The organism is Pedobacter sp. GR22-6 (assembly GCF_037402555.1).
Lineage (GTDB): Bacteria > Bacteroidota > Bacteroidia > Sphingobacteriales > Sphingobacteriaceae > Pedobacter.
Window position 1 is genome coordinate 346,029 of record NZ_JBBEUC010000004.1, and the last position, 230,686, is coordinate 576,714.

Genomic DNA, 230,686 nt, shown 5'->3' on the forward strand with positions numbered 1-230,686 from the left:
CTGCGGGAACACGGCTGATCATGCGGTCTGAAAAAAAGGTGTCATTGAAGATGGAATCAAAAACGTTGTTGAAGCCTGGAACGTTTGCGGTTTTGTTTTTGTCGGAATTAAATTTAACCAGTGTCATAGGTCTGTCCTCCTTAAATTTGATTTAATGATTGAAACTTACAATTAATTAAACTCTTGAACTTCATGTTCGCTCCTGATATTACAACTGGTGTGCCAATAGGATTTTGCTGGAATCTGACTGAAGAAACTTCAGCAGAAATGAATTTTTTTCAGTTTAACTGTCAAAATTTCATTTGATCGAGTATGTAATGTGCAGATTAGAGGACTTAATCCAAACGAGATCCGAAATTGTTAAAAAATGTTAAAGCCATTTGAAAAAAATATTTTGTTTTTTTCATTTGTTCCGCCATTTCAACGGAAATGGACATACATTTTTTAGGGCTATTATTTTAAATTCTAGTTATTGGATCATGTTTACCACATTCTCATTCAAACCATCAAAAGTCAGGCGCAATGCCGCAGTAATTTTTCTAATTTTATGCTCAGCAGGACCGATACTCCGGGCCCAGACGCCTGCTCCTGCAGGGGGCAAATCCAGCTATAGCGCGAGGCTGATGAACATTGAGGCCGCCAGCAATGAAATTTTTCGTTTCAACACCACACTACACAATGCCGAAACCAAATCTAAAGTGATGGAACTGAAGGCGACCCTGCCGATCGGCTGGATGATCAGTTACAAAGTGGAGGGCAACCAGGTGACTTCACTGGCAATGGATCCTGGAAAAACACAAGACATCTCCATTGAAATCAATGCTTCGGCAAATGCCTCGCCTGGAAAATACAAAATACCGGTTAAGGCAATATCCGGAACCGATACCCTGAGCCTGAATCTGGAAGCCGTAGTGAAGGGTTCCTATGGCATCACATTGAGCAGCCCCAGTGGCCGGTTGAGCGCAGAACTGAACTCCGGCAGTCATGAAGAAATTCAACTGGCACTGAAAAACTCAGGAACGCTTCCTTTGAAAGACATCGACCTGACGTCTCAGTTGCCGACCAACTGGGAAGCGACGTTCGAACCGGCTAAGGTAAGCAACCTGGAGCCAGGCAAAAGTCAGGACATCAAACTAAGCCTGAAAGTACCCGACAAAACCATTGCAGGAGATTATGCCGCAACATTTACCGCAAGCAATCCAAATGGCAATGCTCCGGCAGTATTTAGGATTATTGTAAAAACATCTTTATTGTCCGGCTGGATAGGCATCCTCGTAATCCTCCTTTCTATTGGTCTGGTGTATTACCTGATTCGCAAGTACGGAAGAAGATGAGTACCCCTATCATTAAGATCAGGGACCTGAGTAAATCTTATGGTTCCTTTAAGGCTGTGGACGCCCTGAATCTTGAGGTTCATAAAGGCGAGATCTTCGGCCTGCTGGGTCCAAATGGCGCCGGCAAAACGACCACCATTCTAATGATGCTCGGCCTCACGGAACCCAGCGCAGGAACGGTGCAGGTCTGCGGTTACCACTCAACGACCAACCCGATCGCTGTCAAGAGAAAAGTGGGGTATATGCCAGACAGCCTGGGCTTCTATGACGAAATGTCGGCGCTGGACAATCTGATGTATATTGCCAGGCTCAATGGACTGACAGAACCTGAGGCCAACCGTACTGCGCTAGAGCTTATGGAAACCGTCGGCCTCTACGCAGAACGGGACAAAAAAACCGGAGCCTACTCCAGGGGGATGAAACAGCGGCTCGGACTGGCAGAAGTACTGATCAAAAAGCCTGATGTGATCATCCTCGACGAACCAACGCTGGGGATAGACCCCAGTGGCGTGAGGGATTTTCTAACGCTCATAAAATCCCTGAGCAGGGAACAGGGGATCACCGTACTGCTGTCCTCCCACCATTTGCACCATGTACAGCAGGTCTGTGACCGGGTAGGGATTTTTGTGAAGGGGAGACTACTGGCAGAAGGCAATATTGAGTCGCTATCGAAGATCCTGTTTGGACATGAAGGCTACGTGACTTCCGTCAGGCTGGCGCAGGACATCAATGAGCCCTCATTTTTTGAACGGGAGCTGCAGCACTGGCCGGAACTGAGCAAAATAGCCATTCGCGACCAGGAAATTGAATTTACCGGCACAGTAGACTTGAGTGCCAGATTGGTCCGCTTTATGGTGGAAAAGGGTTTTGATGTGCTCACCGTAAACCGCAAGGACTATGGGCTGGATGAGATCTATCAAAAATATTTTGAAGCAAAATAACGACATAACGAATTCATGAAAGATATTCTGTTTTTATCCGGATCATTGGGCAGAAGCCCATTCCGCGTGATGATGAGAAAGGAAATGGCAGACCACATCCGCAGCTGGCGGTTCATTGTACTGCTCAGCCTGATATTGCTGACTTTCACAGCTTCCATGTACGTATCACTGTCCAACATTAAATCGGCCACGGCCAATACCGAAGACCCGGATCATGTATTCCTGTACCTGAAACTGCTGACTGCCACAGACAATTCTGTTCCACCCTTCCACGTTTTCCTCAGTTTCCTGGCACCGCTACTGGGTATCAGCCTGGGTTTCGATGCGATCAATGCAGAACAGAACAGCGGCAGTCTGACTAGACTACTGGCCCAACCCATATACCGCGATAATGTGCTGCTCGCTAAATTTGCCAGTTCATTGCTCCTGGTGGGTGTGCTGTTTATGGTGCTGGTTTTGTGGATGATCGGCGGAGGGTTACTGCTTACAGGTGTAAGAATGGAGCCACAGGAACTGATGAGGATCCTGGGCTTTGTAGCGATTAGCATCTTATATGTAGCCTTTTGGCTCAGCCTGTCCATCGTACTCTCCATTTGTTTCAAAGGAGCAGCTACTTCCGCACTGAGTGCCATAGGCCTCTGGCTCTTCTTTACCGTTTTTTACCAGATCGTCCTGAACCTGCTGATCCGGTCTTTGCTGCCCGACCCATCCAGTCTGAACCAGGACCAGCTGATCCGCTATAATGAGCTGATACTTAGCTGGACCCGGATCGCGCCGAACCAGCTTTACATGGATGCCACCACTACAATGCTGATGCCTTCGGTAAGAAGTCTGGGTCCCATGACGATGGAACAGATGGCTGGAGCTATTCCATCCCCACTACCATTTGGGCAGAGCTTAATGGTAGTCTGGCCCCAGGTAAGCGGCCTGACCGGAGCAACCATCGCCTGCTTTGCACTTTCGTATTTTCTCTTTATGCGGCGCGAAATCAGGGGCAATTAGTAGAAGAGACTTCAATGCTTCATTCACATTGTCTATTGCGGTTCATTTTTTGCAATACAGGGATAGAAATTTTTTTAATATTCTACTATGCCATTCAGTGAACTGGAACGATTGGGGACGCTCAGGCGATTTTTACAACTTAAAACAACTAAAGAAGCAGAGCTGCAACGCATCGTACAGCTCGCAGCACAGCTCTGCAATTGCCCAATTGGGCTCATTACCCTCCTTGACGACGAAAAGCAAGTCTTTCTGGTAAGGACAGGAACCAGCCTAGAGCAAACGGAACGGAGTGATGCCTTTTGTAACCAAACTATCCTGGGGGACGAGGTACTGGTGGTACAAGATGCGGAAAAAGATGCCCGCTTCCAGAACAACCCTCTGGTAATGGAGGCGCCACACATCCGATTCTATGCGGGAGCTCCGATGATAAGCTCCGATGGAAGCCGGCTGGGCAGCCTATGTGTCATCAATACCAGTCCGGCAGACCTTACAGAAGAACAGCAACAAATGTTGTCAGTGCTTAGAGATTATGCCATGATGATCCTGGATTTCGAAATGAGTATCGAAATCCTAAAGGAACAATTTGCCAAAGCCAAAAATTCAGAAATGAAGATCAGGGCGTTTTTTGAAAGCACTGACACCTCGCACCTCTTCCTGGATGCAACCTATCAGATCCTGCACTACAATAAGGCTGTATCTGATTTCATCTGGAAAAATACTGGCAAAAGGATCAGTACGGGTGAAAATATTTTGGATTATATGCATCAGGAACATATGGTCAGCTTTAAATCCAATTTTCAGCAGGCACTGGAGGGAAAGAGTATTAAGTTTGACATCCTGCTCTCGTATCCAAGTGGAGAAATCTGGTGGAGCATGGACTATCACCCGGTATATACTTCCAGCGGGCAGATCATTGGCGTGTCTCTGAATGCCGCCGACATCAGTAGCCGAAAGAAACACGAGATGCAGGTCACGGCCCAAAATGAGGCACTAAAAGAGATAGCCAGAGTGCAGTCGCATGAGGTACGTCGTCCGGTGGCCAGTATCCTGGGGCTCATGAACCTGATGGAGGTATTGCCTGACGATGAACTACGGGAATACCTGAACCTGATGTCTGGACAGGTCGAAGAACTAGACCGAATGATTCACCAGGTAATGGCTACTGTAAACCTAAGCCAACAGCTCGATAAGGGTACCACAAGTAGCCCAGATGCTGCATAACAGTCCAAATAATAGACAGTACAAGAGAACATCTATCTCCTTTCTCAATTTAATCAAGAAAACGACGATAAACATCAGCGGGCAAGTCGCCATAAAAATGAAAATAATGGTAGCGATGGTCTCAAAAATATCCGAGTTGAAATCCATGAGCAAAATCCGGATGCCGACATAGGACAACCAAACAAAAATCGGCGAGATGAAGCAAAAGAGCCATTTCCAGATGGGTTTAAGCTGGAGCTGCGCCGGAACTGCGCTGCGGTAATTTCTGACTAACCATACGATTATAGCCGCCACCAACAAGATCAGGATGCCAATCTTGATATAGGTATTTCTGACGGTATCTGCACGCGTATTGACCTTGTGTTCAGCAATGAGTTTATCCCGATTGAACTCCTTCATACCGGTTCGCTCCCCATTGACAAATGTTTGCAGCACCACCTTGGTACTACTACTGTCCCTGAGTGTCCAACTGGAGTCTTCCAAGCCCATTTTGTAGAATCCCTCGATGATCAGTTTGCCATTTTTTGTTCTGCTGAACCTACCGTCCAGACGCCCGCCATTGAATCTTAAGGAGTCAGTACCATCTGGAGTTTGGATACTCAACCCGGTGATCTGCCCGGAGGGAATCAGGCTTACGCTGTCTGCAACGCGCTCCATGACGTCTTTGTCCAGTTCTTTAATTGAACGGTTCTTATTATAGTCATCGCTCCTGATCGGCCGGCTGATATATACCTGATTAACTTTAACGACGAGCAGGGAATCCTTTTTATAAAACTCAAAGTCACCATATAAATTGGCATCAGGAGTGGTGTCGGCGCGCAAAAGCACATACTGCGGCTGGTCAAAAGACTGCACATACCTTTGCTGGCTGGTGGCACAGAATGAAAAAACGGCCATGGTGCCGATGAACAAAGCGCTTAATCTAGCCATTAAGGAGTCGGTGAAGACTACGATCTGTGGAGCGCCTTTTATATGGAACCAGCTTAGCAACAATACGGGTAAGGCAATCAAATCTGTAGGATCAATAGTCCGCTGAATGCTGAATACAGGATTCAACAGTTCGATAAATCCGGAAGCATATTCGCTTTTCCAATAGACAAAGAATATTCCGCTTAGGATAAAAACCGATAATTTCCGTTTTGGAAAAATGGCCGACCAAAAAATGGGAAAAATAAATAGTCCACAGAAATCGGAAAGTTTCCCGGTGAATGCATTATGGAAAGCTGCTTTCAGAAAGAAGTCGTTGAGGATCAACAGCAGCAGACAAAAAACGAAAAGCGGCGACAAAAGATTTTTCAGGCGGTCATACATGCTGGAGAAGTTTTTTCTATTAATACCCATAAAGTAGTTTAGTAACCTGGCTGCGCCATTAAAGTTCAAAAAATCCAGAAAATTAACTTATATTCATAGACCCTAAATAGACCAATGATCCGGATGATGCCGAACATCTACCATGATGCCTTTAAAGATAGTCCGCTTCCGATGTGGATCTATGACCTGGAAACATTGGCTTTTCTGGACGTAAACCAGGCAGCGATCGAACTCTATGGTTATTCGAAAAAGGAATTTCTTGAAATGACTTTGCGAGACATTCGTCCTCTGGAAGAAGTTCCGGTCCTTGAACAGATCATGCGTACCAAAATCAGGGAAAAAGCTTTTAACCAGTCACTGGTGGTTCACTGTAAAAAAAATGGTGAGCTGATGTTCGTATCGGTCAAAGGCAATGCTACTGAATTTGAGGGTAGGGCTGCCCGCTTCGTATCTGTTATAGACTTAACTGAACATCAGACCACGGCAGAGGCACTGGCTCAAAGCGAAAGACGCTTCCAGTTACTGGTACAGGATGGATCTGATCTGGTTACAATTTTTGACCAGCAAGGGGTATATAAATTTGCAAGCCCCACTGCGATGAATGTATTAGGTGTGGAGCCTGAGGCGCTGATCGGCCGGAACGTATTTGATTTTGTGCATCCTGAGGATCGGGAAACCGCCAAACTACAGTTTGAACTGATCGCAGACCAGCACCGCATCATTATGCCCCCCTTTAGGTACAGGCATTTCAATGGCGAAACAAGATGGATGGAAACCATCATCACCAACAGGCTGAATGATCCGGTGATCAATGGAATAATTACCAATTCAAGAGATGTGACCGAAAGGCTGAACCAGGAAATTGAGCGAAAAAAAATTCTCCAGCGTTACAACACCGTATCTAAAGCCACAAGTGATGCCATTTGGGACCTGGACCTCAGGACCAAAACAATTACCTGGAATAAAGGCCTGAAGGGTTTATTTGGTTATGACCTGGAACAATCAGATATGGACTGGTGGAAGAGTAAAGTCAAGTCCGAGGACCTGGCTACCATTCTCGGTATATTTGATGAGCACATCAAGCAAGGCATTAGCAAATCCAAGCTGGAGTATAGGTTTCAGTGTGCAGATGGCACTTATAAAACCGTGATGGATCGCTCCTTTATTCATTTTGATGAAGCCGGACAAGCGGTAAGGATTATCGGATCTATGCAGGATGTAAGCGAGCAAAGAAAGTATATTGCAGAAATTGAAATCCAGAATGAGAAAATGCGCGAGATTGCCAGGATGCAGTCGCACGATCTGCGCGCTCCCCTCGCCTCCTTCATGGGATTGGTATCGCTAATAGACCCCGATGCCAATGATCCGGATGCGATTTTGAAAATCCTTCCTTTGCTGAAAAAGTCAGCAGAGGAAGTCGATGCAGTCATCAGGGCGATCACAAAGAAGGCTGAAAATAAAGGTTAGGTCTGAAGACTTAACCCAAATGCTTTTGTTAAACTTACCATATCTGTAGCAATAAAGTTGCAGCGAATCACCGGGCTTCTAACATGTTTTCTCCCATAAACAACGCATCTTTGTTGCATTCAACAACACCGCATTAGATATGAAAAAAATTCTACTGACCGCAAGCCTGCTGCTGGCCGCAATAGGGCTGTATGCGCAAAATGCTCCTTTATGGTTAAGGTATCCTGCCATTTCACCTGATGGCAAACAAATCGCCTTTGGTTACAAAGGTGACATTTATCTGGTAAGCAGTGCCGGTGGCCAGGCCATTCCCCTCACCTTAAATGAAGCCCAGGATATGATGCCGGTATGGAGCAAGGACAGCAAGTCGATCGCTTTTGCCAGCAACCGCTACGGTAATTTTGATGTGTTCACGGTCTCCGTGCAAGGTGGCAGCCCGCTGCGCCTTACGTTTAACAGCGCCAATGACTATCCTTATGACTTCAGTGCCGACAACAAAAATGTGCTGTTTGGCAGTTCCAGGAATTCAAATGCTGAGAACGTCAGGTTTCCAAGTCCGCGCGTATTTCAAAACCTCTACCAAGTGAAGAGCAGTGGCGGTAAACCGGTGCTGATAAGTGCTGCAGGAATAGAGAACGCCCGCTATAATAAAGATGGCAGCCAGCTGGTATTTGAAGACAAAAAAGGTTTTGAAGATGCCTGGAGGAAACACCATACCTCTTCCGTAACCAGAGACATCTGGCTGATGGATGTGAAGGCCAATACTTACACTCAAATTTCCAGTTTTGAGGGCGAAGACCGCAATCCCGTTTTCAGTGCCGACGGACAGGCGATTTATTTCCTGAGCGAAAAGAATGGCAATCAAAACATCTTTCAAACACCTGTTAAGGGACAGCCGGGCTATCAACAGATCAGCAATTTCAAGGACAACCCAGTGCGGCATTTGACTGCGGCAAATGACAATACGCTCTGTTTTTCGCAAAATGGAGAGATCTACACCCTAAAGAATGGGCAGAGCAAGAAGGTTAGCATCACGATCCTCAACGACGGAAGGGATAACCTGACCAGAACAGAGCCTGTTGTGGGCAATGTCAGTGAATTTGCGCTGAGCCCAAATGGAAAAGAAATTGCCTTCATCAACCGTGGTGAGGTTTTCGTGACGAGTGTGGACAATGGACAGACCAAACAGGTAACCAAAACCCCGCAGCAGGAAAGAATGCTGAGCTGGTCGCCGGACAGCAAATCGCTTTATTATGCAGCGGAACGCGGCGATAGCTGGGATATTTACAAAAGCACAGTAATACAAAAAGATGAACATTACTTCTTCGCGTCGACAGTGATACAGGATGAGGCTGTGATCCATGGTGTAGCAGAAGCTTACCAGCCACAGCTCTCCCCTGACGGTAAAGAAATTGCCTATATCGAAGACCGGAATATCCTGAAGATCTATAACATCAAGTCCAAAAGCAGCCGTACGGTGCTGCCTAAAGGACACAACCATTCTTACAGCGATGGGGACTGGAGCTTCCAATGGAGCCCTGATGGTAAATATATGCTGACTGCAGATCAGCGGGGTTATATGTCCAGGAGCAACCTTGCCATCTACAAAGCGGATGGTTCCGGACAGGCGATCTACCCTGTAAACAGCGGATTTGGCGAATATGCCGGCCAATGGGCGCTGAACGGCAAAATGATCACCTGGATGAGCTCTAAAGAAGGCCGCAAATCGCTGGCTATCCAGGGAAACCGGGAAATGGACATCTATGGACTGTTCCTGGATCAGGAAGCGTATGACCGGGCGAATATGAGTAAAGCTGATTTCGATCTCCTGAAAGAAAGAGAGCAGCGCGAGCGCCTGACTGCAAAAGATACCGTAAAAACGCCTGCAAAACTGGCGAAACAAGATACCAGCAAAAAATCTTTTACACCTGACTTCAGTAACCTGGAGAACAGAAAAGTAAAGCTCAGTCTGACCAGCAGCTCCTTGGGCGGATATGTACTCAATGCAGATGCGAGCAAACTGTTCTACCTCTCCTCTTTTGAAAACGGCTATGACCTTTGGGTTACAGACACCCGCAGCAAGGAGACCAAGGTTTTGGCTAAACTTGCCGGTAGCCCGAGTGGAATAGAGCTTAGCAAAGATGGCAAATCCCTATTCCTCAGCAACCGTGGAAGGTTGGTCAAAGTGGAATCGGAAAGTGGAAAGGTCTCCCCTATCGCCATCAGCGGCGATATGGAGCTGGATGCTGCCGCAGAAAGAGCTTATATCTTTAACCATGCCTGGCGACAAACCAAGGCTAAGTTCTACGATCCCAAATTACATGGGGTGGACTGGCAGGGATACAAAGCGACTTATGAGCGCTTCCTCCCACATATCAATAACAACTTTGATTTCCAGGAACTGCTGAGTGAATTGTTGGGCGAGCTTAATGCTTCCCATACCGGGGGACGCTATACGCCAATGATTGCGAATGCAGATGAGACTGCCAAACTGGGGCTTTTGTACGATGAAAGCAGCACCCTGGAAGGACTCAAAGTTTCGGAAGTCATTGCAGGCGGCCCACTGGCCAATAGCAAGAGTAAAGTGAAGGCGGGACACATCCTGACTGCGATAGACAATGAAACGATTACGGCAGATGTGGACTGGGCGAAATACCTCAACAACAAAAAAGGCAAAAATACACTGCTGAGCTTTTATGATCCGGCTTCAAAAACGAAATGGACAGAAACCATCAGACCAATCGGCCTTGCTGAAGAAAATATGCTCATGTACAAAAGGTGGATTGCCAAAATGGAGCAGATGGTAGACAAACTCAGCGGCGGAAAAGTCGGGTATGTACACGTTGAAGGAATGAACGATGCCAGTTTCAGGGAAACATTTGATGTGGTACTGGGCAAAAACCTGGAAAAAGAAGCGCTGATCGTAGATACACGTTTCAACGGTGGCGGTTGGCTGCACGATGACCTGAACACCTTCCTTTCGGGAAAAAAATACCTGGAGTTTGCACCACAAGGCGAGCGCCTAAAGGGTGGAGAACCCAATACCAGGTGGTACAAGCCAAGCTGCGTGGTAATGAATGAAGCCAATTACAGTGATGCTTTTATCTTCCCCTACATTTATAAACAAAACGGATTGGGCAAGCTGATTGGAATGCCGGTTGCGGGAACAGGAACCGCGGTATGGTGGGAACGCCAGATAGATCCGACCATGGTTTTCGGCATCCCAATGATCGGAACCATCGGTAAGGAAAACCGCACGACGGAAAATATGCAGGTAGAACCAGACATCAAGGTACAGGTAACGTATGAGTCTTACCTGAACGGATCTGATACACAAATTGAGACTGCGGTTAAGGAGATGCTGAAAGCCATTAAGCCTTAGTTTAGCGGCGGGCTTATTGATTCAATAGTTCAATAAAAAAGGGGAATGAATAACCATTCCCCTTTTTTTTATTGGTAGTTAAGTCTGAAGATTTACCCAATTGTATCTTTAATGCGCTTTAGGAAGGCCGACGGCTAACTTGTACAAAATCAAACCATTTCCGGACAAAAACGAACCCTCCGACCATGTATTTGTGTGTAGTTTTATTGCAACCAAATGTATGAACTATGAAAAAATCAAATTTGAAGGAGCTCGGAAGAGTTGCCTTGACGGCATTGTTCTGCCTGCATTCAATTTCCTGTGCCAAGGTACTGGGTGAGGAAATCCCAGCTGAGGCTGAGGCCGCTGCCGGGCGGAACCAAAAAGCGGTTGCCAGTGTGGCCAATATTGCTGGCAATGTGATCGTAAGTCCAACTTACAACAGTACTGCTATTTTACGAAACCCTCTGAACGGCTGGGTGATGTACGGGAAAAGAGATGCTACCGAGGCCTATTGGGATACCCAGTTTAACGTACCAGAACTGGGCACGAATGTTAAAGCCATCGACTATGCCTCTGCCTGCTACATCCGTACCAGCTGGAGATCGCTCAACCCCAGTCCAGGCGTTTATACCTGGAGAGACCTCAATTCGCAGATGGGCAAATTGATCAATGGTGCGAGGACCCGGGGATTGCCAATCGCTTTCCGTATTGTGGTAGACGGACGTGATCAGGGGGAAAACACGCCTGCATTTGTGTTCAATGCAGGAGCGGCGTACTGGCTGTCGAATCCAGCCGTTCCTGCACAAAAAACGCCTTTCCCTCAGGACCCGATCTTCAGGCAGCATTATACCACCTTCATTCAGGAATTGGCGAGTGATTTCAATGATCCGGAGCGTACTTCTTTTATCGATGCCTACGGTTTAGGAAAATGGGGAGAAGCACACAATGTGGTGTATGCGGAGCCAGGGGCCTTGACAGCTGCACAAACAGAAACAGTAAAGGAAGAAGTCCTGGATTGGTTTATGGCATTGTACAACAGCACTTTTACGAAAATCCCATTGGTAATGAATTACCATCGGTTGATTGGTCATCCCACAAGTTGGGGGGCTGCAAATGCAAATAGCAACACGCTGCTCGTTAAAGCCATTAACCAGGGGTATAGCCTTAGACATGATGCTTTCGCCATGACCGATTATTATCAGAGCTGGGAAAAAAACTTTGCGGCGGCATGGAAACATAAGCGGCCGATCATTATGGAAGGTGGATGGATTGTGAGCGGTACGCACCGCTATTGGATTGACTCCAGTGGTCAATACAGAGAAGGGCATCCGGAAGACGTGAGGCAGGCAGAATTTGACCGTTCGGCTGAAGCAGCAGTCAACATGATGGATTTCCGGGTCGGAGAAACGGCATCCTGGTTTCAAACCAGCTTTCCGCTGGTGCAGCGCTTCAATGCGGAAGGCGGATACCGCTTGTATCCCGACGAAGTGTCTTTGCCTAATGTCATTACCAGCGGCTCAACGGCAAACCTGAGCCATCGCTGGAAAAATATGGGATGGGGATATTGTCCAAACAATATCCCGCAATGGAACTACAAATATAAAGTTGCTTTTGCTATCCTGGATGCCACTGGCGTTGTCAAGAAGCTGTTCATAGACAACAATAGTGAGCCTTCGGAATGGATTAAGAATGCACCAACGACCTATAATTTTACCACAACGGCAGTGGACCTGGCCGCCGGAACCTATACATGGGCCGTAGCCATCATCGACAAAACCAAGGAGAACAAACCAGGCATAGCATTGGCCGTTACCGGTGATTTTATCAATGGATGGCTGAAACTTGGTAGTTTGCAGGTTCAACCATTTGGTACCACGCCTCCTATCGGACAAACGGTTAAATTGAAAGGCCCCAATAACCAATTTGTGTCGGGAGAAAATGGTGAAGTCCCCATGAGGTGTAATCGTGCAACTGCATCAACCTGGGAGACGTTTACAGTTGTAGATGCAGGCGGGGGAAAAATTGCATTGAGAAGCATGAACAAATATGTATCATCCGAGAATGGTGCAGTTTCAGGCATCACTTGCAACAAAACGAGCATTAGTGATTGGGAAAAATTCGACTGGGTGGTCAATGCAAATGGAAAAATTTCATTCAAGGGGAATAACGGCAAGTATATCTCTTCGGAAAATGGAGAATCGGTGATGAAGTGTAATAGGACGACCATTGCCGGATGGGAGACCTTCACGTTGAATTAACGACGAGTAGACCTGAAGACCATTGGGAGGGTTAAGTCTGAAGACTTAACCTAATTATAGAAGACTAAACCCAATCATAAAAAGGCTCAGTCTGAAGACTGAGCCTATATAAACTTAAATCTAATGATTAGTAAGAGCCTGAGTAATGTTTTAAAGCTGCTTACCAAGCACTTCATCAAGCTTGGCTAAGAGGTCATTTCCACGCAGGTTTTTGGCAATGATAATTCCCTGGGGATCGATCAGGAAACTTTGTGGAATAGCCGCTACCCCATAGGCAAGTGCTACTTCATTCTTTCTGCCTTTTAAGTCGCACAGCAATGTCCAATCGAATTTATTTTCCTTGATCGCATTCAACCAAAGGCTTTTATTGTCGTCCAGGGATACACCTACAATCTCGAAGTTTTTTGCTTTGAAGCGGTCGTAGGCTTTATGCAGAAAGGGATATTCCATTCGGCAGGGTCCGCACCAACTGGCCCAAAAATCAATCAGGACATATTTCCCTTTAAAGTCGGATAAAGAGACCAGCTTACCTTTGTCGTCGACCTGGCTAAAGTTGATTGCAGGAGCACCAATGGCAAACTTTTGGGCAAGAAACAGCCGTTCGGCCAATACCTTTCCGGCGGGAGACTCCTTAAGGCGCGGGCTGATCGCTTCAAACAGTTCTGAAAATTCTTTAGGCTGATCGATCACTATTCCGTTTTGGGCAACCAGATCGAATGAAAAATAGGAATCCGAATGGGCCTTGACGAAATCTTTGAGCACCTGCCTTCCTACTACTCCACGGGCATAAAGCAAACGCTTGAACGAAGCCGCGGAATCTTCCGGCAAAGTTCCCAACTGGGAACGCCAGATTTTCACCACCGAATCCATAACCTTGTCCTGCATACTGGTAAAAGCCAGGAAATCACTTTGTGATGGCCCACCGGCTATTGTGGCCTTCGTTAAACCCGGGCCACTGATCTCCGTCAGTCCCGGATCGATCATCAGGTTTGCCCAACCCAGGGATTCCATCACCTGTCCAAGCTTCGGGGCATCCGCCTTTGCGGCATCTAGCGGGGCTAAATACAGATTGCCTTTAACGGGGGCCGATATTGTTCCTGCAAACTTGAACTTACCCTTGTCAGTCACCGTTGAATCCCTAAAATGCTTGCCCTGGTCGCTATAAGCAAGAAAAACTTTCATCGGCGATTTAAGTGCAGTGAGGTTGCCTTTAATCGTAAACTTTTGCTGTGCGCTCAGCGTATTGCAGAAGGACAGCATTACTGCCATATATAGAATTGTCTTTTTCATCATCAAATTAATTATAGCCTAAGTTTTGGGTTAAATTGCGGTTAAGGGTCCTTTGGCCCTCTGGTATCGGATACAATGCTGCATCAGCTTTCCATCCGGGCTTCTGTGCGCCCAGCACTGTGTTGATCCTGGAGGTTCTTTTCAAATCCAGCCAGCGGTGTCCCCATTCATTATTGAGCTCAATCCTGCGCTCTTTTTCCACTGCCAGCAACAGTTGGTTTTTATCGTTGCTGGTCAGGGCACCCAGAGTGGCACGGTCACGGATGGCAAAAAGATCTTCCCTGGCACCGGCAAAATTATTTTGCTGAACCCTTGCCTCTGCCCTGATCAAAAATTGCTCTGCCAGCCGCAGCAGCGTATAGTATTCTGAATTGGCCCCTGCCACCAAACTCTTGTATTTGTAAGGGTAAAAATAGGTCTGCCCATTATATACTGTACTGGCGGTCCAGGCCTCTTTCCGGGCATCACCGGCCTCAAAACTGTTGTTCAAAGCCGTAGTGGTCACGTATTGAGGAACTTTGGAAACCGGATTGGGAAGTACAGTATTCGCGTACCAGGTATAGCCGGTCAGATCATTATACAACTGAAAAATGGCTTCTTTACTGGTTGGGGCAAAAACGTTGTTCAGGTTTTTATTGAGCTCGAAAAGACTGGCATTTGAAATCAGGCTGGTCGATTGTGCCTCTGCTGCAGGCCAATCGCCCAGGTAGAGGTAAACCCTGGCCAGCATGGCTGTTGCCGCCCATTTATTGACCCTTGTTCTGGCTCCGCCGGAAATGGAATAGTCGGCAGGGAGATTGGCCTGGGCGAACTTAAAGTCTTCCAGCATCTGGGTGTAGACCGCAGCGGCCGGGCTCCTTGGTAAGCTGGCATTCTTCACTGCATCTGTAGAAACTACCAGGGGCACATCGCCAAATAAATTAACCAGGTAAAAATAGCAATAGGATCTGATGAAACGTGCTTCTGCCGTGGCCTGGTTTTTAAATCTGTCTGAAAATCCCGTTCCGGTGGCAACACCTTCCAGCAATGAGTTGGCCACATAAATGGTAGCATAGGAGTTGGACCAGATACTGCTGATGTTCCCGTCATTGGAAAGGATGGCATTGTTCGTGAAATTGTCGAAATTATTACCTACGTACTGCAGCTCATCGGCGCTAAAGCCAGGCAGCGTAGCCAGGCTCAATCTATATGGACCAGACTGAATTGCAAAAGTGCTGTATACACCGCTGATGGTACCCTGTACTGTGGCCGAGTCTGTAAACACACTGCTGGTAAGCAACTGTGTGGTAGAGGGGTTGATTTCAATCAGCTTTTTGCAAGCTGAGAAGCAGAGCAGCAGCAGAATGCCTGCTGTGCTGAATGATATTTTTAGTAAATCTTGTTTTCTCATGATAAGCTGTTATAAAGTGAACTTGATGCCGCTTACTACCATTTTTAGTGTAGGAATAGTAGTCCCCAATGTCTCAGGATCCAGGCCTTTGTATTTCGTGAAAGTCAGCAGGTTTTGTCCGTGTACGTAGACCTGCATTCCAGAAAGTTTGAGTGCCCTGGTAATGGAAGCCGGAAAAACATAGGACAGTGCCACGTTTTTAAGGCGCAGGAAGGAGGCGCTTTCAATGGCAGCATCAGAACCCGCATAATAAAAATAAGAATTCAGGGCCTGGGAACCAGAAGTGGCAGAATATTTCAATGGGATATCTAGCATGCTCACAGGTATGTTGCTGGCCCGGCCGGGATAAGTGAAAAATGACAGGTCGCCCCTTTGCGCAGTCCGGCTGGTGAACTGAAACAGGATGTCCAATTGCAGACCTTTATAGCTCAGGGTATTGCTAAACCCGCCATAGAACTTTGGATCTGAACTGCCTGATACGATCTGGTCGCCATTGAGCCCTCCAGTGATCTGTCCGTCACCATTGATGTCCTGTGCTGTAGGAATACCATTCACAATACCTGTCGAATGGTAGACTGTGCGCAAATTCAATGATTTCCCTTCTACATAGGTATTGGCATAGCTTGAGTTTTTGAGGTCAGGGAAGGAAAGGAGTTTGTTTCGGGGAATCGTAAAATTGAAAGACGAACGCCAAACGACTGCATCGGTCTGGATGTTGGTGGTAGAAAGCTCAAATTCGACTCCTTTATTTTGAACGACAGCGGGAATATTGCCACTGACCTGATTAAAGCCTGTTTGCGCGGGCAGGGGTTTGCTGGCGAGCAGGTCGCTGGAACGGTTGCTGTAATAGTTTCCTGAGATAAATATCCTGTCTTTAAAAAATCCCAGCTCCAGGGCCACATCCAACTTTTTGGTCACTTCCCATTTTAGATAAGGGTTTAAAATCCGGGAGGGCGTCAAGCTGGAAACGGGGCCATAGGCCTGACCGGCGAAATACGTACTTAAATAAGCATAATCGACCAGTGACTTGTCACTTCCTATAGCGCCATAACTGGCCCTCAATTTACCGAAACTTAAAAACGAAAACTGCTCAGTGATCAATTGCTCCTTCGAAAAGATCCATCCCAGGGCGGCACTCCCGAAAGTTCCGAAAGGCTCCTGGTCGCCAAATCTGGAGGACCCATCTCTTCTGACATTGCCACTGAATAGATATTTTCCGTCCCAGTCGTATTCTACACGGGCGAATCCGGAGTCATATTTATAATCGGTGTAACCCGAAGATTTGGCCAGTAAGGTAAGTGCACTTAAGCTGGTGGCCAGCTGTTTATTGGCAAAGGTACCGATTAGAAAGTAGGGCTGTACAGACTGGGTTTGCTGCCAGCTTCCACCCATCAGGGCATTGAGTTTTCCCCTGCCCCAGCTTTTCATGTAGGTGATTTGCGGCTCGGCAATGAGCGTTTTCACATAATTATTACTCAGGTTTGAAGTCTGCTGGAAATTGGTTAGCGGATTGAAAGCTTCGGCAGGTGAAATGGTAGAAGCAAACACATTGTTGTGGTTGTAACCGAGGTCCGCCTTCAGTGTAAGGCCAGGCAGAATATGGTATCTGAAAGCTGCACTGCTGATGAAATTGGTAGATTTTAAACTGCTGGTGGAGTTGAAGGCTGCCAGCGGGCTGGTAAATCCGGGGCCAAAATAAAGTGTACCATTCGGATTGTATAGCGGGTAATTGGGTGGCAGGGCGTAATTTTGATTGGACAAGCTGTAGTTTGGTATTGCATTGTTGTCCATATTATAACTCACTGAAACCGAAGCGGTGAATTTATTGTCTAAACTCTTATGCTGCATATTGCTATGGAACTGGAAGGCCTCATCGGCGGTTGAAGCCCTGAGTACCGTAGATTCCCTGCGGTAATTTCCCCCAAATAAAAACTGATTGGCGACATCTCCGCCGGATACATGGAAGGCCGCTTTGGTCTGATGCGCAGTGCGGCCGGTCAGGAGCTCCGGATAATTGGTATATGCCGACTGGTCCCAGGTCTGTAGATCCGGTGCATTGGCCGCTGTGGGCACTACATTATCATTGGCAAAAGCCTGGCGCCTAATGTCCAGGTATTGTTCGGTGCCCAGCATTTCCAGTTTATTGGTCACGGTACTAAATCCAGTATTCACATCTACATTGACACTTGTTTTTCCTGGCCGGCCTTTTTTGGTGGTGATTAGGATTACCCCATTCGCTCCCCTGGATCCGTAGATGGCTGTAGCATCTGCATCTTTAAGCACGCTAATGCTTTCAATTTCGTCAGGACTGATGTTGTTCAGGGGGCTGAAACCAAGGATTCCGAATCCTCCTGCTGTTTGTTCAACAGGCTTATCTCCAAAAGGGATTCCATCTACGATATAAAGCGGCGTACTGGCATTGAAGCCAAGACTCGTCTGGCCCCTGATGGAAGCAGAATAAGTGGCCCCGGCATATCCTGCACTCTGGGAAATGAACAACCCCGGCGTTCTGCCTGCGAGGGTGAGGATCGGATTGGATATGGGTTGCTTTACAATATCCTCGGCACTTACCGAACTGATTGAGCCCGTAGCCAGGCGCTTACTGGAGGTTCCGTAAGCAACTACCATGACCTCATCTAACTTTGAATTACTGATTTCCAGGATGACATTGCCCATATCAGCCTGAGCGTTTAGCTCCCGGGTCAGAAAGCCAACCGATCTAAAAACAACTACCGACTGTTCATCTACATTTCTCAATGAAAAATAGCCTGTAGCATTGCTGTACACAGATTGATTGGAGCCTTTGACAAAAATGGTAACCCCCTGCAGGGGCAGTCCATCCTTGTTCAAAACCCTTCCTGACACCTGTATATTGTTGAACAAATTGCTCAATCTATCCAGTAAACTCGTTTGCTTTGGCGTAACAATAACCGTTTTTTCGGCCAGTTCAAAGCTCAGCGGCTGGTTTGCAAAGATCTGCTCCAAGGCTTGTTTGAGACTGGCATTCTTCAGGTCAATGGTGATTTTATTGCTTGCAGAAATCATCTGGTCGCTGTAAAAGAAATCATATCCTGTCTGTTTCCGGATTTCTGTAAATATACGGGCTAAGGAGGCATTTTTATGCTTTAGTGTTACACTCTGTCCGTAAGAGCTCGCGCTCACCTGTAAAATGGCAGTGCTGAGTAAAACTATGATTAAACGCATAATCAATAGAATTTTAGATGGGATGCCAAACCGCGGCATACCTAGGTTAAAAGCATTTATTTTCATACTTTTGATGGTCTGGGTTAATACGTGAATAGTCGTAAAATTATTTTTTTCCGGTTTCCGGAAAGGGTTAACTCAAACATGTGCCGTGCTTCGATTCGCACTCGGAGCGCGGTTTTTTCTTTGAGTTACCTGCGGGATGTTTGCCCTTACTCTAGTAAAATTTTCTTCATGTGCTGGGTTTGTTTTTGGGTCAGTTGATATTTAGGTGAACGATATTCTTTATTTCATTACAGTAACTTGTCTGCCTTCAATCTTAAACCTGAGCTGGCCGGTAGTTTGCATGATATCCAGTACTTCGGATATTCGTTTTTGCCTGGTTACGGTTCCGCTGAAGGTCTGGTTTTGATCGACACCCTCCTGGTACAGCACCTTAACATCGTACCAGCGGGCAATTTTCCTCATAATTGAAGACAAGGCTTCCGTTTCAAACTCGAAGTCTCCCCTTTGCCAATCTATTGCCTTTTGGGCATCTACCTGTCTTACTGTAACGTTATTTTTTGTGCTGCTGGCCTGCTGTCCAGGAACCAGCGTAACCTGATCTCTTCTTGAGCCAGCCTCATGACTGATCCGCACACTGCCTTCCAGTAAGGTGGTTTCAACTGTCGCTTCATTTTCATAACTGTTGATGTTAAAATGTGTCCCCAGTACCTCCACCTTTTGATTCCCGGCACTGACGATAAATGGCTGTCCCTCTTTTTTACTGACCTGGAAATAGCCTTCTCCGGAAAGCGAAACCATTCTGGATCCTTTTGGATCAAAGGAACCTGGAAATGAAATGGAAGATGCAGCGTTCAGCCAGACAATGGTTCCATCGGGCAAAGTAAATTTGTAGCTCTGCCCCATCGAGGTGCTGGCAGTGAAGGTTTGTCCCTTTTCAGTTGAGCCCAACAATTGATCGGCTGTAGCATCTACCGCAGAACCGTCGAGGTATTCCAGACCGTGGCTTAAAATTGCCACTCCCTGTTGTGCGCCGCTTAAAGTGACCCGCTTCCCGCCGGGAAGTGTAAGCTGCGCTCCATTCTTACCAGCTGGAAGATCTATGGAGCCCTGGGCAATCTCAACCGTGGCAGTGGGATTGCTTCGAAAAACAAAAAACACAGCAGCGGTGAGCAGGATGAACAATACGGCTGCAGCAGCCAAAATCCGCTGTTGCAGGGCAGGGTTATTTTTTGGCTGGGCGGCCTGCTTCGCATGTATCGGTAACCTGGAGAATACCTCTGCTTTGGCATCGGTAAAAAGCTGTTCATCTACCGGCAAGCCTTCCGCGTTCCAGTCCAGGTACCATTGCTCAAGCAGTTGGCGCTCCTGTTCAGAACAGGTACCGGAAAGGTATTTTAACAATAAAGGTTGGAAATCCTGGTTACGCATACGTTAGGCATTTTAGGCCACTTTCCTTCATAGACAATCCAAACAGATGCAGGGGGTAGATAAAAATTAAATTAGATACAAAGAAAGTCCAAGTTTCCCTCTAAGTATGCGCAGTGCATTTTTCACCTGGGTTTTCACTGTCAGCTCAGCTAAGCCCAGTCGCTCGGCAATTTCTTTGTGTGTCAAGCCTTCATTTCTGCTGAGCAGAAAAATTTCGCGCATCTTGTGAGGAAGTTCGCTGACCTCTTTTTCGATGAGGGCCGCCAACTGATTCTGCCGGATGAGGTGATCGGTCTGATTGATGCTGCTCAGGTTTAAATCCGGGATTCCCTTCATATATCCTGACTGCATCTTTTGTCTTGAAATGTAATTCAGCACACCATGTCGTGTGGCCGTGTAAAGGTAATGACTTGGATTTGTGATTCCTGCCAGGTTATCCCGTTTGTTCCATAAGGCCGTGAAAAGATCCTGCACCAGATCCTTGGCCGCTTCCGGATCTTTCAAACGCTTCAGGGCATGTAAGAACAGCAAATCAAAATACCTGTTATAAATCTCAGTATAGGCATTTACATCGCCCAGACTGATCTGGCTAAATAAATGAATATCAACAGAAGTGCTAGAAGTTGCCATTGATGCTGCTGCTGGTTATTTCCCCCTGGCAAACATAAGAAATAAATTGTCTAGTTACCGGATCTTTGATCTCCTAGAACCTTTTACCGCCACTGATGCCAAAAAGTGGCAAAAACCCATGCCTGTTGATGACCGGGCTGAAATTGATCCTCCATGAAAAATCCTTTGTGGTGTAATACCTGTAACCGAAATTTGGAATGATGTTAACTGGCGCGCTGGCTCTGGGTTTGTAACCTTCTTCATACTTTTTGAGTATCCCCATGGTCACATCGGCCCTGGTGTAAGTTCCTCCGAAGCCAACATTCAGAAATGCATGCTTGCTGCCGATATTGATGATGTAGTTTAGTCCGACAGGAACAGTCAGATAAGTTTTAGGATCTGATCCGTAAGCCCCTAAACCTGCACGGAATTCAAGCGCAGGGTTATTGAACAGTGTTCTTGAATAGTTTATGGATCCCAGAAGACCATTGCCACCCAGTTCGAGGAAGATTTCACTTTTTTTGTCCTGGTCTTGTGCGGACACCGTTTGCTGAAATGAGAAGAGACAGATAATGAAGAGACAGAAGCGCATTGAGTTTGGTTTGGTTATGTCAAATATGCTCATTTTAAACAAAGTAATAGAAAAATTATTTAGGTAATGATGCAGGTCTGAAGGCATATAGTGGTTAACTGTGGTCTAAGTCTGAAGACTCAGACCAGGATAGGAATCTAATTTTTCTGGAAATAATCCTACATTTGGTGCATACCAAATAATTTGTGTGATGACGGAATACCATTTTCTAAAAAGATTTTCGGCGCTATTTTGCCTGCTGATGACATCCTTTTTCGCTGTTAATGCGCAAGTAGTTACCCTGGACAATTATTTCAACCGGGAGACGCGAAAAAGCAAGATTACAGGTACAAATGAACCTTTTCACTACCTCTGGGAGGATAAGAGCGATTCCGGATTTTCCAAATTTGGGGCTGCATTTACGGAACAGGGTGCTGTATTAAATACGTTAACGAAAGCACCATCTGCGGAAAATCTAAAAGGCAGTTCGGTGTATATCATTGTAGACCCTGATACCAAAAAAGAGAACCCGAATCCAAATTACATCGGCAAAGCGGACATTGTTGCGATCGACAATTGGGTTAAGAAAGGTGGTGTGCTGCTGCTCATGGCCAATGATAGTGCCAATGCAGAACTGCTGCACTTTAATGAACTAGCGGCCCGGTTTGGGATGCATTTCAACGATGATCTTCAAAACCATGTGATCAATGATAAGTACCTGGAGGAGGGTGCAGTGATCATCAAGGAAAATCCTTTGTTGCCTACTGCGGGCAAGATCTTCATGAAAGACATTGCTTCCATTACTGTAAAAAGTCCGGCAAAGGCCGCATTAATAAAAAATGGCAACATCCTCATCGCCACTGCAAAATATGGCAAAGGTACAGTGCTGGCCGTTGGGGATCCCTGGCTATATAACGAATACGTGAATGGGAGGCTTCCGGCTGGTTTTGAAAATGACAAAGCGGCGAAAGACCTCGCTGCATGGCTATTGAAACAAATCGACAAAAGATTGAACAAAATATAAGTTCGCCATGCTGTTACTTTGAGCTACGATTAGCCAAATATTAACAGAAACATATGTATAAAAAATTACTTGCATTTTTATTGCTATTGCCCTGTGAACGTTTAGTGGAGATACACCCACCAAAGACCACAAATTAGCACCTTTTCATCAAAAAACAACCTTATAAATAACATTAAGACCAGAATAGCTCAATTTCAGCTCATCTTCTATCGGATTTTTGTCATTTACTTACCCATATTCTTAAAAGGTGTAAGATTTTCACAAAAAATCCGCAACAATAACCTGCATTTATATAAATTAGAGGCCTATGCACCGTTCGATCTATCTAATTTACATATTGCTTGTTGCCGGTTTAGTCTATATTACTGTGATGCCCGTAGTTCAGGTTGGGGATAAACACCACCAGTCCGGAATTGGTTCTTACCTGGTTGATGGTGAAGCGCTGCCAGAAGAGCACATAGTAGGTAAGGCCAGGATGAACCCCAATATTACGGAGAAAGACGAATACAATACCAGTGTTGGGACATTGATCTTTGATCCTAAAGCAAGAACAAACTGGCACAGTCACCGCACGGGGGAGATTCTTGTGGTTGTAGAAGGAAAAGGTTATTACCAGGAAAAGGGGAAGTCTCCTATCCTCGTTCAAAAAGGAGATATTGTGAGAATTCCAAAAAATGTGGAGCATTGGTATGGGGCATCCAAAGATCAAAAAATACGCTACATCGACATTGTCCCGAACTTAAACAACGACAAGCTGGGCTGGCAGAAGCCGGTAAGTGCAAAGGAATATGAGCTTGCCAGTAAGAACCTGGACGAATGATGTGAAGAAAGCTCAATGGCCAATTAAATTCTTTTTAGAATGAAATGACCTTCCAGTACGCTTTCTTAGGTTCCAGATTAATATCGAATAACAAAGGATAGTTCTTCCGTCCGCGAACCGGAAAATTATCCAGCCAACTATGACGATCAGATAAGTTCCAAAACGTGATCCCGGTAAGCGAAGACTTTTGTTCACGGAAAACCTGGAATAGTTTAGCGTATTGCTCCAGTTGTCGCTCTTCCTGCATGGGAGTAAATCCACTAGCTGTGCCATCAGGTTGTGGTGCAGGCATTTTATTGTCCGTATAGATCGATACATCCAGCTCAGTTACCTGAACTTTCAGTCCTAACGATGCATATTGCTCAATCGAAGTTTTAAGTAATTCCTGAGAGGGATCTTTGACAGACCAGTGCCCTTGTAAACCAATGGCCTGAACGGGCACACCTGAATCGACCAACTTCTTCAGCAACTGGAATATCCTGGTTCTCTTTCCGGGATGTTCGGTATTGTAATCATTGTAAAACAGGATGGCCTTTGGATCGGCCTCATGAGCATATTCAAAAGCTTTGGCGATGAAATCTTCGCCGCAGATCTGGTACCAGAGGGAATTGCGGAGCAACTGTTCGGGATCATCTGAAACAGCTTCATTGACCACATCCCATGCATAAATTTTCCCTTTGTAACGACCGACAACTGCATGTATATGTGCCTTCAGGCGCGCAAGCAGCAACGTTTTACTTACCAATTTCCCTGCCTGGTCATAAAACATCCATTTGGGTGCCTGATTGTGCCAGCATAAAGTATGTCCCCTCACCCTCATTCCGTTTTCGACGGCAAAATTCACGATTGCATCAGCTCCGGACCAGTCATAACGGTGCTCTTCAGGATGGATAGGCTCCATCTTCATCGCGTTCTCTGCAGTAAGGCTGTTGAAGTGTTTCAGAATGAGCAACCTTTGCGCTGAATCCTGCAATTGACGAGGTGTAACTGCCACTCCTACCGGGAAATAGCTTTTGTAATAATCTTTGAGTCCCTTGCTGTCGTCCTGATGTTGACCAAGGAGTTTTAGCGGAAGTAATGCTGCAAAAAGTGCTGTTATAAAAATTCCAATATTTTTCAATGATATCATATTGAGGAGCTTGAGATCATTCAAATATGCAATTTAATTTGGATAATGGCTACAGGCGGCTTCCTGTAGCCATTTTTATTCCCATTTAGAATAGCTTGCTTAGTTTGTCTTCCAAAGCGTAACCCCTCAGGTTGGTCGCTACGATCTTGCCGTTGGAATCGACCAGCACATTTTGCGGAATCATTTTGATCCTGTACAATACTGCTGCAGGTTCGTCAAAGCCCTTCAGCTGCGAAACATGCAACCAGGGCATGCCATCTTTTTTGATGGCTTCTTTCCAAAGCTCGGCTTTGGTATCCAGGGACACACTGAGAATGGTCAGGCCCTTTTGGCCATATTTCTCGTAAGCTTTCACAACGTTGGGGTTTTCGGCGCGACAAGGTGCGCACCAGCTGGCCCAGAAATCTATAAAAGTATATTTCGACTTGGGATAGACTTCGGAAAGCTTCAGTTTTTTTCCCTCCGGGGTTATGGACTCGAAGTCGTTCGCTTCCAAACCTGACCTTAGGTTCTTCACCAAAAGGATTTTTTCGCCCAGCGCTTTTCCTTCCGGGGATGCCTTCAAATCCTTACTCAGCTTCTGGTAATGTGGCATCATTTCATCATAAGAGATGGCCGCAGCAGCCAGGCTATTTAACAGTTTCAATGCAATATAGGAGTTGGGATTATCGTCGATGGCTTTAAACGTAGTGGCCCGCTCTTTTTTGGAAAGTGCATCGATCTGCTCCTTCAGTGCTTTACCTCTCGGGCCGTTTTTATCTTCTGGCGACAAGCCGCTGAGTTGAGTAGATAAACTGAACCTTCGGCTCATCAGACGGTCGACCGGATGCTGCATGCGCTGAAAATCCTCGGTATGCGGATGACCTTTCACCAGGGCATTCCTTAAGGAATCTTTGGTCCTGAAGGTCAGGTCTGCATCTGCCACATAGATACTGAGATTGTCCATAGGGACTTTATGGCCCGTACTCAGGTGAATGGTCTGACCTTCGGCATCTGCCAGCTTGAACTCCAAACGCCCGTTTTTCACCCTGGTGCTATCCAGTTTAAACTTTTTGAAATCGCCATACATGACGGTAACCCGCTGCCCCTCCATGGACTTGGGCAGCTCGCCTTTTAGGCTGATTGTTTTATTTTGCGCAAAGGCAAGCACCAGCAGAACAGCCAGTAATATTGCAAATTTGATGATTGTCATATTTGGTGGATTAACGATCGGTATAACCCGGATTCTGGTGTAATGATAGGTTAGTTTTCAACTCTGAAACGGGAATGGGCAACAGCTTGGCCTCAGGCCTCCAGTTGGGTTTGTCTTTCAATACCAGATCGGCCTGACCGCGGCGCTTGAGGTCGAACCAGCGATGTCCCATTTCTGCGAACAATTCTACAGCGCGTTCCCTTGCGATGAGCCCCAGCAGTTGTGTTTGTGGCGTTGCAGCAGGAGTAGCCAGGGTTAGTCCCGCCCTTCTCCTAATGGCATCCAGATCGGCAATGGCCAGGCCTGTCTTATTAAGTTCGGCCCTGGCCTCTGCCCTGGTCAGGAGCACCTCCGAAAGGCGCATAAAGGCCAGCGCCTCAGTTTTGGCCGTTCCTGTCCCGGCGCGCAGCTTGTACTTGTAGGGTGAATAATAAGTTTTGGTTTGTCCGGCCGCAGTGATTGTACTGGTGTAAATCCAGCTTGTCCTCCGCTGATCTAAGGGGGCAACTTTTGGAAATTGATATATGAAAGCCTCCGTAAACTGATAGGTAGGGACCGTAGTTGCTGAGGCAGGAACAAAAGCATAAGCCTCCCAGGTATACAATAGTGTACCACCTTGTAAGAGGTGTAAGATCACCTCTTTGCTCGACAATAGAAAGGCATTGTTGAGGTTATTTTCCAGCGTATAGAAGGTGGCTCCTGCTGCATCCTTAGCCTCTACCACCTCTGTAGCCTGTGCTTCGGCATTGGCCCAGTCGCCAAGGTACAAGTATACCCTGGACAACAATGCTTTGGCAGCGAATCGATTGGCACGAATCCGTGGTAAGGCAGTAGTGGCACCCGGATAGGCGACACCCAGGTTTTCTGCGGCAAATTTAAGGTCATCTACGACGACCTGATAAACGGCTGCAGATGCCGCCCGCGGTAGCCTGGCATTGACGCGGTAATCATCCGTCAAGGCCAATGGCACATCTCCAAAAAGATTGACCAGGTAGAAATAACTGATGGCCCGAACGAAACGGGCTTCGGCCACATATTGTGTTTTTGCTTTGTCGCCAATGGCATCTGATTTGGGCACGTTGATGATGGCCAGATTGCTCAAATAGATGGTATTGTACAATGCATTCCAATAATAGCTTAGTGCCGTATTTTGCGGACTCACCGCATTTATGGAGAACTCGTTATAAGTCGCTGTAGGGTTGTTGCTGAACATTTCGTCTGAACTGACACCCAGGCCAACAGACATGGCCCCACCGAGGCCAAAATTGGTAGTCCTGACCAGGTTTAGGTACAAGGCACGTACCGCAGAGGCAATTTTAATTTCCGAATCGAATGCCACTTCAGTAGGTACTGAATCGATAGGCAAATCGACTTCCACGAATTTTTTACATCCCGCTGCGGAAATACAGGCAAGGACGATCATCAATTGGGCTACTTTTTTATATAAGATATTCATGAGCTCTGGTGATTAAAGTGATAATTGCAGACCGCCGGTGATTGTACGCAGCGGCGCCATTCTGGTATAGTTCTGAGTTTCCGGATCGCCGACTTTGTACCCGGTGATCAGCAAAAGGTTCTGTCCCTGCAGGTAGATGCGGCATGAGCGGATGTGCGCCGCGCTGAGCCATTTGACCGGTAGTTCATACGAAAAGTTGACGTTCTTGAGCCTCAGAAAAGAGGCATCTGTAAACTGACCACTTGAAAACATAAAGGCATACATCCCGGACGTACCTAAAATAGACCCAGCGGAAGTGGTGTAACGCTGTACGTCTGTAACCTGATCTGCTGCCTGCCAGCGCGACAAGGCTTCCGTAGGTACGTTGAAGATCATACCCGGTGGATTGTAAAGGTTATTGGTCTTCCAGCTCTTGCCCAGCTGCTTGGTGAACTGAACAAAGAAACTCAGGCTGAAGCGCTGGTAGCTGAAATTATTGGTCAAGCCGCCATAATATTTAGGGTCGGTATTGAAAGTGCCGCTAAAATCTGCGCCTCCCAATAGGTTATCTCCATTCTTATCCTGAGCTTCATACAATCCTGAAGTAGGATTTACCCCTAAAAAAGTAGCTGCAAAAGCCTGGTTGAGGGGCTGACCTATGGTATAAGAGGTGGCATAACTGGAATTGGCCAGGTCAGGGAAAGCTTTCAACTTGTTTTTTGGAATGGTGATATTGAAATCTGTACTCCAGCTCAGGGCAGCAGGGCTATTGCCTTTGATGTTTTTGCTACTCAGGGTCAATTCTAAACCCTTGTTTTCTACCTCCACACCGTTCAGGTTATTGACAATACTGCTGAAGCCTGTGGTACCCGGCAATAGGTAGCTCACCAAAGGATCTGAAGAAATATTGCGGTATGCGGAAGCAGTAAATAAAAAGCGGTCCTTCAGGAAACCCAGTTCGAGTCCTATCTCTAACTTATTGTTGCGTTCCCAGCGGAGCAGCGGGCTATAAAGTTTGTTGGGCGCCAATGTGGCCGAATCACCATAAGTACTGCCAGCGATCCAGGTGTCCAGGTAGGCGTAATCGGCAATCTGGTCGTTACCAGTCACTCCGAAGCTAGCCCTTAACTTACCGTAACTTAGAATGCGCTGCGCTTTCATGAAATCCTCATTACTGAATAACCAGGCCGCGCCTGCGGCACCGAAGTTAGAGAAACGGGCCTCCGGACCAAAACGGCTGGAGCCATCGCGTCTGCCGGTTAGGTTGAGCACGTATTTGTCTTCCCAGTTGTAATTGATCCTTCCAAAGAAAGCCTGATAGCTGTATTGCTTCAGGGTATTGCCCGCTGAGAGGGTAATGGCACCACTCAATGAGCCCAGAAGATCATCGCTCGCATAACCATTACCAGTGGTGAGCAGCGTGGTGTTTTCACGCTTGTTGTAAGTAGCCCCCATCAACACATTGAGTTTCCCTTTGCTGATGTTCTTGTTGTATTCTAACTGAGGTTCGACAATCCAGTTTTGGTAACTGGTATTGCCAAAACTGGACAGACCTGCAAGGTTGGCCTTGAAGGGATTTTGCGCAGATATAGGGGTAACCCGTCTGTCGGTATTCAGTGTAGCATTATAACCCAGGCTACTACGGATACTGAGTTCCGGCGTGAGCTTATAATTCAGGTTGGCGTTGGCATTCAGATTGGTCATTTTGGAGAAGTACTGCTGATTCATCGTAGCCAGGGGGTTGTCCTTTGCATTGGAAGTACTATATCCACCTTCGCTCCAGGCCAGGCTGCCGTTTTCATTGTACAATTTGTAGTTTGGGGGCAATAGGATCGCGGCGGCCAGATCGCCAGCTACAAGGTTGCTGTTGCTGATCGAGTAGAGTCCAGAGAACTCCAGAGTAAAACGCTCATCCTGAGAAATACTCCTGGAACTAAAATTGGCAGAAAAGCGGTCACTGAACAGGTCGCCCGGCCACACTGTTCCTTCTTTATGGTAGCCGCCGCTGAGGCGATAGGTGGTCTGCTTGCTTCCTCCGGAGAAACTGACCTGGGCATCCGTGGTATGTGCGGTGTTGCCTACGAGTAAGTCTGCGAAATCGGTATACCGGTTTTGGTCCCAGAGCAACAGGTCGTAGGCGTTGGTAGCAGTTTTGGTGACCTTATCATTGGCGAAAGCTTCGTTGCGCATTTCCAGATATTGCTCCGTATTCATCATCTTCGGCAGCCTGGAAGCTTTGCTGGCTCCTGTGTAAACATTGGCATTCATGGTCATTTTCCCAGCCTTACCTTTTCTGGTGCTGATCAGTATGACGCCATTGGCACCCCTACTGCCATAGATCGCTGTCGCATCTGCATCTTTCAGTACATCGATACTTTCAATATCTGCAGTATTGAGTCCGGCAAAAGCACTCAGACCATCGCCGGTGACCACACCGAATGGTCCTGCTGCGCCATTCACTTTGTCATTGTTGGCCGCCATAGGCACGCCATCAATGACGAACAATGGCTGGTCAGAGCTGTTGTTCCTGTCGAAATTTGCACGTCCCCTGACCTGTACGTTGACCCTTGCTCCGGGTACACCTGTGCTCTGACTCACGATCATGCCGGCAATACGGCCCTGCAGGGCCAATAAAGGATTGTCTACCGGCTGCTTTACCAATTCCTCTCCGGTAACCCTGGAGATGTTGCTGGTAGCCAGACGCTGCGAACCTTTGCGGTACCCTTCCACAGAAATTTCATCCAGTTTGGATACATCGGTTTCCATATTGATCAAAATATCCTCGCGGGTTTTGCCGATGGCAACTTCCTGCAATTTGTAGCCCAGGTAAGTAACCACCAGGACAGGTTTCTCTCCTGCATTGCTGATGAAGAAATCTCCGTTGGCATCGGTCAACACGCTCCTCCCGGTTCCTTTTAGGCTGATGGTGGCGCCGGACAATGGAGTTCCATTTTCCCCGACGACATGTCCGCGTATATCACCATCCTGAAAAAGACTACTGATGCCGTTGAGGGCTTTGTCCAGAAATGAAGTTTTTTTATGAGAGACTACTACGAATTTATTTTCAACGGTGTACTCCAATGGCTGGCCTTCGAATATCTTTTCCAGTACCTGTGGAAGTTCCATATTCTTTACGCTCAGTGTAACAGGCTTAGCATTGCTGAGCATGCCGGTAGTAACGACGAAGTCGACATTACTCTGTTTTCGGATCTGATCGAATACCTTGACCAGAGCTGCGTTTTTTTCCGACAGACTAATTTTCTGTCCGAAAGAAGCAGCGCTGACTTGCAGCATGGTGGTGATGAGTACTAAGGTGGTTAGCCGCATAATCAGCAATAGTTTAGATAGGGCACATGGCATGCCCCACAGTTTTTTGGTGTAAAAAATGTACATTTGTTTAGTTGGTTTAATTGTATTCCCTGAAAAATTTTATGATTGATGCCGACGATTTTGAGCCAGTAGTGTTTGCAGCACTTCTGGCTTTTTTTTCGGTACATCGCTGAGTAGCTATTTCTGAACGACGACCCTCCTTCCTGCTATGGTAAAATGAACTTTTCCTGTTTTTGTGAGCATTTTCAATACTTCACTGATATTTCTGGACCTTGAAAATTTGCCGGTAAAGCCTTCTTTGGTGAGTTCCTTTCCAAGTTCATATTCGATGTTGTACCACCTGGACAGGCTTTCCATCACTTCCTGGATCGGGGTATCCTGGAAGGAGAAATACCCATTTCTCCAAGCCATGACAGCGGCGGTATCGGCCTCGGCAACTTGTATTTTTCCCTGCCTGTTTAGGGCTTGTTCGCCCGGACGTAGCCTGGTATTTTGCACAAGTACGCTGCCTTCGAGCAAGGTAGTAGTTGCCAGTGGTTCTTCAGGATGTGCGTGGACATTGAAATGTGTACCCAGGACTTCAATATCCTGATTGCTGCTTTTAACAATAAAAGGATGGTTAGGGTCTTTGGCCACTTCGAAGTAAATTTCGCCCAGGATGCTTACCGTCCGGCTTTTTGTTTTTCCAAAAGCAGAAGGAAATTGAATAGAAGATGCAGAATTGAGCCAGGCCTTAGTTCCGTCTGGCAGGACAACCTGATATTGTCCGCCACGCGGAGTGTTTACAGAAAGCATCTGCACTTCCCTGCCCAATTTGGACAAAGAAGAACCAATATGAGTTTGATCGTTGTATTGTACATTTGAGTCATAGATGACCACGCCTGTCTTGGCATCACTAAGCGGGATGTCTTTGCCATTGGCCAGATGGAGCGTTGCGGTATTTTTACCAGGCGGGATGTCGTTTTTTAGGATGAGGGCATAAGGATCGGTATTCTCCGACTGGAACATTGATAAAAAGGAGGAATCGTAATAGAACCAGAGCCCCAGGGTAAATGCCAGAATTGCTGCCCAGAAGGCAATTTTCCTAAGCGCAAACAACTGGAGCTGGGGTCTGTCGGGCGCGGTTTTTCCTGCAACATTTTCCCACATCAGCGCTTTCAATTCCCTTACAGGTATATTCTCCGGCAAATCTCCGGTCTGCATTTGTTTGAGGTAGAAGCGCTCCACAAGTGTTTGCTCCTCTGGTGTACAGTGACCAAGAAGGTATCTGTCGATAATTTCTTTTGCGGATTGTTGGTCCATTTCTTTCTGGCTTAGTATCTGTAAGACACGTCCCGAACGCCAAGGTAGTAGATGAAAATAAAAAAAACAGAAAAGATCTTTTATCTAGCGGAAATTCCATAGGATCACAGCCAAAATCAGGTTTTCTTTTTTGTTGAGTTTGTCCTTCATTATCCCTAAAGCATTGCTGATCTGTTTCTTGACGGTCTTCTCGGAGATGCCCAACTGTTCGGCAATTTGCTTGTGTGACAAATGGTCTTTCCTGCTGAGCTCGAATACTTCCCGCATTTTTGAGGGTAGGTTTTGGATGATCTCTTCGATGGCCTGCAGCAATTCCTTTTCTTCCAGCAGCTCAATGGTGGTATTGCGGTGATCGTCGAGGTAAAGGGCAAATAAGCCGATGTAATCACTGCGAACCTGATTGTCGCGGATGCTGTTGAGCACTTTATTTCGCACTGAAGCATAGAGATAGGCAGCGAGGCTGGAGCTAATGTTTAATACGGAGAGGCTGGACCAAAGCCCTATGAAAACTTCCTGAACAATATCCCGGGCCAGCTCTTCATCCTGCAACATTTTCCTGGCCTGGATGTAAAGTACAGCCCAATACCGCTGATAAATTTCAGCCAAAGCATCATGATTACCCTGTTTCAGCAGGGCAATCAGCTCCTGATCCGAAAGTTGCTCCTGTTTCTTCATTTGCGATCTCCGTTTCAATAATAAACAAATTATATCAAATGTGAATCAGGGTATGACGCTATCGGTTAAAATGAAGCCTTGGTTTGATATGTCATTTCCAGCTCAACTTGCTTTTCGAAGCACGTATTATTTGGTTAAAAAAAAGTACTAATACCTGTTTTGTAAACAAATTTGAACCTTTATTAAAAAGTACAGATTTTAGTTGATTAACCAAACTCCCCTGTCACTATGTATCACAAAAACCTGGTTCCTTACTACCAACTCTTTGACCATGCGCCAATGGCGGCGGCTATTTTAGATGTCGATGAGTTGAAATTACAGATGGGGAACAGGCAGGTATTTGAACTATGGGAAAAAGACCAGACGATTTTGAGCGTCCCGCTTCTGGACTTCCTCCCTGAACTGATCGGGCAGCGATTTCCGGGCTATCTGGCAGAGGTGGCTAAAACCGGTAAAACCATCCAGGAAAAAGGGGCGCGGGTAATGCTGGAACGCAATGGAAGACGGGAATGGGTTTTTATGGACTACAGTTACTCTCCTATTTACAATGGCCGCCATACGCCGAGCGGGATCCTGGTGCTGGCCACAGATGTTTGTGAGCGCGAGTTGAACAGGTTAGTAGTACAGCAGTCCAGCCGCGACTTACGTAACTTAGTGATGTCAGCTCCTGTACCTATGTGCATTTATATGGGTGAAGAGTTTAAAGTGGAAGTGGTCAATGACCACATGCGCAATCTTTGGCAGGATAAACCTCAGGTACCGAATGCGATCCTGAACCATGTGCTCGTGCACCGTATCCCCTACACTTCCACAGAAAATGGAATTACTTACTCCTATACACCTTTAGGCTCCATTGAAAATGGCACCGCAGGAATTTGTGTGATAGCGACGAAAGGCAGCTAATCTATCATTGATGAGTAATTTTTTGTATCTTAGAAATACAAATCTATAACCAAATGAAATTATTCGTTGCTCTTGCGCTCTGCCTCCTGGTTTTTGGCCAGTCTAATCTTTCTGCTGAAGAAAAAATACCTCGTAAATTACATGGCTATTGGCTGTTTGACGGTGGCAATAAAGGAAACTGGGATGAAATTCTGGTAGGAGAAAACTTTGTGGAGCTCCTCTGGGACCTGTACCGGGTAGACAGTCTGCGTGAAAATTCCGGAAAATATGAGCTGTGGCTCTCGAATAAGGATAAAGGTATAATTTCATTGCACATAGAAATGAAGGCCGACAGTCTGGCGAATTTTAAATTCGACAAACTGGACAACCCGATCACGGCAAAGCTGAACAGCCGCCATCCGGATATTGTTTATTACGATGCGCCGGAAATGCAAAAGAAAATAGCAGGTAACTGGATTGCAGCGGATAACCTCAGCAAAGAATTTAGTCTGCGCGACAAGCAGATGTTGCTGGACGGGAAGCAATGGGAAGTGCTGTGGTTTGGTGAATACCTAAAGAAAGAATACAGAGCCCTGCTTCGGGAAAACGGCAACCACAGGTTGGTGTATTTTAAAAAACGAGGCCCCTTACTCAATATAGGTGGCGACGGAAAAGACCTGAACTACAGTAAAAAACCTAAATTCCCTGCTATCTTGCAAGTCCTGGGCAATTGGTACGAACCTACTGCCAATCAGTGGACATTTGGCTTCTTTGAAGATTTCGCCATTTATAAGGGCCAGTTTTGGGATTATGAAAAGTTCAGCTTTAATGGCAGCACAGGTCAGGTAGTTCTGACTGACCACAAGAAAAAACTCACATTATCTCTTTCTAAAAGTGCGGCGAATACATTGGCAATCAAAGTAGGCAAAGCGCCTACAGTAAAGTATGAACTTGCCGGAAACCGGCTCCCTGGCTTCAACAAGAAGGATGAAGCGGCCTTCAAGAACACCCACTTTCAACGTGTGGACACTGCGTATATTACTGGTTACCTCCGCAACGCACCCAATCAGGAACCTTTCGGTATATCTTATCACAATCCACTTTCGGATAATGAAGAAACGGTCTATGGTGAACTGGATTCCCTGGGCAGATTTGTGGTGAAAGTCCCGCTGTTCAATACTACCCAGGTATTCCTTGACTGGCGCAGGACCAACAAAATGGATGTACTGGAGCCCGGTGAGCGGTATTTTCTTTACTATGATGCCAAACAATTCCTGATGATGGGCGATAATGCACGCCTTCACACAGAATTGAGTCAATATGAAGCCTATAAGGCCTTCCCATGGAACCAGGAGGAATATGATCAATTGGAAAAACTAAACGGACTTCCATTTCTAACTGCCCAGAAAGCAAAGCTTCAAAAAGCGGATGCATTTTCAAAAGCCTATTTTGATCAGAACCCCAACCTCTCTGCAAAATTCAAATACTTTGTAAACAATTTTAACCGCTACAACATGGGCCGCGACCTGATGCAAAAACGCTTCAGACTGGACCGCCAAAACGGGGAACGTTTTCCAAAGGAGTATATGGCTTATGTGACGGACACAGTCTTTAAGGACCCCGTTGCTCCTTTTACCCTCATCCGGGATTTTTCTACTTTCATCCGTGATTATATAGATTACGAAAAGGAAGGGACCCCGGGCGGCGGAACCTCGGTAAACCATAGCGAGGTATTGCTCAAATTAATCTCGTCGAATCAGATCCAGGCCTCTGCAGCAGAAAAGGAAGCGGCAATTTTGGAATGGAAAGCGGACAGCCTTGCGCTGGTAGATTCCCTGGGAGCCGCAGCATTTGCGAAAACCATCAGTGCTGATCAAAGGAGCCTGACCAGTAAGCTGAAATCAAAGCATCAAAATGAGATGAACAGCGCAGCAACAGATTTGCTTTGGGAAAGGGTTTTGGGCAAGGAACTCGAATTTTACGAAAAAACGGTTTCGGATCCTGACCTCCTGAAACCCCAGATCAGCAAATTGCTTTACCAATATTTGGAGCGGACCAGAAAACCGATGGACGCCCAGGAATTTCAAAAGTATACGACCAAAATCAACTCACCTGCACTGGAAGCCAGTGTAGTCGCTTATCAAAAACACCTGATTAAGTTACCTAAAATGGATTTTGCCTATGCGGCAAGTTTGAAAAATACTTCGCACTTAAAGGAATCGAAAGATGCGGATTCTATTTTCAAATCCCTGATCGCGCCTTATAAAGGCAAAGTGATCTACCTTGATGTCTGGGGCACCTGGTGCCAGCCCTGCCGTGAAGAAATGAAATTTGCCAACGCAGCGAAGGATGCATTGAAGGGCAAAGATGTAGTTTTCATGTACCTGGCAAACAACTCTCCGGAAGAATCCTGGAAGAATATTATCAAGGAAATGAACCTGACGAGCGAAAATACGGTTCATTACCGCCTGCCAGACCTGCAACAGTCATTGATCGAGCGTCGTTTGTCTGTGAAAGGCTTTCCGACATTCATGCTGATCGATAAGGAAGGAAATATTGTGAATACGGCCGCACCACGTCCAAGCGAGAAAGACAAACTGGTCAGTTCCGTGAGTGACCTCTTAAAATAAGCTTTGAGCATCATTTGATGCTCAGGCTATACTTGAGCTTCCTCCCTGGTTCAGGAAGGAAGCTCTTCCCAAAATCATTGCTATATAGGGCTGATTCCGTGGAGTCCGCCAGTCCATCCTGGTAGGCAAATCCGAAGCAGCCCTTTTCTGTAGCTGATTTCAACAAAAAAACATATTGTTTTCCGGAACTCAGTTGAATGCCGGGATTGAGGCTGAACTTTTTAGCTGACCAACCGATCTCCGTCCTCGGGATGACCAGGGAGACCAATGCTTTCCCGGGTTTGATCTTTCCCTGCTCTGCTTCATAGAATTCCAATGTCAGGTCTTCTGTCGGATAACCACTTTTCAGGGTAGTGATGTAGAACCGGTTCAATAATCCGCTGGAACCAGCTGTAAAAGTCTGCGCTCTCTGGATTTTTCCACCAATGTCGCAGAAGGCTTTGTAATCCCCTTCTTTGGATGCCTTCACCGCTTCACCCGGTTTTTGCCTCATCCGAAAAGACTGGATGCACTCCATTGGCTTAATGGAACCATCTTCATTAAAACTAAGCGGTGCCCAATAGAAATTGGCCAGAGCTTCATTTTTCGCGGCATTGTTCCATAGGTCGCTGCCATATAAATAAATTGTCTCTGAATTGAGTTTAATGGTCGATACAAAAGAAGGTTGTCCGCCACAGGAATTATCACTGATCCTAATACCCTCAGACCAAGGTCCAAGTGGCGATTTTGCAGTCTTATAAGAAGTGCCTGTTCCGGCGCAGTAGCCACAGTTCGGATCTGAGTAAGTCAGGTAATAGGTTCCTTTACGTTTGAAAAGCCCTGGTGCTTCGGTATTTCCGGTGGTTACCGCAGTGGAAAGCATTCCTGTACCGTTGAGGTAATCGTCGCTGAGTTGTTCAATGACGATGGCTCCTTTTGCCCTCCAGTCGGTAATGGCAATATAGGCGGTACCGTCATCGTCGACAAACAGGTCGTGATCCCCGTTGTTCAGCCCGGCAGCCGGCATGTTTTTGTTGACCTCAATGCGGGGCTGGTTTACCTCCACAAAAGGACCTGTAGGTTTTTTGGAGGTAAAAACACGGTAACCGGATACATTGTCGTACACATTGATCCAGAGGACATAATTCCGGTTCTTTTTGTTGTAAACCACATGCGGCCGAAAGCAACCATACGTTTTGCCATCACAGCGCGACTGCCAGAGTGGATTTGCAGCATTGAACAAAAATCCCTCATCCTTCCATTGTTCCATATCTTTAGAGCTGTACACTTTAAAGCCGCAAAAGGGTGCAGTTTTATTGTTCCATTCAAAACCGCAGTCATAACTGGTACCATAGAGGTAATAAGTACCTCCGAAATAAGCAATTTCACCATCGTGGGCATCTACTGCATTTCCCAGCTGATCAAATTTGGTAATTTGCTGGCCGGAACTGGTAAAGTTTTTAACCTCCTGGCTGTAGCCGACCAGGACTAAGAAACAAAAAGCAAGTGTTGAATACAATCTCTCCATAAACCAAAAATAGCGGATGTAGATTTCCAGGGTTATTAGAATTTGACATAAAGGTTGTACTTTATGACTTGCTATTCCAGCTCCGCTTTACCAATATCCCGCAATCGGTATGCGGTTGGCGTCAATCCCGTTTTTGCTTTAAAGAGTTTTGAAAAATAGAAATGGGACTCGAACCGGAGTTCATAGGCAATTTCTTTGACCGGAATGCTGTGGTCGGAAAGCAGCTCCTTGGCTTTCTCAATTTTTAGCTGAATATAAAATTGACCGGGTGAAATGCCGGTGTAAGATTTGAACAATTTCCTAAAATAGGAATAACTGATGTGGAGCTTTTCCGCAGCCTGCTCTGCAGAGAATTCAGTAGTCAGATTAGACCGGAAGAGCACCCTGGCCTTATTGATAATATTTTCTTTGTCCTCATTCATTATTGACCGGCCGGTAACTGCCGCATGAATGCTTCCCAGCAAATGCAAGGTGGCACCTGAAATTAATGACTGATAACCAGCCTTTTCCCTTTTTGTATGTTCAATGACCGAATTAAATAAACCGAATACCTGCTCATTGATGCCAATTTGGATACAGGGGTTCCCTGGGTCGAAAAATTGTGCACTGACCAGGTCATCGATCACTTTCCCCTTGAAACCGATCCAATATTCGTCCCAGCCATGCTGTACGGATGGCCTGTAGCGGTGCCTGACTCCGGGAAACAATAAGATAACAGTACCCGCTTCTACCTGACGGATGACCTGCTCAGACTCAAAGATTCCACTACCCTCGGTGACATAGATCAGCTGGTATTCATTGAGCACACGGCCATTCTGCCACCTGAAATGATGGTGCGTAGGATGCGGACTGGTGGGATAATTGCTGGCGGGTGCAATGTGTGTGCATCCGGCATTCAATACACAAAGGCCCCAATCCTCATCCCTTTTACTGACCGGCAAATATTTGTAATAGTTGACCATTATGAAAAAATTTCGCCATAAGGTACAAACCAATTGTCAAATTCTACAACAGCCGGTGGCGAATACCTGCTATTTTTGTTTAAGAAGGTTGGTATGATTTAGAACTCTTGCAGGTCAGGACAGCGCAGGTTGCCACCGCCCCGCATTAGTAATATAATTGCTCAACTAAACAATACACCAACACCAAGCCCCTAACCTTCTAAACCAAGTGAATAACCAAATACTACAACAGGAACCGACTAACAGACATTACTGCTAAAACAATTTTCTTGCATCAGAACACAGTATAGCATTTTAAAATTTAAGAGAAAGGATTGATATGATTTAACGATTATTCAAAGAAGTCTTTAAGCCCCCTTATTCCAGTAAAGGAGCAAAAAGACCTTATTCAAATGTACATGATTTTAAACGCAGACCGGCCTAACAGGTGACATCCATTGCCGGAGCTGCAAGCAATTCACATTTAAACAGGTGTAAAAGTATGAAAAAAATACTTATTCTCCTTGTGTGCTCGGTCATTGGCCATACTTTCCGGGTATCTGCCGCGAATGCCAAGCATACAGGAGTATTCAACAACAAAAAAGTAGCCAGTACACTATATATTGGCGCATCAATGTATCAGCGGATCCTCACCGGAACCGTATATGACGAGACAGGGGTCGCGATCCCCGGCGTAACGATTAAGGTACAGGGTTCCGTACCAGAGCGTGGAGTAATGACCAATACCGAAGGAAAATTCAACATTCAGATCAATAGCGAAAGCGATGTGCTGGTCTTTTCCTACGTGGGCTATACCATCCAAAAAATTACAGTCGGCGACAAAAAGACACTGGATGTCAAATTGCTCCCTGACGAGAAGAATGCACTGGAAGAAGTTGCCGTTGTGGCTTTCGGTACCCAAAAGAAAGAAAGTGTGATCGGCTCCATCACCACGGTGCGACCGGGAGACCTGAAAATCCCTTCGAGCAACCTGACTGCCTCACTGGCAGGACGGGTAGCCGGCGTAATTGCTTACCAGCGGAGCGGCGAGCCTGGCAGAGACAATGCCGATTTCTTTGTCAGGGGCATCACTACCTTCGGTGCAAACACCAGTCCGCTCATCTTAATTGATGGAGTAGAACTGAGCACTGTGGATCTGGCCAGGCTACAGACGGACGATATTGAAACATTCTCTATCATGAAAGATGCAACGGCCACTGCCTTATACGGAGCACGCGGTGCAAATGGCGTGATCCTGGTGACCACTAAAAAAGGGGTGGTTGGTAAAGCCAATATTTCCTTCCGTGCTGAAACTTCAGCTTCAATGCCTACGGACAACATTGAGCTTGCAGACCCTGTCACTTACATGAAACTGGCTAACGAAGCTGTTGCCACACGAAATCCACTCATGGACCTTCCCTATCTGGAGGAAAAAATAGTGAACACTGCTGCCGGACTCAATCCCTTAGTCTATCCCGCCAATGACTGGAGAAAAATGCTGTTTAAGGACAATGCCATCAACCAGCGCTATAACCTGAATGTGAGGGGCGGTGGGAGCATTGCCACTTATTATGTTGCAGGAGCTTATACCAGGGACAATGGGGTGCTCAATGTAGATGAACGTAACAACTTCAACAGCAACATCAACCTGAAAAGCTATTCCCTGCTCACCAATGTGGGCATCAATTTGACAAAATCTACAGAACTCAACATCAAATTGAGTGGAAATTTCGACGACTATACAGGGCCACTGGACGGTGGAGCCGAAATGTACAATAAAGTCGTCCATTCCAATCCTGTCATGTTTCCCGCATACTATCCCACTGATGCTGACCACCAGTTTGTAAAACACATCATGTTTGGCAATTATGGAAACAATTCGGCAGGCTATATCAACCCCTATGCTGATATGGTAAAAGGGTATAAAGATGAGTCGAGGTCGCAGATGCTCGCACAATTTGAAGTGAAGCAAAATTTAGAATCGCTGACCAAAGGCCTCTCCATTAGGGCAATGCTCAACCTGACCAGGATCTCCAGCTTTGGTTTCAGCAGAAATTACAATCCATTTTACTACCGTCTGGCAAGCTATGACCAACTCAGCGATCAATACCGCATTTCCAAAATCAATGAAAATGGCACGGAGTACCTCGGATTCACTGAAAACCCAAAAAATCTGAACTCTACATTCTACCTGGAATCGATGGTCAACTACAACCGGGTTTTTTCGGAAAAACACTCAGTAAGTGGCTTGCTGGTAATGATCCAGCGGGAATCTCTTACGGCAAATGCCGGCAGTCTGCAAGCCTCCCTTCCGGGCAGGAACCTGGGTGTATCGGGACGTGCTACGTATTCTTATGACCGGCGTTACTTTGCCGAGTTCAACTTCGGCTACAATGGTACAGAAAGATTTGCGGACAAGAACAGGTTCGGCTTTTTTCCATCGGCGGGTGTAGCATGGAGCTTATCCAATGAAAAATTCTTTGAACCCCTGAAAGGTGTGATCAGTAATGCCAAATTGCGCTATACCTACGGTCTTGTGGGTAATGACAGGATTGGTGATGCAAATGACCGCTTTTTCTACCTCTCCAATGTGAACATGAGTGAGGGTTCCAGGGGCGCGACGTTTGGGCGCGATCAGAATGTATACCTGAACGGAATTATTGTGAACCGGTACGCCAATCCGGAAATCAGCTGGGAGCGGTCTATCAAACAAAATATGGCAATAGAATTCAGTCTTTTTGGTAAATCCAACATCATTGCTGAATACTACACCGAAAAAAGAAGTGACATCCTGATGAACAGGGAGTCCATTCCCAGCACGATGGGTCTACCTGCAGGCAATATTCCTAAAGCCAATATCGGTAAAGCATCGGGCAATGGCGTGGACATTTCTGCCGATTTTCAACAGGCATGGAGTAAAGATTTATGGGCCTCATTCAGGGGTAATCTAACTTACGCCAAGAGTAAATACCAGGTCTTTGAAGAACCCGAATATCCCGAAGCCTACCGCTCAAGAGTAGGTAGTTCACTTGCCCAGAACTTCGGCTATATCGCAGAACGCCTGTTTGTAGATGATGAAGAGGCAGCCAATTCACCAAGGCAATTTGGACAATATGGTGGTGGAGACATCAAATATACCGATGTGAACGGCGATGGACGGATCAATGAGGCAGACCGTGTGCCAATCGGCAATCCGGTAACCCCTGAGGTAATCTATGGTTTTGGTTTCTCCCTGAGCTATAAAAAATTCGACTTCTCTGCTTTCGCCCAGGGCTCAGCAAACCAATCGTTCTGGATAGACCCTTCTGCTACCTCTCCCTTCAATAACCAGACCCAACTGCTGAAAGCTTATGCTGATAGCCATTGGTCTGAAGAAAATCAAAATGTCTATGCCATCTGGCCAAGATTGAGTCCCACCATCAATGAAAATAACAGTCAGACCAGCACCTGGTTTATGCGTAATGCTTCATTCCTGAGGCTGAAGCAGGTAGAATTTGGCTACAGCCTTCCGCAAAGTATACTCAAACGCATCAGTGCAAGTGCTTTTCGTGTGTACCTGAACGGGAGCAACCTCTTCATGCTGAGCAAATTTAAAATGTGGGATGCTGAAATGGCTGGCAATGGATTGGGATACCCTGTACAGAAGGTTTTCAATGTTGGCTTAAACCTTACTTTCTAAAGATTATAGATGATAGTTATGCAAAATATTAAAAAAGGAAAATGGATACTAGGGGCTGCGGCACTGGTACTCCTGTCTATACTGGGCGCCTGCAAAAATTACCTTGATGTAGTGCCGGACAATATACCGACGATAGAGAATGCTTTTACTATGAGGTCGGAAGCAGAGAAATACTTATATACCTGCTATTCTTACATGCCGAAAGATGCTGACCCCTCTACCAATGCCGGTATCCTGGCGGGTGATGAAATGTGGGGTTATGAAAGCCCTGTACTGCCGGAATTTGACCACAGGATGTTCAACATCGCCCGTGGCCTGCAGGGTACTGACAATCCGGTAGGTGTATTTTTATGGGATAACCTCTTCAGGGGTTTACGTGATTGCAACATCTTCCTGGAAAATATCGAAAAAGTACCGGACCTGACAGCCCAGGAGAGAATTGAATGGGTGGCGGAAGTGAAGTTCCTGAAAGCCTATTATCACTTCTATCTATTGAGGATGTACGGTCCGATTCCACTGATCAAAAGTAACCTTTCTATCGATTCAGACATCGGCACCGTACGTGTTTCCAGAAATACGGTAGACGAGTGTTTTGACTACATCAACCAATTGTTGAATGAAGCCAAAGACAATTTGCCTTCCGTAATCGCAAACCCGGCCAGGAACCTGGGGCACATTACCAAACCCATAGCTTATTCCTTAAAAGCAAAGGTACTGGTCAGTGCAGCCAGTCCGCTCTTCAACGGAAACCTGGAGATGGCCTCTTTAAAAAACAGAGATGGTCAGCAGCTTTTCAATCAGACCAGATCCACTGTGAAATGGGACTCTGCCGCAGTTGCATGTAAAGCAGCCATAGAGGTCTGTAAAACTGCTGGCAATACACTTTATAAATTTAACCCTTCCGTTTCGGTGGTGACCCTCACACCATTCATGAAAACCCAAATGGACCTGAGGATGGCTTTTACCGACAAATGGAACAGTGAGATCATTTGGGGAAATACGCAAAGCACCACCAACCTGATGCAAAGGATTTCTGCTGCAAAAGTAGATTTTCAAAACATGGGCAACCCAAGGGTGATTGGAGAGCTGTCTCCGACATTGAAAATTGCGGAAATGTTCTATACCAAAAACGGAGTTCCACTGACTGAGGATAAAACACGGCTCAATACAGGTTCTGCAATCAGAACTGCCACAGCAGCAGAGCAGTTGCAGATCAGGAGAGATTATGTGAGTGCTGCAATAAATTTTGACCGGGAACCGAGGTTCTATGCCAGTCTGGGTTTTGACGGAGGAATCTGGTACGGCCAGGGCAAGTATGATGATTCCAAACCGCTGGAGCTGTTCTATGTATCGGGCAGGAAAGGACAACCGAATGCGAGCAACAGTACAGATGGAAGTTCGGTGACCGGATACTACGTTAAGAAATATGTACACTATCAAAATGTACAGGGAACCGGTGTGAATGACTACAGCATCAACGAGTATGCCTGGCCGGTAATGCGTCTGGCACACCTGTTTCTGCTGTATGCAGAGGCACTGAACGAATCTGCAGGTCCGACAGACGAAGTATATGATTACATCAACCAAGTGCGTGAACGTGCCGGACTCCCTACAGTACAGCTTTCCTGGACAAATTTCTCTACGAACCCTGCAAAATATACCAGCAAGGACGGGATGAGGGAAATCATTCAACAAGAGCAACTGATCGAACTGGCGTTTGAAGGACAACGTTTCTGGGACCTGAGGCGCTGGAAAACCGCTCCACAGGAATACAACAGGAAGCCGATCTCCGGATGGGACCTTTCTCAAAGTGATCCTGTGTTCTATTATCGTCCAAAAGTGATCAATGACCAGAGGTTCGGAATCAAAGATTACTTCTGGCCAATACGCGACAGAGATCTGTTGGTCAACAAAAATTTAGTTCAAAATTTAGGCTGGTAGTCAGCAATTCAAAAACAAAAATATAAACAGATGAAAAAATTTCGCTACATCATGCCTGTACTGCTACTGTTGCTGGGACAGGCTTGCAAAGAGGAAGAACGGCTGGATCACATGGATGCCAATGCTGCAGCCCCTCAGCAAGTGAGCAATATCCGGTCAACCGGAACCCCGGGGGGAGCCATGCTGACCTATAAGATACCTTCGGACGAAAATCTGGCTTATGTAAAAGCCGTATATGAAATCCAGCCCGGTGTTTTTAAGGAAGGCAAAGCCTCCTACTATACTGACACCATCCGGTTGGAAGGCTTCGGCGACACAAACGAATATGATGTGAAAGTATACAGCGTGGGCAAGAATGAAAAAGCTTCCGAGCCGGTAAGTATAAAAATCAGGCCACTTACTCCTCCCGTCATCAGTTCCTTTGAGGCGCTGAGCATAGAAGCAGGTTTCGGTGGGGTGAAAGTCAGGTTCAAAAATGAAACGGAAGCAAATCTGGCTATTGTCCTGGAATCAGATACCGCTGGCAAGGGACTCAATGCGCCCCTCCAGACTTTCTATACCAAAGCCAGGGAAGGCGCTTATTCTGTAAGGGGACTACCCTCTTTGGAGCGTTCATTTTCGGTCTACCTGCGGGACAGATGGGGCAATAAGTCTGCCGTGCTCACAAAAAAAATAACGCCTTTATTTGAACAGGAAGTACCTAAACCATTCGCTTCATTGCGCCTGCCTACGGATTCCTATTTGCCAGTGGAATCAGCCTATCCAATGGAAAGGATGTGGGATGGACTGGTAGACATCTGGATTTTCGCCTCACAAAGTACAGCGTTGGTTCAATGGTTCAGCATCGACTTGAAAAAAGAGGTAGTATTGAGCCGTATGAAAATGCACCAGCGGTCGCCCAACTACACTTATGGTGGAGCGAATGTTAAGGTATTTGAACTCTATGGTTCTAACGCACCGGCTACGGACGGCAGCTTTAACAACTGGACACTGCTGGGCAAGTTCCAGTCCTTTAAGCCTTCGAAACTACCGACCGGTCAGAATAGTGCGGAAGATTACGATTATGCCTATACCAAGGGGGAGGATTTTGAATTTCAGGAAACACCTCAGGCTTATCGCTATTATCGGTTCAAAACCCTGGAAACCTGGGGTGGTGGCGGTGGCTGCCACATTACTGAGCTCAGTTTCTTTGGTAAATTTTAAATAGCTGTTCAATTAAAATTACAACAGATGAAAACAAGACTATATTATATATTGATAGCGATAACCGGGTTTAGCCTATTTACCGCCTGCAAAAAAATGGACAGTACCTATAAGCAATTCATTGTAGAAGGAGGTATTACCTATCCGGGAAAAGCAAAATCTGCGGTCCTCCACGGTGGTAATAAACGAGCAAAGCTGGTCTGGCTGAGAGGCACTGATCCCAAGATTGTGAAAACAAAGATATTCTGGAACAGCAACCAGGATTCCGTAGAGGTAAATATTCCCGCTGGTCAGGATCTGGCAAGCTATACCTTCAATAACCTGCAGGAAAATTACTACATATTCAGCATCAAAAACTATGATGCAAAAGGACGTCAATCTGTAGCAGTAGAAGTTGGGGGAAATGTATACGGTGAAAAATACCAGAGCAGGATATTGGAAAGGCCGATAAATACTGCTTACCTCAAAAATTCGAACATCCTGTCGATCAACTGGAACGTAGCAGACACCGTAACCGGGGCCTATAAAACAGAAGTAGAATACACAAGTACTGCAGGTATGCTGAAAACCGTCCGCTTCAATGCCGCTCAGCTGGTGACGGACATTGCAGATTACCGTCAGGGTACCTCATTAAAATACCGGACACTTTACCTCCCGGATACAGCGGCTATCGATACATTCTATACCAGTTACCTGATCAAATCGGAAGTCTTGCTGGACAAAAAAGAATGGACTTTAACCGCATTCTCCGATCAGTATTCTTCAGGCAATGAAGCCGCAAAGAATATGATAGATGGTAATCAGTATACACGCTGGCACACCAATGGTTCTGCATATCCACATTGGATCACTGTGGATATGGGTGCAGTCAGGACCATTAAGCGATTCAGCACCTTAAATTCATTGTATGATGGTCCTGGAGGTGATAACCGTGCCCCTATCCGTATTAGATTCGAGGTCAGCATGGATAATGTAACCTGGACCAATGCAGGTGAATTCAGTAGCAACAATACCATACTCAGTGAGCAATTCTACCAATTGCCCGCTGCTGCTACGGGCAGGTATTTTAAACTAACTGGTCTGCAGGGTCCGGCTGGCAACAGCCAGTATATGGTCCTGGGAGAAGTAAGCGCCTACATGTACTAAGCAGATATAAAGTTCATTACTCAGACTAAAAATTCGATGAAAAAGCCAATGGGATTTAATCCCATTGGCTTTTTTTTGAATGAAGCTGCTAGAGAGAAGCCCGTTTGGTGTATACAAAAGGTATCTCTACATGCCCGCTGGCTCTGTTGATGACCATCTCTGCGGCAACCCGTCCCATAAATACGAAATCAGTAGAAATAGTGCTGATCCCTCCCAAGGTAACACGTTTTAGTGCGGTTTCATTATAGGAGATCACGCCTACATCTTTACCTATCTGGTAACCATGCTCAATAACACGGCCGAGGAGTGTCACTAAATCTTCCTCGACAAGGTCAATAAAAACATCACCCGGATTGATCTGTGCAGTCTGAATGTCTTGAACCTCCATATTCGGATACTGATGGTACTGACAGAATCTGCGGAAACCCGCCAGGATTTCTTTCGGGAAATAACGTCCATCTGGAGTTATGATCTTTAGCATCTGGTATTTCCTTAAGTCGGGCAGCGCTTCTTTAAGCGCCTCGTAGATGTTGTTTTCAAAATCCTGTCTGACCATGGATACGTTACCTCGTATTCCTTTCATTTGCCGGTCCATTAGAATGAGCTTGTCGCTGGGAAGGTCATTGATCATGGCAGCAGCCCGTTCCTCCCCAGCCTCAAAATGCGGGGCTATGACATAGTGGGAATAGTCACTATGGGCATTACTTAGAAATCTTTCAAAAAGCAGGATATCATTGCTGTATATAAACAAATCTATCGGAATGTCGTTGCCCAGTACGCTTACAAACTCGTCATAGACCGTCTTTTTATGTGCACTGAGCTTGTTCAGTAACAACAATACGCTGAGTTTACGTACATAACCCCGGTCCTTCACATAATAGCCCTTACCCGGAACAGACTCAATAAAACCGATGTCCTTTAAATGCTTGTAGCTTTTTTCAGCGGTATCCCTGGAAACTTCAAGTTTGGCACTTAGCTCATTGATGGATGGGAGGGTAACGCCCCGCTTCAATCTTCCTTTTTCCACTGCCGTAACAATGGCTTCAGAAAGCTGGATGTACTTGGGCCGCCAGCTGCTTTCTTTGATCAGGAAAAAATCACTATAGTCTTTTGCTACCATTGGTTGTACCGAAAAAGAACCTTACACATGATTATCTTTAAAAATGGGTTAGTTAAGTTCAAAATCCCTTTTGTCTAAGATTTAAAGATACCAACATCTTTTCAGTATTACAACCAAATACCAGTTTGAGTTCGAAACTCGCCGGAGTTCAATTGAATGACACAAATCGACAAAAAGTTGAACAAAATCTAAAGTTTCAATGCCGTTAATTTGCGGTGTTATTAGCCAAATATCAACTAACACCTATGTACAAAAAACTATTTACGCTCCTGTTGTTGTTACCATGCGAACTATTGTTTGCCCAAAACAAGTTACTGACTGATTTTCCAAATGGATCCAGACCGGAAGAGGTAGGAAAAAAACTGGCTTATCGCTTTCTGGAGGGTAAGCACATGCTGCATGCCGGTAAATGGATCAGCTATCCGGAAACGTTCAACTGGAACGGCGCACTTAAATTTGCGGAGATCACAAATGACCAGGTATTGGTGAAACGCCTGCAAGATCGATTTGAACCGCTGTTTACCACGGAAAAGGCACTGCTGCCGATCATGAACCATGTGGACCTGAATATGTTTGGTAGCTTGCCCCTGCAACTGTACCAGGTAACGAAGGAAAAGCGCTACCTGGAATTGGGTATGCCTTATGCGGATACCCAATGGATCCTCCCGGATAAAGCGAATGAAAAAGAAAAGGAATGGGCAGATAAGGGTTATTCCTGGCAAACACGCCTGTGGATAGACGACATGTACATGATCACTATTGTACAGACCCAGGCATATAAGGTAAGTAAAGACAGAAAATACATCGACAGGGCCGCCAGGGAGATGGTGCTCTACCTGGATGAATTGCAACGTCCCAATGGTCTATTTTACCATGCACCGGATGTTCCGTTTTATTGGGGAAGAGGAAATGGCTGGATGGCAGCAGGGATGAGCGAACTGCTCCGTTACCTTCCTAAGGACAATAAAGACCGTCCTCGTATCCTTAAGGGTTATCAGACCATGATGAAAAGCCTGAAAAACTACCAGACACCAGCCGGGATGTGGAACCAGCTGATCGACGATCCGGAATGTTGGGCAGAAACCTCCGGTTCTGCCATGTTTGCCTACGCCCTGATCACCGGCGTGAAACACGGTTGGCTGGATGCCAGGGAATATGCCCCCGTTGCCCGTAAAGCCTGGCTGGCCATGATCCCATACATCAATGAGAAAGGCGCAGTAACAGAAGTATGTGTAGGCACTAACAAGAAAAACGACAAGCAATACTATTATGACCGTCCGCGCCATGTGGGTGACTACCACGGCCAATCGCCTTACTTGTGGTGTGTATATGCCCTTTTGGAAAAGGTAAGCCGGTAGCTATAAACACATTAAGGGCTGCCGAAATTGGCTTTTTCGGCCAGCCCTTTTTTAATTACAAGTTGATGCCCGCGTAAGCCTTGAAATCAGCCTCTTCAGTATAAACCTTAAAGCGCTGAATATCTTCACGGATCATTTTTTCAAACAAACCATTGAACAGGCTCGCCACTCCCCTTCCAAGGCTTCCTGCTGGCGCAAAATATTCAATTTCAATATGGATCTCAGTTCCCAATCCATTGAGGGAGTCCCGGAATTCGACCTTTCCAGCATTATCGATCATAGAGCCAGACAAGGATTGCCAGCCCAGATATTCGCCTTCTTCCTCCCTCGTGATTTCCGCATTCCAGTCCAGATCAAAGAGTCCTCCAGGTGTATTGGCCGACCACAGAGAAACCCCGGCATCCAGCTCCTCTACACTTTTCAGGTGTGTCATGAACTTAGGCAGGTTGGATAAGTCCCTCCAGAAACTGTAGACCTTGTCTTTGGAAGCATTGACCACAATATCTTCCGTAATGCTGATCGCCCTGATGTCCGAGTGATCAATGGACAAACGATCATATAACGGACAAACTCCAGTGGCACCGCGATACAGGAGAAGTCCCGCAGCTGCAGCCCCCTGAAATCCCAGTAAGGGGTGCTTACCAAGGTTCTTCAAACTCTTATACAGCAACCAGCCCCCTGCAAGAGCAGAAAAGATCCGTTCTCCCTGGTCAATATTTTCTTTCCCTGTAGGACTAAAGCTTAACTGCTTTGCCCCTGCTATGATGCGATCTGTGATTTTAGTTTCCATATGTACTGCTTTCTCTTTCTTATTGAACAAGCAGATCAGCATTGAGTTTTCAATAAAAAGTTTTATATTCAAACTGATAATCAACCAAATATTCATCCCTAAAACGAGTTAGCATGAAAACATCAAGACTAAGACTCCCATTATTAATGGTCGCAGCATTAGCCATTGCATCCTGCAAGGAACAGGAAATCACCGACACACTACAAAACCAGGAACGCAGGACCGAAACTGCACTGGCAGGAGCTATTCCTCCCAATTATGCGCTGAACAACTGGATGGCTGCCCTTCCCGACAACGTCAGCATAGCACAACTTTCGATTCCCGGGACACACGATTCTGGAGCCAGAACGGAACCTGTATCGGGAACTGCAAAATGTCAAAACCTTTCCGTCGCCGATCAGCTTTCGGCCGGGGTCCGGTTTCTGGATATCCGCTGCAGACACATCGACAACTCCTTTGCGATTCACCATGGCGCCATTTACCAGAACCTCAACTTTAATGATGTACTTAATGCCTGCATCAGCTTTTTGAACAGCAATCCTTCAGAAAGCATCATTATGAGTGTGAAAGAGGAACACACTCCATCCAACAATACGCGTAGTTTCGAACAGACCTTTGACAGCTACGTTGCTCAAAACAGTTCCAAATGGGACCTGGGGACGGGGATTCCGAACCTAGGAACTGTCCGTGGAAAGATCAAGCTATTGCGTAGATTTGGTACAGGCAGTCCGAAGGGAATAGATGCAACCAACTGGGCAGACAACACCACATTCAGCATTAATAATGCTGCAGCAAATTTAAAAGTCCAGGATTTCTACAACGTGAATGATGTAAATACAAAATGGACAAGTGTAGAAAACCAGTTGAATGATGCGCATAATGATAGCTCCAACAGGTTATATCTGAATTTTTGCAGTGGATACAAAGCTGGCATCTTTGGAATTCCAAACATCAATACCGTAGCCAATTTCATTAATCCCAAAGTAACGACCTTTTTCAACAACCATACCAGCGGAAAATATGGCGTGATCATACTCGATTTTGTCGATGCTGCAAGAAGTCAGCTTGTAGCAAATACGAATTTTTAAATTTGGTTCAGGATCACTTCATTGAATTGATAAAATCAATCTTTAACAATAAGCCCCGGCCTTTTTGAGACCGGGGCTTATATTTGAAGTTAAAAATTCTTACTACCAGCCGTAATTCTGAACCAGATTAGGATCTTTGTCTATTTCATTTTGAGGAATAGGCATCAGGTAATGCTTATCTGCGAAAACACGGGTCTGGATGATTACAGGTTTGTACAACACGGCAACTCCAGCAGCTTCGCTGCTCACATTCAAGCCGGTTGCAGTCAATTCATCCACTGAAGGTCTTGCATTCAGCACGTGAACCGCGGCATTATCTACAGTCTTGGCAATTAGCCACCTCCTGACATCCCAGAAACGGCTGCCCTCGAAAGCAAACTCCACACGCCTTTCATTTTGCAATCTCTTGCGCATGCCTTCTTTCGTGTTGTCTGAGGCAAGGATTGGGAGTACAGGCATGGCAACTCTGCGTCTCACCAGGTTCAGGTACTCATAAACCCTGCTATCAGGTTGATCCAGGTATTCGTTCATTGCCTCGGCATAATTAAGGTAGATTTCTGCCAGCCTGAAAATTGGGAAATTGCGCCTGGCAGTACCTGTATTTGCATTTCTGTCATAGTCCGGGCTCAAAAACTTACGCACATTGTGTCCCCAGGGATTTGTGCCGGCTTTGCCAGTTGCCCAGCCATCCGTTTGCCCATTACCAGCACCCCACCAGGCCAATTTGATCGGTCGTTTGGTGGCATCAAAGCGCCATTGTGAGTATTGGAAGAAGATCGAAGCATAGAACCTCGGATCCCTGTTTTTATACATATTGGAAATATTAGTTACATTCTGAAACTTCAGCCCGTCCCAAAGTTGTCCACTCCATGTACCTGAAATTACGTAGCCGGAGCCATTTTCGCCAATTGGGTAGCCGTTATTCATTTCATAAGCATCTACCAATTCCACCAGTGGCGTTAATTTCCCGCTTCCTTTAAATGGAGGGCCATTGGGGAGGATGTCGCCATCGTAACCGGTTCCATTTCCTATGATTCTAGGTAAAATGGTTTCATTGTAATCCCTGGTGTAAAACTGAGCAGCATAGTTCTGGACAGGATTATTAGGAAATGGATTGTATAGCGAATAGATTCCCAGGTCTATCACTTCCTTCGCAGCATCTGCCGCTTTCTTCCATTTCTCTTTATCGTAAGTAGCGCTAAACAGTGCCTTTCCATCTGAGTTTTTGATGTTGGCGTACAAGGGATTTCCATTGAATAAGGGACTTGCCGCGTACAGAAGTGTCCTCGACTTCAATGCCAGTGCTGCGCCCTTTGTGATTCTACCGATTTGGGCGTTGTCATGACTCAAAGGCAGATCGGCTACGATCGCATTACATTCAGCAACAATAAAATTGACCACCTCATCTACTGAATTCCGAAACAATAATGTGTTTCCGAGATCAGATGGATCTATGTCCTGAGCACTGGTCATGAGCGGCACTGCGCCATATCTTTTAAAAAGTTCAAAATAAAACTCTGCTCTGATGAATCTGGCCTCTGCCTTATAGCGCGGCTTCCAGATGTTATAAAACTCCACCCTGTCCAAAGGAACCGGCACAGCATCTATTCTGTCAATGAAGATATTTGCCCTTCTGATGTCCTGGTATTTCCCCGACCAGTTTCCCGCAGGGTTATCATTTACACTCCAACTACCTAAATTGTATTTGTAAGCATCGATAGCACCACCATTATCGAACCAATGGTGATAGCTTTCATCTGTGTAGGCGGTGATGTTTGATCCCAGATCATTGGGAAGCGCATTGTACAGCCGTGCAAGCGCCTCTTCACTTAAATTGATATTGCCAAAGATATCTTTATCTGTCGCATATTCTGAAGGAACAACGTCCAGGTATTTCTTGCAGGAAGCAGTAAGCATCAGCAGCCCTGCCATCAGGAATATATGTATTGCTTTCATAGTCATTTCTTTTACATCGATACGTTTATACCAAAATTCATTACTCTCTGCTGCGGATAGTTTCCAAAACTGTCCGAAGTCTCCGGATCGAAGATTTTCAATTTATCCCAGGTATATAAGTTCAAACCATTGGCAAAAACCCTTACATTACTCAATCTGATCCTCTGTACCCAGTTTTTAGGAAGGGTATAGCCAAATTCAATATTTTTCAACCGCATATAGTTCGAAGAACGCAGCCAGAACGTGGACCTTCTATTGTTGTTGACATTATTCGATGAGCTCAATTTCGGATAGCTGGCATTTGGATCTGGATTCGCCTCTGTCCAGCGTTTATCCATGTAATCTGCCAGAATAGAACTGTTAGAAGAGAAAGCCCATGCGGAAGTACCTTCCAGCCATCTCGTACCACCATAGGCACCCTGAAATAATATGTTGAAATCGAATTGCCTAAAATTAAAGGCCGCAGTAAGGCCAACAATGGATTTCGGACGGGCAATTCTGCCAAGGTAACCTTCATCCTGTGTATTGATCACACCATCACCATTTCTGTCGAGGTACTTAATATCTCCCGGACGTACTGCACCAAATTGCTGCACAGGGCTGTTGTCTATATCTGCCTGATCGGCAAATAGGCCCAATGCTGTAAGACCCTGAACTTCATAGATCTGCGTACCCTTCATACCACGGTAAGCCAAAGCATAGTTCGGCTCTGCAGCGTAGACTATCCTGTTGGTCGCGTAGGAATACGAGCCGCGCAACATCACTGAACTTCTCCCCATCTTCTTTCTCCAGGTGAGTTCTGTTTCGAAACCTTTGTTATTAACTATACCGGCATTGATCGCAGGCATGTTTTGCACCCCTGTCAGTTCAGGAATGATCTTTGCCTCTGTCAGGATTTGGGTACGCTTCTCCTGAAATACATCGGCTGTGAAAACAATGATTTGCTTGAATAACTCCAGGTCTAACCCAATATTGGTTTTTCTGGCTCTTTCCCAAGTGAGGAATTCATTACCAGAAGCACTTTCTTGCGCACTATTGAAGTTGTCGCCATCTGCTTCTCTTCCAAAGCGGTAACCATTACCTCCACCACTTGTCCAGGTGCTCAGATAAGCGAATCTACCTACACTGTTATCGACCCCAACTGTACCAATTGAAGCCCTGAATTTCAAGAGATTGATCATATCTACTCCTTTCAGGAAAGATTCATTGGACACTATCCATGATGCAGAAACTGCAGGAAAGAAACCCATCCGACGGCCTGCCTGGAAATTTTCCGAACCGTTGTAACCCGCATCAAAGCCGATTACATATCTACGGTCATAGGAATAGTTTACCCGACCTACTAAGCCCAACTGCTTAAACGGTAATGCACCAATGGCATCACCGGCATCGGTAAAGCTCTGGGTTTGATTGTAACGGATCATACTGGTAACCGCGTGTTTGGACGCAAATGTGCGGTCATAATTCAAATAAGCCTCATAGGTAGATTTACGACTCGCATTAGAGCTTACCGCAAAACCCAGCAGTCCATTTCCGGTACTCATCTCTTCATATTTGCCTTTACTCAGGTCTGTTTCATTTTCGTCAATGGTGAAACGGTATGTCGAATAATTACGTTGACGAGTGATGTCGCGGAAACTTTGCGCATCGAAAGCAAAACGGGTCCTGAAGCTCAAGCCCTGCGTTACAAATGGCATTTGCAAGGTAAAACCTCCTATAGCGGCCAGGGTGTTCTCAAAATTGCGCTTGTAACCATACTGCGTAAGTCGGCCATAAGGATTTGGTGGCATATTACGCTGTTGTGGTACCGAACCATTGGGATTTGTTAGGGGATACAGGTATGGAGGTGTATTTCTCAACTCACCCCAGAACGCATTGGTATCTTCATTAGGATAATTGCGTTGACGTACCACATTCGCGAGATTGATCTCCATACTCAGGTGTTTCGTGATGTTCACATCCACATTGGTCCTGAAGTTGTACTTATTCATATACGCGTTGATGTTGTAATCGTTGAGGTCATCATACTTGTACAAACCGTCCTGCCCCAGATAAGACATGGATACAAAATACCTCGCTGTAGCAGAACCACCACTCACGTTCAAGTTGGTCTGATTCATCAACGAATTCGGCTTTAAGAGTTCGTTATGCCAGTCTACATTTGGATACAGGTATTGATAGGTGGGGTTGCTACGGTCTCTGAATTTAGCGATGTATTCATCCGTGTATAAGTTCGCGTTCAACTTATCGTTATTGAGTGCCTCCCTAAATAAGGTCAATGCATCATAAGAATCTAAATAATCAGGAATCCTTACTGGATCTTGTATGGCCATTTGTGAAGTCAACGACACTACAGGCTTCCCGGCCTGCCCCCGTTTGGTGGTCACCAACAATACCCCGTTTGCACCTTTCATACCAAATACCGCTGTGGCCGCAGCATCTTTCAGAATACTTACCGATTCTACTTCATTGGCATCGATCCGGTCTATTGCATTTTCTATTCCATCTACCAGAACCAGCGGATCTTTTCCCTGATAGGTTCCAAAACCGCGGATATTTAGCACAGAACCATCGGCTCCAGGATTTCCACTATTTTGTATTGTACTCAAACCCGGTAAACGACCTGCCAAACTGTTGGTCAAACTTGCTGTGGGTGTGCGCAACAGATCTGCCGTCCCCACTGAGGATACTGATCCGGTCACATTGGTTTTCTTTTGTGTTCCGTAAGCAACCACTACCACTTCGCTCAGGTCAGCTTTAACTTCCTTCAAGATCACGTTGATGGTGGTATTGCTGCCAACGGTCACTTCCTGAGCAACGAAACCCACAAAGCTAAACACCAGCGTTTTCGCATCATCAGGAATGCTGATCAGGTACTTTCCGTCTACATCAGTTGTGGTTCCCACATTTCGCATATTTTTAACATATAGCGAAACACCTGGAAGGGGAACTCCGGCAGAGTCTACGACCATACCTTTGATGACCTTATTCCTGAACTTGCTCTTAGCAGATCTTTTGAGGATCACCACATTGTCTACAACTGAAAAATTGATGTCATTCGGGAACAGCACTTTTTCCAATACTGTACCTAGTCTTACGCCATTGAAGTCCAGGTCAACTACCAGGCTGGGATCGATCACACCATCCTGATAAGCGATTTTAGCTCCTGCTTTCTGGGCAACCTGATCGATCGCCCGCTTCAAACTCACGTTCTTCAGGTTGATGTTTACCTGGTTCTCTAATATCTTCTGTCCATAGGTGTGAGTGGCTGATGCGACTGTGAAAAGACCGCAAAGCAATACTATGACAGCAACAGTATATTTCATAAATAATAAAACACATTGAATTACTCTATGCTCGTATAGAGATTTTTCCATAATTTAGTTGGGATTAATGGTAAGAAAACTGCCCTATTTGCGGTATGATTTCGACGTCGCAGGCAAATTTGGTATTGGGCTTACTTAATTACTCCCTGTCCTTCTTAGGGCAGGGTTTTTAGTTTGTGTAGGTGTTTAAGTCATACAAGATTGTTTATTTGGTTAAGAATTTAATTTATATTGGCTTGTGTGTTAGTGTAGCAGATAGCCTTTCTCAGTTTTGATCACCTTGCTGCTGGTCATTTCAGACAGAACAATCATCACTTTTTTTATACTCTCTTCGCGAAAATCGGCAGTAATCCTTCGTCTTTGTAATTCAGGAGAGGCTTCAATCTCAACGTCGTATTTACGTTGCAGGTCGGCAATTACCGATCTTAGCGGTACTTCGTCATAATGTAGCCGGCCTTCCCGCCAGGAGATCAGGTGCGCGGTATTTGCCACATCACCTACGCGGATGGTTTGCTTAGCCTTGTTGAAAGTGACGAGTTCATGGGCTGTAAGCGCCACTGAGTCCATGCCCTTGGGAGTAGGCATGCTGACCCTAACCTTTCCCGTCAGCACGGCGACACGAATACTTCTATCCTCTTTATAGGCTTTGATACTGAAACTCGTTCCCAAAACCCGTGTAACCACCCGCTCCGAACGAATCAGGAATGGCCTCGAAGCATCGTGTGCCACCTGGAAATAGGCTTCACCTTCCAGCGTGACTGCTCTTCGCTGACCAGTAAAAGTTTTCGGATAAGTCAGCTTACTTCCCGAGTTCAACCAAATCTCCGTACCATCTGCAAGGCTGAGTTGTAAAACACGTCCACGGGCAGCAACGGCAGTTTGCATGACTGCAGGGATTTCTTCCGCTGACTGTTTGAATCGTTGTCTATAAAAAATAAGGGATATACTCGCCATGAGCAAAATAACAGAAGCGACGCCTATAAACCGCTTCCAGGAGCCTTTACGCTGTTCGTATCTGGCGACACCCGACAGTACCCGATCATAAATTACCTCTTCCTGAAGGCTTTCAGACATTTCAGGACCAAGCGTTTTTTCGCCCTTTTCTAGATCATCGTAATACCTGGAGATCTGCTCCGTTGTCTTTTTGGATAAGTTCATATTTGGTTGTTATCTGTATGATGCAAAAAAAGACAACACCCCCTATGTGACAAGGATTTTTTTCAAAAAAAATAATGCCCAGTAACTTCTACAGGAAATACTTCATCAGGGCTGGGCAAATTGCGACGATCCATACGTAATGCTTGAGTGAGCCCCGAAGCTTTTGCAGTGCCTTGGTAATTTGATTTTCGACGGTCTTTACCGAGATGTTCATCAATTCGGCGATCTCCCGGTTAGAGAGCTGCTGCTTCCTGCTAAGAATAAAGACTTCCCTGCACTTTTCCGGCAATTCCTGGATTGCCTCATCTATCTCCTGATTCAATTGTTTCTCCATGATCAAGCCATCAGCAGAATAATGAGATTCTAAAAAATCCAGTGCAGCGTTGTCTAGCTCAATCTTTTTAGCACGTAAGCCCATCAAAACCCGATTTCTGGTGGCAGTGTATAAATAAGCATTTAAATTGTCCACTTCCAATTGATGTCTTTTTACCCAAAGCTGAATAAACAATTCCTGTACGATTTCTTCACAGGCTGTCTGATCCCTAAGCAGATTATAAGCAGATGCATAAAGTTTTGCTACATACTTATGGTAGATGCGCTGAAAAGCAGCTTCGTCGCCGAGCTTGATCTGATCAAGCAATTGCTCATCTGTCCATAATGAAACCTGCTTTGTCTGCATAAAAGCAATAAAGAATAAGTGTTACACAAATATATCATTTTTTAAACACCAGCAATATGCAGAAATAAATGAACTCCTGTCACGGAACAGGAGTTCATTTATTCTTATTCCCCTACAGGGATAGGAAAATCGATACCCGTTGCCGAGGCGACACCAAAATTCGGTGATCCGTCGGTATTCCAACTGAGCTTTTGCATTCTCGGAGACCTTGCGCCATTGGTTGTGGCTGCTACACTGCGCGCATGGTAGATAAACCAATTTTCTTTCTTCGTCACACCATTGGGATCTGTGTAACTGCTGGTGAAAAACCCGTTGTGTCCTGGACCGTAAACAGAATTGGCATCATTCCTCACGAATACCTGCTTCTTATTGATCCAATCGGCAACCACCGTCGGATCACCACCACTCCTCAACTGTATCTGTGCCAGGCAATAATTATCACTACTGTAGCGGCTGGCCGAGTAGATGATGAATACCGGACTACTGGCATCTTTCTGCAGCATAATTGGCCCTTCGTTGACACCGGCACCTATTGATGATGGTTCATGTTTCTCCCAGGTATTGGTAGGTGAGGATATTTTGATCCGCGGTCCGCTGATCGTCCATGGATTTGACATTGTAGCTAGGTATAGGTATTGTTTATACCTGCTGGCAGTACTCTCCCATCCCGACCAGATGAAATAATTCGTACTGCCTATGGTGAGGATTGAGCCGTCGATTGCCCATTGATCGCTGGAATCAAAAATCTTCCCTTTAAAGGTCCAGGTTCCTGTAGTTGGGTCTGCATTGGAATTTTCCAATACGTACATGCGGTGCGTATCTCCTGTTCCATCATTTGCCGCGAAATAAATGTACCATTTTCCAGAAAGGAAATGCAGTTCAGGGGCCCATATGTTAGAAGAATAAGCAGTTCCGGAAGGCGGGGTCCAGACGACAGTTTCAGTTGCAGTAGACAATAAGGACATGGAAGTTGTCTTTCTCAGTCCGATATTACTGCCCCTGGTATACATGAAATAATAGTAACCATCCTTTTCCGCCACATAAGGGTCCGGCCTGCTGGCGTTGATTACTGGATTTTGAAAATTGACGTTGTGGAAATTAAATAAATCCTGCGTTCCTGAAACTGTAGTTTTTTGGCGGATCTTGGTTCCATTGGTGCTGTTTTCCGGATCTACCACCATTTTCATACCCGTAGCTTTGTTTGTGAGCGAAAACACATTGTTGCTGCCAGAATAAGTGATTGACCAGGCCTGTGCATCACTGCCATCATCTGTAGCTTGCTGCAGAATCTCTCCTGATGTTGCAGAGGGAGATTCCAGACATTTATTGCTGGTTACATTAATCAACTTATAATACGTGGCATCAATTTTTATCAATTTCCATTTTTGCCCGCCATTCGGAAACCAGGGCCACTGTTGGATTTTTGCAGCTTCCGCAGTGGAATTACCCGTAACCTCCACTACAGGCCCACCAATGAAGTTGGAAGAGATACCTCTGATGCGGTAGGTCGCACCATCGATCAATGTGCCCAGCGGAGGTGCGGCACTGATCGTTACGTTTTCGCGGTTCGTTGATCCGCCCGTTTCGGCCGCTCCTTGTGGGCTTTCTTTCTGACAGGCCGTAACCAATAAGATCAAGGCTGCAGTCAGATTTTTAAATGAGTTAAAATGCATAAAATAAGGGAGTTTTTGTATGCTACAAAGGCATGTTCAATGCCGGGGGAAATTGTAGCAGGGTTTAAAATTTGGTTAGTTGTATTCCAAAGTAAAGCAATGGCGACTTCATGTTTTGTTCATTTTTTTGTCGAAACGTCTCAAAACACGAGCAATAAACCCCTATGTATCAAATGGATAAACGAGACATAGTCTTCAAATAGAAAGGCCTTTCCAGTAAGGAATCGTGAAAACAGGGTTTTTGTATATATTTGAGGAAACCAAATTATGAAATCCCTGTATTCATTTGCAATCCTCCAAATGATTGTGCTTTTTGCAATGGCAAACTGCATAGGGCAATCGTATTATTTCAAACATTACCAGACAGACAACGGCCTGCCACACAATTCCGTTACGGCCATCCTGCAAGACCACAAGGGACTGATGTGGATCGGCTCACGTGGCGGACTAAGCCGGTTCGATGGCTACACCTTTAAGCCCTTCAAAAACAAAAAAAGTAAGTTTGGGAACATCGGGAACAATGTGATCATTGACATGATAGAGTCCCCAAACAAAGTGCTCTGGATCGGAACTGGCAAGGGACTCTTCAGCTACAATCCCTACCTGGAGATCTTTACTCCCCTGAAGGGCCTACCTGAAACCTATATCAACCAAGTGTTAACGGATCAGGAAAATAACGTCTATGTCATCGCCGACAGGAAGCTCTATTTACACCTCTATAAACAAGATAAATTACTAGACCTAAATACCCAGGCAAGCTGCATGGCGCTGGATAGCGATGCCAATCTGTGGATTGGTGACGATGACGGTATGCTCCATTGCCACAGCCTGAAGCATAAAAAGACAAGAAAAATTCGCATCATAGATGAGGCGATACCGAAAAATCTACGTTCCATCAGCAAATTATATCCTACGGCCAGCGGTGAACTACTTATTGGCTGTTTCAAGCAAGGGCTCAAGAGTTGCCATCTAAAAAGCGGAAAGATTCGCTCCCTGCCGATGCTCAACAGTGGAAAGACAAATATCTATGTACGTGATATCGTTGCCGGTTATGATCAGGAATATTGGATAGGAACAGAATCCGGCATTTTTATTTACGATTTGACCAGCAACACCAGTCGGAATTTGCGCAAACGCTCCGGTGACCCTTATGCCCTTGCAGATAATGCGGTTTATTCATTGTGCAAAGACCGACGAGGCGGAATGTGGGTAGGAACTTTCTTTGGTGGGCTAAACTACTACTCGAAAGAAAACGCAAGATTTGAGAAATACTACCATATGCCGGGCAGCAATTCCATATCAGGAGATGCGGTGCGGGAAATCTGTGCAGACAATAAGGGCAACCTCTGGATTGGAACCGAAGATGCAGGAGTCAACCAATTCAATCCGAAAACAGGAAAATTCATCAATTATACAGCCACTGGAAAAAAAGGTGATGTATCCTACCCAAATATTCACGGCCTGCTTGCGCTGGATAACCAGTTGTTTTTGGGACCATTTCTAAATGGGCTGGAAATAATGGACATGCGCAACGGGCGGATAACTGAGCGCTTCAAATTCATTGGTGATGAAAATGATCGGGCCAGTGATTTTGTGCTTAGTATTTACCTAACGAGGGATAGCACCTTGCTCATTGGTACAGCGTATACTGGTTCAGGTCTTTTCACATACGATAGAAAACTCAAAACATTCAGCCGCATTAAGCAGATTCCTTACAATTCTTATGTATTTGCCATCTCAGAAGATCAAGATGGCAACATTTGGACGGGAAGTGTATCCAGTGGAGCATTTTATTACAACCCAAAGACCCGGAAACAGGGCAATATTCGATTTGGAGATACGATCAATGGAAAAGTCAGCAATGAGTTTGCGGTCTATGGGATTCAGGAAACCAGCGACCGCAGCCTGTGGTTCACTACAGAAGGCGGTGGACTGATCAGGATGAGTCCAGACAGAAAGCGCATCAAAAAGTTCACAACTGAAACAGGTTTTCCCACCAATGTGGTGTTTCGAGTTTTGGAAGACGATGCTAAGCGGCTTTGGATTAGCTCACTCAAAGGACTCATATGTTTCGATATGCAAACTGAGAGATTTAAAGTATATACGCAGTCCAACGGATTGATTACTGATCAGTTTAATTTCAATTCGGCCTATAAAGATCCGCAAGGAAAAATGTATTTCGGATCTGTGAAAGGTCTAATTGCCTTTCATCCAAAAGAATTTGAGCTGAAAGAGACCGGGCCTGCCACTTACATCACCGGATTTCAGATCAATAACAAAGAATTGGCACCAGGTAGCGGGAACAGTCCGCTTCGCCGCTCCATCGTATATACAGACAGCGTGCTACTCGCTCACGATCAAAACAATTTGAGCATTGAATTCGCTGCACTCAATTTTTCTTCTCCCGAGGTGACCCGGTACGAGTTTATGATGGAGGGTCTCAATGAAAGCAAGACCTATCTTAGCAGCAACCGCAAAGCATACTTTACCGGTTTACCGGCTGGTAACTACACCTTTATAGTCAGGGCCAAAAGCAATGTAGACAGCTGGACCGGCAATGAACGTCGACTTTTCATTAAGGTACTGCCGCCATTTTGGAAAAGTCAAATCGCCTATTTAATCTACTTTTTTCTAGGGGCTGCGGTCATCTACGCCTGTTTTCGATATTACCACCGATACCTGGAGCGAAAGAACCTGAATAAATTGCAACGCTTTGAAAACGAAAAAGAAAAGGAGATTTATCAGGCAAAAATTGAGTTCTTCACCAATATTGCGCATGAAATCCAGACTCCCCTCACACTGATCCTTGGGCCTGTGGAACGTATGATCAAGAAATCAGAACAGCCAGGTCTGCAAAAGAGCCTGTTCATGGTAGAAAAGAATGCAAAACGTCTGGCCGAGCTGACGAGTCAGTTGCTCGATTTTCGTAAGACAGAAATGCACCAGTTTGGCTTAAGCTTTGTAAATGTAGACATCCAGCACTTACTGAGAGAACAAATTAACCTTTTCCGGCCCGAAGCCGAGAGAAGAAACCTCACACTGGAACTGGAAGTTCCTGCAGAAACCATCATCCTTTATGCAGACAGGGAAGCGCTGATAAAAATCTGCAGCAACCTGATATCAAATGCCATCAAATATGCCGCAAGTAGCTCAAGAATAGTTTTGGAACCGTTGAATTCCGAGACTGAGCAGGTCAACATCAGGTTCATCAATGACGGCAAAGGCATACCTTATGAATTCAGGACGAAGATATTTGAGCCCTTCTTTCGCCTGCAAAACTCCGATCAACCTGGAACAGGCATCGGACTACCTCTTGCTAAGTCTCTGACTGAATTACACAATGGCTCCCTAAAATTGTTAAGTGACCCTAGTAACATGGTAATTTTCGAGTTAACTTTACCTGTACATCAGGCATATGAATTTAAACTAAGTAGCTGGAAAAAGATAAAATAAGTATGAGCGATAGTATTCTAATTATAGACGACAACGAGGACATCCTGGATTTTTTATCCGAAGTGCTTGGTGAAACTTATCAGTTGCACCTCGCAGGAAATGGTGAAATTGCCCAGGAAATCTTGGACCGTGAAATCATAGACCTGATCATCTCCGACATTATGATGCCTGGCATAGATGGATTTGAATTGTGTGCATTGGTAAAATCCAACGTGGAATACTGTCACATCCCGGTTGTACTGCTTACCTCCAAAAATACTTACAAAGCGCACATAGACAGCCTGGAGGTTGGTGCAGATGTATATATCCAAAAGCCTTTTTCTCCCGAACTACTCCAGTTGCAAATCGCTAACCTGTTGAAGAACCGCGTGAAGATAAAAACACATTTTGCCAGCTCGCCCTTTGAAGATGTACGCGTAATGGCACATTCTAAGACTGATGAGGCTTTTCTGAAGAAACTGGATGAGTACATCCGCAAGAACATCAAAGATCCCAATATTGATATAGACCAGCTTGCGGAACACATGCACATGAGCAGGCCAACCTTCTACCGAAAAATAAAATCTCTATCCTCCCTGTCGCCCAAGGAGCTGATAGACATCACCCGGCTTAAAAAAGCTACACGACTCATTGCTCAAAATGAATTCACACTGTTTGAAATTGCCAAAATGGTTGGATATAGCAGTCAAAGTCTTTTCAACAAAAATTTTCAAAGATATTTCAACCTCAGTCCAATGGAATATATCGATTCTTTGTGTAAAAACGACATCCAATAAAGAAGTTGCAGATTATAAAAATTTTGGTCATTATTGCTCGGGATAAATGAATGATCCTGCTCACCAAGTATGTCCTGACTATAATGAAGATACGCATTCTCCTTGGCACGATTGCCGCAACCTTATTCGGAAATCTATGTGCTGCGCAGCAATTTGACATCAGTGCAAAAATGCTTCAGGCTCTGGATAGATCGCATGATGTACAGGTAGGCGACTGGGGTCCTTATTCCAAGCAATATGCGGGCATCTCGCACATTCCGGATATGCCCTCGGGTTTGCGCTTCGACTTTTCTGTAATGCCGGGCTACTACCGCAACAAAGTGCTTATCCCAAATGTACTGTTCGAATCCGGGTATTTCCCCTGGACCATAGATCCGAAATCCCAGCAATACAGTTACCGGTATGAACTGGAATGGAAGGACCAGGTTTATGTAGATGTCAATTACAGGGTGTTAGACCGAAATAGTGTAATGGCTACCATCAAATGTGTGAACCGTACGAAATTGCCGCAAAATCTGGTACTCAACCTGATGAGCTGGATAGCCTATCCGGAGATCTGGCCGCAAAAGAAACTGCAAATACCAGCTGGCAGTACTTGGATCAATGCCGTAGACTATACATCTTTGGACTTTGCAACACCGAACCCCAAAGATAACCTCGTGACAGACGGGCTAATGAAAGCTGAAGTACGCAGCGCCGATTACCTTGATGGCTCAGCCCTTAGCAATAGATTTGGCCGTGCAAGTGGTGATGAAGTAAGTTATACACTTCCAAAGTCAGTAAAAAAGGGCTACCTGACACTGATATATCGGGCAGCGGAAAATACATCAACAAGTTTCCGCTTATCAGGTGCCGAAAATGAGGAAATTACTTTAAAAGGAAATGGAAAATTAGCTACCCTGGAAGTTCCATTCGATCCGAAAGGTACTTCCAGTATCAGTCTGCGCGCTAAGGCTGGCGATGGCATTGAGCTCAACGGCTTACTCTTCAGCGGATCCAAGGGTGAAAAATTTGCGCTGACAGACAACAATAAACAAGCGCAGCCAGAAATATTGGGCAGCCCCAAAAAGCGTCAGGTTTTGCTGCGCTACCGCGATGTGCCGGGTTATTATGGATTAGCATGGGATGATGCCTTATTTAAAATCCGGGAAGTACGGAATGACGAACTTGACGTCTACTTTAGAAAAATGGTGCATAATCACGTAGACAGCATCCTCAACGGAAATGGGAAAGGTCATTTTGAAAACGTCTTCATCAGGCCTATACAATTGGCCGCTGGAACAGAAAAAGTCTTCCATTGCCTCATCAGTCATGGGGACAATGCAGCCCAAGTCAATGCCACATTGCAGAACTTCGAACAACTAAAAAAAGTTCCTGAACCAGCAACCTCAGCCGATAAAATATTGCCCGCGGGCCTTCCTTACCAGTTCAGCCAGAAGATGCTAAAGGCCGCATTGATGGAGAATATCGTTTACCCCATTTATACGCAAAGAAATTACATACGGCATTTTACGCCGGGCAAATGGTGGAACAGTTTATACACCTGGGACTCGGGATTTATTGCACTGGGGCTTAATGAAACGGACATCAACCGTGCCATTGAATGCATCAATGCCTATACTACATCACCCGGGAGCCAATCTGCATTCATCCACCATGGCTCCCCTGTCCCGGTGCAGGTCTATGCCTTCATGGACCTTTGGAATAAAACACACTCAAAGCCCCTTCTGGATTATTTCTATCCCCGGCTTAAACAATATTACAGCTTCCTCTCTGGCAAACTCGGTAGTTCTTCAACTCGTGCACTTCCATCCAATCTGCTTAAGACCTGGGATTATTTCTACAATTCCGGAGGATGGGACGATTATCCTGCCCAGGTAGGCGTACACCGACAAAGACTGGAGTCCAGCGTGAGTCCAGTAATTACTACGGCTCAGTGTATCCGCTTTGCCAAGATCTTACGCCTGGTTGCTGAACAAACCGGAAAACGAAGTGATGTGAAAGCCTATGATAACGATATCAGCATCTTTACCGAGGCGCTGCAAAAATATTCATGGAATCCCAAAAGTGGTTATTTCAGCTACGTACGTCATGATGCAACCGGCAATCCTGCAGGTCCTTTCAACTATGCTGATGGCAGTGACTACAATATGGGACTTGACGGTGCATACCCGCTGTTTTCGGGCATTTGTACTGCTGAGCAGCAAGACCTGCTTATTGAAAAGATATTTTCAGAAAAGCACATGTGGACACCAAGTGGAATCGGCGTAGTAGACCAGTCTGCTCCTTACTATCAGAATGACGGCTATTGGAACGGTTCTGTCTGGATGCCGCACCAATGGTTTATGTGGAAAACCATGCTTGACCTGGGCAAACCGGAACTGGCCATGAAAATCGCACAAAAAGGTTTAGATGTCTTTGAAAAAGAAACCAGCAACTCTTACTATACATTTGAACATTTCCTTTCTGATAGTGGCCGCGGAGCGGGTTGGCATCAATTTTCCGGATTGTCCACTCCCGTCCTGAGTTGGTTTAATGCCTGTTATCAGCAGGGAACGGTTACTACTGGCTTTGAAATCTGGCAAGAAGGCGGCAGTTTCGATAAGGATCTTTCCACCTATGAAGCAGCGCTCAGCTTTGACAAAGCAACCATAGCCCACCCCCGAAGTCTAATAGTGTGTCTTAACCCAGATAACAGTTATGAAGCCTTTTTCGCAGGAAAGCCCATAAATGTACAGCAACCTTATCCTGGCCTGATTTGCCTAACCCTGCCCGCCACTAACCAAAGTGGGAAACTGCAGATAAAAGCAAAAGGTTCATTTTAATCAGTTGTGGAAGAAGCTGAATTTTCTCAATTACATACGGTCTAAAGAAGCACTACTGTTCTTTAACCCGCTGACTATCACAAAAGCAAATACAGCAACCGCGACACCATAGCAGGTATAGATAATGCTGGAAGGTCCCTGATGCTGGCTATTGGATATCGCAATGGCTACTAGTGCCCAAATACCAACCATACCATATTCGCGGAGGTTTCGGGTCATGATCATGATGATATTGATCATTCCCGCTATGCAAATCATCATGACTGTCCAGCCTGCCTCCGAAATCCCACATCCAGTCCAATTGATTTTGGTCAGGTAAGCGGCCATATTGGCAATCAAGGCTACAGATATCCATCCGGAGTAAAGTGCAAATGGCCAGTAAATGAACAAGTACCTTTTAAAGTGCTGACCATCCAGTTCCATCCTTGTATTCACGATGATTTTTAGTAGGGAAAGCAGGAGAATGAGCATAATGAACACAGATAACCCGGTATAATCATATAACCAGGCAAAGACCCAAAAAGAATTGGCACAGCAGGACAATACAAACCACCAGCCGACCGCAGATAATACGGGGTCCACTTGCTTTCTCCTAAAAATACTACGCCCTGTATAGATTACAAAGCCCAGCAGGCCCAGATAGATGAGTCCCCAGATAGAGAAGGCATAACCCGCAGGAGTAAAATAATTAAAGTATTTATCCGACATGGTCTTCATGGTATTGCCATTAAGCATCCCGGAATTAGAAAGGTAATTGATCACTATAGTAAACACTAAAGCGATGCCGTTGAGTGTGGGTAATATGGTTTTCATCTGATCGTATGTAAATTAATAACTAATCTTCCATTACCTCTTCACAGTGTTTTTCAAAATACCTTCTGATAGCCAGGCCGGCAATAAACCTCTCGAATGCGTTCTTTTTCCAGGAAATCAGCAAAGCCAGCAATGTGAAAAATAGTGCAGCGCAGCCAAAACCTCTGCTGTAACTTCCCAAAAGATGCGATAGATAAAATGCCAGGGTAACAGCAGAGCCTAGAAAAGCCATCAGCAGACAAAATAGTACCAGGGTGTTTGTGACCAGGTCTGCTGCTAGCTTCGATCCTTTTTTTAAAACCGTCAACTTCATTAATTCCAAACGGTTATCCAGGTAGGATTTAAAGTCTTCCCAAAGTACATTAAGGCTTTTAGGTCTATTTTTTTGCATATAGTGATGATATTGGTATACTTTTTAAACCACTGTATCTGTAAAATGTTTATAGTTTCATAAGTATATAAAAAATCTACAGCAGAGGCTGAGCAGTATGGCAAGAGTAAACAAATCTATATATAGCGCTTTAGCTGCCAATCTCCTGATTGCAGTTACCAAGTTTATTGCTGGTGCCTTCACCAATAGCTCTTCGATGATCGCCGAAGGAATCCATTCATCTGTAGATACGACCAATCAGTTGTTATTGCTGTATGGGCTAAAAAGAAGTGTTAAACCACCGGATCAATACAGACCATTCGGATATGGGAAAGAACTCTATTTTTGGTCCTTTATTGTGGCAATCATGATTTTTGGATTAGGTGGTGTAGTTTCCATTTCGCAGGGAATCGCACACATCCGTCATCCGCAAGTATTGATCGATCCAGGCTGGAATTATGCGGTTTTAGCACTGTCATTTGTTTTTGAAGGTGCCTCACTTCTGGTCGCGATCAAAGAATTTAATAAAACGAGAAATGGACTCTCTTGGTGGAAAGCGATCATCAAAAGTAAAGACCCCTCCGGTTTTCTTGTCTTGTTTGAAGATGGCGCAGCTGTGATGGGATTGATCATCGTGTTTATCTTTATGGTTTTCAGCCATCAATTCAACCTACCCTTTTTAGATGGCCTTGCTTCCGTACTTGTAGGCATCTTGCTCATTTTTGTTTCGTTTATACTGGCCAGGGAAAGCAGGAGCCTACTCATGGGCGAAGGTCTCAGCCCGGACACTCAGGTTAAGCTGAAGCAATTAATTGAAGCCGATGAGGATGTGATCGAAGTCAGCAATATCCTTTCTACTTATCAATCTCCAAAAGAAGTCCTGCTGATGCTAACAATAGCTTTTAATGCCGACCTGAATACCAAAGGGCTTACCGACGCTATAGAACGTTTGAGACAATCCATACAATCAAATTCTGCGATTATCAAATACGTCATTATCCAACCAAGATCCTGTGAACAGTCCTGAGCCGCCTTATTTTTTTAATTCATTGACCAATCGAAAAACCAGCCTTACTTTCATTACGTATAGGATGCCGTGGGGTTATTCTAAATATGCGTGGTTCAATAAAGAAATTTCTTGTGTTGGCTTGGCTATTGGCCATTGGCTGCGCTATATCTGCTATATTCTGGTATCAGGATTACGTATATAACCTCCCTACTCCTGTTCCCAAGAATTACCGGGCAATACCTACTGGAACACCGCTACAGCTTAGCAAAATTCTTGATACTGCAGACCACCGGCCCACCATGCTCCATTTCTTCAATCCTTATTGCCCCTGTTCCAAATTCAACAGAAAACACCTCCGTCAACTGTATACAAAATATGGATCGCTGGTTCGGTTTATCATCGTACTGCCAAGCAGCCAGGCAAGGGATCGCCTCAAAGCTGAAGATTTATTGGGAACAAGTATACCGATGATCAGTGATCCCGACATTGCCAAAATTTGCGGGGTTTATTCCACACCTCAGGCGGTCATTATCGATCCGCAACATCAGTTGTATTATAGGGGCAATTACAATACCAGCAGGTATTGTACAAAGAAGGAAACAGAGTTTGCCCGCCTTGCACTGGAAGACTTGCTTCAAAATAAACCATCATCAATGCGGAACCCCTTAGCATCCATTGCTTACGGATGCGGACTCCCACCTTACCAACCGCTACTTTAGCCTTATGCCAGCATACAATTTCAACTACAATGCGCAACGTGACCAACACTTGTCCGAAATGAAAAAGCGCTCTGACAGGCTTATGGATTATTTCCTGATGGGTTACGTATTTATCGGGATGATTTTCTCCTTCTTCTACGATACCTGGTTACTGGCCATCAGCATTAGCGGATTATGTTTACTGGCCTATTACAGTGTCAAATGGGCTTATCCCAATTCTACACTTTATCAATATGTACTGAGCGCCATATTTGGCTTATTTCTGGCGCAGTTCCTCTACCAGATGCATGGCATGTTTGAAATGCATTTTTTTGCTTTTATTGGCAGTGCCATCCTCATTACATACCAGAACTGGAAATTGCAAATCCCAATATTGATCGTGGTAGCCATCCACCATACGCTGTTTGGCTATTTACAAAACTCCGGGATACCGGATATCTATTTCACTCAACTGGATACCTTCGATCTTCAAACACTGATCATCCATATGCTGCTGACTGCAATCATATTTTTTGTCAGTGGATTATGGGCCTATCAGCTACGCCAGTCCAATGAAAAACAGATTCGACAGGCAGTAACCATGCAGATCAACAAGGAGTTGATCGCTTTCAATTCTCAGTTAGAACAATCCCGACAAGAAGCAGAGCAGGCCAATCAGGCCAAAAGCGTTTTCCTCGCTACAATGAGCCATGAAATCCGTACCCCAATGAATGGGGTCATTGGCATGTCGGCCCTGCTGGCAGAAACGGAACTCAGTGAGCAGCAGCGGATGTATATAGATACCATTGTAAGTTGCGGGGACAATCTGATGAGTGTCATCAACAACATACTTGATTTTTCTAAAATAGAGGCTGGCAGCATGGAGTTAGAAGAAAAGGACTTCAATTTACGCTCTTGCATAGAGGAAGTACTGGACATCTTTGGTACCAAGGTCGCTGAATCAGGCATAGAAGTGGCCTATGACATGGAACCTGGAATTCCAGAACAAATAATGGGTGACAAAATGCGCCTGCAGCAAGTGCTGACCAATCTCATCGGGAACTCAGTTAAATTTACGGAAAAAGGTGAAGTCATATTAAGGGTCTGCAAACACGCTGAGAACGAAGGCAGTTTGAAAATGGAATTCTCCGTGCATGATACAGGTATCGGCATTTCTCAGGAACAACACGACCGGCTGTTTAAGGCTTTCAGTCAGGTCGACTCATCTACCACCCGAAAATATGGTGGCACAGGTCTGGGTCTGGTAATTACGGAAAAGCTGGTGAGGTTGATGGGCGGAGAAATAAAGGTCCGGAGTAAATTAAATGTAGGATCTGTCTTCACCTTCTCTATACAAACCAAACCGGGAGTCGGGACATTGCCCCCCTACACCAAGTATGATCTTTCTGCATATCGTGCTAAAAAAGTGTTGGTCGTGGACGACAACCATACCAACAGGCAAATACTGGAAACCCAACTTACTAACTGGCAGTTACAGACAGTCCTCGCAGCATCTGCAATTGAAGGTCTGAAAGTCTTAAAGGAACAGCCGGATTTCGATTTGATCATCACAGATGCACAGATGCCTAACGTCGACGGTATTGAACTGACCAGGGAAATCAGAAAAACACATCCCGGCATTCCTGTCATTCTACTAAGTTCTATAGGAGATGAGCGGAAACTGGAGAAAACCGGTCTTTTTGACCATGTCCTCACCAAACCGATCAAGCAATATGCCTTGAGCAAATATATTTTACGCAGCTTAGCACAACACGCATATACCTTAGCTGCTCCAGCATCAGTTCAGCAAAAAATCCCTCAGGATTTCAGTCAGACTTACCCTTTGCATATCCTGGTGGCCGAAGACAACCTCGTGAACCAAAAAGTAATCCTGCACATGCTCGCCAAAATGGGTTACCATGCAGATCTGGCAAACCATGGGCTGGAGGCAGTGGCGATGGTATCTTCCAGAAACTACGACCTCGTTTTGATGGACATCCAAATGCCTGAAATGGATGGTCTGGAGGCTACGCTCAGGATCAGAAAATTACACATCAAACAACCGGTGATCCTGGCGCTCACGGCAAATACGCTTAAAGAAGACCGGGATGAATGCCTCCGTTCCGGCATGAATGATTTCATTAGCAAACCAATCAAGCCAGAGGAACTGATGAAAAAACTTACTGAACTTCAAATCAATTTTGAGACAGAAGGAAGCTAATTGGATTATTATAAACGAGATCAAATGCTTAATTTGATCCAATCATTTTTCAACCAATTGTAAACGGTAAGCACCTAAAGGATGAACTATAAAAAATTTGCGGCATACTGCCTGACACTCCTGTTGATCCTTCAGATTCAGGCCTCCGCTCAGCAAAAAAAGCCAAACATCATACTGATCATGGCAGACGACATGGGTTATTCAGATATCGGTTGTTATGGAGGAGAGGTAAAAACACCAAATCTGGATGGCCTAGCCGCAAAAGGAATCCGATTCAAACAGTTCTACAATGCAGCACGATGCTGTCCTACAAGAGCATCGCTGATGACTGGTCTATATCCCCATCAGGCCGGCATGGGATGGATGGCCGCAGCAGACATGGGCAGTCCTGCATATAGTGGGAACCTGAATACGAACAGCGTGACCATTGCCGAGGTATTACGAGCAAGCGGCTATGATACGTACATGACCGGTAAATGGCACCTGACGAACGAACGCAAGATCGATGGAAATGTGAAAGACAACTGGCCAAAACAACGTGGTTTCAACCGCTACTTCGGCATCATTCCGGGAGGCGCAAATTATTACACTCCAGAGCTGTACAGCGATAATCAACGCTATGAAGCGCCAAAAGATTTTTACCTTACGAATGCCATCAGCGATACGAGTGTAAAATTTATTGACGAACATTTCAAGAAACAACCAGAAAAACCAATGTTCATGTATGTGGCCTATACAGCTCCGCACTGGCCTTTGCATGCCTTGCAAAAGGATATAGACAAATATAAAGCGTTATACCAAAAAGGTTGGGATGCAATGCGTGCCGAACGTTTTGAAAGACAGCGTAAGATGGGGCTTTTTCCGGCAGACCTCAGCATGTCGCCACGCGATCCGGAAATCCCGTTCTGGGCAGATTTGCCACAAAACAGAAAAGACGAAATGGCAATGAGAATGGCCATATATGCTGCCCAGATTGACATTATGGATCAAGGCATAGGCAGAATCATTGCCAGGCTAAAAACTGAAGGTGAATTAGAAAATACCCTGATATTTTTCCTGAGTGATAATGGTGCCTGTGCAGAATTCGTCAGCAGCGGTACCTCAAAAGAAGTAAATGGCAAAGAAAACACATTTGAGAGCTATCGGATCAACTGGGCCAATGTGAGCAGTACTCCTTTTAAGGAATATAAGCATTACACCTACGAAGGAGGCATTGCCACACCACTGATCATCCATTGGCCAGCAGGGATTCAGCACAAGCTCAACAATTCCCTAGTTAATGGCTATGGTAATTTAACCGACATCATGGCTACTTGTGTAGAGGTGGCTAAGGCCAGTTATCCCACCGTATTCAATACCCATCACATCACACCACTGGAAGGGAAATCAATGACTCCTGCGTTTAAGGGAGAAACGCTAAACCGGGGGAAAATTTATTGGGAGCATGAGGCCAATATCGCTTTCAGGGACGGAAAGTGGAAATTGGTGGCAAGTACACCTGAAAACGCCTCTTTTGACCCCAAAACCCTGCACCTATATGACCTCGAAACAGACCCTGTCGAAATGAATGACCGCTCTAAAAAGGAGCCTGAACGTTTAAAACAAATGTACCAGGACTGGCAGCAATGGGCTAAACGTATCGGAGTATTCCCAATGAACACCCGGGGCTATGGTGCACGCATACAGCAATACAGAAGGACCGTTAATGGTAATTTCGACGATCTGCTTGGCGGCTGGAACATCAATAAAGCCGAGGGCGTACAGGCGAGTGCAGAAGTTGATACTACCGGAGTGATGACTGGAAAAAATTCCCTTAAGATCAGCATGGTCAGACCAGCTGAAAAACCTGCAGGATTATTTTTAGCCTGGCCTTTTCAAGCGAAGAAAGGAGAGCAATTTACACTTGCACTTCAGGCGAAAGGAAACCAAAACTGCACCATCTGGGTCAGATTAGAAAAAGCAGGAGGTGATTTCAACAAAGTCATCGATCAACCTTTCGAATTAGGTAAAGATGCGAAATCAATTAGCCTTTCCTCCAGCGCCATTCCTTCCGATGGTAATTATCGGATCGGTTTATATTTTGGGAAACTTCCCTCGACCGCAACGGTATGGGTAGATGACCTGAAACTCCATTTAGATGAATAGCACGTCTTACTTTGTAGGTTTTGGCAACACATGATGCTTAACGGCCCAGTCATCCCACATTTTGCTCAATGCAGCTACCTTTTCAGGATATTGTGCAGCGAGGTTCTTCGTTTCAGATTTATCGTTCTCCATATTAAACAACCTCCAGTTTCTGTCAGCGCCAGCCACCACCAGTTTCCAGTTTTGGTAGCGTACATACTTGCTGCCTTCATGCTCGTTAAATAAAGGGCGATCTGGCAGTTTATTGCCGCTAAATACGGGCATCAGACTTTTCCCTTCTAAGGGAGTTATCGTATTACCATCGTATTCAGCAGGATATTTTGCACCCGCAACATCAATAAAGGTTGCCATAAAGTCCATTACGTGACCTATTTCATCAGTTTTAGATCCTTTTGCTTTTATACCCTTTGGCCAGGAAATAATCATTGGGGTATGAACACCTCCTTCAAAGGACTGATATTTCCATAACCTGTAGGGGGTGTTTACAACATTCGCCCAATGCTGACCGATAGAGAAGAAAGTAGTTTGCGGGCCAGGCATTACGTCTTTATTTTTAGAGTATGATACTGTCCTACCATCTCTTGTTTGCCCTGGCCTGTCAAAACCCGGTCCATAAGCTTCACTGGATTCTGCACTGGCCCCGTTATCGCTTAAAAAGATAATGATGGTATTGTCCATCTTTCCTGTTTCTTCCAGCGTTTTTAAGATCCTTCCAATACCCTGATCCATCCGGTCGACCATGGCAGCATGGACGGCCATAGCCATGGCATCGTATTCTTTATGTGGATTGTTCGCCCAGGTAATGTCTGCGGGGTTCCTGTCGGAAAGCTTAGTAGTGTTAGAATCAATCAAGCCCAGGCGAATCATATTCTTGTACCGGGTTTTCCTGATGGCTTCCCAGCCGGATTTATAGGTATCTTTGTATTTCTCAATATCTTCAGGCAATGCCTGTATCGGCCAGTGCGGAGCATTATGAGCAACATATAAAAAGAAAGGCTTCTCTGTTTTGCTAAATTCCCTGATGTACCCGGACGCTTTGTCGTTGATGGCATCCGTATGGTAGTAGTTTTTTGGAATTGAAGTTACCGGTTTTGTTCCATCTACCAGACTAAAAGGGTCAAAGAAATCAACTACTCCCCATATGGTTCCATAAAACTTGTCGAAACCACGTTTCGTCGGGTATTGTTCAATGGGCGAAAATAAGGGATGCGCTACCTGATGATGTAACCATTTTAACTGTTCTTCCTGGCTGTTTTGAACAATGGTGTTGGATACGTGCCACTTTCCTGTCATTCCTGTTTGATAACCTTCTTGTTTTAAAACTTCAGCAATGGTTACTGTGTTTTTCCCAAGATAGCCCCGATATCCGCTATCATTCTGCGGGGTGGTCATATCGCCAATCCCAGCATCGTGATTGTAAAGTCCTGTAAGTAGTGAAGCACGTGTAGGGCAACATCTCGATACGTTATAAAACTGGGTAAATTGCAAGCCTTGCTTCGCGATGCGGTCAAGATTTGGCGTATTAATTTCACCTCCATAACAACCCAAATCCGAATAACCGAGATCGTCGGCAAGAATCAGGATGATGTTTGGCTTTTCTTTATTTTTTTTCTGCGCCATTCCTTCGGTTCCGCAAATGGAATTCAGGCCAAATAGAAAGCAAGTTAAAAGGAGGCAGTTTATAGAGCTCTTAGCGTTCATGTTTCATTATTTATTAAGTCTTGGCATCGACTTCCACCAAGCGGCCAACTCCTTCTGAAGTTGAGCAGTGATTTTGGCATTTTCAACAGCCAAGTTAGTACTTTCATTTTTATCTTTCAAGATATTATAGAGTTGTATGTCCGAACCATCCGCATTCATCAGTAGCTTCCAGTCACCTGAGCGTACGGCTAGGTTCGGACTTTTATCAATGACCTTAGGATATTTATAAGCAATGTTGTTTCTTCCATATTCCCAAAACATTGCCTTTTTACGAAGGGAAGGCTTTCCTGTAAGCACTGTACTCCGATCTGTTCCGTCGCCTTTGTAAGTGGATGGAAGTTTTATGCCAGCCATTTTAGCCAAGGAAGGAAGCAGGTCTATAGCATTAACTTCAGAACTGTTATCTATTTTTCCTGCGGGTATCTTTCCTGGCCAGGTGATGATAAATGGCATGCGTGTTCCACCCTCATAGAGCGAAAGTTTGGCCAGGAGATACATCCGCTATAAAGAGTAATGCAGGAATTACAAATTTTAAAATTTTCATATCAGTGTTCGGGTTGATTTTTAGGCTGACGGCTTAGGGCTTTCATTTCAGTCGCTATGCCCTGATCATTTTGTTGCTTCATGAAGCCGGAGAGCTTTTCCTTCAACTCTTTCTTCACCTCGGCATATTCGGGCACTTTCGCCAGGTTGTGTAAATTGAAAGGATCCTTGAGCACATCATAAAGTTCCTCTTCCGGCCTTTTCACATAAAAATGTGCCCGCTCGTAATTGATGGCCATCCATTCTTTGAACAAAGGAGAGTTTGTTACCGTATTTTTAAACTCGTTTTGATAATTCAAATTGTGAATATACAGGAATTTGTCGCTTCTGGCTGAGCGGATTCCATAAGCGTCGCTGCCCCTGATGATCCCTCTGGTAGTCATCTCTGCAAATACATAATCCCGCACATGACGATCTGATCCCGTAAGTATTTTTTTAAAACTCAGCCCATCGAAGCCCATATTTCCATGACCATCTTTCGAGCCGGTGTTAACCTTTGAAGGATCTGCACCCGCAATGTCAATTATTGTAGGTGTGACATCTGCGTATTGAAGCATGGCCGCACTCCTTGTTCCCGGTTTGATTTTTCCTGGCCAGCGCACAATAAAACCTGACCGCAGGCCCTGATCATATAGGGTCCATTTAGAGAATGGAAAGGAATTACCCTGCTCTGTGGCAAACATAATTACAGTATTGTCTTTTTCTCCTGATCGCTCCACCATATCCAGGCAAACCCCTACCAAACTATCCAGATACGTAATCTCTGCAAAATATTTGGCCATTTGCCTGCGTGTTAGCTTTGTATCTACCATATTGGGGGCCAGCTTAATCTTTGCAGGATCATACGCTTTTTGATTGCCCCTGTTCCAGGGTTCATGAGGCTGATTGCTCGTAAACATCAGGAAATACGGTTTGTCAGCAGATTTTCTGATGTAATCCTCAGCTTTGCTCAAATCCACATCTCTTCCATTTCCCTGATCCCCATCTCTTCCGCCAAGGTAATCGAAGGGAAACGCAGACTCCGGTGCGTAATGCTTTTTGCCGATCAGCGCTACGTTGTAATTCAACGCTTTCAGATAAAGCGGTAATGTCTTCACCCCATCGTAAATCATGGTGTGATTGGGATACGCCCCGTTCCTCACCGGACCAAGGCCCGTGAGCAAAGATTGCCTGGTTGGCGAACAGACCGGCACCATATTGAACATATTGTCCATGCAAATCCCCTCCTTTGCAAGACGTTTCAGATTGGGTGTGTGAACCTGCGTACTTCCGTACGGTTCAATGTCCGCCATGGTCAGGTCATCGGCCATGATCAATACAATGTTCGGTGGACGACTAGCTATTGGCTTTTTAAAGGCTAAGCCCGCGATGCACAACGAAGCAGCAAAAACAATATTAATTTTTTTATTGATCATACTTTCCTATCTAAACAATGGCATTTGACGCATTATTATATCCCTATTTTTTCGCAATCCTGATCATCCATATACTCGACCCCCTCTGGTAACTCCCCATGTTTAAGCGGGCCGGCTGTTCGTTTTATCGCTTCCAGCAGATTATTCCTCATGGTATCATTGAAAGTAAAAATAACTTTCCCGCTTTCATCGTAAACGGTTACATAATCCGATACCAGATTGTGATGAACGAATAATGTCCGTTCTATAGCACTCCAGTATTCTCCTTCTTCAACATATTTTGTTTTGATTTTGATATGGCTCATGACATCATCTTATACAGGATAAAAATAACTGTAATATATGATCTTTGCATAAACATCTTGTCAAACAAATGTTGCGAAACCGCATACCAGCAGAATTAACAGACCCTGATGGCCCCAATACCGAGTAGCTCAGCCAGTTTCAGGAGTTTCGAGGAAATATGGCCCCTTCCTATTGCGCAATGGTGTGCCGGCCCATGAGCATTCCAGCGCTCTACAAAGTCCCTTGGACTGATATCAAATTTATACCGGCTATTGGTGTTACCGATTTCAAGTATAGGTCCGGGCACCGATTCGGCTTCTGCAAGCAAAAAGACGACTTTGCCATCAACAGTTTCTACTACGGATAATAAAGTTACAGGTCCATGAGCGACAGACATCTCCACAGATAGTCCAGATCCAACTTTCCCATGAAACTCCTGTAAAGGCTTCACTTTGATTTTTCCCTCTGCTATACCAGAATGACAAGGGCCGTCATGCCCCATCAATACCACGTCCGCCGAAAAATCCATCGCATAGTATTCGGTGAATGATCCTCCTGCCCCAAAACTATCCATGATCTTCATGGCCTGCACATTTTTGACCTCATATTCCCCTGCCACAGGAACACTCCGGGCTGTTAATAAAGAGGCTCCCAAGATAATGGAACTCATGGTCTCTTCGTTTATCCGGTTACCCATCCCTTTGTGGTAATAAGCTATGGATCCCAGTTGGTGCCGCTCCAACAGTCTGTCCAGAGCTACAGCAGTCTTTGCAGCACGTTTCAGCTCAGGTAAGGGACAATCCTCCTGAATTTCGAAAAGCGAAGCGAATTCCATCATTTTTCCGGAAACCTCATTTTCCGTAACCAGTTCGCTCAAAGCGGAAAGCTCATCCACTTCTATAATTTCTATATGGCCTCCAAACGTGCACAGCTGCAAAGTCAGGTTGCTATAGACATCCAACATTCCCCCGTAATAATTGCCCATTAGTCCCATCCGGTTTTCCGACATTACACGTGCCACTTTTGCTGCAGACACCCAGTCTGCTACCTCGTTCCAGGCCTTAGGGTCGTTTCGAAGCATACCCGTAACCTGGTAGAACGGGATATTTGCCCTTTTGAAAACATTCGCGATTTCAGGGAGGGAACAAGAGGAACAATTGGCCAGCCATTCACCGGTCATCGCAGTGCGGTTGCCCATCTTATTGAACTGCTCATAGTCGATATTTGCCTGGGGTGATAAGTTCAGGACAATAACGGGCACTTTTACGTGCCGCACTACGGGCAGGACAGTCGCAGACAAGGCATAGGTCGTTACATACAGGAATAAGACATCTACATCTGATTTTCTAAAATCATGTCCGGCCTTAAAGGCCTTCTCAGGTGTATCCACAAGTCCCAGATTGATCACTTCAGCACCATAAGCGCTCAAGTTTGCACTGACTTCATTCACATAGCCTTCCAATCTGGCCTGCAAACCCTCAAACTGGCTCCAATAGGTTTCAAGCCCTATTCCAAATAAGCCAATTTTCAATTCGTTATTCATATCTCTTAATTAATGAAGGATTATATTATTTTAAATTTAAGATGGTAACAGGGCCAAGGAGACCGGACTTCAGCAATGGGGAATCTTTTGAATAATGCCGGTAAGTCGTATGCGTCAACCGATGCTCCGTTGGCAGGCCTTCATCCCCGATCAAACGGTTTGGCCATAAATTGACCACCTCTATTTCCAGGACATTGTGCTTCATTTTCAGCGCAGAAGTAATGTCTACCTCCCATGGCGCAGTCCAAAGAACGCCAAGGTCTTTACCATTGAGTTTCACCCGGGCCATATGGTAAACCTCTCCTAAAGACAAAAGAAATTTACTATTGCTCTCCGCTCCGGGAAAATCAAAACTTTGACGATACAATGCCGTCCCAGAATAGTACTTAATGCCTTCGTTGGGATGTAACGTCCAGTCAGAAAGCCCTTCAAAAATGACATGCTTTGGTCCGCCCCACCTCTCATCGAAATGTACTTCCCAACTCGCATCCAACACTTTTGCTACCGTTTTTTCTGCAAAATTTGATTTTCCTGCAGTCCCTGCCTTATTTCCATTGCTGAACACAATAAAGTAACTTTCATAGGGCTCAAATTTCAATGGAATGGTAGTTTCATTACCCGCTAAACTAAATTCAGGAAGATTGCGGGTTGCTCCGGTAACAGGATTCCAAAGCTGCGGACTACCTAATGTACTGCGAAAACGTGCTTCTGTTTTTAGAACATGACCTGTTCGATTAGAGACAAAATATACATCTAAACCCGCGGACCTGCGATGGGTATATCTTAGCGCTCCATTCGCTATAAAATCAGGTACTATACCTCTTGACTTCAAGAGCTCTGCTGTAACCTCATAGCCAGGATAAAGGTTGTCATTACTATTTCCAATAGCTGCGTTATCAATCACTTTTCCGGCGCCCCATAACATTTTTACGAGTGCAGCAATTTTTTCATCGGCCGTAAAACGGTCCGTTAAGCCAGGAGATCTCGTTGGAGGCGGCCCAACTACGGTTGCCCCTGCATTTACCAGCGCTGCAATTTTTTCCAATAATGCAGGAGTCATGGTATTGCTCGCGGGTAAAACCAACATTTCGTAAGATGCCCCTCCGGGAAAAACAATCTTTCCTTTCTTCACACTGGCCTTATACAATTGTCCTGGCGCACAGGCATCAAAATTATAGCCTTTTCTATCGGGAAGAAAAGCATCACCTTCAAGTGCAGAAGATGGCGGTCTGAATACATGTGGAGATCCTTCCGGACTCAGGTACAATAGATCAGCCACTGTATTGCCCTGTTGCAATACAAACTGGCATCTGGAAATGTAATCGTGATAAGTACCTACCATTGGCCACCAGGTCTGGTTCCTGTCCCAATGCACACCATATGGTCCCATGGTCATGCCCGGTCGCAGCGCATCCGGCAAACTCTGACTTTGGAAAGTATGGTACACAAATCGGTTGATTCCAGCAGCAAATGCCCAATCCCCCTGGTCCTTCATCATCCCGGGATACTGCTTCCAACCTTCATTGTTTTGCGCGGTAAATGCTTCAGCCGGAATCAAAGCATGGCCTTCCACATGCCCAACAGATGTAGCTTCTATCACGCTGTACGTTGCATTGAAACCCAGGCCTTTACTCCAGAACTCTGCCATTGGCACATCAGCGATGGCACCCAATTCCAAATCAGCTGTAGGGTTCATATCATACGGTTCTATTGAGAGTTCAAGTCCGTTGCGGGCTGCAAATTTTTTAACCTGCCGGGCGTGGTAATCGAGTACAAGTTCCTGAGCGGTCTGTCTTAAATCCCATAAAAACCTTTCCGAAACCTCTAGGCTTTCTACAATATTTCCAGCATATACCGGGTAAAAAGGCAAGGGATCATACCCCCGTCTCCTTAAGAACTCTTCGCGAAATTTAGGTGTCCAGTTTTGCGCTCCCATTTCCCAGCTATCCATATGAAGACGCTTCAGTCCCCCTTTTGCGCCAGGTTTAGGCCGACCAATTTTTCTGATCAAAGTACCCACGTAATGCTCCAGATGAGCATTAATGGCAAGCGTATCGAATTTATCTGCTTCAAAACCTAGTCCCGGCATTGGCGCCGGACGCGTGATCGAACTGTTGTTTCTTCTCCCAAAGCGGAGAATGGTCCAGTTCCCTTTAGGGATAATCCAGTCCAGCGTTCCATCGGCAGCGAGCTTATCCGTCAGGTTCAGGATACCGTCTTTGGGAATCAAAGCTCCTGCTGGCAATTTTTCATAATTGGACGGGACAGGCAAATAGGGCTTAACACCTTGTACTGAGGAATACGGAGCCCGATAGTACAAAGCCTTTTCGTCGATATCAGCGATGCTTTTCTGAATGGTCGGACTTGGATAAGCCAATACAGCTACATCTTCGTAAAAATCATTCCACTCTTTCTTCAATTCCGGAGTAAAAGCGCCCTCTCCAAAGTAAGGGGCTTTTTGTGCCGGTATAGGCAGATGGATCGAGCCTTGGCCCTCCCTGACTTCCAGGGACGAAGAGACCAGGATTTGCATAGACTGAGCGATGTCCACCCAAGGTCCTCCACTTCCTGTCCAGCCGGGGCCTATTCCCAATGTGACCTCAATACCTAAGCGTTCGGCTTCATGTACAGCATGAACAAACAGCTCCTGCCATTCCTCACTAAAAAAAGTTACCGGTCCGCGTGCAACCCCTACATTGACTTCCAGAAATATCAAATTGGCAATTCCGACCCGTTTCATAGATTCCAGGTCTTTGGTCATGGTTTCAGCCGACATATTCCCATCCATGAAATACCAGTACACCCCTGGTTTAGCAGAATCAGGCGGCAGCAAGAATCCTTTTTTTAGCGCATTTAATGAGATTTGGGGAGATTGTATCTTCGTGCTACAGCCAATAGCTAGTAAGAATGCTATAAGCAAATAACTGACCTGTTGTTTTTTCATTTTTCAATGGCTAATAAAACGGCGTTTCCTTCATGGAAATAACTGCCGGCCAAATCTAGCGCAATGGGCATTTATCTTTTTACCCTATTTGACTTTAAAGTTGTCATTTTTGATATTTTATCAACCCATACCGGCTTTGGGCCATCAGCTTTCCAACGCAAGTGAAAAAGAAAATACCGAGCCCTCTCCTGGCCTGCTCTGCAAACGAATCTCTGATCCATGAAGCTTCAGTATCTCTGAAACCAGATACAATCCAATACCAAAGCCTGAAACATGGCTCTGCTGCTGATCTTGTCTCACCCTGTAAAAGCGCTCGAATAAATGGCGCTGATCCTCTTCGGCGATACCCAGGCCCTGATCCGCAAAGCTAATTTCTACCTGATTGTCCCTAACCAGGCAGTCTATCGTGATCCTTGATCCCGAAGCTGAATATTTTACTGCGTTGCTAAGCAGATTGGTCAGCACCTGCCCCAATTTATCACGGTCGGCGAGCAATTCTACTTCTGGACAAGCATCCATTACCAATTGATGACTGGAAGCCAGAATCTCCGCTTCCAGAACCACTTCTTTCATTAAATCCGCGAGAGAAAATTTACTGAGCGACAGCGTCATTTTACCTTCCTCCAGGCGAGAGAGGTTTAAAAAGTCATGGATCATGGTAGACATTTTTCCAGTCTGCACCTCTGCCCTGGTCAAAAGCCGGGTACTGAATTCGTCTGTACGCTCACGCGCCTTGATCAAGGCCAACTGGATATAGGACCTCAATGAGGTTAAAGGCGTTTTCAGTTCATGGCTCACAATGGAAATGAAATCATTCTTACGTTGTTCCTCCAGCTTTTTATCTGTAATATCCCTGGCAATCTTGGAAAGACCAATGATGTTGCCAGCATTATCTTTAATCGGAGATATCGTTAGAGAAACATCAATCAATGTACCCCATTTGGTCATTCTCCGGGTCTCAAAATGCTCCACTCTTTCTCCAGATTTCAATTTTCCGAGAATTAACGGTTCCTCCTGATGACGGTCAAGGGGTATCAGCTTGAGGATAGATTCCCCGATCATCTCCTCCGCGGAATAACCAAAAATCCGCTGAGCCGATGCATTCCAGCTAGTAATGGTACTGTTCAAATCTTTACTAATGATGGCATCGTCGCTGGAAGTAATGATAGCCGAGAGGATTGCACTTTTTTCTTCAGCAATTTTTATTGCCGTGATGTCTCTGGCAATCTTGGATACCCCGATGATCAGTCCTTCCCTGTTACGAACTGGAGAGATCGTTAAAGACACGTCTACAAGTTGACCATCTTTTCGCCTCCTTTTGGTATGAAAATGATCTACCCTATCACCATTTCGAAGTCGGGAAAGAATGTGGGGTTCTTCATCCGCACGGTCTTCCGGGATGAGTCTAAGTATCGACGTTCCAATCATCTCTGAAGCGGTATAACCGAAAATACGCTCTGCAGAAAGATTCCAGCTGGTCACGATACCATCCAAATTCTTGCTGATGATCGCATCATCTGAAGAATCTATAATAGCAGAAAGCACTGCACTTCGTTCCTCTGCCATACGATAGGCAGAGTTGAGTTCATCCTGTACACTAATGATCTGATTCGCTTGTTCAATGTCATCCATACGCTTTCGGTATCAAAACAGAAATATGCTAAAGCTAAGCATATTTCTGCAAGAAAAACAGTCATTGTCTCCGCTTAGTTTTAATAGTTAAACCGAGTATAGGTTTAGCGCCTTTTTTTGAAATATCCTTGCAGCTTTAAGTTATTATATGCAACTTTGCTGCAATTGTGAAAAACACTTCGTTGCAAATCCGGAAAAAGCTACATCAGTTGACAGCATTACTGCTGATCGGCATGTTTGTATCTCTTTTTGCTGTGCAGGCTTTCCACTCACACTATGATGAAACTTCCAGTAATGCAGGTTTTGAGAAGGAAATCGTCCCCGTTTCCGAGCATTGCGAAATCTGTGTATTTCTGGCCCAACTTCAACATAAAGATTACTTGATGCCGAATCTGGAACCCATGTTGATTCCATCCCTACCCGCCCCGGAACATCTGAGCGGCGTTTTTACCGGCAATTACAAATTCACTTTACAGGGCTTCACCAATAAGGGTCCGCCAAGCTTTATTTCTTAAGAAAACCGGTATTCCGGCTCCGGCTCATTGATTTCATTTGAGCCAAACCTTCATCATTTCATTTTTTTTAACAACGTATGCGAAAACTCATCGGTATGTTGCTATGCCTGTGGATCGGAACATCTGCAATGGCACAGCAACGTGTACTGTCGGGCCATGTGACCAATGCCGACAATCAGCCTTTAGCTAAAGTACAGATCGAAATTGCCGGGACGGCAATTCTAACGGAAACCGATCTGGCTGGTAAATTTCAGTTTCAAAATCTCCCGGCGGGGCAACTTCAGCTTATTGCCACATTAATTGGCTTTCAAACTTATCGTCAACAACTGAGCACTGAACAGCATGCCAGAATCCACATTACCATGCACACCCCAAGTCACCAGTTGACCGAAGTAGTCGTAGCTGGTCAGGGAGTGGCAAGCAGAAAGCAGGCAGAGTCCCTGAACCTGGAAATTGTAGACAGTAAGTTTATTCAGCGCCATCTTGGAGGTAGTTTGATGAAAACATTAGAGCGATTGCCGGGCATCAAAACTATAGGCATTGGTTCCGGACAATCTAAACCACTGATTCGCGGATTAGGTTTCAACCGAGTGGTTGTCGCAGAAAAAGGCATCAAGCATGAGGGTCAGCAATGGGGAGCCGATCATGGCCTGGAACTCGATCAATTTGCGGCAGGAGAAGTAGAACTCTTAAAAGGGGCAGCTTCGTTCATTTACGGTTCAGATGCGATTGGGGGCGTAATCGTCGTAAAGCCGGCAGCAATACCAGAGGCAAATACCCTTGGCGGTTCTCTAGACCTCATCGGAAAAAGCAACAATAATCTTTACGGTACCTCTGTGAATCTCTTTGGCCGAAAGGAACATTGGTTTTTCGATTCCAGATTGACGTACCAGAGCTATGCCGATTACCGGGTACCAGCAGACAGCGTATCGGTTTATAACTTTCCTGTTCAATTACATGAAAAGCGATTAAGGAATACTGCGGGCAAAGAAAGCGGTTTACACTTCAGTACGGGATACCTGAGCGACCATTTCAGATCAGTTCTTTACCTGAGCAACGTATACAACAAAAGCGGTTTCTTTGCCAATGCACACGGACTAGAGCCGCGCCAGGTAGATACGCGATTGCATGATGCATCCGCCAGGGACATCCAGACGCCTGGTCAGCAGGTCAACCATTTTAAAGCCATCAGCAGAAATACCTGGAATACCGCCCATCAGCGCATCGAACTCGATTTAGGTTACCAGCGCAATTTCAGAGAAGAGTTTAGTCAATATGTGAATCATGGCTATATGCCTCCAATCTATCCGGACACGATGACTATTCCATCTCATTTGGAAAGGGAATTTGACAAACAAGTATACTCCTTCAACCTGCGGGATGAGCTCAGCTTCGGCAAGCATACCTTTACACTCGGCTTAAACGGAGAGCAGCAAAACAATACTATAAGTGGCTGGACCTTCCTTGTTCCTGCTTTTAAGCAGCAAACACTTGGGGTATTTGCACATGAGAAATTGAAGCTTACCGATGAGGTATTGCTCCATGGTGCGGTCCGTTATGATTACGGCAACATCCGTACATCAGGGTATACCGACTGGTTCCCATCAGAGATTTCTGAAGGAGGGATTACCCGCTCAGAATATGCAAAACGAGCTGAAGAACTGAACCGCAGTTTCCACAGTTTTGTTTGGTCGGCGGGAATAAACTATAACCGAGACGCTTTTAACCTTAAAGCCAATATTGGCAAGAGCTTTCGTATGCCTATAGCTAAGGAATTGGCTGCAAATGGAGTCAACTACCATTATTTCAGCTATGAACGAGGCGATGCCAATCTATCAGCAGAACAGTCCTATCAGGCGGATTTAAGTCTGGGTTGGAATACCGGAAAATGGTCGGTACAATTGAGTCCCTTCTACAATTATTTCCCGAATTATATCTACCTGAACCCTACCCCCAATCACGATTACAACTATGGTGCGGGCAATCAGATTTTCCAGTATACACAAAGCCGCGTGATGCGTTACGGAGGGGAACTGCAGGTAAAATATAATTTCTGGAAGAACCTGAGTACTGAAGTACTGGCAGAATACCTGTATGCTGAACAATTGTCGGGCGATAAAAAAGGCTACACCCTTCCCTTTTCGCCTCCGGTATCAGTATTGCTAAACTTGAGCTGGTCGCCGGAATTGCCTGGGCTTAGGGACAGTTACCTCTCCCTGGACTATAGGATCACAGGCCGACAAAATAATATTGTTCCTCCCGAAAAAGAATCTCCCGGCTATCGGATCGTAAACCTGCAGGCAGGCACAAAAATAAAGCTTTATAAACAGTCCCTTATACTCAGCGTACAGGCGCAAAACCTGCTAGATACCAGATACCTCAATCATACCAGCTTCTACCGGCTCATCGAGTTGCCGGAAGCGGGAAGAAATATCGTACTGTCGCTCAAAATCCCCTTTATGTTACATACACAGAAATCACAACAATAAACAACACCAATATGAAAACAAAGATCATTTGCGCATTGCTCCTCACCGGAGCAATACTTAGCAGTTGCAAGAAAGATGAAACTGTAGCTGAACCCGCTGCACCAACAGCGGAGAACATCGAAATTGGCACAGGCAATAACAAGCAGGCCCTCAGGGGACGGGATTTCCACCTGAATGCTGATGTATTGGCCGGCGATAAAATCCAGGATGTACAGGTAAAAATCCTCCAAAAAAGCGGGGAAACTTATACATCCACATGGAAACTGGAACTGAACTGGGCCGAATATAAAGGTGCAAAGAACACCAATGTACACAAGCATTTTACCATTCCCGCTGAAGCCCCTGAGGGAAAATATGTTTTCTATTTCATCGTATTGGATGAGAATGGCAGCAAACTGGAGATCAAAGAAGATTTCACCATCACTGATCCGGCGAATGTACCTGTCGACCCCAAAATAGGCCGCGACATTTTCTCCAGGAACGGAACGATGATTTATTACATGGATACCTACGTGGAAAAGGAACTGATCTTCAAAAAAGGTGATGAATTCACTGCACATGCACAAATCAGCGACATCAAAGGCGACGGCTTGCTTTATACCGTACTGATCAAGCGCAAAGCCAATTATTTCCCGGAAAGCATCGACAAGCTCGATTTTAGCAAAGCGATTGTCATCTCTAAAGGCGAACATAAGAACCTGCCTGCTGCGTCCAAGCTCTCTACATTGAAACAAATCAATGGCGTGTACGGTGGAGAAAGCATCATCATTGGTGCAAGCAACGATGGCAACGAGCCAAATGCAAATCCCATTTCAGGAGCTAAAGCATGGGAATCTGGCCAATACAACCTGGTAATCCTTTATAAGAATACAACCTATAACGTCAACGTCTATAAGTCAATTCCCATCACCATTGATTACCAATAAACAACACCTATGAAATTTATCCAAACGGCTTTCTTCATGATGGCCATGTCCTTAGTGCTCAGCAGCTGTTCGAAAGAGGAAAAAGAAAACATTGATACCACATATCCTGTAATCGACCTGTCGGTAGCCAATGCCTTCCCGCAGCAATGCAGCGTAGTCAAACGAGGTGAAAAGTTTATGTTCCGGGCCAACCTGACTGACAATGCACAACTGGGTTCAGTTAGTGTCGACATCCACCATAACTTCGACCACCATAGCCACAGCACCGAAGTGAACGACTGTCAGCCCGAAGCCGTAAAAACTCCGCTGAAGCCTTTCCTGCTGATCAAAAGCTTTACGATCCCTTCAGGACTGAACAATTACCAGATTGCGGAGGAAATTTCCGTGCCCGCAGATATCGATCCCGGCGATTACCACTTCCTGATCAGACTAACAGACCAGGCTGGCTGGCAAACCATCAAGGGCATCAGCATTAAAATTCAGTAAAACAAACACATCATTCATTAAACCCTTAAAAAAATGACAACAATGACCAATTCATTCAAATCAGCGGCAATCACTTTTATCGGAGCAGCAGTACTTTTCATGAGCTCATGCAAAAAAGACGATGAGACAACACCCCTTAAGGAAGGTATAGCGCGTTCCGAAATCACCCTGACCGAAGTAACAGGAGCAGCGATCGAAGCACACGGAGATCACTTCCATGGCTTGACAGATCTGGTTTCGGGAGAGAAAATCGTCATCAAATTCAACGAAAATGGAGCCGCTACAGAAAACGGGCACCTTCACCTGGAGGCCGACGCAGTCTATCGCTTAGAACTTAAAGCCTGGGATTACACCGGAAAAGAAGTACAAAACCAGTTCATTCAGAATAAAGCCACAGCAGATTTGTTCAAAGCTTTCCTAGTGGGTGGCAACCTCGTTCTCAACAAAGATTCGCAAGATGAAAGCGGCGCTATCTTCCAACCAAGAGAAACCAATTATGCCGATGGTACGGTGGTCACAGGCCAGTACGAAACTACAGGCGTATTGGCTTACCTGACTGTAGGGCACGACAATGAAGGCCCAACCAAAGCGATTAGCTATGTCATGAGGAAACTCAATAAGGACCTAAAAGCTACCATTACCAGGAGCGATTGGAACCATAATGACTATGCAACCAGGTTTGCAGGAGAAGATGTCCTGAAACTGAAGTTCGAAATCCATGTAGAAGAAGGACATGGTCACTAGTATACTTATGAGCTCCCCAAGCGGGGGCTCATGTATTTTCTAATGGGCTTATCTACAAATTTCCACACCAGATAAGCCAGGCCAATCAGCAATAAAGTTCCTGCTACAATGATCGGTACCATCTCATTTAAGGTTGGTTTCATTCGCGCCACATAGCTCAGGAAAATCCATAAAAATCCATAATGGATCATGTAAAGCGGATAAGAAAGTTCGCCCGAAAGTTTACAGATTTTGCGGAACGCAGGCCTAAGTGTAGCCCCCGCCCCTAAGGCCACCAGTAAAGGGAGGTAAAACACAACAATCAGGGGATCGGCAATGAAATTGATTTGATCGGAATAGGGAAAAAGAAAAGCGAGGGCCAATAAGCCACTTAACCCAACGAAGCCCAGACGCGACTTGATGATCCAGCCGGAGCGGTAGATCAGCATTCCGGCCAGAAAAGAAAAGGCCACCCGGATACCACCCCCTAAAAAGTTATCGCCACCCCAGCCGACACCCAAAAATCTGGATTGATAGGCCTCGTAGAAAAGTGCAGCCGCAGCCAGTAAAGTCAGTCCCCATAACACTTTGTTTTTTAACCGGACGAGCAGTACCGCATAAATAATATTGGCGATGTATTCCCAAAATAGCGACCAGGTAGGCGGATTCAGGTGAAAAAGATTGAAATAGCGTTCTGTAACAAGAGGATAAGGAACCAGGAAAGCGGAAGATAAAAACAGGAGAAAGCCCTGACCGGCACCATATTTTTCATATAGATTGCTGAACGGATCGAAGACAAAGGTCAGCAAACCGATCAGAGCTCCGATAAACACGAGGGGATGAAGGCGGATAAGCCGCAACTTCAAAAACCGGCCGAGGCCTATACTTGCTATTTTCCGGTCATAGGCGTAGGCGATCACAAAGCCAGATAGGCAGAAGAAGAAATCGACCGCCAGGTAGCTGTGCGCAATGAAATTATCATGATAATCGGGCACAGCAAATTCCATAAAATGGAAAATGACGACAGCCACTGCCGCAATACCCCTAAGACCATCCAGGATCTCGAAGTGCGGCTTTTTCTGTAAAACAGATACATCTGGTTCTTGGGTATTCATTGGTGTGTGTTAAGCACACCGAAGAACGGCAAATAGGCAGATAATTCCGTATCAAATATTCTGCATATTGTCTCAAAGCGATACCACCATCTAATTTATGTTGATGCTGAACATCCGCGCAAGATTTTATTACGTTAATGATGCCGGGACAACAATTGACATTTTTATATGAATAATGATTCTGGCGACAGGATAAAGAAGATCATTAGCAACATCAGGCAGATGAGGCTGGATAAAAACTATACGCAGGACTATATGGCCATGAAATTAAATATATCTCAGAACGCCTATAGTAAACTTGAACTCGGCCGCAGCAGCCTTTCCCTGGATAGGCTATTTCAGATTTCTGCGGTTTTAGAAATCGAGATATCTGAACTTTTCTGTAACTAGTTAATTGCAATTCGCATCGCGGTATAGGATTTGAGGTAGGGCTATAGATTCATCTTAAACCCTATACCTATGGAAATTTCTACATTAAACTATTTGATCTGCATGGAAAAACCGACACTGGAGGTTTTCGCACTACGATTCGTAAAGGATATAGAACAGGCAGAAGAACTGGTACAGGACACCATCATCCGCGCCTTGCAAGATTCCAGCACCTATACGCCCGGCAGCAATCTGAAAGCCTGGTTGTATTCCCTGATGAAAACCGTTCACCTGGAAAGCAATCCGGAACCAATAATCAGCATAGAACCCTTTAAAAAGAGAAAAATGCTGTCTTTGGACGACATTCAATTGGGTAGTTCCGAATTGCGGGTAGATAAAAAGGAATTGCTTGCCCAGGTAAACCGTAGCCTGAAACATGCGATCAATGCCTATTCAAAGGATTTGAGGGATTTCCAGAAAGCGAGTGCTGTTGCCTCCTAAAATGCTGTTTTGTTCATTCCTATCGTGTCGACTTAACTAGCGGTCAGACCTTAATTTTTCCCGGTGCATCGTCCCCCAGTCTGAAAGCGCGTGTAAGACATCGCTCAATGTGTCTGCATAGGGTGTAAGTTCGTATTCCACCACGACCGGTGTTTGGTTATGCACTACCCGCTTCACAAATCCGTTCATCTCCAGTTCTTTTAACTCACTGGATAAGACACGGGCAGAGATGCCCTCCACCGTCCGCTGAATCTCATTAAAGCGTTTGTTGTTTTCGCGCAGGGCAACGATGACCCGCAATTTCCATTTACCTCCAATTACGTAAAGCGCATCCCCTATGGAGCTTAACCTTCTGGTACATGCCTCTCTCGTGATCCCTACTACCTCATCCATAACTACTTGATTTAAAGAAAGCTAACTCAAAGGTTAGCACTAACCTTTTGTATACTACTAATATTTTATAAGCAAATGTATATAGATTTGACGGTATAAAATATTTAAATCATGAAAAAGATATTGCACATCATATCGAGTCCGCGGGGAGCCGCATCCTTCAGCATCAAATTGGGAAACGCGATTGTAGAGAAAATCCAGGATCACTACCCAGACAGTACGCTAAAGGAAACTAATCTGGTCAGTAAAAAATTCCCCCATCTGGAAGAAGCGCACCTGGCCTCTTTCTTCACACCCGCAGAAAGCCGGACACCGGAGAACCTTGCAGCCATTAAACATTCAGAAGAAGCCATCCAGGAAATTATGGATGCAGATGTAATTGTTCTGGGCGCACCGCTTTACAACTTTTCCATACACTCCAGTCTGAAAGCCTGGATAGACCATATCGCACGTGCGGGGATTACCTTTAAGTATGATGAAAACGGCCCGCAGGGATTGATAAAAAACAAGAAAGTTTACCTGGCACTTTCATCAGGAGGGATTTACTCGGATGGCCCGATGAAGTCCTTTGACTTCGCAGAGCCCTACCTGAAATCTGTTTTAGGCTTCTTAGGCATGACAGATGTTACTTCCGTCCGCGTAGAAGGCACCTCTATTCCGGGGTTACAGGATACTGCCCTGCAAAAAGGCATTGACAGCATACAGATCAACTAAAAAAAGCGCCCTGTTCAAGGGGCGCCTTTTTTATGTTACTTTTTCTTGGTTAAGGACTTGATGGCCTGGATTTCGTTGTTACTGAAAGGAGTTTTATCTTTCCTGTAAATGTCATGAAACCAAAGCTCAGGTTCTTTTCCATCTGGTCTCGGAGTATCCCAGGCAAAAATGGTATTGGTTTTCCCGGAAACAAAACCCCAGTGGATGGCACCTACTTTCTGCTCTTTCAGCATCGGCATTACCGTTTGGAATAAACTACCGTTTCTCCTGGCCATATATTCAGTACACAACATCGGGCGATTGTAAGCCCTCAGTTCTTCGATCTTTTTCAAATGAGCATCTACGTAGCCATAGTGGTGGTAGGTGATCACATCTGAATTCTCTAATTGAAATTTGTTCAGGTTTTCAAAGTTGGCTCCAAAATTCCAGATTCCGGAAGTAATGGGCTGACTAGGGTTTACTGCCTTGGCCCATTCAAAAACCAATTTCAGCAGGGGTAGACTTTTGTCCACGTACTGGTTGTTGCCCGGTTCATTGTAAAGGTCCCACATGACAATACGGTTGTCGTTTTTATACGTAGTCATGACATCTTTGACATAAGCTTCCAGCATTTTCAAGCTATCCGGGTTATTGCGGATATCAGTGCCCGGGTCCCTCAACCAACCACTATTGTGCACTCCTGGCTTCGGTTCAGGCTGTTTACCAGCCTGGTATTTATCATTCCAGCAATCGTCGAAAAAGACCAGCATCGTTCTGATCTTATGTTTGGTAGAGATGTCCAGGTATTGATTTAAGCGTTTTTTGAAACCCTCCTTATCGGATGTCCATGCCACATGGTGTAAAAACACCCTCATGGTATTGAACCCCAGTTCCTCGGCCCAGCCCAGTTCCTTATCTAACGTTTCAGGATCAAAAGTAGCAGCCTGAAACATCTCCAGCTGGTTGATGGCTGTAGAAGGCTGAAAATTAGCTCCGGTCATCCAGGGCTGCTTTTTATACCAGCTACCTGCCTGTTCCGCTGTCCAGCGAGGTTGTGCCATCCCCGTGCCGACAATGAAAAAAGAAAAGAAAAAGAAAGTGAATAAATTCCTCATATGTGTTTATATTTTGTTGGGCCAAAATAAGCAAATCACCTGGCTGAATCTGATCATTTATTTGCGGTTTTGTCTCATTTTATCCCCTCGACCGGGCAGTTCCCTCCAGGAAACTGGAAAGCAGGGCCGCAAAACCTACACCCAATGTATAGGCCAGCAAATCGCCCCAAAGGAAACCATGCCCCAAAACTAAACTACCCAACAGAGTATTGCGGATGTCATCGATCCATGCCGCATGGTAAAGCTGACTCAGTTCTACCGCATAGCAGGTGAACAAACTCAGGAGCGCAACTTTCTTCCAATGCTGATCGATCAGCAGAAACCGAATGATCAGAAACATCATCACTGCCCAGAGCAGGTCGCCCACCATTAGCGGGATCCCCGAAAGCCTTCTCGATAACAAACCCAATAGGACTACCAATACGATCAGCATCACATAAATTAACCTTCGCTTGGTAGCAGACATTTATTCCTAAGTTTTGCCCTAAAATATTAAAATTTAAGCATTACTTCATAAATTCATAATTGGCCGGGTTTGTGTTCATCGAAAAGTTCGTTTTATCCGTACATATTTATAATTTTATCGCTGAACCGAAAGAATGACTATTAAAAAGAACTTTGATTCCGATTTCTGTGGAAGCCTTCCCCTGCATCACATCAACTCCATACAAGACTATGGCTATGTATTGGTTGTAGAAACCAAGGGGCTGATGATCGTTCAGGCCAGTGAAAATCTGGCCGGATTATTCCATAAAGACATCCAGGAAATCATCCCGGGCCCATTGGCGCAATATTTGGAAGAGGCCAGCACACAAAAGATTAAAGAACTGATTAAAAGCCAGTTACTATTTAGGATTCCCTTATCCCTGAGTTTAAAGCAGGATGATGGTAGCGAATCTTACCATGCCCTGGTACATATTAAAACCGACTACCTCATTATTGAACTGGAAAAGTCGGATCAAAGTACTTCCAGGAGTTTTACGGAAGTGTACGAAAGCATCAGGCATATCGGCGCAGCCCTGGACAAAGCAGACACCGTTCAGGAAGTCTGCGATACCGCAATTACAGAACTCCGCAAGCTTTCCGGCTTCGACGGAATCCTGATGTATAGTTTTGACAAAGAGTGGAATGGGACTGTAATTTCAGAAGACAAAGATGAACGACTTGAGCAGTATTTAGGTCAGACTTTCCCTGCATCTGATGTACCCAGACAGGCACGGGAAATGTATTTGAAAAATCCTTACCGGCTCATCCCCAACAGAAACTATCAGCCGATCCGCCTGTATCCGGTCATCAATCCAGTGACCAATGCCTTTATAGACCTCTCCGATTGCAATTTGAGGGGAGTTGCGGCAGTGCACCTGGAATACATGAAAAACATGGGCATCAAAGCTTCGATGTCGATCAGGGTGATATACAATCAATCCCTATGGGGTTTAATTTCCTGTCACCACATTGACGAGAAATACCTCAATTATGAAATCTGTTCAGTCTTTGAATGGCTTTCGGAACTGATCTCCAATAGGCTCAGCATGGTCCTGAATCAGGAAAGTCATCAGGAGAGCCAGTCGCTGCATTTACAGCGACAGCTCCTGAGCGACCGTATTTATACTGAAGATCAGTTGATGGCCGTTCTTTTAGCTGAAGATGCTGCACAGCTGCTTTCGCTATTCAAGGCTTCAGGTGTCGTGGTGTCCCAAAATGGGCGCATAGAAAGCCGTGGTCTTGTTCCCCCGAAAGATGAGCTGGAGAACCTGCTCCTGTGGCTGGAAGGCAAAAGCTTCAACAAGGTTTTCTCTACTTCACAGCTCAGTGAAGATTATGAAGATGCGGCAGCATTCGCTGCAGAAGTCAGCGGCCTGTTGTTCATTCCCATCGATAGTGAAAGGGCAGAGTTTGTGGTCTGTTTCAGGCCCGAGGTTTTACAAGACATCAATTGGGGCGGCGATCCAAACCAAACCATTACTTTTGATCAGGATGGGAAAAATTATCATCCCAGAAATTCGTTTACTTCCTGGAAGGAGACCGTAAGGGAACATGCCCTGAGCTGGCGGAAAGAAGAACTGGAAGTGGCCGAGTCGCTCCGCACTTTTCTTTTTGAATTCAGAACGAGGCAATTAAAGCACTAAATCAATGGCAAAAAGTAATTTAAAAGCACTGCAAAAGGAACCACGGTATGACAAATATATCGTAGCGATAGGAGCATCTGCAGGTGGTCTGGAAGCCATCCATACTTTCTTTGACCACATGCCGGAGAGTTCCAGTTTCTCTTTTATCGTCATCCAACACCTTTCTTCCAATTTCAAAAGCCTGCTCGTAGAACTCGTTTCCAAACATACCCATATGAAGGTATTTGAAGCAGCGCACAATATGGCGATCCAGCAGGACTGCGTCTACATCATACCCAACAATAAGCTGATGACCGTGAGCAACGGTCGCCTGAAACTGGCGGACAAATCGCTGATCAAGGCCCCCAATACAGCGATAGATACCTTCCTGCACACGCTGGCGGAAGACAAAAAAGAAAAAGCCATAGCCATTATCCTGTCCGGGACAGGCACCGATGGTACCAAAGGCATCCAGAGCATCAAAGATTTTGGTGGAATGGTGATTGTTCAGGACCCTGCAACCGCCCAGTTTGATGGTATGCCCAACAGTGCCATTGCATCAGGCAATGCAGACTTTGTGCTGGCTCCCGACAAAATCCATGAAGCACTTTTCGAATACAATGAAGAAGAACCCGTAAAAGTACTCGAACCCGGCAATGTAGATGACGGACTCCTGGAAGAAATCTTCAAACTGGTATTATCGAAAAGCGGCAATGATTTTAACCTGTATAAAACGGCGACCATCGTCCGGAGGATCAGCAGGCGCATGACCGAAACCGGGCACAAGCACCTGAAGGATTACATTACATTTTTACACAGCAACCCAGATGAAGTAGAGGTCCTTGGGCAGGATTTCCTGATCGGAGTTACCCGGTTTTTCAGGGATAAGGCCTGTTTCGACCTTTTGAAGAGCGAGGTGATTCCTGCGCTGATCAACAGCAAGGCCGACCGCGACATCCTGAAAGTCTGGGTATGTGCCTGCAGCACTGGCCAGGAAGCCTATTCCATTGCCATTGTCATCAATGAATGCCTGGAAAAAATGGGCAGAAAACTGGATGTAAAAATCTTCGCCACTGACATTGATGAACAAAGCATTGAAATTGCGGCCAGCAACAGGTACCCACTGACCATCAATAAAGAGATTGATGCCAAAACGCTCAAAAAATATTTCATCCAGGAAGGGAAGACACTCAGTGTGATTCCCCAGATCCGGAAACAGATCGTTTTTGCCAAGCACGATGTGATCAAGTCGCCGCCCTTCATCAAAAACGACCTGATCAGTTGCAGGAACATGCTGATCTACATGAACAGCATGTTGCAGGACAAGGTATTGTCGACCTTCCATTTCTCCCTGAACCCCAATGGCTACATGCTGCTGGGATCCAGTGAAACAGCAAATGCAATAAAAACCGGCCTGACGGAACTTTCCGGCAAATGGAAGCTTTTCCAGAAAACCGGAAAGATCAATTATTCGACTTTCAATACCTACCATACCGGCGGACGCATGCTGAGCAAGACCAATCAGCAGGAACAAGCTACAAAAGATGTCCCCCTGAGCCTTGCAGAGAAGCGGTTCAATAAGTTCGTTACAGCAGATCTGGGCTATGCGGGTGTTTTTGTCGATAAGAGCTATATCATACAGGAGACTGTCGGCAATTACCGCCGTTTCCTTTCCCTTCCGGAAAAGATTGAACTGAATATCCTGAGGATGGTACCCAAGGAGATCTCCATCGTGCTGAATACCGCGTTGCGAAAGGTTTGGAGTGAAAACAAACCCGTACATATCAACAGGCTACGGATCCACAGGGGAGATGAGTCCATTTATCTGAATGCATCCATCCAGCCCCCTCAGGATGAAGATGGGTATACCATGGTGATTTTCTCAGAGAGCATTGCCGAGATCATTCCCGATAAGGAAGAGCTGGTGCTTTCTGCCCTCTCAGGTGAACAGCACAGCGAATACATCTACGAACTGGAAGCCGAACTCAATGAGACCAGGAACAATTTGCAGTTTGCCGTCGAAGAGATGGAGACAACGAACGAAGAGCTGCAATCGACCAATGAAGAGTTGCTTTCCGCCAATGAAGAGCTGCAGTCCAGCAATGAAGAGCTACAATCGCTAAATGAAGAACTTCATACCCTGAACACTGAGCACCAGATCAAGATTAAGGAGCTTGTAGACCTGAACGACGATTTGGACAACTACTTCAGAAGCACAGATATTGGTCAGATCTTTTTGGACTCAGGTTTGTACATCAGGAAGTTCAATCCTGCGGCGGTGAGCATGGTCAACCTCATTGATGCCGACATCGGTCGGTCGATAGAACACATCTCCAACAACATAAAAACGGAAAACCTCTCTGCCGATATCCGATCAGTCCTGCTCTCCGGGCATTTGGTAGAGAAAGAAGTGGCCTTGAAAAATGGCGATAAGAGCCTGATGCGCATTATGCCTTACATCAGGAAGGACAAGCAAAAGGACGGTGTGGTGATCACTTTTGTAGATGTATCGCACATTGCCGACCTCAACAACATGATCACTGGGGTTTTCAATGCCAGTTTGAATGGCATTTTGGCCTTTACTTCCGTAAGAAATCACGAGCACCTGATTACCGATTTCAAATGCATCTCTTACAACAATGCCGCACTGGAAATGCTGCATAAAGATAAGGAAGAGCTCAAAAATGCATTACTGGTCAAACAATTACCGGAACTGACAGAGGGCAGCCTTTTCCAAAAATACATCAATACGGTAGAAAAAGGCATCACCCTGGAACACGAATTTAAGACTGCGGATGAGCGCTGGTACCGCCTGGTGGCAGTAAAAATGTCCGATGGATTCGCCGCCACACTTACTGACTTTACCGATCAAAAAGCAGCGGCAGTGAAACTGAAGAAGAATTACAATGAGCTGATCGGTGTCCGTGAATCCCTTAAAAGATTAAATAGCGACCTGGAAATTAAGATCCAGGAAAGGACCCAGGCACTCAGTGAAAGCGAGGAACGTTTCAAACAGGTTTCTGCTGCAACCAACGATACCATCTGGGACTGGAACCTGGTGGACAACCAGATGTGGCGTAGCGACAACTTTACCTCAATGTTTGGTTACCAATTGAACGAGGAAAGCAGCAACATTGACTTCTGGTTTAAAAAAATCCATCCGGACGATAAAGAAAGGGTAAAGGAGAGTGTTTTTAAAGCCATCAATACCAGTCAGAAAAAATGGACTGAAGAATACCGTTTAAAGAAGTCAGACGGAAAATATGCGGTGATCCTGGACAGGGGAACCATCATGCACGACGATTTTCAGACCCCCTACCGTATGGTGGGTTCGATGGTAGACATTACACGCCTGATCGAAGCTGAGCAAAAACTCAGGAAACAACAGGAGGAGCTGATGCAGCGGAAAGACGAGTTCATGAGTATTGCCAGCCACGAACTGAAAACACCGATTACGAGCATTCAGGGCTTTTTACAACTGGCCTTGCGCATAGCCCAAAAGAATGAGGCCAGCAAGCCGATGCTTGGTTTTATTGAGAAAGCAAACCGACAGTTGGGCAACCTCACCTCGTTGGTGAGTGATTTGCTGGACGTCACGAAAATCCAGGCAGGCAAGATGCAGTTCAATTTCAGCCAGTTCAACCTGAAAGAAGTACTGGAACAATTTATCGGCGACATCGTCGCAGATGAAGACCATGAAATTGTACTGGACCATGTGGATGACGTGACGATTTATGCCGACAAACACCGGATCGAACAAGTGATGCACAACCTGGTTTCGAATGCCATCAAGTATTCGCCTAATAATAAAACAGCCATCATTCATACTCAATTGATAGATGATCAGTTGCGCATATCGGTAAAAGATTTTGGGATTGGCATACCAGAAAGCAAAATTGACCATGTTTTCGACCGCTTCTTCCGCGTGCAGGATTCCCATTCCATGATCTCAGGACTGGGATTGGGCTTGTACATATCCGCGGAAATTGTGAAGCGGCATGGTGGAAAAATAGGCGTAAACAGCAAGGAACATGAAGGCTCGGAATTCTGGTTCGAAATCCCATTAAATCATAAGAAGAAATAAATTCATTTTGAACCCAGGTATGCGCATCAAAGCATTTATGCTCCCTCTTTTCCTGCTCATCAACTTTTTTGCTTCCGCACAGGTGATCAGGCTGAACGAGGAAACGCCATACCAAAATATAGGCAAACAACTCAGTTATTACCGCGACAACACGGCAAAGCTTGAGCTGAAGCAGGTGATGAAACTGGATTCCTCCAAACAATTTGTCCGGGGAACTTCAGATGTCATCAACTTCAAAAACACCAAATCCGCAGTCTGGATAAAGATCAGCTACCTGCAGGACTTTTTTGAAGATGTGGCGCTGGTAGTCGATGTACCTACCATAGAGCGCATAGACTGTTACATCCTCACAAAGGACGGAGGCATCATCAGTCGCCATTCCGGCGCTTTCGCCAAGGAAGTGAAGGGTGTACGGATTGCCAATAACTACACCTTCAAAATGCCTGATCCCAAGGGTTTAGAAAAACCTGCTACCGTTTACCTCCGGCTGCAGACCAACAACTACCTTTTGGTGCCCGTTAAACTTGGCACTGTAGACACGATAGTGAAGGGTCAGTCCTCCCGTGACCGGCTGGAAAGCCTTTATATCGGAATGCTCATCACCTTACTCCTGTTCAATATCTTCCTGTTCATCAGCGTAAAGGACAATACCTACTTGTACTATTCCATATATGTGCTTACACTGACCATTTATGTCAGTTTGTACCTTCGGGGCTATGCCTACCTCTTGGGCGACAGCGTAAGGTTTTTGGTATTTAGCTACCCCCATGCCTTTCTGAGCATCTCCATTGTTGGCTCTATTTTGTTCTGCAGGAAATTCCTCAACCTGGAAAAGACCTTTCCAAAGGTGCTGAAGGTTTATTGGGCGATGATCGGGATTGCCACTCTGATGTTTTTAACCAGCATCTTGGGCTATAAAACTGCATCTGCAGAGATTTCCAAATACCTGACCATCCTGATTTCACTCGTGCTCTGGGGAACAGGCTTTGTCGTCTACCGCAGAGGGCTAAAGGCAGCGAAGTTTTACATCATTGCCTGGTTTTCACTCGGCATCACCCTGATCATCGTGACGCTGAGTACCGTTGGCGTACTGCCTGTAGGCGATTATACCTTTGAGCTCGTTCCGATCGGATCAGCACTCGAATTGCTATTGCTGTCTTTTGCTTTGGGCGATCGCTATAAATCCATGTTACGCAATGAAAAAAAGGTGGTGGCACTTAAAGCCTCCAATGAGGTGAAGAATAAGCTCTTCTCGATCATCTCCCACGACCTGAGAAGTCCATTAAATAGTTTGATGAGCATTTTGACCTTAAAGGATATGGACGCCCTCAGCCTGGACGAGATCAAGTACTTGCTGGATGAGAACAGGAAGAACATCGAAACCATAAACACCACGCTGAACAACCTGCTGCACTGGTCTAAGAGCCAGATGGATGGCATCAGAACCGAGCCTGTAGCATTTGACATCAGTATGCTGATTGATGACTTGATGTTGGTCTACATGCCATTGATTCAGGAAAAGGGAATTCAAACCCAAATGAACCTGCAGGCAGGGCTTAAGGTTTATGCAGATCAGGACCAGGTGAAGCTGATCCTCCGCAACCTGATTGACAATGCCATTAAATTCACCGCGAAGGGGAATGAGCTTGGCTGCAGCCTGAAGCAGGTGAAGAACAAGGTTGAGATTTGTTTGTATAACCAGACCAGAGACACTTCAGGAATTTTTAACAATGGAGGAACGGGCTTGGGGTTACAACTCTGCAGAGAGTATGTGAGCAACAACGGCTCTGAACTGGAAATTTCAAGCAAAGACGGAGCGGTGTATTTTTGCTTTGAATTGCCGGCTGTCTAAAATATCCCCTTTAAAGTATATCATATCCAAATCAGGAATAGCCTATTCCTGCAGATTCCCGTTGCTTAGCATTCTAATCTCAATAAAGCTATGTCAACAAAGATATCTACTCCTAATGATCCAAATCTGGCTCCGTTTATCACCAAATTGGCCGATAAATACCAAGCCCTACACATCTATAGTTTTGGCTTTGTAAGCGCTCGTCAGGAAATGCAGACCTTGTTTAGACAGCACATCGAATCATCAAACCAGCATTTCCTGCTGATGGTAACAGCGCACAATACCAGGATTGACCATGAAGTGCAGGATTATTCCAATGCAAACTACAAAGAAGGTAAAATCAATATCCTGGTATTTGGCATAGAGAATATCGGAACTGCATTAGAAAGGAACAGCAGGTTTATCATTAGCATCATTCAGGAAGGTCTGCTAATGTACAACAAGGAAGGCGCGATTGTGCCGATGCCACTCAAAGCCTATGATCACAGTGGAGCCAAACAAAACGCGATGAAGCTGATCGAAAAACGGATAAAACTCATCCAAGGATTTTTGAAGAGCGCCCGGCAAGCGGTAGCGGCTCATGATGAGCTGATTGGTGTCTTCATGCTGCATCAATGTGTAGAGCAAAGTGCCGTTCTATTGCTAAGGGTTTTCGCCGACTTCCGCAGCGAGATCCATAACCTTAGCCGACTGCTGGATTTTTGTGCCTTATTCTCGCTTCCGATCTCCAGATTCTTTAACAGGAACGATGCAGAAGACGAACGTCTGTTTCAGATCCTGAGGAAAAGTTATTCCAGCACCAGGTATCAGGATGATTGTGAGATTGCCCTTGTGGATGCCGCTAAGCTGCTCTACAGGGTTAGTGCATTTGTAAAAATGGTCGATCTCCTATGCACAGAAAAACTGGAAGCAATGTCCTAACTATTGAAAAAATGTATATTTTTGATTCAAACAATTCTACTATGAGTACTAGCAGCAAACATCCCAATAAAGTTCATGAAGGCAGAAATGTGAAACGATTCAGAGAGATGATGGGGATTAAGCAAGAATCCTTAGCCTACTCATTGGGTGACGAATGGAGCCAGAAAAAGGTTTCTTTACTGGAGTCTAAAGAGAAGATTGAAGATGAATTGCTGGCTGAAATTGCTAAGATTCTCAATGTGCCTGAAGAGGCGATCCGGAATTTTGACGAGGAAACAGCCATAAGTAACATACAGAATAACTATGATAGTTCGGTAGTTAATTCGGGGCCAATTGTGAATTATGGTTGCACATTCAGTCCCTTGGATAAACTCATAGAAACTATGGAAGAAATCAAAAAGCTTCATGCAGAAAAAGAAGCTTTATATGAGCGACTTCTAAAAGCTTTGGAACAAAAATAGGCTATCTTTTGCCAGGTACTTCTAACACTGTGTAGAAATTCATTCTACTAGTCCAGTTGAAGCCTTCTCTGCGTTGATTAAGCATTAAAAATCCTGATACAAGTTTCTAAATGTACTTCTTAATCCGAAAGTGATCAGGTTGGTATTTTTAGCGCCCGTCAATTCATTGTTCTCCCTTCTGTACACTCCACCTAGCTCTAGACGCAAGTTGTATTTAGGATTGAGTAGATAAGATGCCTTAGCTTCAGCGAAGTACAGATTTGTTTTAATCCCTTGCCCTATATTACTACCATATTCCAATGACCTTGTTTCGTAGCTTTTGAAGATGTTCTTGCCATAGTTCATTCCCTCTGGGTCGAGACCATAACACGCATACATTAACTGAGTTTGAAAGTCGAAGCGTTGGTAACTGTAATTTAAAATACCCAGCATCTCACGGAAGTTGGCCCCGAGTGGATGCGCCAAAGGTTGATTCATTGCTGCATAGTTGGAAACACGGTCAAAATGAGCGTAAGTATAAGGTCTTGCAGTATTAAATTCAGCGAGGTAATTCAACCCTTCTACCTTGAACAGGTCAGAACCTTTAAAGCCGACTTGCAAAGCCCATTTATTGGCCCAATAACCTTTATTGCTAAAGAATTCCTTGGCGGTAAACTCATCAAACATGAACTGTCCGTATAGAGCTGTTTTCTCGAGTAACTCGTATTTTACGTTTAAGCCGAGGCGCATTTTGTCTGGAGAATACGTATTTGCACTTTCTAATGGCCTCAAGAAGATAAAAGGATGAATATAATTAAAATCAAATCCACGCTTTCCTTCTTTCTCTGCATCAGCCCAAGTTACTGCCTGGAAGAAGCCCAAAGAAAGTCTGTTACTCACATTCCAATCGATATAATGCATAGCAGCCCATTTACCACGGTCACCTAGCCGCCTGTCAACGGTTAACCTTTCCGCACCTGGATCCAGCATATAAGCAAATATGGTTTGATACCTCACATTACCCAATGTGGCTCTTAATCTTAAAAAAGAATAGTTTGAGGCCACATCTGACAATAACATCGAACGATAACCATCTCCTATAAAGTTTTTGTCATAACCCAGAGCAATATTTAAGTGTTTGCTGGCAGTGTAGGATAGTAAAGCAGTTACGTATGACCAGTCTTTTGTTTTATTATCCAATTTGCCTACACTCCCTCCAATTTCACTTGGCACCACCTTATTGCTATCGATGAAATCAGTAATGTATTTCGCAAAGACCCCTTGATTCTCAAAAACATTGGTGTAAAAAGAAAACTTCTCTCCTATTGTTCCTCCAAGCTGAACACCCCTTGTATTTTTCCAGGTGGTTTTGCTCTCGTCGAATTCCCTTCCAATCTGAAAATCAGGCAGAAAATCTGCGTATACTGTATAATCTTCCCCTTTGAAATTGAGCAAATGCTCCTGAGTCAATTTCCTCCTTACCCATGAGCGTCGGTTTAAGGAGTCTACTCCTGCATTCATCAAGCTATCATACCTGGCTTTAAGTATTGGATCATCCGAATAAAAGCCCTTAATAGAAGAATGCATACGTCCGTTAACGTCGTATACAGATTTATTGAGCTTCTGATAGAATTGGTAAGAATAGGGAATATTGACATTTGGAGTCTGTGCTTTCGCGCAACTGAGCGCTATTGCAAGAATCCCCAAGGTTAGGAATGCTCTCATAAGGTGATTAAAGGTTTTCTTGTTCTTGTACCTGAGGGTCCAGTTCTTCAAATACAGAGTTTTTACTGAGGAATTCAGGCACGATGAACTTCATTTGCTCCACGACCTTTCTATTGTTGTGCAAAGATGCCAAACGCAACAACTCATAAATCTGCGTCTCAATATCATTAAATACATACTCACGCACCTGTCCGATCATAATCTTTTCATGGTGGGTAGGCATGGTATTTTCACTATCATTTAGTAATTCTTCAAACAGCTTCTCGCCCGGTCTTAACCCCGAGTAGGAGATTTTGATATCCTGGTTTGGAATTAAACCAGCCAATTTGATCATCTTCTTAGCCAATTCAACAATCTTCACGGATTTACCCATATCAAAAATGAAGATCTCTCCCCCTTTGCCCATACAGCCCGCCTCCAGTACCAAACGGCAGGCTTCAGGAATGGTCATAAAATATCTGGTGATTTCAGGATGGGTAACGGTAACTGGTCCGCCTTTTTCTATCTGTTGTTTAAAGCGAGGGATTACAGAACCATTGGAGCCCAAAACATTTCCAAAACGGGTAGTAATGAATTTGGTGATCGGTTTGACATTTCCTTCATTTAGATAACTTAGGCCATTGGTATAAATTGCATCAGATTTATTGAGAGAATTGTTCAATGACTGCACATAAATCTCCGCAATGCGCTTAGAGGCCCCCATTACATTTGTTGGATTAACAGCCTTATCAGTTGAGATCATTACAAATTTCTGTACACCATGTTTCACAGAGAGGTCAGCGATGGTTTTAGTTCCCCTCACGTTCGTTTTAATAGCTTCTGCGGCATTATCTTCCATCAAAGGCACATGTTTATACGCTGCGGCGTGATAGACGTAATGAGGCTTGTATGTCTCGAATAAATGCTGCATTCTCTTCTCATCTTTTACATCACCAATGAAAGCGTGGAAGTTGGTATTTTTATGAGTTTCGTCTAGCTCCAAATATATGTTATGCAGAGCCGTTTCACTTTGATCACATAAGATGATTAATCCAGTTTCGAATTTCATCAATTGTCTGACTATCTCACTTCCTATAGAGCCTGCAGCCCCTGTGATTAGGATTCTTTTTCCTTTAAGTTGTTTCTGAATCCCTTCAATATCGATCTGGATGGTCTTGCGATTTAAAAGATCTTCGATATTAATGTTCTGAATCTGAGCCGTTGTGACATCTCCTTTTGCCCAAACATCCGGAGAAGGAATATTTAAGATTTTAACATCATGATCTAAGCAGATATCAACGATGTCGTTTTTACGCTCCAAAGGAATGGTATAAGAAGCAAAAATAATTTCATCCACTTCATGCTCTACAATCAGGTATTCTAATCGACCAGCATCCAGAATTTTAACCCCATCAATAGTTTTTCCTACTTTTCGAATATCGTCGTCCACAAAAGCTATAATGGTCTTATTTACTTTAGCGTCGTGATCGAAAGTACGTTTGGTGGCTAGTCCAGCCTCGCCTGCCCCATAAATAATAACTCGAATTTTGTCCAAGCTCGCATTCTTCAAATACATGAAGAAATATTTGACCATTATTCGATAGGTGATTAAAAAAAGAAAAGAGAAAAGGGTAGAGATAATTATTGCGACATTACTGATTACGTGCTCATGTGAAATCACAACACCCACCGCATGCGCGAAAAACATCAATAGAGAACTCAGGATCACCGCAAACAAGATTCGGAAGGAATCTTGGGCCGATGTATATCGTACAATGCCGGCATAACTTTTAACACTGCTAAAAACTAGCGAATTGACTATTACGAGCAATACTACGGATTTGTAAAATGCAATAAAGTCTATCTCATTTAGGTGAAAATTATGCTGAAGTACTACAGCAAAAAGTAACGCTAAAACACTAAGACCAATGTCTATAGTGAAGATAACCCAGCGTGATACGATTTGTACTTTTGTAAACATAGAAGAGTTTTTAGCTCGCAGACCAAAAGTAACAATAATTGAACCAAAGACGAAACTAGGATTTGGCTTTCATCAATTTTGGTTTAAAAAAAATATAGATTAGTGCTAAGGGCGTTATAATGATAAGAAACAATGGAACAAATCTGAGAGAAAACTGAGTTACTATAGCAACTATCAAAACCTGTATAGCACCATAGACGGATGATATCAGTAAATGACTTTGTTTTTGCTCATTTGCCAGAATCTGATAAAAATGAAACCGGTGAGCTTGGAATATATTCTGTTTCAGTATTAATCTATGAACAATGGTTAGTACTGCATCTACACCATAAACTGCCAAGAACAAAATATAGCCGTAGTTTCCAGTTTGCATAATCAATTTGATCAATAAAAACAGAATCCAAAAAGCAATAGTGATACTTCCTACATCTCCTGCAAAGCATTTGGCTCTCTTTCTAAAGTTAAAATATAAAAAAACAGAAACTGCGATGATTGGTAACCAAATCATATCTGGCTCGACAAATTTAATGATATTTAGATTTACATATTGAAGTCCACCAAGAACTACAAAGCTGTAGACACCAGTTATTCCGTTAATACCATCCATGAAATTATAGGCATTAATCGTTCCTATGACAAATACGTACAAAAGTGTAATAACGTAAGGCGAAAAAAACTGAAAGGCACTTAATGAAATGAACAACAAAGTAACTGCAAATAAATGAACAAAAAGTCTGATTTTGTTGGAAAGCGTAATTCGATCATCAATAAAACTGATGATACCGATAGCTAACATACCAAGGCTTAAAATCCAATATTTCGGATAGAAAACGAAAGCAATTGATGCGGCAATAAGAAATATTATTCCTCCTCCCCTTATCGTGACTTCTGAATGGGAACTTCTCTCGTTCGGCTTATCAATGATATTAAAATGATCAGCAACTTTAAAATAAAGGAGCATCGCCAAAAACAGAAATATAATTAAAGATATATAAAGCATTATTTTTCCAGTCTAGATACTTCAGCCATAAAAGAGGAAGCAGTAATTTTTAACCCATCCTCGACATTTAATGGGAGATTCACCCCTAAAGCGTCCTTAACTTTAGCATTGGAAACAATATAATTTTCGGTAAGCTTGTTCAAACGTTCCGTATTTAATGGTAGTTTGAATATATCGCCAAGCTTAGCGAGCCCTAGAATTATTCTGCTACACACAGCCCATAATTTTGGTTTTTTATTTGATGAATTTGCCAATAACCTTATCACATCAGTCGTAGATAGAGGATCGTCATCCGCTACGTTATAAATCCCTGAGGCAACCTCTTGCTGCAGTAATTTGACTATCACAAAACATAAATTCCCCACACTTAAAAAAGATCTTTTATTGTCAAAAGAAGCTAAAGGATAAGGGATTCCTTTCTGGACAAATTTATACAATAAGTTTAAGTTACCTTTGTTTCCCGGTCCATGGATCATACATGGACGTAATATATAATAAAACTTTCCAATCGGTAGTATTTGACTTTGAATATACTGTTCCGCCATCAACTTTGATTTTCCATAGTCAGTAACCGGACTAGGAAAGACATCTTCTGTTAGTATACCATCAACAGTATCAGCAGCAGCTTTTACGGAACTAATAAAAATGAATTTTTTTGCATCTGATGATAAGAATTTATCAAATAGGCCCTTAGTTAGTTCATAATTTACCTTATAATATTCATTGGCATTTGACGAATTTTTTAGATCATGGGCCTTACCAGCTAAGTGTACAACAGCAAAAGTGTCTGAGAAATCTGCTGAAATTAACTCACTCCTAGAAACTCGCGTTATATCGAAATTAAATTTAGCGCTCAAATATTTAATCAGGTTTTGACCGACAAAGCCTGATGACCCAGTAATTAAGATTCTCAAATTTTTATTTGCCTAATTGTTTTTTTATTTATTCTACTTCTTTCTGCATCGAATAGCCACCCCCATTTATTAAAATAGTAAACTGCTGATTTTAAATATACTCTGAATGTATTGTATTGCATGAAAGATTTCTTCTCGTGATCATGAAAGACAGAAACTTCAGGATAAAATAACGACTTGTAGCCGCTATTCATTACACGTCTACATATATCTATGTCTTCTGTATACATGAATATTTTCTCATCAAATCCAGAAATACCTTTTAGGACATCCATTCTAAATAGCATAAAGCATCCTGACAAAAAAGGAACTTCAATAGTTTTGTTATATTTCGTACCTCTGAGTTCATACCTTTCGTCCACTTTATCTTTTATATATTTCAATGGAATCAGTCTTCTAATGATTAAGTCAATTGGGCTTGGCAACAACCTAGCTACATATTGTAAGGATCCATCAGGATAAAGTACTTTTGGCATGACTACACCCACGTCCGTGTTAAGGGCCATGAATGATAAGAGACGTTCGATTACTCCATTATCAAAAAATATGTCAGGATTCAAAACTAAGTGAAAAGGGGATACATCAAGCGCTTTTCGAATGGCAATATTGTGCCCTGCACCAAATCCAGGATTTGAAGGATTATGTATGTATTCCACCCTTGGGTCTGATATAATGTCTTTTAGGCTGTTGGTAGGAGAATTATCAATCAGATAAAGTTTTATTAAAAGTGTTGAGTTTAAAAAACTATTAATCGATTGAATTAACATATGCTGAGGATTGTTATACAACACTATGCTAGCTGTTACTTCAAATTTCAAGGTTTTATTTTTTTAATTTATAGAATTTATAATTATGTTCTATGCCATTTTTATTCTTTTGTTAAGATCAACGAAAATAATTCATCAAATCCATTAGTGAATGGCTTTTCAACTTCGACACTAGGATTCTTATCAAACGCCAATGCCTCCTTTTCAATCAAAGTTAGCATATATTTTTGCAACTCTTCCGGATCATCCGCTGCAAAAAATTTAACAAACTCATATCCACCGGAACTCTCCTTTGCGTAAGGTAAGTCGACCAGAAGCATTGGTCTTCCATACTGCCTGAATTCTGTGATAGGCAAGCCCCATGTCTCTAAAGTTGAACTAAAAATTAAGCAGTCCGACGTCGAATAAAGATAACTCATTTTATCACGATTGACCGCCCCAACCCAACTTATACATCTCAAGTGACCATATTTCTCAATTAGACGCATTGCGTACCTACTCTCTTTACCATTCACAGTTACGATAACCTTAAATTTGGCGAGACTGGCTGATTCAATTAATTGCACGGCCTCACAAATCACTTCAATATTTTTATAAGGCTGGGGTTTAGTAGGATAGATGAATGTATAAACGTCAGGTTTTTCACTCTTTAAATTCACATTCTCGCATGCAGTTGGTTGATTTACTATAACAGATGAACGCATTGCGCCGTAAGCATTCACGAAATAATCCCTAATCCACTGCTGTTGAACAATGATATATTTGTTTCTTGACAAATTAATGTAATAAAAAAGCGGATAATAAAAGCTTTGCAAAAAGCTCCTAGTAGGATTCAAATAGTCTTTTAATCTTCGTTTATAAAACGGCGTTGCATTATGGCAATACACTGATCGTACTCTTGATCTAACAGTTGGACTACAATCATTCAAAGAAAGCCAAAGATGGACGTTCATTTTTTTGGACAAGAAGTAGTACCAGATATATTCATAGAAAAATTTAAGCAGTATAAATTTCTTATAAAGTTTAATTTGTATAAAATGTACGTGATCGAATTCACCAAACAAGCTGACATCTGCTACAATCGCTACAATATAGAATTCTTTGTGATTGCGAGTTTGCGACAGAACGTCCCGGAAAACTTGTAGTGGTCCTCCTGAAGTGATATTTGCACCAGAGATTACGATTGTAGTTTTGCCTTTTTTATCCATTGCTAATGTTTAAATTTTTGATAAGGATATATCCGAGACTTTAATTTTTTTCTTAAACTTCATAAAATATGCCTCAAAAAAATGATAAGACAGGCTTGCTATCAATAACGTAAGTCCAATATAAATTGTAAATGAAATTAATCTGTTTGTAATGATGCCATTATCCTTTAACCAATTGATAAATATAAGTACCGCAACATGATACAAGTATATGCCATAGGATATCTTACCAACGTAGACAAGATATCGGTTTTCCAGCCATGGAAACACCTTAGATCTATTAACAATACAAAATATAACAATTGCGGAAAACAAATTCAGCAAGCTGTACCCCCAAACAAATCCCAGATTATCAAGCAGTAACCATGGATAACCGCCTGTACTTATCAATCCAAGACCAATACTGGATTCATTACTGATTAAAATGAAATTCAAAATTCCTGCAATAAAGACAATTGATAATGCGCAAAAGAAAATTTTACGTAAAAAATTACGACTTAATCTATTTGACAAATCCCTATAGAAAACAATTGTTGCACCAATTGCAAATGCATCCAAATGGGAAAATGTAATAAAATTAACAAACTCTCCTGCGCGAGCTATACTCTGTTCCTTCTCCATTAAAAATAAAAAAAGAAACAGCCTAAATAAAGGAACTATAATTAGCAAAAGGCCAAGGAGAGTTTTAAGCCGTTTAATAGGAAGATAAAAAATAAGAAATGGCCAAACCAAATAAAATTGTTCTTCAACTGCTAATGACCAAAAATGACCTACCCCATTAAGATCTACTGGATTAGGAAAAAGTGCATATATATTAATTGAGTAGGTTAATATAGGAACCACTGCTCCAAAAACTCTAGCCCATTGATCGCTTGCACCCCAAAAAAATAAAATTGCAAATGCATATAGAAAATAAATTGGAAATATCCGTAAACTTCGTCTCCAATAGAAAACCTTCAAATATTTCAATATTCTATCCGTATGGGACTTTTCCATAATCAAGCTAGTGGTAATTAGATATCCGGATAATACAAAAAACGTTTGTACTCCAACCCATCCAACACCCAATATTCCGAAATGAACCATCATTACTAATAAAACTGCTAATGCTCTCAGTCCATCAAGAGCTGGGACATAGTTGTGTTGTGTCTTCACGTTTATCTCGGTTTTGTACATAGTTAAGCCAATAGGCAAAAATAAAAAAATACATTTCTGGAGAAAAATAATGACCTTCTCTAAGCAACTTACAGAAAAAGTAAATTAAAACAGCTCGGCTAATCCATAAAGAGGATTCATTTGCCGCAGAATAATACTTTATTATGAAAGAGAAGATGATTAAGATTCCAACCAAACCTAGTTCTGAAACCACTCGTACCATCAAGGAGTTGGCATCCTGTGAGTTTAACTCCAAAAATTCAGTAAATTCCTCAGAACCAGCTATAGTTCCAATTTCCCGATCGTGTGTAATTACGTGCGATCCAAGTCCCCCACCTAAAACAGGGTTTCTTGAAAAACTTTTATAAGCAACCAAGTAATTAGATATTAAAGAATAAGAGCTTAAATTAGCTCCGCTAACATCTTTATTGACAAAAGAATTCACAGTGTCGTCTATCCTTAAAGTAAACTTAGGAAAAGTAAAATACAAAGCTACTGCAAAGACAGAAGCAAAAATCAAAGGCAATATGATCCTTACAGGATTAATTTTCTTAGGTATTAGAAACAAAATTAATAAGAGTCCTAGTAATCCTACACTCGAACCGCTTAGTAGTATTGCGGCAAGAAGAATTGCTACTCTATTCCAATAATATGCTACATTTTTGTCCTTGATCTGGAAATATAAGGCCGGAAGTACTGCGGTGACAAAATGGGCTGGTTCGAGCATGATACTTTTCACTGGCATAAACTCCATACGCATAAATGAATGAATACAAGAAATTATCAAGCCCAGAGCAGAAATAATTGTAGCAAACCGTGTGTAAATCCCAAAAAGATGGGATATTTTCTCACTAATAAGACCAAAAAAATTGTAGTAATATAACGATACTAAAGAAATACCAACGACCTGAGATAGAACTCGAGAGGAAGTGTTTGTACCTGTCAGGACTGAAAATAAACCTGTAAGGAATAGATAAGAGTAAAATATTAGAAGATTTTTTGAAACCAACATTTCCTTAATAAAAAACATTAGGAAGAAATTAATAAAGAGAATGAGGTAAAAAAGTTTATAATCGATAATATATGTAAAATAGATCGCTTCAGAGAAAACACTAGCAATGGTAGAATAAAGTATAAATCTTTTAATATTCATGGTCTGCGCAATATCCTTCGCAAAATGGCCCGAAGATTAGCATCAAAGTAGTCTAATTTAGCCTTAAACCTTGATCGGGATCTATTAACAATTTTTGCCCTCATAGCCTCCTTCAAAGCATTAGAATTTGTACTTGTTCCACCTGTTTGCATATTTACTGTTATTAAATCGAGGTAGCCTGCCTTCAATTTATCGCCAGCCCTCAAAAGCAACTCATAGTCACCGACAATTTTAAAAGTATCATCAAAAACTCCGTATTCGTTAAAGAATTCACGTGAATGGAAAGATCCCACATGTGTGGCATTCATGTACTTCCTGAATTTTCCCCAGACCCAAGGCTGTCCAATTATTCTAATTTGAGCTCCAGTTTTGTCTACAAGCCTCACTTGAGATGAAACAAAATGCGGTTGTATTAATTGTTGATCTATGTAGGAAACATAGTTTGATAGACAATCAAGTTCGTAGTAGTCATCAGCGCCTAAAAATGAAATCCAATCTCCGTTACATTTAGCGAGCCCCTTGTTCCATGCATCATAGATGCCTTTATCTTTTTCGCTAACCCAATAGTTAAGATAGCTAACATTTTGTTTAATAATATCAACTGTCCCATCCGTTGACTCGCCATCTATCACTATAAGTTCTACGTTGGAATAACTTTGATTTCTAACACTTTCCAATGCACGCGCTAGATAATCTTCACCATTAAAAACCGCTATTATTACAGAAACTAAGGGAGTATACTTCATTTGAACTTAGATGGATAAATAAATATTGGAATAAGCTTGCCCAACTGCTTCTTCAGTGCATTCAGTCAGATAAATTGAAGGGCTTACATACTTTATCGGATCACGAACTACGCTTTCCAACCCAATCTGGATTGCACTTAGCGAATTAGGATTGACTAACATCGCGTTCTGATAAAATTTTTGCTTTGCATAAGCACGATTACCGGTTAGCAATGGCTTGGCGCAAAACGCAGCTTCCAACATACTTATTGGCTGTGTTTCAGAAAAACTAGGGAGTGCGAATACACTGCAATTCTGAACTAATGAAACTAATTCCTCTGACCCTTCGCGTAACCCTTCAATCCAAATAATATTTTTATTTAGATTAACCTTTTCTTCAACCCTAGAAACGTAAGATCTCTCACCCGCTATAGGTTTGCCAACCAATACTAAATTTAACCCTAACTTTACCACTGCATCGATAAGAATTTCCTGATTTTTCCGCTGACAAACATTTCCGACACAAAGAACGTATTGTTGAAATGGCAATCCCAATGGTAGAACTCGTTTTGTCAATGTCATAAATTCATTAGATACAATATTAGGTATTACGATTATCCTATCTTCTGAAAATCCATAATATTTATTAGCAAGTATCTTTTGTTCATCACTAACTACAACTAATATGTCGACATATTTTAGCATTTCAAGTCTAAAACGACCTGCATGGAGATATCTTGAAGCAAAGTTCTTGGCTTTTAACAAGAAAGTTTCATAGTATCCAAAAAGTGCTGTCAACACAACTTTTTTTCCTGATTTTTTAGCCCAAATCAGGTTGCTGAAGTTATCGATTTCCAGACCCCAGAAGTGAGCAACGTCGAAATCTGCTATTCTCGACCAGACGTCCACCTTGCTTAGACTTAAACCATCATAACCAAAATTTTTGACTGCTTTAAAAGCAGATAGCATCTGAACTTCAAATCCACCAAATGCAAAACAGTGAGCCTGTAACGGAAAATACGTAACTTTTCTAGTTATCTGATCACCCATGACTTTAATAAGTATTTTACCGAATCAATTCCTAATGTTGTTAAGTCTCTTAAGTAATCTAAAACTGAAGCATTAGACCTTATATCAGAAGAGAATATTTTGTACCGTTTATTGTTATAAATTTTTTTAATAGGCAAAATTCCATGATTATATTGCATTTTAAACAATGACAAGTTTTTTTGTTGAACAGAGGAAATAGTTACGTGCTGTATCTTTTTCCTGGTGGTTCCCCATTCTATGTCTGATTTAAAAGGTATTGCGAATACACCATTATCAAAACCAGCACATGATACTGCATAACAATAAGCAATATCATCCCATGGTGCATATCTTTCATCAGGCATCCCAACTTTTCTCACTACTGCAGAAGGGATGCAAATTGGACTTTTTATGGCGATTTCCTTGTAGATAAATTCCCCGATAGAAAGCATTTTAAATAAATTCGGCCTGTGACCTACTTCACTTTCAATATATTGATATGTCGGTATAGTAGCCGCATTTTTCATTAACGCCCTAGAAATGTTTGCTCCATGACGAAGTGAAACAATTCCTAGGTTAGGCATTGTTGAATATAAGGCGGTTAGGCGCGATTCAATTAGATGATCTGTTAGAAGAACATCATCCTGAAGAATTATATTATAGCATTCTCCCTGATGAGTAGCCGCTAAAATTCCAGCATTGATGGACTTGAGTTCATGCACATCATTTTCGAAGATTTTATGGATTCGATGATTTGGATATTGGGCGGCTATATCATTTACTCGCTCTTCTGATCCATCAGTACATCCATCCAAGACAGCAAAAACTTCACTGCTCTCGCTCATACATTCGACAACATGATATAAAACTTCAGCAATAAGATCTTGCTTATTGTGTATAGTTATTATATAATTAAATCTGATATCTGACATCTCTTTTTTTAAACACTCATTAGGTAATACCTTAATCTCTGCTTGATATCACGAGGAATCCAATATAATAAGCCTGAAGGATACCTCTCATTTAGTGTTCCAGAAACACCGCAATAGCGTGGTAAATACTTAAGCAAACGATATTTATAGTTCTTTATCAAAGCAATACATACAGCTTTACTCAAAGCCTGTTCAAATGTATGATCCTTTGAATCATCAATTAAATTTTTATTTCCTATCAAAATCTCATAAAAAGCGGGAATCCCACCAAAAAAACGCGAGTCTGCATAAAACAACATGCCCTTCATATCTACCATAACTTCAATAGGTGACGGATAAATAAGTTGATCAGCAAACTTATTAATATTTAGTACTTTCAATCGTCCGGTTATTTTGAATATAAAAGTTGCAGACTTAAGGAATAGAGAATGCTCGAGTCCGTATTCTATAATCTGCATTTCACCATATCCCTTTCCTAAATTCCTATCGTAATCGTTGCCAAAAAAACAAAGTGTCTCAAGGCGGCCTTCACAGCTACTACCTTCGAATTCTTGTTCAATATCTACCCCCGAGTTATCTATGTAAACGATTTTCAACGTTGTATGCTCGAGATAAAACTTTATGGCTTCCACATATTGCGTCAGTCTAATGGATGGATCTTGGAGCTTGGTCAAACTCATGCCTGTGGGATTAATACATCCGGTCAAAAATATTACAGTCTCGCTATCTTTTATCATTTATTCCAAATTCCTTTAGCCATTCCATTGATAATTTTGTTATACTGGACTACTTCAAAGATACCACAAACTACACAAAGAATTGTCGTTGCTAATATTACTCCAGTTGAACCTAAATAGTGTCCAAAAATAAACCCGAGTGGCACATTTAAAACTCCTGCAATTAATGTAATAACAAGCTGAATTGATATTTTACCGGTGGCATTCATATAAAAAATAAAAATAGTCCTAAATGAATTAACACAGATGAAAATCGCCATCACACAACACAATGTGAATGGGATATGTACACTCTCTCCGAGCCAGATTCCAAAAATCGGTTTATTAAACAACAGCATTACTAAACATATACCCACTATCCCAATCCAAACTTTCTGCAACTTCTTTATTGTGGTTTTAATCCAATCATTTTCATTACGAACATTCGCTTCAGTAAAAGCGGGCCAAAATGGAGCCATAATGATTCCAGATATCATGGTTATGATGCTAAAATATTTAAACGCAAAGTTGTAAATAGTCACAGATTCAGGGCCTGAAATACGGGAGATAATCACATTGTCAACATTATAGAACATAATTAGACCAATTTGAACAACGAAAAATTTAACTCCCAAATGCATAATAGATTTCCCGTATTCCATTTTTACATCCTTAAGCGAAGGAGCATATGCTCGGTACTTTCCACGAAACAGGAATACAGTATAACCAAATAGGACTAGAATTGGACTAAACCCAATGGAAAAACATAAATAAATCAATGACCCTTTAGTATATTTTTTTAAAACAAAAATGACTACAAGGCTTAGTGCATTTCCCAAAAATCCGATTACCGATGCAGTTGTAACATTTTGATTAGCGGCGGTTACAGAATTAATGAGCTGCAATACAAATTGTGTACAAAATATCAACGTAATAATGAGAGCAACAGCAGAAAGTTCGCTTTTAAATATCAGAGGTGCGTTTAAAATTTCTTGCCAATTTAAAAAATTATGCAATGCATAATAAATTAATAAAATCGATAGGCTCAAAATTGTAATGAAGAAATAAGCGGTGCTGACATAACTTTTCCCTAACTTTACATCTCCCAATGCAATAGCTTCCGCCAATTTTATTTTCAATCCGTTTCCAAAACCAATATCGAAAAAAGCAACCCAACCAATAATTGAACTCAAAGCGATCCAAATACCATATTGAATTTTATCGACATAAGTCAGCGTTAGTGGAATTAAAATTAAGCCAATCGCCACACTAAGGCCTCTCATAACAAAAGAAATTATTATATGTTTTTTTACATGCAGAGTCCTGGCGTGTCCTTGTGTCAGGAATTTTTGAATATTATCTATTATTATTCTAACCATTGTCAATCGGGCTCATTATGTTTTTAAACATAAGTCGACATAAGAGGAATATTGAGCAGATGACAGATAAAATAAGAAATCCCAGTGTTGAAGCGGTGATCATCCCGACTTTCTGAGATTCCAAAGGCATCCTAGGCGCATCAATAACCTGAATAAGTGGCATCTCCTTCCTTAGGTTAATTTTGGAAATTTCCAGGTTCTTCACCAATTCCATTAGAATAGCTTTATTAGCCTCAGCATCTACCTGTCTCCTTTGAGACGGAACTCTCAAGATTTGCCTGGCAGCATTTGGATTAGGGTTCATGTCTGCAGATAAAGCAACTGATCCAATTGCATAATTTAATCTTTGTCTGATCGAATCTGTTTGATGCTGTAGGATGTTTAAATTATCTGATGATTTTTTTGTTTTAGTTTGAACATAGAATTCATTTACGTTTGCGACAATTTGATTGGTAAAATTCAATGCAAACAATTCATCCTTGGCATTAACCTCAACATTTATAATACTCAATTTCTTGTCTGGTTTTGTAACAGTCAGAATATTATTGTTAATGTCCTTAACAAAGCTATTCATTATGCTATCTTGAAGTCTATTTAGAGATTCACCTGTATTCGCCTTAAATTTCAATTTTTTTAATGACGGTTGATTCATCCATGTCTCCCTAAGATTGTTCATTGTTATGTATCTATCAATTATCAATTCATCGCTTCCTCCCACTTTAACTGTGCTTAAAAGTGTTTTTTCGATCATTGTCCTTGAACGGTAAAGTTCTAATAGATTGTCTCCTTGAAATATTCCTCCACCACTACCGTTTAGATCGATACCAACCATGGAAGCTAAACCGGAATATTGTCCCATTCCGGATCCAGAATTAGATTCCTCGACAACAAACGTGAGATTTGATTTATAGATTTTTTTTTGATAACTTGAATACAAATAACCTAATATCCCGCCCAGTAGCCCGAACCCAATTATAAACATCCAAAATGAAAGTAAATAAGCAAACCATGACCTTACAGTTAATATAATATCCCGCAATGATACCTCGCTTCTCTTCCTAGTATTCTGATCCATCATTTAGAAAAATTAGCGTAATAAACTCACTACAATCGCTGCCATTGACGCAACCGCAGTCCCTATTCCAATCCATCCTTGTGCTGTCAACCGCTCTCGCTCGGCCCGCTTAGGCACCAATATTTCAGCGCCTGGCTTCACCTTTGGAAAGTTATTAAAGAATAAAAACTTTTTAGCAGCCTCAACTGAACCGTTTGCATATTTAATATAAGCTCCATTTCTTAAAGCACTAGCCGTAAATCCACCAGCACCATTGATATACTGTTTAAAGCTTCTATTTGAAGAATAAACAATGCTATTAGGGTTCAAAACTTCGCCCGTAACTTTAACAGTTTGTAATTGCCTTGGCACTCGAATCACATCGCCATCTTCAACAATCAAATCCACCTTCGTTAAGGGCTTCTTCAAAATCCTTACCAAATCAATTCCAACTAAATCGGATTGAATTAACTTCTGCTCAACATCAGCAGAAATCGTATCCTTAACTCCTGCCTCTTGCGAACGCTTCAATCCCAAAAACTTCTTATCTTCTTCTTCTTTATTATTAATTGCATTCTTATCAGCTGGATTCACTTTCTCCGCTCCTGGTCTTTTCAATGAAGCACCTTCAGTATAAGCTCCTGGTGTCAAACCTCCTGCTCTTTTAATCAAATCAGAAATCCGCTCATTTTTATTCGTAATCGTATACAATCCGGGATATAAAACCTCTCCCTCTACTTTCACCTGCTTTTGAACCTGATAACCTTCAGAACTCCGAACTGAAATCACATCAAAAGGCTTTAGTACAAAATTCTCACCAACAATTCTCAAATTCTGATCAACGTTGACCGTAAATACATCTGCAGTACGTGCCGATACAGAAGTCGCATCACTGTTCCTGATCCTACGAGAAATTTCGATCCTATTAGGCGTTGCACCTTCTTTAAAACCTCCAGCCATTTGGATCACATCCTGTAATGAAATGCTATCTGCATAATCAAAAGTCCCCGGCGCTCTCACTTCTCCTTGAATCGTAATCTTATATTCGTCCCTCAAATCAAAAATCGAAGAAATGGTGATCTTATCTTCCCTGATCAAAGTGATATCTCCTTCGGTTCCCGCCATGATCTTTGCCACATCAAAGGAAATCAAGCTTTGCGTATTATCTGCATTCAAGCGATTGATGTAACCCCTGTTTAAAAAGGCATCTTCAGTTAATCCATCAGATTTAAGAATAAGTCCTTTCAGTGTCAGCCCTTTCTCCAGTTCATAAACACCTGGACGGAATACCGAACCCAGAATCTCTACCCTATTTTGAAAACGATCTAGGATCGCTTCAACCACATATTTATCACCATTCTTTGGTGCATAAGTTGAAAACTCCGAGGCAGCGATATCTACAATTCTACGTTCTCTATCCGTATTTTGGAAAGATTTGATTTTTGCCGTATAAGCTTCAGTGGTAAAACCACCTGCAAAACCAATTAAATCTTGCAAACTCTCACCCGAAACTACTTCGAATAAAGCAGCCGTTTTGATCTCGCCCGACATCTCCACGCGTTTATCAAATACCGGAATATTGATCACATCCTGATCTTGCAAACGAATGTTATTTTGCTGGATTCCTTTCAACAGGAAATTATATACGTCGATAGTTGCTACTACTTTATTGTTCCTGATCACCTGGATCTTCCTGAAAGATCCATTTTGTGAAGGACCACCCGCAGCATATAGTGCGTTATAAACAGTAGACAAAGATGAAAGTGTGTAAGTACCTGGTTTAAAAACCTGACCTGTCATGGTGATCTTCACACTCCTGATATTACCCAGATTAACTGAAACACTTGTTCTTCCTGAACGTAAAGATGGATACGTGGAATTCATTGCTGAACGAATCTTGGAAATCGCCTGCTCAATAGTTAAACCACCAACAGCGATCTGCCCAACATACTGTAAGTTGATCGTTCCATCAGGACTCACCTGTAGGTTATAACTTGCTTCATTGTCGCCATTTAAGTCGATCAATAACTTATCATCCGGACCAATTACATAACTTTTAGGTGTAGCAATACGAAGATTTGGTTCAAAAGTAATGTTGCCATTCCTAAACAACTCTGACCCAAACACTTTTGGTCCGATCTCATCATCTGTAGTCTTTTTCTCATTATTAACCGCGCCACCATCTGTAGTTTCACTAGACTCACGACCGGTACTAACAACCTTAGTGTCGACCTGAGTAGCAGAAGAACCTTGCTTACGCAATTTATCCACACGCAGTTTTAACTTCTGCACCTCATCCTGCTTCATACCCTGTGCGGCAGCCATTTGTTCCAGCTGCGCTTCTGTATACCCAACAGATTCCGCTCTTTTAATCATCTGCAAAATCTGTGCATCTGAAAGCTCATCCACCTTCACATTGGCGTAATTGGTCTGAGAAAAAGCGGCTTGACTGATTAGAACGGCAAGTAAGAAAACAAATGCTGTAATCGTTCTTTTAAAATTCATAATTGTTGCGAGAGGTTAGTTTAATTCGGATAGCTGATGATAATTTTTTTTTCGATCGCAAATATATATAAATATTACCTATTGCTACCTAAATGTATTTGAATACCTATCGTTACCGGGTTTAATAAAAATTCCGTTTTGTTGTATTTTTTTAAAGTCACAGTATTGGTCAAATCCCCACTTACGGTCTCCTGTCGCTCATAAGAGGCGAAATAATCCAGATTACCCTCTGCAAAAAGAGAAATCTCAGGTATCGGGTTAATTTTTATACCTATTATCGGCGACGCTACAAAACCTACCTTTGTTGCCTCCACCGAATTGGGTTCTATTGACGCATCGCTGGTACCCTTACCTGCTTGAGAAGCCAGATAAACTGGATTTGTACTCATGAGTTTGCCGTCAAACTTATTGGAACGGAAGCCAATATCTAAGCCGAAATAGGGCTGGAACCTGGAAAAATTGATATTTTTCTCGAAACCAAGCTTAAAGATATAATCCGTCATCTTTCCTTCGGCGGCTTCACAGGTCGCACAGTTATTGATCAGGCCAATGTTTTTACTCAGGTAACTTCCGCTTAGCCGATAGCTAAACTGGTTGTCGTTAAATTTAACCATACCTCCGTGAAACCAGACATTGGTAAAATCCTTCGTATTTTTTTGATTGAGCACTTTCGGCATTTGCATCATGCTGTAGCCTTTAATGGCCACGGTATAATTGAAATCACCGTTCATTTGAGAGAATGCGTAGTTGTAGAGCGTCGACATTAAGATAATAAGTAGACTTTTTTTCATGCACTCGTGGTTGTTTTGGTAATGTAAGTTAATCAAAAAATTGATTTTTGCAACTTTTCGATCAACTTACATTTATCATGCCACGAAGGTTATTTTTGTTTATTTCATTAAACTATTATTCAAAGTAGTTCAACGTTTGAAAACCACCTTGCTTGAGGTATTCATCTTTCTTCATCAAATTGAAATCGGACTGTACCATATCCTTCACTAGTGCAGCTAAATCGTATTTAGGCTCCCAACCTAATTTGGTCTTAGATTTCGTGGGGTCTCCTAATAATAGGTCAACTTCTGTAGGTCTGAAGTATTTTTCGTCCACTTGTACAACTACAGTTCCCGGTTTTAAATAGGTATCGTTCAAACCTAGTTTAGCTACTAGCTCTTGGTCCACATCGATAATTACACCCCGCTCGTTAGCATCCTTACCGCTGAACTCCACTGTGATACCCAATTCCGCAAAACTCATTCTCACAAATTCCCGAACTGTGGTAGTTACACCCGTTGCAATTACAAAATCCTCTGCTTGCTCTTGCTGCAGGATCAACCACATCGCTTCAATGTAATCTTTCGCATGTCCCCAGTCACGCTGCGCAGAGAGGTTTCCTAAGTATAAACAATTCTGCAGCCCCAACGCGATTTTTGCCGTGGCTCTAGTGATCTTGCGCGTCACAAAGGTTTCTCCTCTTAGCGGACTCTCATGATTAAACAGAATGCCATTGCAAGCATACATCTTATAGGCCTCCCTATAGTTCACAGTAATCCAATAAGCATACATCTTAGCGGCTGCATAAGGCGAGCGTGGATAAAAAGGCGTGGTTTCTGATTGTGGAACTGCCTGAACCAATCCATACAATTCAGAAGTTGAGGCCTGGTAAATCCTGGTTTTTTGTTCTAAGCCTAAAATCCTGATCGCCTCCAATAACCTCAAGGTACCGATACCATCTGCATTGGCAGTATATTCCGGCATTTCAAAACTCACATGTACATGACTCATTGCTGCCAGGTTATAGATCTCATCTGGCTGTGTTTCCTGTATGATACGGATCAGATTCGTCGAATCGGTCAGGTCTCCAAAATGAAGTTTGAAGTTGACCCCCTGTTCATGCTGGTCTTGATACAAATGGTCAATACGATCGGTATTGAACAATGAAGATCTTCTTTTCAGTCCATGTACAAAATAGCCCTTCTTCAACAGAAATTCTGCTAAATAAGCGCCGTCCTGACCTGTAACTCCTGTGATTAAGGCTACTTTCATAGATATATACTTGTTTTTTAACGCACAAACATAGGGAAATATCGCGAAATAGTCCAATTCTGAACGAATAGTAGACATAGATGCTTCATCATCACTAAGTAGACAATTGTCAAAGCGAAACAATCTATCCTTTCTCTATCCTTGATCTATCGTTTCTTTATCAGTTGATACAGGAAGGATAGAGCAAGGATACAGCAACCATAGACCAACCATACAGCAATCCTGTTTTAGGATAGATAGCATTTCGATTAACCTGCGAGAATACACAGTTGACGTCCGCTCCCTGATTTATTATCTTCGTTAAACATCAAATCACAATTAAATACATACATTAAAAATGGCAACGAGTTCAAATGGCCCACTGGGCAACCACAATGGAAAGGTTGGCAATATTGTCTACTACACCCTGAACAACAAACAGATTTCCCGCGTTATCGGCAAAAGCAAGAAACCCCGAACTGCCGGACAACTGAGGCAACAGGAAACCATGAAAATCTGCGGGGAGTTTTTTAAAACCCTTAAAGAGTTCACAAACATCGGTTTCAGCACAGAAATCATTGGCACCGACAAAAACCAGTTCAACCTGGTGATGGAAAACAACAGCAAATACATCATCGCAGGAGATTATCCGGATTTGTCCATCGCTTACGAAAAAGTTATCTTGAGCAGAGGAAAACTGAAAGCCGCGGCAAATCCTAAAGTCGACAAAGCTCCCGAAGGCCTGCGCTTCAGCTGGGACAGTGATTCGCAAATGCCCTGGCCGGAGTCTACTGACCAAACCATGATCCTGGTTTATTTTCCGGAAACTAAAGAAGTGATCTGTAAGCTGTTCGGCAACAGTAGGATTTCCGGATCGGAACTGCTGGAAATACCGGAGCCACTGCAAGCACAGCCCATGCAAACCTACCTCAGCTTTATCTCTGCAGATCGAAAAAGCGTATCAGACAGTGCCTACACAGGAAAAGTAAACCTTTAAAAAACTCAGATCATGGGAATCATACCATCGGGCATTCTTGGCCCCGTCTATAATAAAACCGGCGCAGTAGTCGGTCGCAAAAAAGGAAAGATCAATACCGTTTCGGGCTTACCCCGTAAAACGTCGAAAGTGGCAACAGCTCCTCAATCGCTTGCCAGGAATAAGCTAGGGATACTTAGCGAATTCTTCTGCAGGATCTCACCCTTGATCAATGCGGGTTTCAAAGCTTATAAAAAGAATGGCTCGGCGCGGAACGCTGCCCATTCTTATAATGCAGGTCATGCGTTCATCACGGGCGAAGATGGCGCACTGAAGCTCAACTATCCAAAACTCGTCTTGAGCAGGGGAAGTGTAGTCGCTCCTTTAGTGAGGTCTGTCAGGAAAATAAATGACCAGATCATCTTTGAATGGCTGGCACAGCCTCAATCTCAGTATTGCTTATCGGGCGATAAGGTAAGTTTTTTAATCGTTAATGAAGACCAGAATGGGGAAGTACGCTTATTTATGAACCAGGCTCACCGGGATTCCCTTAGCTTTGCGATCGATTTAGAGCTCAAGAAGGCTCATCATACTTACCATTGTTACTTCTGCTTTAGCTCGGCAGAGGGCAAAACTACTGGCAATAGCATTTACGTAGGTTGTATTGGAGAAGGAGCTTAATCCTTCTTCTTGCCACCGATCCAGACATACCTGTTGGCCGTACATTTCGGGCACCAGTATATCCTGATGGGTAAGAAACCCAAAAGGTGTTTTAGGATAAATCCGCGTGGGACCTGATAATGGAAATCCGTCCCGCATTTACGACATTTGTAGTCTTGATAGCTCATTTAATCTGTATACGATTTTTCTAACAATAGGGATTTACCCTTAAGCAAAAATCTTACCAGTAATTTTCAACGTTGGTTAGGCCGTTAAAGTCTGGCGTCTGCAAATCTACGCTCAATAAATGACTTTGTGTCAAATATGACCGCCCCGTTGTCTTTATACAGCTGATAATCAATGGATAAAAATTCGTTGTGTGCCACAGAGATGACCACAGCATCGTAATTATAATCATCCAGCTCGGCCTTCAGATCAATCTGGTATTCGGATTTAACCTCTTCCGCATCTGCCCATGGATCGTAAACATCCACATGCATCCCAAACTGTTGTAACTCCTGGTAAATATCAATAACCCTCGTATTCCTGATATCCGGACAGTTTTCTTTAAAAGCAAAGCCTAGGATGAGTGCCCGTCCACCCTTGACTACAGCACCCTTTGCGATGAGCATTTTGACGACCTTAGCAGCCACAAACACACCCATATTTTCATTGACGCGCCGCCCTGAAAGGATTACCTGTGGGTTATAGCCCAGGGCATTTGATTTGTGTACCAGGTAATAAGGGTCTACACCGATGCAGTGCCCGCCCACCAAACCTGGTTTGTATTTTAGAAAGTTCCATTTTGTACCCGCAGCAGCGATCACGTCTGAGGTATCAATATTCAGCTTATCGAAGATCAGGGCCAACTCATTCACAAATGAGATGTTGAGGTCACGCTGGGCGTTTTCTATGGCTTTGGAAGCTTCTGCGACTTTGATACTTGGTGCCTTATGGGTGCCTGCAGTGATGATGCTGCCATATAACTGATCAACCAGCTCTGCTATTTCCGGTGTGGAGCCTGAGGTGACTTTTATTATTTTGGTCAGGGTGTTGACCTTATCTCCCGGATTTATCCTTTCCGGCGAGTAGCCGCAATAAAAATCCATATTGTACTTCAATCCCGAATATTTTTCCAGGACAGGTACGCAGTCTTCCTCTGTACAGCCCGGATATACCGTAGATTCGTAAATGACGATGTTATCTTTAGAGAGGTAGGGTGCCAGCATCTTTGTGGCATGGAGCAAAGGTCTCAGGTCAGGTGCCTTAAACTCATCTACAGGTGTAGGTACTGTTACGATGTAAATGTCGACGGCTGCCAACAGGCGCTGATCGGAAGAAATTGTCAATCGGCCTTCTTCGCTTTCCAAAGCAGCCTTCAACTGCTCCAAGTCTGCCTCTTTTGTCCGGTCCTTGCCGGATAGGAGTTCTGCAACGCGTTCTTCATCAATGTCGAAGCCCAGCACATGATGGTGTTTGGAAAACTCCAGGCTGAGGGGTAGGCCTACGTATCCCAAGCCGATGACACCGATATGAAATTGCTGTGCTGACATGCCGCAAACATACGTAAAATTTAAAAGGACGGGAAGCATCCACTGTCCAGTCCTTTTACCTAAATTTTATTGATTACGTATTTTTTAGCTTGGCACCAGTAATCAGTGATGCCAATATTTTTAATGAATTTCTCTGGGATGAAGATTAGAGCCCCTAAAACAGGGATTGTTACAAAATTCTTTACTTTCTGATGAAAGCGGCAGCATTTCGGCTAAAATTTTCTACTTTTGGTTATCTAATTAATTATGCTCCAGGTTAATATTGATAAGGCCATTGCAGAAATTGCAGCGATCTCGGATCAGCTTCCGGGAGTAGTAACGATCCATGACATCAGGGACTGGTCCGTAGCATGGATGTCGGACCGCGGGCTAAAAGGATTAAACGTAAGCCCCGACGAAATCTTTGGCAAGACCGCCGATGAATATTATCCCCGTTTTTTCAATGCGGACGATGCCGAGGATTATGTGCCCAAGCTCATGAATCTCCTGCAAAGCAAGAATGACGATGAGATCCTCACCTTCTTCCAGCAGGTCAAACTGCATTCCGGCAAGGACTGGACCTGGCACATGAGCAGCGTAAAGGTATTATTGAGGGATGAGGACGGTCAACCTGTACTCGTGATTGCCATGTCCTTCCCGATTGATGCGATGCACCACATGACCAGCAAGGCGGCACGCCTGCTGGAAGAAAACAATTTCCTCCGCAAAAACTTTCATTTATTCGCGAAGCTGAGCAGCCGGGAAAAAGAGATTTTAAAGTGCATGGCCCTGGGCATGAGTTCTGCTGAAACAGCCCTTCAGCTGTTCATTTCCCAAAACACAGTAGAAACACACCGGAAAAATATCCGTCAGAAGCTGAAAACCGGCTCCTACTATGAAGTGTGTCAATACGCCAGGGCCTTTGACCTCATTTAGGAAGCCCTGTATGCTTCTTCAAGCCCCAGCTCCATTGCTCCCGGATCACAGGTTTTACGACAGCAACGGCACCCGGATTGTTCTCTATGCCGGAAAGCCATAAGCTTTCGCCCGGAACGGTTTGGATCAAGACATTCGTCTTGCCATCATGTTGCGACATGGTCAGCGCCGGGGAATCGGTTTTATCTGAACTCACACGGTTTACCTGCATATCGCTTTCTATGCGGCATGGCCCTCCCTTACTGCTGTAGACTTTGATGTAAGTCGTTTTACCCTCCGTCCGCTGTGCGGAAACCAGGAAAGCATCTGCTGTACTGAGTTTATCGAAACTCAGGTCCTGCCACTGCTCCGGGATGGCCGGAAAGATACGGATCTTGCCTCCCCAGCTCTGCAAAAGCATTTCTTGCATCGCGGAAGCGGCTGAAGCCTCCGGCTGCTGGCGCTGATCGAACAGTTCATTCAAGAGTGCATAACTCTTATTGCCCTCCCCCATTGTGGCGTATATTGCAGCAAGCACAGGATAGGCCTCGCGTTGTACTTTGCCTTTCTGCGACAACCATAGTTCGAGGGACTGGCGAATTGAATCCCTGCGTTCTTCGTCATCTGAAGTGCTCATTCCCTGCAATTCCAATTTCAAACCGGATAAATAATCCACTTCTGCCTCTGCAGGTTGTTCCTTTGAAACTGAAACAGCCAGGTCCCTGTTGAAGAGTGATTTCTCCTGATACACCTGCATCCAATAAAAACTTTCCATTCGCTGGTCAGGAAGGGAGAGGAAGCGCTGCTGAAAAAATTGATGCCAACAGTTGATGTGCGCTGTAAACTCCGCGGCCAGCTTATCGGCATTGAATCTCTTTAAAGCATTGATCCCTTGCAACAGCCCGTCTTGTCTGGCTTCCTGATCGTAGCCCAGGGAAATCAACAGGGTACTGCCCTTAGGTCCAAAGGTCGACTTCCAGACCGCGGCATAGGCTCCCTTGTTCGGCAAGGGCTGTTGAAAAATGGCATATAGACCTTGTTTTTTGCGGATCCCCGGAGTTTTGCCAGGAGCGGGAACAAATTGCCAACTGATGTTCTTCTCCTGTTGCAGCCCCGCAGCCGAGGTGTAGATCACCTGTTTTCCGGCATGCACAAAGGCACCAAAGGTAATGCTGCCTTTAGTGGTATAAATTGTACCCCGTGCCCTGGCATCGTAGATGTTCAACTGCAGCTTCACATCCTTTATTTTACCCGCTGTTTTGAGCATCATGTACCCGGCGGAGGGCTGCTGGGCATCCAGATCTGAGCGGCCGATATCGAAACGGATCGACTGCCCATCTGCCTGGTAAATATTGAGGCGCAACAAGCCGTTTCCAAGGAGCATTCCGGTGGCAGGATCGGTACTGATGGAATCCCACCTGAGGGTTTGCCGCTGCATAAAGACAGGCCAGTCGATGCCGGTTTTCTTCGGCTGGGCCTGGGCTGCTAAAACACTCAGCAACAACAAAAAAAGTGTGTAAAAATGTTTCATATGATCGAGCTCAACTAGTTAATTAAAGCTAAAATTTTTCCTTGGAATTGTCTAGTGTTTGCCAAAATCATTGTTACTTATGACGAAAAAGCTAAAGGATTACCTACTTTTGTCCGAAAAGTATATACTAACCGCAATAACATATGACTTATCCGGAAAAACTGAGCGAAATACGTAGACAAATGTCGGCCGACGGTGTATCGGCGTACATCATTCCTTCTGCAGATCCACACATCAGCGAGTATTTGCCAGATCATTATAAATGCATTCCATTTGTTTCAGGTTTTACAGGCTCCGCAGGTACATTGGTGATTACCCATGACTTCGCCGGACTCTGGTCTGATTTCCGCTATTTCGAACAGGCAACCGAGCAACTGGAAAACAGTGGCTTCGAACTGGTCAAACAAAAAATACAGCATGCACCGGAACACATCACCTGGTTGATCAGTCAGCTCAACAAAGGAGATACCGTTGCCAGTGATGAAAAATTGGTATCAGTACTGCTAGGTGACTTATTGACGCAACAGTTTTCCCTGAAAGGCATCAACCTGGTCAGTAAAGATTACCTGAGCCCGATCTGGGAAAACAGACCTGCACTGCCATCAGAGGAAGCCTATTTAATCGCTGATGAACACATCGGGGAATCGGTGAGCAGCAAACTGGCCTCAGTACGGGCCGCAATGGAAACTAAAGCTGCAGATTATCATTTGGTCTCTTCACTGGACGATATGGCCTGGTTGTTCAACATACGTGGCAAGGACGTGAGCTACAACCCTGTAGTGCTCAGCTTCGCGCTCATCAATCAGGATCATGCCAAGCTATTCATTGCCCCGGATAAACTGACAGAAGCAGATAAGGAATCCCTGCTGAAGAGCGGTGTGGAAGTCTACCCTTATGAAGAAGTTGAAAACGCACTGGCTCAAATCCCTGCTGGGAAACGCATACTCATAGACCCTAAGCGCAATTGCTTTGCTTATGCCAAATTATTGCCCGTATCGGTGATGATCATTAAAGACACGAACCCTTCGACACAATTGAAGTCCATTAAAAATAATGTGGAACTGGCCAATACCCGCACAGCGATGCGCAAGGATGGTGTAGCCATTACCAAATTTCTGAAATGGCTTGCTAATAATATCGGCAAGATCCAGATTACAGAACTCTCTGCAGCGGCTGCCTTAAGTGGCTTCCGTGCGGAACAGGAAGGTTTTGTGGGCGATAGCTTCAACACCATCAGTGCCTACCGGGCTCATGGCGCCCTGCCACATTATGGAGCTTCGGAGGAAAGCAATGCTGAAGTAAAAGCCGAAAGCCTGTTCCTGGTAGATTCAGGTGGCCAGTACCTGTATGGCACTACAGACATCACCCGTACGATCCCTATGGGCAACAATACGGAAGAGGAATGCACAGATTATACGTTGGTGCTGAAGGGAATGATCGATGGCTGCAAAGCCCGATTCCCTAAAGGTACCTGCGGCTACCAGATTGATGCCATCACCCGCAAGCCATTGTGGGACTATGCCATCAACTACGGTCATGGTACCGGCCATGGGGTGGGTTATTTTCTAAATGTACATGAAGGGCCTCAGACTTTCAATCCGACCGCAACTCCTGTGGCGATTGAACTGGGCATGATCACTTCTGTGGAACCAGGCGTATACCGTCCGGGCAAACATGGCATCAGGATCGAGAATCTTGTAAACACAATCACGGATGTGAGCAATGAGTTCAACGAATTCTATGCTTTTGAAGCGCTCACAATCGCGCCAATTAGCACCAAAATTGTAAAGAAAGAGCTATTGGAAGCCGCTCAGCTCAAATGGCTGAATGATTACAATGCTTCGGTTTACGAGCAATTGAGTCCTTTCCTTAATGAAGATGAAGCGGCATTTTTGAAAGAAGAAACAAAAGCGATATAAATCTATTGCCATGACGGCCCATAGCAGACCGTCATGGCATTTTTCCGTCAATGAGGAATCTAAGCGCCTTGAGGCGCTATAGACCTGTCCAAATGGGTATATCCCCCATCTACATAAAGCAATTGCCCCGTCGTATGACTGGACCTTTCAGAAAGCAGGAACAATACGGCATTGCCTATTTCTTCTGCGGTGGTCATGCGGTTTCCCAAAGGAATTTTTTCCGTGATCGAAGCCAGTTTCTCTTCAGGATTAGGTAGGGTCTTGATCCAGGTCTCATAAAGCGGAGTATAACATTCGGCCACGATCACCGAGTTGACCCTGATGCCATAAGGCAATAGCTCCACTGCCCATTCCCTGGTCAGGGCATTCCTTGCACCATTGGATGCGGCATAGGCAGATGTGCCCCCCTGTCCCGTATCTGCCACTTTCGACCCGATATTCACAATGGTTCCCTTTGAGGCAATTAATGCCGGCAGGGCATAATGGGCCATCAGGTAATAATGCACGAGGTTCTTGTGCAGACTGGCTATAAATTTCTGATAGTCGCCGCATGCCAGTCCAACACCATCATTTACCCCCGCATTGTTGACCAGACCATCTATTCGCCCGAATTTCTCCAGCACAGTTTTAATGGCCTGTTCGTTTTCTTGAGGAATGCTGAGCTCTGCTTTCAGGTGATGCACCTGAGCACCATCTGCGCTGATTTCATCGGACAATTTCGCATTGTCCGCTTCATTTCTGCCCACAATCACCGGGATCGCCCCTTCCTTCGCTAACAAGCGCACAATACCTTCTCCGATGCCTTTGGCACCTCCTGTCACAATGATGACCTTATCTTTTAATTGCAGATCCATAGATTGCTTTATTTTAAATCGTAAAATTTACTGGCATTGCCTCCCCAGAAGAGTTCCTGCTCATGCGTATTCAACCTCGGCCCAACATAGTCTTGCAGCAAAGCCAGCCATTGCCCGTAACTTGCTGCCAGGAGACTGACCGGCCAGTCGGAACCATACATCAGTCGCTCCGCCCCAAAGGCACCGAAGACCACATCCAGGTAGGGTGTAAGATCAGCGGGCTTCCAGTTTTTCCAATCGGCCTCCGTGACCATGCCCGACACTTTGCAGTACACATTTTTTAATGTGGAGAGGGCTTCCATATCTTCCTGCCAGGTCTGAATTTTCTGCAGCTTGATCTCTGGTTTTGCCATATGGTCCAGTACAAAGGCCTGCTCCGGAAATTCGGCAGCGAGTTCAGCTGCATACTTCAATTGATCAGGCAAGACCAGAAGGTCATAAGTAAAACCAAAATCATTTAACAAGCTTATCCCGTTCCGGAATGCCGGTCTGAGCATCAAGGCCCGGTCTGTTTCCCCCTGCAGAATGTGCCTGAACCCCTTGAGGATCTGGTTTTCCTTCAGTTTGGCCAACTGAGCCTCAAGGTCATCGGCCTGGAGGTCTACCCAACCGACTATGCCCCTGATAAAAGGGTTTGCTTCCGCATTGCGCAACTGGAAGTCGTTTTCCAGGGCAGATTGATCGGACTGTACCACCACACAACCCTCAAAATTGAATTGCTGCAGGATGGGCTCCAGGTCTGCGGGACGAAAATCGTTCCGCAGCAACTGCATCTCTTCAGTGATCCAGCTGTCCCTTAGCGGATCATAGTTCCAGAAATGCTGGTGTGCATCAATTCTTAACATAGTTCTTCACCAACTGCTTTTGCGTGCCCAGCCCATCGATGCCCAGTTCAATCACATCTCCTTCTTTCAGGTAGATCGGCGGCTTAAAGCCCAGGCCTACTCCTGCCGGGGTTCCTGTGGAAATCACATCGCCGGGAAGCAGGGTCATGAACTGACTCACATAAGCGATCACAAATGGCACATTGAAGATGAAATTCGATGTATTGCCATCCTGCATCTTCTGCCCGTTGACCGTCAGCCATAAACGCAGGTTGTCTACATCTGCAATCTCTTCCTGAGTAGCAAGGAATGGTCCAAGCGGGGCGAAAGTATCGCAGCCTTTACCCTTATCCCAGGTGCCATTACGCTCCAACTGAAATTCACGTTCAGAAACATCATTGTGCAGCAAATAACCCGCAACATAGTCGAGCGCTTCAGCTTCTTCCACATAGCTGGCTTTCTTACCGATCACCACGGCCAGTTCCACTTCCCAATCCGTCTTCACCGAATTTCGTGGGATGACCACATCATCGAAAGGGCCTACCATTGCTGTGCTCGATTTCATAAACACAACCGGCTCCGGCGGCAGCGGCGCATTGGTTTCTTTGGCATGATCGGCATAGTTCAAGCCGATGCAGACGATCTTCGAGGGACGTACAATAGGTGAGCCCAAACGGCTGTCCTGTGGCACTTCAATTAAGGTATTTCTATTGGCTTTTACAAATTCTTCCAGCCTGGCCAATCCGTTGTCGGCAAAGAATTGCTCATTGTAATCTCCGCCAAAAGCAGAGGTATCGTACCAAATATCATCTATAATGACACCGATCTTTTCCTGACCGGCTACTCCCCATCTGATTAATTTCATGATGTTTTCCTGTTATGGTTAATTGTTCAATTTTATAAATCCTCCGTCCAGCGGGTAATCGTTGCCCGTTACAAAGCCGGCCTCATCAGAGCAGAGGTAAAGCGCCAGTGAGGCCACTTCTTCCGGTTTGCCCATCCTTCCGATCGGTTGGCTTTTAGAAAGTTTCTCAAAAATTTCGGCTTCCTGTCCGGCATAGTTTTTCTGGATAAAACCATCAACAAAGGGGGTATGTACCCTTGCCGGGGAGATGCTGTTGCAGCGAATGCCGTCTGCCAGGTAATCCCGGGCCACAGATAAGGTCATCGCATAAATGGCCCCTTTGCTCATGGAATAGGCGAAGCGGTCTGTGATGCCTACTATTGCTGCTATAGATGCCATATTCAGGATCACTCCTTTGTTCTTTTTCTTCATCAGGGGCAGGGCCGCATACATACAGTTGTAAGCACCCTTCACATTGACTTCAAAAACCCGTGTAAAGTCTTCTTCCGAAGTGGTATCGGCCTTGCCGACATGTGCGATACCTGCATTGTTGACCAAAATATCTACTTCGCCGATTTTATTGAAAATATCTACGACCTGGACCTGATTGGTCACATCGCATGGATATCCTACTGCAAGGCCATTAAATTTATTGACTTCATTAATGGTTCCTGAACAAGCGTCCATATTGAGGTCCAGAATATTGACTTCCGCGCCCTGCTGCGCAAACAACACTGCAATGGCACGACCAATGCCGCTGCCAGCTCCTGTGATAATGGCTTTTTTTCCTTTTAAACTAAACATCATATCTTATAATGAGACTCCTCTTTTCCAAGGTATAAAATCGTCCTGATTTAACAAAACTGCTTTGGGGATGACTTCGCCACTGGCTGCCTTGATGCAGTACTCCAGGATCTCGATCCCCATTTCTTCAATGCTTTTTTCTCCCCTGATCACGGCTCCGGTATCGATATCGATGATATCTGCCATGCGCTTCGCCAGTTGGGAATTGGTAGAGATTTTAATGACGGGACAGACCGGATTTCCAGTTGGTGTGCCCAAACCGGTAGTAAACAGGATCAGGGTGGCTCCGCTCGCGGCTTTGCCAGTGGTTGCCTCTACGTCATTTCCCGGTGTACAAACCAGGCTGAGCCCGGCTTTGGTGGCGGGTTCTGTATAATCCAGTACATCTACTACCGGAGAAGTGCCTGCCTTCTTAGCGGCTCCGGTGCTCTTGATGGCATCGGTAATCAGGCCATCCTTGATGTTACCCGGTGATGGGTTCATGTGGAAACCTGAACCTACAGCATGTGCCTGTGCATCATAATCCCGCATCAGGCGGATAAACTTCTCGGCGATCGGCTGATCTATACAGCGGTCGACGATATTTTGTTCTGCACCACAAAGTTCCGGGAATTCGGCAAGCAATACCTTGGCACCCAGGGCAACCAGCAGGTCTGAGGTATAGCCCACGGCTGGGTTGGCAGAAATTCCGCTGAACCCATCGCTGCCACCGCATTTCACACCAACACACAGTGCACTGAGGGGCGCCGGCTTTCTTTCTATTTGATTGATCTCCGTCAGTCCAATAAAGGTCTGCCGTATCGCATCTTCGATCAGATGCTCTTCGCTCTGGCTCAGTTGCTGCTCAAACACCAATACTTTCTTATTGAAACCAGGATTTCTTTCTTGCAGGTCCTTTAGAAAATCGGCAGTCTGCAAATGCTGACAGCCCAGGCTCAAAAGGGTGATCCCGGCTACGTTTGGGTGATCTGCATAGGACACCAGCAGATTACTCAAAACCTGGGAATCCTGCCTGGTTCCCCCGCATCCGCCCTGATGGTTCAGGAATTTGATGCCGTCTACATTTTTGAAAACGCGGTTGGCTGCCGGATTGGCGGTATTTAAATGATTGGGATGGAAAGTCTCTATGGACGTCCCATTTTGATAGGCTTCTAGCAATTGCTTCGTGAAGTCTTTGTATTTATCCGTGACCGTATAACCCAGATTGTTGTGCAGGGCTTCTTTGATCACGTCGAGGTTGCGATTTTCACAAAATACGGTCGGAATAAAAAGCCAGTAATTGGCTGTCCCAACCTTGCCTCCTTCCCGGTGGTATCCATTGAAAGTCCTGTTTTGAAAGGCAGAGACATCCGGTGCGGTCCATTGATAATCAACGGCCCTGTATGCATATTCTTCAGCCGCATGGCTGACATTCCCGGTGGTCATGAGTCCGCCCTTAGGTATATATGCGGTTGCCTTACCTACCAGTACCCCATACATGAGCACTTCATCTCCGATCTGCATTTCCTGAAGAAAGAATTTATGCTTGGCATAGATGTCGTCCTGCAGGACAATGGTATCTTGCGCCCAGGAAACGACTTCCCCTTTTGGCAAGTCCTGTAAAGCGACCAGCACATTGTCATCCGGATGGATCTTTAACACTTTCTTATTCGTAATCTGTGACATTAGCTGTTCAATTCAAATATTTTATTCATCATTACCCATTTCTCCCCGGGCCTTGCACCAGGCACAGCCTGCTGGTATTTCCACATCAGCTTTTCCCATTCCTGCACTTTTTCGTTTTCGGCATCCATGGTGTTTTTGCGATCAAAACTAAAATCGTCGCCAACCTCCATGACCATGAAAAGCCGGTTGCCAAACCTGTAAATTTCCATGGCCAGTATCCCTGCACCGGTAATGCTGGCCTGTATTTCCGGCCAGACATCCTGGTGCATGGTTTCGTATTCTTCAATTAACACCGGATCATCTACCAGATCCAGGGCCAGGGCATATCTAATCATAACGCTATATTTTATGACGCGGTACTACTTTATGTCCGGTAAAACCAAACAAAAACACTACCGCAAAGCAAATCAAAGGTACAATGTATCCGATCTGAATGTCATGGGTAACATCACTGATATAGCCCATTACCGGGGGCAAAATAGCGCCGCCTACGATAGACATGATGATCAGGCTGCTGCCCAGTTTGGTATCTGCCCCGAGGTCTTTGATCCCAAGGGAAAAGATGGTCGGAAACATAATGGACATGAAAAAGGCGATACCGATTACGGAAAAAAGTGCGACATAGCCGGACGTAAACATTGCCGAGGCACTTAACAGGACACAAATCACTGCATAGATCACCAGGAGCAATTCAGCGCGGATAAATTTCATTAAAAACGTACCAATGACACGGCCGATCAAAAAGGCCAGCCCCATGCCATAACCGGCATACTTCCCTGCCGTTTGCTGATCAATCCCGGCAGCTTTGGTCGCATATAAAATGAAAAAACTGAATACGCAGACCTGTGCACCCACATAGAAGAACTGAGCAGTCACTGCCCAACTCAGGTGTTTATGCCTCAAAGCATGCCATACCCCTTTCTTTTCCCCAATTTCCTTTTCTTCTTCTTTGATCTCAGGCAGTTTCAGAAACATGAAAATGACAGCGATCACCAAAATAATGCAGCCCAGCACCAGGTAAGGACCTTTTACAGAAGAAGCTTCTGAAGCAAGGGCCACCGCTCTCGCAGGCGCAGTCATCGTACTCAGTTCCCCATCAGAAAGGCCCTGGATCAAAATCACTTTTACCCCGATCACAGGAGCTAGTGTAGCAGCAAGGCCATTAAAGGTTTGAGCGAAGTTCAATCGAAAAGTAGCTGTTTCTGCCGGACCAAGCAGAGATGCGTAGGGATTGGCGGCAGTTTCCAATATGGTCAGTCCACAGGCAATAATGAACAGCGCGGCCAGAAAAAAGGAATACAATTGTGTATCTGCAGCCGGAATAAATAAAAATGAACCCAGCGCAAAGAAGGCCAGTCCGATGATGATGCCTGTCTTGTACCCGAACTTCTTTAACAGAAAACCTGCCGGCAATGCCATCACAAAATAGGCGATGAATACCGCGGAATCAACCAGGGAGGCCTGCAAAGTGCTTAAACTGAATGAACGCTTTAAATGCGGAATCAAAACAGGATCAAGGTTATGAACAAATCCCCACATGAAAAACAGCGAGGTGATCATCATGAAGGGAAACAGGTATTTGTTTTGTGTCATCAGTTTTATAATTTGGTTATCCAAATAACGCGGATTCCTGCATCATTTGGATAACCTATATTATCCATTCATTAAGCTATTTTGGCATGTCCGGAAACTATTTTACCTGCAGTTCCAGCCTCACATTGGGTAGTCCCAATGTGGTATGCGGGGAGTAAGGGTTATGCAGTTTCCAGCTGATGGGATAATATTTATCTTTCTCTACCTGCAGCGGCTTCAGATCCTTACGGTAAATCACCTGCTTCACATCGGTTGCAATGCCTACCGTACTGCTCTTTTGGAAGCCATTGTAGAATTTTACGATCAGCTGGTTCTTTCCTTTTTTTAAGGGCAGCAGGATTACATCCTTCATGCTGCGTACTTTAAGGGGATTGTTGTGTTCATCCAGAATCTCACCGTTTAGGGAAACTGTAACTGCATCTCCGCTGGTGATCCCTACGGCGTAAGTCTGGTCTTCATCGGCTTCTATTTCCTGGAGCAGGTAGGTCGCAGTCGCTTTATCGGCTTCCACTTCATACACCTCATTGTTTTTCCAGTCACTTTTCAATTGCCATACCGGGCTTTTGCCATTAGGCCAGGGCTGATCTATAGCTACATTTTTGAGGTTGCCATGTACACCGCCAGGACCAGAGTAGTAACTGCCCGACTGGTACAACTTACCCCACTTCAAGCCCTTTCCGTTATTTAACGCTTCTTCTTTACCGCCGCTCAGGGAAACATTACTGCTTTTGCCGCCAATTTCCAGTTCGATCTCTTTGCCTTTCTCATTTTCACTGTAATACAGTACCGGCTGAATGATTCTGCTTGCGGAAGGCTTCAAGGTCCAGGATTCCTTTACAGTGCTCTGGTAACGATTGCTGTAGTCTACACCGGAACTGCTGTAATGCTTAAAGGCATTGTGGCCGTTCAGGACCAGAGGGTAATTGTCTTTAAGAATATTTGCGGGAGGTACTTTGAATCCATTGACAAACTCAATAACAACCACCTTGAATTCTTTATCTATACCCAATGAGGCAGGCACATAGAGCTGAACTCCCGTTGCGTTTTGTGTATACTTTATTTTGGTACGATCTGCTAAAACGCTTACACTTTTGATCTTTCCGCTAAGTCCGGGTAAGCTGATCTGTCCTTTTTCCGGGGCAGAAAGCAAATGCAGATAGAGCTTATTGGTTCTGCTGGTCAGGCTTCCCCATTTAAAGGAAATATGGAAAGGATCTGCATCCGTGCCATAAATTGCTTCTCCATTCTTGTTCAGCCACTGACCGATTTTGAGGAGCACGTCTTTTTCGAATCCCACCACAGATCCATCCCCCATTGGTCCGATGTTGAGCAGAAAATTCCCGCCGCGACTGGTCACCCGGATCAGGCTGGTCAACTTTTCGCGGATTTTATCTTCTTCTTTACCACGCTTCTGAAAGGATCGGTAACCCCAGGTTTCGTCGAAGAAAGAAGCCGGCGACTGCCATGGTACGCCAATGGCATAATCCGGTTCCTGGTTATCGCCCATGACGTTAAAATCTCCCATGTCGTTGCCCACGCGACTCCCGATCATACAGTCGGGCTGAAGTTTGTGGACCAGTTCGCTCAACTCTTTACTTTCTTTTGGGCTTTGTGAGCCCATATCAAACCACAATTCGGATACTTTTCCATAGTTGGTCAACAATTCGGTGATCTGCTTTTTATTCAGTTCCACATGTTCAGGAGTGATGTAATCGGAGTTACTGCCTGAAATGGGCGAAGCTTGTGGAAAATGCCAGTCGATCAATGAGAAATACAAGCCAAAACGCAGGCCTCCTCTTTTACAGGCCTCCGATAGTTCCTTGAGCACATCCCGCTTATAGGGCGTAGCATCTACGATATTGAAATCCGTCGTATTGGTTTTAAACATACAAAAGCCATCGTGGTGCTTGGAAGTGATCACAATAGAGCGCATACCGGCTTTTTTGGCTAAGGATACGATGGAATCAGGATTCCAGTTTGTCGGGTTGAACCTTTTGGCAACACGCTCGTAGTCGTCACTGTAAATCCCTGCATGGGCCTGGATCTGTTCACTTACGTTTCTATAAGAGGGTTTGCCATCCCAAACCCCGCCAAGTACAGAATAAACGCCAAAATGGACAAACATGGAGTATTTCTGAGCTTGCCAATCCTTTAAGGCTTTGGGATCATGCTGTGCAAAAACGTTTGTTTTTGCCAATAGCAATAGAATAATGAATGAAGTTAGTTTTTGTTTCATGGTGTGTGGACCAAAAATTATGAATGGTTGAAGTTCAAATAACGTGATTTCATTCCAGTAAAAATTTCCCCAATTGCCAAAATAGTATGTGATTTTGGCAGCCATACCCCCGCTAATTTATTTTTTGAGGTATAAAAAAGCCCGAAATAATTCGGGCAAAGTCTTTTGATCATGAAGCAAGCGATTGGCTAACTCCTGTTTTGAAGTTCTGCAGCGCCTTCTTCAAGTTCCTGGAACCACTCCGCTCCGTATTTCCTCAATAAGGGCCCTTTTAGAAACTGGTATACCGGCACCTTCAGCTCACGACCAAATGAACAGGCGTCGTGACAGATGTGCCAGCGGTCGTAGTTGAGCACTTCGAATTCAGGATATTGGGTAACACGGATAGGATATAAATGACAGGAGATCGGCTTCTGCCATTCTATAAGCCCCTGTTCGTAACCCTTCTCGATTCCACACTTGGTGATGCCATTTTCGAAAGTCACATAGGCACATTCCTTATTTCCATCAACGCACGGCGTGGTCAGATCACCATCAGCATCTACTACAGAAGTTCCATATTCTTCTATTGCAGCCAAACCCTTTGGCTCCAGCAAATGTTGGATTTTAGGAAAAATATCCGTCAATATAGCCGTTTCCGCCACATCTAAAGGTGCACCTGCATCTCCCTCTACACAACAAATTCCCTTACACTTATTCAGGTTACAGACGAAGTTCTCTTTGATCAGGTCTTCGTGCACCAGTGTATTCTGTACTTCTATCATCATCTATTTTACTATTGCCAAAGGATATTTTAATCCGTCGGCCGATTTAATTTCCATTACTACGGAACCTACCAATATTTCTACCTGCGCTTTTACGGGCACCCTGTTTCCATCATCTGTTACCCACAGGTACAACCTGCTGTCCTTCCTAAAAATCCGGCCTGGCTTAATAGAGGGGCTAAATTTGAGGCACCTGATTTTACCGAGCTTGGTCTTGATCGTCTCCCGTCCAACGAACTGGATCTCCAGCTGACTGATTTCATCACCCAGAAAGTAATTGAGCTTCACGAAATCTCCTGATTTCATCTTGGAGATATCCAGGCTTCTGGCAAAGTAATAGGAAGAGACCAGATCAAAGGTTTGCGTCGTCGGGGTTTTAAAGGTGCCCTTCGTTGCCACTACTTCTTTTTTATCCTGGTTAAACCTGGCTTTGTCCTGCCGTCTGTAACTGCCTTCCCGGATGTTCTCCTGGTAAAAGTAAGGCTTCAAATCCTTCTGGTCTATGTAAGAATCGTAATGGTCCCTGATCTTATAAAATACATCAAAAGTTCCTGAGGTCTCCCCGTCCACACTCAGGCGGTAGGTAGGTTGTCCGTCAAATTTAAGATCAGAGTTCAGCACCTTCAGCGTTCCTTCTGCTGCAGTGATAAAACCATATTTTAGTTTATAAGTAAGCACTTCCCCTGGTTGAAAAACGGGATCCTTAACAAAAGGCAATTCCTGTGCCTGGCCATTTAAACTTAGGAATGCAGTGACGAATAACAACAATAACTTTCTCATACCTAAGCTAAAACAAAAAACAATCCAAAATTAATCCTTACGCTTATAAATCGGCACCGTAGAGCAAGGTTCGCCATACATGATGCTCTTCACTACGGGAGTCAGCAAATTGGTGATTTCCACATAAGCGGAAACAGGCAACTCGATATCCCCGCAGCCTTTCACGACTACCCTTTCATTTGCAAATGATCCCACATCAATCTTAGCCAAAGCTTTGGTAAACAAGACCGCTTCCAGCGTCTCCAGGCTACCGAATACCACTTCATTGGCATAAGGCCTCATCTTATTGGCCAGAAGCATGTAAGCCCAGGTAGGCACAATGGCATCCGCGCTGCAGATGACCGAAACGTTCTTACCAGTATATGCTGACCAGTCGTGGTTTTTGATGAACTCCCTGAAATCTTTTTCACGAAGCATCAGCCCATGGAAAAGGTTTTCCTTAATGTCATATACGACACGCTCACCCTGGTTTAGGTATTCTTCCAGGTTAAGGGTGATTAAACCACTTGATGCTACTTTGTTGACAAAATTTTCCTGAATATCCATGATGCTGTATTGAAACTGATCTTTCCTTAAAACAAAAAACCGGAAGTCGCCATGACTTCCGGTTACAAAATTACGTAAAATAAGATTAATAGAATTTCACCCTATTGTCTTTTATCTTGCTTTTATCTTTTAAAGTTTGGAAAGCAGAACCAAGTGACCTTTGTGAGGCTACCTGCATCATCGCTTCTTTTTGCTTATAGGTATTGGCCAGTGGGCCTGGATTACTGAAGTTCTCTACTGTGAATACATATACTCCGCTTTCACCATCGATTGATTTAGACAGTTTACCAGGAGCAGAACCGAATACAGCACCGACAACTTTATTTTCCTGTGAAACTCCAAGGATAACCGGATTGGCCAGGGCCATGTTCACCACTGGAGTCACCGGCTGACCTACCTTTTGAGCAACCTGCTCGATAGAACCAGCTCCCTGAGCAGCCTTATCCAATTTTTCTTTCAGCATTTTGGCTTTAACAGCATTGCGAACCATTGGTTCAATGTCTTTTTTCACTTGTTCCAGAGACAAAGTTCCTTCAGGAAGGATATTCGTCACCTTCGCAACCACAAAGCCATTGTCCATGGAATAAACTTCATCCAGCACATCGCCTTTATCTGCATTGTAAGCATCACGAATCAGCTGACGAGGATTATCCAATCCCGGGGCAAAACCCTGAGTTGGGGTGATCTTATCTGCAACACCTACTGTGTAACCATGTTTCTGAGCAATTGCTGCAAAATCACCGTCTTTCGCCTCATTCAGGAAGGCACTTGCTTTCTTATAAGCAGCATCTTTAGTCTTGTTACTGGAAGCCAAAGCTTTTTCTATGTAAGCCAGTTTAGCAACTTTAGAAGAACCTACTTGTTTTTCTATTTTGATCAGGTGGACTCCGAATTGCGAAGTCACGATCTTAAGATCACCTACACTACCGTCAAATGCAGCATTTTCGAACTCAGGAACCATCTGTCCACGGCTAAAAGTACCCAAATCGCCACCTTTATCCTTAGATCCGTCCTCGCTGTACTGAGCAGCCAGGCTAGCGAAACTTGCGCCTTTCTGGATTAAAGTTTTCAATGAATCTGCTACTTTCTTTGCTTTATCAACACCACCAAGTTTACTTGGGTTCAGTAAAATATGAGCAGCTTTTACAGAATCAGGAGAGAAACGGGTATTGATGACTTTTACAAGTTTGTAAGAATTACCTGAAAATGTAGGACCGTAAAAACTTCCTGCAGGCAGGTTGAATACTACTGAATCTACAGCCGGGTCCAATTTACCTTTAGTGATATAAGTATAAGGAACTTTCACATCAGAGTTATTGGCAGCAAACAAAGAATCGTTTGTTGAAGTCCTGAAATCTGCAGCCAGTTTTTCCACCTGTGTTTTAACAGCAGCAGAGTCTGCCGCAGTAGGGTTTACACTGAATGAAACATATTCAAACGTACGGGTCTCTGTAGGATTTACAAAGCGGTTTTTGTTTTCATTATAGTAATCTGAATAATCAGACTCTGTAGGTTTCACATTCGCATCAGGAATAGAAGCGTAATTCAACAAAACATATTTAAAGTTTGCCAGTTTATTACGTCTCAAATGATCATCGTTCGCTTCCAGTGTAGTCACGTAAAGTGAATTATTGATCAACTTCGCATATTTCTGCTGCAATGCTTGCTTTTCAATCTCTGCTTCTACTGCCAGCAGTTGTTTAGCCATCGCAGGATCTTTATAACCTTCTTTAAAGGTTCTGTCTACCTGTGCACGGTCTACCTGGCCAGTCTGAGGATTGCCAAAATATTGAACAATCAGCGGACTTGGATTTTCTCCTCTGATCAGGTTCATTAACTCTGCATCAGAAACGGTTAAACCTAACCTGTTGTATTCTTTTCCTAAAAGGATATTGGCAATTTCGCCCTGCCATACATTGTCTACAGCCATGGCCTGCATCTGTGCATTACCAGAACCGCCATACTGTTGTTTGAATTGCGCCAAACTCTGATCAACCTTTGCACCGAATTCATCTATGCTGATATCTTCACCGTCAATCGACCCTACTACTTTTTGAGACTCAGCCCAGAAAGGTTTACCAGCCTGAATTGCATCACCAACTAAAAATGCAACAATTGCAAAACCGATGGCCCCTATCAGGATATAGCCTGCGCGATTCCGCAAAAATGTCATTAATCCCATAATATTCTTATTTATAATCTTTTTTTAAGAGGGCGCAAGATACAACTTTTGGGAAAAAAAGAAAATATTAAATTGTATTTGAATAAGTATTTAAAAATTAAGGAAATAGGCAGCCCTAAATACCTTATTCCGCAAAGCCTTTTGGCACGTAGGTTTCCCCGCTGCCGCCGGACCAGTTGATCACACTGAAGTCTTCCGTAGCATTAAAGTTATTGGCGTCAAGACGGGTCCCGTCAGGCTTGGTAATCACCCCTTTCGGAGAAAAGAACATCCTTTTATTCTGGTCCCAGACCAGTTCTTCGGTATTAAATGTCAGCTTATCGTTGACCACAACTACATTACGCCTGAACGTTGCGGTTTTCTCCGTATCCTTCATGATGGCATAGTCTGAAGTGATAGAGCCCTTGATGTTCGTAAATTCGTCGAGAAAGTTGATTTTAACCCCTTTGGGCATCTCCTGATAGACCGTACCATTTGTTTCAGTTACCTTCTCCAGAACAGGGGCAAAGCCCTGGGCCTTTACTTTAGCAGAATCACTATAAATGATGTCCACCTTAGTGGTCCGGTCGCGGTTTAATACGACATTCTTACCCAGCTTGGGCGCCTTCTTCAAATCGTCTTCTGCACAGGAACTCAGGCAAAGCTGGAACAGAAATAGTATAACACAACTATATATTATACCGCGGCCAGCCATTAGTCGAATTTAAATCTTCTAAACCAGGTATCATTAAGTGTAAATCCTAAATGCAGGTTCAGGTAGTTTTCCTGAATCAGGCTATTGCTCATGCTACCCCTTTTACCCAGTTCTGCAGTAAAGTTCAGCTTGTAAAAAGAGAACCTGCTCTGTGCCAGGGGCAATCCCAAACCGAAAGTGATCGCTTGCTGCTTGATGTCGGTATTACCGACGCGGATATAGGTCTTGTCGTAAACGAAACCTAAACGGTAGTCCACCCTTTTGAAATAACTACCTATAGAAGTCATGTCAGGTGTATATTGTCCACCGACTGAAAAACCCCAGCTGTCTTCCAGACCCTGATTGGCATTGGCGACCGTCAATTTAGACCATTGACCAGTTCTGTAATCGGCGCCTAACAACCATTTGTTGTCCCGTTGAATAGAGATCCCAAAATTATGTATCAGTGGCAATTTCAGTTTTGCTGCAGCATTTTCATTGTTGACCAATGTATCAAAAGCAGACTGCTCGCCTCCAGCCGCATCTTTTAAATATTGTGTAACGACAAAGGACTTGGTTGAATTAATTTTTGAAGGTGAAGAACCCGAATAACCAAGGGTGATTCTTTTCTTCGCACCCAGTGGAATGTCATATTGCGCTCCGTAGGAGAAAGCCAGACCACCAACACTGTTTTTGTCCTGGGCACGGGTGTTGAATGAACTGGCATTTGCCAATTCAATAGAGCGGGTTTCCTGAAGGTTACCAAACAGGTATTCCACATTTAAACCCACACGGAAATTGCTTCCGAACTGCTGTCCGAAACCAACGTAAGCTTTGGTCAGTCCGCCTTCACCGGCATATAATGCATTGTAAGTATTTGTATCTACGGTGTTATATTTCGATGAGGCAGAAAACTCATAACCGAGTTCTGTATAAGGAAGGATACCGACACTGAAAGCCGACTTACCTTGCTTGATCGGAAATGCCAATGCCACATGGTTCAGGGTAGAATTGAAACTGGTTTCATCTGTTACGCTTTTTTTCAATTGCGTAAAACCCGCCGACATGCCCATATCCAGGGTAGTCAATGTAATGCCGCTATAAGAGGCAGGATTTTGCATATTGATGTTGCTGTAAGGACTTGGCTTGTTAATGGCCGTTGAGATTCCGCCCATAGCCCTGAACTGAGGTAATAAAGAGCCTCTTACATTACCCAGACCATATCTGGAATAAGGAGATTGGGTAGTGACCTGTGCCTCAACTGAAAAACTGACCAGCAATACCAGGACTGCCGCTATATAATTAATTTTTTTGTACATATTCAAATGCAATGACTTCATTTAATCCTTTTAATACTAAGTAGGGATCGTGTATAATTTGAGGCGCAAAGATGGTCTTTTTTAATTGCACTAGCAAAAAAGCGGCATCCCCCCCTGTGATTAATACTTTCAGATCCTTATTATTTTTATTTTGTTGGGCGATAAACCCTTCTACTTCATTCATTGTTCCCTGCAATACCCCATTTTTTATCGCAGATCCCGTATCTCTTCCTTCGGGGATTTCCAACTCTTCCCTGTTCCATTCCACCAGCGGCAAGCGTCCGGTAAAATGATTCAGCGCCTGGAAGCGCATCTGAAATCCCAAACTGATACTTCCTCCATAGTACTCTGCCTGATCGTTTAACAAATCATAGGTAATACAGGTCCCGGCATCGATCATCAAACAGTTCTCATTGCGATATAGGCAATTGGCCGCAACTACCTTGGCCCAACGATCCAAACCCAAAGTCTGAACAGACTGGTAATAATTCTTTATCCCGGTATTCAGGGAGGTAGAAAACTCAACGTAATTGCTGTTTTGTTTCAGGGTGTCTATCACTTCATCCAGTTCACGGGAAACAGAAGAAATAGTGGAATTGTTAACCTTATATTTTTCTATGACTTCCTTTAACAAGACTGGGCTAAGCTGGCTCAGGCTTTGGTAATGGAGCAGTTCCCGGTCTTTAAAAACGGCCAGTTTACCATTCGTATTCCCAATATCCAGAACAAGATTATGCATTAGCCATTCTAAACTTCATCCCACAAAGCTATTAATCTTTAGCAAGTTTCAAGCTTTCAAATTGTTAAAAAAAGTTAAACAAACAAAAAGTACTGGATGGCAAAAACCAGGATCAGGAACAGACTTTCATAAAACCAGCGCTTTTTTGCATTGGAAAAATAGTAGGCCAGCAATACCGCGCCCGGCGGCACGCAAAGTAAGAAATGGTACAATCTGAAATCGGGCTTGGTATAGAAACTTACGATGCTGATGATAAACATGAAGAACAGCATCTGAAAAGCCTTCCTGGTGCTGATGAAACTCCTGAAGAAGTTCTCCCTCAATTGCAAAGTGGCCAGTACGATCATCACCAAAACCGGAACGAGCACCAGGTAATCGTTGTAATTGATTTTAAATACGGAAGGGAATTTATTTCCAAGCGGAAGCCAGATCTTATAAAACATAGAAATGCTGTCATTCCAGTAATAATATACCGCTACAAAGAAAAAGATCGTAAGAAAACCCACCAGGCCGGAAACCCATTCCCGCCAGTCAAAAGAACGGTAAAGCAGCAGGGTAAACCACAGCATCCCCAACATCACGATGAAGGGAAAATAAATGAGTGTACCTAAGGCAATGATCATTCCCGTATCAAACAGGATCATAATGGCATTAGGAGATTTTCCGATCTTCAGGAATTTATCCATGATCCAGATGAGCAGGAAATTACAGATCAGCGTGGGACTCAGAATTTGAAAGGGCATGAACAAACTCGCTGCAGTAATGTATAACAAAGCCGGCAGGTATCCAGGCTTGCTCAGCAAGGCATGGTTATTCACCACCCGGTTAAACAGAATGGCCTGGATGTAGATGATCAGTCCGGCAACAAACACATTTCCGGCAGAAGAAAAACTATCCTGTAAGGGGATCTGAATGAAGAATTTAGTATAAGGTTCGAGGAATTCAAACTGCAACACCGGAGGAAGATCGGCAAACAGGGCCATCCGCATAAAAAAGGTATACGCGAATAGGAGCAGCAGGTTTATGGGATTTAAATTTCTGAATTGATTGATCATGCCTCTTATACTTAGGCAAAGTAAAGGAAATTATCTCGCAAACTCCTTCACTACTTTATCAATTACCGAGGCTGTTTCATCCGGAAAGTAAAACTGATGTTCCTGGGGCTCCCTCACCCATTTCTGAATGATAGGTAACCAGTTTTTATTGCTCCCCCAGATCACCGGAAGGCCGAATTGTTTCAGCGCATAGGCATTGCATTGCTGCTCATATTGAAATTTCATCGGGGCAACCAACAATTTCTTCCCCATATGTAGTGCCTCTGCTGGCCCTTCGAATCCTCCTCCGGTAAACAATCCTTCACAGGAAGCCAGACTTTGGTTAAAAAGCTCATTATTTACTGCTGAAACTTTGACATTGGCATCCTGGTAGGCTGATTTTGCATGCTTGGAAAACACTTCCCAGTTGACATCCGGAACCTGCTTTAAAATGGGAACCAGGAACTGGTCATCGATTGCAGGCAGATAAACGGTATAATGACCGAGATTAGATACGATCCTGTTCCGGATTTCCGCACGAATTACCGGCGTATAGATGAAATCATCGTACCTGTCGAAATGAAAACCCACGTAATGTGTCGCGGGTGCGTAGTACTTCATGACCAGTTGAGCCCAGTCTATACTCCTGGGTTTGGGAACTTTTGGCGACTGAAAGGAGGCCTGATGGCTCAATCCTACACTGGGAATCCCCTGTCGTTTGCAGGCCCAGGCGGTTACCGGTTCAAAATCATTCAGGATCAGGTTATATTCCTTCAGCGGAACCCTGCGCATGTCTTTTACAAATTGCGGCAGGTTCATGGTTTTCCAGGTCTCATAATGATTTACTCCCCCTTTTTTACCAAAGACAAAACTGAAGCCATGCAATTGATACCTGACCTCCTGGCTCAGTTTCACATCTGCCTGCGTTCCGCTAATCAGCAAATCTACTTCGCCATGTTGCTGCAGCAATGGTACAATTTCCCGGGCACGGCTGATGTGTCCGTTTCCCGTTCCCTGAATGGCATAGAGTATTTTCATCCGCACCGAATATCTGCAATTTTTAGGCCTTAGACAATCTCTAATTTAATCTTTTGCAGAAGCGTATTGATGTCGAGTTTACTGTGGAGGTCTTCACTATCAGACAGCAGTCCTTCTTCCACTTCATCTTTTTCAAAATCCTTATGCTCATACTTGAAAATGGTCCATTCTTTTTCATGATATTCCAATGCGGTTAAGTTTTCCACCCAATCGCCACTGTTCAGATAGGTGACAGCACCGTGCTCTGTATCAATCTTTCTCATTTCGGGCTGATGGATATGTCCGCAAACGACATAACCGTATCCTTTTTCTGCTGCGAGTTCCGCGGCAGTGTCTTCAAATTTATTGATGAACTTGACTGCATCTTTGAATTTGGCCTTGATCCTCTTGGAGAAGCTCATTTTTTCCCGCCCCATTAATGTCAGTCCCCAGTTTACAAAACTATTGATCAATATGAGGGTGTCATAGCCGACAGCACCGAGTTTTGCCAGCCATTTGGAATGCTGCATGGTCACATCAAATACATCTCCATGAAAGAACCAGGCTTTTTTACCATCAAGCTCCAGGATCAGCTTATTCTGCAAATGAAAAGCACCCATATGCATGTCGGCAAATTTACGCAGCAACTCATCATGGTTTCCGGTGAGGTAATACACTGGAACACCTTCTACTACGAATTTCATCAGTTTACGCACCACCTTCATGTGTGTTTCAGGCCAGTAGTGCTTGCTGAATTGCCATACATCGATGATGTCTCCGTTCAGCACCAACATTTTGGGCTTGATACTTTTCAGGTACTTCAACAATTCTTTGGCATGACAGCCATAGGTACCGAGGTGTACATCTGAAATCACCGCTATGTCGACTTCTCTCTTAGACATCATCTTCATCCATTGTCAGTTCGTATGGCCCGAAAAAGAAAGCAACAATCACAATCAGGCATGCAATAAAAAACAATTCCAGCATAGGACATTAGTTTATTATACAAAACTGCAAAGCAAAGATTAACAATCGGTTAAGAAGATGTTATATATAAGAATCAGAAGCGATTCAAAGAAAACGAAATGGGGATGTTGTATTTCACACGGACCGGAATTCCATGTTGTTTTCCAGGAATCCAGGCGGGAGACCTGCGCAAAACCCGAACAGCCTCCTCATCAATTGAGGGACTTACGCTTCTATCAACTTTGATGTCACTCAACGTGCCGTTCTTCTCCACTATAAAGCTAAGAAATACCCTGCCGGAAATCCCTGCACGCTGCGCATCTGCCGGATAACGTACCGACCGTGACAAATAACTGTAGAACGCATCCATTCCTCCCTTAAAAACCGGAAATTCATTTTCAAGCGCATAAATGTAAGTGTTGCCATCTTTGAAACTCTCGCCTGAAAGAAATTTTCCCTTCAGAAACTTTTCCTTGATCCAATAAGTCCCTGCAGCATTTGTTTCTGTCCAAAGTCCGTCTTTTAGTCCCCCTACATAATCCCCTTCTTCAATAACCTCTTCAGTGCCCCATTTCTTGTGCTGCTTAACATGTCCTTTACCTTCGGCCACCATCACCGTTCCAAGAGAATCTGCGTAATAATCCAGCCGATAGGGCACCATCTCAAAGGTCGGTAATGCCGCCGGAGACACCGGCAGGGCAGAACTCACACTATCATAATCAACAATCTTATTTACCTTTCCGTTTTCAAAGAAAAAATATCCCTTAGCTACAGGTTTGCCTTTCACATAAGTAATCAGAGACTCTTTTTTACCGCTTTTGCTATACCTCAAAAACTGTCCTTCGTAAACCAAAACGGGTTCAAACTGGGAAACCAGCCCCCGGGCCTTCTGATTTCCGTTGACATATTGCTCCAGCAGGATGAAATCCGTAGTTCCGGAATCAGGTTCCTGGATTACACGGATATAATCTGCACTGTCCTTAGTGGAAAGGTGCTTTCCGTTACTTTTCAGAAAATACACATTTTGTCGCTTTTGAGCCTGGGCAACACCCAAACCCGTCAACAATGCGATCAGGAGCGTTATACTTTTCATCAGTTACAATCAGGCTGTTTTTTTCTTTTTCTTATCATCGTATACGGCAAATCCCAATGCCACAACGAGCAGTATTGAACCGGCCAGGGAAATTTTCTCTCCTGTGTAATAAGATGTCGGCTCAAACTTGAATTCCACTTTATGGTTACCTGCCTCCAATTGTGCTGCACGCAAAACATAATCTGCGCGGAAATAAGGTTTCTGTTTGCCATCTACATACATGTTCCAGCCCTTATCGTAATAGATTTCAGAAAACACAGCAACGATGTCTCTCGGTGCACTGTAAGAATAGACCAGATGATCAGGATGGTAACTTTCCAGCTTAATCGAAGCTGTCGGATCTACACCAACACGTTTCGCATCGATCATGCTTTTATAAGCCACATCCACGATCGCTTCCTTTTTAGGATCAAAACTATTGATCGCTTTCATTTCTTCGTCTGCTCCGTTTGCATATTGGATATTACCAACAATCCAGGCATGTCCGGCAGCAGTGTTGTTGCGCTGCATCTTGAATGAACCATTTTGCTGATCCTGTGTAATGATGTACTTCGTATTCAGCATGTCTAAAACATCCTGATTGATGCTTTTTGAGAACTGTTTATCGATCAGTTCCTGAAAACGCTTTAATTTCGCAGCATGATACCCTCCTATAGTTTTGTGAAACTGTGAAGTTTGTGCATCTGAAAAGGTATTGATACTCAAATCCAATACCCTGAAATCAGGATCCGTATCTGAGGAAATAAAGGTATCTACATCTCTAGGCTGAAAGCTATTCGCTAAATCACTCTTATTGGCAAAATTCTTATTGTTCAGGTAACGGCGGTCTACTTGCCACATATCAATCAGCACAGCCAGTCCCAAAAGGATAACTGCCAGCTGCAGGTTCATTTTTTTGGTAATCAATGCCCAAACCAGGCCGTACCCGATGGCAACGAACAACACCGAACGCAAAGCATCCGCACGCGCGATATCAGCCCTATCGGAAATTAAGGCCGAAGCGATGCGCTGTGCCATTTCCGCATTGTTCTCCAGCATCTGTGTCAGTGCCTGTACCATCTGCTGATGATTCGATGTGGTGAAACTAAAGAAGGCCGTCGGCATGATGGCAACCAACAAAGCAAAACCACCTGTAATTCCTGCTGCAATACTCAGTTTCTTCACAAGTACTTTTTGATCGTAGCCTCCTTCCTGTGCTTCCTTGATCGAAAGGAATGCCAATATAGGCACCATTAGACCTACCAGAGCAAGAATGGATTCCACAGCCCTGAACTTGTTGTACATTGGGAAATACTCAAAAAAGAGATCTGAGATCAACGGAAAGTTTTTTCCGAAGGACAGGAACATGAATAAAACAGTAGTACCTAAAATCCACCATTTCAACCTGTTCTTTACGATCAACAGACCAAAAACAAACAGGAAGCACACAATAGCCCCGAAATAGTAAGGCCCGGATGTACCTGGTTTTTCTCCCCAATATTGTTGAAGGCCAACTTGTCCTGCCAACTGCTGGATCGCCTGGGTTGGATCTCCTCCCGTAATTCCCTGTAATGTTTTGTACGTATTGCTTTCCGAATTCACCAAAGCCTCAATACTCGTAGCTCCGCCATACAGATTTGGGATCAGGAAAGTAAAGCTCTCTCCCACACCCTGGCTCCAGCCATAAGCGTATTCTTTGGAAAGGCCATTTTTCTCTTCTGACGCATCGGTTGTCAGGTTGGAACTTCCACGGTTAGACTCTTTTCCATATTCATAGGTGGTCCATAGCGTACCCATATTGATCATTAAAGCAAGGATACCTCCTGCTGCCAGGAAGCCGATACTTTTACCAAATGATTTCAATTGACCTCCTTTTATCGCATGGTACAGTTCAAATCCAATAAAGATCAACAATGCAATAAACAGATAATAGGTCATCTGTATGTGGTTTGACCTGATTTCAAGCGCCATAAAAAGGGCGAACAGGGCCCCACCTATGAGGTGTTTTCCCCTCAGGGTGAGTATTGTAGCGGCAATTATCGGTGCCAGAAAGGCAATGGCCAGGGCCTTATTGCTGTGTCCGGCAGCTATAATGATAAAATTATAAGAAGTAAAAGCAAATGCAATTGCTCCCGCAGCGGCAAGCCAGGGGTTGATCTTCAATACACAAAACAACAAATACGCACCCAGAAGGTATAGTAGCACTACATCGACGGGATCAGGGAGTACTGTTTTGATCAGGGAAATGACATGTGATGCACCATTCATCGGGTATTGAACCCAAATCTGATAGGCAGGCATACCGCCAAACATCTGGTTGGTCCAAAGAGGCCCTTTACCATCCTTGGCTTTATAATCCATGATTTCTTTTTGCATGGCTTTAGCCTGGATCACATCACTTTGTGCAGGTGCTTTGCCTTGTAAAACAGGACTGAAATAGACGAAACAGATGATTACAAAAAATCCAATAATGGCCAGGTGTATGCCATTTGCTTTTAACCAATTATTCATTAAGGTTTGTTTAAGATTTAAACTAAGCCCAAACTTAGATAAAATTGTCTTATATAAAAACAATTTTATCTAAAGTTCCGCACCTGAGAACAAGCGGACTATTTGATCTCTTCGTAATCGACAAAATCACCGAGTTTATCGGTTCTGCCCCCCTTTGCCTGAGGAGGCATGTAATCTATCGATATTGACCCTTCGGGTTTTGCATTGCGATTTCGCTCCTGTGAACCGGTCTGGCCCTGTGCTTTTTGCTGCACCTTGTTTACCATTTTGACAAATACCATTGGCAGTATCAAACGAATGATCACCCGAATGATGTAAAGTACCAAAATGGCAATGACTATAAATTTTATAACTCCCATTATCTTTTCTTAATGTTCTGACCTATGACGAATCCGAAAAGGTCTTATTACAAATGTGTTTTGTTTATTGCATAACAATTACAATACCACCTCATCAATTGTCTTCGGTAATGGCCGCAACCCTGCCGATTTGTCCGTCTTCAAGCCTTACCTTAATCCCCCTGGAATGATAGGCCGCAGAAGTCAGCAGATTTGCTACGATTCCCCTGGTCAGTTTTCCACTGCGCTGATCTTTTTTTAAGATGATCTCCACTTCCAATCCCGGATAAATGTCTTTTCTATTTTTCCCGTCCATTTTTACAATTTCATTTTATTTCTTTCCAAAACGTTCCTCAAACATTTTCTCCATAGCAAACATCTCGTCACGCAGCCTTGCCGCCAGCAGAAAATCCATGTCTTTTGCGGCCTTAGCCATATCTTTCTTGGTTTTGTCGATGGATTTCTGCATTTCCGGCTTGGTCATATACTGAACGATAGGATCTGCGGCCATACTCACTTCATCCACCTCTACATAGGCTTTTGCCCTTGTGTTATTTTCCGAGAAATCGAGCATCGAAGTCTGCTCCATGATGGCCTCCCGGCTCTTTCCAACGGTCTTAGGGGTAATGCCATGTTCCAGGTTGTAGGCAATTTGTTTTTCCCGTCTCCGGTTCGTCTCATCTATGGTCTTTTCCATGGACTCGGTAACCTTGTCAGCATACATGATCACGCGGCCCCTATCGTTACGGGCAGCACGGCCGATCGTCTGGATCAACGATTTTTCTGACCGCAGGAATCCTTCTTTATCGGCATCCAGAATTGCGACCAGTGAAACTTCCGGCAAATCCAGCCCTTCTCTTAAAAGGTTGATCCCGATCAGTACGTCAAATTCTCCAAGCCTTAGTCCGCGCAGAATCTCTACCCTTTCCAGGGTCTTGACCTCTGAGTGGATATACCGGCATTTGATGTTCAGCCGGTCCATATATTTGGTCAGCTCTTCAGCCATCCTTTTTGTTAGTGTAGTGACCAGCACCCGGTCGCCCATCTTGATGGTTTTATCGACCTCATCCAGGAGATCATCCACCTGGTTGATTGCAGGCCGAACCTCGATGATCGGATCGAGCAGCCCTGTAGGCCTGATCACCTGTTCAATCACAATCCCTTCGGATTTCTGCAGTTCGTAATCTGCCGGCGTTGCACTCACATAAATGGTCTGTGGTGCCAGTCTTTCAAATTCATCAAAATTTAAAGGCCGGTTGTCCAAAGCTGAAGGCAGCCTGAATCCATACTCGACCAGCGACATCTTCCTCGATCTGTCACCACCGTACATTGCCCGGATCTGTGGTACCGTGACATGGCTTTCATCAATCACCATCAAATAATCATCCGGAAAATAATCGAGCAAACAGAAGGGCCGCATACCCGGCGAACGGCCGTCAAAAAACCTGGAATAGTTCTCGATACCGGAACAATAGCCCAGCTCCTTCATCATTTCAATATCGAAATTCACCCTTTCCTCCAGCCTTTTGGCCTCCAGCAATTGGCGGTCATCGATCAATTGGTTCTTCCTGATCTCCAGTTCTTCCTGGATGCCCCAGATGGAAGAATTGAAGCGATCTTTGGGTGTCACGAAAAGATTGGCCGGATAAATGGCCATGTCCTGCATTTTTTCTATGGTTTTACCGGTTATCGGATCTATGATGCTCAATTCCTCGATATCGTCTCCAAAAAAAGAAATGCGATAGGCATTATCCAGGTAGGCAGGAAAAATGTCTACGGTATCTCCCTTCACACGGAATGTTCCCCGCTTGAAGTCATTGGTGGTGCGTGCGTAGAGGATCTCTACCAGGCTGTGCAAAAAGGAATTTCGGGAAATCCTTGTGCCTACCGAAAACCGGAACACCGAACGCGAAAAATCTTCCGGATTTCCCATACCATAAATACAGGAGATAGAGGAAACCACAATGACATCCCGCCGGCCCGACATCAGTGCGGATGTGGTCCTTAACCGGAGTTTCTCAATTTCCTCATTGATACTGAGGTCCTTTTCAATATAGGTATTGCTGCTGGCGATAAATGCTTCCGGCTGGTAATAGTCGTAGTAAGACACGAAATAATTGACCGCATTATCCGGGAAGAACTGCTTGAACTCTCCATACAACTGCGCTGCGAGTGTTTTATTGTGGCTCAGGATCAGCGTCGGCTTTTGGGTCTGTTCGATGACATTGGCCACAGTAAAGGTCTTTCCTGACCCTGTAACCCCCAAAAGCGTCTGGTAATTCTCCTGGTTATTGACCCCCTCAACCAATTGCTGAATTGCATTGGGCTGATCTCCCGTAGGCTTATAATTAGAAACGATTTTAAATTCCATAGGTGATCAAATATAAGCATTGGCTGTTGCATGTTGGGTATTTATATGGTAATTTTATGCAGGCACAATTCAATTTAAATCCTTAATATCATGATATTCGAACTCAGTAAAACCAAATCGCTGGCCAATGTTTTCATTGCTGAACTTCGGGATGAAACCAAGCAGAAAGATGCCATGCGCTTCCGCCGGAATATGGAACGTATCGGTGAATGTTTTGCCTTTGAAATTGGCAAAACGCTGGATTATACAGCGACAGAAACACAGACTCCCCTGGGTATTGCAGCAAGTGTAGCGCTTACAGATCAACCGGTTCTGGCTACCATACTCCGGGCAGGACTACCTTTACATCAAGGTTTACTGAACATCTTCGATCAGGCTGACTGCGCTTTCATTACCGCCTACCGCCGCAACCATAAAAGCGGCAGCTTTGAGATCCAGCTGGAGCACATCGCTTCACCGGACCTGACCGACAGGATAGTCATTCTTGCTGATCCGATGCTGGCCACTGGGCTGAGCATGGTCATTTGCTGCAAGGAACTGATCCGAAAATTTCAGATCCGCGAACTGCACATTGTCTCTGTCATTGCGAGTACAGAAGGCATCAACCACGTCCGTGCCAATTTACCAAAAGCAAAGTTGTGGATCGGGGCCATTGATGAAGAAATGACCAGCAAGGCTTACATCGTGCCAGGACTGGGGGATGCGGGAGACCTTGCCTATGGTCTTAAACAATAATTTTACTGGAATCGAAATACTTATTGCAAATTTGCAGAATAGCAAAGCAATATGATCAAACACATCTTTTTTGACCTGGACCATACCATTTGGGATTTTGATAAAAATGCTGAAGAGAGCCTGCTCGAACTTTACAGCCGGTATGAGCTGGATAAACTGGGCCTGAATTCGGCTGAAAAGTTTATCTCGACTTATACAGAGAACAATCATTTGCTTTGGGCCCAATACCATCTTGGGCAGATCACTAAAGAAACCCTTCGATCTGAGCGCTTTAGTAAAACCTTTGTACAATTGGGGCTGCATCCTGATCGCATACCGCCCCAATTTGAAGACGATTATGTGAGCCTTACACCAACCAAAAGGAATTTATTTGACGGAGCAACCACTGTCCTTACCTACCTCAGGCAGAAATACGACCTTCACATCATATCCAATGGTTTTAAAGAATCTACCTTGAAAAAGCTCGAAGTCTGTGATCTCAATTGCTATTTCCAAAACATCATCATTTCAGAAGACGTAGGTGTAAATAAACCCGATAAGGCTATTTTTGAATATGCGCTGGACAAAGCTTCTGCACTAAAAGAAGAAAGCATCATGATTGGCGACAGCATCGAAGCTGACATCCGTGGTGCACAAGCTTTTGGAATGAAGGCCATTTTCTTTAATCCGACGTACAAAGAACTGCCGGATGACGTACTATGGCAGATCAACCACATGGAGGAATTGCTGCAACATTTTTAATACGCAAGAAATCTTGGTACAGCCTTGGCATTGCGACCAATACACACAAAAACAAACCAAATTATGAAAACGCTATTTCTAATTATCGCAGCTGCGCTGCAAACCACCTTTGCTTTTTCGCAAAGCGCCACCGAACTGTTCATTGAAATTCCTGAGCAAGGAAAAATAAGCGTCTATGTAGACGATGAAATGATCAGTTCTTCTAAAAATCTTTTCCGGTTTTACGATGTACAGAATCCTAACCCGACGGTAACCGTACTGCAGAACAACAAGCAGATCGCCAAATCAAAAATAGAGATCAGGGCGAATTACCGTACCTTCCTGAGCTACTCCAAAAGATCAGGTCTACAGGTAGTCAAAACGCTGCCGGTCATCCAGAATAATACCTATGCACTGGACGACTGGGACGGTGTCATTGGCGGTAGCATTGGCAGACCGGAAAGACCGGGTGCTGGCAGACCTACCCGTCCGGCCATACCTGTAGCAAATAACATCATGTCTGATCAATCCTTCAATGAACTCTATAACCTCGTAAAAAAGGAAGCTTTTGAAGATGGAAAAATTAAGATCATCAGTGCGGCCATTCCAGCCAACCTGATCACAACTGCGCAACTGACCTCTTTGCTGAAGCAGTTTAGTTTCGATGAAAGGAAACTGGCCGCAGCCAAAGTCGCCTATCCCGGTATTGTCGACAAGCAGAACTTTTTCAAAGTGGCAGAAATCTTTGATTTTTCCAGCAATAGGGATAAATTATTTGACTTCATCAAAACTACAGCAACCCGATAATCTGTAATGGGCATTGCAAAGGATCATCAGCACCTACTTAACTTAGCCGCGGTTTACCAGGCTAAGCTAAGTAGGTATCCAGAGAGGCTATTTCAGCAAACACCTCCGATTGGCGGATGGTCATACTCAGAAGTCTACTTTCACATTTTTGACTCCAGCCTACTGGCATTGCAGACCATAAGAGATTGCATACAAGGGAAAGCGGAGCGAAAAGCTACTCCATTCCTGGTCCGGCTAATTTTGTTTTTGGGCAGCCTGCCGCCAGGAAAAAAATATAAGGCACCGAAAAGACTTGCTGAGCGGCTCCGAAAAATTGACCAAAAGGAGGCTCAGGAACTCATTGAGAAGTTTTTGCAGCAATTGGAAAAGGATTATCCCCATATGGAAGAAGCGGATCCGGACATGAAAACGCCTCATCCGAGAATGGGTTACTTAAATACCGCGCAATGGCTCCGTTTCGCAAGGATCCACCTGGCACATCACCTAAAACAACTCGATAGGATTGAGAAGAGCTTTTAAATTCACATCTTTGTGTCAATGAAGATCCCAAGGATTAAAGGCTTCGATCAGCAAGCGTTCGACAAATATGTGAAAAATACAGGCTGGCTAATGTTCGGCAAACTGTTGAGCATGGTGGTCAGTTTTATGATCGCTAAATACCTGGGACCTTCTTCCTTTGGCGACCTCAGTTTTGTAGATGCCCTTACCGCGATTGTCGCCGCTGTAGGCACACTGGGCCTGGATACCTTCATCATTCGTGAGATCATCAATGAACCGGAGAAAAAAGATGAAATACTGGGTACCTCCCTGTGGATGCGCATCGGGACCAGCGCGATCATTATCCCACTGAGCGTTTGCATTTACCTGTTTTTTCACAGCACTTCAGATAAACCCGGACAACCACTGACCTTGCTGGTATTTTTTTTAAGTGCAGCATCATTTTTCAGGTCCTTCAATATTATAGATTCTTACTTTCAGTCGCAGGTACAATCTAAATATGTGGTTCAGGTACAAAATATCTGTGTGATCTTGTCTGCAATACTTAAGATCTTTCTGGTCTGGATACAGGCCGAACTGATCTGGTTTGCCGTAGCACTGACCTTCGACGCATGCATCCTCGCCCTGGGTCTCGTCTACATGTACCACCTGAGAGGTTTTAAGATGCGTAGCTGGACTTTCAATCTTCAAAGGGCAAAATCTTTGCTAAAACAATCCTTCCCGCTCATCCTTTCTGCCGTGATGGTTTCCATCTACATGAAGATTGACACCGTAATGATCAAGCCATTGGTGGGAAGTGTGGAAGTAGGGATCTATAGTGCCGCCGCCAAAATCAGTGAGGCCTGGTACTTCATTCCTACCGCAATCGTGACTTCTGTTTTTCCTGCAATCATCAATGCACGCAAAACCGATCTGGAGCGGTACCACAAACGCCTGATCAATCTGTACGATCTCCTCGTCTACATCAGTCTGCCCGTAGCCCTCTTCATCAGCTTCTTTGGAAGCGACATCATCCACCTGATCTTTGGCGATAAATATAATGGCGCAGGGCCGATGCTTTCTATTCACATCTGGTCGGGCATTTTTGTATTCCTGGGCAGTGCCAGTTCCCAATACCTGTTAGCGGAAGGGTATACGTCCATTTCCTTCCAACGGACTGCATTAGGTGCATTGGCCAATATCCTGCTTAATTTGTGGTTGATACCGCTATATGGGGGGATGGGTGCTTCTATAGCGACGTTAATTGCGTGTTTCTTGAGCGCCTTCTACCTCTTGCTGATTCCGAAAACCCGCGATCAGGGCTTTGTGATGCTCAAGTCTTTGTTTCTCATTACCTTGTTGCAGCGCCTGAGAAATAAGATGAACATTAGTAAATCTTCCTGATTTTCAAATATTATCCCGATAAATTAGCTTTTTGAGATTAACATTTTAACTTTGATTCAGAATATGAAATCAACATTATCCCCCTTCTCTCTCCTCGATCCGGCGAAATTAAGGGTATTACTATCATTGGGTTTTAAAGGTTATCTGGCTGAAAAAGGCTGGTTTGATGCCTTCAAAACAAAATCTGCTATTGATCACGAAGGGAAACCTATTGCCTGGGTTACCTACTCCTTCATTGATTTCATTAAGGACAGGATCAGCAAAAAACACGATATCTTTGAATTTGGATCAGGAAACTCTACCATTTTCTATGCAGAGAAGGCCGCAGAGGTATACTCCGTAGAGCATGATAAAGAATGGTTCGAAAAGAGTTCAAAAATCAATCTTCCCAACATTAAGATGATCCATTGTGAACTCCAACCTGATGGAGATTATGCAAGAACCGCAGCAAACAGCGGGAAGAAGTTCCACATCATCATCGTAGATGGACGTGATCGGGTCAACTGCTGCAAGCAGTCCCTGTCTGCCCTTACTGAAGATGGTATTGTCGTACTCGATGATTCAGAAAGAGAGATCTATGCTGAAGCACATCGATTCTTTAAAGCCAATGGTTTCAAACATCTGCCTTTTACAGGGATGGCACCGGGTGTGATCACGTCCAAGTGTACCTCCGTTTTTTACCGTTCACACAACACTCTCGACATCTAATCTGACCCCTTCACATGGCAAATCAAACGAACCAAGTTGTTGACGCTTATAAGGACTTTTATGCAGGAAAGGATACTGAATGGAGAATGCTTGGTGCAAAATACAAGGCGAGGAACATCATTGAAGTATCAGGGGAAATCAGACCCAGGAAAGTATTGGAAGTAGGTGCAGGGGACGGAAGTATCCTTCATTTTTTAAATGAGGCGAATTTTGCACCTGAATTATACGCCATTGAAATTTCCGATAGCGGAATTGAAGTTATCAAAGAACGGGGACTGCGAAACTTAAAAGAGGTATTTAAATTTGATGGCTACACCATCCCTTATGCTGATAATACCTTCGATCTTGTTATACTGGCCCATGTTCTTGAACATGTAGAGCATGAACGTATGCTGTTGAGGGAACTCAAGCGCGTTGCAAAATACGTTCTGGTAGAAGTACCCCTCGATTACCGCTTTGGTGTGGATAAACGGATGAAACATTTCCTGGACTATGGCCACATCAACATGTATACGCCCACTTTATTGCGATTCTTACTGCAGAGTGAGGGGCTGGAAGTACTGTCGGACAAGACTTCCCTGATCTCAACGGAAATTACCCGGTTCAACGAATTCATCAACCGTGGCCAGTCTAAGCGCTTTACAAAAGTCCTTAAAATTGAACTGGAATACCGCATCAAAAACCTGCTGGGAAATTTCCTTGGGAAGAAGAAAAAGGAACAATTTGCGAATGCCTATACCGTTCTTACTAAGAAATCTGAACAAACATTGCAAATCCTGTAAACATGCAAACCTTTGCTCCCATCGCCTTATTCGTATACAACCGACCTCAGCATACAGCACGTACGCTGAAATTCCTCCAGCAAAATGAGCTGGCTTCAGAAAGCCGTTTATTTGTGTTTTCCGACGGGGCCAGGTCAGCGGAAGATGAGGTAAACGTACTTGAAGTAAGGGAAATTCTGAAAAACATCGAAGGTTTCAAGTCTGTGGAAATCATAGCCCGCAGTGAAAATATGGGTCTGGCCAATTCGATCATTGCCGGTGTAGGCAAATTAACTGCAACATATGGGCAGGTGATCGTTTTCGAAGACGATCTTATCAGTTCGCCTTATACTTTAACTTATTTCAACGAGGCATTGAAACGCTACAGAAATGAAGAAAAAGTAATGCACATCGGGGCCTACATGTACAATCTGAAGGATGCAGGACTGCCACAAAGCTTTTTCTATCGGGCAGCGACCAGTTGGGGATGGGCTACCTGGGAAAGGGCATGGCGGCATTTCGAACCTGATATTGACTCGTTGATGGCTCAGTTTGATAAAGCTAAAAAAACCGCTTTTTCCATTGATCACAGCATGAATTTCTGGAAGCAGATGCAGGACTTCAAAGCAGGACGCAACAACTCCTGGGCCATCCGATGGTATGCTTCTATTTTCCTGAAGGCAGGCTTGACTTTAAACCCGGGCCAGTCACTGATCAACAACATTGGTCATGACGGTTCCGGAATTCATTCCGGCATCAACGATATCTATAATGTAGTCATCAACCCTAAACCGATTACGGAATTCCCACAGGAATTAAAAGAAAACCCTCAGGCCTACGCGGCCATCAAACATTTTCTTTCCAACAGGAAAGGCAATTTATGGCAACGCCTGAAACGCTACCTTAAGGAGCGCCTGCATTAACTACAAAGGCTTCCTCGCTTCTAAAATGATATAAGGTGATAATGCCTGGGAGTCAAAAGGAAACACCCTCGTCAGTAGTTTTCCAGCAAGCCAGCTGCTTTTCTTCAATAGCCGAACACCAAGTGGCTTTTGCTGTTCATTTTCAAACCAGATGCTGAAACGGCCAAAATACCTGGATTGCAAAACTTTCAGCCCCGCCTGCTCACAAATTTGCTGTAGCAGCTTCGGATCCATACAGTCGATGTTATGTTTATCGTAATTTTCGCGGTCGAAAGTCTTCTGAAACCAGCCGTTCAATGCCTTGAAATTGGGCAAGGTGATAAACAGGCTGCCGCCCGGCTTTACAAAAGCGATATGTCTGTTGATGATGTCTGCGGTGTCATTAAAATGTTCAATCAAGCCACAGGAAAGGACGAGATCATATTGTTTTTCCGGCACATACTTAAACAGGTCAGTCTCTATGACATGGATGTCTGAGGCTTTCAACTGATTCGCTTCCAAAAGTGCGTTGGTTACCGGCTGATGCACAAAATAATCGAGCAGGGTGACGTCAAGCTGAAAGTACTTCCTCAGAAAAACCGCATAATAACCAGGAAATCCACCCAGCTCAATCGCATTTTTCACGTTTTGCTGCCTGATGAGATCGCCCAATTGCTGATGAAACAGGTAGTTTTCGGGGATGCTGACAGACAAGCCTGTCTTGCTTTCCCAATAATTCACCCAAAACTGTCTGTCGGTTAACAGGTTGCTCATATTTTTTTTAATCTTTTAGTAGCACGAAACATTAACTGTAATATATAGCAAAATTTCCCTCGTGTCTTTTCGGGCGGTTAACTTTCGAACGCTAAATAATTGGTAATGATTCGGGTGAGGGCGAAAATAAGGAAGTCTTTTTATATAGAAGAGAAATATATGTAACTTTCATAGATTTAAATCCCGTTTTTTTCTAAGTTTGATCAGTTGAAAGTAGTACACTTAAATACGTATGAGGGGAATGGCGGCGCGGGAAGGGCCTGCCTCAGGCTTAGCGATGCACTAAACAGCAGCGGAGCGGAGTCTAAGGTGATGGTTTACTTTCAGTTCAAGCCAAGCAGCAAAACCGGAAGCTTCAGTAATGGTCCTTTCCAGAAAGCAAAAGCGGTCTTTAATATTCTTTCAGAGCGGTACCTATCGAAAGCACTTACAAAGGCTGAGCTCAAAACACCCTTCTCTCTGCAATGGTTTGGCCGGTCGGTCATCGACCATCCTGATGTGAAAAATGCAGATATCATTCACCTGCATTGGATCAATCACGGTTTTTTATCTCCCAAGTTCCTGGCAGAGATTGACGAACTCGAGAAGCCTGTCGTCTGGACTTTTCACGATAGCAATGCTTTTACTGGTGGTTGCCATGTGCGCTATTCCTGTGAGAATTACTTCAAGGAATGCGGGTTCTGCCCTTTGCTCAAGTTGAGTGGCAAGAACGACATCTCCCATCAGACCTGGCTGCGAAAAAAGAAAGCCTATTCCGAACTGAATTGCCATATTGTGGCACCGAGCCGCTGGATGGCCAATTCTGTAAAACTCAGCAGCCTCATGGGATTCAGGGAAGTGACCGTAATCCCCAATACGATTGAAACGAATGTGTTTAAGCCCTACGTGAAATCGGAGGCAAAGAAAATCCTGAAGATCAATCCCCATAAATTTGTGCTCATGAGTGGTTTTATGCCCTCAAAAAACGACAAACATAAAGGTACTTCTTACCTGGTTGATGCTTTGAATGACCTCGCCTCCAGGCCGGGTATACTTAAGGAAAACATTGAACTCATCATATTTGGGAACAAGGATAATGTTGACATGCCTGAATTCCCCTTCAAAACGACCTTTTTGGGCACCATCGCCAATGATGAACACCTGGCAAAATGCTACTCTGCAGCGGATGTATTCATTACGCCTTCTCTTGAAGATAACCTACCCAATACTGTGATGGAAAGCCTGGCATGCGCCACTCCCGTCGTAGCTTTTCAGACAGGCGGAATCCCCGACATGGTACGGCACCTGGAAAATGGTTACCTTGCCGAATACAAGTCCTCGGAAGACCTGGCTACGGGGATAGAATGGCTCTACCATGAAGACAATGGCCCTGATATTCAAAAAGAAGCAAGAAGAACAATATTAACTCAATTTTCAGAAGCAGTAATTGCGGAAAAACACTTATTATTGTACCAGTCGCTGATCGACCTTCAACCCAAATAGTTTTAGCCTTTTATAAGCCGCATGCAGCCAAAATTAAGTGTAATCACCATCGTTTATAACAATGTAAAGGATATCGAACGCACCATGCTATCGGTACTGAACCAGAACTATCCAAACATTGAATACCTTGTAATCGACGGTGCTTCTACAGACGGCACGAAAGAAATCATCTCCAAATACGCGGGAAAACTTGCCCGGTTCATCTCCGAACCTGACAATGGGATTTACGACGCAATGAATAAAGGCCTGGCATTGGCTACTGGCGACTATGTCCTGTTCATGAATTCCGGCGATGAGATCTATGCCTATGAGACGGTGTCTGATGTCTTTGATACTGCGGCATCTGCAGATATTTATTACGGAGAGACAGAAATGTTCAACGAGCAGTGGCAGAGCCTGGGTCAGCGGAGGCATTGTGCCCCGGAAAACTTCAACTGGAAGAGCTTTAAATATGGCATGAGCATCAGCCATCAGGCCATTTACATCAAACGCAGCATCGTTGGGCCTTTTGATCTGCAATACAAATACAGTGCTGATATCGACTGGATCATCAGGGCAGCCAAGAATGCATCGAGCATCGTCAATACGCACATTTATGTGGCTAAATACCTGGTGGGCGGCATCTCTAAAAAGAAACATTTGGCCAGCCTGCAAGAAAGGTTCAAAATTTTCAGTAAATACTACGGGCTGATCCCTAACCTGATCAACCACGTCGTGATCGCTGCAAGTCTCGGCATCTACTTTGTTCGCCACCGCAAAACCAACGACTAATCTGCGGATGCCTTTCCTATCCAAAATATCGCTCCCGAAAGTACCCCTGGACCATTATCCTTTTTCTATACCCGCCTTTCGGGATGGCCTGGAAATCAAACTCCGCAGTAATGTCACTTTATTTGTAGGGGAAAACGGCTCTGGAAAATCTACGCTATTGGAGGGACTTGCAGAAAGGTGTGGCTTCAACCTTCGTGGAGGAAACCGCAACCACAACACGAATACGGGCCATAAATTTGATGGATACGAATCGCCATTAACCAAACTGATCGAGTTGCAATGGATCCCCAAGGTGGTCAGCAACGGCTTTTTCATGAGGGCAGAAAGCTTCTTTAATTTTGCAGATTACATTGATGAACTGGCGAAAGAAGATGGCAGGATCTTACAAGCTTATGGAGGTAAATCGCTCCATGAACAGTCGCACGGCGAGTCATTTTTCGCGCTCTTTGCAAACCAGTTTGACCGTGGCATCTACATCCTGGATGAGCCTGAGGCCGCGTTGTCACCGAACAGACTGATGACCTTCATGTCGCTTATTCATCAGCTGGAAATGTCAGGCAAAGCACAGTTCATCATCGCGACACACTCGCCGATGCTGCTTTGTTATCCCAATTCAACCATCTTTAGTTTTACAGATGAAGGACTTAAGCAGGTATGCTATGAAGAAACTGAACACTATCAGCTGACCCGCAATTTTCTCGAAAATCCAGACAACTATTTCAGACACCTGTTTGAATAAGCCAGAGTCCGGCTTCCATGATGAATTTCAAAATCTGAAAACATTATCTTTTATGACTTGTCGTAATAGGCAGTTAACCTATTGATCATTTAAACATATAAAAAATGGGACAGTTAAGTAACAGAACCATAGCCGTGCTCTCAGAGAACGGCTTTGAAGAAACAGAACTCACCAGTCCGGTACAACGACTGAAGGAAGAAGGCGCAACCGTTCATATCATATCTTCCAAAGCAGGAAAAATCCAGGCCATGAAGGGCGATCATGAATGGACCATATCAGTAGAAGTAGACAAAATCATTTCTGAGGCTGATGCCGACGATTATCATGGCCTGCTGATCCCAGGGGGTGTACTGAACCCGGATTCATTAAGAAAAAACGAGGAAGCATTAAGCTTTGTAAAAGCTTTCTTTGAAGCTGGAAAACCAGTAGCAGCCATTTGTCATGGGCCACAGGTACTGATCAGTGCAGAAGTGGTGTCGGGAAGAACACTGACCTCCACCAAAACCATTAAAATAGACCTGCTGAATGCCGGGGCCAACTGGCAGGATGAAGAGGTCGTGGTAGATCAGGGCCTGGTGACCAGCCGCAGTCCGGACGACCTGCCTGCTTTTAACGACAAGATCGTAGAGGAATTTGCAGAAGGCGTACATGAAGGTCAGCATGCATAGTTGATAAAAACAAAAAGGCGGGATGAACATCCCGCCTTTTTTATGCTATTCCGCCTTAAAAGGCTGAATCATTACTTATTGAAACTTCTTAGCATTGATCTTACGCTCGTTCTCAGTTAAGTAGATCTTACGTAAACGCATGCTTACCGGAGTGATCTCGATGTACTCATCAGCCTGGATATACTCCATAGCCTCTTCCAAAGAGAATTTAATTGCCGGTGCAATACGTGTATTGTCATCTGTACCAGAAGCACGCATGTTGGTCAAGGCTTTACCTTTCACGATGTTGATCACCAAATCATTGTCGCGGATGTGCTCACCAAGGATCTGCCCTTCATAAACATCAACACCCGGATCAACGAAGAAACGACCACGATCCTGCAATTTATCGATAGAATAAGCAGTGGTATTTCCTTTATCCATAGAAACCAATACACCGTTCAACCTTCCAGGGATCGTACCTTTCCAAGGCTCATAAGCTTTGAAACGGTGCGCCATGATGGCCTCTCCTGCTGTTGCAGTCAAAACGTTGTTTCTTAAACCAATGATACCACGAGCAGGAATCTCAAACTCCAGGTGTTGCAAATCGCCTTTAGGCTCCATGATCAGCAGCTCACCTTTACGCTGAGTAACCAATTCAATCACCTTACCCGCTACTTCACCCGGTACATCTACGATCAAAGTCTCGATAGGCTCACATTTCTTACCATCGATCTCTTTGATGATTACCTGTGGCTGACCTACTTGAATCTCATATCCTTCGCGACGCATGGTCTCGATCAATACTGATAAATGGAGAATACCCCTTCCGTATACCAAGTAAGAATCAGGAGATTCTGTCTCAACCACTTTGAGGGCCAGGTTTTTCTCCATCTCTTTGTACAAACGCTCTCTGATACGTTGAGAAGTCACAAATTTACCCTCTTTACCGAAGAAAGGAGAGTTGTTGATCGTGAACAACATGTTCATTGTAGGCTCATCAATTTTGATAACCGGCAATTGCTCCGGAGCATCAAAATCAGCAATGGTATCACCGATCTCAAAACCGTCGATTCCTACCACTGCGCAGATGTCACCAGATTTAACTTCCTGGGCGCGGATCTTACCCAGACCTTCGAAAGTATATAGTTCTTTTACTCTTGATTTCACCATTTTACCATCACGTTTGATCAAAGTAACCGGTTGGTTTTCTTTGATGCTACCACGGTGTACACGACCAACGGCGATACGACCAACGAATGATGAATAATCCAGTGAAGTGATTTGCATTTGTAATGTACCATCGTTAACCGGTGCAGCTGGGATATTAGCCACTACTGCATCCAATAAAGCGAAGATATCTGTAGTAGGTACTTTCCAGTCTGTACTCATCCAACCTTGTTTAGATGAACCATAGATAACCGGGAAATCCAATTGATCTTCAGTAGCCTCCAAGTTGAAGAACAATTCGAAAATCTGCTCGTAAACTTCTTCAGGACGGCAGTTTTCTTTATCTACTTTGTTGACTACTACAATTGGTTTCAGACCTAAGGCCAATGCTTTTTGTGTTACGAAACGCGTCTGAGGCATCGCGCCTTCAAAAGCATCACATAAAAGCAACACACCATCAGCCATTTTCAATACACGCTCTACCTCACCACCAAAATCGGCGTGACCAGGGGTATCAATAATGTTGATCTTAACGTCTTTATATTGAACTGAAACGTTTTTAGAAACGATGGTAATCCCACGTTCACGCTCCAAATCATTATTGTCAAGTATTAATTCACCCGTTTGCTCGTTATCACGAAAGATTGAACAAGAGTGTAAGATCTTATCAACCAGTGTAGTTTTACCGTGGTCAACGTGTGCTATAATAGCTATGTTTCTTATTTTTTGCATAAAATGCGTGTAAATTTTGGCGCAAAGATAAGGTTTATTATCGAAATATCAGCACGTTAGTTCGTGTACTTTTTACAATAATGCTCATGAGCAACTACTGAAACAATTCAATCCATAAACCTGTTATCTCCAAACACAATTCAATTCAACGTCATGAACAACCCCAACAATACTGAAAAACCAAAAACAGGTCTGGACCAATGGAATGAAAGACTGGATGAAAATCTGGAACCGGAAGCCCATGCGGATGAACAGGCCGATGAGCAGGCAAGACAATATTCTGAAGCAGAAGGAAGCGGCGACCAATCCGACGAAGAGGCAGATTAAAATGCCCAGCAGAGAAAGGCAGACATGGCCTTACCCCAGGTAGCAACATCGTGCCTGCCACCTACTACTTCATAGTAGGCCAGATCTTGTGGCCTCTTATACCCTTTTAACAGCAATTCCTTGATGACATCTACGGTATCGTCTATAGAATCAATGATGAAGTTTTTGTTGCGGTCGGCGGTTTCATCTTCCGTACCTGTCATCAGCCAGAACTTGAGTTCCGGCTTACCCTGGGTGTCTGCTATACGCTGATGTAATATCCTGTCCTGATCGGTATAACCCTCACTAAGGTCTTTTTTTCTCCACCAGAATGAACCCGAAAACACCCCGACAGCGTCGAAATGCGCCTCGTTGCCCCAGGCAATGTCAAATGCACTGAGTCCGCCTAAAGAAAAGCCGGCAAAGGCTCGCTTGCCCCTGATCGGCATATTCAGTGTGCCTTCTATAAATGGGATCAACTCCAGGATGACAAAATCGCTATAAGCCTGCGCCTTACTTCCGCGACCCATGAAGTCAGGTACACCAGCCACACCATACTCCTGCACACGTTCGGCAGAAGCTTTAATGGCGGCCACAACCAGCGGCCCGATCTGCTGCTGGCGCTGCAAATTTGCTAAAGTATCACCCAGACCAAGCGCTTCAGCATCCTGACCGTCGTTCAACAGCAACAGATTAAGCATTTCATTACCCAGCAAACCTTCGGGCAGGAAAAGCTCCAGCTCCACATTCCTTTTCAAATGAACAGAATCTATCGTATAAGCGATATTGACAATTTCTACGGATGGCATAGTGGTGTATTTCATTCAGCATTTTCCCTTCTCACATTTGAAGCAAAGGTACAATTCTTCCTAAAACATTAAAAATCTGCACCAAAACAATCAATTGTGCTGTTTTGTTAACTATCTTATAGCAGCTAATTTTATTGGTATGAAAGAGGAATACAAGAAGTGGTACAGCCACAACCTAAGTGCCGATTTTGAGTTCCTGGCCTTCGGCCACAGCGGCTATCCTGTGGTCCTTTTTCCCAGCAGCATGGGCAGGTATTATGAGAGCAAGGATTTCAAGATGATTGAGTCCATCAGCTGGTTCATCGATGAAGGTCTCATCAAAGTGTATTGCGTAGACAGCATCGATAAAATGAGCTGGTACAATAAAGGCATCCATCCCGCAGAGCGGGTAAAAAACCACATCTGGTATGACAAACTGATCCTGGAAGAAGTAGCACCCATGGCGCGTCAGGAAACAGGCCATTCCAAACTGGTGGTCACAGGCTGCAGTTTTGGTGGCTACCATGCAGCAAATTTCGCATTCAGACATCCCTGGCTGGTCAGTCACCTGTACAGCATCAGCGGTGCATTCGACATCAGGGATCAACTGGACGGCTTCTATAATGACGATGCCTATTTCAATAACCCGGTCGACTTTCTTCCTAATGACAGCAATCCGGAACTCTGGAACATGCGGATCGTTCTGGGCACTTCTGACCGGGATATCTGCCGGGCAAGCAATGAACGGCTCTCTGGCATCCTGCATCAAAAGAACATCTCGCACTGGCTGGACATCAGGCCAAATGCAGACCACGACTGGCCGATATGGCGACAGATGCTGCCGCATTACCTGTCGGAATTATAGCCTCAACACACAACTGGCATCACCTTTTAATTAAATAACCCTAATCACAGATCATATAATGAAGAAAATTGGAATCCTATTTGGCAGGGAGCGCTCCTTCCCTGAAGCTTTTGTAAAGCGGGTCAATGAACTTGCAGGCACTGAGTTTAAGGCGGAGTTTGTGAAAATCGACCGGATCTTTCAGGCAGAACCCCTGGATTATGCAGTGATCATCGACCGCATTTCACAGGACGTGCCCTTTTACCGCGCAGCGATGAAAAATGCAGCAATCACCGGTACAGCAGTGATCAATAATCCTTTCTGGTGGAGCGCGGATGAGAAGTTTTTCAATAATGCCTTGGCCATTAAACTGGGTATACCTGTACCGAAAACAGCGTTGATCCCTTCCTATGATCAGCCTGACGATACCTCGGATGAGTCGTTCTTAAATCTCGCATTCCCCATGGACTGGGAGGGCATTTTTAACTACACCGGCTTCCCGGCATACATGAAACCTTTCGACGGTGGCGGATGGAAGGAAGTCTACAAATTAAATGACAAAGAGGATTTCTTCGACAAACATAGTCAGACGAAACAAACCGTCATGATGCTGCAGGAAGAGATTGTTTTTGAGGAGTATTTCCGCTGTTATTGCATCGGTGGCAAATACGTCAAGATCATGCAATATGAACCCAGAAATCCTTTTCACCTGCGTTACCAGGTAGACACACCGCCCTCCAGCGAAGCCTTACTGTCCACCATCCATGAATATGTGCTGAAGCTGAATCAATACCTGGGTTACGACTTCAACACCGTAGAATTCGCTGTGCGGGACGGGATCCCCTACGCCATCGATTTTTGCAATCCGGCACCCGACGCCGACATCAACAGTGTGGGTCAGGAAAATTTCGACTGGGTGGTGGAGCACTCGGCATTGTACGCCATAGAAAGGGCCAGGGCGCAAGTAGATGGACAGGACAACCTGACCTGGGGGGCATACCTAAAATCCTCAGCGAGCGGAACTCCGCTGTTATCGGCTTTGTCGACAAGCGAAACGCCTGCGGCTAAGGTCAGAAAATCCACAAAATCCAGCGTAAAGGCTGATGCGGTGAGTTTGCTCAGCGCAGAAAATGCACCGACTTTTCCTTCTTCAAAAAGCAAAAAAAGCGCGGCTAAAAAATAAAGCACATGAACGATTTCACATTAGGTGTAGAAGAGGAATACATGGTGATAGACCCTGTAACCAGGGAACTGACCTCCCATGACCAAAAAATAGTGGAGGCTGCACAAAAGATCCACAAAGACCAGGTGAAGGCTGAGATGCACCAGGCGGTGGTAGAGGTGGGCACGGGAATCTGCAAAAACACCGATCAGGCCCGCAAGGAAATCTCCCAGCTGCGGTATACCGTAGCGCAACTTGCAGGCGAACAGGGCTTACGCATTGGCGCTGCTGGTACACATCCGTTTTCACACTGGGAGAAACAACTGATCACCGAACATCCGCGTTACAGTGAGATCGTGAATGAACTGCAGGAAGCCGCCCGCTCCAATCTGATCTTTGGCCTGCATGTGCATGTGGGCTTTCAGTCCAGGGAACTCGCCATACACATCGCCAATCAGGTCCGTTACTTCCTGCCCCATGTTTTTGCTTTATCGACGAACTCCCCTTTTTGGGAAGGCCGGAATACCGGATATAAGTCCTTCCGCACCAAGGTGTTTGACAAATTCCCCCGCACAGGAATACCTGATGTGTTCAACAGCATAGAAGACTACGACAACTATGTAAAACTACTGATCAAGACCAATAGCATCGACAATGCAAAGAAAATCTGGTGGGACATCCGCGTACATCCTTTCTTCGAAACCATAGAGTTCAGGATTTGTGATTGCCCGATGCTGATTGATGAGACTATGGCTTTTGTAGCACTGTTCCAGGCGCTTTGTGCTAAGTTATACAAGCTGCGCCTGCAGAACCTCACCTTCATCAGTTACTCCAGAGCATTGATCAATGAAAATAAATGGAGGGCTGCAAGATATGGTATAGATGGCAACCTGATCGATTTCGGCAAAGAAATGGAGGTCAACTGTCGCAACCTGGTGCTCGAGCTGCTGGATTTCATTGACGATGTAGTAGATGATCTGGGTTGCCGCAATGAGATCAACTATGTGCATAAAATACTGGCAAACGGAACGGGGGCAGACCGGCAATTGGCTGTTTACGAACAAAGTGGTAACTTTGAGGCGGTAGTAGATTTCATTACTACACAGACCTTAATAGGAGCAAAGATTTGAGTTTGACTGAAAAAAATACAGTGAGGGTGGCGGTGATCGACATGAACAAGGGGGTCGCCAATCAAGGGATGCGTGGAATTCTGTCTATCCTGGAAGCATACCGAAAATCTACAGGCATCGCACTGGAATATGAAGTGTTTGACCTTCGGTTAAAAGGAGAAATTCCTTCCCCGGACTACGACATCTACATTTCCAGTGGTGGGCCGGGCAGTCCCTATGACGGTGAGAAAGAGCAATGGCAACAGGATTTTTTTGCACTACTGGATGCCATTGAAGCACACAACCGCCTTGAGGATGTGTCGAAAAAGCATGTTTTTTTGATCTGTCATTCTTTCCAGATGGCCTGCAGGAAATACAAGGTGGGCCAGGTCATCCGGAGACGTTCTACGGCTTTTGGCATTTTCCCGGTATTCCTGACGGAAGAGGGAGAATCGGTTTTCAAAGGCCTGCCCAATCCGTTTTATACGGTAGATAGCCGCGACTGGCAGGTGATAAATCCAGAGGACCTGGAGTTTTCCAATTCCGAGGCCCAGGTACTTGCATTGGAAAAAGAACGTCCACATGTAGACTTGGAACGCTGTGTGATGGCAGTTCAGTTTACGGAAGAGATCATCGGTACACAATTCCATCCGGAAGCAGATGCTGAAGGCATGAAAATGTACTTGCTCATGGAGGATAAAAAAGCAGCGATCATTGCCAACCATGGTGAGCAAAAATATATGGATATGCTGCAAAGTTTGGATGACCCACGGAAGATCCAATTGACGCAGCAACATATTTTACCTAATTTTCTAAAGGAAGCCATACTAGCGCTTCAGGAGGCATAAGCATGATCAGCAAGTACAGGAAAGCATTCAACGAGGCCTTTTCGGAGGAGAAATACCAGGAATTTTTAACTGTACTTGGAGAAGGCTTCCCTCCTATACCCTTCCGGGTAGCCGAAAGCCCTGTGTTTATTCCAGCAGAATTGATGGAAAAACTAAAAGAGGCTGGACAAGAAATCATCAAGCTGATCCGTCAACCCAACTTCAAAGCGCTGACCGAAGCTGCCATCCCTGGAGAATGGCTGGTACCAAACGAAAACGAACATCCGCATTTCCTGACTTTCGACTTCGGTATTTGTCGGGACGAACAGGGTCAACTTTGCCCTAAGCTGATCGAAATGCAGGGCTTTCCCTCGCTTTATGGCTTTCAGTCGCTGCTAGGCAAGACTTATAAAGATGCTTATCACCTACCTGAGGAACTCAGTCCCTTCCTGAATGGTTTTGATGAGGAGAGTTATGTCGCATTGTTGCGTGAGGTGATCGTAGGGGATCATCAGCCGGAAGAGGTAGCTTTGATGGATGTAGATGCCCCGGATCAGAAAACTGCGATTGATTTCTTCGTTACACAAAGATACCTGGGGATCAAGATCTTGTCGCTCACAGATATCTTCCGGGAAGGTAAAGCGTTATATTATCGGGAAGGTGATCGAGCGGTTCGTTTAAAGCGCATCTATAACCGACTGATCTTCGATGAGATTGCCGATCAAACAGATCTATTTCATCAGGCTTTCGATCCGCGGGAGGAACTGGACATTGAGTGGATCACCCATCCAAACTGGTTCTACCGCATCAGTAAATACACCATGCCTTTTCTGAAAACGGACTTTGTTCCGGAAACCATTTTTCTGGATCAATTGAAAACAATCCCTTCCGACCTGGAGAACTATGTTTTGAAACCCCTCTTCTCTTTTGCAGGAATGGGCGTACTTATTGATGTAAAACCAGAGGATATCTCCGCAATAGAAGAGCCTGAAAACTGGATTTTGCAAAGAAAAGTAAGCTATGAACCAGTAGTGCAATCACCGGATGGGGGAGTAAAACTGGAAATCCGGCTGATGTACCTATGGCCCGACGGACAGGAACCCGCTTTGTGCATTAATCTGGCTCGTATGTCTAAAGGTGCCATGATTGGCGTGAGGTACAATAAAGATTTCGATTGGGTTGGCGGAACTGTCGGACTGATAGCCACTTAAAAATAATTTACATTTAGCAGACCGCGATTAACGCGCTGCACATTATGTTTGTATTATGGATATTCAAACTGTATTGGTCGCCCTTATTTTTGCCGCCGCACTGTTTTATGTGGGCCGCATGATCTATCGCTCCGTATCTCCAAAGCGTGCAGGCTGTGGCAGCAATTGCAAATGCGGAGTTGATTTTTCCAATATCAAACCAGACAACAAATAGATTTCATCTATAACACCTATGCTAGAACCTTTCAAAGCCTATTTACAACAGCGAGTCGCCATCACTGATGAGCAATTTAGCCTCATAGCCGACAAACTCAAGGTAAAAACCTTTGATAAAAACGAGATGATCCTGATGAAAGGAGAGGTATCCTCTTATGGTTTCTTTGTATTAAGCGGGCTTTTGCGCAGTTATTCCATAGACAGTAAAGGAAAAACCCACATCATCCAGTTTGCACCTGAACAATGGTGGCTTACGGAACGGAACGGCATGCTGTTCGGCGAGCCCTCCGATTTCTTTATTGATGCCATAGAACCTACCAAAGCGGTAGTAGTACATAAAGACTTCATGAATGAAGCGGCAAAACATGTTCCCTGCATGTACGACCTCAACAACACCATGCTGAACAATTCTATCCGCTTCATGCAGAAAAGGATCAACATGCTGTTGAGCGCTACCGCAGAAGAGCGCTACCTCAATTTCATAAAACTATACCCCAACCTCACACTACGTGTGCCGCAATGGATGATTGCATCTTACCTGGGCATCACGCCAGAATCGCTAAGCCGCGTCCGCAAAGACCTGGCTCATAAGCATTTTAAACCTTAGTCTTTTCTTATCATAGGTCAATGCCGGGGCCAGGCCCGTGCCGTAATTTTGTGTTGTTAATTTAAAGCAATCAAAATAAAAAACAATATTATGGCAACTACACAATGGGCATTAGACCCAACCCACAGTGAACTACAGTTTAAAGTGAAACACTTAATGATCACTACAGTAACCGGTAGCCTGAAATCTTTCAGTGCATCCCTGACTTCAGAAGGTGATGATTTTGAAAACGGCAGTGTTTCTTTCGAAGCAGAGATCGGCTCCCTGGACACAGGCAATACAGACCGTGACAATCACTTGAAAAGCGGCGATTTCTTTGATGCTGAGCAGCACCCTAAAGTGAGCTTTACTTCTACCTCGTTGGAGAAAGATGGCAGCGATTACATCATCAAAGGCGACCTGACGATCAAAGGCGTAACTAAAGCAGTAAAATTAAATGCAGAATTCGGTGGTATCGCTACTGATCCATGGGGAAACACAAAAGCTGGTTTTACATTGAGCGGTAAAATCAACAGAACTGATTTTGGCCTGAGCTGGAATGCCGCATTGGAAACTGGTGGTGTGATGGTGAGTGAAGAAGTGAAAATTGCTGGTGAACTGCAGTTCGTAAAACAAGCTTAAAAAGCTGCAGGCATCCGGTCAATATAAAAAGAGACACAATGGAAGCAAAGATTAAAAGCGTGTCGGCCGTGTTGAACGCGCCGGCACCTCATATGGTAGGTGATGGGTTCAGGGTACACAATTTTTTCCCCAGCGGCTATAAGCTCGCAATGAGCCCGTTTTTTCTATTGGACTACAATTCAAAGATTGAATTTTCTGCGCGCAATGAGCCCAGGGGTGTAGGTGTACATCCGCACCGGGGATTTGAAACCGTGACTATCGCCTACCATGGCGCCGTGGCACACCACGACAGCGCAGGTAATAGCGGCGTCATCTATCCGGGTGATGTACAGTGGATGACGGCCGGAAGCGGCATCCTCCATAAGGAATACCATGAAGAGAATTATAGCCAAAAAGGCGGCCCCTTTCAAATGGTGCAGCTTTGGGTCAATCTTCCTGCTAAAGCTAAAATGACCACTCCGAAATATCAGGACCTGAAACAGGCAGAGCTCCCTCTTTATTCGTTGGACAACAATGGTGGTACCATAGCGGTCATCGCAGGTGAATACAAAGGCTTGACCGGAAAGGCCAGTACTTTTACACCGCTCAATGTCTATAATGCCAGGCTAAACAAAGGAGCTGAGGCCGGGTTTAGCTTTCCTTTTAGCTATAACACTGGCTTTGTGATCATTGAGGGCAGTATCCTGATTAACGGTGCCGAAAAAGCGGCTTCAAACCAATTTGTACATTTTCAGAATTCAGGAACGGATATTGTCGTCGAAGCATTGGAAGATGCTGTAGTACTCATCCTGAGCGGCGAACCGATTGATGAACCGATTGCACAGTATGGACCTTTCCTTATGAATACGGATCGGGAAATACAGCAGGCAATCAGCGACTACAATCAAGGGAAGTTTGGCTATCTGGAAGAGTAGTACAGGGTATTAACCCCGCCAGGTGACCTTAACCTTTCTGGATCAGACAAACTGCATAGGCAACCACTCCTTCTTCCCTGCCAATGAAGCCCATTTGCTCATTAGTAGTCGCTTTTATAGAGATATCCTCTGTAGATATCCCTATAGCCTCGGCAATATGTGCTTGCATCGCCGGGATGTGGGGATTGATCTTAGGTGCTTCAAGGCACAGCATCGCATCAATATTGCCGATCTCAAAGCCCTTTTCCTTTAAAAGTTTTACGGTTTCCTGCAGCAGGATCAAACTGCTGATGCCCTTCCATCTCGGATCGGTATTCTTAAAATGAAAACCAATATCCCGGAGGTTCGCGGCGCCGAGTAATGCATCGCAAATCGCATGCAGCAATACATCTGCATCTGAATGTCCAAATGCGCCTTTATGGTGATCCAACTGAACACCGCCCACTACAAAAGGGTGATTGTCCTTCAATTGGTGCACATCAAACCCAAAACCCACTTTAATCTTCATCTTTCTTTTTTTTAATTGCTATTTCGCCTCTCCAAAATTGAATAGGAGTGTAAACCTGAGCGTGTTGGCTAAAGGGCTTTTCTGCGTATTGGCCAGCAGATAGGCGAAATCTATATTGAATACATTGTATTTCAGGCCGGCCCCTACCGTAAAATACCTGCGGTCTCCTTTATTCGGATTTTCATAGAAGTAACCTGCCCGAAAGGCAAATTGCTGGTTGTACCAATACTCCATTCCGGCAGCAATATTGATTTCCTTCAGTTCTTCTTTAAAGCCACCAGGGGCATCGGAAAAAGAGCCAAATATTCCTGAAGGTACAGAACGGTCTGGATTCTTGCCTGCAACAATTTTGCCATCCAGATCGTAGATCGGCTGTGTAGGCACCAATAATTTATTGAAGTCCAGCGCAAACGTAAACTGGTTATAGTCGTCAATGATAAAAGTGGAAGCCCCCCCGATTTTCAGGTTGGTAGGCAAAAAGCTTTTATTCTGACTGGCATCCAGGTAACTGATCTTAGTTCCGATATTGGAAATATTCACACCGGCAGAAAGGATGGCCTTTGTGCCTAAAAACTGGGTAGGTTGTTTATAATAACCGGAGATATCCACCGCAAGGGCATTACCTGCATTCGCTTCCTGACCTGTGGTCGATTGTCCGGCAGTAACATTTGAATAAATGTACCTTAGGGCAGTACCCAGAGAAAATGAATCCCCAAACCGGCGCGCATAGGTAAAATCCAGTGCCAGTTCACTGGGGTTATAAATACCCTGATCATTCTGGTTGATGTCGACAAAAAGAATCTCACCCAGAGAGAAATAACGCAATGAACCACCTATCGTATTCTGATCATCGAGCTTGTAAAATCCGCTCAGGTAGGCGAGATTGATATCAGGCACCAGACTTTTTAACCAGGGGCTGTAAGAAAGGGCAAAACCATAGGGTTTGTCCAGAAATGCAATTTTAGAAGGATTGATGCTCATTGCATTCACATCCGGCTGCACAGCCACACCTGCATCTCCCATACTCCCGGATCTTGCATCGGGGGTGATCAGCAAAAAAGGAACGCCAGTCCTGATGCTGTTGACCTGGCTACCATTAGACTGGGTATTAGGATCGATGACCTGGGCAGACAATTCAGCAGAAACTGTTGCTAAAGAAACAATGCCCAGGACAGCTTTTACTAAGTACCTAAAATTCATCAGTCAAATAATTTAACAATTATCGGTCGCAAGTTAACATAGTACCGAGTAATTTCAAAGGATTAAGCCATCGATTTAATTTATTGCAATGGCAAGTTTTTTTTGGAGCGTAGTTCTTTTTTTATGTATTTTTAACAGTTAGAGTAACTTTCACATCATCCAATGAAAAAAACGTACTTATTTCCGTTTGCGTCCCTGTTGATCATCGCATCCCTGGCCTCTTGCTCGAAGTCTGGCAAATCGGATAAAACCGGTCTGGCTTACAACAAACAGGAGTATGGGGGTTTTCAGGTAAATAACAAGTTCAAACGTGGGCCAGGCCCTGGTTTGGTCGAAATTGAAGGCGGTGTTTTCGTGATGAGCGGCAGCGCAATCAATGTTCCTGGTGAAGAATTGAGCAATTACAATCACAAAAGGGAAACTACAGTGTCGTCATTCTATATGGATGAAACTGAAGTCTCCAATACCAACTGGCTGGAATACCTGTATTGGATCCGCTCCAATTTCCCGACAGACTACGAGTACTACTATAATGAACTGCCGGATACATTGGTATGGCGCAGGCCTTTATCTTACAATGAACCTTACGTAGACAACTACCTGAGACACCCTGCTTACCAGGATTACCCAGTGGTAGGTGTCACCTGGGAACAGGCTTCACGCTATTGCGAGTGGAGAACTGACCGTGTTAATGAGCTGTTGCTCCGGGACAGAGGTTACATGACTTCTTTTAAAGACAAAAACAACCCTGCGGGCACTGCCACTGCAGGTGCTGCTACAGCGAGCACCAGTCCAAAAGAACCTTTCAATACGGTATTGTATCAAAATAACCAATACGATGACAAAGGCAAAAGGGCGATGAAGGACCTCAGTCCGGGGGCTACTGCAACGGCAGCTCCGGGAACAACAGGTGCAGCAACGAAACCAACCCGGAACGTCCGTTTGGAAGACGGGATCCTTAAGCAGCCGTACCGCTTGCCTACTGAAGCAGAGTGGGAATATGCTGCACTGGGGCTGATTGGAAACACGGAATATGAAAACATTAGTGAAAACAAAATATACCCATGGAATGGGTTGGGTTTAAGCTCTGCCAAGAAAAAGACCCGCGGACTGATCCTTGCCAACTTCAAACGTACAAAAGGGGATTACATGGGTGTTGGCGGCTCTTTGAATGATAAAGGTGGCCTAACTGTACCTGTGCGTTCTTACCTTCCCAATGACTTTGGCTTATACAACATGGCTGGAAACGTGAATGAATGGGTTGCCGACGTATACCGGTCCAAAACATTTGAAGCAGCAGATGCCTTCAATCCTTATCGCGGAAACTTCTATCAGGATAAGAAAATGGCTGATGCCTCGACTGGAAAGTTGGAAGTAGACAAATACAATCATGCCGTCATGACGCCTGCTGTGTCTGCCAGAAAACAAACCTGGGCGGAAAAACAAGCAGCAGCAGCAAAAACAGGACAACCTGCTGTTGATTCACTGGGTAATCCACTCGCAACCAATACTTATGCCGACCAGCGGGGTTATCGGGACAAAGCCAGTGAGTTGTACGGAGAAACGACACTTATAACCGACAAATCACGCGTCTACAAAGGTGGATCATGGGACGACCAGGCCATCTGGCTGAACCCTGCAACCAGACGTTTCCTTCAACAAGACGAATCAACCGCAGATATCGGCTTCCGCTGTGCGATGACCATGCTTGGGGCATCTGAAATCAGGTCATTCGGCAAACCTCAGTTTAAACCAAAAACACAAAAAGCTTTCAATAGCCGGAGCAGATAAGAATATAGCCTAAACAAAAAAGGAGCAGTGTAAAAACTGCTCCTTTTTTGTTTAGGCTATAACGGGATCAGGCAAACTGAATCAACAGTTCGTTCTTCTCTACTTTATTCCCTTTTTGGATTAAGATCTTTTTCACCACACCTTCCGCCGGCGATTTAATCACATTCTCCATCTTCATTGCTTCTAAAACCAATAAGCTTTCGCCCTTCTTTACTTCCTGTCCTTCCTCAACCATCACGTTCAAAACCAGGCCTGGCATAGGAGCCTTGATCTCCCTCACTTTATTCGTGGTTAGATTATCCAGCCCCAATTGTTTTAACAACTGGTCATACTGATCTTCCATCCTGATTTCATACTCCCGGCCATTAACTTTTACCACTGCCGTCTTCTCAGTCTTGTTTTCTGATACCAGCTCCAGGTTATAGGACCGGTTATTATAAATGAAGTGAGACTCGGTGCCCGATAATGCCCTGAAATCGATTGCCAAAGGCTGACTTTGCACTGTAACGGCGTCTTTATTCAGCTCAATTTCAAAGTCATATTTGCTGTTTACCTTTACTTTCATCATCTATTGAGTTAATGCATATTGAACAAGGTTGGCACCCATTTTCAGCGCCTGTAATCGTTTATCTTGTGTGTCTTCAGGATACGTGCCTAAATCCTCCCAGCCATTCCCCAGATCGCACTCAAACGTATAATAGCAAAGTACCCTTCCTTTCGAGATCAGCGCCAGTCCCATAGGACGTTTATTGTCGTGTTCATGAATCTTGGGCAATCCACCGGGAAATTTAAATTTCTGATGATACAAAGCGTGGTCGGCGGGCAATTCCACAAAACTCAGTTCAGGAAATACCTTTTTCATCTCCTTGCGGATAAATTTATCCAGGCCATAGTTATCGTCGATATGCAGGAAGCCCCCACCCAGAAGATACTTTCGGAGGTTAGCTGCTTCAGCTGAACTAAATACCACATTTCCGTGGCCCGTAAGGTAAACAAAAGGATAATTGAACAACTCTGCACTTCCGACATCTACAGTAGCTTCCTGGCTTGCAAAATTAGTTTTCAGGTTCTTGTTACAAAAGTCAATAAGGTTGGGCAAAGCAGTCCGGTTGGCGTACCAATCGCCGCCTCCGTTGTATTTCAATTTCGCCATTTTATAGGTCGGGATCTGGAAACTGTATTGCAACAGGATCATTCCGGCCAGGATACAGGTCTTAAATCTCATCGGTTTAAATAGTTGACTTCAAAGCAGGCAGCCAATGCGGCAGTCTCTGTCCTTAACCTCGTGTTACCTAAAGTTAAGGCTTTGTAGCCATTTTGCAAAGCCAATTCGATTTCGGCTGGCGTAAAGTCTCCTTCAGGACCAATCAATATGGTATAACTTTGGCCAGGGACCGCCAATTCACTAATGTATTTCCGGGGTTCATCCTCAATGCAATGGGCCACCATTTTAAGAGAATCATCAGGTATTTTCAGGAACTCTTTCAGGCTTATTGCAGGATTTAAAACAGGATGATAGGCCTGAAGTGACTGTTTAACAGCCGAAGTAATCACCTTGTATAGACGGTCTTCTTTAAGAATCCTCCGCTCCGAGCGGTCACAGATTACGGGGGTAATGGTATCAATCCCAACTTCTGTGGCTTTTTCCAGGAACCATTCCAGGCGGTCGATATTTTTTGTCGGTGCAACGGCGATGTGCAGTTGATGGTTCCGTTTCTGGTATTCCAGGGTTGATTCTATAACCCTAAGGTTTACCTGCTTCTTATTTTCAGAAATAATTTCGGCAAGATAAAGCCCGCCGCGACCGTCAATCAGGTGAACATGCGCACCCGGACCAAGCCTTAGTACCTTAATGCAATGCTTGCTTTCGTCCTCATTCAGTGCATATTCTGTAGAATTGATGTCTGGGGTATAAAAAACATGCATTGTAAAAACATTTAGTGGTTGTCCACCATATCACTTTTCGCAATGACCAGCTCCAGCTTAATGGTTTCTATATTCTGTTCTGTTTTCTTAAGAATAGTAAATAAGTAGCCGTAACATTCCTCGCTGTCCCCTACTTCAGGAATCTTCCCAAAAGCATGGGAAACCAAACCGCCTACTGTATCAAAATCTTCATCTTCCGGAAGGTCGTGCGGCAAATGCTCATTTACATCATAAACCGTCGCATAGGCATTGATGACAAATTCTGTATCGGAGATCTTCTCTACTGTGGGTTTTTCCTCATCGTATTCATCCTGGATCTCACCTACAATCTCTTCTACAATATCCTCCAATGTAACCATACCCGCTGTACCGCCAAATTCATCAATGACGATCGCTATCTGAATACGCTTTTGTTGCAACTCACTCAGCAGGTCGTTGATCTTCTTTGTTTCCGGAACGAAATAAGGCTTGCGGATGATGTCGCTCAATGCCCATTCCTTATCTCCTGCCAGTAGTGGAAGAATGTCTTTGGCATGTACGATGCCAATGATTTTGTCGATAATATCGTCATAGACCGGCATGCGTGAGTAACCTTCACCAATGATCCGTTCTACAACGTCTTTTTTTGGAGTGGAAAGTTCGATGCCGGAGATCTTTGTTCTCGGAACCATGATATTTTTAACCACACGCTCATTAAAATCAAATACATTTCTGATCAGTTCGTGCTCATTGGTGTCCAATGCGCCACTCTCTTTTCCCTGATCCAGCAAATAGTACAATTCTTCCGTACTGTGAACCGACTCATGTCCACCTACATTAGAGATTCCAAAAAGCTTCAGGATTATATTGGCCATACCGTTCAATACCCAGATGAAGGGCCTGAACAACCAATAAAATCCCTGCAGGGGTAAGGCGATGAACAAGGTGGTGGCCACCGGTCTCTGAATGGCCACTGACTTAGGTGCCAGCTCTCCAAATACAATATGCATTACAGTGATGAACATAAAGGCAATGATCGTGGAGATGGAAGTGATGTAAACCTCTGACAGGTTGAAATTGATCAGCAGGTCATGGACAATTGTGTGCATGACCGACTCTCCGACCCAACCCAAACCCAGAGAAGCCAACGTAATCCCCAGCTGCGTTGCTGCCAGGTATCCATCAAGGTGTTGGGTAATGTATTTAGCAATATTTGCAACCCTACTTCCCGATTTCGCTTTAATTTCAATTTGCGAGGCCCTTACCTTTACTATTGCAAATTCCGCCGCCACGAAAAATCCGTTCAGCGCTACTAAGAAGAATGTTAAAAATATCTTGAGACCTTCCATTAAGAATTACTTATTTCTAAACTTTTCGTCATAAAGCGCCAGGCTTTCCTGGATAACTTTATGTGCGTAGCGTACGCCAAGCAAATGTTCAATTGTCACCTGCTTTTCTTCAAGGGCCTTGTAGTCCTGAAAGAATTTAACGATTTCCTTCATGGTATGTGGAGGAAGATCAGCTAAATCGTTGATATAATTGACAGACATGTCATTCTTCGCAACAGCGATGATTTTGTCATCCTGTTCACCATTGTCTACCATATGCATCACTCCGATCACTTTGGCCTCAATGATCGACAAAGGATATACGTCTACCGAACACAATACTAAAATATCCAGTGGATCATTGTCATCGCAATAAGTCTGCGGAATGAAGCCATAATTTGCAGGATACATTACTGAAGAAAAAAGAACCCTGTCCAATTTAATCAGGTTAGAGTCTTTGTCAATTTCGTATTTCGCTTTTGAACCTTTTGGGATTTCGATAATAGCATTCACAATTTCAGGTAAGTTATCGCCTGGTGAAACGCTGTGCCATGGATGGTGATCGTATTTCATTCTTTTTATTGAATATTAGTTGTTTCTTCGTCATTGCCCTTCGCCACTTTCTTCTTCACAAATGCAAAAATAAGCGGAAGTGACGTAACTGCAATAAATCCTATTATAATGTATAATAAATAATCGTTAATTTCTTTCTCAAAACGCTTACCCAGGAAATAACCGAGTAAAGTTAGTGAAGCTATCCATAATATTGCACCAGCAATATTATATAATGCAAACCTTTTAAAATCTAACCGGACTACACCAGCAAAAATCGGTGCAAAAGTTCTTACAATCGGCACAAATCTTCCCATGATCAGCGCAAATGCCCCTTGCTTGTTGTAATATTCCTCAGCAGCTTTTAAATAACGCTTCTTAAAAAAAAAAGAGTCCTTTCTATCGTACAATACGGGACCTGTTTTCCGGCCAAACCAATAGCCGGTAAAATTACCCGAAATTGCAGAAACACACAAACCAAGGATCAACACATAAATGTTGACATCCAATTTGCCCGTTGCTACGAACATGCCCGCTAAAAATAAAAGGTAATCTCCTGGAAGAAAGAAGCCGAAAAAGAGCCCCGTCTCTGCAAAAATAACGAACATCACAACATAAAAACCACCTTCTTTAAGTAATTTTTCAGGATCAACGAAATGCTGTAATGAGTGCCAGAAATCTTGCATAGTTCAATTACTCGTAAAACTACAAATAATTATCTAGAGAAAATGCTTATATCAAATTTAAAATTACAGCAGGATAAACCCCCAAAAAGATGGTAATCACCAGCGACAATACCAATACAACCTGATATTGAACCGGCGTTTCAAGTTCGGTCTCATGACCTTCTTTGAAATACATCGCCACAATTACTTTGAAATAATAATAGAAACCTACCAGCGCATTCAGGATCGCAAATGCAACCAGGTAAACCTGGTACTCTCCCATCACATTCAGGAACATCAGGTATTTACCAATGAAACCGGCTGTGAGCGGAATACCGGCCAGTGATAGCATAGCAACTGTAAGCGCAAGTGCAATAAGAGGATTACGCTTAGCAAGCCCGTTAAAGCTATCGAAATGATCGTTGCCTGTCTTCTGCTTCACTAAAATCAACACCGCAAAGGCAATGATACTGGCAAAAGTATAGGCAGCGGCATATACCAATACGTTATTTGCAGAGTTCCCGGATAGGGTAACCAATGAAAACAATAAATATCCTGCATGCGAGATACTGGAATAAGCCAGCATCCTTTTGAAATTCTTTTGGAATAAAGCCGTCACGTTTCCAATGAACAGGGTCAGACACACAATCACCATCAATGGTGGCAACCAGAAATCGTGCAATGGCGCAAATGTATCGGCAAACAGGCGCAGGAATGCAGCGAAACCGGCTGTTTTCACTACTGTCGACATGAACGAAGTAATCAGCGTTGGCGCTCCTTCATATACGTCCGGAGTCCAGAAATGGAAAGGTGCTGCACCGATCTTGAAACTCAGACCGATCAGCAAGAGGATTACTCCAGGGTAAAACAATGGAGAAATCGACTGTACATTACCTACCAGGTACTGGTTGATCACATCCAGGTCAAACGAGCCTGTAGCACCATAGATCAATGTAATACCGAACAACAGAAAACCTGTAGAGAATGCACCCATCAGGAAATATTTCAGTGATGCTTCATTGGAAGCGAAATTGCTCTTCCTGATACCTGCAAGGATATAAAGACTCACCGACATGATCTCCAGGCCGATGAACAACATCGACATGTTTTTATACGATACCATAATGATGATCCCCGCCAGGGCAAAAAGGATCAAAGTGAAATACTCGGCTATGTTTTCGCTGTCCTTCGCAAAATAATTCTGCGTCAGCAGAAAAATAAACAGGGTGCCCAATATGGTAATCCCCGAGAAAGCCAGTGCAAAATTATCCATCTGCATCATGCCATAATAAACCTGGTCCGTATTCCAGGAAGTAACTACAAAAGCTAAGGCAGTAAGCAGACCAATTAATGTAAGGGGCAATAATGCTTTTTTAGCCTTAAACAAACCTGCATAAAGCACGACTAAAGCTGTAACAGCAATGGTTATAATGATATTCATTTGCTTAGTTTACCGAAGTTAATTTTTGTGTGACTTGTTCTATTAAATGCTGTACAGAAGCTTCCGACAAATGCAGAATTGGCTTAGGGTACACGCCCAATGCAATGATCAATATACAGATCACATACAATACTACTTTTTCAGAGCCTTTGATGTCTGTAAATCCGATCGTAAGTTCGTTGGTTTTGCCCAGCATCACATTCTGGTACATCCTCAACATATAAACCGCACCGAAAATAATCGTCAGTCCAGCCAAAGCGGCAATCCATACATTGTACTGGTATACGCCCATCAACAGCAGAAACTCACCGATGAAACCATTGGTTCCAGGTAAAGCGACTGTTCCGAATACGATGATCAGGGAAACTATAGCCAATACAGGTGCCTGCTTGGCTATACCACCCAGTTCAGAAATTCTATTTGTCTTCATCCTACTGGAGATGACATCCAGCACGAAGAACAACCCTACAACATTGATCCCGTGACTTAACATCTGCACCATCGCACCTTGCATGCCTTGTGTGTTCAGTGCAAAAATACCTGCACTGATCAATCCCACGTGGGCTATAGAAGAATATGCCACCAGACGCTTGGCATCTTTTTGCGTGAAAGCAATAACGGAAGCATACAGAATACCAATTACCGAAAGGATAATAGCCAGATGTCCCCAGTCCTGAACTCCTGTAGGTACAATCGGCAATAACCACCTGATTACACCGTAAATACCCATCTTCAACATGATACCCGACAACAACATTGTACCTGCTGCAGGTGCTTCTGTATAGGTATTGGGTTGCCAGGTATGAAAAGGGAATATCGGCATCTTGATCGCAAATGCGATAAAGAAAGCCCAGAAAATCCAGCATTGCTGCGAAGCATCCAGGTTCAGGTTATAAAATGCCTGGATTTCAAAATTATGCGCAGGATTTTGAAGGTAGAGATAGATGATGCCCAATAGCATAAACAGGGAACCTGCTATGGTATAAACGAAGAACTTCATATTCACCTTAATCCTGTCTTTACCTCCCCAAACCGCACAAATGAAGTAAATAGGGATTAAAGCAGCCTCCCATCCAATGTAGAACAGAAAAGCATCCATCGCAGTAAATACCAGCAATAATCCGGTCTGCATGAACAGCATCAGTGCAAAAAAGGCATTCGGGCTTTTATAATTATGCTGATAGGCCGATAAAATGATCAGCGGCATCAGTACATTGGTCAGCAATACGGTGATGATGCTGATCCCGTCGATCCCTACATGGAAATTGATGCCCAGATCGCTGATCCAGGGAAAGCTCAATTCAAATTGTGTACTCGCATCGGGAGAGAAATTACATACCAGTGCTAAAGTAAGGCCCAAAGAGGCAATGGCTGAAACCAAAGCTACGTGTTTAGCGGCATTGCCAGAAAAAGCGGTAACTAATGCAGCAACCAGTGGTAAGAATATAAGAAGTATTAAAAGTTGTTCCATTATCTTTTCTTGAACGATCTTTTACAGAGATAAATAAGTATACAATAACAAGGAGATGATGCCTACCACCATCATGAATATATAAAAGCCAACATTACCAGACTGTACCAAACGCAGCCCCTTGCTGGCCTCCGTGGTTCCCCAGCCCAGACTGTTGACAATACCATCTACGATTTTAAGATCTACGATCTTGTAAAAGAATCCGGACAACACATCCAGTGGCTTTCTGAATACCGCATCATAGATCTCATCAAAATAGAACTTACGATAGGATAAATTAGCCAGTGCAGAACGTTTTGCTTCGTCAGGTACTGGTATGTGTGCATTCTTTATGTACTTCACGTAAGCAAATACGATAGAAACCAATACACCTAGCACAGAAACAGCCATCAAAGCATATTCAGTAGCGTGATCGGGTGATTCCCCATGATGACTGATGACTGGCGACAACCAATGTGACAACCAATGACTGCCTCCCAATGCTTCCGGAATTCCAATGATACCTCCTATAGCCGATAATACCGCCAAAACGATCAATGGAACCGTCATACTCTTAGGCGATTCATGGATTTTCTCTTCTGCATGGTGTGTACCGCGGTATTTACCATAAAAAGTCAGGAACAACATTCTGAACATATAGAACGCAGTCAGGAATGCACCAAAAACGGCAATCCCCCACATTACTTTGTCATGCAGGTAAACATGCGCCAGGATTTCATCCTTAGAGAAGAATCCAGAGAAGGGAGGTAAACCTGCAATAGCAATCGTACCGATCAGCATGGTCAGGAATGTCACAGGCAATTTCTTACGTAAGCCACCCATATGCCTCATGTCCTGCTCATGGTGTAAAGCATGGATCACTGAACCTGCGCAAAGGAACAATAATGCCTTAAAGAAAGCATGGGTGATCACATGGAAGAATGCACCATTGTAAGCGCCCACTCCCAGTCCCAGGAACATATAGCCCAATTGAGAAACTGTCGAATAAGCCAATACTTTTTTAATGTCAGTTTGAGTAAGGGCAATGATGGCTGCTACCAATGCCGTAGCCAGGCCTACAATAGCGATAATATGCTGTATCGAAGGGGCCAGGTCGAAGATCAGGTTGGATCTGGCGATCATATAAATCCCTGCCGTTACCATCGTAGCTGCATGGATTAGCGCAGAAACCGGTGTCGGTCCGGCCATCGCATCCGGCAACCAGGTAAACAATGGCAATTGTGCCGATTTACCGCAGGCACCGATAAACAACAATAAGGCAATCAGCGCGATCGTACCGTCGCCCGGCAGCATGTTTGCTGCCTGAGGAAATATTTTAGAGAACTCCAGGCTTCCAAATGTCGTGAAGATAAAGAACACACCCAATAAAAAACCCAGATCACCGATCCGGTTCATCACAAAAGCTTTCTTGGCAGCAGAGGCATAGGCACTATTGGTATACCAGAAACCGATCAGCAGGTAAGAACAAAGTCCTACTCCCTCCCATCCGATGAACATGACGATGTAGTTCGAACCGAGCACCAGCAGGAGCATGAAGAAGATAAATAGGTTCAGGTAGGCAAAGAACTTACCGAATCCTTCATCATCGTGCATATAACCGACAGAATAGATATGGATCAGGAAACCGACCCCGGTTATGATCAGCAACATGATCGAACTGAGTGGATCTACCAGGAATGACAGGGGGATATGCAGCGAACCGGCACTGATCCAGTCAAACAAAAATACTTCATGAGATTTTACAGGATCTGAACCCAAAGCCAGGAATATACATACACTGATCACAAACGAAGCCAGTATCGCCGTACTTCCGATCACTCCGATCAGCCCTTTGGATAATGTGTTTCTTCCTAATCCATTGATGATAAAACCAATCAATGGGATCAACGGAACCAGCCAAACTAAATCTATTATCATCTTATAACTTATTCTTAATAACTACCACTTAAGGCGATTCAACACATTAATATCTATGGACTGCGTATTTCTGTAAACCATTACAATGATACTCAGGCCTATTGCTACTTCTGCAGCAGCAAGTGCCATGATAAAGAACACAAACACTTGTCCCGAAGGATCGTTACTGTGTACAGAAAAGGCAGTTAGCAAAAGGTTTACAGCATTCAGCATCAACTCTACTGACATGAAAATAACGATGGCATTTCTGCGGGTCAGTACGCCGATTACGCCGATGGCGAAAATAATAGCACTTAGCCAGATGTAATGGTTAAGCGGTACTCCCTGTAATTGTTGGGTCATGTTCTCCACTATACTTTTTCTTTTTTAGTTAACAATACCGCACCCACCATCGCTGAAAGCAGCAGAATAGAGGACAGTTCAAATGGCAGCATATAAGGGCCAAATAGTTCTTTTCCAAGGTTCTTCAGCAATCCCAGATTTGGATTCTTCAGGATCACCGGATCGGAAATGGCAGTCGCCTTCAAAGATCCGGCGAGCGTCACGATCAGGCAGCAGCCTGCAATCACACCCACAACTTTGACCAAATTCGATTTTAAAGGCTCATTGTCCTTGTTCAGGTTCAGGAGCATCAGTACAAAAAGGAAAAGTACCATGATCGCCCCCATGTAAACAATGAAGTTCACAACAGCCAGGAACTGGGCATTTAACAGCACATAATGAACTGTGAATGTAAAAAATGTAACGATCAGGTAAAGCACGCTATGCACTGGGTTCTTTGAAAAAATAACCATCAGTGAAAAGATCACGCTCAATGTTGCTACAAAATAGAATACTGATGTACCCATTATCTATGTTTAATTATTATTCACCCCGTCATCGCGAGGAACGAAGCAATCTTATTTTCAAGTCAATTGCTTTAGGATTGCTTCGTTCCTCGCAATGACGGTTACTAATACAGTTATTTTTCCAAAGGGGCTTCAACCAGCTTATCCTTACCATAAATGAAGTCCTTACGCAGGTAATCTGCAGGCACGATCGGACCATCCAGGTAGATCGCTTCTTTTGGACAGGCTTCTTCGCACAGTCCGCAAAAAATACAGCGCAGCATGTTGATCTCATATACCGAAGCATATTTCTCTTCGCGGTACAGGTCTTTCTCTTCCGGCTTCCGCTCTGCAGCAATCATTGTGATCGCCTCTGCAGGACAGGATAAGGCACAAAGTCCACAGGCTGTACAGCGTTCCTTACCATTTTCGTCCCTTTTCAACGAGTGCATCCCACGGAAATTCGTAGAGAATTCCCTTTCCACTTCAGGATACCGGATAGTCGCCTCTTTTTTGAACAAGTGGCTGAAGGTAACAGTAAGCCCTTTCGCAATCGCAGGAAGATACATACGCTCCCCAAAGGTCAGTGGCTTTTGTTCTAATACTTTCTTTTTACTGGTCAATGGTTCCATTAAACCTCCTTATTGTTATCCGCAAATGCGGGTTTAAAATTTCTCAATTATTGCAATCACAATACCTGTGATGATGATGTTGGCAATCGCCAGCGGGATCAGTCCCTTCCAGCCCAAATGCATCAGTTGATCATAGCGGAAACGCGGAATGGTCCAGCGAACCCACATGAAGAAGAAGATGAAGGCAAAGATTTTGACAAAGAACACTACAGTACCGAAAATCGGTGCCCAAGTAGGTCCCAGCAACTCTGCCATGAAATCCATTCCGGGATAGTTATAGCCACCAAAATATAACGTTGCCATTACTGCCGAGGATACGAACATATTGATGTATTCCGCAAACAGGTAAAAGCCCAGTTTCATTGAAGAATACTCCGTATGGTAACCACCGATCAGCTCGGTCTCACATTCCGGTAAATCGAAAGGTGCTCTATTGGTTTCTGCAAAAGAACAGATCATAAAGATCAGGAAACCCAGCGGCTGATACAGCACATTCCAGTGCCAGCCATGCTGCTGTTCTACGATCTCTTTCAAACTCATGGTATTGGTCACCAGCAACAGGGCAATGATGGACAAGCCCATAGCAATCTCATAACTGATGTTTTGAGAAGCGGCCCTGATCGCACTGAGCAAAGAATATTTATTGTTGGAAGCCCAGCCCCCGATCATTACACCATAAACACCAAGGGAAACTACACCAAAAATGTAAAGAATACCGACATTGATGTCAGTCACCTGCAAAGGAACAATCCTATCACCGATGCTGATCGCACTACCCCATGGAATCACAGCGGTACCGATACAGGCAGTAAGCATAGCCAGTCCAGGCCCTACCATAAACAGCCATTTATTGGAGTTGGAAGGAATGATCTCTTCCTTCATGAACATCTTCACACCGTCGGCCAATGGCTGCAGGATTCCGAAGGGACCAGCTCTGTCCGGTCCAAGCCTGTCCTGTAAAAAGGCAGCCACCTTCCGTTCTGCATAGGTAGAATACATCGCAATGACCAGACTAATGGCAAAAATGATGGTTACCAGCACAAATTTTTCGATTACAAAAGCTACGTCCATTAGAATTTAGTGGTTTTTTCTAGTTCTATCCTGTTTGCCTGCTGCAATTGAGGGTTGTTCTGAATTACTGGCAATGGTTTTAAAGTCTCATAATGGTTCGACGCAATTACCGAAGCATCACTGATGTGGGTAGGGTGTTCTATTGTCCAGTCCGCAGTCTTTTTCTTCTCGAAACGGCAGGTATTGCAAATGAACTCTTCTACTTCGCCATATACATCTTTACGTGCAGTCACACGCAATACATCTTCTCCTTTGTACCAAAGGGTTACTTTACCGCTGCAGGTCGGGCAATCCCTGTGTGCATCGATCGGCTTGGTAAACCAAACCCTGTTTTTAAACCTGAAGGTCTTATCGGTCAGGGCGCCCACCGGACAAACGTCGATTACGTTACCTGAAAAATCGTTGTCTACCGCAGTCTGGATATAGGTAGAGATTTCTGAATGGTCTCCCCTGTTCAAAATTCCGTGCACCCGTTTATTGGTGATCTGATCGGCAGTGAACACACAACGGTAGCACAGGATACACCTGTTCATGTGCAACTGGATCTTATCTCCTATATCGATACGCTCGAAAGTCCGGCGCTCAAATTCATACCTTGTTTTTTGTAAACCGTGCTCATAACCCAAATTTTGCAGGTCGCATTCTCCGGCCTGGTCACATACCGGGCAATCCAGCGGGTGGTTGATCAGCAGAATCTCCACAACACCACTTCTCGCTTCCAATACTTCCGGCGAAGTAATGTTCTGCACTTCCATCCCATCCATTACAGTAGTACGGCAGGATGCTACCAGCTTAGGCATCGGGCGGGGGTCCTTTTCAGAACCTTTACTTACTTTCACAATGCAGGTACGGCACTTACCGCCGCTACCTTCTAATTTGGAATAATAGCACATCGCAGGAGGAACGATATCACCACCAATTTGCCTTGCAGCATTTAAAATGGTCGTTCCCGGCGCTACTTCTACTGTTATTCCGTCAATGGTTACCTTAACTGTATCACTCATGATTGTTAATTTCCTGTCGTAACTTCTGCTTTAGCAATCGGCTCAGCATAATTTGCCAAACCATAATTTGTCTCTAGAGATTTAACCGGCTCTTTTACATGCCACTCAAACTCATCCCTGAAATGCCTGATGGCACTCGCAACCGGCCAGGCCGCTGCGTCACCAAGCGGACAGATCGTATTTCCTTCTATTTTCTTCGAAACATCCACCAAAAGGTCAATGTCACTCATTTTACCATGTCCGTATTCCAGTCTGTGCAATACTTTTTCCATCCATCCCGTTCCTTCACGGCAAGGCGAACATTGTCCGCAACTTTCATGGTGATAAAAACGTGCAAAGTTCCAGGTATTCCTTACGATACACTGATCTTCATCAAATGCAATGAAACCTCCGGAGCCCATCATCGTACCGGTAGCAAAACCGCCTTCAGCCAGGGACTCATAGCTCATCAGCCTTGGCTCGCCATTGGCCAGTTTCAGACTCAGGTTTGCCGGTAAAATCGGCACTGAAGATCCTCCCGCAACCGTTGCCTTCAGTTTCTTGCCGTTCGCGATACCACCGCACCACTCGTCGGAATAAATGAATTCTTCTACCGATAAGCCCAACTCAATTTCATAGACACCGGGTCTCACCAGGTTTCCCGAAGCCGAGATCAACTTGGTTCCTGTACTTCTGCCGATACCGATCTTTGCATATTCCTCTCCGCCATCATTGATGATCGGTACAGTAGCTGCAATAGATTCTACGTTATTTACTACGGTCGGACAACCATACAGTCCCGCAATAGCAGGGAATGGCGGTTTGATCCTTGGGTTTCCTCTTTTTCCTTCCAGTGATTCCAAAAGGGCAGTCTCTTCACCACAGATGTAAGCTCCACCTCCGGGCTGAACGTACAGTTCCAGGTCATATCCCGAACCCAAAATATTTTTACCTAAGAAGCCTGCATTTTTAGCTTCTGCAATCGCTTTTTCCAGGATCCTGATCTGCGGCATCATTTCTCCCCTTACATAGATGTAAGAAGTATTGGCGCCTAATGCAAAACTGGAAACGATCATGCCTTCGATCAGCGCATGGGGAATATGGGTCATGAGGTAGCGGTCCTTAAAAGTTCCGGGCTCCGACTCGTCTGCATTACAGACCAGGTAACGGGGCACACCCTCTGGTTTTGCCAAAAAGCTCCATTTCATTCCCGTAGGGAATCCCGCACCACCACGTCCGCGCAGACCCGACTTTTTCACCTCTTCCACCACTTCTTCAGGGCTCAGGGTTTTCAAAGCCTTTTCTACCGCACGGTATCCGCCTTTTTGGCGATACACATCAAGTGTATTGATGCCAGGTACGTTTATGTGTTCTAATAAGAGTTTACGGGCCATTATTTCTTGCGTAAATCGTCTATCAATGCGTCCACCTTTTGTTCATCAAGGTTTTCGTAAAATGTATACTCCGGACCGATCTGCAATACCGGGCCATACCCGCAGGCAGCCAGGCATTCCACACCTCTCCAGCTAAACAAACCGTCTTCCGTCACTTCTCCTTCTTTTACACCCAGTTTGTTTTCTATATGTGTCATGATTTTCTCCGCACCAACCAAACAGCAAGGTCCTGTACGGCATACTTCCAGCATGTATTTACCCTGAGGTTTCAGGAAGTACATAGTATAAAAAGAAGCCACTTCATACACCTCGATCGGTAAAATGTCCAGGTGTGCAGCTACTTTGTCCATTGCACTGGTACTTAGCCAGCCCAATTCGGCCTGGGTTTCATGCAGCATGGGTAATAAAGCAGATTTTTGTTTTCCCTCAGGGTATCTGCCAATGATCTCATCAAACTTTGCGATCAAAGCTGCCGAGAATGCTACAGGTTGTGTTTCTTCTACTTTAAGCATCTAATTCTCCTGCAATAATGTTCATGCTACTCATGTTGATAATGGCATCTGACAACAGCATACCTTTACTCATCAGCGCAAACATCTGGTAATTAATAAAACTAGGTCTCCTGAAGTGCAGACGGTAAGGAGTTCTTCCCCCATCATTGATCAGGTAAAAACCAAGCTCACCGTTACCACCCTCTACAGCATGGTACACTTCAGCTTTCGGGGCGTCAATCTCACCCATCACAATCTTAAAGTGATAGATCAGTGCCTCCATATTATTGTAAACTTCTTCTTTTCCAGGAAGATAGAACTCAGGGACGTCTGCATGAAAAATCCCCGCAGGTTCTTTCTTGATCTTGTCCAGCGCCTGCTGAATCAGGCTCAGGCTCTGCCACATTTCTTCATTCCTCACCAGGTAACGGTCGTAAATGTCGCCACTGGTACCTACCGGAACTTCAAAATCAAAATCTTCATACGATGAGTAAGGATCACTCACACGCACATCGTAATCTACTCCAGCTGAGCGCAGCAAAGGGCCGGTCCAACCGTAGTCCAGTGCCTGCTCTGCAGAAACAGCAGCGACTTTAGCAGTTCTGTCTATAAAAATCCGGTTCCTGTTGAGCAGACTTTCAAACTCCCTCAGGGCTACCGGAAACTCTTTCAAAAATTTATCGATTTTCGCAAAAGCAATCTCATTGAAATCTCTTTCAAATCCCCCGATCCGGCCAATATTGGTTGTCAGTCTGGCGCCGCAAACTTCTTCAAAAATCTCGTAAATATGTTCCCTGAACTGGAAAAGGTAGAGGAATGTCGTTGTTGCACCGGTATCTTGTGCGATGATCGTGTTACAAATGATATGATCCGCAATCCGCGAAAGTTCCATCACCACTACCCTAAGGTAGTCCACGCGTTTCGGCATTTTTATGTTCAGCAATTTCTCTACTGTCATATGCCAGCCCATATTGTTGATGGGTGATGAGCAATAGTTCAGGCGGTCGGTCAGCGGTGTGATCTGATAAAAAGGCCTGTGTTCGGCTATCTTTTCAAAGGCACGGTGTATGTAACCGATTGTAGAAACACCACTCACGATCCGCTCTCCGTCCAGCTGGATCACATTTTGAAAAACACCGTGTGTTGCCGGGTGAGTCGGACCTAAGTTCAAGGTCACCAGTTCATTCTGCGGGTCGTTATCTGTATATACTGGCTGATTGTTCATGAGTTATTATCTACCAAAGTATTCGTCTTTTTTATCTACTCTATTCGGATCTTCCAAAGGATATTGCTTCAGCATGGGGTGCACACCCAGCTCATCCATATTCAGGATTCTTCTCAGGTCGGGATGACCCTCAAATTTCACTCCGAACAGGTCATAAGTCTCGCGTTCCATCCAGTTGGCCGCATTCCAAAGTACAGTAGCTGTCGGGATTTCAGGCTGGCGCTCGTCTATGAACACCTTCACACGAATCCTGATCCGGTGCACCATGCTATTCAGGTGGTAAACTACCGCAATACCATGCTTTTTCTCCGGATAATGCACAGCCGTAATGTCTGTCAGGAAATTGAAATTCGCTAAATCATTTTGTTTAAGAAAACCAAGCACATCAATGATCACATCCGTACTGGTCTCAAAAGTAAGTAATCCGTAAGGTTCATTCACACCGATGATTTTGCCACCGAACTTTTCGGTCAGCAATTGGATCAGCTCATGATTCGTTACTTCTGCCATTATAGTATTCCGTATGAAGCCAACATTTCTTTATACTGGTCAGAATTCCTCCTTCTTGAAGATTCATTCTTCACCAGCTCCTGGATCTTACCAAAGCCATCCAGAATGGCTTCCGGACGCGGAGGGCAACCAGGGACATAAACGTCCACCGGAATAATTTCATCGATCCCCTGCAACACAGAATAGGTATCGAAGATACCGCCACTCGATGCACAAGCACCAACAGCCATCACCCATCTCGGCTCCGCCATCTGCAGGTAAACCTGCTTCAGTACGGGCGACATCTTCTTGGCAATCGTCCCCATAACCATCAGCAAATCTGCCTGACGGGGTGAAAAACTCAAGCGCTCTGAACCAAAACGACCGAAATCGTAATGCGAACCCATGGTAGCCATAAATTCGATCCCGCAACATGATGTCGCAAATGGCAAAGGCCATAATGAATGTGATCTGGCCAAACCAATAACCTTATCAAAGGAGGTGGCAAAAAAGCCGGATCCTTCTATGCCTGGAGGCGCGTCTACTATATTGATGTTACTCATGATACAAAACGAAAAAGGTTCATTCCTGTAAAGAATGAACCACAAATTTACAATTTTTAAAAGCAAATAGGTCGGAGAGGCTGCATTTAGAACCGATCTAAATAGATTAATTCCAGTCCAGCGCTTTCTTTTTTAAGACATAAATAAAGCCTAGTAAAAGTGTCCCCATGAAGATGAACATCTCTACCATACCAGCCATCCCGAGCTCCCTGAAATTCACTGCCCAGGGATACATAAAGATCACCTCCACATCAAACAAAACGAAAAGGATCGCAACCAGGAAATACTTGATAGAGAAAGGCTGACGCGCGTTTCCTACTACTTTAATTCCCGCCTCAAAGGTCGATAATTTATCGGCAGTCTTTCTTTTTGGCCCAAGATAATGGGTCGCTATTAAAGTAACCACTACAAAACCCAGTGCTACAAGCACCTGAAATATGATGGGTAAAAAATCTACTGCTCCGCTTTGTGTTTCCATGCTGATCTGATTATAGGGCAAAATTAAAAGAAAAAGGCAGGATCACAACCCTGCCTTTTCAATTTTCCGTCGAAATCGACTATTTTTTCTTAGGCGCTGACTTTGTTGCTGCTTTAGGAGCAGGTGCAGTTAGCGATTTTAATCCTTCTTGTGCAAGCGCATTCGTTGGATCTAAAGCAAGGGCCTTATCCCAATATAATTTCGCTTTAGCTTTATCCTCTTTGTAAGATGCAAAACCTGCAATTTGATTGTATGCTTCCAGCATGTTCTTTTTCACAGCAGCAGTCTGTTTGTCTACATGTGCTTCTGTTGAATCCAGGTATTGCTGATAAAAAGGCAATTTCAGTCCGGTAGGATCAGTATCGCTGTCCATCAGGTTATTTACACGACCTCTCCACAAATAAGCATCATACGTAGTCGGAGAATATTTCGCAAGCGTAGCAAACGAAGAATCTGCTTTAACCAGAATATCTTTAGATGGATTGGTTTTCTCGCTGTAACCTTTTGCGTAGAAGAAATAAGAAGCAAGTCCATGGTAGTAGAAGTTCAATAAAGCTCCTGTTCCCTTTCCTGTCGGGTTGAATCTGTTGGCCAAAGCGTAAGTAGTCATTGCTTTCTTATAATCTTTAGCATCATAGTAAGTTTTAGCCAGGTCAGCTAAAATTACAGATTTAGATGAATCACGCTGAAGTGCCTTAGTGATTGTAATGATACCCAGACTATCTTCTTTGTTTTGCAATTGTGACTGACCAAGGTAGAAGTAATCTTCAGAGATGATCCTCGATGTGTCTGTTGCTTTCGCAAAGAAATCATTCATGAACTGTAAAGCCTGAGGATAATTTTTATTCTCATAAGCCGAATAGCCCCTTAACCTCAAAACGATCAGATTTTTCGGATCATTAGGGTTCATAGAAGCCAGTGCAGTAGTCTCTTGCTCCAAAGTCTGGAAATCTTTCGCATAGAACAGGATCTGTGCGTATCTGATTCTTGATTCGTAAGATTTATCGGTCAAATCAAGATATTTTTTATAGTTCTCAATTGCCTGTGCATTTTTTGCTGCAGCATTTGCCGGCTCAAAATCTGCCCATTGTCTGTACAATTCAGCCAACTCGCGGTAAGCAGGACCATAATTAGGGTCAGCAGAAACTACTGTTTGCAATTCGGTTTCTGCATCACTAAATGCACGTGATTCCTTATACATACGGCCGATCTGTACGGTAGCTCTGTATAAAGTAGCATCGATACTCAATGCACGCATGTATGCTGACAATGCTTCAGAGTTCTTACGTTGCAAAGCATAGTAATCACCTAAAGCCAGGAAAGTTTCAGCATCGGCGTCTTTTGCATCGATCTCATCTGCTTTTTGCAGGTAAGGTAAAGCCGACTCAAAATCTGGTTTGTCAATCGCAATATAAGCTTTACCTACATATAGGCTTGGCGTATGGTCTTTTTTAGAAGCCATTTCAATCGCTTTTGCAAAGTTTGTCTTTGCTGAAGCTGCATTATTCGACATCAGATCAGCTTGTCCCAATCCAACATAGTTCAGGGCAAATTTAGCATCTGCAGTAATCCCCTGTGTATAGGCTGCCCTGGCAGAATCCAAATAATCCCTGCTTAAATAAACATTTCCTAAATAAAAATAGTTCTCTCCTTTTCCGGATTGTGATTTCACCAACGATTTTAGCATCCCGGTCGCTTTCTGGTACTGTTCGGCATCTATGGCCTTTTTCGCATCAGCTAAACTTTGAGCAAAAGAGGCAGAACCCATCACTACTAAACCTAAACATAAGGTTATTGCTTTCTTTGTCATTTTCATGGTTCGTATATTAGAATTTAATTTGTTATGAAGCTTGCTTGCGCAGGTTTCATGGTTCGTATTTTAGTATTTAATTTTGTTATGAAGCGGATGTGATGCTCCAAATTGTTCGTTACTGTTTTAGATTTCTAAAATATAAATTTTATTTTGTATTCTTCAGGTTAAATTCTCTTGGCATCAATTTATGAGGCCCCAAGCCTGATCGCAAAACGATCAATTGTCCGCGCTGGCTCATTAACCAGTTAGCAAATCCTGTACCTAAACCATCCCTGCCCTCACAGTTGATGATGTAAACATTCCGCAAAAACGGATAGGTAGCGTCCATTAAATTCTTTTGAGTAGGCTGATAAAAAGCGTCGTCCCCCAATTTTCCCTTTAGATTTTTGACTCCCAGTGTTTTTACTCCGGAGATGTATTCAGAGCTTCCTGTGCTTTTTTCTATCAACCAGTTGACTCCGATTACCCCGATATAGTTCTTATGTTCTGAAACGTACTTGATTACATCATTATTATGTTCCAGGGTATAAATTCCTTGTTTTGGCAAATCTTTTATTCCCGCGAGGTCTTTAAAATACCTTAAGGTACTGGAATATGCATTGTCGAAGACAAGATTTGGCCCACCAGCAGCTGCTCTTCCTTTCAGGATACTGATTACCTGCTCCACAGTAATTGTGGTATCAGGATTGTCTTTATTGGTGATCAGGGCGATTCCATCAATGGCGAATCTGGAAGTCTTTGGAATAATATTTCTGTTTCGGTATACCTTCGCCTCTTCAGGCTTCAGCATCCTCGACAAAATGATTACACCCATGCTGTCATTTAAGAAAGCCGGCACAATCTTATTCTCATTCCCGGGCACCACCGTAATTTTAGCGTCCTTATAGTCAGCATTAAATACTTCGATCTGGTCTCTAATGATCGATGAAAAAGATTCATCCACCAGTATCTTGGCAGTACCGGAAGTACGGGTCTGGATGACCACATCTTTTTTGCCACCCTTGCAAGCGGCCAGCATCAACACAACAAGTACTATACTGAGGTTTTTCATGTTAATCGTCATTCGGTTTCATCACGCGATTGAAACGGATCGCTGCATATACAATTAGCAAGGCTCCAAGGGCGATGCGGTAAGGCTGATCCAGGGTAATGGGCATGTCTTTCCATAAGATCAGGACCAGGCCCAAAATCAGGTAAACCGTAAACATGACTAGCCCTAAAATAAACAGAAACCGCTGTTGAGGCGATTTCTGTTTAAATGTTCTCAAATCAAACATCTATTATTGTTGTAAGGTAAAACTAATTGGAATGTTATATTTCACACGAACCTTCTTACCATTCTGGATACCTGGTATCCATTTTTTACTCGCTTTAAGTACACGAACGGCTTCTTCATCCGTACCGCCACCCAGTTTTCTATCTACTTTGATATCGGTCAAGCTTCCGTCTTTCTCTACTACGAAAGAAAGGAATACTTTACCCTGGATGTTGTTTTCCTGAGCCATCTGAGGGTACCTTACTGCTTTACCCAGATATTCGTAGAACTTATCCATACCACCTGGGTAAGTTGGATGTTGTTCCAAACTGGTGAAGTCGTACACTTTAGTATCCTCTACTACTGCTGCCTGTTTCGGACCGTCACCAGCTGCTGTAGCGATTACGATGTCCGCATCAGGGTCACCGGCGATGGTTTTCTGACCAGGGTCAGCCTTTTTCAGGTCTTCAATGGTTGGCGGCTCTTCGTCACGTACCAGTTCATCTGGCTTTACGATCGGAGGAGGAAACTTCACCTGATCCTGTTTCGGAGGTGGCGGCTCTACCGGTGGCGGTGGAGGTGTTTCCGGGTTTACTGGTGGCGGCGGTTGCACCACAACCTCCACTTGTTTCACCTCTTCGATCACAGGCTCCTTGCCTTTGAACAACTCTGATATCTTCGGGGAAAGGAACAACAGGATAAATCCCGTTGACGCAATCAGCAATGATTTAGTGGTGTTGGAGGCACTCTTCTGACGGAGCTCATAAGCACCGTAAGCTTTGTTCTTGCCTGCAAATACCACATCAAGCCAATCCCTTTTTAGTAAATCTATTTTAGAACCTAACATAGCTTAATATTTTCTTGTTTAATGTGTTTATAATATACCAGCTTGTTTCATTGCGGCCTTTTCACTATCCAGGATATAAACGTCATCGATCGCCGGAGCAGTTTTAATGCCCACAATGTTCAATTCGTCCATGATATCCACAAAGTTCTTGTAAGTCGCACCGTCCGTAGGTTTAATTACTACTACCAGGTTTCTTCCCTTGCTTTTATAAACATCCTCTTTATTCTTCATTAAGGATTTTCTGACTTCAGAAAAACTCTCAATATTAGGAGCTGTAGACCCTGCTTCTCCCATGTACCAGGCTACCTTATCGTTTTTACCCAATAAGATGGTCATAGTTTCAGAGGCCCTTAATTCCAATTTTACGTCATTGTCCTCTTGATCCGGTTTCGCAATGTCCATCGCGATCGGCTTCGACAGGGAGGTTGTTAGCATAAAGAAAGTGATCAATAAGAAGGCCAGATCCACCATCGCAGTCAAATCGACTTTGGTACTTGCTTTCTTACTTCTAACCTTCCCGCCTTTTTTCCCTCCCCCGCTGGAGGTATCTAATTCTGCCATAATTTATCTTATTTACCGCCTTCGGTTGATGTAATTAAACTAAACTTGTTTACTTTTTGATCTTGCAGGATATCGATGATCTTTTTGATCACAGGATATTCTTCTTTAGCATCACCTCTGATACTGATACGTAAAGGGGCATTGTGCAATTCAGCTACCGCCTGACGGTTTTGCATGATCCACTGATCCAGTTCTTTACTTACTGAATCCGTAGGAATACCGTTCCCGGCTTTTGCATACTTGTCACGTGCCTCTCCATCCAGCATAATGAATTGCTTCAGGTTCTGGATCGGAACTCCAAACGAACCGATTACGGAAAAACGTTTGATTTCTTCAGGAGAGAAAGTGATTTTATATTGCTCACCCATTTTCTGAAGTGTCAACTTCTTAACGTCCGCACCTACGATCTCGTAGAACACCTTTCCTTTACCGATCGATAAGATCCCCATGTCCGTATCCGGAAGTTTGATCTTATAGGTCGAGGTCGGTATACTGACCTCCAGAGGATCAGGCTGACGCGCTGTTGCTGTTAAAATAAAGAAAGTCAGTAGCAGGAAGGACACGTCGCACATAGCCGTCATATCAATCGCGGTACTCTTTCTTTGGACCTTTGCTCTTGGCATAATTTTAAAAATTATTGTTTCTTTTTACTAATGATGTTAATTCTTCCGGTTTTCCATAAAGCCGGTAAAAAAAAATTCATTATTTTTTATTTATGCGTAGAAGCGTAAGTCTGGATGATGCTGAAACCTGCCTCATCAATAGCGTAAGTCAACTTATCGATTTTTGAAGTCAGGATGTTATACATGATGATCGCAAAGGTGGAAGTACCGATACCAGTAGCCGTGTTAATTAGGGCCTCAGAGATACCAGTTGCCAATGCAGCCTGATCCGGAGCACCAGAGTTAGCCAAACCACCGAAGGCCTTGATCATACCTGTTACTGTACCCAATAGACCTGTCAATGTACCTACAGATACCAAAGTAGCGATTACAGTTAAGTTCTGCTCTAACATTGGCATTTCCAAAGTAGTAGCTTCTTCGATGTCTTTCTGAATAGCCAGACATTTTTGATCTGTATCCATGTTGGTTTCAGTTTCCATCTCACGGTATTTTTTCAGACCTGATTTGATTACGTTTGCAACTGAACCTTGTTGTTTATCGCACTCAGCCACTGCTGCTTCGATATTGTTTGAGTTCAGGAATGCTTGAATTTTCTTAACGAATGAATCTAACCCAGCTTTTCCTGTTGCTTTACTGATCACGATGAAACGCTCAATAGAGAACACAATAACCATTAAAAACATCCCCAATAGAACCGGTACAATCACACCACCTTTATAAGCCATACCCATATAGTTACCTGGGTTTGGAAGTGTTTCATGCAAATCCGGATCTGCTCCGCCAATGAAATTACCTCTATCTCCAAAGATAAACTTGTATACACAGAACCCAATGACTAAACAAATTGGAATTGTAAGCGTAGCGAATAAATTTGAAGCTGAAGAAGAGCTCTCTTTTTTAACTGTTGTTGGTTTTGGTGCGTTTGCCATTTTTTTTTAGTTTTTTAGTTTTTAGTACTTTGTTTTTTAAAATTATATAAATATTCCGTAATACACACAACGACGATTACAAACATTTGTTGCAATAACAAATTTATAACTTTGAATTTAATTACAATATTAAATAATCATTAGTTTGTGAATTCCTCTTGCAGCAGTTTAAACACCCTCACTGTTTGTATTACCTCTATTAATTAAAAAAGATTGTCTCGTTGTGGAGACAATCTTTCGCAATTAAAACTAAAAAAAAACTGAAATGCAAATTTTTCGTTAAAAAAAATGCTTTAAGCAGTGTTTTCGACTACTTTTGGCAAGGCCGACAAAATTTCCTCGCTGGCAAAGGCCTCAAACTGTTTAAAATTATCAATAAAGGCCTGCGACAGTTCGTTTGCCTTTACATCGTATTGATGCGGATCTGTCCAGGTATTTCTTGGGTTTAAAATCCCTGAAGGAACCTCCGGGCAACTGACCGGCATCTGCAGTCCAAACACAGGGTCGGTTGCATATTCCACCTTTTCCAATGTACCTTCCAGGGCGGCAGTAATCATTGCCCTGGTATAGGAAAGCTTCATGCGCTGCCCCACACCATACACTCCAGCACTCCAGCCAGTATTCACCAACCATACTTTTACATCGTGCTCCTGCATTTTCCTGCCCAGCAGTTCAGCGTAGCGTGTAGGATGCAAAGGCAAAAAAGCCTTCCCGAAACAAGCTGAAAAGGTCAATTGAGGTTCTGTAACCCCTGCTTCCGTACCGGCTACCTTAGCGGTATAGCCGGAAATGAAATGGAACATGGCCTGCGCAGCGGTCAGCTTCGAGATCGGCGGCAATACCCCAAAAGCATCCGCAGTAAGGAAGAAGATGTGTTTCGGGTCCGGGGCAATAGAAGGAATCACCGCGTTATCTATATAATGTATAGGATAAGCTACCCGTGTATTTTCTGTTTTATCAATATTGGAAAAATCGACGGTATTGGTACCAGGATAGTAATTCGTATTCTCAAGTAGCGCCCCCGGCCTGATGGCCTTGAAAATCTGCGGCTCTTTTTCCTCAGTCAGGTCTACACATTTGGCATAGCAGCCGCCCTCAAAATTGAACACAGAACCATCGGCCCAGCCGTGCTCATCGTCCCCGATCAGACCTCTGGCCGGATCTGCCGACAATGTCGTCTTTCCGGTTCCTGAAAGCCCAAAGAAAATAGCGGTATCACCTGCACTGCCCACATTGGCAGAACAGTGCATGGAAAGGATGTTGCGCTCGTATGGCAATACGAAATTCAACACCGAAAAGATTCCTTTCTTGATCTCACCGGTATAACCCGTACCGCCGATCAGGATGATCTTTTTTGTGAAATTCAAGATGGAAAAATTGGATTGCCTGGTCCCGTCCTGTTCAGGATTTGCCAGAAAGGAAGGTGCAGCAAGTATGGTCCATTCCGGGGCATCCCCCAATTCTGCTTCAACAGGTCTCAGAAAAAGGTTATTAGCAAATAAATTCTGATAAGCGCTTTCTGTGACTACCCTGATCGTCTTGCGGTAATTCGCGTCTGCACAGGCATAGGCATCCCGCACATAATATTTGTCGGCGGCATTCAAATGCCGGGTCAGTTTTCCCATCAGCGCATCAAACCGATCCGGATCGAATGGGATATTGATATCGCCCCACCAAACGGCGTCATGGGTAAGTGCATCATCTACAATAAATCTGTCTTTAGGGGAACGACCGGTGAAGGCACCGGTATCTATGGCCAGTGCACCGGTATCGGCAAGGCTGCCTTCTCCATTCGACAAGGCCTCCTCTACCAATTGTGCAACGTCCAGCTGATACAGAGCTTTATCTGAATCCAGGTTCAGATAGCTCAAATCAGGCGTCGGCATTACTGCTTTGCTCATATTTGAATAATAAGTTAGTCCGACAAAGTTATGTAGATAAAAAGGTAAAAAACACCCTTTTTACATAAAAATTTTACTTATTGTCGGGAATACACTAATACGCAAATAACTGAAATACAACTAAATAAACACAAAAATAAAGCTAAAATCAGCCTCCTGATTTCTTCACTTTAAATCCTTCTTTTTGCAGCAAATCCACCACCTTGTCCCTGAAATCTCCCTGGATCATGACCTCTCCATCTTTAGCTGCTCCACCTACCCCGCACTTGGTTTTCAGCATTTTGCCCAGTTTTTCCAGCGCCTCATCTGATCCCCTGAAGCCGGTGACCAGCGTAACGGCCTTTCCTCCCCTGTTTTTTTTGTCCAGCATCACCCGCAGGTCCTGCTGCTGGTTGGGCAGCGCTTGTTCCGGAATTTCGTTTTCTTCTTCATAGACAAAAGAAGGGTCTGTAGAATACATGATCCCCCCCAGGTCACTCAGGCTTTTCTTTTTAGGTTTCATAACAGGTATTTTTATGCGAATGCGTTAAGGACTAATGATATTTAAAGATAAGGGCGCCACACTGACCTCGATTTCCCTGCCCATGAAAAAAGGTTCTCCATCGATATGGATCGCATCATCCTGACTGCGCAAAATGCGGATTTCTTTCCCCCGGATGATCTCCACCAGGTCCGACTGGTCAGTTTTGGCATTCAGCATCTCATAGGCCAGTACAGGTAATTTATATAGGGGAAACTGCGGGATGACACAGACATCCAGCAGACCGTCTGTGACGGAAGCCCCTGCTGCAATATGCGCATTATTGCCGTATTGCGAAGAGTTGGCGATACTCAGCACCACGGCCTCACGGATATATTCCTTTCCGTCGATGATCAGCCGGTAAGTCTGAGGCCGGTAACTGAGTACCTCCCGGAACCCCAGCTTCAGATAGCCACTCAGGCCCCTGGACTTATTTCCCGCAAAAACAGAACTGATGTGGGCATCAAAGCCCATACCTGCCATATTGAAGAACGCTTTCCCGTTGAACCTTCCCGTATCGATCAAACCGGCCTTACCCTCATTGATCAGCTGAATCGCCTGAACCGGCTTAAGCGGGATCTTCATGTAACGCGCCAGTCCATTTCCAGATCCAAAAGGTATGATGCCCAATATCTTGTCGTATTGCATGACCTTGGCCGCTACTTCATTGATGGTGCCATCCCCCCCTACTGCTACAATCACATCAAAATTCTTATTGGCCGCCTCTTCTGCAATCTCGGAGGCATGTCCCACATATTCCGTAAAACTGAAGTTTGGGTTAAATTTCTCCCGGTCGAGATGTGCATCGATCAATGCAGGAATCTTTAACTTATCCTTCCCACCTGAAATGGGATTGATAATGAATAGAATGTTCGATTTTGACAAGGGGCCTTTCTTTAATGACGGTACAAAATAATTGATATTTTTTGACTATTTAAATATATAGTGTAATTTTGGCGCATCAAAGTGGACTGATTTGCGATGCTATCTTAAAAATAGCGGGATTGCAACCACGTAAAAAAAAGTGCTAACCGATCTACACTTCATTTTACCGCCTGTCTAGCAGGGTCTGATTCCATTTAGGTAATTGTTTAATTAAAAATTTAATTATTTAGAATGTCGTATTTATTTACATCCGAATCAGTTTCTGAAGGTCACCCAGATAAAATTGCCGATCAAATTTCAGACGCACTTATTGACAACTTCCTGGCTTTTGATGCAGAATCCAAAGTTGCCTGCGAAACGTTAGTTACTACCGGCCAGGTAATCCTTGCGGGAGAAGTGAAGTCTAAAACTTATCTGGACGTACAGCAGATTGCACGTGATGTGATCAAAAAGATCGGCTATACCAAAAGTGAATACATGTTTGAAGCCAATTCATGCGGTATCCTTTCGGCCATCCACGAACAATCTCAGGATATCAACCAGGGTGTAGACCGCAGCAATAAAGAAGAGCAGGGTGCCGGTGATCAGGGTATGATGTTTGGTTATGCTACCAACGAGACCCAGGACTATATGCCGCTGGCCCTGGACCTTTCACACAAATTGCTGCAGGAACTTGCTGTGCTCAGACGCGAAAATACAGAGATCACTTACCTGCGTCCCGATGCCAAATCTCAAGTGACACTGGAGTACGATGACAACAACAAGCCGGTACGCATCGACGCCATTGTAATCTCTACACAACACGATGATTTCGATGAGGAAACAACAATGCTGGCCAAGATTAAAAAAGACCTGGTAGACATCCTGATCCCACGTATCATCGCCAAATACCCACAGTACGCGCACTTATTCAACGATAAAATAGAATACCACATTAACCCGACCGGCAAATTCGTGATCGGCGGCCCTCATGGTGACACCGGTTTAACGGGCCGTAAGATCATCGTTGATACCTATGGCGGCAAAGGTGCACACGGTGGTGGTGCTTTCTCCGGAAAAGATCCAAGTAAAGTGGACAGAAGTGCAGCTTATGCAACCCGCCACATTGCAAAAAACCTGGTAGCAGCCGGCGTAGCCGACGAAATCCTGGTTCAGGTGAGTTATGCCATCGGTGTAGCCAAACCTATGGGTATTTACATCAACACCTATGGTACCGGTAAAGTGAACAAAACGGACGGAGAGATTGCCAAAATCGTAGAAGGTCTTTTTGACATGCGTCCATACTTCATTGAGCAACGGCTGAAACTTAGAAACCCAATCTATAGCGAAACTGCTGCTTATGGACATATGGGCCGTAAAGCAGAAACAGTAACGAAGACTTTTAGAACGCCAAACGGCGAAGAGAAAACAGTGACTGTTGAATTGTTTACCTGGGAGAAATTAGACTTTGTAGATCAGGTGAAAGCTGCTTTTGGATTGTAAGTAACATTTATCAAAATAATAAAAAGGCTTCCCGAGCGTTCGGGAAGCCTTTTTTATGCCCGTCAAAGAAATAAACCAAACCATTTCAGTAGCCTGTTGTTTTATTAGAACAAAATTAGAACTGTTATGGAACATCCGGTAGAAATGAATACGTTAAGCCAGATCTTAGAGAAGTTAAGGCTTAAAGGCTTAGACAACGAAATAAAGATGACCGACCATGGCAAAATGCAGGGCGTTGGTGTCAACAAGATTTACAGACCTGAGGATCTCAGCATCATCAAAACCTATCGTTTTGAGGGCGACTCTGATCCCGGAGATAATTCTGTACTATACATTCTGGAAGATAAAGAAGGTCAAATTGGCTATATCTTAGATGCATACGGTATGTACAGTTCACAGGAGAATGCCGGGTTCGACGACTTCCTGAAAAAGATCCCCACGGCCGACAGAGACCTGCAGGAACTGTTTAGTTAGACTGATCTCAAAATTTAATTATAAACCTAAATTTCATGTTGAAGCCATCTGCCCGCAGATGGCTTCTCTTTTATATGAATTCCGGTTGAATGCACAGTGAGTCCACCATGAGTCCACGTTGAGTCCACCTTTTTTCATAAAAAAGGTGGATTCAGTTTGAATCTAATCCTTATTCAGCGCGGAATTAGCTAAGACTCATCCTTGAGCCATTCAAAGGGATAGAAGATACGAGTAGCTTATTGTCTCGCATAGGCTTCGAAATTAGCCAGGCATGGATAAGGTGAGCCGGTTAGCAGGGTAATCTTCACATACCTGATAGAGACTGGTGTGCTGACAGTATAATTTTGCTCTGTCAGCAGGGCAGGATTGAAAGTTTTCACACCGTTGCCTATATCTGCAAAAACAGCTCCATCTACGCTTCCTTCGATCTTGAAGCTATTGAAACCCTGATTGGCATCCACATGTGCGTTCAGACCGACCTTAGTGATCTTCGAAGCTTTCTTCATATCTACAAGAAGCCAGTGCGGGTAAGGATAAATAGGATCCAGGTAATAATCTGACTGCCAGAACGAAGGGCTGGAAGGCGAGGTGATGCTTTTTACCGTTACTGCGTCGACGATGTTATTGGCCCCGTTCAGTTCCTCATCCGGATCGTTGATCTCACTCGATGCCGTAGCTGACCAGCCAGATTTCGACAATTTAGATTCGGGTTTCAGGATTGGAAGAATCCCCATTAATTTGGTTGCCGTTGCTTTCCCATTGGTATTGGAAACCAGCAACGTAAAATTCGTCAGGGACGAAATCGGTACAGTGACAGTCCCTGCAACGTCCAGGTTGTTCTCGATCGTTTGTTCCTTGCTGATCCCATCTTCTGCATATCGGATTTTGATGCTAACGGCTTTCTTAGCTTCATTTTGCCAGACAAACTTAGCCCCTTCCAATACTGCGGAAACTTCTATTGTATTCGCTACGGTCAGGTAATTAGGATCTTCGACAACTACCGGGGCAATCACTTCAGGAATGATTTCGGCCGGAACAGAATTTTTCTTACAGGAAGCCATGGGCAGCACAGCCACCAACAGGTATAAATAGAGTCTGTATTTTTTCATTTTCTTTTAATTAATGGATAACTCCTATTTGATAAACTCCCTTTCAAAAGCAGAAAGCCAGGCTTCCGCATCTAGTCCCCAGTCGCTCTTCACAGGAACCCTTAACCAATAGTAGAGCTGGGTTGCCACGTCGATGTTCTGCAGCAAAACGAAATCAGGGTTGGAGGGCGCATAACTATCCGGGATGGCTGAAGCAAGCAAGTCCCACCTGTAATTACCGCTAATGTTGAAATTAGGGGCATTGGCCACCGTTGCTTTATTCCGAAACAAGTTAGATCCGCCATCATTGGCTGGCCAATACCCAACCAGGTTAGTATAATAAGGGTCTGTCGTGGGAACGTCTGCTATGCTGATGTTGCTTTTTAAGGCCGCGTCCGGCAATACACGGTTCCAGATCTTCACATCCGCCATGTACATGTCAATATAGCCACCTGAAAAAACCGTAGGGTGGTAACCCATAACCAGGTCTGCAGGAGAAGTTACCAGACTGGTAGCGGCGTCGGCTATGGTCGTCTCTGTCGTGGCTTTTATCCCATCTACAAATACGTTGATCCTATATTCGCTACCTGCTCTTGCAATGGTAGCGGCAATGGTATGCCACCTTCCATCGATACCTACGCCACCAACAAATGGTTGCACATTGGTTACACCATTGGCTACGTAAAAGGTAATTCCCGTGCCATTTCTAAAGAAGGACCAGCCCGCTGTACTGCCCGAACGGTTGGCAGTCTTGCTCAGGAAAGGGGGCACATTATAAGTATAGTTACCTGCTGCATTCTTATTGAAAAGCACTTTGGCCTCTACTGTCATTGATCCGTTGCCGGGGTTGTACAGGCCAGAAGGATCCGGGGCATTCGCCTTGACTACCCCTCCGGCAGCCACGATTGCTGCATCATCGCCTTTTCCATAGAGCCTGACACCATAGAAGGGTTTCACATCCATTTCCAGTGCCTTGAAATTTGGATTGTAGAATATGCTGAAAATGTTTCTTTCCTGTGCTGTATTTCCACCGTACACTTTTCCCGTTCCACCATGATTGGAATTGACGATCACCAGCCATTCCTCCTTTGCATAATTCTTACGCTTTTTCAGTGCTGCCATCAACTCTGCGATATAAGTATCTGTTTTCTGAATGGCTGCCTTATACTCCGGAATATCTGCAGAGAAACCAAAGGTGGTACCTGCCGTAAGCACATCCCTGAAATTTACGACAAACACATTGGCATTTTCCGCTTCCAGGGTTTTAACTGCAGAGTCGCGCACGAGTGCATCATTTGCAAGTAACATGCGGTGATCGGCATGGATCAGAAAGCGGTGCAATTCTGAATTCGTAGTAATGCTTACCGACTTATATTCCGGCCGTACATCCAGTATCCTGGAAAGAAAAGTGGGGTAATTGGTAATGGCTCCATGCTCATCTCCGGTATTTTCCCGCACAAATTGTTCATTTGCAATCTCGTGTTTGGCAGAACTGACGCCTGAAAGCATACTGGCCCAGGTAGAACCATTATTTGTCCTGATGTCACTCACACCGTTAAAAGTATATTTACTGTTCTTCAGCATCTCGGCGATGGTGGCAGGGTTGACCTTTTTTACCTCTGCCCCGGTAGCCCCGTCTATACTAATGAGTAAGACCTTCCGCTCTGCCTTCTGCGTAATTTCTCCATATTCCTCGAAGATCTGTGCCGGATTTTCATACTTCTTACAGGCGGTAGAGAGCGCGCCGAAAAGCAATGCAACTGCACAGAATCTTAAGGTATGTCTATTTTTATACTGTATCATTATCGTCTTTTTAGTGCTTAATACCAATTATTTGATCAGGTCCATTTCTGATAAAGCCGCATTCGGTGTATTTGTCCAGGCGTCTTTAAGGATCACCTTGAAATACCGTGCAGTCACCGTTGATGGGAAATTATAGTTGTACCGCGCAAAGGCATTGGTGATCTGGGTCGTTCCGATCAGTGTATAGCTCACATTGTCTGTACTGTAATAGATCTCCGCAGTTTTAGGTCGCTGGGCCGTACTGTTGCGCGGCACAAAGAAGATTCCTTTGACCGGGATAGCGGCACCTGCATTGACCATGAACGTATAAGGATAAGTCGCCGTTTTAGCATACCATTCCGAATGCCAGAAGGTAGATGTACTTCCATCCAGCAATGCAGTTGCGCGGCCGTTGGTAGCGCCCTCACCTACCAGCTCTTCGGAATTGACCGTAATGGTCGTTTTGTAAGTAATATCAGCGGTACCACCTGTTTTGGTCATTGGGTTATAGGTCCAGATCTGTTTGGTCAACAAAGGGAACTGAGCTGCAATCTTGATTTTCGACTGGGAAGACAAGGCAATGCCCCAGGCCTCAAAGAAGGGCTTCAGGTCTACCCTGGCATATTCAGAAAAGCGCTCGTAAACAAAATCATGTTTATCCTGGTCGGAATTGGACAAGCGCTGGGCATGTCTGGCAGCGGTATACAGGTAAGGCATGGCGCCGTAGCCGTATTTTTCAAAGATCTGCAGGAAAGGAATGATCCGCATGAAGGGATCATTGATGGCTGCATCGACATCAAAATTCTTGGTACCGCTTACTGCCGCCGCATAATTGAGGGCGGGAACGACCCAATCATCGCCATGCTGGATGGAGAAGTTTGCGCCAGTACGGTTCGCCACTTTAAAACTGAACAGGTTGTTGGTCGTTTCCCCCAGTGTGCTCCAGCTCCAGGTAGTTACCTGCTGGCAATTGTGACCAAACTCATGGTACGTACCCCAATTGGCGCCATTGCGCAATTGATCGAGGTTCACCACACTGTCGAACCACTCATCGTCCATAGTAGCTACCGTTGGAAAGCCGCTATGCCCATAACCTACTGAAGGCTGGATATCCAGCACTTCCCGCCATGGCCCTTGCGGGCTCCTGTCGCGGACATCCGCCGACTGGTCTGAAAGCCCCATCCAGCCGTTGAAATCCAGTTCAAATACATTGTTCCAGGCGGTCATGAGTGCAGTTGGGTTGGTGATGGGCTTTGAAGAATTGAAATTCTTGATCAGGAAATCCCTTGGGATCAGAAAGATGACCCTTTTGGTACGCATTTCCAGCCATGGCACTGTGGAAGCCTTTACCTGTTCAATCCAGGTGGCATCATTGCTTTCGCCAAGTACAAAATCAGGAGACTTAACCGCTCCGGTGATGCTAAACTCTACCGGCTGTGCAATTGCAAAAGCAGCGCGGATATAAATGGTCCCGCCATAGGGATTACGTACAAAATTGTCGCCGGGATAGAGTTGTTTCATGGTAAAAATCAACGGATCGCGCTTCAGGTTCAGCTGTCCTGTCAGGTTATCAGTATGCCCGCCCACCTGTACACTTAATCCATTCACACCTGCCGGCACTACGATCTTCACCAATTCACCAGCAGGGGCATAATACCCTGTGCTGAACTGGGGTTCCGGTGCCACCTGAATGCGCAGGATCTTGGCATCTGAACTGGAAAAATTCAGGTCGAGTACAAATTTCGCATCTTTGATCCGGGGCTCCGCAGCTTCTACCAGACCAGGGAAAATCCTGGCCCTGGAGTACATGGAACGGTCGACCTTAGACATCGAGGTATCTCCGGTAAATTCGTTCCCTGCAGTACTGGGTTTATTGAAGCCATCTTCAAAATCGTAGCCATATTTTTTACAGGAAGCCAGGCTGAAGAAAAGCAGCACAATGGATATTTTGTTAGAAAAAATCATCTTCTTCATAAGCTTTATGGTTTAATGTCTGAATAAATAGGGTTCCATGCCTTGCCGTCCAATGCCCATTGGGTAGGTATGGAAATTCCCATCCAATGGTAAATCTCAAAGGGGATATCGATGTTGTTGGGTACCATTTTGAAAAAAGCATCGCTGATTTCAGGGCAAAGTGCCGGGCTCACATCATTGAAGCTTTGCCATTGGGCATTGCTACCGGTCAACAGATCGGCTCCTCTACCGGTTTTTTCCTTCAATACGGTACCCACGCCCTCGTTCATTGGCCAGTAACCGATGAGCCTTGCGTAATTAGGATTGCTTTCTGCTACAATAGTTTTACAGGCATAATTGGCAATCTGAGTGGAACTGAGTGCCACATTGTAAATCTGCAAGCTGTTGATCATGATGTCTGCAGACTCATTGCCATCTCCGGCGTTGTAGCCTACTTTGAAAGGCACCGAGGTATTCATGTTATTGGAATTCATATCGCGTTCGGTATTCATGACACCATCGGTATATACCCTGACCTTTTTATTGGTGCCATCGAAGACCGCACTTAGTTTATGCCACTTGCCGTCGCTGACCACACCACCCTGGGCCTGACTGGCTACAGAAGAGTTGAGGGTCCATTTATCCCCTTCCAGGAACATGTTCCAGCCTGCGCCTGTGAAACTGGTGACCCGTTTCGATAGGAAGGTTGGGTAGATGTAGCTTCCCGCCTTACTCTTAATGAGAAACTCGATGGTATAATTGCCATTGGCCCCGAAATTATAGGAATTCACATTCTGGATGATCGCTGTAGGACGTGTAGAAGAGGTGAAGGTAAAATTGACACTGTTGCTGTTATAAGGAATCTTTTCAGAATCCGGCTTAGGCAGGAACAGTGTGCTGAAGCGTGGGTTATAGAACACGATGAAATTATTCCTGGTTGCATCGCCATAGCTGGTGAGGTCGACCACAGCAGGATCAGGAGGAATTATCCCCCCTTTATTGGAGGCAATCACCACTAGCCAGTTTTCATTGGAAAAGGTAGTTCTGCTGCTGAGTGCAGTCATGAGCTCCCCGATATAATTGTCCAGTTGCAGGATCGCATTGGCATAAGCCGGCGAAGTTTCCAGGTAGTCACCTGCCTGACCCGCAGCTTCTGCACTATGGAACTGAGCCACAACGAGGGTTGCATCTCCCCGCTTCAGTTCCTCTTTTACCGCGTTCTTTACGGAGAGGTCATTGTTTTCAAAAGTTTGACGAATTGTGGCATCATTACCCAGGTTGGCATTGAATGCCGCAGATGCGGCAAAAGAAGCCGTTCGGATATTGGGATCGGTCTGTTTAAACCGCGTAAACAAACTTGGGTAACTGGAAATGGCATTTCCGGTAAAATTTTCCGTAGTCACATTGTGTTTGTCTTTGGTTACCCCGGTCATCATACTCGTCCATGCACCAGCATTGGTCATCGTGTTGCTGTTGAAATCCGACAAAGCATCATAGGCATAAATGGCATTTCTTGCTATTTTGCTGATGTTGGGTGCATTGATGGACCGGATGGCCTTACCCCGGATACCATCTACGATGATATACAGTACTTTACGCGATTTGGTGCTGATCCCAAGGGTGTCATTAGTTGTGGAAGGCTTCAGTCGGTTTTCAAAGTCCTTGTTACAAGCCGAGCCGACCAAAACTAAAAGCGTGATCACCGCTGCAGAAACTAATTTATGTGTATTCATTTTCTTCATGTCTTAGGTTTAAAATTGCTGCCTTTATTGCCTGATTTCTACACGCACAATATTGCCGACCTTCCTGTTGTCGAATTTGTTGAAATCGCCAACAAGGATTACTGCCGGATTACCCAGGGCTGAAGTCGTCTCCAGCACCTTCAGGACCCTACCCTGAAAAGCACCGGTATTGTTGTAGCCCTGTGCCAGCGTGCCATCCTGGTTCAGGATCATGAAACCTTGTCGGATTACCCCGTTATAGCTATTGAAGCCGCCGGAAACCAGCACCTTCCCATTGTTGAGCTGACTGGCATAATTGGGTATTCCGCCCAGAACCTGAGGAAACTGGAAAGTATCGTCTACCGAACCATTGGTATTGAGCATCACGACCCCACTCCTGGCCTTGCCATTGAAATTTTTGAAGCTGCCGGCCAGCAGGATTTTGCCGGTGATGGTGTTGTAGCTGATACTGGTAATCGCGCCATCTGCTCCTGTACCAGTAGCAAAACCTGGGTCTACTGTCCCATCGAGATTGATGCGTACAATGTAATTGGCACTAACACCATGAAAAGTAGTGAAACTTCCTACTGCGACGATCTTTCCATCTGCCTGCATAAATGCACCATTGATCGCACCATTGCCTCCGGCATAACTGGTTTTGGTAACCTCGTTAAAATTAAAGGTTGAGTCCATACTACCGTCTTCCTTGAGTCTGACCAACTGTGCCATTTTCGTCACGTCAGGAACTTTAAGATCTCTTGTAGAGCGGTAGTAATAGTAGCTCACATAATTATTGAAATTGCCCAGCAGGGTAGTTTTCCCATCCTTCACAAAGCTTTTCGCTACCGAACCATATACCCCGCCATTGAATGCCGCTACAGTATCCAGGCCCATCAATGGATTTTCAGGCCTGATATTGATAAGTTCTACAATTGCAGTGTCCAGAGATCCGTTGGAATTGAGGCGCGTAAGACCGTTAATGCCTTTACGTTTATTGAAACTGCTAAAGCCCCCGGACACCAGGTACTTTCCGCTGTTCAGCCGATGAATCGACTGCAGGGTACCATCGGCTCCTTCTTTCGCGCTCAGGGAGCTTTGAAAGGAACCATCGCTTGCGATCATGACAATCCGGTTTACCGGTATTGCCGGGGCCTGACTTTCGAAATTGGTAAAACCGCCAACCAACATGTAATTGCCGTCCGGTGTAGCCAATATATCGTTGATTGCCCCATTGGTGCCGTTTACCGCTTTAAAAGAAGCATCTATGGTCACTTTACCCTCTACGGTAAACTTAGGACCAAAGAAAGATTGTCCGTCGAGCAGCAGAGTTGTGCCTCCGGTACTGGCGTTCTCTGGCACCTTAACAGTCAGGGTACTGTCTGTGGAGCCCAGCACCTGGGCTTTGGTTTCATTGATCAGAAATTCAAAATCGCCCTTGTATTTTGCCAATCCGTTAATTTTGAAGGTCACCTCATTTCCCGGTGATCCGCTGGCCGGATCAGGTTCATCGGAGGTAAATTTCACACCCAATGATTCCTTCCCTCCTTTGTAGGGGTCTTCCTGTATGACCTGTTTTTTACAAGAGAGGCTTAGGGTCAGCAGGATCAAAAGGCTGGTTCCAAAGGTGTATTTTCTCTTTTTTATTCTATTTATCGAAATCATGATCTTCATTTAAATATCTATGTGAATACCTGAACCTTTATTCCCCAGCTTTCGCTATCCCTGCTGAAATGGCCGCAGTAATGAACCGGCTGCTTTCAAAACCAAAAGAATGTCCCTGGTAGCGCAGCACATGCAGCACCCCGTTGGTCGGCTGGATATCGGATGTCGCTACCGGAGTATTGATGAGTCCCACTTTCGGATTGGAAAAATCAGGGATGAACGAAAGGATCAACTGCCTGTAGCCGACATATTTCACACCGCTGGCATCATTGTAAAACACCCCAAGGTTCATCGATCTGCCCCCATAGGAAGTGTAACCCTGTCCTGGAAATGCATTCAGGGCTGCAGTATCGATCTGCGGGATGTCTTTAAGACGGTAGCTCCCTTTAAAAATGTACTGCGCTAAAGTTTCCTTCCAGACTTCCGGTTTGATTTGCTCCAGTTTGGAGACGGTATCTTTTCCATTGGACCTCAGGTTGGCATTGAGATTTTTGATGGCCCTGTGGATACAGGAGCTTGCCGGTGCAAAAAAGGTAATGTTTTCTTTGGCAAAGACATCGTTCATGCCAGCTACGTTGATCACCCTTACGAGGCTGTCAAACAGCATCGGCTTGGCATTGAGGTACTGCAGGATGGTGCCATTGTAATTGGGGTCGTGCAAACCTGTGTCTACAAAGTAATCTTTCTTGGAACATGCAGAAAACAGGCAAACCGAAAGCAATATAGCGAGGATGGTACTTTTCAAATTCTTAAACATAGATCTGTTGTTTATATTATTTCCAATAATCATTCAAGGTCATGTAAGGGTTGTTGGTAAGGGCCGCAACATCGATAGGCCAGGCCCATGCGCCGGCTTTGAAAGCTTCCACAGAAATCGGCTGGAAGCAGTACTCGCGGTCAAGCACCTTTTTGGTACGGACCAGATCGTAATAATAATGTCCCTCACCCATCAGTTCGCGGCAGCGCTCATAGTAGATGGCGTCCCTCAGGTCCTTTCCGGATTCGGTGATCGGGTCTGCCTCGGCCCTTGCGCGGACCAGGTTTACGGTGGTTCTGGCCCCAGCCTCGTCACCCAGTTCGGCCTGTGCTTCTGCACGCAGCAGGATGGCATCTGCCAAACGGAATACGATCAGGTCGTCATCAGGCAGTACGTCTTCACCTTCGGCTGCGAAAATATTGACAAATTTGAGGAGCTCCCATTTTCCGTCTGTAGCATATAAGGTCAGAGGATCAAACCAATATTCTGCGCGCTTATCAGGAACACCTGTAGGATAAAGGGTTGAGATGAACTTCGAATTGTAATAGATGTAGCTCTTGGTAATGGACTGCACCGGTTTATGTGGATAATGCAGGACCATGTCCGTGAAAGTATTGTACAGGTAAGCCCCATTGGAGTATTCTCCATAATTGAGGCTCCTCAGTACTTCAAACAAACTTTCTTTTGTACGTCCTTTGAAAATTTCCTTGGTCCTGGAGATGGGCAGCAGGGCATAGCTGTTATTGCCCATGATCTCCGCACCCAATTGATCCACATCGGTATAGTATTTCATTTTATTGGCTTCGTCAAATCCAGCTGCCCACATATTCATGTGCATGAGCAAGGCAATGGCACTACCACGCATGGCACGGATTCCCACGATGGAAGGATCTTCATAGGTCCAGGGTAAGTCGTTTTTCACGATTTTGAGATCAGCCATGCAGTTGTTCAGCACCTGTACCATCTTCATTCTGGGCAGGGCGGTCTGGTTATAGGCATTGGTATAATACGCTACATCCCCGAATTGACGCACCATAAAGAAATAGGCCAGGTTTCGAAGGAATACGGCTTCTGCCCGGTACTTCTTTTTTTCGGAATCGGAAAGCACCGGCACATTGTAAGCCTGCACATACAATACATTGGCTGCCTGGATCATTTTATACCAGCCATCCCATTTGGTAAGACCCTGATAATTGAACAGGTTTTCGTAATAACCACCAGTGCTGAGCAAGTTACGGATGTCGTTGGTAACGATCCGGGTGATGTAAGACCGACCCAGCCCCGGTGTTTCTACTGCGGGACTGCAGCGCAGATCTCCGGTAGCAGGAAAATAGGCTGAGGAAAGGGTATTCTCCCTAAATTGATTGTATATCCCGGCGGTAAAAGCTTCGACATCTTTTTGGGTCTGCCAGTAATTGTTTCCTGAAAGGTTGTCTATCGGGGTGACATTTAAGAATTTCTTACATCCGGTAAATGTGGCCATTCCTAGGATGGTCATCAGCAATGTATATATCAGTCGTTTCATAAAATCTATTTTAGAATTGAACATTTAAACCCAGAATGTATGAGCGTGGATTGGGATAGCCCCCTGAGGTATCCCTGCCCAGATCAGTCACACTTTCCGGGTTGGGGCCTGAATAGTTGCTGAACGTATACACATTATACGCTGTGCCATACACCCTTAATGATGAGATCCCCCATTTCTTGATCAGTTCTTTTTTCAGGTTGTAAGACAGGGTGACCTGTCCGATTTTGAAATAGGAGCCGTCCTCCTGGAACAGGGTCTGGTCGTAGCGGAAAGGTCTGTACTGACTGTAACGGGTATAGTCGTAGGGATTGGGATAAGTTGCATTGTCCCCACTACTCTTCCAGTAGTTGTACTGCTCGATGGGTACCAATCCACTCAGGCTTACCGGATCCTGGAAATTCTGGAACCTGGAGGCCAGGGCATTGTTCAGGATATCCCTGATGAGGGTGTACGAACCCGTAACACTTAAGGAGAAATTGTTATACTGCATATAGGAAGTGACCCCGCCTGTGATGAGCGGCTGGGAATTTCCCACTACGACATAATCATTGGCATCCAGGATATAATCTCCGTTGAGGTCGGTCCACCTTGGATCCCCTGCCCTGAAATAAGTCTGATCGCCAACATTCCCTCCGGTACGGTACCTTAGTCCGGTTAATGGATCTACAGGGACTTCTGTGTTAGAAGCGTAGACTCCTTTGGTATTCAGCAATACATTAGAGAGGCTGTTCTTGCCCAGGCGGTAGAGGATTGCCTGATCGGTATTGCCTCCCGCAACGAGGATCTGGCTGACGCCATCGGGAAGGTGGGCCATCACATCTTTATTGTAGGCGCCATTTACGCTAAAATCCCATCTCAGTTTACTGGTGCTGGATAAGGGTCTCGTGTTGATGGTCAGCTCATAGCCGTAGTTTACCACACTCATTTCGTTTGTCTTTACCTGGGCAAAGGCGTTAATGTTGGCGATATCTTTGGTACGCAGCATATTGTCGACCTGCTTGTAATAGGTATCAAATACCAGACTCAACCTGGAATTGAAGAAACCTGCCTCGAAGCCCGCATTGTATTGCGTGGTGGTAGTCGGCGTCAGCCCGGTGTTTGGAATGGTACTGAGGTCGAGGCTGACGGTAGGATTCTGGTTGTAATTGCCCCCGGCGACATAACGTCCGAAGACATCATACACTGTTCCGGTGGGCACGATATTCTTTCCATAAGAAACCCGAAGTGAACTATAGTCCAACCAGTTGAAGCTTTGCATGAATCCTTCCTTATTGAAATTCCAGCGTAAACCGATAGAAGGGTTTTTAGAGTAACCGCCGTCCGGACCTTTGGTGGATGATCCATCTACACGATAGGTGAGGTCCAGGACATACTTCTGGGCATAATTATAGGAAAATGCCCCAGCCAGGGAAACTGTACGGAGGTCACTGAGGTTATTTAAGGTACCTCCTCTTGAATTGTACCAATCGTAACCCAATGGTCCCTGCACCTGATCGTTGGGGCTGCTGTTCTGCAGGATTGCATCGGCCCTGAAATTGGTAGCATTGATCTCACTAAATACGGAAGCACTAAAATTATGCTGCTCCCCGATCTGTTTTACATAACCGATCCTGGTCCTGTTGTAGAGGGTATTTTTTCTATCATAATACTTATAGATTTCATTGAAGTTATTATTGAGCGCTCCCGGCTTGAAACGGTCGGTAGTAGCCGTTAGGTAATTGTAGCTGAGGGAAGTGGATGCCCTCAGCCCTTTTATGAACTCGTATTCAATATCCAGACTGGTGATGATGTTGATCGTCTTGCTGTCATTGAGGGTATTGAGGGTACTTAACAAGGAATTGGTAGCTGTAAACAGGGAAGGTGCGGGCAATAAGGAAGAAGAAGCCCCACTGGTACCGACCCCTGTCTGGGTTAAGCTATTTCCACCTCCTGCACTGTTTTTTCCGAAACTATTGGATACTGTAGCCAGTAATTTGAAGCGGTCATTGGGCTGGTACTGGCTGTTCATATTCAGGCTATAACGGGTGTAGTCCGTATTTTCTACAATCCCTTTCTTACTGTAATAGCCTGTGTTGACCTTATAATTGAAGCGTTGTTCTCCTCCGGAGATGTCCACATTATGTGTTTGGTTGAAGGTGCTTCTGAAGTATTGGTCCTGCCAGTTTGTAGAATTGTTATAATAGGCATTGAGACTATCCGCAAGGAAAGCAGTACTGTTGACCGTATTTAGTGCATGGTAGTAATTGGTATCGTTCTGCATGATCTGATCGATACGCATCAGCCTTTCGCCCTTACCTCCGATCACGGTACGTAATGAAGGCGGGGTATCGAAGGTGAAGTTGCCGATGTATTTGATGATCGGTACTTTGGAATTTCCTCTTTTGGTGGTGATCAGGATTACTCCATAGGCACCCCGGGAGCCGTATAATGAAGTTGCCTGGGCATCTTTTAGGATCTCAATCTGTTGGATATCTTCTGTTGGGATCAGGGAAATCGGGCTCAGGCCCGGGCCGGCCTGCTCAAAACCATAGGAGTAATCGGCATTATCGTCAATAGGGATACCGTCCACAACAAATAATGGGGAAGTCGGCGTGAGAAATGCCTGATCGCCGGAACCGGTAATGTTGACATTGGAAATCCCCCTGATGTTGATGGAGCCGCGCATGCCTGGTGTTCCATTGTTGTTCTGCACATTGAGACCAGCTACTTTACCCTGGATCAGCTCCATCACATTCGCCACAGGCGCATCCTGTATGTCTTTAGCTGTAATGACCACGCTGGATCCAGTAGAAACCTCTTTGGTTTTTTTACTATAGCCTATAATGACAGTTTCTTTCAGGGCATTGATCTCTTCTTCCATAGTGATGTTCATCACCGGGTTTCCCCCAACTTTCCTGCTGATGGTCTTATACCCTATATATTTAAAACTTAACTCTGCGCCCTCGTCTACTGTGACCGCAAACATCCCTTCGGAATTGGTTTGTCCTATAGTGACCAATGGCTTGCCAGATAAGACAACCACTCCCGGAATGGGCCTGTTTACTGCCTTGTCCGTCACCGTCCCCTTGACGACCACCTTCTTTTGGGCCAGGGCCTGACCGGCAAATCCCAGAAGCAGGAATAAGGAAAATATTGTAACCGTATGTCTCATATCAGAAATTCTATACATTATTAATCATTAATAAATTTTGGTGGCTCATTCTTGAACCAGCATATGATCTCCCATTCGCCCTGTTCAAAAATGGAGAACTCCAGATTGAGGTTCGCTTCCTCTCTGATGTTGCCAAAGCCTTGTCGCTCGTACCGGAATACCACACGCGCCTTATCTCCGGCAGTATTGGTATAATCGGTTCGGTAGGCAATCAAGGGAACCGGATAAGCGAGGTCGTATTTCACAGATTCTGTGGTTTTTACCATATTGAAGCCATGAACCAGCTTATCCCATTTGGTGAGGTTGAATTTGGCCGGATCTATGGGTTGGAACAGTGAATCCACAAACTTGAAACTCAATGATTTGCCCGGACCGATTTTCCTGAACAATACCTGGATATCACCTGTTCCCAAAAACCTGCTCGTCCTGGCGCCGCGTATGTTATTGACATTGGTAGGTGAAAGCCCTACAAATTGCGCCAGACCGGTGGTGGGATTTAAGGTAGAGGGTTCAAATGCCCGCTCTTTCAGCGGCATCAATTTAAAGTCCCGGAAATACCTGCGCCCGCCGGAATTGGAAACCTCTACATCGAAAACATAACCTGAATCAGGCTGTGTCCTGAGCACATTGGACGTCGCGGCCGACCACATCAGGAACTGTCCTGAATGCTCCCTGATTTCGAAAAGCGGACGGTTTTCGAATTTCCTTTTGGCTTCGATCTCAGCGATGGATTTTTCATCGCCCAGATAAGGCTGTGTCCAGATCTGTACAGGCGTATTCTGGGTCAGTTCAGGTGCAGCTGCGCCTTCCCTGGTTCGCATATTGATGATTTTGAAAGTGAGTGGCAGGGAAGAACTGCCTACAAAAAAGTTATTGGAAAACAGGGTATTCCTTCCCAGTACAGGGGTATAGACGGTTTGTGTGAAACGCGTATCCAGTCCGAGAGATTCCCGGTCATCGGGAAGGTTTTTCTCGCAACCCGAAGTGACGATCATCAACAACAATGCTGCAAAGCGCATGCAAAGTAATGTGGTGGAGTATGTATTCTTCATTTTCATTTGCCTTAATTGTTAATCCTGGTTACAAAATCACCGAAGCCGAAATCGTGACCGGGAGCCACTACATTAATGGTGGCATTGTTTGTCCTGATGTTTACTGCATTGGTAGGAGTACGCTGCCAGTACCTGATGAATATGGAGTTCTTGGGATCGCTGAAAGTGATCACGGTAGGTCCGCCGCCAATGAGCCCCGAAGCATCTGCCTTCGAATACAGCACATGCATGGAGTAATTGTAACCGATGCTTTTCAGCAACAAGCCGTCGGTATAATTTTCAAAATCCTTGCTGGTATATTGTCCGCGGATGATGTACCTGCTGGTCATGGTATCCAGTTCTTTGATGTCCATAGTTGCGAGGTACAAAGGGGTTTTGTTAGTTCTTTTACGTACTGCGTTCAGGTTTTCTACCGAGGTCTGAAAACTTTTATTGGTCACAGCGAAGAGGGTCAGTTTCTCCTTTCTTAAAGAATCCTCCAGGTTTGGGAGCCTGCTGAGCACCACCAGAAGGGAATCGTAAATTCCTTTTTGTGCTTTAAGGTAATCCAGGGCATTTCCATCAAATTGCTTGAGTTCATTCTCATAATTGTAGTAAGGAGAATCGCCTTTTTTACAGGAAAACAACTGGGTACTGATGAGTATCGTCAACAGGAAAAAGACAGTTCTATTTTTACTTTTCATCTTTATATGTTTTGTTATTTCCAATAGCTATTTTGAACCAGGGTGGTGTTGGCATTCAGCACTTCTTTGGCTATAGGCCAGTAGATTCCTTTTGAATTGATCAGGGCCATGAACGCGGGATCGGTTTTCTTGATCTTGTTGTAGCGGATGAGGTCATACCAGCGCCAACCCTCTCCCATGAGCTCTCTCCTGCGCTCTTCAAATATTTCCCTGATGAGGTCTTTCCCCGGTCCTTCGGTGAATGAGCCCAGTCCCCTGTTCTTTCTGATGGTGTTCAATAAGGTGGCTGCGTCAATAGACTGCCCCAGAACTGCAAGTGCCTCTGCCCTGAGTAGCACCAGTTCCTCCAGACGGGTAAACAATAGATTGGAGCTGTAGATCGCAAAATTGCCATTGGTAGAACCTCCCCTCAGCACTTTGATTTTGCTGAAGACCGGCGTTTCACCGCTATAGTTGACAAAATAATTGGTTCTCGGAAGGCCTGAAAGGGTATCCAGTCCAAACCGCTGGTCATTGAGGTCAGTAAAAGCTGCAGAGATGCTGTCTTTAGAGACGTAAATGTCCGGTGTTTGCCTTGCGATTAATGGAGCAGCAAGGACAAGCTGTTCAATATGTCCATTGACAGTAGATTCTCCATATACATCATTGAAACCGAAACAAACGATCTGTTCATCCGATTGTCCATTGAAAATCCCGTCTGCCGCAGTAAGGTCAGTGGTGGTGGTATAACCAATATTTGCTTTCGAATAATTGGTCATGATGAAGTCGGTATAGACAGCGGCATCGATATAATGCGACTGCCATGCCGCGATGTGCGACAGTATGGCATAAGCGGAGATCTTGGTAAACAAAGCCCCTCTCCAACGGTCCGAATTGTATCCATAATACAGGCCTGGAAGTAATTCGTTATTTTCCTGTCCATAAATATAGGGCAAGTCCCTGGCTGCTGCGATCAGTTCGGATTCGGCATAAGCCAATACCTTCGTCTGGTCGGTGCGGGGTTTCATCTGAAATGTACCGTCATGAGAGGAGGTGATCAGGGGTACATCGCCCCAGATTCTCACCATGTAGAAATAAGCAAAAGCTCTTAATGCACGCGCCTGTGCCACATCCACTTTATAGTTAGGTTCAGTGTAACGTACATCTGCCTTCAGGACTTCTGAGGCCCTTTCAATCAATAAACTGGCACTGTTGATGACCGCATAAAATTTTCTCCAGTTGGTGATGTTTTGGAGTAAAGGATAAGAAGCGTTCAAATCGCTGCTGACTATGGATTTCAGGTCCGATCTGCTGGAAGCATTGAAATCGCCTTTCCTCAATTCTCCCCAAAGCCAGTGTGCATTGTTTTCAGCCATAGCCACACGCATCAAACCGTAGGTAGCCATTAGGCCCGACCTGGTATCCTGTAAGGTGGTCCAATGCCCATCTTCATTGGCCAACCTGCTCGAGGGGACGTCCAACGCTTTTTTGCAGGACACCGTGAGGCACAGGGCCAGGCCGAACAAAAGGAACAGCAATCTGCTGAACCGAGTATTTTTATTTTCAAAAGATTTCATCTTATTCATCATTTAATACTTGTTAAAGCCTATAAATCAACTTTGATCCCGAGTGTATAAGTCTTTGGAATAGCCAGGCCATACCCTGAGTAAATCCCGTTGTAACTAATTAGCTCGGGATCTGTGCCGCTGAATGACGTCAAGGTGAGCAGGTTATTGGCCGTGACATAGAGGTAGGCCCTCTTTATACTGGATTTTGATTTGAACAGTGCAGATTTGGCAAGGTCATAACCCAGTGAAACAGACCGCAATTTGGCATAGGAAGCATTTTCAAGAAAAAGACTTTGCTCCAACCGATATGGAACAACACTGCTCCAGGGATTATAGACCGGATAGCTGAGTTGATCCTGATTTTGCTGCCAGGAGAACACCTCTCTTAGCGAATTGATGTCATTGGCCGATTCCCTGTTGATAAAATCGTATTGTAAAGAAGCTACCCGGATTAGCGCTTTCTGTCCAAGGGCGAAGAAGAATGTGAAGTTCAGGTTGAAATTTCGGTATTGAAACTCATTTGACCATCCTCCTGTTAACTTAGGCATGGAGTTGCCGGCAAGAACCTTATCTTCATTATCAATTCGGTAATCTCCGTTGATATCCTGCCATTTTGGATCACCAGCTTTTAAGGCTGTCCCCTCGAAATTAAGCGGTTGATTATTTGCAGGATTCAGCGGTACTTCGGAATCTGAGTTGTAAATCCCCTGGTTGTTGTAGATCCAGAAGCGGTCAGCAGCTTGTCCGACTTTGAATAACCGATCGCCAAGAATGAGTTCATCTCTCCCATCGGGCAATGCGGTCAATTGGTTTTTATTCAAGGCCAGGTTAAGGCCCGATTGCCAGTTGAATGTGGCATTCCCAAGCGGACTACCCTGAAGACCGAGCTCTATTCCCGTATTCCTAATGGACATTCCGCTGCTGTAGTTACTGGCAAATCCGGTCTCTGCAGGAACAGGAACGTTCAGGATCATCCTTTTGTCGTCTTTACGGTAAAAAGTAAGTGATGCTTCCAGCTTATTGGCCAAAAAAGCGGCATCCAGCCCGATGTTCAGCTGATCGGTATAAGGCCATTTGATGTCATAGCCAACCCAACCGTCTGAATAAGGGCGCGATAATGCTGCTACCCCGTTATATCCAGGTATAGTGGGTTCCATTTGCCAGCCCAGGTCTACACGGTACTGAGGTCCCGCAGCGAAACGGTCGTCGCCAAAGGGCTTACCTAATCTTGACCAGGAAACCTCCATACTCAGTTTGTCGAGGAAGCTGCTATTTGAAAGAAATTGATTCTTCAGGTTCCAGCCCGCACTTACAGCAGGGGCGATGAACCAACGGCTGCCCGGCTGAGCGGTGGATGACCCGTCTTCCCTCACTAAGGCAGAGAAAGTCAGCAAATCTTTGTACCGGTATTTGGCTGAAGCATAAAAGGAGATCAGCTTACTCTGAAGCTTATCTGTATAACGGTATACCAAATAAGATACCGGTCTGAGGTAGTCTTCCCCAGAGGTCGCTGTCACTACATTGATCTTGATGAAATCATTCGGACCATTGTAGGCATTTGCGTAATTGTATCTGTGGAGATCATCCTGGATGGATTGCCCCAACTCGAAGTTGAGGGCATGACTTGTCCCCAAATCCTTAGAATAAGTCAGGGCGTTCTTCCATAGCATCCGTTGATTGTACCCAAAATAATTGGATACATAGTTGTTTCCAGCCATCAGCGTAGTAGGAAAAAATGCATCTCTGATCCCCTGATTGTAATCAAAATTAAATGTCGACACAAAATCAATTGGCTTCAATTTGACATTTAGTGAGATATAGCCTTGTGCTGAAGTAGTCCGGTTGTCATCGATGGACTTGTCATACTCATTCAGGAACAACTGATAAATGTCCTTACTAGGCGCCATTGGATTGTACAGGTCAGGAATGTATCGCGTTTCAGCGAAGCGGTCGCGCAGACTTTTATTTCTGGTCCTGTCCAGTCTGTTGGCATTCATCATACTGGAGACAGTAAGCCAGCTGAATGGGGCCATATTAATCTGAAAAGAGGCTGCATATTTATCCAGTGCGGTCTGATCAGCATTCCCTGCATTTTTGGCCGCGGAGCCAAAGAACCGGAAATTGGCACGTTCAGAGCCTCCCGTAAGGCCCAGGTCTACGGAGTAGATAGGTGTGCTTTTATAATACAGATCATTCCATTTGGAAGGTCCGTAATAATCTGTATTCGTTGAATCCCTCAGATAGCCTACATAGTTCAGGTAATCTGCTGCTGAAGCGTATTTCTGATAAAAAGGTTTTCTGAACTGATTTTCATGTTGAGCATTTACAGTCTGCACGTTACCAGCCGCCACCATTCCATAATAACTATTGACACTCAGTTCCCTGTTACCGGATTTGGCAGCTTTTGTGGTGATCCAGATCGCTCCATTGGAGGCAATTGGACCAAGTGCGGCCAGGGCCGCAGGATCTTTAATCACTTCAATGGAGTTGACGTTACTGATGTCAATGCCGGCGAGAAGATTCGTTGCCGGACCAATACGGTTGAAATCATACTTTTGAATGTCGAAAGTAAATGCGCTCTCCTGGATGAGGGGAATTCCGTTCAGGTAGACGACAGGTTGAAGTTGATAGATGTCGTTGCTATTGAGCAAGGGGGCTGACAAACCACGGATGAGCATACTCTGCTCTGTGCCTGGCTCCCCACTCGTTTCCTGAACATATAAGCCTGCGATATTCCCTTTTAGCATCTGCTGTAAGGAAATATTGGGATTTAATGCCGCAAGCCTGACATGGAGGGAATCCTTAATCCCCTTTACCTTGCTGCGACGGTCGGCCATTACGATGGTGTCCAGCTTTTTTTTGGATGTGTCGCCGGTATCCTGCTGCTGGTATGTACTGTAATTCAAAGTAGCATTAAATGTCGCGGCATGTATGTTAGAATTCAGTGAATTCAACCATACGATGCAGATACTCACTGCAATAATTCGGATCATTTTCATTCGCATTAATTAATTGTTGATGAAGCTCTGTTAAACTATTTAATAATCGTAGGCATGGTATACATTCGGACCCAAGTGCGATTGATGCGCAAGGGGTCGTGGATAATGCTTTAGATAAAATGCTATAGCACTAATTCTGAAATGAAGGAAATGACTGTACTTTAAGAATACTATCGCTGATAGATCCGGCGAAGTGTCCCTAAAAAAAAAGGAATAGTAAAAGTTATGGTCATAGTTTTGGTTTTTATGGTTTAGTTGTTTTGTTTCAGTTATTAAGAACTAAACTACCACATTGCGGTTGACCCGACGAATATATGTCTACGCAAACGGTTGATAAGAAATTAGCGCTGGTTTAGCGATTAAGTACCTTATAAAATTCCGCATTAAGCTGATGATGAAGTATTTCCTGTAATTTTAATTAAAAATGAGGATTTCGACCGAAATACTGATAAAATATTATCGCCTGATGATATTTTAATTTACAAAGATCATTGAGAGCCAGATCAAGCCAGATTTACATTGAATTAAAAACAACACAACCGTTTGCACAAGTTAAAATAGCATTTAAATGCATCATAACGCATATTTAGTAAATGGAAGAAATACATAGAAATAAAAAAAGCCACTCGTTTGAGTGGCTTTCTGCGGACCGGACGGGACTCGAACCCGCGACCTCCGCCGTGACAGGGCGGCATTCTAACCAGCTGAACTACCGGTCCGTTTCCTTTAAGGATGGCCTTTTTAAGTAGGGGCCTCTACTTTAATAAAAAAGCCACTGAACTGAGTGGCTTTTTTGCGGACCGGACGGGACTCGAACCCGCGACCTCCGCCGTGACAGGGCGGCATTCTAACCAGCTGAACTACCGGTCCGTTTTTCCCTTAGTTTCCTTTGGGAATGCAAATATAGACTCTTTATTTTATTTTACACTATTTATTTTAAAATAATCTCAAAACACTAATTACCAGAGCCTTCTTTTAATTTCTCAGCGTTTTCTGCAAACTGCAATGCATCAATTAATTCCTGAACTCCACCATCCATGATGTTATTTAAGTTATAAAGTGTTAATCCGATGCGGTGATCTGTCACCCTACCCTGAGGATAGTTATACGTCCTGATCTTCGCGGAACGGTCTCCTGTAGACACCATAGTCTTACGTCTTGCTGCAATATCTCCATTTTTTTTCTGAAGTTCGATGTCGTATAATTTACTACGCAGCATCTCCATAGCGATGATCCTGTTGCCGAGCTGCGAACGCTCTTTTTGACAGACTACTACGATACCGGAGGGTTTGTGCGTCAATTGAACTTTAGTCTCCACCTTGTTTACATTCTGACCACCTGCACCACCTGACCTGGAAGTCTGCAATTCGATATCAGCCGGATTAATGAAAAGGTCAATTTCTTCAGCTTCAGGCAATACTGCTACAGATGCAGCTGAAGTATGTACCCTCCCCTGTGTTTCTGTATCAGGGACACGCTGCACCCGGTGGACACCAGATTCGTATTTCAATTGTCCATAGACATCTTCTCCCTCTACTTTAAGGATAACCTCTTTATAACCTCCTGCTGTACCTTCGGTAACATCAATAGTCTCCACTTTCCAACCCTTTTGCTCGAAATATCGACTGTACATCCGGTAGAGGTCCCCTGCAAACAAGGCAGCTTCATCACCACCTGTACCTCCTCTGATCTCAAATACCGCATTTTTAGCATCTT

Annotated in this window: 192 protein-coding genes and 2 tRNA genes (2 of these 194 only partly in view); 66 read left to right on the forward strand and 128 right to left on the reverse strand. The window is 44.5% G+C overall.

Going from position 1 to position 230,686, the window contains the following annotated elements; genetic code table 11:
• Positions 1-127, reverse strand: the 5' portion of a protein-coding gene (locus tag WAE59_RS19625) for an Hsp20/alpha crystallin family protein (RefSeq protein WP_337857684.1). 314 nt of this gene lie to the left of the window's left edge; 127 of the gene's 441 nt are visible here — the first part of the coding sequence; the start codon lies at positions 125-127; its stop codon lies beyond the left edge, outside the window.
• 352 nt (positions 128-479) lie between these two features.
• On the opposite strand from WAE59_RS19625, the gene WAE59_RS19630 reads away from it, so the two are divergent.
• The 4 genes from WAE59_RS19630 to WAE59_RS19645 all read left to right on the forward strand — a co-directional run bounded on the left by WAE59_RS19630 (position 480) and on the right by WAE59_RS19645 (position 4,498).
• The gene (locus WAE59_RS19630) at positions 480-1,334 is read left to right on the forward strand and encodes a COG1470 family protein (RefSeq protein WP_337857685.1); all 855 of its coding nucleotides are present in this window, start codon (positions 480-482) and stop codon (positions 1,332-1,334) included.
• The gene (locus WAE59_RS19635; RefSeq protein WP_337857686.1) at positions 1,331-2,275 is read left to right on the forward strand and encodes an ABC transporter ATP-binding protein; all 945 of its coding nucleotides are present in this window, start codon (positions 1,331-1,333) and stop codon (positions 2,273-2,275) included. Before WAE59_RS19630 ends, WAE59_RS19635 begins: the two co-directional genes overlap by 4 nt.
• A 15-nt stretch (positions 2,276-2,290) precedes the next feature.
• Positions 2,291-3,277, forward strand: a complete 987-nt coding sequence (locus tag WAE59_RS19640; RefSeq protein WP_337857687.1) for an ABC transporter permease — start codon at positions 2,291-2,293, stop codon at positions 3,275-3,277.
• An 87-nt stretch (positions 3,278-3,364) separates the two neighbouring features.
• Positions 3,365-4,498, forward strand: coding sequence for a GAF domain-containing protein (locus tag WAE59_RS19645; protein ID WP_337857688.1), 1,134 nt, complete (start codon positions 3,365-3,367; stop codon positions 4,496-4,498).
• Here WAE59_RS19645 and WAE59_RS19650 read toward each other — a convergent pair.
• Positions 4,448-5,839, reverse strand: coding sequence for a hypothetical protein (locus WAE59_RS19650; protein ID WP_337857689.1), 1,392 nt, complete (start codon positions 5,837-5,839; stop codon positions 4,448-4,450). The genes WAE59_RS19645 and WAE59_RS19650 overlap by 51 nt on opposite strands.
• A 93-nt stretch (positions 5,840-5,932) precedes the next feature.
• On the opposite strand from WAE59_RS19650, the gene WAE59_RS19655 reads away from it, so the two are divergent.
• The 3 genes from WAE59_RS19655 to WAE59_RS19665 all read left to right on the forward strand — a co-directional run bounded on the left by WAE59_RS19655 (position 5,933) and on the right by WAE59_RS19665 (position 12,898).
• Complete coding sequence (locus WAE59_RS19655) at positions 5,933-7,276, forward strand: PAS domain-containing protein (RefSeq protein WP_337857690.1); 1,344 nt, start codon at positions 5,933-5,935, stop codon at positions 7,274-7,276.
• A 139-nt stretch (positions 7,277-7,415) separates the two neighbouring features.
• Positions 7,416-10,658 carry a S41 family peptidase gene (locus WAE59_RS19660; protein ID WP_337857691.1) on the forward strand — a complete coding sequence of 1,081 codons (3,243 nt, stop codon included), beginning with the start codon at positions 7,416-7,418 and terminating at the stop codon, positions 10,656-10,658.
• Between the two features lie 227 nt (positions 10,659-10,885).
• Complete coding sequence (locus tag WAE59_RS19665; protein WP_337857692.1) at positions 10,886-12,898, forward strand: DUF4832 domain-containing protein; 2,013 nt, start codon at positions 10,886-10,888, stop codon at positions 12,896-12,898.
• A 150-nt stretch (positions 12,899-13,048) separates the two neighbouring features.
• On the opposite strand, the gene WAE59_RS19670 is transcribed toward WAE59_RS19665, so the two are convergent.
• From WAE59_RS19670 to WAE59_RS19695, 6 genes are all read right to left on the reverse strand, one after another.
• Positions 13,049-14,191: a TlpA disulfide reductase family protein gene (locus WAE59_RS19670; RefSeq protein ID WP_337857693.1), complete on the reverse strand. Its 1,143-nt coding sequence runs from the start codon at positions 14,189-14,191 to the stop codon at positions 13,049-13,051.
• A 4-nt stretch (positions 14,192-14,195) separates the two neighbouring features.
• A complete protein-coding gene (locus WAE59_RS19675; RefSeq protein ID WP_337857694.1) occupies positions 14,196-15,578 on the reverse strand; it encodes a RagB/SusD family nutrient uptake outer membrane protein in 1,383 nt (460 codons plus the stop codon).
• A 9-nt stretch (positions 15,579-15,587) separates the two neighbouring features.
• Positions 15,588-18,782, reverse strand: coding sequence for a SusC/RagA family TonB-linked outer membrane protein (locus WAE59_RS19680; protein ID WP_337857695.1), 3,195 nt, complete (start codon positions 18,780-18,782; stop codon positions 15,588-15,590).
• 285 nt (positions 18,783-19,067) lie between these two features.
• Entirely contained in the window at positions 19,068-20,216 is a 1,149-nt protein-coding gene (locus tag WAE59_RS19685) for a FecR family protein (protein ID WP_337857696.1), read from the reverse strand.
• Positions 20,217-20,282: 66 nt separating this feature from the next.
• Positions 20,283-20,846 carry an RNA polymerase sigma-70 factor gene (locus tag WAE59_RS19690; protein WP_337857697.1) on the reverse strand — a complete coding sequence of 188 codons (564 nt, stop codon included), beginning with the start codon at positions 20,844-20,846 and terminating at the stop codon, positions 20,283-20,285.
• Between the two features lie 73 nt (positions 20,847-20,919).
• The gene (locus WAE59_RS19695) at positions 20,920-21,417 is read right to left on the reverse strand and encodes a hypothetical protein (protein ID WP_337857698.1); all 498 of its coding nucleotides are present in this window, start codon (positions 21,415-21,417) and stop codon (positions 20,920-20,922) included.
• Between the two features lie 190 nt (positions 21,418-21,607).
• On the opposite strand from WAE59_RS19695, the gene WAE59_RS19700 reads away from it, so the two are divergent.
• Together WAE59_RS19700 and WAE59_RS19705 are read left to right on the forward strand one after the other, a co-directional pair.
• A complete protein-coding gene (locus WAE59_RS19700) occupies positions 21,608-22,420 on the forward strand; it encodes a DUF4350 domain-containing protein (RefSeq protein WP_337857699.1) in 813 nt (270 codons plus the stop codon).
• 307 nt (positions 22,421-22,727) lie between these two features.
• Complete coding sequence (locus WAE59_RS19705; RefSeq protein ID WP_337857700.1) at positions 22,728-23,240, forward strand: cupin domain-containing protein; 513 nt, start codon at positions 22,728-22,730, stop codon at positions 23,238-23,240.
• A 34-nt stretch (positions 23,241-23,274) separates the two neighbouring features.
• Here WAE59_RS19705 and WAE59_RS19710 read toward each other — a convergent pair whose 3' ends face one another.
• From WAE59_RS19710 to WAE59_RS19735, 6 genes are all read right to left on the reverse strand, one after another.
• Complete coding sequence (locus WAE59_RS19710) at positions 23,275-24,369, reverse strand: endo-1,4-beta-xylanase (protein WP_337857701.1); 1,095 nt, start codon at positions 24,367-24,369, stop codon at positions 23,275-23,277.
• An 85-nt stretch (positions 24,370-24,454) separates the two neighbouring features.
• The gene (locus WAE59_RS19715) at positions 24,455-25,561 is read right to left on the reverse strand and encodes a TlpA disulfide reductase family protein (RefSeq protein ID WP_337857702.1); all 1,107 of its coding nucleotides are present in this window, start codon (positions 25,559-25,561) and stop codon (positions 24,455-24,457) included.
• A 10-nt stretch (positions 25,562-25,571) separates the two neighbouring features.
• A complete protein-coding gene (locus tag WAE59_RS19720) occupies positions 25,572-27,017 on the reverse strand; it encodes a RagB/SusD family nutrient uptake outer membrane protein (RefSeq protein WP_337857703.1) in 1,446 nt (481 codons plus the stop codon).
• Between the two features lie 12 nt (positions 27,018-27,029).
• Positions 27,030-30,389, reverse strand: a complete 3,360-nt coding sequence (locus WAE59_RS19725) for a SusC/RagA family TonB-linked outer membrane protein (RefSeq protein ID WP_337857704.1) — start codon at positions 30,387-30,389, stop codon at positions 27,030-27,032.
• 114 nt (positions 30,390-30,503) lie between these two features.
• Positions 30,504-31,628, reverse strand: a complete 1,125-nt coding sequence (locus WAE59_RS19730) for a FecR family protein (RefSeq protein ID WP_337857705.1) — start codon at positions 31,626-31,628, stop codon at positions 30,504-30,506.
• An 84-nt stretch (positions 31,629-31,712) separates the two neighbouring features.
• On the reverse strand, positions 31,713-32,303 hold the full coding sequence (locus WAE59_RS19735; protein ID WP_337857706.1) for an RNA polymerase sigma factor: 591 nt from the start codon (positions 32,301-32,303) through the stop codon (positions 31,713-31,715).
• 228 nt (positions 32,304-32,531) lie between these two features.
• Here WAE59_RS19735 and WAE59_RS19740 point away from each other — a divergent pair, with 228 nt between their 5' ends.
• Positions 32,532-33,206 carry a PAS domain-containing protein gene (locus WAE59_RS19740; RefSeq protein ID WP_337857707.1) on the forward strand — a complete coding sequence of 225 codons (675 nt, stop codon included), beginning with the start codon at positions 32,532-32,534 and terminating at the stop codon, positions 33,204-33,206.
• Positions 33,207-33,259: 53 nt separating this feature from the next.
• Complete coding sequence (locus WAE59_RS19745) at positions 33,260-35,815, forward strand: TlpA family protein disulfide reductase (protein ID WP_337857708.1); 2,556 nt, start codon at positions 33,260-33,262, stop codon at positions 35,813-35,815.
• Between the two features lie 10 nt (positions 35,816-35,825).
• Here the strand turns inward: WAE59_RS19745 and WAE59_RS19750 are convergent, their stop codons facing one another.
• Together WAE59_RS19750 and WAE59_RS19755 are read right to left on the reverse strand one after the other, a co-directional pair.
• The gene (locus WAE59_RS19750; RefSeq protein ID WP_337857709.1) at positions 35,826-37,322 is read right to left on the reverse strand and encodes a family 43 glycosylhydrolase; all 1,497 of its coding nucleotides are present in this window, start codon (positions 37,320-37,322) and stop codon (positions 35,826-35,828) included.
• A gap of 71 nt (positions 37,323-37,393) precedes the next feature.
• Positions 37,394-38,284 carry a helix-turn-helix transcriptional regulator gene (locus WAE59_RS19755; RefSeq protein WP_337857710.1) on the reverse strand — a complete coding sequence of 297 codons (891 nt, stop codon included), beginning with the start codon at positions 38,282-38,284 and terminating at the stop codon, positions 37,394-37,396.
• 481 nt (positions 38,285-38,765) lie between these two features.
• Here WAE59_RS19755 and WAE59_RS19760 point away from each other — a divergent pair, with 481 nt between their 5' ends.
• From WAE59_RS19760 to WAE59_RS19775, 4 genes are read left to right on the forward strand one after another with little or no spacing between them, the layout of a single operon-like run.
• The gene (locus tag WAE59_RS19760) at positions 38,766-41,942 is read left to right on the forward strand and encodes a SusC/RagA family TonB-linked outer membrane protein (protein WP_337857711.1); all 3,177 of its coding nucleotides are present in this window, start codon (positions 38,766-38,768) and stop codon (positions 41,940-41,942) included.
• Between the two features lie 18 nt (positions 41,943-41,960).
• Entirely contained in the window at positions 41,961-43,883 is a 1,923-nt protein-coding gene (locus WAE59_RS19765; protein ID WP_337857712.1) for a RagB/SusD family nutrient uptake outer membrane protein, read from the forward strand.
• A 30-nt stretch (positions 43,884-43,913) separates the two neighbouring features.
• Complete coding sequence (locus WAE59_RS19770; RefSeq protein WP_337857713.1) at positions 43,914-45,086, forward strand: DUF5000 domain-containing lipoprotein; 1,173 nt, start codon at positions 43,914-43,916, stop codon at positions 45,084-45,086.
• Between the two features lie 27 nt (positions 45,087-45,113).
• The gene (locus WAE59_RS19775) at positions 45,114-46,232 is read left to right on the forward strand and encodes a DUF4998 domain-containing protein (RefSeq protein ID WP_337857714.1); all 1,119 of its coding nucleotides are present in this window, start codon (positions 45,114-45,116) and stop codon (positions 46,230-46,232) included.
• A gap of 88 nt (positions 46,233-46,320) precedes the next feature.
• Here WAE59_RS19775 and WAE59_RS19780 read toward each other — a convergent pair whose 3' ends face one another.
• Entirely contained in the window at positions 46,321-47,352 is a 1,032-nt protein-coding gene (locus tag WAE59_RS19780) for a GntR family transcriptional regulator (protein ID WP_337857715.1), read from the reverse strand.
• 245 nt (positions 47,353-47,597) lie between these two features.
• Here WAE59_RS19780 and WAE59_RS19785 point away from each other — a divergent pair, with 245 nt between their 5' ends.
• Entirely contained in the window at positions 47,598-48,710 is a 1,113-nt protein-coding gene (locus WAE59_RS19785; RefSeq protein ID WP_337857716.1) for a glycoside hydrolase family 88/105 protein, read from the forward strand.
• Between the two features lie 55 nt (positions 48,711-48,765).
• Here the strand turns inward: WAE59_RS19785 and WAE59_RS19790 are convergent, their stop codons facing one another.
• Complete coding sequence (locus WAE59_RS19790; RefSeq protein ID WP_337857717.1) at positions 48,766-49,500, reverse strand: SRPBCC family protein; 735 nt, start codon at positions 49,498-49,500, stop codon at positions 48,766-48,768.
• A gap of 113 nt (positions 49,501-49,613) precedes the next feature.
• On the opposite strand from WAE59_RS19790, the gene WAE59_RS19795 reads away from it, so the two are divergent.
• Positions 49,614-50,588, forward strand: a complete 975-nt coding sequence (locus WAE59_RS19795) for a phosphatidylinositol-specific phospholipase C (RefSeq protein WP_337857718.1) — start codon at positions 49,614-49,616, stop codon at positions 50,586-50,588.
• A gap of 102 nt (positions 50,589-50,690) precedes the next feature.
• Here the strand turns inward: WAE59_RS19795 and WAE59_RS19800 are convergent, their stop codons facing one another.
• The 5 genes from WAE59_RS19800 to WAE59_RS19820 all read right to left on the reverse strand — a co-directional run bounded on the left by WAE59_RS19800 (position 50,691) and on the right by WAE59_RS19820 (position 59,380).
• A complete protein-coding gene (locus WAE59_RS19800; RefSeq protein ID WP_337857719.1) occupies positions 50,691-52,544 on the reverse strand; it encodes a RagB/SusD family nutrient uptake outer membrane protein in 1,854 nt (617 codons plus the stop codon).
• 11 nt (positions 52,545-52,555) lie between these two features.
• A complete protein-coding gene (locus WAE59_RS19805; protein WP_337857720.1) occupies positions 52,556-55,870 on the reverse strand; it encodes a SusC/RagA family TonB-linked outer membrane protein in 3,315 nt (1,104 codons plus the stop codon).
• 243 nt (positions 55,871-56,113) lie between these two features.
• Positions 56,114-57,028: a FecR family protein gene (locus WAE59_RS19810; protein ID WP_337857721.1), complete on the reverse strand. Its 915-nt coding sequence runs from the start codon at positions 57,026-57,028 to the stop codon at positions 56,114-56,116.
• Positions 57,029-57,116: 88 nt separating this feature from the next.
• Entirely contained in the window at positions 57,117-57,707 is a 591-nt protein-coding gene (locus WAE59_RS19815; RefSeq protein WP_337857722.1) for an RNA polymerase sigma factor, read from the reverse strand.
• Between the two features lie 104 nt (positions 57,708-57,811).
• Entirely contained in the window at positions 57,812-59,380 is a 1,569-nt protein-coding gene (locus tag WAE59_RS19820) for a family 43 glycosylhydrolase (protein WP_337857723.1), read from the reverse strand.
• A 267-nt stretch (positions 59,381-59,647) separates the two neighbouring features.
• Between WAE59_RS19820 and WAE59_RS19825 the strand changes: the two genes are divergently transcribed.
• From WAE59_RS19825 to WAE59_RS19835, 3 genes are all read left to right on the forward strand, one after another.
• Positions 59,648-62,833 (forward strand): ligand-binding sensor domain-containing protein, encoded by a 3,186-nt coding sequence (locus tag WAE59_RS19825; RefSeq protein WP_337857724.1) that lies wholly within the window; start codon positions 59,648-59,650, stop codon positions 62,831-62,833.
• A gap of 2 nt (positions 62,834-62,835) precedes the next feature.
• Positions 62,836-63,609, forward strand: coding sequence for a response regulator transcription factor (locus tag WAE59_RS19830; RefSeq protein WP_337857725.1), 774 nt, complete (start codon positions 62,836-62,838; stop codon positions 63,607-63,609).
• An 83-nt stretch (positions 63,610-63,692) separates the two neighbouring features.
• Complete coding sequence (locus tag WAE59_RS19835) at positions 63,693-66,434, forward strand: MGH1-like glycoside hydrolase domain-containing protein (protein WP_337857726.1); 2,742 nt, start codon at positions 63,693-63,695, stop codon at positions 66,432-66,434.
• A gap of 30 nt (positions 66,435-66,464) precedes the next feature.
• On the opposite strand, the gene WAE59_RS19840 is transcribed toward WAE59_RS19835, so the two are convergent.
• Both WAE59_RS19840 and WAE59_RS19845 read right to left on the reverse strand, forming a co-directional pair.
• Entirely contained in the window at positions 66,465-67,247 is a 783-nt protein-coding gene (locus WAE59_RS19840; protein ID WP_337857727.1) for a hypothetical protein, read from the reverse strand.
• 22 nt (positions 67,248-67,269) lie between these two features.
• Complete coding sequence (locus tag WAE59_RS19845; RefSeq protein ID WP_337857728.1) at positions 67,270-67,638, reverse strand: phage holin family protein; 369 nt, start codon at positions 67,636-67,638, stop codon at positions 67,270-67,272.
• Positions 67,639-67,735: 97 nt separating this feature from the next.
• Between WAE59_RS19845 and WAE59_RS19850 the strand changes: the two genes are divergently transcribed.
• The 4 genes from WAE59_RS19850 to WAE59_RS19865 all read left to right on the forward strand — a co-directional run bounded on the left by WAE59_RS19850 (position 67,736) and on the right by WAE59_RS19865 (position 73,690).
• The gene (locus WAE59_RS19850) at positions 67,736-68,644 is read left to right on the forward strand and encodes a cation diffusion facilitator family transporter (protein WP_337857729.1); all 909 of its coding nucleotides are present in this window, start codon (positions 67,736-67,738) and stop codon (positions 68,642-68,644) included.
• An 86-nt stretch (positions 68,645-68,730) separates the two neighbouring features.
• Complete coding sequence (locus WAE59_RS19855) at positions 68,731-69,345, forward strand: DUF6436 domain-containing protein (RefSeq protein WP_337857730.1); 615 nt, start codon at positions 68,731-68,733, stop codon at positions 69,343-69,345.
• Between the two features lie 4 nt (positions 69,346-69,349).
• Positions 69,350-71,545 (forward strand): response regulator, encoded by a 2,196-nt coding sequence (locus tag WAE59_RS19860; protein WP_337857731.1) that lies wholly within the window; start codon positions 69,350-69,352, stop codon positions 71,543-71,545.
• A gap of 81 nt (positions 71,546-71,626) precedes the next feature.
• Positions 71,627-73,690, forward strand: coding sequence for an arylsulfatase (locus WAE59_RS19865; RefSeq protein ID WP_337857732.1), 2,064 nt, complete (start codon positions 71,627-71,629; stop codon positions 73,688-73,690).
• 6 nt (positions 73,691-73,696) lie between these two features.
• Here WAE59_RS19865 and WAE59_RS19870 read toward each other — a convergent pair whose 3' ends face one another.
• The 7 genes from WAE59_RS19870 to WAE59_RS19900 form a co-directional block, all read right to left on the reverse strand.
• Entirely contained in the window at positions 73,697-75,391 is a 1,695-nt protein-coding gene (locus tag WAE59_RS19870) for an arylsulfatase (RefSeq protein WP_337857733.1), read from the reverse strand.
• Between the two features lie 6 nt (positions 75,392-75,397).
• Entirely contained in the window at positions 75,398-75,889 is a 492-nt protein-coding gene (locus tag WAE59_RS19875) for a sulfatase family protein (protein WP_337857734.1), read from the reverse strand.
• Between the two features lie 47 nt (positions 75,890-75,936).
• Positions 75,937-77,349 (reverse strand): sulfatase family protein, encoded by a 1,413-nt coding sequence (locus WAE59_RS19880; RefSeq protein WP_337857735.1) that lies wholly within the window; start codon positions 77,347-77,349, stop codon positions 75,937-75,939.
• 35 nt (positions 77,350-77,384) lie between these two features.
• On the reverse strand, positions 77,385-77,654 hold the full coding sequence (locus WAE59_RS19885; protein WP_337857736.1) for a hypothetical protein: 270 nt from the start codon (positions 77,652-77,654) through the stop codon (positions 77,385-77,387).
• A 95-nt stretch (positions 77,655-77,749) separates the two neighbouring features.
• Positions 77,750-79,177, reverse strand: coding sequence for an arabinose isomerase (locus tag WAE59_RS19890; RefSeq protein WP_337857737.1), 1,428 nt, complete (start codon positions 79,175-79,177; stop codon positions 77,750-77,752).
• 25 nt (positions 79,178-79,202) lie between these two features.
• Entirely contained in the window at positions 79,203-82,121 is a 2,919-nt protein-coding gene (locus WAE59_RS19895) for a glycosyl hydrolase (protein WP_337857738.1), read from the reverse strand.
• Positions 82,122-82,265: 144 nt separating this feature from the next.
• Positions 82,266-83,753, reverse strand: coding sequence for a PAS domain S-box protein (locus tag WAE59_RS19900; RefSeq protein WP_337857739.1), 1,488 nt, complete (start codon positions 83,751-83,753; stop codon positions 82,266-82,268).
• Between the two features lie 209 nt (positions 83,754-83,962).
• Here WAE59_RS19900 and WAE59_RS19905 point away from each other — a divergent pair, with 209 nt between their 5' ends.
• The 5 genes from WAE59_RS19905 to WAE59_RS19925 all read left to right on the forward strand — a co-directional run bounded on the left by WAE59_RS19905 (position 83,963) and on the right by WAE59_RS19925 (position 88,913).
• The gene (locus tag WAE59_RS19905; RefSeq protein ID WP_337857740.1) at positions 83,963-84,268 is read left to right on the forward strand and encodes a hypothetical protein; all 306 of its coding nucleotides are present in this window, start codon (positions 83,963-83,965) and stop codon (positions 84,266-84,268) included.
• Between the two features lie 77 nt (positions 84,269-84,345).
• Positions 84,346-86,757 (forward strand): TonB-dependent receptor, encoded by a 2,412-nt coding sequence (locus tag WAE59_RS19910; RefSeq protein ID WP_337857741.1) that lies wholly within the window; start codon positions 84,346-84,348, stop codon positions 86,755-86,757.
• A gap of 11 nt (positions 86,758-86,768) precedes the next feature.
• Positions 86,769-87,683 (forward strand): DUF4625 domain-containing protein, encoded by a 915-nt coding sequence (locus WAE59_RS19915; RefSeq protein WP_337857742.1) that lies wholly within the window; start codon positions 86,769-86,771, stop codon positions 87,681-87,683.
• Positions 87,684-87,692: 9 nt separating this feature from the next.
• A complete protein-coding gene (locus tag WAE59_RS19920; protein ID WP_337857743.1) occupies positions 87,693-88,169 on the forward strand; it encodes a DUF4625 domain-containing protein in 477 nt (158 codons plus the stop codon).
• Positions 88,170-88,211: 42 nt separating this feature from the next.
• Positions 88,212-88,913 (forward strand): hypothetical protein, encoded by a 702-nt coding sequence (locus tag WAE59_RS19925; RefSeq protein ID WP_337857744.1) that lies wholly within the window; start codon positions 88,212-88,214, stop codon positions 88,911-88,913.
• 5 nt (positions 88,914-88,918) lie between these two features.
• Here the strand turns inward: WAE59_RS19925 and WAE59_RS19930 are convergent, their stop codons facing one another.
• Positions 88,919-90,007 carry an acyltransferase family protein gene (locus WAE59_RS19930; protein ID WP_337857745.1) on the reverse strand — a complete coding sequence of 363 codons (1,089 nt, stop codon included), beginning with the start codon at positions 90,005-90,007 and terminating at the stop codon, positions 88,919-88,921.
• Between the two features lie 168 nt (positions 90,008-90,175).
• On the opposite strand from WAE59_RS19930, the gene WAE59_RS19935 reads away from it, so the two are divergent.
• Complete coding sequence (locus WAE59_RS19935; protein ID WP_337857746.1) at positions 90,176-90,397, forward strand: helix-turn-helix domain-containing protein; 222 nt, start codon at positions 90,176-90,178, stop codon at positions 90,395-90,397.
• Between the two features lie 69 nt (positions 90,398-90,466).
• Positions 90,467-90,877, forward strand: coding sequence for a sigma factor (locus tag WAE59_RS19940; protein ID WP_337857747.1), 411 nt, complete (start codon positions 90,467-90,469; stop codon positions 90,875-90,877).
• Between the two features lie 36 nt (positions 90,878-90,913).
• On the opposite strand, the gene WAE59_RS19945 is transcribed toward WAE59_RS19940, so the two are convergent.
• Positions 90,914-91,270, reverse strand: a complete 357-nt coding sequence (locus WAE59_RS19945; RefSeq protein WP_337857748.1) for a winged helix-turn-helix transcriptional regulator — start codon at positions 91,268-91,270, stop codon at positions 90,914-90,916.
• A gap of 111 nt (positions 91,271-91,381) precedes the next feature.
• Between WAE59_RS19945 and WAE59_RS19950 the strand changes: the two genes are divergently transcribed.
• Positions 91,382-91,984 (forward strand): FMN-dependent NADH-azoreductase, encoded by a 603-nt coding sequence (locus tag WAE59_RS19950; protein WP_337857749.1) that lies wholly within the window; start codon positions 91,382-91,384, stop codon positions 91,982-91,984.
• A gap of 35 nt (positions 91,985-92,019) precedes the next feature.
• Here WAE59_RS19950 and WAE59_RS19955 read toward each other — a convergent pair whose 3' ends face one another.
• Together WAE59_RS19955 and WAE59_RS19960 are read right to left on the reverse strand one after the other, a co-directional pair.
• Positions 92,020-93,078 (reverse strand): glycoside hydrolase family 2 TIM barrel-domain containing protein, encoded by a 1,059-nt coding sequence (locus WAE59_RS19955; RefSeq protein ID WP_337857750.1) that lies wholly within the window; start codon positions 93,076-93,078, stop codon positions 92,020-92,022.
• Positions 93,079-93,157: 79 nt separating this feature from the next.
• Positions 93,158-93,544, reverse strand: coding sequence for a ribosomal maturation YjgA family protein (locus tag WAE59_RS19960; protein WP_337857751.1), 387 nt, complete (start codon positions 93,542-93,544; stop codon positions 93,158-93,160).
• 133 nt (positions 93,545-93,677) lie between these two features.
• Between WAE59_RS19960 and WAE59_RS19965 the strand changes: the two genes are divergently transcribed.
• The 5 genes from WAE59_RS19965 (at position 93,678) to WAE59_RS19985 (ending at position 102,504) form a co-directional block, all read left to right on the forward strand.
• Positions 93,678-95,207: a GAF domain-containing protein gene (locus WAE59_RS19965; protein WP_337857752.1), complete on the forward strand. Its 1,530-nt coding sequence runs from the start codon at positions 93,678-93,680 to the stop codon at positions 95,205-95,207.
• 4 nt (positions 95,208-95,211) lie between these two features.
• Positions 95,212-99,270, forward strand: a complete 4,059-nt coding sequence (locus WAE59_RS19970) for a chemotaxis protein CheB (protein WP_337857753.1) — start codon at positions 95,212-95,214, stop codon at positions 99,268-99,270.
• Between the two features lie 19 nt (positions 99,271-99,289).
• Positions 99,290-101,122, forward strand: a complete 1,833-nt coding sequence (locus WAE59_RS19975) for a sensor histidine kinase (RefSeq protein ID WP_337857754.1) — start codon at positions 99,290-99,292, stop codon at positions 101,120-101,122.
• Between the two features lie 90 nt (positions 101,123-101,212).
• Positions 101,213-102,043 (forward strand): HEPN domain-containing protein, encoded by an 831-nt coding sequence (locus WAE59_RS19980; protein WP_337857755.1) that lies wholly within the window; start codon positions 101,213-101,215, stop codon positions 102,041-102,043.
• A 41-nt stretch (positions 102,044-102,084) separates the two neighbouring features.
• Positions 102,085-102,504 carry a helix-turn-helix transcriptional regulator gene (locus WAE59_RS19985; RefSeq protein WP_337857756.1) on the forward strand — a complete coding sequence of 140 codons (420 nt, stop codon included), beginning with the start codon at positions 102,085-102,087 and terminating at the stop codon, positions 102,502-102,504.
• 84 nt (positions 102,505-102,588) lie between these two features.
• Here the strand turns inward: WAE59_RS19985 and WAE59_RS19990 are convergent, their stop codons facing one another.
• The 17 genes from WAE59_RS19990 to gmd form a co-directional block, all read right to left on the reverse strand.
• Positions 102,589-104,208, reverse strand: a complete 1,620-nt coding sequence (locus tag WAE59_RS19990) for a gliding motility protein RemB (protein WP_337857757.1) — start codon at positions 104,206-104,208, stop codon at positions 102,589-102,591.
• A 7-nt stretch (positions 104,209-104,215) separates the two neighbouring features.
• Positions 104,216-106,168, reverse strand: a complete 1,953-nt coding sequence (locus WAE59_RS19995; protein ID WP_337857758.1) for a polysaccharide biosynthesis protein — start codon at positions 106,166-106,168, stop codon at positions 104,216-104,218.
• 55 nt (positions 106,169-106,223) lie between these two features.
• Positions 106,224-107,168: an MraY family glycosyltransferase gene (locus WAE59_RS20000; protein ID WP_337857759.1), complete on the reverse strand. Its 945-nt coding sequence runs from the start codon at positions 107,166-107,168 to the stop codon at positions 106,224-106,226.
• The gene (locus WAE59_RS20005; RefSeq protein WP_337857760.1) at positions 107,168-108,082 is read right to left on the reverse strand and encodes an NAD-dependent epimerase/dehydratase family protein; all 915 of its coding nucleotides are present in this window, start codon (positions 108,080-108,082) and stop codon (positions 107,168-107,170) included. Before WAE59_RS20005 ends, WAE59_RS20000 begins: the two co-directional genes overlap by 1 nt.
• Positions 108,079-108,900 (reverse strand): glycosyltransferase family 2 protein, encoded by an 822-nt coding sequence (locus WAE59_RS20010; RefSeq protein ID WP_337857761.1) that lies wholly within the window; start codon positions 108,898-108,900, stop codon positions 108,079-108,081. Before WAE59_RS20010 ends, WAE59_RS20005 begins: the two co-directional genes overlap by 4 nt.
• 50 nt (positions 108,901-108,950) lie before the next feature.
• Positions 108,951-110,057, reverse strand: a complete 1,107-nt coding sequence (locus WAE59_RS20015) for a glycosyltransferase (protein WP_337857762.1) — start codon at positions 110,055-110,057, stop codon at positions 108,951-108,953.
• Between the two features lie 9 nt (positions 110,058-110,066).
• On the reverse strand, positions 110,067-111,212 hold the full coding sequence (locus tag WAE59_RS20020; protein ID WP_337857763.1) for an acyltransferase family protein: 1,146 nt from the start codon (positions 111,210-111,212) through the stop codon (positions 110,067-110,069).
• A complete protein-coding gene (locus WAE59_RS20025; RefSeq protein ID WP_337857764.1) occupies positions 111,178-112,242 on the reverse strand; it encodes an O-antigen ligase family protein in 1,065 nt (354 codons plus the stop codon). Before WAE59_RS20025 ends, WAE59_RS20020 begins: the two co-directional genes overlap by 35 nt.
• 119 nt (positions 112,243-112,361) lie before the next feature.
• Positions 112,362-113,111: a glycosyltransferase family 2 protein gene (locus WAE59_RS20030; RefSeq protein WP_337857765.1), complete on the reverse strand. Its 750-nt coding sequence runs from the start codon at positions 113,109-113,111 to the stop codon at positions 112,362-112,364.
• Positions 113,112-113,117: 6 nt separating this feature from the next.
• Complete coding sequence (locus WAE59_RS20035) at positions 113,118-114,140, reverse strand: glycosyltransferase family 4 protein (RefSeq protein ID WP_337857766.1); 1,023 nt, start codon at positions 114,138-114,140, stop codon at positions 113,118-113,120.
• Positions 114,125-115,051: a glycosyltransferase gene (locus WAE59_RS20040; RefSeq protein WP_337857767.1), complete on the reverse strand. Its 927-nt coding sequence runs from the start codon at positions 115,049-115,051 to the stop codon at positions 114,125-114,127. The genes WAE59_RS20035 and WAE59_RS20040 overlap by 16 nt, the downstream gene beginning before the upstream one ends.
• An 8-nt stretch (positions 115,052-115,059) precedes the next feature.
• Positions 115,060-115,731 (reverse strand): hypothetical protein, encoded by a 672-nt coding sequence (locus tag WAE59_RS20045; RefSeq protein ID WP_337857768.1) that lies wholly within the window; start codon positions 115,729-115,731, stop codon positions 115,060-115,062.
• 53 nt (positions 115,732-115,784) lie between these two features.
• Positions 115,785-117,146: a lipopolysaccharide biosynthesis protein gene (locus tag WAE59_RS20050; RefSeq protein ID WP_337857769.1), complete on the reverse strand. Its 1,362-nt coding sequence runs from the start codon at positions 117,144-117,146 to the stop codon at positions 115,785-115,787.
• Positions 117,139-118,224 carry a lipopolysaccharide biosynthesis protein gene (locus WAE59_RS20055; RefSeq protein ID WP_337857770.1) on the reverse strand — a complete coding sequence of 362 codons (1,086 nt, stop codon included), beginning with the start codon at positions 118,222-118,224 and terminating at the stop codon, positions 117,139-117,141. The genes WAE59_RS20050 and WAE59_RS20055 overlap by 8 nt, the downstream gene beginning before the upstream one ends.
• Positions 118,225-118,233: 9 nt before the next feature.
• On the reverse strand, positions 118,234-120,705 hold the full coding sequence (locus WAE59_RS20060) for an SLBB domain-containing protein (RefSeq protein WP_337857771.1): 2,472 nt from the start codon (positions 120,703-120,705) through the stop codon (positions 118,234-118,236).
• A gap of 74 nt (positions 120,706-120,779) precedes the next feature.
• Positions 120,780-121,496, reverse strand: a complete 717-nt coding sequence (locus WAE59_RS20065; protein WP_337857772.1) for a hypothetical protein — start codon at positions 121,494-121,496, stop codon at positions 120,780-120,782.
• Between the two features lie 115 nt (positions 121,497-121,611).
• Positions 121,612-122,748 carry a GDP-mannose 4,6-dehydratase gene (gmd, locus tag WAE59_RS20070; RefSeq protein ID WP_337857773.1) on the reverse strand — a complete coding sequence of 379 codons (1,137 nt, stop codon included), beginning with the start codon at positions 122,746-122,748 and terminating at the stop codon, positions 121,612-121,614.
• A 337-nt stretch (positions 122,749-123,085) separates the two neighbouring features.
• Here gmd and WAE59_RS20075 point away from each other — a divergent pair, with 337 nt between their 5' ends.
• Entirely contained in the window at positions 123,086-123,724 is a 639-nt protein-coding gene (locus WAE59_RS20075) for a DUF6266 family protein (RefSeq protein WP_337857774.1), read from the forward strand.
• A gap of 12 nt (positions 123,725-123,736) precedes the next feature.
• Positions 123,737-124,384 carry a DUF6266 family protein gene (locus WAE59_RS20080; protein WP_337857775.1) on the forward strand — a complete coding sequence of 216 codons (648 nt, stop codon included), beginning with the start codon at positions 123,737-123,739 and terminating at the stop codon, positions 124,382-124,384.
• 251 nt (positions 124,385-124,635) lie between these two features.
• Here WAE59_RS20080 and WAE59_RS20085 read toward each other — a convergent pair whose 3' ends face one another.
• A complete protein-coding gene (locus WAE59_RS20085) occupies positions 124,636-125,916 on the reverse strand; it encodes a nucleotide sugar dehydrogenase (RefSeq protein WP_337857776.1) in 1,281 nt (426 codons plus the stop codon).
• A gap of 246 nt (positions 125,917-126,162) precedes the next feature.
• On the opposite strand from WAE59_RS20085, the gene WAE59_RS20090 reads away from it, so the two are divergent.
• A complete protein-coding gene (locus WAE59_RS20090) occupies positions 126,163-126,831 on the forward strand; it encodes a LuxR C-terminal-related transcriptional regulator (RefSeq protein ID WP_337857777.1) in 669 nt (222 codons plus the stop codon).
• On the opposite strand, the gene WAE59_RS20095 is transcribed toward WAE59_RS20090, so the two are convergent.
• Positions 126,824-128,341, reverse strand: a complete 1,518-nt coding sequence (locus WAE59_RS20095; RefSeq protein ID WP_337857778.1) for a glycoside hydrolase family 95-like protein — start codon at positions 128,339-128,341, stop codon at positions 126,824-126,826. The two genes, WAE59_RS20090 and WAE59_RS20095, sit on opposite strands and share 8 nt — an antisense overlap.
• 143 nt (positions 128,342-128,484) lie before the next feature.
• Between WAE59_RS20095 and WAE59_RS20100 the strand changes: the two genes are divergently transcribed.
• Entirely contained in the window at positions 128,485-130,260 is a 1,776-nt protein-coding gene (locus WAE59_RS20100; RefSeq protein ID WP_337857779.1) for an aminopeptidase P family protein, read from the forward strand.
• Between the two features lie 59 nt (positions 130,261-130,319).
• Here the strand turns inward: WAE59_RS20100 and WAE59_RS20105 are convergent, their stop codons facing one another.
• From WAE59_RS20105 to uvrB, 23 genes are all read right to left on the reverse strand, one after another.
• Positions 130,320-131,114 (reverse strand): SDR family oxidoreductase, encoded by a 795-nt coding sequence (locus tag WAE59_RS20105; RefSeq protein WP_337857780.1) that lies wholly within the window; start codon positions 131,112-131,114, stop codon positions 130,320-130,322.
• Positions 131,115-131,122: 8 nt separating this feature from the next.
• Entirely contained in the window at positions 131,123-131,959 is an 837-nt protein-coding gene (locus WAE59_RS20110) for an amidohydrolase family protein (protein WP_337857781.1), read from the reverse strand.
• Positions 131,946-132,803 carry a fumarylacetoacetate hydrolase family protein gene (locus tag WAE59_RS20115; RefSeq protein WP_337857782.1) on the reverse strand — a complete coding sequence of 286 codons (858 nt, stop codon included), beginning with the start codon at positions 132,801-132,803 and terminating at the stop codon, positions 131,946-131,948. The genes WAE59_RS20110 and WAE59_RS20115 overlap by 14 nt, the downstream gene beginning before the upstream one ends.
• 18 nt (positions 132,804-132,821) lie before the next feature.
• Positions 132,822-133,586: an SDR family NAD(P)-dependent oxidoreductase gene (locus tag WAE59_RS20120; RefSeq protein WP_337857882.1), complete on the reverse strand. Its 765-nt coding sequence runs from the start codon at positions 133,584-133,586 to the stop codon at positions 132,822-132,824.
• A gap of 6 nt (positions 133,587-133,592) precedes the next feature.
• A complete protein-coding gene (locus WAE59_RS20125) occupies positions 133,593-135,251 on the reverse strand; it encodes a UxaA family hydrolase (RefSeq protein WP_337857783.1) in 1,659 nt (552 codons plus the stop codon).
• Positions 135,251-135,586 carry an L-rhamnose mutarotase gene (locus WAE59_RS20130; protein ID WP_337857784.1) on the reverse strand — a complete coding sequence of 112 codons (336 nt, stop codon included), beginning with the start codon at positions 135,584-135,586 and terminating at the stop codon, positions 135,251-135,253. The genes WAE59_RS20125 and WAE59_RS20130 overlap by 1 nt, the downstream gene beginning before the upstream one ends.
• 4 nt (positions 135,587-135,590) lie before the next feature.
• Entirely contained in the window at positions 135,591-136,844 is a 1,254-nt protein-coding gene (gene fucP, locus WAE59_RS20135; RefSeq protein ID WP_337857785.1) for an L-fucose:H+ symporter permease, read from the reverse strand.
• A 97-nt stretch (positions 136,845-136,941) separates the two neighbouring features.
• Positions 136,942-139,080: an alpha-L-fucosidase gene (locus WAE59_RS20140; protein ID WP_337857786.1), complete on the reverse strand. Its 2,139-nt coding sequence runs from the start codon at positions 139,078-139,080 to the stop codon at positions 136,942-136,944.
• A gap of 188 nt (positions 139,081-139,268) precedes the next feature.
• The gene (locus WAE59_RS20145) at positions 139,269-139,844 is read right to left on the reverse strand and encodes a DUF3109 family protein (protein WP_337857883.1); all 576 of its coding nucleotides are present in this window, start codon (positions 139,842-139,844) and stop codon (positions 139,269-139,271) included.
• Between the two features lie 3 nt (positions 139,845-139,847).
• A complete protein-coding gene (locus tag WAE59_RS20150; protein ID WP_337857787.1) occupies positions 139,848-140,624 on the reverse strand; it encodes a DUF3108 domain-containing protein in 777 nt (258 codons plus the stop codon).
• Positions 140,625-140,654: 30 nt separating this feature from the next.
• On the reverse strand, positions 140,655-141,170 hold the full coding sequence (locus tag WAE59_RS20155) for a DUF2480 family protein (RefSeq protein WP_337857788.1): 516 nt from the start codon (positions 141,168-141,170) through the stop codon (positions 140,655-140,657).
• Between the two features lie 85 nt (positions 141,171-141,255).
• Positions 141,256-143,352, reverse strand: a complete 2,097-nt coding sequence (locus WAE59_RS20160; protein ID WP_337857789.1) for a peptidylprolyl isomerase — start codon at positions 143,350-143,352, stop codon at positions 141,256-141,258.
• Positions 143,353-143,476: 124 nt separating this feature from the next.
• A complete protein-coding gene (locus WAE59_RS20165) occupies positions 143,477-144,046 on the reverse strand; it encodes an LPS export ABC transporter periplasmic protein LptC (protein WP_337857790.1) in 570 nt (189 codons plus the stop codon).
• Complete coding sequence (locus tag WAE59_RS20170) at positions 144,046-145,365, reverse strand: outer membrane protein transport protein (protein WP_337857791.1); 1,320 nt, start codon at positions 145,363-145,365, stop codon at positions 144,046-144,048. Before WAE59_RS20170 ends, WAE59_RS20165 begins: the two co-directional genes overlap by 1 nt.
• Positions 145,328-146,083: a type III pantothenate kinase gene (locus WAE59_RS20175; RefSeq protein ID WP_337857792.1), complete on the reverse strand. Its 756-nt coding sequence runs from the start codon at positions 146,081-146,083 to the stop codon at positions 145,328-145,330. Before WAE59_RS20175 ends, WAE59_RS20170 begins: the two co-directional genes overlap by 38 nt.
• A gap of 74 nt (positions 146,084-146,157) precedes the next feature.
• Positions 146,158-147,138, reverse strand: coding sequence for a DUF6427 family protein (locus WAE59_RS20180; RefSeq protein ID WP_337857793.1), 981 nt, complete (start codon positions 147,136-147,138; stop codon positions 146,158-146,160).
• 30 nt (positions 147,139-147,168) lie between these two features.
• On the reverse strand, positions 147,169-148,155 hold the full coding sequence (locus WAE59_RS20185; protein WP_337857794.1) for a glycosyltransferase family protein: 987 nt from the start codon (positions 148,153-148,155) through the stop codon (positions 147,169-147,171).
• 29 nt (positions 148,156-148,184) lie between these two features.
• Positions 148,185-149,036, reverse strand: coding sequence for a UDP-2,3-diacylglucosamine diphosphatase (locus tag WAE59_RS20190; RefSeq protein WP_337857884.1), 852 nt, complete (start codon positions 149,034-149,036; stop codon positions 148,185-148,187).
• 158 nt (positions 149,037-149,194) lie between these two features.
• Positions 149,195-150,193, reverse strand: a complete 999-nt coding sequence (locus tag WAE59_RS20195) for an energy transducer TonB (protein ID WP_337857795.1) — start codon at positions 150,191-150,193, stop codon at positions 149,195-149,197.
• A gap of 9 nt (positions 150,194-150,202) precedes the next feature.
• Positions 150,203-152,683 (reverse strand): YfhO family protein, encoded by a 2,481-nt coding sequence (locus WAE59_RS20200; protein WP_337857796.1) that lies wholly within the window; start codon positions 152,681-152,683, stop codon positions 150,203-150,205.
• A 98-nt stretch (positions 152,684-152,781) separates the two neighbouring features.
• A complete protein-coding gene (locus WAE59_RS20205; protein ID WP_337857797.1) occupies positions 152,782-153,042 on the reverse strand; it encodes a DUF4834 family protein in 261 nt (86 codons plus the stop codon).
• A 94-nt stretch (positions 153,043-153,136) separates the two neighbouring features.
• On the reverse strand, positions 153,137-153,337 hold the full coding sequence (locus WAE59_RS20210) for a YwbE family protein (protein ID WP_337857798.1): 201 nt from the start codon (positions 153,335-153,337) through the stop codon (positions 153,137-153,139).
• 15 nt (positions 153,338-153,352) lie between these two features.
• Entirely contained in the window at positions 153,353-155,392 is a 2,040-nt protein-coding gene (gene uvrB, locus WAE59_RS20215) for an excinuclease ABC subunit UvrB (RefSeq protein ID WP_337857799.1), read from the reverse strand.
• A 90-nt stretch (positions 155,393-155,482) separates the two neighbouring features.
• On the opposite strand from uvrB, the gene upp reads away from it, so the two are divergent.
• The 8 genes from upp (at position 155,483) to WAE59_RS20255 (ending at position 161,927) form a co-directional block, all read left to right on the forward strand.
• Positions 155,483-156,127 (forward strand): uracil phosphoribosyltransferase, encoded by a 645-nt coding sequence (gene upp, locus WAE59_RS20220; RefSeq protein ID WP_337857800.1) that lies wholly within the window; start codon positions 155,483-155,485, stop codon positions 156,125-156,127.
• Positions 156,128-156,178: 51 nt separating this feature from the next.
• Complete coding sequence (locus tag WAE59_RS20225) at positions 156,179-156,868, forward strand: YjjG family noncanonical pyrimidine nucleotidase (protein ID WP_337857801.1); 690 nt, start codon at positions 156,179-156,181, stop codon at positions 156,866-156,868.
• 63 nt (positions 156,869-156,931) lie between these two features.
• Positions 156,932-157,654, forward strand: a complete 723-nt coding sequence (locus tag WAE59_RS20230; RefSeq protein WP_337857802.1) for a DUF4476 domain-containing protein — start codon at positions 156,932-156,934, stop codon at positions 157,652-157,654.
• A 6-nt stretch (positions 157,655-157,660) separates the two neighbouring features.
• A complete protein-coding gene (locus tag WAE59_RS20235) occupies positions 157,661-158,173 on the forward strand; it encodes a DinB family protein (RefSeq protein WP_337857803.1) in 513 nt (170 codons plus the stop codon).
• An 18-nt stretch (positions 158,174-158,191) separates the two neighbouring features.
• Positions 158,192-159,535: a flippase gene (locus tag WAE59_RS20240; RefSeq protein ID WP_337857804.1), complete on the forward strand. Its 1,344-nt coding sequence runs from the start codon at positions 158,192-158,194 to the stop codon at positions 159,533-159,535.
• 63 nt (positions 159,536-159,598) lie between these two features.
• Positions 159,599-160,243 (forward strand): FkbM family methyltransferase, encoded by a 645-nt coding sequence (locus WAE59_RS20245; RefSeq protein WP_337857805.1) that lies wholly within the window; start codon positions 159,599-159,601, stop codon positions 160,241-160,243.
• A 14-nt stretch (positions 160,244-160,257) separates the two neighbouring features.
• Positions 160,258-161,025 (forward strand): methyltransferase domain-containing protein, encoded by a 768-nt coding sequence (locus tag WAE59_RS20250; protein ID WP_337857806.1) that lies wholly within the window; start codon positions 160,258-160,260, stop codon positions 161,023-161,025.
• Positions 161,026-161,027: 2 nt separating this feature from the next.
• Positions 161,028-161,927 carry a sugar transferase gene (locus tag WAE59_RS20255; protein WP_337857807.1) on the forward strand — a complete coding sequence of 300 codons (900 nt, stop codon included), beginning with the start codon at positions 161,028-161,030 and terminating at the stop codon, positions 161,925-161,927.
• On the opposite strand, the gene WAE59_RS20260 is transcribed toward WAE59_RS20255, so the two are convergent.
• Complete coding sequence (locus tag WAE59_RS20260; protein ID WP_337857808.1) at positions 161,928-162,680, reverse strand: class I SAM-dependent methyltransferase; 753 nt, start codon at positions 162,678-162,680, stop codon at positions 161,928-161,930.
• A gap of 207 nt (positions 162,681-162,887) precedes the next feature.
• On the opposite strand from WAE59_RS20260, the gene WAE59_RS20265 reads away from it, so the two are divergent.
• From WAE59_RS20265 to WAE59_RS20280, 4 genes are all read left to right on the forward strand, one after another.
• On the forward strand, positions 162,888-164,162 hold the full coding sequence (locus tag WAE59_RS20265; RefSeq protein WP_337857809.1) for a glycosyltransferase: 1,275 nt from the start codon (positions 162,888-162,890) through the stop codon (positions 164,160-164,162).
• A 21-nt stretch (positions 164,163-164,183) separates the two neighbouring features.
• Complete coding sequence (locus WAE59_RS20270) at positions 164,184-164,933, forward strand: glycosyltransferase family 2 protein (protein WP_337857810.1); 750 nt, start codon at positions 164,184-164,186, stop codon at positions 164,931-164,933.
• A 7-nt stretch (positions 164,934-164,940) separates the two neighbouring features.
• Complete coding sequence (locus WAE59_RS20275; protein WP_337857811.1) at positions 164,941-165,672, forward strand: AAA family ATPase; 732 nt, start codon at positions 164,941-164,943, stop codon at positions 165,670-165,672.
• Between the two features lie 104 nt (positions 165,673-165,776).
• Positions 165,777-166,340, forward strand: coding sequence for a type 1 glutamine amidotransferase domain-containing protein (locus WAE59_RS20280; RefSeq protein WP_337857812.1), 564 nt, complete (start codon positions 165,777-165,779; stop codon positions 166,338-166,340).
• A 75-nt stretch (positions 166,341-166,415) separates the two neighbouring features.
• Here the strand turns inward: WAE59_RS20280 and typA are convergent, their stop codons facing one another.
• On the reverse strand, positions 166,416-168,221 hold the full coding sequence (gene typA, locus WAE59_RS20285) for a translational GTPase TypA (RefSeq protein WP_337857813.1): 1,806 nt from the start codon (positions 168,219-168,221) through the stop codon (positions 166,416-166,418).
• 153 nt (positions 168,222-168,374) lie between these two features.
• On the opposite strand from typA, the gene WAE59_RS20290 reads away from it, so the two are divergent.
• Complete coding sequence (locus tag WAE59_RS20290) at positions 168,375-168,548, forward strand: hypothetical protein (protein WP_337857814.1); 174 nt, start codon at positions 168,375-168,377, stop codon at positions 168,546-168,548.
• Here WAE59_RS20290 and WAE59_RS20295 read toward each other — a convergent pair.
• On the reverse strand, positions 168,545-169,351 hold the full coding sequence (locus tag WAE59_RS20295) for an alpha/beta hydrolase (protein ID WP_337857815.1): 807 nt from the start codon (positions 169,349-169,351) through the stop codon (positions 168,545-168,547). The genes WAE59_RS20290 and WAE59_RS20295 overlap by 4 nt on opposite strands.
• 124 nt (positions 169,352-169,475) lie before the next feature.
• Between WAE59_RS20295 and WAE59_RS20300 the strand changes: the two genes are divergently transcribed.
• The 9 genes from WAE59_RS20300 (at position 169,476) to WAE59_RS20340 (ending at position 176,826) form a co-directional block, all read left to right on the forward strand.
• Positions 169,476-170,180 carry an esterase family protein gene (locus tag WAE59_RS20300; RefSeq protein WP_337857816.1) on the forward strand — a complete coding sequence of 235 codons (705 nt, stop codon included), beginning with the start codon at positions 169,476-169,478 and terminating at the stop codon, positions 170,178-170,180.
• 58 nt (positions 170,181-170,238) lie between these two features.
• Positions 170,239-171,342 carry an ATP-grasp domain-containing protein gene (locus WAE59_RS20305; RefSeq protein WP_337857817.1) on the forward strand — a complete coding sequence of 368 codons (1,104 nt, stop codon included), beginning with the start codon at positions 170,239-170,241 and terminating at the stop codon, positions 171,340-171,342.
• A 5-nt stretch (positions 171,343-171,347) separates the two neighbouring features.
• Positions 171,348-172,451 (forward strand): carboxylate-amine ligase, encoded by a 1,104-nt coding sequence (locus WAE59_RS20310; RefSeq protein WP_337857818.1) that lies wholly within the window; start codon positions 171,348-171,350, stop codon positions 172,449-172,451.
• A gap of 2 nt (positions 172,452-172,453) precedes the next feature.
• A complete protein-coding gene (locus WAE59_RS20315) occupies positions 172,454-173,278 on the forward strand; it encodes a type 1 glutamine amidotransferase (protein WP_337857819.1) in 825 nt (274 codons plus the stop codon).
• Between the two features lie 2 nt (positions 173,279-173,280).
• Positions 173,281-174,468: a hypothetical protein gene (locus tag WAE59_RS20320; RefSeq protein ID WP_337857820.1), complete on the forward strand. Its 1,188-nt coding sequence runs from the start codon at positions 173,281-173,283 to the stop codon at positions 174,466-174,468.
• A 55-nt stretch (positions 174,469-174,523) separates the two neighbouring features.
• On the forward strand, positions 174,524-174,682 hold the full coding sequence (locus WAE59_RS20325) for a FeoB-associated Cys-rich membrane protein (RefSeq protein ID WP_337857821.1): 159 nt from the start codon (positions 174,524-174,526) through the stop codon (positions 174,680-174,682).
• A gap of 18 nt (positions 174,683-174,700) precedes the next feature.
• On the forward strand, positions 174,701-175,291 hold the full coding sequence (locus tag WAE59_RS20330) for a Crp/Fnr family transcriptional regulator (RefSeq protein ID WP_337857822.1): 591 nt from the start codon (positions 174,701-174,703) through the stop codon (positions 175,289-175,291).
• 90 nt (positions 175,292-175,381) lie between these two features.
• Positions 175,382-175,912, forward strand: a complete 531-nt coding sequence (locus tag WAE59_RS20335) for a YceI family protein (RefSeq protein ID WP_337857823.1) — start codon at positions 175,382-175,384, stop codon at positions 175,910-175,912.
• A gap of 38 nt (positions 175,913-175,950) precedes the next feature.
• Complete coding sequence (locus WAE59_RS20340) at positions 175,951-176,826, forward strand: pirin family protein (RefSeq protein ID WP_337857824.1); 876 nt, start codon at positions 175,951-175,953, stop codon at positions 176,824-176,826.
• A gap of 28 nt (positions 176,827-176,854) precedes the next feature.
• Here the strand turns inward: WAE59_RS20340 and ispF are convergent, their stop codons facing one another.
• Together ispF and porV are read right to left on the reverse strand one after the other, a co-directional pair.
• Positions 176,855-177,334, reverse strand: a complete 480-nt coding sequence (ispF, locus tag WAE59_RS20345; RefSeq protein ID WP_337857825.1) for a 2-C-methyl-D-erythritol 2,4-cyclodiphosphate synthase — start codon at positions 177,332-177,334, stop codon at positions 176,855-176,857.
• Positions 177,335-177,352: 18 nt separating this feature from the next.
• Entirely contained in the window at positions 177,353-178,534 is a 1,182-nt protein-coding gene (porV, locus tag WAE59_RS20350) for a type IX secretion system outer membrane channel protein PorV (protein ID WP_337857826.1), read from the reverse strand.
• A gap of 162 nt (positions 178,535-178,696) precedes the next feature.
• Here porV and WAE59_RS20355 point away from each other — a divergent pair, with 162 nt between their 5' ends.
• Positions 178,697-180,325, forward strand: coding sequence for an SUMF1/EgtB/PvdO family nonheme iron enzyme (locus tag WAE59_RS20355; protein ID WP_337857827.1), 1,629 nt, complete (start codon positions 178,697-178,699; stop codon positions 180,323-180,325).
• Between the two features lie 67 nt (positions 180,326-180,392).
• On the opposite strand, the gene WAE59_RS20360 is transcribed toward WAE59_RS20355, so the two are convergent.
• The 30 genes from WAE59_RS20360 to WAE59_RS20505 form a co-directional block, all read right to left on the reverse strand.
• A complete protein-coding gene (locus WAE59_RS20360) occupies positions 180,393-180,893 on the reverse strand; it encodes an acetyl-CoA carboxylase biotin carboxyl carrier protein subunit (RefSeq protein WP_337857828.1) in 501 nt (166 codons plus the stop codon).
• Positions 180,894-181,550: a DUF4159 domain-containing protein gene (locus tag WAE59_RS20365; protein ID WP_337857829.1), complete on the reverse strand. Its 657-nt coding sequence runs from the start codon at positions 181,548-181,550 to the stop codon at positions 180,894-180,896.
• Positions 181,547-182,251 carry a 16S rRNA (uracil(1498)-N(3))-methyltransferase gene (locus tag WAE59_RS20370; protein WP_337857830.1) on the reverse strand — a complete coding sequence of 235 codons (705 nt, stop codon included), beginning with the start codon at positions 182,249-182,251 and terminating at the stop codon, positions 181,547-181,549. The genes WAE59_RS20365 and WAE59_RS20370 overlap by 4 nt, the downstream gene beginning before the upstream one ends.
• An 11-nt stretch (positions 182,252-182,262) precedes the next feature.
• A complete protein-coding gene (locus WAE59_RS20375) occupies positions 182,263-183,579 on the reverse strand; it encodes a hemolysin family protein (protein ID WP_337857831.1) in 1,317 nt (438 codons plus the stop codon).
• A 6-nt stretch (positions 183,580-183,585) separates the two neighbouring features.
• Positions 183,586-184,131 (reverse strand): inorganic diphosphatase, encoded by a 546-nt coding sequence (locus WAE59_RS20380; RefSeq protein WP_337857832.1) that lies wholly within the window; start codon positions 184,129-184,131, stop codon positions 183,586-183,588.
• A gap of 5 nt (positions 184,132-184,136) precedes the next feature.
• The gene (locus WAE59_RS20385) at positions 184,137-184,796 is read right to left on the reverse strand and encodes a DedA family protein (RefSeq protein ID WP_337857833.1); all 660 of its coding nucleotides are present in this window, start codon (positions 184,794-184,796) and stop codon (positions 184,137-184,139) included.
• Positions 184,797-184,842: 46 nt separating this feature from the next.
• On the reverse strand, positions 184,843-186,216 hold the full coding sequence (locus WAE59_RS20390; RefSeq protein ID WP_337857834.1) for an NADH-quinone oxidoreductase subunit N: 1,374 nt from the start codon (positions 186,214-186,216) through the stop codon (positions 184,843-184,845).
• A gap of 4 nt (positions 186,217-186,220) precedes the next feature.
• Positions 186,221-187,687: a complex I subunit 4 family protein gene (locus WAE59_RS20395; protein ID WP_337857835.1), complete on the reverse strand. Its 1,467-nt coding sequence runs from the start codon at positions 187,685-187,687 to the stop codon at positions 186,221-186,223.
• Positions 187,688-187,708: 21 nt separating this feature from the next.
• Positions 187,709-189,601, reverse strand: a complete 1,893-nt coding sequence (gene nuoL / locus WAE59_RS20400; protein ID WP_337857885.1) for an NADH-quinone oxidoreductase subunit L — start codon at positions 189,599-189,601, stop codon at positions 187,709-187,711.
• Positions 189,602-189,625: 24 nt separating this feature from the next.
• Complete coding sequence (nuoK, locus tag WAE59_RS20405; RefSeq protein ID WP_443147267.1) at positions 189,626-189,946, reverse strand: NADH-quinone oxidoreductase subunit NuoK; 321 nt, start codon at positions 189,944-189,946, stop codon at positions 189,626-189,628.
• 8 nt (positions 189,947-189,954) lie between these two features.
• Positions 189,955-190,452 (reverse strand): NADH-quinone oxidoreductase subunit J family protein, encoded by a 498-nt coding sequence (locus tag WAE59_RS20410; RefSeq protein WP_337857837.1) that lies wholly within the window; start codon positions 190,450-190,452, stop codon positions 189,955-189,957.
• Between the two features lie 113 nt (positions 190,453-190,565).
• Positions 190,566-191,063: a NuoI/complex I 23 kDa subunit family protein gene (locus WAE59_RS20415; protein WP_337857838.1), complete on the reverse strand. Its 498-nt coding sequence runs from the start codon at positions 191,061-191,063 to the stop codon at positions 190,566-190,568.
• Between the two features lie 33 nt (positions 191,064-191,096).
• Complete coding sequence (gene nuoH, locus WAE59_RS20420; protein WP_337857839.1) at positions 191,097-192,134, reverse strand: NADH-quinone oxidoreductase subunit NuoH; 1,038 nt, start codon at positions 192,132-192,134, stop codon at positions 191,097-191,099.
• Complete coding sequence (locus WAE59_RS20425) at positions 192,134-193,138, reverse strand: 2Fe-2S iron-sulfur cluster-binding protein (RefSeq protein WP_337857840.1); 1,005 nt, start codon at positions 193,136-193,138, stop codon at positions 192,134-192,136. The genes nuoH and WAE59_RS20425 overlap by 1 nt, the downstream gene beginning before the upstream one ends.
• A 5-nt stretch (positions 193,139-193,143) precedes the next feature.
• On the reverse strand, positions 193,144-194,511 hold the full coding sequence (nuoF, locus tag WAE59_RS20430; protein WP_337857841.1) for an NADH-quinone oxidoreductase subunit NuoF: 1,368 nt from the start codon (positions 194,509-194,511) through the stop codon (positions 193,144-193,146).
• Complete coding sequence (locus WAE59_RS20435) at positions 194,511-195,023, reverse strand: NADH-quinone oxidoreductase subunit NuoE family protein (RefSeq protein ID WP_337857842.1); 513 nt, start codon at positions 195,021-195,023, stop codon at positions 194,511-194,513. Before WAE59_RS20435 ends, nuoF begins: the two co-directional genes overlap by 1 nt.
• Positions 195,016-196,227: an NADH-quinone oxidoreductase subunit D gene (locus tag WAE59_RS20440; RefSeq protein ID WP_337857843.1), complete on the reverse strand. Its 1,212-nt coding sequence runs from the start codon at positions 196,225-196,227 to the stop codon at positions 195,016-195,018. The genes WAE59_RS20435 and WAE59_RS20440 overlap by 8 nt, the downstream gene beginning before the upstream one ends.
• A gap of 6 nt (positions 196,228-196,233) precedes the next feature.
• On the reverse strand, positions 196,234-196,737 hold the full coding sequence (locus tag WAE59_RS20445; protein ID WP_337857844.1) for an NADH-quinone oxidoreductase subunit C: 504 nt from the start codon (positions 196,735-196,737) through the stop codon (positions 196,234-196,236).
• Positions 196,737-197,279 (reverse strand): NADH-quinone oxidoreductase subunit B, encoded by a 543-nt coding sequence (locus tag WAE59_RS20450; protein ID WP_337857845.1) that lies wholly within the window; start codon positions 197,277-197,279, stop codon positions 196,737-196,739. The genes WAE59_RS20445 and WAE59_RS20450 overlap by 1 nt, the downstream gene beginning before the upstream one ends.
• Positions 197,280-197,385: 106 nt before the next feature.
• Positions 197,386-197,757 carry an NADH-quinone oxidoreductase subunit A gene (locus WAE59_RS20455; protein WP_337857846.1) on the reverse strand — a complete coding sequence of 124 codons (372 nt, stop codon included), beginning with the start codon at positions 197,755-197,757 and terminating at the stop codon, positions 197,386-197,388.
• A gap of 79 nt (positions 197,758-197,836) precedes the next feature.
• Complete coding sequence (locus tag WAE59_RS20460; protein ID WP_337857847.1) at positions 197,837-199,573, reverse strand: tetratricopeptide repeat protein; 1,737 nt, start codon at positions 199,571-199,573, stop codon at positions 197,837-197,839.
• Positions 199,574-199,715: 142 nt separating this feature from the next.
• Complete coding sequence (locus WAE59_RS20465; protein ID WP_337857848.1) at positions 199,716-200,621, reverse strand: PstS family phosphate ABC transporter substrate-binding protein; 906 nt, start codon at positions 200,619-200,621, stop codon at positions 199,716-199,718.
• A 1-nt stretch (position 200,622) separates the two neighbouring features.
• A complete protein-coding gene (locus WAE59_RS20470) occupies positions 200,623-200,847 on the reverse strand; it encodes a hypothetical protein (protein WP_337857849.1) in 225 nt (74 codons plus the stop codon).
• Between the two features lie 3 nt (positions 200,848-200,850).
• Positions 200,851-201,672 carry an energy transducer TonB gene (locus WAE59_RS20475; RefSeq protein ID WP_337857850.1) on the reverse strand — a complete coding sequence of 274 codons (822 nt, stop codon included), beginning with the start codon at positions 201,670-201,672 and terminating at the stop codon, positions 200,851-200,853.
• A 27-nt stretch (positions 201,673-201,699) separates the two neighbouring features.
• On the reverse strand, positions 201,700-202,233 hold the full coding sequence (locus tag WAE59_RS20480) for an ExbD/TolR family protein (RefSeq protein ID WP_337857851.1): 534 nt from the start codon (positions 202,231-202,233) through the stop codon (positions 201,700-201,702).
• 8 nt (positions 202,234-202,241) lie between these two features.
• Positions 202,242-202,856: a biopolymer transporter ExbD gene (locus WAE59_RS20485; RefSeq protein WP_337857852.1), complete on the reverse strand. Its 615-nt coding sequence runs from the start codon at positions 202,854-202,856 to the stop codon at positions 202,242-202,244.
• Between the two features lie 86 nt (positions 202,857-202,942).
• Positions 202,943-203,785, reverse strand: a complete 843-nt coding sequence (locus WAE59_RS20490; RefSeq protein ID WP_337857853.1) for a MotA/TolQ/ExbB proton channel family protein — start codon at positions 203,783-203,785, stop codon at positions 202,943-202,945.
• Between the two features lie 293 nt (positions 203,786-204,078).
• Positions 204,079-205,686: a phosphoenolpyruvate carboxykinase (ATP) gene (gene pckA / locus WAE59_RS20495; protein WP_337857854.1), complete on the reverse strand. Its 1,608-nt coding sequence runs from the start codon at positions 205,684-205,686 to the stop codon at positions 204,079-204,081.
• Between the two features lie 148 nt (positions 205,687-205,834).
• Positions 205,835-206,188, reverse strand: coding sequence for a translation initiation factor (locus WAE59_RS20500; protein WP_337857855.1), 354 nt, complete (start codon positions 206,186-206,188; stop codon positions 205,835-205,837).
• 24 nt (positions 206,189-206,212) lie between these two features.
• Positions 206,213-207,091, reverse strand: a complete 879-nt coding sequence (locus WAE59_RS20505) for a diacylglycerol/lipid kinase family protein (protein WP_337857856.1) — start codon at positions 207,089-207,091, stop codon at positions 206,213-206,215.
• Positions 207,092-207,322: 231 nt separating this feature from the next.
• Here WAE59_RS20505 and metK point away from each other — a divergent pair, with 231 nt between their 5' ends.
• Together metK and WAE59_RS20515 are read left to right on the forward strand one after the other, a co-directional pair.
• Complete coding sequence (gene metK, locus WAE59_RS20510; protein WP_337857857.1) at positions 207,323-208,573, forward strand: methionine adenosyltransferase; 1,251 nt, start codon at positions 207,323-207,325, stop codon at positions 208,571-208,573.
• Between the two features lie 126 nt (positions 208,574-208,699).
• Positions 208,700-209,047 carry a hypothetical protein gene (locus WAE59_RS20515; RefSeq protein ID WP_337857858.1) on the forward strand — a complete coding sequence of 116 codons (348 nt, stop codon included), beginning with the start codon at positions 208,700-208,702 and terminating at the stop codon, positions 209,045-209,047.
• A 236-nt stretch (positions 209,048-209,283) separates the two neighbouring features.
• On the opposite strand, the gene WAE59_RS20520 is transcribed toward WAE59_RS20515, so the two are convergent.
• From WAE59_RS20520 to prfA, 15 genes are all read right to left on the reverse strand, one after another.
• Positions 209,284-210,156 carry a discoidin domain-containing protein gene (locus WAE59_RS20520; RefSeq protein ID WP_337857859.1) on the reverse strand — a complete coding sequence of 291 codons (873 nt, stop codon included), beginning with the start codon at positions 210,154-210,156 and terminating at the stop codon, positions 209,284-209,286.
• Between the two features lie 24 nt (positions 210,157-210,180).
• Complete coding sequence (locus tag WAE59_RS20525) at positions 210,181-211,938, reverse strand: alkaline phosphatase family protein (RefSeq protein ID WP_337857860.1); 1,758 nt, start codon at positions 211,936-211,938, stop codon at positions 210,181-210,183.
• A gap of 27 nt (positions 211,939-211,965) precedes the next feature.
• Positions 211,966-213,891 (reverse strand): M60 family metallopeptidase, encoded by a 1,926-nt coding sequence (locus WAE59_RS20530; RefSeq protein ID WP_337857861.1) that lies wholly within the window; start codon positions 213,889-213,891, stop codon positions 211,966-211,968.
• A gap of 5 nt (positions 213,892-213,896) precedes the next feature.
• Positions 213,897-215,612, reverse strand: coding sequence for a LamG-like jellyroll fold domain-containing protein (locus WAE59_RS20535; RefSeq protein WP_337857862.1), 1,716 nt, complete (start codon positions 215,610-215,612; stop codon positions 213,897-213,899).
• 24 nt (positions 215,613-215,636) lie between these two features.
• Positions 215,637-217,253, reverse strand: coding sequence for a DUF5008 domain-containing protein (locus WAE59_RS20540; RefSeq protein WP_337857863.1), 1,617 nt, complete (start codon positions 217,251-217,253; stop codon positions 215,637-215,639).
• Positions 217,254-217,290: 37 nt separating this feature from the next.
• The gene (locus WAE59_RS20545) at positions 217,291-218,010 is read right to left on the reverse strand and encodes a fasciclin domain-containing protein (RefSeq protein WP_337857864.1); all 720 of its coding nucleotides are present in this window, start codon (positions 218,008-218,010) and stop codon (positions 217,291-217,293) included.
• A gap of 16 nt (positions 218,011-218,026) precedes the next feature.
• Entirely contained in the window at positions 218,027-219,535 is a 1,509-nt protein-coding gene (locus WAE59_RS20550) for a RagB/SusD family nutrient uptake outer membrane protein (RefSeq protein ID WP_337857865.1), read from the reverse strand.
• 10 nt (positions 219,536-219,545) lie between these two features.
• Positions 219,546-222,689 (reverse strand): SusC/RagA family TonB-linked outer membrane protein, encoded by a 3,144-nt coding sequence (locus WAE59_RS20555; RefSeq protein ID WP_337857866.1) that lies wholly within the window; start codon positions 222,687-222,689, stop codon positions 219,546-219,548.
• 20 nt (positions 222,690-222,709) lie between these two features.
• Positions 222,710-223,741, reverse strand: coding sequence for a DUF5007 domain-containing protein (locus WAE59_RS20560; RefSeq protein WP_337857867.1), 1,032 nt, complete (start codon positions 223,739-223,741; stop codon positions 222,710-222,712).
• Between the two features lie 11 nt (positions 223,742-223,752).
• Positions 223,753-224,424: a hypothetical protein gene (locus WAE59_RS20565; RefSeq protein WP_337857868.1), complete on the reverse strand. Its 672-nt coding sequence runs from the start codon at positions 224,422-224,424 to the stop codon at positions 223,753-223,755.
• Between the two features lie 14 nt (positions 224,425-224,438).
• Positions 224,439-225,980 carry a RagB/SusD family nutrient uptake outer membrane protein gene (locus WAE59_RS20570; protein ID WP_337857869.1) on the reverse strand — a complete coding sequence of 514 codons (1,542 nt, stop codon included), beginning with the start codon at positions 225,978-225,980 and terminating at the stop codon, positions 224,439-224,441.
• 29 nt (positions 225,981-226,009) lie between these two features.
• On the reverse strand, positions 226,010-228,970 hold the full coding sequence (locus WAE59_RS20575) for a SusC/RagA family TonB-linked outer membrane protein (RefSeq protein ID WP_337857870.1): 2,961 nt from the start codon (positions 228,968-228,970) through the stop codon (positions 226,010-226,012).
• Positions 228,971-229,615: 645 nt separating this feature from the next.
• A tRNA-Asp gene (locus WAE59_RS20580) sits at positions 229,616-229,689 on the reverse strand.
• 77 nt (positions 229,690-229,766) lie between these two features.
• Positions 229,767-229,840, reverse strand: a tRNA-Asp gene (locus WAE59_RS20585).
• Positions 229,841-229,925: 85 nt separating this feature from the next.
• Positions 229,926-230,686 carry the 3' portion of a peptide chain release factor 1 gene (gene prfA, locus WAE59_RS20590; protein ID WP_337857871.1) on the reverse strand. Its footprint extends 313 nt past the window's final position, so only the last 761 of its 1,074 coding nucleotides appear in the window; its start codon lies beyond the right edge, outside the window; the stop codon is at positions 229,926-229,928.

What these genes read in the sequence shown, in the direction of transcription:
- WAE59_RS19745 (WP_337857708.1), top strand. Translation starts at nt 33,260, where the DNA reads ATGAAATTATTCGTTGCTCTTGCGCTCTGCCTCCTGGTTTTTGGCCAG.
- WAE59_RS20250 (WP_337857806.1), top strand. Translation starts at nt 160,258, where the DNA reads ATGGCAAATCAAACGAACCAAGTTGTTGACGCTTATAAGGACTTTTAT.
- WAE59_RS19940 (WP_337857747.1), top strand. Translation starts at nt 90,467, where the DNA reads ATGGAAATTTCTACATTAAACTATTTGATCTGCATGGAAAAACCGACA.
- WAE59_RS20015 (WP_337857762.1), bottom strand. Translation starts at nt 110,057, where the DNA reads ATGGATAAAAAAGGCAAAACTACAATCGTAATCTCTGGTGCAAATATC.
- WAE59_RS19715 (WP_337857702.1), bottom strand. Translation starts at nt 25,561, where the DNA reads ATGACAATCATCAAATTTGCAATATTACTGGCTGTTCTGCTGGTGCTT.
- WAE59_RS19895 (WP_337857738.1), bottom strand. Translation starts at nt 82,121, where the DNA reads ATGAAAAAACAACAGGTCAGTTATTTGCTTATAGCATTCTTACTAGCT.
- WAE59_RS19730 (WP_337857705.1), bottom strand. Translation starts at nt 31,628, where the DNA reads ATGGACCAACAATCCGCAAAAGAAATTATCGACAGATACCTTCTTGGT.
- WAE59_RS19970 (WP_337857753.1), top strand. Translation starts at nt 95,212, where the DNA reads ATGGCAAAAAGTAATTTAAAAGCACTGCAAAAGGAACCACGGTATGAC.
- WAE59_RS20000 (WP_337857759.1), bottom strand. Translation starts at nt 107,168, where the DNA reads ATGCTTTATATATCTTTAATTATATTTCTGTTTTTGGCGATGCTCCTT.
- WAE59_RS20410 (WP_337857837.1), bottom strand. Translation starts at nt 190,452, where the DNA reads ATGGGTACATCAGTATTCTATTTTGTAGCAACATTGAGCGTGATCTTT.
- WAE59_RS20290 (WP_337857814.1), top strand. Translation starts at nt 168,375, where the DNA reads ATGAACAACCCCAACAATACTGAAAAACCAAAAACAGGTCTGGACCAA.
- WAE59_RS19805 (WP_337857720.1), bottom strand. Translation starts at nt 55,870, where the DNA reads ATGAAATATACTGTTGCTGTCATAGTATTGCTTTGCGGTCTTTTCACA.
- WAE59_RS19760 (WP_337857711.1), top strand. Translation starts at nt 38,766, where the DNA reads ATGAAAAAAATACTTATTCTCCTTGTGTGCTCGGTCATTGGCCATACT.
- WAE59_RS19945 (WP_337857748.1), bottom strand. Translation starts at nt 91,270, where the DNA reads ATGGATGAGGTAGTAGGGATCACGAGAGAGGCATGTACCAGAAGGTTA.
- WAE59_RS19755 (WP_337857710.1), bottom strand. Translation starts at nt 38,284, where the DNA reads ATGGTCAACTATTACAAATATTTGCCGGTCAGTAAAAGGGATGAGGAT.
- WAE59_RS19765 (WP_337857712.1), top strand. Translation starts at nt 41,961, where the DNA reads ATGCAAAATATTAAAAAAGGAAAATGGATACTAGGGGCTGCGGCACTG.
- WAE59_RS20330 (WP_337857822.1), top strand. Translation starts at nt 174,701, where the DNA reads ATGCTAGAACCTTTCAAAGCCTATTTACAACAGCGAGTCGCCATCACT.
- WAE59_RS20540 (WP_337857863.1), bottom strand. Translation starts at nt 217,253, where the DNA reads ATGATTTCGATAAATAGAATAAAAAAGAGAAAATACACCTTTGGAACC.
- WAE59_RS20080 (WP_337857775.1), top strand. Translation starts at nt 123,737, where the DNA reads ATGGGAATCATACCATCGGGCATTCTTGGCCCCGTCTATAATAAAACC.
- WAE59_RS19690 (WP_337857697.1), bottom strand. Translation starts at nt 20,846, where the DNA reads ATGGCAACTTCTAGCACTTCTGTTGATATTCATTTATTTAGCCAGATC.
- WAE59_RS20100 (WP_337857779.1), top strand. Translation starts at nt 128,485, where the DNA reads ATGACTTATCCGGAAAAACTGAGCGAAATACGTAGACAAATGTCGGCC.
- WAE59_RS19845 (WP_337857728.1), bottom strand. Translation starts at nt 67,638, where the DNA reads ATGCAAAAAAATAGACCTAAAAGCCTTAATGTACTTTGGGAAGACTTT.
- WAE59_RS20525 (WP_337857860.1), bottom strand. Translation starts at nt 211,938, where the DNA reads ATGATACAGTATAAAAATAGACATACCTTAAGATTCTGTGCAGTTGCA.
- WAE59_RS20365 (WP_337857829.1), bottom strand. Translation starts at nt 181,550, where the DNA reads ATGAGATTTAAGACCTGTATCCTGGCCGGAATGATCCTGTTGCAATAC.
- WAE59_RS19965 (WP_337857752.1), top strand. Translation starts at nt 93,678, where the DNA reads ATGACTATTAAAAAGAACTTTGATTCCGATTTCTGTGGAAGCCTTCCC.
- WAE59_RS19975 (WP_337857754.1), top strand. Translation starts at nt 99,290, where the DNA reads ATGCGCATCAAAGCATTTATGCTCCCTCTTTTCCTGCTCATCAACTTT.
- WAE59_RS19660 (WP_337857691.1), top strand. Translation starts at nt 7,416, where the DNA reads ATGAAAAAAATTCTACTGACCGCAAGCCTGCTGCTGGCCGCAATAGGG.
- WAE59_RS20160 (WP_337857789.1), bottom strand. Translation starts at nt 143,352, where the DNA reads ATGGGATTAATGACATTTTTGCGGAATCGCGCAGGCTATATCCTGATA.
- WAE59_RS19675 (WP_337857694.1), bottom strand. Translation starts at nt 15,578, where the DNA reads ATGAGAAAACAAGATTTACTAAAAATATCATTCAGCACAGCAGGCATT.
- WAE59_RS19670 (WP_337857693.1), bottom strand. Translation starts at nt 14,191, where the DNA reads ATGATGAAAAAGACAATTCTATATATGGCAGTAATGCTGTCCTTCTGC.
- WAE59_RS20150 (WP_337857787.1), bottom strand. Translation starts at nt 140,624, where the DNA reads ATGAGAAAGTTATTGTTGTTATTCGTCACTGCATTCCTAAGTTTAAAT.
- WAE59_RS20465 (WP_337857848.1), bottom strand. Translation starts at nt 200,621, where the DNA reads ATGAAAAACCTCAGTATAGTACTTGTTGTGTTGATGCTGGCCGCTTGC.
- WAE59_RS20545 (WP_337857864.1), bottom strand. Translation starts at nt 218,010, where the DNA reads ATGTTTAAGAATTTGAAAAGTACCATCCTCGCTATATTGCTTTCGGTT.
- WAE59_RS19955 (WP_337857750.1), bottom strand. Translation starts at nt 93,078, where the DNA reads ATGAGGAATTTATTCACTTTCTTTTTCTTTTCTTTTTTCATTGTCGGC.
- WAE59_RS20120 (WP_337857882.1), bottom strand. Translation starts at nt 133,586, where the DNA reads ATGTTTAGTTTAAAAGGAAAAAAAGCCATTATCACAGGAGCTGGCAGC.
- typA (WP_337857813.1), bottom strand. Translation starts at nt 168,221, where the DNA reads ATGCAAAAAATAAGAAACATAGCTATTATAGCACACGTTGACCACGGT.
- WAE59_RS19995 (WP_337857758.1), bottom strand. Translation starts at nt 106,168, where the DNA reads ATGTTTACAAAAGTACAAATCGTATCACGCTGGGTTATCTTCACTATA.
- WAE59_RS19630 (WP_337857685.1), top strand. Translation starts at nt 480, where the DNA reads ATGTTTACCACATTCTCATTCAAACCATCAAAAGTCAGGCGCAATGCC.
- WAE59_RS20490 (WP_337857853.1), bottom strand. Translation starts at nt 203,785, where the DNA reads ATGGCAAACGCACCAAAACCAACAACAGTTAAAAAAGAGAGCTCTTCT.
- WAE59_RS19685 (WP_337857696.1), bottom strand. Translation starts at nt 20,216, where the DNA reads ATGCGTAACCAGGATTTCCAACCTTTATTGTTAAAATACCTTTCCGGT.
- WAE59_RS20460 (WP_337857847.1), bottom strand. Translation starts at nt 199,573, where the DNA reads ATGAAAATGACAAAGAAAGCAATAACCTTATGTTTAGGTTTAGTAGTG.
- WAE59_RS20180 (WP_337857793.1), bottom strand. Translation starts at nt 147,138, where the DNA reads ATGATCAATCAATTCAGAAATTTAAATCCCATAAACCTGCTGCTCCTA.
- metK (WP_337857857.1), top strand. Translation starts at nt 207,323, where the DNA reads ATGTCGTATTTATTTACATCCGAATCAGTTTCTGAAGGTCACCCAGAT.
- WAE59_RS19865 (WP_337857732.1), top strand. Translation starts at nt 71,627, where the DNA reads ATGAACTATAAAAAATTTGCGGCATACTGCCTGACACTCCTGTTGATC.
- WAE59_RS20155 (WP_337857788.1), bottom strand. Translation starts at nt 141,170, where the DNA reads ATGGATATTCAGGAAAATTTTGTCAACAAAGTAGCATCAAGTGGTTTA.
- WAE59_RS19810 (WP_337857721.1), bottom strand. Translation starts at nt 57,028, where the DNA reads ATGAACTTATCCAAAAAGACAACGGAGCAGATCTCCAGGTATTACGAT.
- WAE59_RS20280 (WP_337857812.1), top strand. Translation starts at nt 165,777, where the DNA reads ATGGGACAGTTAAGTAACAGAACCATAGCCGTGCTCTCAGAGAACGGC.
- WAE59_RS20520 (WP_337857859.1), bottom strand. Translation starts at nt 210,156, where the DNA reads ATGAAAAAATACAGACTCTATTTATACCTGTTGGTGGCTGTGCTGCCC.
- WAE59_RS20110 (WP_337857781.1), bottom strand. Translation starts at nt 131,959, where the DNA reads ATGTTAAGAATTGATGCACACCAGCATTTCTGGAACTATGATCCGCTA.
- WAE59_RS20225 (WP_337857801.1), top strand. Translation starts at nt 156,179, where the DNA reads ATGATCAAACACATCTTTTTTGACCTGGACCATACCATTTGGGATTTT.
- WAE59_RS20055 (WP_337857770.1), bottom strand. Translation starts at nt 118,224, where the DNA reads ATGATGGATCAGAATACTAGGAAGAGAAGCGAGGTATCATTGCGGGAT.
- WAE59_RS19875 (WP_337857734.1), bottom strand. Translation starts at nt 75,889, where the DNA reads ATGTATCTCCTGGCCAAACTTTCGCTCTATGAGGGTGGAACACGCATG.
- WAE59_RS19830 (WP_337857725.1), top strand. Translation starts at nt 62,836, where the DNA reads ATGAGCGATAGTATTCTAATTATAGACGACAACGAGGACATCCTGGAT.
- WAE59_RS20140 (WP_337857786.1), bottom strand. Translation starts at nt 139,080, where the DNA reads ATGAAACAAAAACTAACTTCATTCATTATTCTATTGCTATTGGCAAAA.
- WAE59_RS20575 (WP_337857870.1), bottom strand. Translation starts at nt 228,970, where the DNA reads ATGAAAATGATCCGAATTATTGCAGTGAGTATCTGCATCGTATGGTTG.
- WAE59_RS19645 (WP_337857688.1), top strand. Translation starts at nt 3,365, where the DNA reads ATGCCATTCAGTGAACTGGAACGATTGGGGACGCTCAGGCGATTTTTA.
- WAE59_RS19935 (WP_337857746.1), top strand. Translation starts at nt 90,176, where the DNA reads ATGAATAATGATTCTGGCGACAGGATAAAGAAGATCATTAGCAACATC.
- WAE59_RS19840 (WP_337857727.1), bottom strand. Translation starts at nt 67,247, where the DNA reads ATGAAAACCATATTACCCACACTCAACGGCATCGCTTTAGTGTTTACT.
- WAE59_RS19640 (WP_337857687.1), top strand. Translation starts at nt 2,291, where the DNA reads ATGAAAGATATTCTGTTTTTATCCGGATCATTGGGCAGAAGCCCATTC.
- WAE59_RS19930 (WP_337857745.1), bottom strand. Translation starts at nt 90,007, where the DNA reads ATGAATACCCAAGAACCAGATGTATCTGTTTTACAGAAAAAGCCGCAC.
- WAE59_RS19860 (WP_337857731.1), top strand. Translation starts at nt 69,350, where the DNA reads ATGCCAGCATACAATTTCAACTACAATGCGCAACGTGACCAACACTTG.
- WAE59_RS20425 (WP_337857840.1), bottom strand. Translation starts at nt 193,138, where the DNA reads ATGAGTGATACAGTTAAGGTAACCATTGACGGAATAACAGTAGAAGTA.
- uvrB (WP_337857799.1), bottom strand. Translation starts at nt 155,392, where the DNA reads ATGGAATTTAAAATCGTTTCTAATTATAAGCCTACGGGAGATCAGCCC.
- WAE59_RS19850 (WP_337857729.1), top strand. Translation starts at nt 67,736, where the DNA reads ATGGCAAGAGTAAACAAATCTATATATAGCGCTTTAGCTGCCAATCTC.
- WAE59_RS20300 (WP_337857816.1), top strand. Translation starts at nt 169,476, where the DNA reads ATGAAAGAGGAATACAAGAAGTGGTACAGCCACAACCTAAGTGCCGAT.
- WAE59_RS20260 (WP_337857808.1), bottom strand. Translation starts at nt 162,680, where the DNA reads ATGAGCAACCTGTTAACCGACAGACAGTTTTGGGTGAATTATTGGGAA.
- WAE59_RS20235 (WP_337857803.1), top strand. Translation starts at nt 157,661, where the DNA reads ATGGGCATTGCAAAGGATCATCAGCACCTACTTAACTTAGCCGCGGTT.
- WAE59_RS20450 (WP_337857845.1), bottom strand. Translation starts at nt 197,279, where the DNA reads ATGAGTAACATCAATATAGTAGACGCGCCTCCAGGCATAGAAGGATCC.
- WAE59_RS20230 (WP_337857802.1), top strand. Translation starts at nt 156,932, where the DNA reads ATGAAAACGCTATTTCTAATTATCGCAGCTGCGCTGCAAACCACCTTT.
- WAE59_RS20565 (WP_337857868.1), bottom strand. Translation starts at nt 224,424, where the DNA reads ATGAAAAGTAAAAATAGAACTGTCTTTTTCCTGTTGACGATACTCATC.
- WAE59_RS20555 (WP_337857866.1), bottom strand. Translation starts at nt 222,689, where the DNA reads ATGAGACATACGGTTACAATATTTTCCTTATTCCTGCTTCTGGGATTT.
- WAE59_RS19800 (WP_337857719.1), bottom strand. Translation starts at nt 52,544, where the DNA reads ATGAAAGCAATACATATATTCCTGATGGCAGGGCTGCTGATGCTTACT.
- upp (WP_337857800.1), top strand. Translation starts at nt 155,483, where the DNA reads ATGATATTCGAACTCAGTAAAACCAAATCGCTGGCCAATGTTTTCATT.
- WAE59_RS19770 (WP_337857713.1), top strand. Translation starts at nt 43,914, where the DNA reads ATGAAAAAATTTCGCTACATCATGCCTGTACTGCTACTGTTGCTGGGA.
- WAE59_RS19720 (WP_337857703.1), bottom strand. Translation starts at nt 27,017, where the DNA reads ATGAATATCTTATATAAAAAAGTAGCCCAATTGATGATCGTCCTTGCC.
- WAE59_RS20170 (WP_337857791.1), bottom strand. Translation starts at nt 145,365, where the DNA reads ATGAAGTCATTGCATTTGAATATGTACAAAAAAATTAATTATATAGCG.
- WAE59_RS19985 (WP_337857756.1), top strand. Translation starts at nt 102,085, where the DNA reads ATGAGTACTAGCAGCAAACATCCCAATAAAGTTCATGAAGGCAGAAAT.
- nuoH (WP_337857839.1), bottom strand. Translation starts at nt 192,134, where the DNA reads ATGGACGTAGCTTTTGTAATCGAAAAATTTGTGCTGGTAACCATCATT.
- WAE59_RS19780 (WP_337857715.1), bottom strand. Translation starts at nt 47,352, where the DNA reads ATGGTAGCAAAAGACTATAGTGATTTTTTCCTGATCAAAGAAAGCAGC.
- WAE59_RS20190 (WP_337857884.1), bottom strand. Translation starts at nt 149,036, where the DNA reads ATGTCTAAGAGAGAAGTCGACATAGCGGTGATTTCAGATGTACACCTC.
- WAE59_RS20515 (WP_337857858.1), top strand. Translation starts at nt 208,700, where the DNA reads ATGGAACATCCGGTAGAAATGAATACGTTAAGCCAGATCTTAGAGAAG.
- WAE59_RS20195 (WP_337857795.1), bottom strand. Translation starts at nt 150,193, where the DNA reads ATGAAAAGTATAACGCTCCTGATCGCATTGTTGACGGGTTTGGGTGTT.
- WAE59_RS19795 (WP_337857718.1), top strand. Translation starts at nt 49,614, where the DNA reads ATGAAAACATCAAGACTAAGACTCCCATTATTAATGGTCGCAGCATTA.
- WAE59_RS20560 (WP_337857867.1), bottom strand. Translation starts at nt 223,741, where the DNA reads ATGAAGAATACATACTCCACCACATTACTTTGCATGCGCTTTGCAGCA.
- fucP (WP_337857785.1), bottom strand. Translation starts at nt 136,844, where the DNA reads ATGACACAAAACAAATACCTGTTTCCCTTCATGATGATCACCTCGCTG.
- WAE59_RS20500 (WP_337857855.1), bottom strand. Translation starts at nt 206,188, where the DNA reads ATGAAACCTAAAAAGAAAAGCCTGAGTGACCTGGGGGGGATCATGTAT.
- WAE59_RS20470 (WP_337857849.1), bottom strand. Translation starts at nt 200,847, where the DNA reads ATGTTTGATTTGAGAACATTTAAACAGAAATCGCCTCAACAGCGGTTT.
- porV (WP_337857826.1), bottom strand. Translation starts at nt 178,534, where the DNA reads ATGAATTTTAGGTACTTAGTAAAAGCTGTCCTGGGCATTGTTTCTTTA.
- WAE59_RS19980 (WP_337857755.1), top strand. Translation starts at nt 101,213, where the DNA reads ATGTCAACAAAGATATCTACTCCTAATGATCCAAATCTGGCTCCGTTT.
- WAE59_RS19750 (WP_337857709.1), bottom strand. Translation starts at nt 37,322, where the DNA reads ATGGAGAGATTGTATTCAACACTTGCTTTTTGTTTCTTAGTCCTGGTC.
- WAE59_RS20530 (WP_337857861.1), bottom strand. Translation starts at nt 213,891, where the DNA reads ATGAAGAAGATGATTTTTTCTAACAAAATATCCATTGTGCTGCTTTTC.
- WAE59_RS19725 (WP_337857704.1), bottom strand. Translation starts at nt 30,389, where the DNA reads ATGTACATTTTTTACACCAAAAAACTGTGGGGCATGCCATGTGCCCTA.
- WAE59_RS19680 (WP_337857695.1), bottom strand. Translation starts at nt 18,782, where the DNA reads ATGCGTTTAATCATAGTTTTACTCAGCACTGCCATTTTACAGGTGAGC.
- WAE59_RS20255 (WP_337857807.1), top strand. Translation starts at nt 161,028, where the DNA reads ATGCAAACCTTTGCTCCCATCGCCTTATTCGTATACAACCGACCTCAG.
- WAE59_RS20340 (WP_337857824.1), top strand. Translation starts at nt 175,951, where the DNA reads ATGGAAGCAAAGATTAAAAGCGTGTCGGCCGTGTTGAACGCGCCGGCA.
- WAE59_RS19835 (WP_337857726.1), top strand. Translation starts at nt 63,693, where the DNA reads ATGAAGATACGCATTCTCCTTGGCACGATTGCCGCAACCTTATTCGGA.
- WAE59_RS19790 (WP_337857717.1), bottom strand. Translation starts at nt 49,500, where the DNA reads ATGGAAACTAAAATCACAGATCGCATCATAGCAGGGGCAAAGCAGTTA.
- WAE59_RS20455 (WP_337857846.1), bottom strand. Translation starts at nt 197,757, where the DNA reads ATGGAAACACAAAGCGGAGCAGTAGATTTTTTACCCATCATATTTCAG.
- WAE59_RS20335 (WP_337857823.1), top strand. Translation starts at nt 175,382, where the DNA reads ATGGCAACTACACAATGGGCATTAGACCCAACCCACAGTGAACTACAG.
- WAE59_RS20090 (WP_337857777.1), top strand. Translation starts at nt 126,163, where the DNA reads ATGCTCCAGGTTAATATTGATAAGGCCATTGCAGAAATTGCAGCGATC.
- nuoF (WP_337857841.1), bottom strand. Translation starts at nt 194,511, where the DNA reads ATGGCCCGTAAACTCTTATTAGAACACATAAACGTACCTGGCATCAAT.
- WAE59_RS20305 (WP_337857817.1), top strand. Translation starts at nt 170,239, where the DNA reads ATGAAGAAAATTGGAATCCTATTTGGCAGGGAGCGCTCCTTCCCTGAA.
- WAE59_RS20115 (WP_337857782.1), bottom strand. Translation starts at nt 132,803, where the DNA reads ATGAAATTAATCAGATGGGGAGTAGCCGGTCAGGAAAAGATCGGTGTC.
- WAE59_RS19820 (WP_337857723.1), bottom strand. Translation starts at nt 59,380, where the DNA reads ATGCATTTTAACTCATTTAAAAATCTGACTGCAGCCTTGATCTTATTG.
- WAE59_RS20245 (WP_337857805.1), top strand. Translation starts at nt 159,599, where the DNA reads ATGAAATCAACATTATCCCCCTTCTCTCTCCTCGATCCGGCGAAATTA.
- WAE59_RS19665 (WP_337857692.1), top strand. Translation starts at nt 10,886, where the DNA reads ATGAAAAAATCAAATTTGAAGGAGCTCGGAAGAGTTGCCTTGACGGCA.
- WAE59_RS20105 (WP_337857780.1), bottom strand. Translation starts at nt 131,114, where the DNA reads ATGGATCTGCAATTAAAAGATAAGGTCATCATTGTGACAGGAGGTGCC.
- pckA (WP_337857854.1), bottom strand. Translation starts at nt 205,686, where the DNA reads ATGAGCAAAGCAGTAATGCCGACGCCTGATTTGAGCTATCTGAACCTG.
- WAE59_RS20270 (WP_337857810.1), top strand. Translation starts at nt 164,184, where the DNA reads ATGCAGCCAAAATTAAGTGTAATCACCATCGTTTATAACAATGTAAAG.
- WAE59_RS20325 (WP_337857821.1), top strand. Translation starts at nt 174,524, where the DNA reads ATGGATATTCAAACTGTATTGGTCGCCCTTATTTTTGCCGCCGCACTG.
- WAE59_RS20205 (WP_337857797.1), bottom strand. Translation starts at nt 153,042, where the DNA reads ATGGGAGTTATAAAATTTATAGTCATTGCCATTTTGGTACTTTACATC.
- WAE59_RS20375 (WP_337857831.1), bottom strand. Translation starts at nt 183,579, where the DNA reads ATGGAAGGTCTCAAGATATTTTTAACATTCTTCTTAGTAGCGCTGAAC.
- WAE59_RS19825 (WP_337857724.1), top strand. Translation starts at nt 59,648, where the DNA reads ATGAAATCCCTGTATTCATTTGCAATCCTCCAAATGATTGTGCTTTTT.
- WAE59_RS20440 (WP_337857843.1), bottom strand. Translation starts at nt 196,227, where the DNA reads ATGAACAATCAGCCAGTATATACAGATAACGACCCGCAGAATGAACTG.
- WAE59_RS20320 (WP_337857820.1), top strand. Translation starts at nt 173,281, where the DNA reads ATGATCAGCAAGTACAGGAAAGCATTCAACGAGGCCTTTTCGGAGGAG.
- WAE59_RS20175 (WP_337857792.1), bottom strand. Translation starts at nt 146,083, where the DNA reads ATGCATAATCTTGTTCTGGATATTGGGAATACGAATGGTAAACTGGCC.
- WAE59_RS20435 (WP_337857842.1), bottom strand. Translation starts at nt 195,023, where the DNA reads ATGCTTAAAGTAGAAGAAACACAACCTGTAGCATTCTCGGCAGCTTTG.
- WAE59_RS20165 (WP_337857790.1), bottom strand. Translation starts at nt 144,046, where the DNA reads ATGGCTGGCCGCGGTATAATATATAGTTGTGTTATACTATTTCTGTTC.
- WAE59_RS20210 (WP_337857798.1), bottom strand. Translation starts at nt 153,337, where the DNA reads ATGGACGGGAAAAATAGAAAAGACATTTATCCGGGATTGGAAGTGGAG.
- gmd (WP_337857773.1), bottom strand. Translation starts at nt 122,748, where the DNA reads ATGAAAGTAGCCTTAATCACAGGAGTTACAGGTCAGGACGGCGCTTAT.
- WAE59_RS20025 (WP_337857764.1), bottom strand. Translation starts at nt 112,242, where the DNA reads ATGTTTTTTATTAAGGAAATGTTGGTTTCAAAAAATCTTCTAATATTT.
- WAE59_RS20185 (WP_337857794.1), bottom strand. Translation starts at nt 148,155, where the DNA reads ATGAAAATACTCTATGCCATTCAGGGAACGGGAAACGGACACATCAGC.
- WAE59_RS20030 (WP_337857765.1), bottom strand. Translation starts at nt 113,111, where the DNA reads ATGAAGTATACTCCCTTAGTTTCTGTAATAATAGCGGTTTTTAATGGT.
- WAE59_RS20075 (WP_337857774.1), top strand. Translation starts at nt 123,086, where the DNA reads ATGGCAACGAGTTCAAATGGCCCACTGGGCAACCACAATGGAAAGGTT.
- WAE59_RS20475 (WP_337857850.1), bottom strand. Translation starts at nt 201,672, where the DNA reads ATGTTAGGTTCTAAAATAGATTTACTAAAAAGGGATTGGCTTGATGTG.
- WAE59_RS20380 (WP_337857832.1), bottom strand. Translation starts at nt 184,131, where the DNA reads ATGAAATACGATCACCATCCATGGCACAGCGTTTCACCAGGCGATAAC.
- WAE59_RS19705 (WP_337857700.1), top strand. Translation starts at nt 22,728, where the DNA reads ATGCACCGTTCGATCTATCTAATTTACATATTGCTTGTTGCCGGTTTA.
- WAE59_RS19870 (WP_337857733.1), bottom strand. Translation starts at nt 75,391, where the DNA reads ATGAACGCTAAGAGCTCTATAAACTGCCTCCTTTTAACTTGCTTTCTA.
- WAE59_RS20045 (WP_337857768.1), bottom strand. Translation starts at nt 115,731, where the DNA reads ATGAGTTTGACCAAGCTCCAAGATCCATCCATTAGACTGACGCAATAT.
- WAE59_RS20395 (WP_337857835.1), bottom strand. Translation starts at nt 187,687, where the DNA reads ATGGAACAACTTTTAATACTTCTTATATTCTTACCACTGGTTGCTGCA.
- ispF (WP_337857825.1), bottom strand. Translation starts at nt 177,334, where the DNA reads ATGAAGATTAAAGTGGGTTTTGGGTTTGATGTGCACCAATTGAAGGAC.
- WAE59_RS20060 (WP_337857771.1), bottom strand. Translation starts at nt 120,705, where the DNA reads ATGAATTTTAAAAGAACGATTACAGCATTTGTTTTCTTACTTGCCGTT.
- WAE59_RS20485 (WP_337857852.1), bottom strand. Translation starts at nt 202,856, where the DNA reads ATGCCAAGAGCAAAGGTCCAAAGAAAGAGTACCGCGATTGATATGACG.
- WAE59_RS20130 (WP_337857784.1), bottom strand. Translation starts at nt 135,586, where the DNA reads ATGATTAGATATGCCCTGGCCCTGGATCTGGTAGATGATCCGGTGTTA.
- WAE59_RS20570 (WP_337857869.1), bottom strand. Translation starts at nt 225,980, where the DNA reads ATGAAATCTTTTGAAAATAAAAATACTCGGTTCAGCAGATTGCTGTTC.
- WAE59_RS19890 (WP_337857737.1), bottom strand. Translation starts at nt 79,177, where the DNA reads ATGAATAACGAATTGAAAATTGGCTTATTTGGAATAGGGCTTGAAACC.
- WAE59_RS20535 (WP_337857862.1), bottom strand. Translation starts at nt 215,612, where the DNA reads ATGAAGAAAATGAATACACATAAATTAGTTTCTGCAGCGGTGATCACG.
- WAE59_RS19785 (WP_337857716.1), top strand. Translation starts at nt 47,598, where the DNA reads ATGTACAAAAAACTATTTACGCTCCTGTTGTTGTTACCATGCGAACTA.
- WAE59_RS19815 (WP_337857722.1), bottom strand. Translation starts at nt 57,707, where the DNA reads ATGCAGACAAAGCAGGTTTCATTATGGACAGATGAGCAATTGCTTGAT.
- WAE59_RS20035 (WP_337857766.1), bottom strand. Translation starts at nt 114,140, where the DNA reads ATGGGTGATCAGATAACTAGAAAAGTTACGTATTTTCCGTTACAGGCT.
- WAE59_RS20050 (WP_337857769.1), bottom strand. Translation starts at nt 117,146, where the DNA reads ATGGTTAGAATAATAATAGATAATATTCAAAAATTCCTGACACAAGGA.
- WAE59_RS19695 (WP_337857698.1), bottom strand. Translation starts at nt 21,417, where the DNA reads ATGCGCTTCTGTCTCTTCATTATCTGTCTCTTCTCATTTCAGCAAACG.
- WAE59_RS19915 (WP_337857742.1), top strand. Translation starts at nt 86,769, where the DNA reads ATGAAAACAAAGATCATTTGCGCATTGCTCCTCACCGGAGCAATACTT.
- WAE59_RS19900 (WP_337857739.1), bottom strand. Translation starts at nt 83,753, where the DNA reads ATGGATGACATTGAACAAGCGAATCAGATCATTAGTGTACAGGATGAA.
- nuoK (WP_443147267.1), bottom strand. Translation starts at nt 189,946, where the DNA reads ATGACCCAACAATTACAGGGAGTACCGCTTAACCATTACATCTGGCTA.
- WAE59_RS20065 (WP_337857772.1), bottom strand. Translation starts at nt 121,496, where the DNA reads ATGAAAAAAAGTCTACTTATTATCTTAATGTCGACGCTCTACAACTAC.
- WAE59_RS19885 (WP_337857736.1), bottom strand. Translation starts at nt 77,654, where the DNA reads ATGAGCCATATCAAAATCAAAACAAAATATGTTGAAGAAGGAGAATAC.
- WAE59_RS20370 (WP_337857830.1), bottom strand. Translation starts at nt 182,251, where the DNA reads ATGCATGTTTTTTATACCCCAGACATCAATTCTACAGAATATGCACTG.
- WAE59_RS19775 (WP_337857714.1), top strand. Translation starts at nt 45,114, where the DNA reads ATGAAAACAAGACTATATTATATATTGATAGCGATAACCGGGTTTAGC.
- WAE59_RS20085 (WP_337857776.1), bottom strand. Translation starts at nt 125,916, where the DNA reads ATGTCAGCACAGCAATTTCATATCGGTGTCATCGGCTTGGGATACGTA.
- WAE59_RS20200 (WP_337857796.1), bottom strand. Translation starts at nt 152,683, where the DNA reads ATGAATAATTGGTTAAAAGCAAATGGCATACACCTGGCCATTATTGGA.
- WAE59_RS20310 (WP_337857818.1), top strand. Translation starts at nt 171,348, where the DNA reads ATGAACGATTTCACATTAGGTGTAGAAGAGGAATACATGGTGATAGAC.
- WAE59_RS19735 (WP_337857706.1), bottom strand. Translation starts at nt 32,303, where the DNA reads ATGAAGAAACAGGAGCAACTTTCGGATCAGGAGCTGATTGCCCTGCTG.
- WAE59_RS19655 (WP_337857690.1), top strand. Translation starts at nt 5,933, where the DNA reads ATGATGCCGAACATCTACCATGATGCCTTTAAAGATAGTCCGCTTCCG.
- WAE59_RS19920 (WP_337857743.1), top strand. Translation starts at nt 87,693, where the DNA reads ATGAAATTTATCCAAACGGCTTTCTTCATGATGGCCATGTCCTTAGTG.
- WAE59_RS19635 (WP_337857686.1), top strand. Translation starts at nt 1,331, where the DNA reads ATGAGTACCCCTATCATTAAGATCAGGGACCTGAGTAAATCTTATGGT.
- WAE59_RS20480 (WP_337857851.1), bottom strand. Translation starts at nt 202,233, where the DNA reads ATGGCAGAATTAGATACCTCCAGCGGGGGAGGGAAAAAAGGCGGGAAG.
- WAE59_RS20445 (WP_337857844.1), bottom strand. Translation starts at nt 196,737, where the DNA reads ATGGCAGAAGTAACGAATCATGAGCTGATCCAATTGCTGACCGAAAAG.
- WAE59_RS20295 (WP_337857815.1), bottom strand. Translation starts at nt 169,351, where the DNA reads ATGAAATACACCACTATGCCATCCGTAGAAATTGTCAATATCGCTTAT.
- WAE59_RS19710 (WP_337857701.1), bottom strand. Translation starts at nt 24,369, where the DNA reads ATGATATCATTGAAAAATATTGGAATTTTTATAACAGCACTTTTTGCA.
- WAE59_RS20355 (WP_337857827.1), top strand. Translation starts at nt 178,697, where the DNA reads ATGAAAAAAACGTACTTATTTCCGTTTGCGTCCCTGTTGATCATCGCA.
- WAE59_RS20145 (WP_337857883.1), bottom strand. Translation starts at nt 139,844, where the DNA reads ATGATAGAAGTACAGAATACACTGGTGCACGAAGACCTGATCAAAGAG.
- WAE59_RS20550 (WP_337857865.1), bottom strand. Translation starts at nt 219,535, where the DNA reads ATGAAACGACTGATATATACATTGCTGATGACCATCCTAGGAATGGCC.
- WAE59_RS19880 (WP_337857735.1), bottom strand. Translation starts at nt 77,349, where the DNA reads ATGATCAATAAAAAAATTAATATTGTTTTTGCTGCTTCGTTGTGCATC.
- WAE59_RS20390 (WP_337857834.1), bottom strand. Translation starts at nt 186,216, where the DNA reads ATGAATATCATTATAACCATTGCTGTTACAGCTTTAGTCGTGCTTTAT.
- WAE59_RS20385 (WP_337857833.1), bottom strand. Translation starts at nt 184,796, where the DNA reads ATGCAAGATTTCTGGCACTCATTACAGCATTTCGTTGATCCTGAAAAA.
- WAE59_RS20240 (WP_337857804.1), top strand. Translation starts at nt 158,192, where the DNA reads ATGAAGATCCCAAGGATTAAAGGCTTCGATCAGCAAGCGTTCGACAAA.
- WAE59_RS19950 (WP_337857749.1), top strand. Translation starts at nt 91,382, where the DNA reads ATGAAAAAGATATTGCACATCATATCGAGTCCGCGGGGAGCCGCATCC.
- WAE59_RS20360 (WP_337857828.1), bottom strand. Translation starts at nt 180,893, where the DNA reads ATGATGAAAGTAAAGGTAAACAGCAAATATGACTTTGAAATTGAGCTG.
- WAE59_RS20125 (WP_337857783.1), bottom strand. Translation starts at nt 135,251, where the DNA reads ATGTCACAGATTACGAATAAGAAAGTGTTAAAGATCCATCCGGATGAC.
- WAE59_RS19910 (WP_337857741.1), top strand. Translation starts at nt 84,346, where the DNA reads ATGCGAAAACTCATCGGTATGTTGCTATGCCTGTGGATCGGAACATCT.
- WAE59_RS19925 (WP_337857744.1), top strand. Translation starts at nt 88,212, where the DNA reads ATGACCAATTCATTCAAATCAGCGGCAATCACTTTTATCGGAGCAGCA.
- WAE59_RS19700 (WP_337857699.1), top strand. Translation starts at nt 21,608, where the DNA reads ATGACGGAATACCATTTTCTAAAAAGATTTTCGGCGCTATTTTGCCTG.
- WAE59_RS20275 (WP_337857811.1), top strand. Translation starts at nt 164,941, where the DNA reads ATGCCTTTCCTATCCAAAATATCGCTCCCGAAAGTACCCCTGGACCAT.
- WAE59_RS20095 (WP_337857778.1), bottom strand. Translation starts at nt 128,341, where the DNA reads ATGAAACATTTTTACACACTTTTTTTGTTGTTGCTGAGTGTTTTAGCA.
- WAE59_RS19855 (WP_337857730.1), top strand. Translation starts at nt 68,731, where the DNA reads ATGCGTGGTTCAATAAAGAAATTTCTTGTGTTGGCTTGGCTATTGGCC.
- WAE59_RS19990 (WP_337857757.1), bottom strand. Translation starts at nt 104,208, where the DNA reads ATGAGAGCATTCCTAACCTTGGGGATTCTTGCAATAGCGCTCAGTTGC.
- WAE59_RS19650 (WP_337857689.1), bottom strand. Translation starts at nt 5,839, where the DNA reads ATGGGTATTAATAGAAAAAACTTCTCCAGCATGTATGACCGCCTGAAA.
- WAE59_RS20415 (WP_337857838.1), bottom strand. Translation starts at nt 191,063, where the DNA reads ATGGAACCATTGACCAGTAAAAAGAAAGTATTAGAACAAAAGCCACTG.
- WAE59_RS19740 (WP_337857707.1), top strand. Translation starts at nt 32,532, where the DNA reads ATGTATCACAAAAACCTGGTTCCTTACTACCAACTCTTTGACCATGCG.
- WAE59_RS20040 (WP_337857767.1), bottom strand. Translation starts at nt 115,051, where the DNA reads ATGTCAGATATCAGATTTAATTATATAATAACTATACACAATAAGCAA.
- WAE59_RS19960 (WP_337857751.1), bottom strand. Translation starts at nt 93,544, where the DNA reads ATGTCTGCTACCAAGCGAAGGTTAATTTATGTGATGCTGATCGTATTG.